Origin of the sequence: Microbacterium sp. UCD-TDU (assembly GCF_000340625.1) — a bacterium.
Taxonomy (GTDB): Bacteria; Actinomycetota; Actinomycetes; order Actinomycetales; family Microbacteriaceae; genus Microbacterium; species Microbacterium maritypicum.
On record NZ_KB454446.1, the window covers coordinates 581,712 to 806,746 of the forward strand.

Annotated in this window: 235 protein-coding genes and 1 tRNA gene (1 of these 236 only partly in view); 99 read left to right on the forward strand and 137 right to left on the reverse strand. The window is 68.0% G+C overall.

The features are described from left to right. The 4 genes in view from D514_RS25655 to D514_RS25670 are tightly spaced (at most 47 nt apart) and all read right to left on the reverse strand, a layout consistent with a single transcriptional unit that may run on beyond the window. A protein-coding gene (locus D514_RS25655) for a sulfite exporter TauE/SafE family protein (protein WP_017829181.1) crosses the window boundary here: on the reverse strand, nt 1–744 show its 5' portion. 54 nt of this gene lie to the left of the window's left edge; the window shows 744 of its 798 coding nt (coding positions 1–744); its start codon is at nt 742–744; its stop codon lies beyond the left edge, outside the window. Between the two features lie 47 nt (nt 745–791). After that, a complete protein-coding gene (locus tag D514_RS25660; protein ID WP_017829182.1) occupies nt 792–2,339 on the reverse strand; it encodes a tripartite tricarboxylate transporter permease in 1,548 nt (515 codons plus the stop codon). Continuing rightward, nucleotides 2,339–2,908 carry a tripartite tricarboxylate transporter TctB family protein gene (locus D514_RS25665; RefSeq protein ID WP_236610916.1) on the reverse strand — a complete coding sequence of 190 codons (570 nt, stop codon included), beginning with the start codon at nt 2,906–2,908 and terminating at the stop codon, nt 2,339–2,341. Before D514_RS25665 ends, D514_RS25660 begins: the two co-directional genes overlap by 1 nt. 1 nt (nt 2,909) lies before the next feature. Then, complete coding sequence (locus D514_RS25670) at nt 2,910–3,947, reverse strand: tripartite tricarboxylate transporter substrate binding protein (RefSeq protein WP_017829184.1); 1,038 nt, start codon at nt 3,945–3,947, stop codon at nt 2,910–2,912. Between the two features lie 162 nt (nt 3,948–4,109). Between D514_RS25670 and D514_RS25675 the strand changes: the two genes are divergently transcribed. Beyond that, nucleotides 4,110–5,330, forward strand: a complete 1,221-nt coding sequence (locus D514_RS25675) for a PAS domain-containing protein (protein ID WP_017829185.1) — start codon at nt 4,110–4,112, stop codon at nt 5,328–5,330. A 92-nt stretch (nt 5,331–5,422) separates the two neighbouring features. Further along, nucleotides 5,423–6,997: an AMP-binding protein gene (locus tag D514_RS25680; RefSeq protein ID WP_017829186.1), complete on the forward strand. Its 1,575-nt coding sequence runs from the start codon at nt 5,423–5,425 to the stop codon at nt 6,995–6,997. Nucleotides 6,998–7,068: 71 nt separating this feature from the next. Here the strand turns inward: D514_RS25680 and rplQ are convergent, their stop codons facing one another. The 44 genes from rplQ to D514_RS25895 form a co-directional block, all read right to left on the reverse strand. Next, nucleotides 7,069–7,629: a 50S ribosomal protein L17 gene (gene rplQ / locus D514_RS25685; RefSeq protein ID WP_031205627.1), complete on the reverse strand. Its 561-nt coding sequence runs from the start codon at nt 7,627–7,629 to the stop codon at nt 7,069–7,071. 33 nt (nt 7,630–7,662) lie between these two features. Continuing rightward, the gene (locus D514_RS25690; RefSeq protein ID WP_017829188.1) at nt 7,663–8,652 is read right to left on the reverse strand and encodes a DNA-directed RNA polymerase subunit alpha; all 990 of its coding nucleotides are present in this window, start codon (nt 8,650–8,652) and stop codon (nt 7,663–7,665) included. Between the two features lie 134 nt (nt 8,653–8,786). Beyond that, nucleotides 8,787–9,185 carry a 30S ribosomal protein S11 gene (gene rpsK / locus D514_RS25695; RefSeq protein WP_017829189.1) on the reverse strand — a complete coding sequence of 133 codons (399 nt, stop codon included), beginning with the start codon at nt 9,183–9,185 and terminating at the stop codon, nt 8,787–8,789. Nucleotides 9,186–9,216: 31 nt separating this feature from the next. Continuing rightward, a complete protein-coding gene (gene rpsM / locus D514_RS25700; RefSeq protein ID WP_017829190.1) occupies nt 9,217–9,591 on the reverse strand; it encodes a 30S ribosomal protein S13 in 375 nt (124 codons plus the stop codon). Between the two features lie 179 nt (nt 9,592–9,770). Further along, nucleotides 9,771–9,887 carry a 50S ribosomal protein L36 gene (rpmJ, locus tag D514_RS25705; RefSeq protein ID WP_005050492.1) on the reverse strand — a complete coding sequence of 39 codons (117 nt, stop codon included), beginning with the start codon at nt 9,885–9,887 and terminating at the stop codon, nt 9,771–9,773. A 64-nt stretch (nt 9,888–9,951) separates the two neighbouring features. Then, a complete protein-coding gene (gene infA, locus D514_RS25710) occupies nt 9,952–10,173 on the reverse strand; it encodes a translation initiation factor IF-1 (protein ID WP_017201569.1) in 222 nt (73 codons plus the stop codon). Nucleotides 10,174–10,337: 164 nt separating this feature from the next. Continuing rightward, complete coding sequence (locus D514_RS25715) at nt 10,338–11,006, reverse strand: thioredoxin domain-containing protein (RefSeq protein ID WP_017829191.1); 669 nt, start codon at nt 11,004–11,006, stop codon at nt 10,338–10,340. Continuing rightward, nucleotides 11,006–11,857: a type I methionyl aminopeptidase gene (gene map, locus D514_RS25720; RefSeq protein WP_017829192.1), complete on the reverse strand. Its 852-nt coding sequence runs from the start codon at nt 11,855–11,857 to the stop codon at nt 11,006–11,008. Before map ends, D514_RS25715 begins: the two co-directional genes overlap by 1 nt. Before the next feature lies 1 nt (nt 11,858). Then, entirely contained in the window at nt 11,859–12,464 is a 606-nt protein-coding gene (locus tag D514_RS25725; protein ID WP_017829193.1) for an adenylate kinase, read from the reverse strand. Continuing rightward, nucleotides 12,461–13,783 carry a preprotein translocase subunit SecY gene (gene secY, locus D514_RS25730; RefSeq protein ID WP_017829194.1) on the reverse strand — a complete coding sequence of 441 codons (1,323 nt, stop codon included), beginning with the start codon at nt 13,781–13,783 and terminating at the stop codon, nt 12,461–12,463. Before secY ends, D514_RS25725 begins: the two co-directional genes overlap by 4 nt. 183 nt (nt 13,784–13,966) lie before the next feature. Beyond that, entirely contained in the window at nt 13,967–14,602 is a 636-nt protein-coding gene (gene rplO, locus D514_RS25735; protein WP_017829195.1) for a 50S ribosomal protein L15, read from the reverse strand. Beyond that, nucleotides 14,602–14,787 carry a 50S ribosomal protein L30 gene (gene rpmD / locus D514_RS25740; protein ID WP_017201575.1) on the reverse strand — a complete coding sequence of 62 codons (186 nt, stop codon included), beginning with the start codon at nt 14,785–14,787 and terminating at the stop codon, nt 14,602–14,604. The genes rplO and rpmD overlap by 1 nt, the downstream gene beginning before the upstream one ends. Then, nucleotides 14,787–15,464: a 30S ribosomal protein S5 gene (gene rpsE / locus D514_RS25745; RefSeq protein WP_017829196.1), complete on the reverse strand. Its 678-nt coding sequence runs from the start codon at nt 15,462–15,464 to the stop codon at nt 14,787–14,789. Before rpsE ends, rpmD begins: the two co-directional genes overlap by 1 nt. Nucleotides 15,465–15,484: 20 nt before the next feature. Beyond that, on the reverse strand, nt 15,485–15,844 hold the full coding sequence (rplR, locus tag D514_RS25750) for a 50S ribosomal protein L18 (protein WP_017201578.1): 360 nt from the start codon (nt 15,842–15,844) through the stop codon (nt 15,485–15,487). A gap of 2 nt (nt 15,845–15,846) precedes the next feature. Further along, nucleotides 15,847–16,383: a 50S ribosomal protein L6 gene (rplF, locus tag D514_RS25755; protein WP_017829197.1), complete on the reverse strand. Its 537-nt coding sequence runs from the start codon at nt 16,381–16,383 to the stop codon at nt 15,847–15,849. Between the two features lie 6 nt (nt 16,384–16,389). Next, entirely contained in the window at nt 16,390–16,788 is a 399-nt protein-coding gene (gene rpsH / locus D514_RS25760; protein ID WP_017829198.1) for a 30S ribosomal protein S8, read from the reverse strand. 132 nt (nt 16,789–16,920) lie between these two features. Continuing rightward, complete coding sequence (gene rplE, locus D514_RS25765) at nt 16,921–17,511, reverse strand: 50S ribosomal protein L5 (protein WP_017829199.1); 591 nt, start codon at nt 17,509–17,511, stop codon at nt 16,921–16,923. Continuing rightward, entirely contained in the window at nt 17,511–17,870 is a 360-nt protein-coding gene (rplX, locus tag D514_RS25770) for a 50S ribosomal protein L24 (protein ID WP_017829200.1), read from the reverse strand. Before rplX ends, rplE begins: the two co-directional genes overlap by 1 nt. Nucleotides 17,871–17,872: 2 nt before the next feature. Then, nucleotides 17,873–18,241 carry a 50S ribosomal protein L14 gene (gene rplN, locus D514_RS25775; protein WP_017201583.1) on the reverse strand — a complete coding sequence of 123 codons (369 nt, stop codon included), beginning with the start codon at nt 18,239–18,241 and terminating at the stop codon, nt 17,873–17,875. Further along, nucleotides 18,238–18,570, reverse strand: coding sequence for a 30S ribosomal protein S17 (gene rpsQ / locus D514_RS39380; protein ID WP_017829201.1), 333 nt, complete (start codon nt 18,568–18,570; stop codon nt 18,238–18,240). The genes rplN and rpsQ overlap by 4 nt, the downstream gene beginning before the upstream one ends. Beyond that, nucleotides 18,570–18,887: a 50S ribosomal protein L29 gene (gene rpmC / locus D514_RS39180; RefSeq protein WP_017829202.1), complete on the reverse strand. Its 318-nt coding sequence runs from the start codon at nt 18,885–18,887 to the stop codon at nt 18,570–18,572. The genes rpsQ and rpmC overlap by 1 nt, the downstream gene beginning before the upstream one ends. Then, entirely contained in the window at nt 18,887–19,306 is a 420-nt protein-coding gene (rplP, locus tag D514_RS25790) for a 50S ribosomal protein L16 (protein WP_017829203.1), read from the reverse strand. Before rplP ends, rpmC begins: the two co-directional genes overlap by 1 nt. Continuing rightward, the gene (rpsC, locus tag D514_RS25795; RefSeq protein WP_017201587.1) at nt 19,306–20,061 is read right to left on the reverse strand and encodes a 30S ribosomal protein S3; all 756 of its coding nucleotides are present in this window, start codon (nt 20,059–20,061) and stop codon (nt 19,306–19,308) included. Before rpsC ends, rplP begins: the two co-directional genes overlap by 1 nt. Continuing rightward, on the reverse strand, nt 20,061–20,459 hold the full coding sequence (gene rplV, locus D514_RS25800; RefSeq protein ID WP_017829204.1) for a 50S ribosomal protein L22: 399 nt from the start codon (nt 20,457–20,459) through the stop codon (nt 20,061–20,063). Before rplV ends, rpsC begins: the two co-directional genes overlap by 1 nt. Further along, a complete protein-coding gene (gene rpsS, locus D514_RS25805; RefSeq protein WP_017829205.1) occupies nt 20,459–20,740 on the reverse strand; it encodes a 30S ribosomal protein S19 in 282 nt (93 codons plus the stop codon). The genes rplV and rpsS overlap by 1 nt, the downstream gene beginning before the upstream one ends. A gap of 12 nt (nt 20,741–20,752) precedes the next feature. Further along, the gene (gene rplB, locus D514_RS25810; RefSeq protein ID WP_017201590.1) at nt 20,753–21,592 is read right to left on the reverse strand and encodes a 50S ribosomal protein L2; all 840 of its coding nucleotides are present in this window, start codon (nt 21,590–21,592) and stop codon (nt 20,753–20,755) included. Nucleotides 21,593–21,612: 20 nt separating this feature from the next. Next, on the reverse strand, nt 21,613–21,936 hold the full coding sequence (gene rplW / locus D514_RS25815) for a 50S ribosomal protein L23 (RefSeq protein WP_017829206.1): 324 nt from the start codon (nt 21,934–21,936) through the stop codon (nt 21,613–21,615). Further along, nucleotides 21,933–22,595, reverse strand: coding sequence for a 50S ribosomal protein L4 (rplD, locus tag D514_RS25820; RefSeq protein ID WP_017829207.1), 663 nt, complete (start codon nt 22,593–22,595; stop codon nt 21,933–21,935). Before rplD ends, rplW begins: the two co-directional genes overlap by 4 nt. Nucleotides 22,596–22,597: 2 nt before the next feature. Further along, nucleotides 22,598–23,257, reverse strand: coding sequence for a 50S ribosomal protein L3 (rplC, locus tag D514_RS25825; protein ID WP_017829208.1), 660 nt, complete (start codon nt 23,255–23,257; stop codon nt 22,598–22,600). 8 nt (nt 23,258–23,265) lie between these two features. Continuing rightward, nucleotides 23,266–23,574 carry a 30S ribosomal protein S10 gene (rpsJ, locus tag D514_RS25830; RefSeq protein WP_017201594.1) on the reverse strand — a complete coding sequence of 103 codons (309 nt, stop codon included), beginning with the start codon at nt 23,572–23,574 and terminating at the stop codon, nt 23,266–23,268. 845 nt (nt 23,575–24,419) lie between these two features. After that, nucleotides 24,420–24,632 (reverse strand): hypothetical protein, encoded by a 213-nt coding sequence (locus D514_RS25835; RefSeq protein WP_017829209.1) that lies wholly within the window; start codon nt 24,630–24,632, stop codon nt 24,420–24,422. A 152-nt stretch (nt 24,633–24,784) separates the two neighbouring features. Beyond that, nucleotides 24,785–25,975: an elongation factor Tu gene (gene tuf / locus D514_RS25840; RefSeq protein ID WP_017829210.1), complete on the reverse strand. Its 1,191-nt coding sequence runs from the start codon at nt 25,973–25,975 to the stop codon at nt 24,785–24,787. Between the two features lie 169 nt (nt 25,976–26,144). Continuing rightward, nucleotides 26,145–28,259 carry an elongation factor G gene (fusA, locus tag D514_RS25845; RefSeq protein WP_017829211.1) on the reverse strand — a complete coding sequence of 705 codons (2,115 nt, stop codon included), beginning with the start codon at nt 28,257–28,259 and terminating at the stop codon, nt 26,145–26,147. Nucleotides 28,260–28,346: 87 nt separating this feature from the next. Next, nucleotides 28,347–28,817 (reverse strand): 30S ribosomal protein S7, encoded by a 471-nt coding sequence (gene rpsG / locus D514_RS25850; RefSeq protein WP_017201608.1) that lies wholly within the window; start codon nt 28,815–28,817, stop codon nt 28,347–28,349. A gap of 5 nt (nt 28,818–28,822) precedes the next feature. Beyond that, entirely contained in the window at nt 28,823–29,191 is a 369-nt protein-coding gene (rpsL, locus tag D514_RS25855; RefSeq protein ID WP_017201609.1) for a 30S ribosomal protein S12, read from the reverse strand. Between the two features lie 232 nt (nt 29,192–29,423). Then, nucleotides 29,424–30,071 carry a hypothetical protein gene (locus tag D514_RS25860; protein WP_031205638.1) on the reverse strand — a complete coding sequence of 216 codons (648 nt, stop codon included), beginning with the start codon at nt 30,069–30,071 and terminating at the stop codon, nt 29,424–29,426. An 82-nt stretch (nt 30,072–30,153) separates the two neighbouring features. Next, a complete protein-coding gene (locus D514_RS25865) occupies nt 30,154–30,585 on the reverse strand; it encodes a hypothetical protein (RefSeq protein ID WP_017829213.1) in 432 nt (143 codons plus the stop codon). Between the two features lie 68 nt (nt 30,586–30,653). Next, the gene (locus tag D514_RS25870; protein WP_017829214.1) at nt 30,654–31,673 is read right to left on the reverse strand and encodes a hypothetical protein; all 1,020 of its coding nucleotides are present in this window, start codon (nt 31,671–31,673) and stop codon (nt 30,654–30,656) included. Nucleotides 31,674–31,790: 117 nt separating this feature from the next. After that, nucleotides 31,791–31,943 carry a hypothetical protein gene (locus D514_RS38910; RefSeq protein ID WP_017829215.1) on the reverse strand — a complete coding sequence of 51 codons (153 nt, stop codon included), beginning with the start codon at nt 31,941–31,943 and terminating at the stop codon, nt 31,791–31,793. Between the two features lie 71 nt (nt 31,944–32,014). Then, nucleotides 32,015–32,677 carry a hypothetical protein gene (locus D514_RS25875; RefSeq protein ID WP_017829216.1) on the reverse strand — a complete coding sequence of 221 codons (663 nt, stop codon included), beginning with the start codon at nt 32,675–32,677 and terminating at the stop codon, nt 32,015–32,017. Next, complete coding sequence (locus tag D514_RS25880; protein ID WP_031205640.1) at nt 32,674–33,006, reverse strand: PadR family transcriptional regulator; 333 nt, start codon at nt 33,004–33,006, stop codon at nt 32,674–32,676. Before D514_RS25880 ends, D514_RS25875 begins: the two co-directional genes overlap by 4 nt. Nucleotides 33,007–33,096: 90 nt before the next feature. After that, on the reverse strand, nt 33,097–34,035 hold the full coding sequence (locus D514_RS25885; RefSeq protein WP_017829218.1) for a sugar ABC transporter permease: 939 nt from the start codon (nt 34,033–34,035) through the stop codon (nt 33,097–33,099). Nucleotide 34,036: 1 nt separating this feature from the next. Next, on the reverse strand, nt 34,037–35,641 hold the full coding sequence (locus D514_RS25890) for an ABC transporter permease subunit (protein WP_017829219.1): 1,605 nt from the start codon (nt 35,639–35,641) through the stop codon (nt 34,037–34,039). A gap of 67 nt (nt 35,642–35,708) precedes the next feature. Then, nucleotides 35,709–36,917 carry an extracellular solute-binding protein gene (locus tag D514_RS25895; protein ID WP_017829220.1) on the reverse strand — a complete coding sequence of 403 codons (1,209 nt, stop codon included), beginning with the start codon at nt 36,915–36,917 and terminating at the stop codon, nt 35,709–35,711. 184 nt (nt 36,918–37,101) lie between these two features. Here D514_RS25895 and D514_RS25900 point away from each other — a divergent pair, with 184 nt between their 5' ends. From D514_RS25900 to D514_RS25910, 3 genes are all read left to right on the forward strand, one after another. Then, entirely contained in the window at nt 37,102–37,533 is a 432-nt protein-coding gene (locus D514_RS25900) for a hypothetical protein (RefSeq protein WP_017829221.1), read from the forward strand. 13 nt (nt 37,534–37,546) lie between these two features. Continuing rightward, nucleotides 37,547–38,035, forward strand: a complete 489-nt coding sequence (locus tag D514_RS25905; RefSeq protein ID WP_017829222.1) for a YajQ family cyclic di-GMP-binding protein — start codon at nt 37,547–37,549, stop codon at nt 38,033–38,035. 456 nt (nt 38,036–38,491) lie between these two features. Next, nucleotides 38,492–39,124 carry a GntR family transcriptional regulator gene (locus tag D514_RS25910; RefSeq protein ID WP_017829223.1) on the forward strand — a complete coding sequence of 211 codons (633 nt, stop codon included), beginning with the start codon at nt 38,492–38,494 and terminating at the stop codon, nt 39,122–39,124. A 4-nt stretch (nt 39,125–39,128) separates the two neighbouring features. Here D514_RS25910 and D514_RS25915 read toward each other — a convergent pair whose 3' ends face one another. From D514_RS25915 to D514_RS25935, 5 genes are all read right to left on the reverse strand, one after another. Next, nucleotides 39,129–40,136, reverse strand: coding sequence for an alpha/beta hydrolase (locus D514_RS25915; protein ID WP_017829224.1), 1,008 nt, complete (start codon nt 40,134–40,136; stop codon nt 39,129–39,131). 71 nt (nt 40,137–40,207) lie between these two features. Next, nucleotides 40,208–41,581, reverse strand: coding sequence for an FAD-dependent oxidoreductase (locus D514_RS25920; RefSeq protein WP_017829225.1), 1,374 nt, complete (start codon nt 41,579–41,581; stop codon nt 40,208–40,210). A gap of 64 nt (nt 41,582–41,645) precedes the next feature. Then, the gene (locus D514_RS25925; RefSeq protein ID WP_017829226.1) at nt 41,646–42,707 is read right to left on the reverse strand and encodes a polyprenyl synthetase family protein; all 1,062 of its coding nucleotides are present in this window, start codon (nt 42,705–42,707) and stop codon (nt 41,646–41,648) included. A gap of 46 nt (nt 42,708–42,753) precedes the next feature. Next, the gene (locus D514_RS25930; protein ID WP_017829227.1) at nt 42,754–43,473 is read right to left on the reverse strand and encodes a class I SAM-dependent methyltransferase; all 720 of its coding nucleotides are present in this window, start codon (nt 43,471–43,473) and stop codon (nt 42,754–42,756) included. Further along, nucleotides 43,470–44,033: a hypothetical protein gene (locus tag D514_RS25935; protein ID WP_017829228.1), complete on the reverse strand. Its 564-nt coding sequence runs from the start codon at nt 44,031–44,033 to the stop codon at nt 43,470–43,472. The genes D514_RS25930 and D514_RS25935 overlap by 4 nt, the downstream gene beginning before the upstream one ends. 56 nt (nt 44,034–44,089) lie before the next feature. On the opposite strand from D514_RS25935, the gene D514_RS25940 reads away from it, so the two are divergent. Further along, nucleotides 44,090–45,343 carry an isochorismate synthase MenF gene (locus D514_RS25940; protein ID WP_017829229.1) on the forward strand — a complete coding sequence of 418 codons (1,254 nt, stop codon included), beginning with the start codon at nt 44,090–44,092 and terminating at the stop codon, nt 45,341–45,343. 16 nt (nt 45,344–45,359) lie between these two features. On the opposite strand, the gene D514_RS25945 is transcribed toward D514_RS25940, so the two are convergent. The 3 genes from D514_RS25945 to D514_RS25955 are packed head-to-tail and all read right to left on the reverse strand — an operon-like array spanning nt 45,360 to nt 48,233. Next, on the reverse strand, nt 45,360–46,202 hold the full coding sequence (locus tag D514_RS25945) for a PPK2 family polyphosphate kinase (RefSeq protein ID WP_017829230.1): 843 nt from the start codon (nt 46,200–46,202) through the stop codon (nt 45,360–45,362). 16 nt (nt 46,203–46,218) lie between these two features. Next, nucleotides 46,219–47,868 carry a 2-succinyl-5-enolpyruvyl-6-hydroxy-3-cyclohexene-1-carboxylic-acid synthase gene (menD, locus tag D514_RS25950; RefSeq protein ID WP_051056580.1) on the reverse strand — a complete coding sequence of 550 codons (1,650 nt, stop codon included), beginning with the start codon at nt 47,866–47,868 and terminating at the stop codon, nt 46,219–46,221. A gap of 14 nt (nt 47,869–47,882) precedes the next feature. After that, on the reverse strand, nt 47,883–48,233 hold the full coding sequence (locus D514_RS25955; protein ID WP_017829232.1) for a PLD nuclease N-terminal domain-containing protein: 351 nt from the start codon (nt 48,231–48,233) through the stop codon (nt 47,883–47,885). A gap of 75 nt (nt 48,234–48,308) precedes the next feature. Between D514_RS25955 and D514_RS25960 the strand changes: the two genes are divergently transcribed. From D514_RS25960 to D514_RS25985, 6 genes are all read left to right on the forward strand, one after another. Beyond that, nucleotides 48,309–48,737, forward strand: coding sequence for a hypothetical protein (locus tag D514_RS25960; protein WP_236610917.1), 429 nt, complete (start codon nt 48,309–48,311; stop codon nt 48,735–48,737). Between the two features lie 72 nt (nt 48,738–48,809). Then, nucleotides 48,810–49,463: a thioredoxin domain-containing protein gene (locus D514_RS25965; RefSeq protein WP_017829234.1), complete on the forward strand. Its 654-nt coding sequence runs from the start codon at nt 48,810–48,812 to the stop codon at nt 49,461–49,463. A 90-nt stretch (nt 49,464–49,553) separates the two neighbouring features. Further along, nucleotides 49,554–50,366 carry a tyrosine-protein phosphatase gene (locus tag D514_RS25970; protein ID WP_017829235.1) on the forward strand — a complete coding sequence of 271 codons (813 nt, stop codon included), beginning with the start codon at nt 49,554–49,556 and terminating at the stop codon, nt 50,364–50,366. Nucleotides 50,367–50,411: 45 nt separating this feature from the next. Further along, nucleotides 50,412–52,487 (forward strand): bifunctional lysylphosphatidylglycerol flippase/synthetase MprF, encoded by a 2,076-nt coding sequence (locus D514_RS25975; RefSeq protein WP_017829236.1) that lies wholly within the window; start codon nt 50,412–50,414, stop codon nt 52,485–52,487. 59 nt (nt 52,488–52,546) lie between these two features. Next, nucleotides 52,547–52,798: a hypothetical protein gene (locus D514_RS25980; protein WP_017829237.1), complete on the forward strand. Its 252-nt coding sequence runs from the start codon at nt 52,547–52,549 to the stop codon at nt 52,796–52,798. Continuing rightward, nucleotides 52,795–53,343, forward strand: coding sequence for a hypothetical protein (locus tag D514_RS25985; protein WP_017829238.1), 549 nt, complete (start codon nt 52,795–52,797; stop codon nt 53,341–53,343). The genes D514_RS25980 and D514_RS25985 overlap by 4 nt, the downstream gene beginning before the upstream one ends. A gap of 92 nt (nt 53,344–53,435) precedes the next feature. On the opposite strand, the gene tet(42) is transcribed toward D514_RS25985, so the two are convergent. Then, complete coding sequence (gene tet(42), locus D514_RS25990; protein WP_236610918.1) at nt 53,436–54,722, reverse strand: tetracycline efflux MFS transporter Tet(42); 1,287 nt, start codon at nt 54,720–54,722, stop codon at nt 53,436–53,438. 67 nt (nt 54,723–54,789) lie between these two features. Between tet(42) and D514_RS25995 the strand changes: the two genes are divergently transcribed. Beyond that, entirely contained in the window at nt 54,790–55,395 is a 606-nt protein-coding gene (locus D514_RS25995; RefSeq protein WP_017829240.1) for a TetR/AcrR family transcriptional regulator, read from the forward strand. A 15-nt stretch (nt 55,396–55,410) separates the two neighbouring features. On the opposite strand, the gene arfB is transcribed toward D514_RS25995, so the two are convergent. Beyond that, on the reverse strand, nt 55,411–55,851 hold the full coding sequence (arfB, locus tag D514_RS26000; RefSeq protein ID WP_017829241.1) for an alternative ribosome rescue aminoacyl-tRNA hydrolase ArfB: 441 nt from the start codon (nt 55,849–55,851) through the stop codon (nt 55,411–55,413). Nucleotides 55,852–55,961: 110 nt separating this feature from the next. Between arfB and D514_RS26005 the strand changes: the two genes are divergently transcribed. The 9 genes from D514_RS26005 to D514_RS26045 all read left to right on the forward strand — a co-directional run bounded on the left by D514_RS26005 (nt 55,962) and on the right by D514_RS26045 (nt 66,186). Beyond that, on the forward strand, nt 55,962–56,804 hold the full coding sequence (locus D514_RS26005; RefSeq protein ID WP_017829242.1) for an AraC family transcriptional regulator: 843 nt from the start codon (nt 55,962–55,964) through the stop codon (nt 56,802–56,804). A gap of 194 nt (nt 56,805–56,998) precedes the next feature. Next, on the forward strand, nt 56,999–58,060 hold the full coding sequence (locus D514_RS26010) for an iron-siderophore ABC transporter substrate-binding protein (RefSeq protein WP_017829243.1): 1,062 nt from the start codon (nt 56,999–57,001) through the stop codon (nt 58,058–58,060). After that, on the forward strand, nt 58,057–59,142 hold the full coding sequence (locus D514_RS26015) for an iron ABC transporter permease (RefSeq protein WP_017829244.1): 1,086 nt from the start codon (nt 58,057–58,059) through the stop codon (nt 59,140–59,142). The genes D514_RS26010 and D514_RS26015 overlap by 4 nt, the downstream gene beginning before the upstream one ends. Then, complete coding sequence (locus D514_RS26020) at nt 59,139–60,242, forward strand: iron chelate uptake ABC transporter family permease subunit (protein WP_017829245.1); 1,104 nt, start codon at nt 59,139–59,141, stop codon at nt 60,240–60,242. The genes D514_RS26015 and D514_RS26020 overlap by 4 nt, the downstream gene beginning before the upstream one ends. Before the next feature lie 11 nt (nt 60,243–60,253). Beyond that, the gene (locus D514_RS26025) at nt 60,254–61,042 is read left to right on the forward strand and encodes an ABC transporter ATP-binding protein (RefSeq protein WP_017829246.1); all 789 of its coding nucleotides are present in this window, start codon (nt 60,254–60,256) and stop codon (nt 61,040–61,042) included. Further along, nucleotides 61,039–62,676 carry an ABC transporter ATP-binding protein gene (locus tag D514_RS26030; protein ID WP_017829247.1) on the forward strand — a complete coding sequence of 546 codons (1,638 nt, stop codon included), beginning with the start codon at nt 61,039–61,041 and terminating at the stop codon, nt 62,674–62,676. The genes D514_RS26025 and D514_RS26030 overlap by 4 nt, the downstream gene beginning before the upstream one ends. Next, entirely contained in the window at nt 62,660–64,462 is a 1,803-nt protein-coding gene (locus D514_RS26035) for an ABC transporter ATP-binding protein (protein ID WP_017829248.1), read from the forward strand. The genes D514_RS26030 and D514_RS26035 overlap by 17 nt, the downstream gene beginning before the upstream one ends. Next, the gene (locus tag D514_RS26040) at nt 64,459–65,349 is read left to right on the forward strand and encodes a siderophore-interacting protein (RefSeq protein WP_017829249.1); all 891 of its coding nucleotides are present in this window, start codon (nt 64,459–64,461) and stop codon (nt 65,347–65,349) included. The genes D514_RS26035 and D514_RS26040 overlap by 4 nt, the downstream gene beginning before the upstream one ends. Before the next feature lie 96 nt (nt 65,350–65,445). Beyond that, complete coding sequence (locus tag D514_RS26045; RefSeq protein WP_017829250.1) at nt 65,446–66,186, forward strand: DUF3800 domain-containing protein; 741 nt, start codon at nt 65,446–65,448, stop codon at nt 66,184–66,186. A 317-nt stretch (nt 66,187–66,503) separates the two neighbouring features. Here the strand turns inward: D514_RS26045 and D514_RS38915 are convergent. The 6 genes from D514_RS38915 to D514_RS26065 form a co-directional block, all read right to left on the reverse strand. Beyond that, a tRNA-Met gene (locus tag D514_RS38915) sits at nt 66,504–66,579 on the reverse strand. Between the two features lie 148 nt (nt 66,580–66,727). Further along, on the reverse strand, nt 66,728–68,116 hold the full coding sequence (locus D514_RS0119215) for a DUF6716 putative glycosyltransferase (RefSeq protein ID WP_051056555.1): 1,389 nt from the start codon (nt 68,114–68,116) through the stop codon (nt 66,728–66,730). Further along, entirely contained in the window at nt 68,113–68,985 is an 873-nt protein-coding gene (locus D514_RS26050; RefSeq protein WP_017829251.1) for an N-acetylneuraminate synthase family protein, read from the reverse strand. The genes D514_RS0119215 and D514_RS26050 overlap by 4 nt, the downstream gene beginning before the upstream one ends. 93 nt (nt 68,986–69,078) lie before the next feature. After that, nucleotides 69,079–70,239 (reverse strand): acylneuraminate cytidylyltransferase, encoded by a 1,161-nt coding sequence (locus D514_RS26055; protein WP_031205649.1) that lies wholly within the window; start codon nt 70,237–70,239, stop codon nt 69,079–69,081. Nucleotides 70,240–70,271: 32 nt separating this feature from the next. Then, nucleotides 70,272–71,630 carry a polysialyltransferase family glycosyltransferase gene (locus D514_RS26060; protein ID WP_017829253.1) on the reverse strand — a complete coding sequence of 453 codons (1,359 nt, stop codon included), beginning with the start codon at nt 71,628–71,630 and terminating at the stop codon, nt 70,272–70,274. Then, nucleotides 71,627–72,607, reverse strand: a complete 981-nt coding sequence (locus tag D514_RS26065) for a glycosyltransferase family 2 protein (protein WP_017829254.1) — start codon at nt 72,605–72,607, stop codon at nt 71,627–71,629. Before D514_RS26065 ends, D514_RS26060 begins: the two co-directional genes overlap by 4 nt. A 374-nt stretch (nt 72,608–72,981) precedes the next feature. Here D514_RS26065 and D514_RS26070 point away from each other — a divergent pair, with 374 nt between their 5' ends. Together D514_RS26070 and D514_RS26075 are read left to right on the forward strand one after the other, a co-directional pair. After that, nucleotides 72,982–73,911: a hypothetical protein gene (locus tag D514_RS26070; RefSeq protein WP_031205650.1), complete on the forward strand. Its 930-nt coding sequence runs from the start codon at nt 72,982–72,984 to the stop codon at nt 73,909–73,911. A 9-nt stretch (nt 73,912–73,920) separates the two neighbouring features. Continuing rightward, nucleotides 73,921–74,223 carry a DUF4229 domain-containing protein gene (locus tag D514_RS26075; RefSeq protein WP_017829255.1) on the forward strand — a complete coding sequence of 101 codons (303 nt, stop codon included), beginning with the start codon at nt 73,921–73,923 and terminating at the stop codon, nt 74,221–74,223. 7 nt (nt 74,224–74,230) lie between these two features. Here D514_RS26075 and D514_RS26080 read toward each other — a convergent pair whose 3' ends face one another. From D514_RS26080 to D514_RS26090, 3 genes are read right to left on the reverse strand one after another with little or no spacing between them, the layout of a single operon-like run. After that, the gene (locus D514_RS26080) at nt 74,231–75,205 is read right to left on the reverse strand and encodes a 1,4-dihydroxy-2-naphthoate polyprenyltransferase (RefSeq protein ID WP_017829256.1); all 975 of its coding nucleotides are present in this window, start codon (nt 75,203–75,205) and stop codon (nt 74,231–74,233) included. 51 nt (nt 75,206–75,256) lie between these two features. After that, a complete protein-coding gene (locus tag D514_RS26085; protein WP_017829257.1) occupies nt 75,257–75,547 on the reverse strand; it encodes a DUF4287 domain-containing protein in 291 nt (96 codons plus the stop codon). Between the two features lie 15 nt (nt 75,548–75,562). Next, on the reverse strand, nt 75,563–75,925 hold the full coding sequence (locus D514_RS26090) for a cupin domain-containing protein (protein WP_017829258.1): 363 nt from the start codon (nt 75,923–75,925) through the stop codon (nt 75,563–75,565). Between the two features lie 45 nt (nt 75,926–75,970). Between D514_RS26090 and D514_RS26095 the strand changes: the two genes are divergently transcribed. Then, nucleotides 75,971–76,996, forward strand: coding sequence for a DUF5937 family protein (locus tag D514_RS26095; protein ID WP_017829259.1), 1,026 nt, complete (start codon nt 75,971–75,973; stop codon nt 76,994–76,996). Nucleotides 76,997–77,006: 10 nt separating this feature from the next. Here D514_RS26095 and D514_RS26100 read toward each other — a convergent pair whose 3' ends face one another. Then, nucleotides 77,007–77,465 carry an Lrp/AsnC family transcriptional regulator gene (locus D514_RS26100; protein ID WP_017829260.1) on the reverse strand — a complete coding sequence of 153 codons (459 nt, stop codon included), beginning with the start codon at nt 77,463–77,465 and terminating at the stop codon, nt 77,007–77,009. Nucleotides 77,466–77,537: 72 nt separating this feature from the next. Between D514_RS26100 and D514_RS26105 the strand changes: the two genes are divergently transcribed. Then, on the forward strand, nt 77,538–78,977 hold the full coding sequence (locus D514_RS26105) for a DUF6421 family protein (RefSeq protein WP_017829261.1): 1,440 nt from the start codon (nt 77,538–77,540) through the stop codon (nt 78,975–78,977). A 131-nt stretch (nt 78,978–79,108) separates the two neighbouring features. Continuing rightward, nucleotides 79,109–79,768, forward strand: coding sequence for an SDR family oxidoreductase (locus D514_RS26110; protein WP_017829262.1), 660 nt, complete (start codon nt 79,109–79,111; stop codon nt 79,766–79,768). A 37-nt stretch (nt 79,769–79,805) separates the two neighbouring features. Here the strand turns inward: D514_RS26110 and D514_RS26115 are convergent, their stop codons facing one another. Continuing rightward, a complete protein-coding gene (locus tag D514_RS26115) occupies nt 79,806–81,254 on the reverse strand; it encodes an MFS transporter (RefSeq protein ID WP_017829263.1) in 1,449 nt (482 codons plus the stop codon). 102 nt (nt 81,255–81,356) lie between these two features. Here D514_RS26115 and D514_RS26120 point away from each other — a divergent pair, with 102 nt between their 5' ends. Further along, nucleotides 81,357–82,424, forward strand: coding sequence for a low specificity L-threonine aldolase (locus tag D514_RS26120; RefSeq protein ID WP_017829264.1), 1,068 nt, complete (start codon nt 81,357–81,359; stop codon nt 82,422–82,424). Nucleotides 82,425–82,437: 13 nt separating this feature from the next. Here the strand turns inward: D514_RS26120 and D514_RS26125 are convergent, their stop codons facing one another. From D514_RS26125 to D514_RS26155, 7 genes are all read right to left on the reverse strand, one after another. After that, the gene (locus D514_RS26125) at nt 82,438–83,160 is read right to left on the reverse strand and encodes a FadR/GntR family transcriptional regulator (RefSeq protein ID WP_017829265.1); all 723 of its coding nucleotides are present in this window, start codon (nt 83,158–83,160) and stop codon (nt 82,438–82,440) included. Nucleotides 83,161–83,174: 14 nt separating this feature from the next. Continuing rightward, entirely contained in the window at nt 83,175–84,617 is a 1,443-nt protein-coding gene (locus D514_RS26130) for an aldehyde dehydrogenase (protein WP_017829266.1), read from the reverse strand. Between the two features lies 1 nt (nt 84,618). Then, nucleotides 84,619–86,004 carry a glutamine synthetase family protein gene (locus tag D514_RS26135; protein ID WP_017829267.1) on the reverse strand — a complete coding sequence of 462 codons (1,386 nt, stop codon included), beginning with the start codon at nt 86,002–86,004 and terminating at the stop codon, nt 84,619–84,621. Beyond that, a complete protein-coding gene (locus tag D514_RS26140; protein WP_017829268.1) occupies nt 85,989–86,753 on the reverse strand; it encodes an SDR family NAD(P)-dependent oxidoreductase in 765 nt (254 codons plus the stop codon). The genes D514_RS26135 and D514_RS26140 overlap by 16 nt, the downstream gene beginning before the upstream one ends. A 23-nt stretch (nt 86,754–86,776) precedes the next feature. After that, complete coding sequence (locus tag D514_RS26145; RefSeq protein ID WP_017829269.1) at nt 86,777–87,550, reverse strand: gamma-glutamyl-gamma-aminobutyrate hydrolase family protein; 774 nt, start codon at nt 87,548–87,550, stop codon at nt 86,777–86,779. A gap of 29 nt (nt 87,551–87,579) precedes the next feature. Further along, entirely contained in the window at nt 87,580–89,064 is a 1,485-nt protein-coding gene (locus D514_RS26150; RefSeq protein WP_017829270.1) for an APC family permease, read from the reverse strand. A gap of 178 nt (nt 89,065–89,242) precedes the next feature. Continuing rightward, complete coding sequence (locus D514_RS26155) at nt 89,243–89,848, reverse strand: NUDIX hydrolase family protein (protein ID WP_017829271.1); 606 nt, start codon at nt 89,846–89,848, stop codon at nt 89,243–89,245. A 72-nt stretch (nt 89,849–89,920) separates the two neighbouring features. Here D514_RS26155 and D514_RS26160 point away from each other — a divergent pair, with 72 nt between their 5' ends. The 6 genes from D514_RS26160 (at nt 89,921) to D514_RS26185 (ending at nt 99,327) form a co-directional block, all read left to right on the forward strand. Further along, nucleotides 89,921–90,577 (forward strand): alpha/beta hydrolase, encoded by a 657-nt coding sequence (locus D514_RS26160; RefSeq protein ID WP_031205654.1) that lies wholly within the window; start codon nt 89,921–89,923, stop codon nt 90,575–90,577. Between the two features lie 267 nt (nt 90,578–90,844). Next, nucleotides 90,845–92,536 carry an ABC-F family ATP-binding cassette domain-containing protein gene (locus tag D514_RS26165; RefSeq protein ID WP_017829273.1) on the forward strand — a complete coding sequence of 564 codons (1,692 nt, stop codon included), beginning with the start codon at nt 90,845–90,847 and terminating at the stop codon, nt 92,534–92,536. A 104-nt stretch (nt 92,537–92,640) separates the two neighbouring features. Then, a complete protein-coding gene (locus D514_RS26170) occupies nt 92,641–97,221 on the forward strand; it encodes an ATP-dependent helicase (protein WP_017829274.1) in 4,581 nt (1,526 codons plus the stop codon). Between the two features lie 23 nt (nt 97,222–97,244). After that, complete coding sequence (locus tag D514_RS26175) at nt 97,245–98,066, forward strand: EI24 domain-containing protein (RefSeq protein ID WP_017829275.1); 822 nt, start codon at nt 97,245–97,247, stop codon at nt 98,064–98,066. Continuing rightward, entirely contained in the window at nt 98,066–98,839 is a 774-nt protein-coding gene (locus tag D514_RS26180; RefSeq protein ID WP_017829276.1) for a DNA-formamidopyrimidine glycosylase family protein, read from the forward strand. Before D514_RS26175 ends, D514_RS26180 begins: the two co-directional genes overlap by 1 nt. Nucleotides 98,840–98,919: 80 nt before the next feature. Beyond that, nucleotides 98,920–99,327, forward strand: coding sequence for a DapH/DapD/GlmU-related protein (locus tag D514_RS26185; protein WP_017829277.1), 408 nt, complete (start codon nt 98,920–98,922; stop codon nt 99,325–99,327). A gap of 22 nt (nt 99,328–99,349) precedes the next feature. Here the strand turns inward: D514_RS26185 and D514_RS26190 are convergent, their stop codons facing one another. Together D514_RS26190 and D514_RS26195 are read right to left on the reverse strand one after the other, a co-directional pair. Further along, nucleotides 99,350–100,009, reverse strand: coding sequence for a response regulator transcription factor (locus D514_RS26190; protein ID WP_017829278.1), 660 nt, complete (start codon nt 100,007–100,009; stop codon nt 99,350–99,352). Then, nucleotides 100,002–101,249 (reverse strand): ATP-binding protein, encoded by a 1,248-nt coding sequence (locus D514_RS26195; protein ID WP_081603858.1) that lies wholly within the window; start codon nt 101,247–101,249, stop codon nt 100,002–100,004. Before D514_RS26195 ends, D514_RS26190 begins: the two co-directional genes overlap by 8 nt. Before the next feature lie 114 nt (nt 101,250–101,363). On the opposite strand from D514_RS26195, the gene D514_RS26200 reads away from it, so the two are divergent. The 4 genes from D514_RS26200 to D514_RS26215 are packed head-to-tail and all read left to right on the forward strand — an operon-like array spanning nt 101,364 to nt 104,757. Continuing rightward, entirely contained in the window at nt 101,364–102,938 is a 1,575-nt protein-coding gene (locus tag D514_RS26200; RefSeq protein ID WP_031205663.1) for a PspC domain-containing protein, read from the forward strand. Then, nucleotides 102,938–103,249: a hypothetical protein gene (locus D514_RS26205; protein ID WP_017829280.1), complete on the forward strand. Its 312-nt coding sequence runs from the start codon at nt 102,938–102,940 to the stop codon at nt 103,247–103,249. Before D514_RS26200 ends, D514_RS26205 begins: the two co-directional genes overlap by 1 nt. Nucleotides 103,250–103,259: 10 nt before the next feature. Then, nucleotides 103,260–104,000: a substrate-binding domain-containing protein gene (locus tag D514_RS26210; RefSeq protein WP_236610919.1), complete on the forward strand. Its 741-nt coding sequence runs from the start codon at nt 103,260–103,262 to the stop codon at nt 103,998–104,000. 40 nt (nt 104,001–104,040) lie between these two features. Next, nucleotides 104,041–104,757 (forward strand): hypothetical protein, encoded by a 717-nt coding sequence (locus D514_RS26215; protein ID WP_017829282.1) that lies wholly within the window; start codon nt 104,041–104,043, stop codon nt 104,755–104,757. A 15-nt stretch (nt 104,758–104,772) separates the two neighbouring features. Here the strand turns inward: D514_RS26215 and D514_RS26220 are convergent, their stop codons facing one another. Together D514_RS26220 and D514_RS26225 are read right to left on the reverse strand one after the other, a co-directional pair. Continuing rightward, entirely contained in the window at nt 104,773–105,243 is a 471-nt protein-coding gene (locus D514_RS26220) for a hypothetical protein (RefSeq protein WP_017829283.1), read from the reverse strand. Continuing rightward, nucleotides 105,240–106,454 carry a cation:proton antiporter gene (locus D514_RS26225; RefSeq protein ID WP_036323107.1) on the reverse strand — a complete coding sequence of 405 codons (1,215 nt, stop codon included), beginning with the start codon at nt 106,452–106,454 and terminating at the stop codon, nt 105,240–105,242. The genes D514_RS26220 and D514_RS26225 overlap by 4 nt, the downstream gene beginning before the upstream one ends. Nucleotides 106,455–106,571: 117 nt before the next feature. On the opposite strand from D514_RS26225, the gene purU reads away from it, so the two are divergent. Further along, entirely contained in the window at nt 106,572–107,423 is an 852-nt protein-coding gene (purU, locus tag D514_RS26230; RefSeq protein ID WP_017829285.1) for a formyltetrahydrofolate deformylase, read from the forward strand. 51 nt (nt 107,424–107,474) lie between these two features. On the opposite strand, the gene D514_RS26235 is transcribed toward purU, so the two are convergent. The 3 genes from D514_RS26235 to D514_RS26245 form a co-directional block, all read right to left on the reverse strand. After that, complete coding sequence (locus tag D514_RS26235) at nt 107,475–107,870, reverse strand: type II toxin-antitoxin system VapC family toxin (protein ID WP_017829286.1); 396 nt, start codon at nt 107,868–107,870, stop codon at nt 107,475–107,477. Next, a complete protein-coding gene (locus tag D514_RS26240) occupies nt 107,867–108,124 on the reverse strand; it encodes a type II toxin-antitoxin system Phd/YefM family antitoxin (RefSeq protein ID WP_017829287.1) in 258 nt (85 codons plus the stop codon). Before D514_RS26240 ends, D514_RS26235 begins: the two co-directional genes overlap by 4 nt. Nucleotides 108,125–108,215: 91 nt before the next feature. After that, nucleotides 108,216–109,262, reverse strand: coding sequence for a nitronate monooxygenase family protein (locus D514_RS26245; RefSeq protein WP_017829288.1), 1,047 nt, complete (start codon nt 109,260–109,262; stop codon nt 108,216–108,218). Nucleotides 109,263–109,361: 99 nt separating this feature from the next. On the opposite strand from D514_RS26245, the gene D514_RS26250 reads away from it, so the two are divergent. Further along, entirely contained in the window at nt 109,362–109,634 is a 273-nt protein-coding gene (locus D514_RS26250; protein ID WP_017829289.1) for a DUF6412 domain-containing protein, read from the forward strand. A 66-nt stretch (nt 109,635–109,700) separates the two neighbouring features. Beyond that, nucleotides 109,701–110,480, forward strand: a complete 780-nt coding sequence (locus tag D514_RS26255) for a membrane protein insertase YidC (protein ID WP_017829290.1) — start codon at nt 109,701–109,703, stop codon at nt 110,478–110,480. Here the strand turns inward: D514_RS26255 and D514_RS26260 are convergent. The 3 genes from D514_RS26260 to D514_RS26270 form a co-directional block, all read right to left on the reverse strand. Next, entirely contained in the window at nt 110,452–111,369 is a 918-nt protein-coding gene (locus D514_RS26260) for a DMT family transporter (RefSeq protein ID WP_017829291.1), read from the reverse strand. The genes D514_RS26255 and D514_RS26260 overlap by 29 nt on opposite strands. A 50-nt stretch (nt 111,370–111,419) precedes the next feature. Further along, the gene (locus D514_RS26265) at nt 111,420–112,304 is read right to left on the reverse strand and encodes an SDR family oxidoreductase (RefSeq protein WP_017829292.1); all 885 of its coding nucleotides are present in this window, start codon (nt 112,302–112,304) and stop codon (nt 111,420–111,422) included. Nucleotides 112,305–112,470: 166 nt separating this feature from the next. Continuing rightward, complete coding sequence (locus D514_RS26270; protein ID WP_017829293.1) at nt 112,471–112,818, reverse strand: hypothetical protein; 348 nt, start codon at nt 112,816–112,818, stop codon at nt 112,471–112,473. A 187-nt stretch (nt 112,819–113,005) separates the two neighbouring features. Between D514_RS26270 and D514_RS26275 the strand changes: the two genes are divergently transcribed. The 3 genes from D514_RS26275 to D514_RS26285 are packed head-to-tail and all read left to right on the forward strand — an operon-like array spanning nt 113,006 to nt 114,461. Next, nucleotides 113,006–113,485, forward strand: a complete 480-nt coding sequence (locus D514_RS26275) for a hypothetical protein (protein WP_017829294.1) — start codon at nt 113,006–113,008, stop codon at nt 113,483–113,485. Then, a complete protein-coding gene (locus D514_RS26280; RefSeq protein WP_017829295.1) occupies nt 113,482–113,895 on the forward strand; it encodes a CBS domain-containing protein in 414 nt (137 codons plus the stop codon). The genes D514_RS26275 and D514_RS26280 overlap by 4 nt, the downstream gene beginning before the upstream one ends. Beyond that, a complete protein-coding gene (locus D514_RS26285; protein ID WP_017829296.1) occupies nt 113,892–114,461 on the forward strand; it encodes a CinA family protein in 570 nt (189 codons plus the stop codon). The genes D514_RS26280 and D514_RS26285 overlap by 4 nt, the downstream gene beginning before the upstream one ends. A 19-nt stretch (nt 114,462–114,480) precedes the next feature. Here D514_RS26285 and D514_RS26290 read toward each other — a convergent pair whose 3' ends face one another. The 6 genes from D514_RS26290 to D514_RS26315 all read right to left on the reverse strand — a co-directional run bounded on the left by D514_RS26290 (nt 114,481) and on the right by D514_RS26315 (nt 121,045). Beyond that, the gene (locus D514_RS26290) at nt 114,481–115,569 is read right to left on the reverse strand and encodes an alcohol dehydrogenase catalytic domain-containing protein (protein WP_017829297.1); all 1,089 of its coding nucleotides are present in this window, start codon (nt 115,567–115,569) and stop codon (nt 114,481–114,483) included. Between the two features lie 11 nt (nt 115,570–115,580). Then, nucleotides 115,581–116,288, reverse strand: coding sequence for a phosphonatase-like hydrolase (locus D514_RS26295; protein ID WP_017829298.1), 708 nt, complete (start codon nt 116,286–116,288; stop codon nt 115,581–115,583). Further along, a complete protein-coding gene (locus D514_RS26300) occupies nt 116,285–117,424 on the reverse strand; it encodes a TIGR03364 family FAD-dependent oxidoreductase (protein WP_017829299.1) in 1,140 nt (379 codons plus the stop codon). The genes D514_RS26295 and D514_RS26300 overlap by 4 nt, the downstream gene beginning before the upstream one ends. Further along, entirely contained in the window at nt 117,421–119,178 is a 1,758-nt protein-coding gene (gene phnE / locus D514_RS26305) for a phosphonate ABC transporter, permease protein PhnE (RefSeq protein ID WP_017829300.1), read from the reverse strand. Before phnE ends, D514_RS26300 begins: the two co-directional genes overlap by 4 nt. Next, the gene (gene phnC / locus D514_RS26310; protein ID WP_017829301.1) at nt 119,175–120,005 is read right to left on the reverse strand and encodes a phosphonate ABC transporter ATP-binding protein; all 831 of its coding nucleotides are present in this window, start codon (nt 120,003–120,005) and stop codon (nt 119,175–119,177) included. The genes phnE and phnC overlap by 4 nt, the downstream gene beginning before the upstream one ends. Nucleotides 120,006–120,115: 110 nt before the next feature. Beyond that, on the reverse strand, nt 120,116–121,045 hold the full coding sequence (locus D514_RS26315) for a phosphate/phosphite/phosphonate ABC transporter substrate-binding protein (protein WP_017829302.1): 930 nt from the start codon (nt 121,043–121,045) through the stop codon (nt 120,116–120,118). A gap of 169 nt (nt 121,046–121,214) precedes the next feature. Here D514_RS26315 and D514_RS26320 point away from each other — a divergent pair, with 169 nt between their 5' ends. Then, on the forward strand, nt 121,215–121,958 hold the full coding sequence (locus D514_RS26320) for a GntR family transcriptional regulator (RefSeq protein WP_031205666.1): 744 nt from the start codon (nt 121,215–121,217) through the stop codon (nt 121,956–121,958). A 254-nt stretch (nt 121,959–122,212) separates the two neighbouring features. Here the strand turns inward: D514_RS26320 and D514_RS26325 are convergent, their stop codons facing one another. Beyond that, nucleotides 122,213–123,355, reverse strand: a complete 1,143-nt coding sequence (locus D514_RS26325; protein ID WP_017829304.1) for a sensor histidine kinase — start codon at nt 123,353–123,355, stop codon at nt 122,213–122,215. A gap of 227 nt (nt 123,356–123,582) precedes the next feature. On the opposite strand from D514_RS26325, the gene D514_RS26330 reads away from it, so the two are divergent. Further along, on the forward strand, nt 123,583–124,239 hold the full coding sequence (locus D514_RS26330) for a response regulator transcription factor (protein ID WP_031205669.1): 657 nt from the start codon (nt 123,583–123,585) through the stop codon (nt 124,237–124,239). On the opposite strand, the gene D514_RS26335 is transcribed toward D514_RS26330, so the two are convergent. Next, the gene (locus D514_RS26335; protein ID WP_017829306.1) at nt 124,240–125,103 is read right to left on the reverse strand and encodes an EamA family transporter; all 864 of its coding nucleotides are present in this window, start codon (nt 125,101–125,103) and stop codon (nt 124,240–124,242) included. 238 nt (nt 125,104–125,341) lie between these two features. Beyond that, nucleotides 125,342–130,879 carry a DUF11 domain-containing protein gene (locus D514_RS26340; protein ID WP_017829307.1) on the reverse strand — a complete coding sequence of 1,846 codons (5,538 nt, stop codon included), beginning with the start codon at nt 130,877–130,879 and terminating at the stop codon, nt 125,342–125,344. Nucleotides 130,880–131,029: 150 nt separating this feature from the next. Between D514_RS26340 and D514_RS26345 the strand changes: the two genes are divergently transcribed. From D514_RS26345 to D514_RS26355, 3 genes are all read left to right on the forward strand, one after another. After that, on the forward strand, nt 131,030–132,313 hold the full coding sequence (locus D514_RS26345; protein WP_017829308.1) for a M18 family aminopeptidase: 1,284 nt from the start codon (nt 131,030–131,032) through the stop codon (nt 132,311–132,313). A 69-nt stretch (nt 132,314–132,382) separates the two neighbouring features. Beyond that, a complete protein-coding gene (locus D514_RS26350; protein ID WP_017829309.1) occupies nt 132,383–133,825 on the forward strand; it encodes a cytosine permease in 1,443 nt (480 codons plus the stop codon). After that, on the forward strand, nt 133,822–134,385 hold the full coding sequence (locus D514_RS26355) for a cysteine hydrolase family protein (protein WP_017829310.1): 564 nt from the start codon (nt 133,822–133,824) through the stop codon (nt 134,383–134,385). Before D514_RS26350 ends, D514_RS26355 begins: the two co-directional genes overlap by 4 nt. A gap of 9 nt (nt 134,386–134,394) precedes the next feature. On the opposite strand, the gene D514_RS26360 is transcribed toward D514_RS26355, so the two are convergent. Beyond that, a complete protein-coding gene (locus tag D514_RS26360) occupies nt 134,395–135,105 on the reverse strand; it encodes an MBL fold metallo-hydrolase (RefSeq protein WP_017829311.1) in 711 nt (236 codons plus the stop codon). 81 nt (nt 135,106–135,186) lie between these two features. Between D514_RS26360 and D514_RS26365 the strand changes: the two genes are divergently transcribed. Then, nucleotides 135,187–135,711 carry a TetR/AcrR family transcriptional regulator gene (locus tag D514_RS26365; protein WP_017829312.1) on the forward strand — a complete coding sequence of 175 codons (525 nt, stop codon included), beginning with the start codon at nt 135,187–135,189 and terminating at the stop codon, nt 135,709–135,711. A 54-nt stretch (nt 135,712–135,765) separates the two neighbouring features. On the opposite strand, the gene D514_RS26370 is transcribed toward D514_RS26365, so the two are convergent. Together D514_RS26370 and D514_RS26375 are read right to left on the reverse strand one after the other, a co-directional pair. After that, nucleotides 135,766–137,139, reverse strand: coding sequence for a pyridoxal-dependent decarboxylase (locus tag D514_RS26370; protein WP_017829313.1), 1,374 nt, complete (start codon nt 137,137–137,139; stop codon nt 135,766–135,768). Nucleotides 137,140–137,149: 10 nt separating this feature from the next. Then, entirely contained in the window at nt 137,150–137,836 is a 687-nt protein-coding gene (locus D514_RS26375) for a TetR/AcrR family transcriptional regulator (RefSeq protein WP_081603859.1), read from the reverse strand. 68 nt (nt 137,837–137,904) lie between these two features. On the opposite strand from D514_RS26375, the gene D514_RS26380 reads away from it, so the two are divergent. The 6 genes from D514_RS26380 (at nt 137,905) to D514_RS26405 (ending at nt 144,666) form a co-directional block, all read left to right on the forward strand. Further along, entirely contained in the window at nt 137,905–138,945 is a 1,041-nt protein-coding gene (locus D514_RS26380) for an agmatine/peptidylarginine deiminase (protein ID WP_017829315.1), read from the forward strand. Continuing rightward, on the forward strand, nt 138,945–140,660 hold the full coding sequence (locus D514_RS26385) for an amidase (RefSeq protein ID WP_017829316.1): 1,716 nt from the start codon (nt 138,945–138,947) through the stop codon (nt 140,658–140,660). The genes D514_RS26380 and D514_RS26385 overlap by 1 nt, the downstream gene beginning before the upstream one ends. Nucleotides 140,661–140,723: 63 nt before the next feature. Then, nucleotides 140,724–141,575, forward strand: coding sequence for a tryptophan 2,3-dioxygenase (locus D514_RS26390; protein ID WP_017829317.1), 852 nt, complete (start codon nt 140,724–140,726; stop codon nt 141,573–141,575). After that, nucleotides 141,575–142,615 (forward strand): hypothetical protein, encoded by a 1,041-nt coding sequence (locus D514_RS26395; protein WP_017829318.1) that lies wholly within the window; start codon nt 141,575–141,577, stop codon nt 142,613–142,615. Before D514_RS26390 ends, D514_RS26395 begins: the two co-directional genes overlap by 1 nt. Before the next feature lies 1 nt (nt 142,616). Beyond that, a complete protein-coding gene (locus D514_RS26400; protein ID WP_017829319.1) occupies nt 142,617–143,855 on the forward strand; it encodes a kynureninase in 1,239 nt (412 codons plus the stop codon). Continuing rightward, on the forward strand, nt 143,845–144,666 hold the full coding sequence (locus D514_RS26405) for a PaaX family transcriptional regulator C-terminal domain-containing protein (RefSeq protein ID WP_017829320.1): 822 nt from the start codon (nt 143,845–143,847) through the stop codon (nt 144,664–144,666). Before D514_RS26400 ends, D514_RS26405 begins: the two co-directional genes overlap by 11 nt. On the opposite strand, the gene D514_RS26410 is transcribed toward D514_RS26405, so the two are convergent. After that, nucleotides 144,663–145,157: an FBP domain-containing protein gene (locus D514_RS26410; protein ID WP_017829321.1), complete on the reverse strand. Its 495-nt coding sequence runs from the start codon at nt 145,155–145,157 to the stop codon at nt 144,663–144,665. The two genes, D514_RS26405 and D514_RS26410, sit on opposite strands and share 4 nt — an antisense overlap. 297 nt (nt 145,158–145,454) lie before the next feature. Between D514_RS26410 and D514_RS26415 the strand changes: the two genes are divergently transcribed. Then, complete coding sequence (locus D514_RS26415; RefSeq protein WP_017829322.1) at nt 145,455–145,802, forward strand: hypothetical protein; 348 nt, start codon at nt 145,455–145,457, stop codon at nt 145,800–145,802. A gap of 26 nt (nt 145,803–145,828) precedes the next feature. Here the strand turns inward: D514_RS26415 and D514_RS26420 are convergent, their stop codons facing one another. Then, nucleotides 145,829–146,206: a hypothetical protein gene (locus tag D514_RS26420; RefSeq protein ID WP_236610920.1), complete on the reverse strand. Its 378-nt coding sequence runs from the start codon at nt 146,204–146,206 to the stop codon at nt 145,829–145,831. A gap of 215 nt (nt 146,207–146,421) precedes the next feature. On the opposite strand from D514_RS26420, the gene D514_RS26425 reads away from it, so the two are divergent. Further along, complete coding sequence (locus D514_RS26425; RefSeq protein WP_017829324.1) at nt 146,422–146,628, forward strand: CsbD family protein; 207 nt, start codon at nt 146,422–146,424, stop codon at nt 146,626–146,628. A 75-nt stretch (nt 146,629–146,703) separates the two neighbouring features. On the opposite strand, the gene D514_RS38920 is transcribed toward D514_RS26425, so the two are convergent. Further along, nucleotides 146,704–146,868: a hypothetical protein gene (locus D514_RS38920; RefSeq protein WP_017829325.1), complete on the reverse strand. Its 165-nt coding sequence runs from the start codon at nt 146,866–146,868 to the stop codon at nt 146,704–146,706. A 123-nt stretch (nt 146,869–146,991) separates the two neighbouring features. Here D514_RS38920 and D514_RS26430 point away from each other — a divergent pair, with 123 nt between their 5' ends. Genes D514_RS26430 through D514_RS26445 form a run of 4 tightly spaced genes read left to right on the forward strand, consistent with a single transcriptional unit; the run spans nt 146,992 to nt 150,667 of the window. After that, nucleotides 146,992–147,258, forward strand: coding sequence for a Rho termination factor N-terminal domain-containing protein (locus tag D514_RS26430; RefSeq protein WP_017829326.1), 267 nt, complete (start codon nt 146,992–146,994; stop codon nt 147,256–147,258). Nucleotides 147,259–147,266: 8 nt separating this feature from the next. Further along, complete coding sequence (locus tag D514_RS26435) at nt 147,267–148,385, forward strand: YbdK family carboxylate-amine ligase (RefSeq protein ID WP_017829327.1); 1,119 nt, start codon at nt 147,267–147,269, stop codon at nt 148,383–148,385. Nucleotides 148,386–148,436: 51 nt separating this feature from the next. Further along, complete coding sequence (locus D514_RS26440) at nt 148,437–149,834, forward strand: MFS transporter (RefSeq protein ID WP_017829328.1); 1,398 nt, start codon at nt 148,437–148,439, stop codon at nt 149,832–149,834. A 2-nt stretch (nt 149,835–149,836) separates the two neighbouring features. Further along, complete coding sequence (locus tag D514_RS26445) at nt 149,837–150,667, forward strand: endo alpha-1,4 polygalactosaminidase (RefSeq protein WP_017829329.1); 831 nt, start codon at nt 149,837–149,839, stop codon at nt 150,665–150,667. Between the two features lie 12 nt (nt 150,668–150,679). On the opposite strand, the gene D514_RS26450 is transcribed toward D514_RS26445, so the two are convergent. Continuing rightward, entirely contained in the window at nt 150,680–151,531 is an 852-nt protein-coding gene (locus D514_RS26450) for a phytanoyl-CoA dioxygenase family protein (RefSeq protein ID WP_017829330.1), read from the reverse strand. Between the two features lie 47 nt (nt 151,532–151,578). After that, a complete protein-coding gene (locus tag D514_RS26455) occupies nt 151,579–152,472 on the reverse strand; it encodes an AraC family transcriptional regulator (protein ID WP_186004820.1) in 894 nt (297 codons plus the stop codon). 154 nt (nt 152,473–152,626) lie between these two features. Between D514_RS26455 and D514_RS26460 the strand changes: the two genes are divergently transcribed. After that, nucleotides 152,627–153,670, forward strand: coding sequence for an iron-containing redox enzyme family protein (locus tag D514_RS26460; protein ID WP_017829332.1), 1,044 nt, complete (start codon nt 152,627–152,629; stop codon nt 153,668–153,670). Next, nucleotides 153,667–153,873, forward strand: a complete 207-nt coding sequence (locus D514_RS26465; RefSeq protein WP_017829333.1) for a CDGSH iron-sulfur domain-containing protein — start codon at nt 153,667–153,669, stop codon at nt 153,871–153,873. The genes D514_RS26460 and D514_RS26465 overlap by 4 nt, the downstream gene beginning before the upstream one ends. Nucleotides 153,874–153,887: 14 nt before the next feature. On the opposite strand, the gene D514_RS26470 is transcribed toward D514_RS26465, so the two are convergent. The 4 genes from D514_RS26470 to D514_RS26485 form a co-directional block, all read right to left on the reverse strand. After that, nucleotides 153,888–154,700 carry an ABC transporter permease gene (locus D514_RS26470; protein WP_017829334.1) on the reverse strand — a complete coding sequence of 271 codons (813 nt, stop codon included), beginning with the start codon at nt 154,698–154,700 and terminating at the stop codon, nt 153,888–153,890. Nucleotides 154,701–154,707: 7 nt separating this feature from the next. Continuing rightward, a complete protein-coding gene (locus tag D514_RS26475; RefSeq protein WP_017829335.1) occupies nt 154,708–155,535 on the reverse strand; it encodes an ABC transporter permease in 828 nt (275 codons plus the stop codon). Nucleotides 155,536–155,612: 77 nt separating this feature from the next. Further along, nucleotides 155,613–156,797, reverse strand: a complete 1,185-nt coding sequence (locus tag D514_RS26480) for an extracellular solute-binding protein (RefSeq protein ID WP_017829336.1) — start codon at nt 156,795–156,797, stop codon at nt 155,613–155,615. 48 nt (nt 156,798–156,845) lie between these two features. Then, the gene (locus D514_RS26485; protein WP_017829337.1) at nt 156,846–157,913 is read right to left on the reverse strand and encodes an ABC transporter ATP-binding protein; all 1,068 of its coding nucleotides are present in this window, start codon (nt 157,911–157,913) and stop codon (nt 156,846–156,848) included. 117 nt (nt 157,914–158,030) lie between these two features. On the opposite strand from D514_RS26485, the gene D514_RS26490 reads away from it, so the two are divergent. The 4 genes from D514_RS26490 to D514_RS26505 are packed head-to-tail and all read left to right on the forward strand — an operon-like array spanning nt 158,031 to nt 161,130. Next, entirely contained in the window at nt 158,031–158,834 is an 804-nt protein-coding gene (locus D514_RS26490; protein ID WP_017829338.1) for a FadR/GntR family transcriptional regulator, read from the forward strand. 37 nt (nt 158,835–158,871) lie between these two features. Then, complete coding sequence (locus tag D514_RS26495) at nt 158,872–159,579, forward strand: cache domain-containing protein (RefSeq protein ID WP_017829339.1); 708 nt, start codon at nt 158,872–158,874, stop codon at nt 159,577–159,579. A 38-nt stretch (nt 159,580–159,617) separates the two neighbouring features. After that, nucleotides 159,618–160,403, forward strand: a complete 786-nt coding sequence (locus tag D514_RS26500; RefSeq protein ID WP_017829340.1) for a DNA/RNA non-specific endonuclease — start codon at nt 159,618–159,620, stop codon at nt 160,401–160,403. A gap of 43 nt (nt 160,404–160,446) precedes the next feature. Then, nucleotides 160,447–161,130: a helix-turn-helix domain-containing protein gene (locus D514_RS26505; protein ID WP_017829341.1), complete on the forward strand. Its 684-nt coding sequence runs from the start codon at nt 160,447–160,449 to the stop codon at nt 161,128–161,130. Here D514_RS26505 and D514_RS26510 read toward each other — a convergent pair. From D514_RS26510 to D514_RS26530, 5 genes are all read right to left on the reverse strand, one after another. After that, nucleotides 161,106–161,504: a VOC family protein gene (locus D514_RS26510; protein ID WP_017829342.1), complete on the reverse strand. Its 399-nt coding sequence runs from the start codon at nt 161,502–161,504 to the stop codon at nt 161,106–161,108. The two genes, D514_RS26505 and D514_RS26510, sit on opposite strands and share 25 nt — an antisense overlap. Nucleotides 161,505–161,571: 67 nt before the next feature. Then, nucleotides 161,572–162,660 carry an alkene reductase gene (locus tag D514_RS26515; protein WP_017829343.1) on the reverse strand — a complete coding sequence of 363 codons (1,089 nt, stop codon included), beginning with the start codon at nt 162,658–162,660 and terminating at the stop codon, nt 161,572–161,574. A 65-nt stretch (nt 162,661–162,725) separates the two neighbouring features. Continuing rightward, a complete protein-coding gene (locus D514_RS26520; protein WP_017829344.1) occupies nt 162,726–163,220 on the reverse strand; it encodes a MarR family winged helix-turn-helix transcriptional regulator in 495 nt (164 codons plus the stop codon). A 54-nt stretch (nt 163,221–163,274) separates the two neighbouring features. Continuing rightward, entirely contained in the window at nt 163,275–163,763 is a 489-nt protein-coding gene (locus tag D514_RS26525; RefSeq protein WP_017829345.1) for a MarR family winged helix-turn-helix transcriptional regulator, read from the reverse strand. Further along, on the reverse strand, nt 163,732–165,459 hold the full coding sequence (locus D514_RS26530) for a DHA2 family efflux MFS transporter permease subunit (RefSeq protein ID WP_017829346.1): 1,728 nt from the start codon (nt 165,457–165,459) through the stop codon (nt 163,732–163,734). The genes D514_RS26525 and D514_RS26530 overlap by 32 nt, the downstream gene beginning before the upstream one ends. Nucleotides 165,460–165,586: 127 nt before the next feature. Here D514_RS26530 and D514_RS26535 point away from each other — a divergent pair, with 127 nt between their 5' ends. Next, the gene (locus tag D514_RS26535) at nt 165,587–166,477 is read left to right on the forward strand and encodes an alpha/beta fold hydrolase (protein WP_144052962.1); all 891 of its coding nucleotides are present in this window, start codon (nt 165,587–165,589) and stop codon (nt 166,475–166,477) included. Between the two features lie 13 nt (nt 166,478–166,490). Here D514_RS26535 and D514_RS26540 read toward each other — a convergent pair whose 3' ends face one another. From D514_RS26540 to D514_RS26570, 7 genes are all read right to left on the reverse strand, one after another. Beyond that, nucleotides 166,491–167,210 carry a glycosyltransferase family 2 protein gene (locus tag D514_RS26540; RefSeq protein WP_017829348.1) on the reverse strand — a complete coding sequence of 240 codons (720 nt, stop codon included), beginning with the start codon at nt 167,208–167,210 and terminating at the stop codon, nt 166,491–166,493. Nucleotides 167,211–167,335: 125 nt separating this feature from the next. Continuing rightward, nucleotides 167,336–168,376 (reverse strand): tryptophan--tRNA ligase, encoded by a 1,041-nt coding sequence (gene trpS / locus D514_RS26545; RefSeq protein ID WP_017829349.1) that lies wholly within the window; start codon nt 168,374–168,376, stop codon nt 167,336–167,338. A 161-nt stretch (nt 168,377–168,537) separates the two neighbouring features. After that, a complete protein-coding gene (gene aspS / locus D514_RS26550; protein WP_017829350.1) occupies nt 168,538–169,839 on the reverse strand; it encodes an aspartate--tRNA(Asn) ligase in 1,302 nt (433 codons plus the stop codon). Nucleotides 169,840–170,053: 214 nt separating this feature from the next. After that, nucleotides 170,054–170,911: a hypothetical protein gene (locus D514_RS26555; protein ID WP_017829351.1), complete on the reverse strand. Its 858-nt coding sequence runs from the start codon at nt 170,909–170,911 to the stop codon at nt 170,054–170,056. 28 nt (nt 170,912–170,939) lie between these two features. Next, a complete protein-coding gene (locus D514_RS26560) occupies nt 170,940–171,320 on the reverse strand; it encodes a hypothetical protein (RefSeq protein ID WP_017829352.1) in 381 nt (126 codons plus the stop codon). Nucleotides 171,321–171,437: 117 nt separating this feature from the next. Next, nucleotides 171,438–172,937, reverse strand: a complete 1,500-nt coding sequence (locus tag D514_RS26565; protein WP_017829353.1) for an arylsulfatase — start codon at nt 172,935–172,937, stop codon at nt 171,438–171,440. An 86-nt stretch (nt 172,938–173,023) separates the two neighbouring features. Continuing rightward, complete coding sequence (locus tag D514_RS26570) at nt 173,024–173,917, reverse strand: formylglycine-generating enzyme family protein (protein WP_017829354.1); 894 nt, start codon at nt 173,915–173,917, stop codon at nt 173,024–173,026. Nucleotides 173,918–173,995: 78 nt separating this feature from the next. Between D514_RS26570 and D514_RS26575 the strand changes: the two genes are divergently transcribed. The 4 genes from D514_RS26575 (at nt 173,996) to D514_RS26590 (ending at nt 176,808) form a co-directional block, all read left to right on the forward strand. Then, nucleotides 173,996–174,307 (forward strand): NIPSNAP family protein, encoded by a 312-nt coding sequence (locus tag D514_RS26575; protein WP_017829355.1) that lies wholly within the window; start codon nt 173,996–173,998, stop codon nt 174,305–174,307. A 134-nt stretch (nt 174,308–174,441) separates the two neighbouring features. After that, complete coding sequence (locus tag D514_RS26580) at nt 174,442–175,371, forward strand: FAD-binding oxidoreductase (protein WP_017829356.1); 930 nt, start codon at nt 174,442–174,444, stop codon at nt 175,369–175,371. 292 nt (nt 175,372–175,663) lie between these two features. After that, entirely contained in the window at nt 175,664–175,930 is a 267-nt protein-coding gene (locus D514_RS26585; RefSeq protein WP_017829358.1) for a hypothetical protein, read from the forward strand. A gap of 14 nt (nt 175,931–175,944) precedes the next feature. Further along, nucleotides 175,945–176,808 carry an FHA domain-containing protein gene (locus tag D514_RS26590; RefSeq protein WP_017829359.1) on the forward strand — a complete coding sequence of 288 codons (864 nt, stop codon included), beginning with the start codon at nt 175,945–175,947 and terminating at the stop codon, nt 176,806–176,808. Nucleotides 176,809–176,880: 72 nt separating this feature from the next. Here the strand turns inward: D514_RS26590 and D514_RS26595 are convergent, their stop codons facing one another. Then, a complete protein-coding gene (locus D514_RS26595) occupies nt 176,881–177,708 on the reverse strand; it encodes an SDR family NAD(P)-dependent oxidoreductase (protein WP_017829360.1) in 828 nt (275 codons plus the stop codon). An 87-nt stretch (nt 177,709–177,795) separates the two neighbouring features. On the opposite strand from D514_RS26595, the gene D514_RS26600 reads away from it, so the two are divergent. From D514_RS26600 to D514_RS26615, 4 genes are all read left to right on the forward strand, one after another. Next, complete coding sequence (locus D514_RS26600) at nt 177,796–178,350, forward strand: hypothetical protein (RefSeq protein ID WP_144052963.1); 555 nt, start codon at nt 177,796–177,798, stop codon at nt 178,348–178,350. Nucleotides 178,351–178,418: 68 nt separating this feature from the next. Then, the gene (locus D514_RS26605) at nt 178,419–181,316 is read left to right on the forward strand and encodes a YhgE/Pip domain-containing protein (RefSeq protein ID WP_017829362.1); all 2,898 of its coding nucleotides are present in this window, start codon (nt 178,419–178,421) and stop codon (nt 181,314–181,316) included. Continuing rightward, the gene (locus D514_RS26610; protein ID WP_017829363.1) at nt 181,313–183,493 is read left to right on the forward strand and encodes a YhgE/Pip domain-containing protein; all 2,181 of its coding nucleotides are present in this window, start codon (nt 181,313–181,315) and stop codon (nt 183,491–183,493) included. Before D514_RS26605 ends, D514_RS26610 begins: the two co-directional genes overlap by 4 nt. A 28-nt stretch (nt 183,494–183,521) precedes the next feature. Beyond that, a complete protein-coding gene (locus D514_RS26615; protein WP_017829364.1) occupies nt 183,522–184,139 on the forward strand; it encodes a TetR/AcrR family transcriptional regulator in 618 nt (205 codons plus the stop codon). Here D514_RS26615 and D514_RS0119235 read toward each other — a convergent pair. Continuing rightward, complete coding sequence (locus D514_RS0119235; protein ID WP_017829365.1) at nt 184,105–184,686, reverse strand: BLUF domain-containing protein; 582 nt, start codon at nt 184,684–184,686, stop codon at nt 184,105–184,107. The two genes, D514_RS26615 and D514_RS0119235, sit on opposite strands and share 35 nt — an antisense overlap. Then, the gene (locus tag D514_RS26620; RefSeq protein WP_017829366.1) at nt 184,683–184,937 is read right to left on the reverse strand and encodes a hypothetical protein; all 255 of its coding nucleotides are present in this window, start codon (nt 184,935–184,937) and stop codon (nt 184,683–184,685) included. The genes D514_RS0119235 and D514_RS26620 overlap by 4 nt, the downstream gene beginning before the upstream one ends. Nucleotides 184,938–185,330: 393 nt before the next feature. Here D514_RS26620 and D514_RS26625 point away from each other — a divergent pair, with 393 nt between their 5' ends. From D514_RS26625 to D514_RS38925, 4 genes are all read left to right on the forward strand, one after another. Continuing rightward, nucleotides 185,331–186,731 carry a threonine/serine exporter ThrE family protein gene (locus tag D514_RS26625; RefSeq protein ID WP_017829367.1) on the forward strand — a complete coding sequence of 467 codons (1,401 nt, stop codon included), beginning with the start codon at nt 185,331–185,333 and terminating at the stop codon, nt 186,729–186,731. 58 nt (nt 186,732–186,789) lie between these two features. Further along, nucleotides 186,790–187,860, forward strand: coding sequence for a hypothetical protein (locus D514_RS26630; RefSeq protein ID WP_144052964.1), 1,071 nt, complete (start codon nt 186,790–186,792; stop codon nt 187,858–187,860). Nucleotides 187,861–188,050: 190 nt separating this feature from the next. Then, nucleotides 188,051–188,326, forward strand: a complete 276-nt coding sequence (locus D514_RS26635) for a hypothetical protein (RefSeq protein ID WP_236610921.1) — start codon at nt 188,051–188,053, stop codon at nt 188,324–188,326. Between the two features lie 120 nt (nt 188,327–188,446). Next, on the forward strand, nt 188,447–188,587 hold the full coding sequence (locus D514_RS38925; RefSeq protein ID WP_017829370.1) for a hypothetical protein: 141 nt from the start codon (nt 188,447–188,449) through the stop codon (nt 188,585–188,587). A 31-nt stretch (nt 188,588–188,618) separates the two neighbouring features. On the opposite strand, the gene D514_RS26640 is transcribed toward D514_RS38925, so the two are convergent. The 5 genes from D514_RS26640 to D514_RS26660 all read right to left on the reverse strand — a co-directional run bounded on the left by D514_RS26640 (nt 188,619) and on the right by D514_RS26660 (nt 193,371). Further along, the gene (locus tag D514_RS26640) at nt 188,619–189,191 is read right to left on the reverse strand and encodes a hypothetical protein (RefSeq protein WP_017829371.1); all 573 of its coding nucleotides are present in this window, start codon (nt 189,189–189,191) and stop codon (nt 188,619–188,621) included. A gap of 35 nt (nt 189,192–189,226) precedes the next feature. Continuing rightward, a complete protein-coding gene (locus D514_RS26645; RefSeq protein ID WP_020380573.1) occupies nt 189,227–190,900 on the reverse strand; it encodes a hypothetical protein in 1,674 nt (557 codons plus the stop codon). Nucleotides 190,901–190,914: 14 nt separating this feature from the next. Further along, a complete protein-coding gene (locus tag D514_RS26650) occupies nt 190,915–191,211 on the reverse strand; it encodes a hypothetical protein (protein WP_017829372.1) in 297 nt (98 codons plus the stop codon). Nucleotides 191,212–191,308: 97 nt separating this feature from the next. Further along, nucleotides 191,309–192,346, reverse strand: coding sequence for a methionine synthase (locus D514_RS26655; RefSeq protein ID WP_017829373.1), 1,038 nt, complete (start codon nt 192,344–192,346; stop codon nt 191,309–191,311). Between the two features lie 20 nt (nt 192,347–192,366). Beyond that, nucleotides 192,367–193,371 carry a DUF1852 domain-containing protein gene (locus D514_RS26660; protein ID WP_017829374.1) on the reverse strand — a complete coding sequence of 335 codons (1,005 nt, stop codon included), beginning with the start codon at nt 193,369–193,371 and terminating at the stop codon, nt 192,367–192,369. A 122-nt stretch (nt 193,372–193,493) separates the two neighbouring features. Between D514_RS26660 and D514_RS26665 the strand changes: the two genes are divergently transcribed. Further along, nucleotides 193,494–194,435: a LysR family transcriptional regulator gene (locus D514_RS26665; protein WP_017829375.1), complete on the forward strand. Its 942-nt coding sequence runs from the start codon at nt 193,494–193,496 to the stop codon at nt 194,433–194,435. Here D514_RS26665 and D514_RS26670 read toward each other — a convergent pair. Next, nucleotides 194,378–194,902: a BLUF domain-containing protein gene (locus tag D514_RS26670; protein WP_017829376.1), complete on the reverse strand. Its 525-nt coding sequence runs from the start codon at nt 194,900–194,902 to the stop codon at nt 194,378–194,380. The genes D514_RS26665 and D514_RS26670 overlap by 58 nt on opposite strands. 461 nt (nt 194,903–195,363) lie before the next feature. Between D514_RS26670 and D514_RS26675 the strand changes: the two genes are divergently transcribed. Together D514_RS26675 and D514_RS26680 are read left to right on the forward strand one after the other, a co-directional pair. Beyond that, the gene (locus tag D514_RS26675) at nt 195,364–195,801 is read left to right on the forward strand and encodes a hypothetical protein (protein WP_017829377.1); all 438 of its coding nucleotides are present in this window, start codon (nt 195,364–195,366) and stop codon (nt 195,799–195,801) included. Beyond that, complete coding sequence (locus D514_RS26680) at nt 195,798–196,097, forward strand: SHOCT domain-containing protein (protein WP_017829378.1); 300 nt, start codon at nt 195,798–195,800, stop codon at nt 196,095–196,097. Before D514_RS26675 ends, D514_RS26680 begins: the two co-directional genes overlap by 4 nt. A 70-nt stretch (nt 196,098–196,167) precedes the next feature. Here the strand turns inward: D514_RS26680 and D514_RS0119245 are convergent, their stop codons facing one another. Further along, on the reverse strand, nt 196,168–196,866 hold the full coding sequence (locus tag D514_RS0119245; RefSeq protein ID WP_017829379.1) for a response regulator transcription factor: 699 nt from the start codon (nt 196,864–196,866) through the stop codon (nt 196,168–196,170). Between the two features lie 143 nt (nt 196,867–197,009). On the opposite strand from D514_RS0119245, the gene D514_RS38045 reads away from it, so the two are divergent. Continuing rightward, entirely contained in the window at nt 197,010–198,308 is a 1,299-nt protein-coding gene (locus D514_RS38045; RefSeq protein ID WP_017829380.1) for a sensor histidine kinase, read from the forward strand. Continuing rightward, on the forward strand, nt 198,305–199,405 hold the full coding sequence (locus tag D514_RS26690; protein WP_017829381.1) for a hypothetical protein: 1,101 nt from the start codon (nt 198,305–198,307) through the stop codon (nt 199,403–199,405). Before D514_RS38045 ends, D514_RS26690 begins: the two co-directional genes overlap by 4 nt. Before the next feature lie 618 nt (nt 199,406–200,023). On the opposite strand, the gene D514_RS26700 is transcribed toward D514_RS26690, so the two are convergent. Then, nucleotides 200,024–200,455 carry an SHOCT domain-containing protein gene (locus D514_RS26700; protein WP_017829383.1) on the reverse strand — a complete coding sequence of 144 codons (432 nt, stop codon included), beginning with the start codon at nt 200,453–200,455 and terminating at the stop codon, nt 200,024–200,026. 133 nt (nt 200,456–200,588) lie between these two features. Beyond that, nucleotides 200,589–201,980, reverse strand: coding sequence for a hypothetical protein (locus D514_RS26705; protein WP_017829384.1), 1,392 nt, complete (start codon nt 201,978–201,980; stop codon nt 200,589–200,591). A gap of 713 nt (nt 201,981–202,693) precedes the next feature. Here D514_RS26705 and D514_RS26710 point away from each other — a divergent pair. The 4 genes from D514_RS26710 (at nt 202,694) to D514_RS26725 (ending at nt 209,679) form a co-directional block, all read left to right on the forward strand. After that, the gene (locus D514_RS26710; protein ID WP_017829385.1) at nt 202,694–205,402 is read left to right on the forward strand and encodes a SpaA isopeptide-forming pilin-related protein; all 2,709 of its coding nucleotides are present in this window, start codon (nt 202,694–202,696) and stop codon (nt 205,400–205,402) included. Between the two features lie 41 nt (nt 205,403–205,443). Further along, nucleotides 205,444–207,006 (forward strand): SpaH/EbpB family LPXTG-anchored major pilin, encoded by a 1,563-nt coding sequence (locus tag D514_RS26715; RefSeq protein ID WP_017829386.1) that lies wholly within the window; start codon nt 205,444–205,446, stop codon nt 207,004–207,006. Nucleotides 207,007–207,145: 139 nt separating this feature from the next. Then, nucleotides 207,146–208,060, forward strand: coding sequence for a class C sortase (locus tag D514_RS26720; RefSeq protein ID WP_017829387.1), 915 nt, complete (start codon nt 207,146–207,148; stop codon nt 208,058–208,060). A gap of 1,079 nt (nt 208,061–209,139) precedes the next feature. Further along, entirely contained in the window at nt 209,140–209,679 is a 540-nt protein-coding gene (locus tag D514_RS26725; protein ID WP_144052966.1) for a hypothetical protein, read from the forward strand. A gap of 136 nt (nt 209,680–209,815) precedes the next feature. On the opposite strand, the gene D514_RS26730 is transcribed toward D514_RS26725, so the two are convergent. Together D514_RS26730 and D514_RS26735 are read right to left on the reverse strand one after the other, a co-directional pair. Beyond that, nucleotides 209,816–210,052: a hypothetical protein gene (locus D514_RS26730; RefSeq protein WP_017829389.1), complete on the reverse strand. Its 237-nt coding sequence runs from the start codon at nt 210,050–210,052 to the stop codon at nt 209,816–209,818. 363 nt (nt 210,053–210,415) lie between these two features. Beyond that, on the reverse strand, nt 210,416–211,624 hold the full coding sequence (locus D514_RS26735) for a hypothetical protein (RefSeq protein WP_144052967.1): 1,209 nt from the start codon (nt 211,622–211,624) through the stop codon (nt 210,416–210,418). A gap of 1,166 nt (nt 211,625–212,790) precedes the next feature. Here D514_RS26735 and D514_RS38930 point away from each other — a divergent pair. From D514_RS38930 to D514_RS38695, 5 genes are all read left to right on the forward strand, one after another. Further along, entirely contained in the window at nt 212,791–212,961 is a 171-nt protein-coding gene (locus D514_RS38930; RefSeq protein WP_017829392.1) for a hypothetical protein, read from the forward strand. Continuing rightward, on the forward strand, nt 212,961–213,989 hold the full coding sequence (locus D514_RS26740) for a hypothetical protein (RefSeq protein ID WP_144052968.1): 1,029 nt from the start codon (nt 212,961–212,963) through the stop codon (nt 213,987–213,989). The genes D514_RS38930 and D514_RS26740 overlap by 1 nt, the downstream gene beginning before the upstream one ends. A gap of 235 nt (nt 213,990–214,224) precedes the next feature. Continuing rightward, entirely contained in the window at nt 214,225–214,860 is a 636-nt protein-coding gene (locus D514_RS26745; protein WP_144052969.1) for a hypothetical protein, read from the forward strand. 285 nt (nt 214,861–215,145) lie between these two features. After that, the gene (locus D514_RS38690) at nt 215,146–215,424 is read left to right on the forward strand and encodes a hypothetical protein (RefSeq protein ID WP_144052970.1); all 279 of its coding nucleotides are present in this window, start codon (nt 215,146–215,148) and stop codon (nt 215,422–215,424) included. 89 nt (nt 215,425–215,513) lie between these two features. Then, complete coding sequence (locus D514_RS38695) at nt 215,514–215,819, forward strand: hypothetical protein (RefSeq protein WP_144052971.1); 306 nt, start codon at nt 215,514–215,516, stop codon at nt 215,817–215,819. A gap of 1,497 nt (nt 215,820–217,316) precedes the next feature. Here the strand turns inward: D514_RS38695 and D514_RS26750 are convergent. The 4 genes from D514_RS26750 to D514_RS26760 all read right to left on the reverse strand — a co-directional run bounded on the left by D514_RS26750 (nt 217,317) and on the right by D514_RS26760 (nt 221,348). Then, complete coding sequence (locus tag D514_RS26750; RefSeq protein WP_236610922.1) at nt 217,317–218,591, reverse strand: hypothetical protein; 1,275 nt, start codon at nt 218,589–218,591, stop codon at nt 217,317–217,319. A 3-nt stretch (nt 218,592–218,594) separates the two neighbouring features. Continuing rightward, nucleotides 218,595–219,461, reverse strand: a complete 867-nt coding sequence (locus D514_RS38050) for a hypothetical protein (RefSeq protein WP_144052972.1) — start codon at nt 219,459–219,461, stop codon at nt 218,595–218,597. A gap of 133 nt (nt 219,462–219,594) precedes the next feature. Continuing rightward, on the reverse strand, nt 219,595–220,455 hold the full coding sequence (locus D514_RS26755) for an AbiJ-NTD4 domain-containing protein (RefSeq protein WP_017829400.1): 861 nt from the start codon (nt 220,453–220,455) through the stop codon (nt 219,595–219,597). A gap of 77 nt (nt 220,456–220,532) precedes the next feature. After that, complete coding sequence (locus D514_RS26760; RefSeq protein ID WP_017829401.1) at nt 220,533–221,348, reverse strand: hypothetical protein; 816 nt, start codon at nt 221,346–221,348, stop codon at nt 220,533–220,535. A gap of 168 nt (nt 221,349–221,516) precedes the next feature. On the opposite strand from D514_RS26760, the gene D514_RS26765 reads away from it, so the two are divergent. The 4 genes from D514_RS26765 to D514_RS26780 all read left to right on the forward strand — a co-directional run bounded on the left by D514_RS26765 (nt 221,517) and on the right by D514_RS26780 (nt 224,980). Next, nucleotides 221,517–222,161 (forward strand): helix-turn-helix domain-containing protein, encoded by a 645-nt coding sequence (locus tag D514_RS26765; protein ID WP_017829402.1) that lies wholly within the window; start codon nt 221,517–221,519, stop codon nt 222,159–222,161. A gap of 2 nt (nt 222,162–222,163) precedes the next feature. Then, nucleotides 222,164–223,081 carry a recombinase family protein gene (locus tag D514_RS38055; RefSeq protein ID WP_017829403.1) on the forward strand — a complete coding sequence of 306 codons (918 nt, stop codon included), beginning with the start codon at nt 222,164–222,166 and terminating at the stop codon, nt 223,079–223,081. A gap of 226 nt (nt 223,082–223,307) precedes the next feature. Then, the gene (locus D514_RS26775) at nt 223,308–224,453 is read left to right on the forward strand and encodes a DUF262 domain-containing protein (RefSeq protein WP_017829405.1); all 1,146 of its coding nucleotides are present in this window, start codon (nt 223,308–223,310) and stop codon (nt 224,451–224,453) included. Further along, nucleotides 224,450–224,980 (forward strand): HEPN domain-containing protein, encoded by a 531-nt coding sequence (locus D514_RS26780; RefSeq protein WP_017829406.1) that lies wholly within the window; start codon nt 224,450–224,452, stop codon nt 224,978–224,980. The genes D514_RS26775 and D514_RS26780 overlap by 4 nt, the downstream gene beginning before the upstream one ends. Nucleotides 224,981–225,035 lie beyond the last annotated feature (55 nt).

The following is a 225,035-nucleotide window of genomic DNA, read 5'->3' on the forward strand; positions in this document are numbered from 1 at the left end:
GACAAGATATGCCGCGAACAGCATGTTGCCCAGCGTGGGGTCGACGATCGTGGCCAACCATGCTCCGAGCGCCGTCGTCGTGCAGGCCGAGACGCCGATGAGCAGCGCCGCGAGCAGATCGACGTTGCGGTTGCGGAGGTTGCCCACGGTGCCCGAGATCGCGGTCGGGATCATCATGAGCAGCGACGTGCCCTTGGCGACCAGGTCGCTCGTGCCGAAGGCCAGCATCAGCACGGGCACGACGATCACGCCACCGCCGACGCCGATCAGCCCCGCGAGGATGCCGGTGCCGATGCCCACGCCGACGAGGGCGATACCGGTCAGCCAGGAGAGTTCGAACGCGGCATCACGCGAGGGGATGACCAGGAAGAGGCTGACGATCACGACCAGCAGGAAGCCGACGAAGCCCCAACGCAGGGCGGTCTGCGAGATGCGCGGCAGCAGCCGCGTGCCGATCTGCGCGCCCACCACGGCGCCGGCGGCGAGGATGATCGCGGGGATCCAGGCGACAGACCCGGTCGTGGCGTAGGAGATGACGCCGACGCTCGCCGTCGGCACGATCGCCGCGAGGGATGTCCCGGCCGCGAGGCGCTGATCGAAGTGCAGCAGGAGCACCAGCAGCGGAACGATGACCGTGCCACCGCCCACGCCGAAGAGTCCGGAGAGGAGGCCGGCGAGAAGGCCGATGCCGATGAACGCCGCGTAGGCGCGAGGCCCTCGTGCGGGGGCCTGTACGTCACTCACCGGATCAGCCTACTCGCGGCCGCCTCCCCTCTCGAACCGCGTGCCGGTCAGACCTCGGAGTCCGCCGTGATCGGCACCGCGATCGACGCGGTCAGCGCCTGCTCGTACCGACGCTGGCGACGCCGCAGCCACAGTCCGCCGACGATCAGCAGGGCGAGCACGCCGTAGGCGATCGCGGCAAACGGCTGCGTGACGAGCGTGCTCAGATCCCCCTGGCTCAGCTGCAGCGCCTTGCGCAGCTGCTCCTCGGCCATCGGTCCCAGGATCATGCCGACCACGAGCGGCGCGACCGGATACCCGTACCGGCGCATGAAGTATCCGAGGATGCCGACGATCAGCAGAATCACGATGTCCGTCGGCGAGCTGTGCAGCGCATACGCCCCGAACACCGCGAACAGCAGGATGCCCGCGTACAGGTACGGCCGCGGGATCTGCAGCAGCTTCACCCACATCCCCACGAGCGGCAGGTTGAGCACGATCAGGATCACGTTGCCGATGTAGAGGCTCGCGATGAGCGCCCACACCAGGTTCGACTGGCTCTCGAACAGCAGCGGCCCCGGCTGGATGCCGTACGACTGGAACGCCGTGAGGATGATCGCCGCGGTCGCCGTCGTCGGCAGGCCGAGCGTGAGCAGAGGCACCAGCACGCCGGCGGCGGCGGCGTTGTTGGCCGACTCCGGACCGGCGACCCCTTCGATCGCGCCACGTCCGAACTCGTCGCGGTGCTTCGACAGCTTGCGCTCGGTCGCATAGGACAGGAATGTGGCCACGTCGGCGCCGCCCGCCGGGATCGTGCCGATCGGGAAGCCGATCGCCGTGCCCCGCAGCCAGGGCTTCCATGACCTCCGCCAATCGGCCTTGGTCATCCAGGAGCGCCACCCGCGTGTCACAGGGATCACGTCGACGCCGCCGTGCCGCAACCGGGCGGCGATGTAGAACGTCTCCCCCACCGCGAACAGCCCGACGGCCACCAGGACGATGTCGACGCCGTCGGACAACGCGGGAAGCCCCAGCGTGTAGCGCTGCTGCCCGGAGAGCCAGTCGGTGCCGACGAGACCGAAGAACAACCCGACGCCGAGCGAGAGCATCCCGCGCGAGATCGAGCTGCCGATCAGCGCGCCAACCGTGATGAACGCGATCACGATGAGGGCGACGTAGTCCGCCGGTCCCAGGTTCACCGCGAACTGCGCGAGCAGCGGAGCCAGCAGCGTCAGCCCCAACGTCGCCAGGGTGCCGGCGATGAAGGACCCGATGGCCGCGGTGGCGAGCGCGGCGGCACCGCGCCCCATCCTGGCCATCTTGTTGCCCTCGATCGCCGTGACTATCGAGGCCGACTCTCCCGGTGTGTTCAGGAGGATGCTCGTCGTCGAGCCGCCGTACATGCCCCCGTAGTAGATGCCCGCGAAGGTGATCAGCGCGGCGGCGGGATCGAGCGTGTAAGTGAGGGGCAGCAGCAGCGCCACCGTCATGGCGGGGCCGATGCCCGGGAGCACTCCCACCGCGGTGCCGACGAAGACGCCGAGGAAGGCGAACGCGAGGTACTGCGGCTGCAGCGCGGTCGCGAAGCCCTCCAGGAGCAGGGTCCAACTGTCCATCAGAACATCCTTCCGAGCCAGCCGAGAGCGGGCCCCCAGGGCAGCGACAGGCCGAGCAGACCGCCGAAGACGACCTGGATCACGAGCGCGACCGCGATCCCGATGAGCAAGGCCATCCACCAGCGCTTGGCGGCAAGCGACCACGCGACCCCGCCGAACAGCAGGGCGGCCGCGGGCGCCCACCCCAGCGGCTCGATCAGGAGCAGGTGGGCGACGACGAGACCCGCCAGCTTGGCGAGGGTGACCCAGTCGGTCGGCAGGCTCTCATCGATGTCCTCCGCCTCCTCCGCACCGCCGCGTTCGCCGCGCAGCACCCCGATCAGGACCGCGACAGCGGAGGCGAGCAGGATGACGGAGACGAAGATCGGGAAGACCGTCGGGCCGGCCTTCATGCCGACGGGGACGTGGATCAGGAAGATGCCGCCGACGGCGAAGACGCCGAGCGCGACCATGATTCCGGCGAACACGAGTTCGCCGAAGGGGACGGAGGAAGTGCGGCGTGCGGGTCGACCGCCGTGGTCGACCCGCATGCCCTGCTCCCCGGTCCCCGATGATGCGGGGACCGTCATGTCACTGCACCAGGCCGATGTTCTTCAGCGTCGCGGTGACCTCTTCGATGTTCCCGGTGAGGAACTCGTCGAAGTCCGCACCGACCAGGAACGCGTCGGTCCATCCCTTGGTCTCCAGCTGCTCGGTCCATGCCTCCGACTCGTGGAGCTCGGTGATCACACGGACCAGCTCGTCCTTCTCTCCGTCCGAGATCCCACCGGGGGCGATCACCCCGCGCCAGTTCGTCAGGACGACGTCGTAGCCTTCCTCCGTGATGGTCGGGACGTCGGGGAGCTGCGACACCGGCTCCTCGCTCGACACCGCCAGTGCCTTCAGCGCGCCGCTCTCGATGTGCTGGGCGAACTCGCCCACACCCGAGATGCCCGCGGAGACCTTCCCACCGATGAGCAGCGGAACCGCCTCACCGCCGCCGGAGTTCGGGGTGTAGTTCAGTTTCTCGGCGATCTCCGCACCGTCGAGCCCCGCCTCTTCGAGCATGAGCCCGGCGAGGATGTGGTCGGCGCCTCCCGCGGACCCGCCCGTGACGGTGACCGACTGACCGTTGTCGACGATGTCCTCCACGAGGTCTTCGAGGGTGTCGTACTTCGAGTCCGCCGGTACGACGACGACGAGCGGCTCGTCCGTCAGGCGGGCGATCGGGGTGGTGTCCTCGATCCGCACCGCCGAGGCGTTGGTCTCGACCGCTCCGACCATGACCAGACCCATCACCATGAGGGTGTTCGGGTCCTTCTCGTTGGCGAGCTGAGCGAGGCCGACCGTGCCACCGGCGCCACCCACGTTGGTCACCGGGGCGGAGGCGACGAGGTCGTCCTGGGTGAGCACCTGCGACAACGCTCGTCCGGTCTGGTCCCATCCCCCGCCGGGGTCGGCCGGGACGACGATCGAGACGTCGGTGATCGTGGCCGCTTCGGATTCCCCTCCACCGTCGTCGGTCGCGGCGCTGCCGCCGGCGCACGAGGTGAGGGCGAGGGCGGCGACCGCGGCCATTGCGGCCCACGTTCCGATGCGGGCGGGGGGTGCGATGCGTGCGTTCTTCATGTGCGCTCCTCCTTGAGCGTTGTGATGCTGTCGCTCCACCCTGGGGCGTGCGACACCCGCGGTGCGGCTTCGGAAACCATTGGTCGGAGTTTCGGAACTATTGGTCTCGAGCAGCGCTCTCCCCCGCTCGCACCGCGCGCGGCGAGGGGCGACAATGAGCAGGTGGCCTCGAAGATGACGCTCCGCGTGCAGCTGCTCGTGCTGCAGGCGCTGATCGTGTTCCTGGTGACCCTTGCGACCGGCATCGTGGCCGGCGCCTTCCAGGAGCACGCCCTCCGTGAGGCCTACAAGGACCGGATGCAGGCCGTGGCCCAGTCGATCGCAGCGCTTCCCACCGTGCATGCGGCCTTCGACGACGCCGAGCCCTCCGTCGCGATCCAGCCCATCGCCGAGGTCATCCGCGAGGCGTCCGACCTCGCCTATGTGGTCGTGGCCAACGACGACGGCATCCGCTACTCGCACCCGAATCCGGCGCGCATCGGCGAGAAGGTCTCCACCGACCCGTCGATCCCGCTCTCGGGCGAGGTCTACGTCGGCACGCAGACCGGCACACTCGGCACCTCCTGGCGGGTCAAGGTGCCCATCCGCGACGACGAGGGTGCCGTGATCGGCACCGCATCCGTCGGCATCCTGGAGTCCGAGCTCAACGAGGAGTTCTCGGCGAACCTGGTGTGGCTGATCTCGGCGATGCTGGCCGCGGCCGTGCTCGGGGTGTTCGGATCCGCGTGGGTGACCTCGATCATCCGACGGCGCATCTACCGACTCGAGCCGCATCAGATCGCCGCCCTCGTGAAGAACCAGGAGACCACGCTGCACGGCCTCAGCGAAGGCGTGATCACGGTGGACGACACCGGACGGATCACGCTCGTGAACGATGCCGCCGCCCGCTTCCTGGACAGGGACGCCGCCGACCTCGACGGCGAGCTCGCCGCCGAAGCACTGGGCACGGAGCTTTCGACCGTGCTGCGGGAGGGCGAGTCCGCCGGTCGACCGGTGATCGTGGGATCGCACGTACTCGTGGCCCGCAGCACCGGGAGCGAGGCCGACCGCGGAGGAATCGGGGCCACACTCCTGCTGCGCGATCACACCGAGCTGCATGATGTGGTGCGACGAGTCGAGGCCGCTGACGCGATCATCGCCTTCCGGCAGCGCCTCGGACTCCCCAAGGGCCTCAGCGCCGAGACGCTCGACCGCGTCTCTGCGGCGCTCGTCGCACGCCCCGACGCCTCAGCCACCGAGATCGGTGAGGACCTGGACATCTCCCGGGTCAGTGCCAGGCGCTACCTCGAGCACCTCGCCGCATCGGGAAGGGCGACGCGCGCGCTCGACTACGCGACCAAGGGTCGCCCGAGCACCCGATACCGCGCCAGCGACGCCGTCTGACCTGCACACAGCCCTGGGACGCAGTGCCATTCTGTGCGACACTGGATCGCATTCGACATCGACGTCAGCCTGCCCGGATCGAAGGAGATCGCATGGTTCGCAGTACCTATCCCGATGTGGAGATCCCCGAGGTCTCCATCCACGACTTCCTGTTCGGCGACCTCTCCGACGCCGAGCTCGACACCGTAGCCCTCGTCGACGGGATGAGCGGGGCGACCACCACCTACCGGCAGCTCGTCGGGCAGATCGATCTGTTCGCCGGTGCCCTCGCGGCGCGCGGTGTCGGAGTGGGCACCACGGTCGGTGTGCTCTGCCCGAACGTCCCCGCGTTCGCCACCGTGTTCCACGGCATCCTTCGCGCGGGTGCCACGGCCACCACCATCAACTCGCTCTACACCGCAGACGAGATCGCGAACCAGCTCACCGATGCGGGCGCGACCTGGCTCGTGACCGTGTCGCCCTTGCTTCCCGGTGCGCAGGCCGCCGCCGAGAGGCTCGGATTCGACGCCGACCACGTCATCGTGCTCGACGGCGCCGAAGGCCACCCCTCCCTCCCGGCGCTTCTCGGAGAGGGGCGCCAGGCACCGGACGTGTCGTTCGACCCGTCGACGCATCTGGCCGTCCTCCCCTATTCCTCGGGAACGACCGGGCGCCCCAAGGGCGTGATGCTCACCCACCGGAACCTGGTCGCCAACGTGTCCCAGTGCCAGCCGGTGCTCGGCGTCGATGCGAGCGACCGCGTGCTGGCCGTGCTGCCCTTCTTCCACATCTACGGCATGACGGTGCTGCTGAACTTCGCGCTGCGTCAGCGGGCCGGGCTCGTGACGATGCCGAGGTTCGACCTCCCCGAGTTCCTGCGCATCATCGCCGAGCACCGCACGAGCTGGGTCTTCGTCGCTCCTCCCATCGCCGTCGCCCTCGCGAAGCACCCGATCGTCGACCAGTACGACCTCTCGGCGGTGAAGGTCATCTTCTCCGGTGCGGCCCCTCTCGACGGCACGCTGGCATCTGCCGTCGCGAACCGCCTGGGCTGCATCGTCACCCAGGGCTACGGCATGACCGAGACCAGCCCCGCCGTGAACCTGATCTCCGAGGCGCGTACCGAGATCGACCGCTCGAGCATCGGCCCGCTCGTACCGAACACCGAGGCGCGGCTCGTCGACCCCGACTCGGGTGAGGACGTGGCGGTGCCGGCAGAGGGTGCGAGTGAGCCCGGTGAGTTGTGGGTGCGAGGACCGCAGGTGATGGTCGGCTACCTCAACCGCCCGGACGCCACGTCCGAGATGCTCGACGCCGACGGCTGGCTGCACACCGGCGATGTCGCCACGGTCACCCACGACGGCATCTACCGGATCGTCGACCGGCTCAAGGAACTCATCAAGTACAAGGGCTATCAGGTCGCGCCGGCCGTGCTGGAGGCGGTGCTGCTCGAGCACCCCGCCATCGCGGACGCCGCGGTGATCGGCGCCTTCGATGACGACGGGCAGGAGGTGCCCAAGGCCTTCGTCGTGCGTCAGCCGGATGCCGACCTCGACGCCGACGCGGTCATGGCCCACGTCGCCTCGCACGTCGCGCCGCACGAGAAGGTGCGGCAGGTGGAGTTCATCGATGTGATCCCGAAGTCGAGCTCGGGGAAGATTCTGCGCAAAGATCTTCGCGCTCGCTGAGAACACCGCCGGGTACACGAAGAAGCCCGCCATCCCTTGCGGGGTGGCGGGCTTCATCGTGAGTGAAGTGCTTACTCGGACTTCTTCTCGACAGCGTCCTCGGCGGCAGCCTCGGCTGCTTCGCCCTCAGCCTGCGACTCGGCGCCGGCGTCGACGGTCTCCTCGGCGGGAGCCTCCTCGACCGGAGCCTCCTCGACGACCTCAGCCGGCTTCTCAGCCTTCTCGGCCTTGGGAGCGGCAGCAGCCTTCTTGGTCGACTTCGCCTTCGGGGTGACGGGCTCGAGAACGAGCTCGATCACGGCCATCGGAGCGTTGTCGCCCTTGCGGTTGCCGACCTTCGTGATGCGGGTGTAGCCACCCTCACGGTCAGCGACGAGCGGCGCGATCTCGGAGAACAGGACGTGCACGACTTCCTTGTCACCGATGACCGACAGCACGCGACGACGCGCGTGCAGGTCGCCACGCTTGGCGAAGGTGATCAGACGCTCGGCGAGCGGGCGAAGGCGCTTGGCCTTGGTCTCGGTCGTCTTGATCGACTTGTGGGTGTAGAGCGCCGCCGCGAGGTTGGCAAGCATCAGGCGCTCGTGTGCGGGGCCGCCTCCGAGGCGGGGACCCTTAGTGGGCTTGGGCATAATCGTCTAGCTCCTGGTCAGAAAGGTCGGGTATCAGAAGGACTCGTCTTCGCTGCCGCCGTAGAAGTGGGCGCCGTCGAAACCGGGCACCGAATCCTTGAGCGACAGACCGAGCGAGATGAGCTTGTCGCGCACCTCGTCGACCGACTTCTGGCCGAAATTGCGGATGTTCATGAGCTGCGTCTCCGACAGGGCGACGAGCTCAGAAACGGTGTTGATGCCCTCACGCTTCAGGCAGTTGTACGAGCGGACCGACAGGTCGAGGTCCTCGATCGGCATCGACAGCTCGCTGGAGTTCACTGCCTCCACCGGCGCCGGGCCGATCTCGATGCCCTCGGCCTCGACGTTCAGCTCGCGGGCGAGGCCGAACAGCTCGGTGAGCGTCTTGGCAGCCGAAGCGACGGCGTCGCGGGGGCTGATCGCCGACTTGGTCTCGACGTCGAGGACGAGCTTGTCGAAGTCGGTGCGCTCCCCGGCACGGGTCGCGTCGACGCGGTAGCTGACCTTGAGGACCGGCGAGTAGATCGAGTCGATCGGAATCTGACCGGCCTCGGCGTACTCGTTGCGGTTCTGCGTTGCCGAGACGTAGCCACGGCCACGCTCGATCGTGAGCTCGAGCTCGAACTTCGCGGTCTCGTTGAGGGTCGCGATGACGAGCTCGGGGTTCTGGATCTCGACACCGGCCGGAGCCGAGATGTCAGCGGCGGTGACTTCGCCCGAACCGGTCTTGCGCAGGTACGCGGTGATGGGCTCATCGCGCTCCGACGAGACGACGAGCTGCTTGATGTTGAGGATGATCTCGGTGACATCCTCCTTCACGCCGGGGATGGTGCTGAACTCGTGCAGCACGCCGTCGATGCGAACGCTGGTGACAGCAGCACCGGGGATCGACGACAGCAGGCTGCGGCGCAGCGCGTTGCCGATCGTGTAACCGAAGCCGGGCTCCAGAGGCTCGATGATGAACCGGCTACGGTTCTCGACGATCTTTTCCTCGGTCAGTGTGGGACGCTGTGCAATAAGCACTCTGTGTTCCTTTCGATCACATGCCCGCTATATGACATGTGGTGGGGTGAGGTCTTGAGTTGTGGAAGTCGATGCCCGCACGCGGGCGTCGAGCCGCTCGGACCACGAAGGGACCGAGCGGCTCGACACGCGAATCAGACGCGGCGACGCTTCGGCGGACGGCAGCCGTTGTGCGCCTGCGGGGTGACGTCCTGGATCGAACCCACCTCGAGGCCGGCGGCCTGCAGCGAGCGGATCGCGGTCTCGCGGCCGGAGCCCGGACCCTTCACGAGGACGTCGACCTTCTTGACGCCGTGCTCCGCAGCCTGGCGGGCTGCCGACTCGGCAGCCATGCCGGCGGCGTACGGGGTCGACTTGCGGGAGCCCTTGAAGCCCACGCCACCCGACGATGCCCAGGCGATGACGGCGCCGGACGGGTCGGTGATCGAGACGATGGTGTTGTTGAACGTCGACTTGATGTGGGCCTGGCCCAGCGCGATGTTCTTCTTTTCCTTGCGGCGCGGCTTGCGCGCGGCGGCCTTGGGTGCAGCCATGAAAGTGTTCTCCTAGTCCCTGAGGCCGCGCTTAGCGGGCCTTCTTCTTGCCTGCGACGGTGCGCTTCGGGCCCTTGCGGGTACGGGCGTTGGTCTTGGTGCGCTGACCACGGACCGGGAGACCACGACGGTGGCGGATGCCCTCGTAGGAGCCGATCTCGACCTTGCGGCGGATGTCTGCTGCAACCTCGCGGCGCAGGTCACCCTCCACCTTGTAGTTGCCTTCGATGTGGTCGCGGAGGGCGATCAGCTGGTCGTCGCTGAGGTCCTTCACGCGGATGCTCTCGTCGATCTCCGTCGCCTTGAGGATCTCGACCGAGCGGGTACGGCCGACGCCGTAGATGTAGGTAAGGGCGATCACCACGCGCTTGTCGCGCGGGATGTCAACGCCGGCAAGACGTGCCATGCGGTTCTCCTGGGTGTTGTGGAGGTATGGAACAGGATCGGTGCCCGGGCCTCCGCCCGAGGTGTCCCCCGCTTGCGCGGGTTCTGATCCTGCCGTTGTGTGTTTTCAGTTGTGAGATGTGCGTGAGCGATGCCGCGCAGCTCGGGCCCGTCGAACGGATCGGCGGGCCCGCCGGGGACTCAGCCCTGGCGCTGCTTGTGACGCGGGTTGCTCTTGCAGATCACCATGACGCGGCCGTGACGGCGGATCACCTTGCAGTGATCGCAGATGGGCTTGACGCTGGGGTTGACCTTCATGATGTTTCCTGTTCGCTGTCTTCGTACCGCCCCGGACAGGGGCAGGCCGTTACTTCTCGACCGATCAGCGGTAGCGGTAGACGATACGGCCGCGGGTCAGGTCGTAGGGGCTGAGCTCCACGACCACACGGTCCTCGGGGATGATACGGATGTAGTTCTGCCGCATCTTGCCGGAGATCGTTGCAAGGACCTTGTGCCCGTTGCTGAGCTCAACGCGGAACATCGCGTTGGGCAGAGCCTCGGAGATCACGCCCTCGATCTCGATGACACCGTCTTTCTTAGCCATAGCCTCGCTGACGCTTCTGCAGATCGGTCGATCTGCGGTGGGTGGTTGGTTTGTGGTGCTGCACCGCCGGACACGCCGAATCAAGGCACAAAGCACCAAAGATCTATGTTAGACGCTCCGGAGCCATCCGGCAACTTGACCGCCACGGGCGGGAAGCCGCCGGCTCAGCTGATCAGGTCGGTGAACTTCTTCAGGTCGGCCTGGTCCTGCAGGTTGAGGCGCGTGCCGTTGATGTCCACCGTCGGCGTACCGGCGATCTCGTGGGACTTCGCCTGCGCGGCACCGAACTTGCGGTACGTCTCGTCGGTGATGCAGGAGACCGCGTCATCCGCTCCGACCTGGGTCGCGAAGCCGGCGAGCTGGTCGTTCGTCAGACCGGAGGAGTTCTCCGCGGGCTGGTTCTCGAACAGCGTCTTGGCGAAGTCGAGGTACAGCTCGGGGTTCGACTCGGCCACGCAGAACGCGGCACCGGCCGAGCGCGAGGAGAACTCCGTTCCCTGCGAGAAGCGGTCGAGGATCGCGATCGGGTGGTACTCGAGGGTGATGCGACCATCGGCGGCCGCTGCCTCCAGCTGGGGGCCGAACTGGTCCTCGAAGGTCTTGCACACGGGGCACTGGAAGTCGACGAACACGGCGATGGTGTCTTCCCCGTCGCCGAACGAGATCGCGCCGGTCTCCGGGTCGAAGGTGTCGTTCGCGGTGGGCGCCACGCCGGGCGACGTGGCCTGGTTGTTGAGGAACACCACGAGTCCACCGATCGCCACCAGCACCACGACGACGGCGATCGAGACGCCGATCGCGAACCAGTTGGTGTTGCTCTTCGCCGCTGCCATTACTTTCCGATCTCTCGAGGCTCGACCCCGAACGGGGCGAGTCCGGCTCTTCCACCATCGGGCGCAGTCAGCACCCAGATACCCCCATCATGCAGGGCGACGCTATGTTCCCAATGGGAGCCGTCCGTGCCGTCCACCGTCGTGACGGTCCAGTCGTCCTCTTCGATGAAGGTCGCATCCCCGCCGGCGGTGACCATCGGCTCGATGGCGAGCACGAGTCCGGGCTTCACCTCTTCGCCGCGGTCGGGTGTGCGGTAGTTGAAGACGCTGGGAGCCTCGTGCATCTTGCGACCGATGCCGTGGCCGACGTACTCGCGCAGGATGCCGTAGGGCTCGCCGGAGACCGCAGACGGTCCCTGTGCCTCGATGTAGTCCTGGATGGCCGCACCGATCTCGTCGATCGACGATACCGACGCCATAGCCGCGATTCCCGCCCACAGGGAGCCTTCGGTGACGCGGGAGAGCTCTTCACGGCGTGCGACCAGCTCGGGCCGCTCCGGGTCGGGCACGACCACGGTGATCGCGCTGTCGCCGTTCCAGCCGCGGAACTGCGCACCGCAGTCGACCGAGACGATGTCTCCCGCCTGCAGCACCCGCTCCCCCGGGATGCCGTGGACGACCTGCTCGTTCACCGAGATGCAGGTGGTGTGGCGATAGCCGCGCACCAGCTGGAAGTTCGACTCCGCGCCACGGGCGAGGATCGTACGGTTCGCCACCGTGTCGAGCTCGAGCGTGGTGACGCCGGCCTTGATCAGCGGGCGGACGGCATCCAGTGCCGCCGCCGTGATGAGCCCGGGCTCGACCATGGCTCGCAGCTGAGCCGGGGTCTTGTAGATCGACCGGCGGAACATCTCAGGAGGCGGAGGCCGCGAGACGCAGGCCGCGCGCCGTCAGCGCCTCGCCGATGCGCTCGGTGATCTCGTCGAGCGAACCCACACCGTCGATGCGGTCGACGATGCCCTTGGCGCCGTAGACCTCGAGGATCGGGGCGGTCTCGCGCTCGTAGATGTCGAGACGGTGGCCGATGGCCTCCGGAGTGTCATCGGAGCGGCCCTGCTGTGTCGCACGGAGAGTCAGACGCTGCAGGCTCTCCTCACGCGGCACGTCGAGGAGGATGACGGCGTCGAGCGCCTGCCCCCGCTCGGCGAGGAACGACTCGAGGTGGGCGACCTGCGCGGTGTTGCGCGGGTAGCCGTCGAGCAGGAACCCGTGAGCGGCGTCGTCCTGCGACAGGCGGTCGCGCACGATCTCGCTGGTCAGCTCATCCGGGACGAGGTCACCCTTGTCGAGGATCGCCGTGACCTGCTGGCCGAGGGGCGTCCCCTCCTTGATGTTCGCGCGGAAGATGTCGCCGGTCGAGACGACCGGGATGCCGTAGGACTCGGCGATGCGCACGCCCTGCGTGCCCTTGCCGGAGCCCTGCGGGCCGACGATGAGAAGACGTGCGGATGCTGTCATCGGAGGAGCCCTTCGTAGTGTCGCTGCTGCAGCTGCGCGTCGATCTGCTTGACCGTCTCGAGACCCACACCGACGATGATGAGGATCGACGCACCACCGAACGGGAAGTTCTGGTTGGCGCCGACGGTGGCCAGAGCGATGAGCGGGATGAGCGCGATCAGACCGAGGTACAGGGAGCCCGGAAGCGTGATGCGGGTGAGCACGTAGTCGAGGTACTCGGCCGTCGGGCGGCCCGCACGGATGCCGGGGATGAACCCGCCGTACTTCTTCATGTTGTCCGCGACCTCGACCGGGTTGAACGTGATCGCCACGTAGAAGTACGTGAACCCGATGATCAGCAGGAAGTACGCGGCCATGTAGACCGGGCTGTTGCCCGTGGTGAAGTTCGTCGTGATCCAGGTCACCCAGGCAGCCGGGGTCGATCCGTCCTGCGGGGTGTTGAACTGCGCGATGAGTGCCGGGATGTACAGCAGCGAGGAGGCGAAGATCACGGGGATCACACCCGCCATGTTCACCTTGATCGGGATGTAGGTGTTCGTGCCGCCGTAGGTGCGTCGACCGACCATGCGCTTGGCGTACTGCACCGGGATGCGGCGCTGGGACTGCTCGACGAAAACGACGAGCCCCATCACGATGATTCCGACCAGCAGAACGAGCAGGAAGACCTCGAAGCCCTTGCTCTCCCAGATCGTCCACATCGCGCCGGGGAACGTCGCGGCGATCGAGGTGAAGATGAGCAGCGACATGCCGTTGCCGATGCCGCGCTCGGTGACGAGCTCGGCGAACCACATGATCAGACCCGTACCGGCCGTCATCGCCATGATGATGAGCAGCTGCGCCCACCACACGTCGTTCGTCAGGAGCTGCTGGCAGGCCGCGAGATCGGTCGTGCCGAAGAGCTGACCGCTGCGCGCGACCGTGACGAGAGTCGTCGACTGGAGCAGCGCGAGGGCGATGGTGAGGTAACGCGTGTACTGGGTCAGACGGGCCTGGCCGGCCTGTCCTTCCTTGTGCAGCGCCTCGAAGTGCGGGATGACCACGCGCAGGAGCTGCGTGATGATCGTCGCGGTGATGTACGGCATGACGCCGAGCGCGAAGATCGACAGCTGCAGCAGCGCGCCGCCGGAGAAGAGATTGACCAGTCCGAGCAGGCCATCGGTGCCCGCGTTGGCGGCGAGACACTCTTCGACGTTCGGGAAGTTCACGAACGGCGCCGGCACGTTGGAACCGAGCCGGTAGATCGCAACGATGGCGAGAGTGAAACCGATCTTCCGACGCAGGTCGGGGGTGCGGAAGATCCGCGCGATGGCGCTAAACAAGGACGTTCCTCCTGAAAAGGTTGCCGATTCCCGAAGGACGGCTGAAAGACCAGGGTAACGCAAACCGGGCTTCCCGGAATTCGCCACCGATACCAGGCCCGCCGGATGCGGCCCCAGAGCGAGGTCTCGGAGTGTGAAACCACAAGAGGGGCCGGAGATTCTCCGGCCCCTCTTGCTGTGCGGTTACTTGACGGATCCGCCAGCCGCGACGATCTTCTGCTCGGCAGAACCCGAGACCTTGTCGACCGAAACGGTGAGCTTCACGGCGATGTCGCCGTTTCCGAGAACCTTGACCTTCTCGTTCTTGCGAACGGCACCCTTGGCGACCAGGTCGCCGATGGTGACATCGCCACCCTTCGGGTACAGCTCCGCGAGCTTCTCCAGGTTCACGACCTGGTACTCCACGCGGAACGGGTTCTTGAACCCGCGCAGCTTCGGGGTGCGCATGTGCAGAGGCATCTGCCCACCCTCGAAGCCGACCCGAACGGTGTTGCGCGCCTTGGTGCCCTTGGTTCCACGACCAGCGGTCTTACCCTTGGAACCCTCACCACGGCCGACGCGAGTCTTGGCGGTGTTGGATCCGGGGACGGGACGCAGGTGGTGCACCTTCAGCACGCCGGGCCGGGATGCCGGAGCATCCTTCGCAGGCGTCGCCTTCTTGGCAGCCGGCTTCTTGGCAGCGCCATCAGCCTTGGCAGCAGCGGCAGCGGTCTTGGCCGGAGCCTTCTTCGCAGCCGGCTTCTTCTCGGCGGCAGCCTTGGGAGCTGCAGCCTTCTTCGTGGCCTTCTCAGCCTCGACGGCCTCGTTCTTCTCAGCCATTAGTCGATCTCCTCAACCTTGACGAGGTGTGCGACGGTCTTGACGTAACCGCGCGTCTGCGCGTCGTCGGGGCGAACGGTGGTGTCACCGATCCGCTTCAGACCGAGGCTGCGCAGCGTGTCACGCTGGTTCTGCTTCTCGCTCACCTTGGACTTGATCTGCGTGACCTTCAGTCGCGCGGCCATCAGGCACCTACCTTCTGTGCGGCGATGGCTTCGGCCTCGGCGCGCACGAGACGCGCAGGGGCGACCTGGTCGAACTCGAGGCCACGACGTGCGGCGACCGCACGAGGCTCCTCGAGCTGCTTCAGGGCGGTGACCGTCGCGTGCACGATGTTGATCGTGTTCGACGAGCCGAGCGACTTCGACAGCACGTCGTGGATTCCGGCGCACTCGAGCACGGCGCGGACCGGACCACCGGCGATAACACCGGTACCGGCAGCGGCCGGACGGAGCAGGACCACACCAGCGGCGGCCTCACCCTGCACGGGGTGCGGGATGGTGCTGCCGACGCGCGGTACGCGGAAGAAGTTGCGCTTGGCCTCTTCGACACCCTTCGAGATCGCCAGAGGGACCTCGCGGGCCTTGCCGTAACCGACACCGACCAGACCGTTGCCGTCACCGACGACCACGAGGGCGGTGAAGCTGAAGCGACGACCACCCTTCACGACCTTCGAGACGCGGTTGATGGTGACGACGCGCTCCAGGAACTGGTTGTCGCCACGGTCACGCGAGTTGCGGTCACGACCGCCACCCTGGTTGCGGTCACGACCGCCGCGGCGGCCATCACGCGAATCGCGAGCCGGCTCAGCCTGCGTGGTGCCGGCAGCCGTCTCGGAAGTGGCAGCAGCCGCTTCGGTCACTTCGTTCTCCTTGTTGTCACTCACAGTGCCAGACCCCCCTCGCGGGCGCCGTCGGCGATGGCGGCGACACGACCGGCGTAGCGGTTGCCGCCACGGTCGAACACTGCCTCGGAAACGCCGGCAGCCTTCGCACGCTCGGCGAGGAGCTCGCCGACCTTGCGGGCCTTGGCGGTCTTGTCACCCTCGAGCGAACGCAGGTCGGTCTCGAGCGTCGATGCCGACGCCACGGTGTGACCCTTGCTGTCGTCGACCAGCTGCACGAAGACGTGGCGGGCCGAGCGGTTGACGACGAGACGCGGACGCGCCTCGGTGCCGACGACCTTCTTGCGAAGGCGGGCGTGACGACGCGCGCGGGCGTCAGACTTTGACTTGAGAGCCATGGTTACTTACCACTCTTTCCGGCCTTGCGACGCACGTTCTCGCCGGCGTAGCGCACACCCTTGCCCTTGTACGGCTCGGGCTTGCGGATCTTGCGGATGTTCGCAGCTGCCTCACCGACAGCCTGCTTGTCGATCCCGCTGACGGTGAGCTTGGTGGTGCCCTCGACCGTGAGCGTGATGCCGGCGGGCGGGTCGATCAGGACCGGGTGCGAGAAGCCGAGAGCGAACTCGACCGAGCTGCCCTTCTGCTGCACGCGGTAACCGGTGCCGACGACCTCGAGACCCTTGGTGTAGCCCTGGGTCACGCCGATGATGTTGTTGTTGATGAGCGTGCGGGTCAGGCCGTGAAGCGACCGCGACTCGCGCTCGTCGTCGGGACGGGAGACCAGAACCTGGTTCTCCTCGACCGCGACCTCGATGGGGCTGGCCACCGTGAGGGTGAGTTCACCCTTGGGGCCCTTCACCGCGACCTCACGGCCGTCGACCGAAACGGTCACGCCCGCAGGAACGTCGATGGGAAGTCGTCCGATACGCGACATTTCGAATTACCACACGTAGGCGAGAACTTCTCCGCCCACGCCCTTCTGCTCAGCCTGACGGTCGGTGAGAAGACCGGAGGAAGTGGACAGGATCGCCACGCCAAGGCCGCCGAGGACCGTGGGAAGCTCGGTGGACTTCGCGTAGACGCGGAGGCCGGGCTTCGAGACGCGCTTGATCCCAGCGATCGAGCGCTCGCGGTTCGGGCCGTACTTCAGCGTCAGCGTGAGGTTCTTCCCGACGCGAGCGTCAGAGGTCTCCCAACCGGCGATGTAGCCCTCCTGCTGGAGGATCTGAGCGATGTGCGTCTTGAGCTTGCTCGACGGCAGGGTCACAGAATCGTGGTGCGCCGAGTTCGCGTTGCGCAGACGGGTCAGCAGATCTGCGACCGGGTCTGTCATTGTCATTGTTGATTTCCTTTGTTCATGAGGTTCCGGCTGCCGTTACACGACAGACGGCCTGCGATGACACGCAATTTTCAATTGTACGTGCACATCGACGGGCTCAGTGACACGAGACCACTGAGCCCGTCAAGGTTGTTACGCCTGTGCGTCTTCCGAGCGGAACGGGAAGCCGAGGTGGCGGAGCAGTGCCCGACCCTCGTCATCCGTCTTCGCGGTGGTGACGACGGTGATGTCGAAACCGCGAACCCGGTCGATCTTGTCCTGATCGATCTCGTGGAACACGCTCTGCTCCTGGAGACCGAAGGTGTAGTTGCCGTTGCCGTCGAACTGCTTGGCCGAGAGACCGCGGAAGTCGCGGATACGGGGCAGTGCGAGCGAGACGAGGCGATCCACGAACTCCCACGCGCGGTCACCACGGAGGGTGACGTGCGCGCCGATGGCCTGACCCTCACGCAGCTTGAACTGCGCGATGGACTTGCGAGCCTTCGTGACGATCGGCTTCTGGCCGGTGATCTTGGTGAGATCCTCGACCGCGCCATCGATCACCTTGCTGTCGCGAGCTGCCTCGCCGACACCGGTGTTCACGACGACCTTGACCAGTCCGGGGATCTGCATGACGTTCGCGTAACCGAACTCTTCCTGCATCGCCTTCTTGATCTCGGCGTTGTACTTCGCCTTCAGGCGGGGCTGGATCTTGCCAGCCACCGCGGCGTCGGTGCTTGCCATCAGAGGTCCTTACCGCTCTTCTTCGCGTAGCGCACGCGGACGGTGCGCTTCACGCCGTCCTTCGTCTGCTCCTCGACCCGGTGGCCGACCTTGGTCGGCTTCTTGGTCGAGGGGTCGACGAGTGCGACGTTCGAGATGTGGATGGAGGCTTCGACGGTCTCGATGCCTCCGGTCTTGGTGCCACGCTGCGTCTGTCCGACGCGGGTGTGCTTGGTGACGTAGTTCACGCCTTCGACGATGACGCGGTTCTTCTCGGCAAGGACGTCGAGGACCTTGCCCTGCTTGCCGCGGTCGCCGCCACGCTCCTGCGTGGCACCGGTGATGACCTGAACCAGGTCACCCTTCTTGATCTTCGCCATGATTAGATGACCTCCGGCGCCAGCGAGACGATCTTCATGAACTTCTTGTCACGAAGCTCACGACCGACCGGCCCGAAGATACGGGTGCCGCGGGGCTCCCCGTCGTTCTTCAGGATCACTGCGGCGTTCTCGTCGAACTTGATGTAGGAGCCGTCCGGACGACGGACCTCCTTCTTGGTGCGGACGATGACCGCCTTGACGACGTCGCCCTTCTTCACGTTGCCACCGGGGATCGCGTCCTTGACGGTCGCGACGATGGTGTCGCCGAGGCCCGCGTAACGACGCTTCGAGCCACCGAGAACGCGGATGGTGAGCAGCTCCTTGGCGCCGGTGTTGTCGGCGACCTTGAGTCGGGATTCCTGCTGAATCACTTGGCCTTCTCCAGAATCTCCACCAGGCGCCAGCGCTTCGTGGCGCTCAGCGGGCGGGTCTCGTTGATCAGGACCAGGTCGCCGATGCCGGCGGAGTTCGCCTCATCGTGCGCCTTGACCTTCGAGGTGCGGCGGATGACCTTGCCGTAAAGCGGGTGCTTCACGCGGTCCTCGACCTCGACCACGATGGTCTTGTCCATCTTGTCGCTGACGACGTAGCCGCGACGTGCCTTGCGGTAACCGCGGGCAGCGGCGTCGCGGACGTCGTGCTCGGACGACTCGTGTCCTGCGGCCTGCGTCTCCACAGTCGCTTCCTTCTTGGTGGCCATCACTCAGCCTCTTCCTTCACGGCGTCGTCGGCGGAGTCCGCCTTCTTCGCCTTCGACTTGGTCGCCTTCTTGGCCGGAGCCTCGACCGGAGCAGGCGTCGCACGGATGCCCAGCTCGCGTTCGCGGATCACGGTGTAGAGGCGCGCGATGTCGCGCTTGACGGCGCGGATGCGGCCGTGGCTCTCCAGCTGGCCGGTGGCCGACTGGAAACGGAGGTTGAACAGCTCCTCCTTGGCCTTGCGCAGCTCCTCAACGAGGCGCTGGTCTTCGAATGTATCGAGCTCTGCCGGGGCGAGCTCCTTGGTGCCGATCGCCATTACGCGTCGCCCTCCTCGCGCTTGATGATGCGTGCCTTGAGCGGCAGCTTGTGAATTGCACGGGTCAGAGCTTCGCGTGCGAGCTCCTCGTCGACACCCGCGACCTCGAAGAGGACACGGCCCGGCTTGACGTTGGCGACCCACCACTCGGGGGAACCCTTACCGGAACCCATGCGGGTTTCGGCAGGCTTCTTCGTGAGCGGACGGTCGGGGTAGATGTTGATCCACACCTTTCCACCACGCTTGATGTGACGGGTCATCGCGATACGAGCGGACTCGATCTGACGGTTCGTCACGTAAGCGGGCGTGAGGGCCTGGATACCGTACTCGCCGAAGGAGACCTTCGTGCCGCCGGTGGCCTGACCCGAGCGACCCGGGTGGTGCTGCTTGCGGAACTTGACCTTACGGGGGATGAGCATTATGCCGACGCTCCTTCTGCGACAGGTGCCTCGTTGCGCGGGGCACGGCGGCGGTCGCCACCACGGTCGTCACGACGAGCCTTGGGTGCGTTGGCCTGCTCGCGAGCGAGCTCCTTCGCGGTCAGGTCGCCCTTGTAGATCCAGACCTTCACGCCGATGCGGCCGAAGGTGGTCTTCGCCTCGTAGAAGCCGTAGTCGATGTTCGCACGAAGCGTGTGCAGCGGCACACGACCTTCGCGGTAGAACTCCGAACGGCTCATCTCGGCGCCGCCGAGACGGCCGGAGACCTGGATGCGGATGCCCTTGGCGCCAGCGCGCTGAGCGCCCTGGAGACCCTTGCGCATCGCACGACGGAACGCCACACGAGCAGAGAGCTGCTCGGCGATGCCCTGTGCGACCAGCTGAGCGTCGGCCTCGGGGTTCTTGACCTCGAGGATGTTCAGCTGGATCTGCTTGCCCGAGAGCTTCTCGAGGTCGCCGCGAATGCGCTCGGCCTCGGCTCCACGACGACCGATCACGATGCCCGGACGGGCGGTGTGGATGTCGACGCGTACGCGGTCACGGGTGCGCTCGATCTCGATGTTCGAGACACCGGCGCGGTCGAGCTGCGTCTTGAGCAGGTTACGGATCTTGATGTCTTCGGCGACGTAGTCGGCGTAGCGCTGACCCGGCTTCGTCGAGTCAGAGAACCAACGCGAGACGTGGTCCGTCGTGATGCCGAGACGGAAGCCGTACGGGTTTACCTTCTGTCCCATTACTTGCTCGCCTTCTTGTTGCTGTCGCCCGCGGCGGCCGGAGCTGCCTCAGGCGTCGAGAGCACGACCGTGATGTGGCTCGTGCGCTTCTTGATCTGGAAAGCGCGACCCTGTGCACGGGGCTGGAAACGCTTGAGCGTGGTGCCCTCGTCGACGTACGCGTTGGCCACGTACAGGTCCTTCTCGTCGAGGAACTCGCCGTCGCGATCCGCCTTCACCTGCGCGTTGGCCATAGCCGACGCGACAAGCTTGTAGATCGGCTCGCTGGCGCTCTGCTGCGCGAACTTCAGGATCGCGAGAGCTTCCTGTGCCTGCTTGCCCTTGATGAGCGCGACGACACGACGAGCCTTCTGAGGGGTCACGCGGATGTGTCGCACGCGTGCGATCGATTCGACCATTAGCGGCGCCGCCCCTTCTTGTCGTCCTTCTCGTGGCCGCGGAAGGTGCGGGTGGGCGCGAACTCGCCCAGCTTGTGACCGACCATGGTCTCGGACACGAACACAGGGATGTGCTTGCGTCCGTCGTGGACCGCGATCGTGTGACCCAGCATGGCCGGGATGATCATGGACCGACGGGACCAGGTCTTGATGACGTTCTTGGTGCCGGCTTCGTTCTGCACGACCACCTTGCGAAGCAGGTGATCGTCGACGAAGGGGCCCTTCTTAAGACTGCGAGGCATCTTCTCTTACTCCTACTTACGCTTCTTGCCGGCGTTACGACGACGCACGATGTACTTGTCGCTTTCCTTGTTGGCGTGACGGGTACGACCCTCAGCCTGGCCCCACGGGGAGACGGGGTGACGACCACCGGAGGTCTTACCCTCACCACCACCGTGCGGGTGGTCGACCGGGTTCATCGCGACACCACGCACGGTCGGGCGGACGCCCTTCCAGCGCATGCGGCCGGCCTTACCCCAGTTGATGTTCGACTGCTCGGCGTTGCCGACCTCGCCGATGGTCGCGCGGCAGCGCGCATCGACGTTGCGGATCTCGCCCGAGGGCAGACGCAGCTGGGCGTAGGGGCCGTCCTTGGCGACGAGACGGACGGATGCACCGGCCGAACGTGCCATCTTCGCGCCGCCGCCGGGGCGGAGCTCGATCGCGTGGATGACCGTACCCGTGGGGATGTTCTTCAGCGGGAGGTTGTTGCCCGGCTTGATGTCAGCCCCGGCACCCGACTCGACGATGTCGCCCTGCTTCAGCTTCGCCGGAGCGAGGATGTAGCGCTTCTCACCGTCGAAGTAGTGCAGCAGCGCGATGCGCGCGGTGCGGTTGGGGTCGTACTCGATGTGAGCGACCTTGGCGTTGACGCCGTCCTTGTCGTTACGACGGAAGTCGATGACGCGGTACTGGCGCTTGTGGCCACCACCGATGTGACGGGTCGTGATGCGGCCCTGGTTGTTGCGACCACCGGTCTTCGAGAGCGGGCGCAGCAGCGACTTCTCCGGCGTCGATCGAGTGATCTCGGCGAAGTCAGCCACCGACGAGCCGCGACGGCCCGGGGTCGTGGGCTTGTACTTGCGAATAGCCATTATTGTCCTTATCCCCCGGATCAGCCGATTGCCGTGAAGATGTCGATGGTGCCCGACTTCAGGGTCACGATGGCGCGCTTGGTGTCCTTGCGCTTGCCGGTGCCGAAGCGGGTGCGGCGAGCCTTGCCGACGCGGTTGAGGGTGTTGACCCCTGCGACCTTGACGCCGAAGATCTTCTCGATGGCGAGCTTGATCTCGGTCTTCGAAGCGCGCGGGTCGACGAGGAAGGTGTACTTACCCTCATCGATGAGCCCGTAGCTCTTCTCGGACACGACCGGCTTCAGGATGATGTCGCGCGGGTCCTTGTTCAGGGCCGTCTGGAGAACAGATGCCTGCTCGCTCATGCGGAGACCTCCTGGTTGGCGCCGGACTTGGAGGCGATGAAGCCCTCGAGCGCGGCCTGGGTGAAGACGATGTCGTCGGAGACGAGCACGTCGTATGCGTTGAGCTGGTCGAACGTCAGCACGTGCAGGTTCGACAGGTTGCGGATGCTCTTCAGCGTCACGTCGTCGCCCCGCTCGATCACGACGAGCACGTTCTTCGACGAGACGACGTTGGTGAGGAAGTTCACCGCAGTCTTGGTCGAAGGCGTGCCGTCGATCCCGAAGGACTCGATGGCGTGGATGCGGTCACCGCGGAAGCGGTCGCTGAGCGCGCCCAGCAGGGCAGCAGCGATCATCTTCTTGGGGGTGCGCTGCGAGTAGTCGCGCGGCTTGGGGCCGTGCACGATGCCACCACCGGTCATGTGCGGCGCGCGGATGGAACCCTGACGGGCGTTACCCGTGCCCTTCTGCTTGAAGGGCTTGCGGCCGGCACCGGAGACCTCGCCACGACGCTTGGTCGAGTGCGTGCCCTGGCGAGCCGCCGCGAGCTGCGCGACGACGACCTGGTGGATGAGCGGGATGTTCGTCTTGGCGTCGAACAGCGCGGCGGGAAGCTCGATCGAGCCTGCCTTCTTGCCGTCTGCCTTGAGGACGTCGAGCGCGAGAGTGGAGTCAGCCATGATCAGGCACCCTTCACTGCGTTGCGGACATAGACGATGCGGCCACGAGCACCGGGGACGGCGCCCTTGACGAGCATGAGTCCCTTCTCGATGTCGATGGCGTGCACCGTGAGGTTGAGGACGGTCACGCGCTCGCCACCCATACGGCCGGCCATGCGCATGCCCTTGAAGACGCGGCTCGGGGTCGACGATGCGCCGATGGAACCGGGCTTGCGGTGGTTGCGGTGCGAACCGTGCGAAGCCGAGACGCCCTTGAAGTTGTGACGCTTCATGACACCGGCGAAGCCCTTGCCCTTGCTCGTGCCGACGACGTCGACGAGCTGGCCTGCTTCGAAGGTGCCGTCGACCGTGAGCTCCTGGCCCAGGGTGTAGTCGCCGGCGTCCGCGGTGCGGATCTCGGTGATGTGACGACGCGGCGTGACGCCAGCTGCCTCGAAGTGGGCGGTGAGCGGCTTGTTCACCTTGCGGGGGTCGATCTGGCCGTACGCGATCTGCACGGCGTTGTAGCCGTCCTTCTCGGGGGTGCGGACCTGGGTGACCACGTTGGGTGCCAGCTCGATGACGGTGACGGGAACGAGCTTGCCGCTCTCGTTCCACACCTGGGTCATACCGAGCTTCGTGCCCAGCATGCCCTTGGAAACCTTGGAGTTGATGTCAGCCATGTCGAACCTCAGAGCTTGATCTCGATGTTGACATCGGCAGGCAGGTCGAGGCGCATCAGCGAGTCGACAGCCTTGGGCGTCGGGTCGACGATGTCGATCAGACGCTTGTGGGTGCGCATCTCGAAGTGCTCGCGGCTGTCCTTGTACTTGTGCGGCGACCGGATGACGCACACGACGTTCTTCTCGGTCGGAAGGGGCACGGGTCCGACGACGGTCGCGCCCGCACGGGTCACGGTGTCGACGATCTTGCGTGCGGACGTGTCGATGACCTCGTGGTCATACGACTTCAGGCGAATGCGGATCTTCTGTCCCGCCATTGTCTGCTCTCTCTCTTTAGGCGTCTTACCGTCCGGGACCGGGTGGCCCTGGGGCATTGGACGCACGTCGGCGCTGTTCGCGCCTCGGCACGAGAACGGCTCTCACGAGTCGATCTGCTGCACCACTGTTCTTCTGTCAGCCGGACGCTGCGAAGCGACCGGATGCCGACCTTCCGCCGCGCACGGCAGAACCCTTCATGAAGAGGGGTGTCGGGGTGTGTTCTGCTACCCGCGGCCTAGAACCCTGCACCATCCCGGAAGAGGCGCCGTCTATGCACTGCCCTGGCAGTGATCCATCGCACGCACAGCGGCGACGGAATATCGAACCTGTCTATTCTGCCACGGCTGATTTCACTTCTGCAAACCCGGGCGTGTCGCGCCCTCTCGGCCGACCTCGGAACGGGTCGGGAACCGCGTCAGTTCGCCGGGGAGAGCGGGGCGAGGCATCCCCATGCCTCGCCCCGCTTGGGGAGGGCGTTCAGTGCGAGGGGGCACACCGAACGCGAGTAGTCCGGCGTGAAGGGACGCCGAACTCCTCGACCGAGGGCGCGGCGGAAGACCCGCCGCGCAGGCAGGGAGACGCTCAGGCGCAATGGTTGCGCGCGTCGCACGATGATCCCCAAGATCGCTTATCCCCAGTTTGTACGCGGAAGACCGCGTGCTTCGGGAAACCGAACCCCTTCGGCTTCCCCGACCGCAAGATCCCCAGGCGGTCGAGTCGATCCTACTGGATGCAACCGTGAATACGCCACATCCGACGGCATGCCGAGCCTGGCGCCCGGTGCGCGCGCACGCAAGAGCGGCGATCCACCGGTGGTGGATCGCCGCTCAGGAGACGCGGGGTTCTACTCGTTGCCGATGGCCTTGTCGGCGCCGTCGCGGATCTCGTCGATCTTGTCGGCCGCGCCGGGAGCGATCTTCTTCGCGAAGTCTGCGACGCCGTCGAGCACCTTGTCGCTGATGTCCTCGGCCTGCTCGCTCTTCACGGCCTCGGCGATCTTGTCCTTGTTCTGCTCGTACAGGTCCTTGCCCTTGTTCACGGCGTCTTCGATACCCATGTGATTCCCCTTCGGAAGGTGTGCCGCCGACCGATCGGGCCGACCACACTCATTGTGCATGTCCGCAATCGTAAACGGAACCCTCGAGACGCCGTGTTAACGACAGAGGGGCCGGACCCGAAGGTCCGACCCCTCTGCGAGGAAGCAGATGCTTACTTGATGATCTTCGTGACCGTACCGGCGCCGACGGTGCGTCCACCCTCACGGATGGCGAAGCCGAGGCCCTCCTCCATGGCGATCGGCTGGATCAGCTCGACCGTCATGTCGGTGGTGTCGCCGGGCATGACCATCTCGGTGCCCTCGGGCAGCGAGATGACGCCGGTGACGTCGGTGGTGCGGAAGTAGAACTGCGGGCGGTAGTTCGTGTAGAACGGGTTGTGACGGCCACCCTCGTCCTTGGACAGGATGTACGCGGTGCCCTCGAAGTCGGTGTGCGGCGTGACCGAACCCGGCTTGACGATGACCTGGCCGCGCTCGACGTCCTCACGCTTGGTGCCGCGGAGCAGCAGACCACAGTTCTCGCCGGCCCAGGCCTCGTCGAGCTGCTTGTGGAACATCTCGATACCCGTGACCGTGGTCTTGACGGTCGGACGGAGTCCGACGATCTCGACCTCGGAGTTGATGGCCAGCGTGCCACGCTCGGCGCGACCCGTGACGACGGTTCCACGACCGGTGATCGTGAAGACGTCCTCGACGGGCATCAGGAACGGCTTGTCACGGTCACGCTCCGGGTCCGGAACGCTGTCGTCGACAGCCTGCATCAGGTCCAGGATCGCCTGGGTCCACTTCTCGTCGCCCTCGAGGGCCTTGAGAGCGGAGACGCGGACGACAGGAGCGTCCTCGTCGAAGCCCTGGCCGGCGAGCAGCTCGCGGACCTCGAGCTCGACGAGCTCCAGGATCTCCTCGTCGTCGACCATGTCGGACTTGTTCAGCGCGACCAGCAGGTACGGCACGCCGACCTGCTTGGCGAGCAGCACGTGCTCGCGCGTCTGAGCCATCGGGCCGTCGGTGGCGGCGACCACGAGGATCGCGCCGTCCATCTGAGCCGCACCGGTGATCATGTTCTTGACGTAGTCGGCGTGGCCGGGAGCGTCAACGTGCGCGTAGTGGCGCTTCGGGGTCTCGTACTCGATGTGCGAGATGTTGATGGTGATACCACGCTGGCGCTCTTCCGGCGCCGAGTCGATGGAAGCGAAGTCGCGCTGCACGTTGGTGTCGGACGGGTACTTGTCAGCAAGCACCTTCGAGATCGCTGCGGAGAGCGTGGTCTTGCCGTGGTCGACGTGACCGATCGTTCCGATGTTGACGTGCGGCTTGGTCCGCTCGAACTTGGCCTTAGCCACTGGGTCCTCCTCAGGACGTCGTTGTAGAGGTGACCGGGCACTGGTTTGCGACCGGTTCTCTACGGGTTAGGTTCTCAGTTTAGTAGAGAGGGAATGTGAAGTTGTAGGTGACCTGGGAACCCCGCGGCGCTTCGCGGTGCTCGGCGCCGCGGGGAACCCAGAAGGGTGATTACTCGCCCTTGGTCTTCTGGACGATCTCGTCGGCCACAGCGCGGGGAACCTCAGCGTAGCTGTGGAACTCCATGGAGTAGACGGCACGACCCGAGGTCTTCGAGCGCAGGTCACCGATGTAGCCGAACATCTCGGACAGCGGAACCTGTGCACGGACGACCTTGACGCCTGCGGCGTCCTCCATCGACTGGATCTGGCCACGACGCGAGTTCAGGTCACCGATGACGTCGCCCATGTACTCCTCAGGAGTACGGACCTCGACGGCCATCAGCGGCTCGAGCAGCACGGGGTTGGCACGGCGCGCGGCCTCCTTGAAGCCCATGGAGCCCGCGATCTTGAACGCCATCTCCGAGGAGTCGACGTCGTGAGCCGCACCATCGACGATGGTCGCCTTGACGCCGACCATCGGGTAGCCCGCGAGCACACCGACGTTCATCGCGTCCTGGAAACCGGCATCGATCGAACCGATGTACTCACGAGGGATGCGACCACCGGTGACGGCGTTCACGAACTCGTAGGTCTTCTCGGAGTCGAGGTCGAGCGGCTCGATGGTGAACTGGATCTTTGCGAACTGTCCAGAACCACCGGTCTGCTTCTTGTGCGTGTAGTCGTGCTTCTCGACGGTCTTGCGGATCGTCTCGCGGTACGCCACCTGCGGCTTGCCGACGTTGGCCTCGACGTTGAACTCGCGCTTCATGCGGTCCACGAGGATGTCGAGGTGCAGCTCGCCCATGCCCTTGATGGTCGTCTGACCGGTCTCGGGGTTCAGCTCCGTGCGGAAGGTCGGGTCCTCTTCAGCGAGCTTCTGGATGGCGACACCCAGCTTCTCCTGGTCGGCCTTGGTCTTCGGCTCGATCGCGACCTCGATGACGGGCTCGGGGAACGTCATCGACTCGAGGACGACCGGAGCTGCCGGGTCGGTCAGGGTGTCACCGGTGGTGGTGTCCTTCAGACCGATGACCGCGTAGATGTTTCCCGCGGTGACCGAGGGGACCGGGATCTCCTTGTTGGCGTGCATCTGGAAGATCTTCCCGATGCGCTCCTTCTTGTTCTTGGTCGAGTTGACGACCGCAGAACCGGACTCCAGGTGACCCGAGTAGACGCGCACGTAGGTGAGGCGACCGAAGAACGGGTGCACGGCGACCTTGAACGCGAGGGCGGCGAACGGGTCATTGGCGTCGGGGTGACGCTCGATGATCGTGTCGTAGTCCTTCGGGTCGTGCGCCTCGATCGAGCCCACGTCGAGCGGGTTCGGGAGGTAGTCGACGACCGCGTCGAGCATCGGCTGGACGCCGCGGTTCTTGAACGCGGAACCGCAGAGCACCGGGTAGATCTCGCTCGCGACTGTCAGCTTGCGGATCGCACCCTTGATCTCGGCGACCGTGAGCTCCTCGCCACCGAAGAACTTCTCGAGCAGCGCGTCATCGGTCTCGGCGACGGTCTCGAGGAGCTGCTGACGGTACTCCGCAGCCTTCTCCTTGAGGTCTTCCGGGATCTCCTGGATCTCGTAGGAGGCACCCATGGTGACGTCACCCTTGGAGTCTCCGGCCCAGACCAGTGCGCGCATCTCGACCAGGTCGACGACGCCGATGAAGTCGCTCTCCGCGCCGATCGGCAGCTGGATCACGAGGGGCTTGGCGCCCAGGCGGTTGATGATCGTGTCGACGGTGAAGTAGAAGTCGGCGCCGAGCTTGTCCATCTTGTTGACGAAGCAGATGCGCGGGACGTTGTACTTGTCGGCCTGACGCCAGACGGTCTCGGACTGGGGCTCGACGCCCTCCTTGCCGTCGAACACCGCGACAGCACCATCGAGGACGCGGAGCGAGCGCTCCACCTCGACCGTGAAGTCCACGTGGCCGGGGGTGTCGATGATGTTGATCTGGTTCTTGTTCCAGTAGCAGGTCACGGCGGCAGACGTGATCGTGATGCCGCGCTCCTTCTCCTGCTCCATCCAGTCGGTGGTCGAGGCGCCATCGTGCGTCTCGCCGAGCTTGTGGTTGACGCCCGTGTAGAACAGGATGCGCTCGGTCGTCGTGGTCTTGCCGGCATCGATGTGCGCCATGATGCCGATGTTGCGGACCTTGCTCAGGTCCGTGAGCACGTCTTGTGCCACAGGAGTGTCCTTATCTTTTGGAGCAGTCGTACTGCGAAGAGGGGGTGCCCGCCCCTCGGCGAGTGGCCGAGGGGCGGGCGAAGCTGTTTACCAGCGGTAGTGAGCGAACGCGCGGTTCGACTCGGCCATCTTGTGTGTGTCCTCGCGGCGCTTGACCGCGGCGCCCAGGCCGTTGGAGGCGTCGAGGATCTCGTTCTGCAGACGCTCGGTCATCGTCTTCTCACGACGGCCCTTCGCGTAGCTCACGAGCCAGCGCAGAGCGAGCGTGTTGGCGCGGTGAGGCTTGACCTCGACCGGCACCTGGTAGGTCGAGCCACCGACGCGGCGGCTGCGGACCTCGAGCGTCGGGCGCACGTTGTCGAGCGCCTTCTTCAGCGTGGCGACGGCGTCCTGACCGTTCTTCGCCTCGACGCCGCGGAGGGCGCCGTAGACGATCGACTCGGCCAGCGACTTCTTGCCGTCGACGAGGATCTTGTTCACCAGCGAGGTGACGATCGGTGCGCCGTATACCGGGTCGTTGACGACGGGGCGCTTCGGGGCCGGTCCCTTACGAGGCATCTAACTCAACCCTTCTTCGCGCCGTAGCGGGAACGAGCCTGCTTACGGTTCTTGACTGCCTGGGTGTCCAGGGCGCCACGGACGATCTTGTAACGCACACCGGGGAGGTCCTTGACACGACCGCCACGCACGAGCACGAGCGAGTGCTCCTGCAGGTTGTGACCCTCACCGGGGATGTACGCGGTGACCTCGGTGCCGTTGCGGAGCTTCACACGAGCGACCTTGCGCATCGCCGAGTTCGGCTTCTTCGGGGTGGTGGTGTAGACGCGGGTGCAGACCCCGGCCTGCTGCGGGTTCGACTTGAGCGCCGGCGCCTTGGTCTTGGTGACCTTGGGCGAGCGACCCTTGCGAACCAACTGCTGAATGGTTGGCACGTTCTCTCCTCATAGTGCTGCACGGTGACAGCGTGATGGGTTTCACATCATGACCCACCGGCGCGTCGGAACCGACGAGCTTTTGGTGTGATGGGTATGCCGTGGGGGCGGACCGGCAGGTGCCGGCGCCCAGCGCACACGCAGAGGCGTGCACACACCTGATCAAGTGTAATGCCGCGTAACCTGACGGTCAAATGAGCGCCCCTCCGACCGTGTGCGTCAACCGCACCCGTCAGGGCAGGTCGGGGTCGAACGGCGAGTCCAGCGACTCGGTGAGCTCGGCCAGCAGTGCCTCGATCTGCGGTTCCACGTGCTGCGAGATCGCGGCCTGGATCGAGATGCGGTGCCGCAGCAGGATGCCGCAGATCTCGCGTCCGACCATGTTGGCGTACTCGTCGGCGAGGGCGACTTCCTGCCGGAGGGCGATCTTGGCTTCCTCCGTCAGCGGAGGAAGAGCGGGCAGCTCGGCGGCGGAGTCGTCGGCGAGCCCGGCGATGGTGAACAGGAACGGAGCCCCTGGCACGGGGTCGGGGTCGAGGGGCAGACCGTCGAACTCGGGATCGAGATCCTCCGCCGGACGGTAGCTGCGAGCGCGGTTGCGCGCGGCCTGCTGATCGAGCTCGCGCTGCAGCATCGGCAGATTCCGTGCGGTGTACTCCGCAACGGCGTGATCGACGATGGTCTTGATCCGCGTGGACAACCCGTGCTGCACACCGTGCGGCACGTTCGCCCCGATTCCGGCTGCCGAGAGGATGGGCGATCCGAGGCATCGGCGACACGGCGCGACGCGACCACGGTGGGTGGCCGGCTCCCAGCGCGGCACCCAGCGCAACCATGCCTCGACGGCCTGGTCCACCTGCGTCTCCAACGAACGCTCCACCCCACCAGCGTACGGCGCGTCGCCCGTCGCCGTCGCGATTTCCCACTCCCGGCGGGGCGGGAGGGGAACGATCACTCGTAGGTCACTCGTCGTCGTCGCGCTCCCACGGCCACCGCGGATGCTCGGCACGGGTGCGACGCAACGCGATCCCGCCCCACGCGGCGATCAGCGCCGCCAGCACGAGCACCGCACTCGCTCCCCCGCGCACGAGATGGCCGGCGACCGCGGTTGCGAGCACGAAGCTCCCTGCGGCGATGAGCACACCGGACCATACGGCCGCCAGATGGACGAGGCCTGCGACCAGGGCGATCGCGATGGTCGCGACATACGACGGCTGTGGTCGGCGCAGCGTCGACCACAGCATGAGCGCGAACGAGACAACGGCCGCGAGCATCCCGATCACCCCAGGCGTCTGCCCGAGGTCCGGTACCGCGATGATGTCCGTGTCGGTGGCGATGCTCAGCGCTCCGAGCCCGAAGACTGCCAGCGCGAAGAAGCTGACGGTGGCGAGCACGACCGCCAGTACGGCCGAAACCCCCGCGGACTCGGGTCCGCGGGGGTTCGGCGTGGTGGAGTTCGTGATTACCTCGACAGTGTCGGGCCGGCTTCGAGGGTGCGCTCGTACTCGCGCTGCGCCTCGGCGTTCAGCTCGGTCTTGCGGGCACCGCTTCGGGCGACCCAGGCTCCGAACCAGATGGTCAGCTCACGAGCGAACACGAAGGCCGCGATCGCGAGCGGGGCGAGCAGCTGCTCTCCGACGAGGTCGAGCCCCTGACTCGCGCTGAGCTTCCAGAACGGTGCCTCGAACAGCTGGCCGAGGAGGTGTCCTCCATAGGCGATGACGCCGACGATGATCCCGAAGACGACCCAGAGCCCCCAGCGACCGCGATTGATGATCGCACCGAGCAGCCAGAAGCCGAGGAAGAAGACCACGACGGGTGTCCAGAATCCCCAGGTCGTCAACGGAGCGATCGCGGTCTGCCCGATGTTCTCCCCCGTCACCTCACCGGAGATCGCACCGAGCCCCAGCGCCGCACCGAGGTACAGCACCGCGAAGACGAGCGTCGCGAGGAGTCCGATGGCTCCCGCGGTGCCACGGTTTCCGCGGTCGCGGGGCGGCTCGGGAGCCTGCACGAAGATGGGCTGCGGCTGCGCCGCGGCTGCCGCGACCAGCGGTTCGGACGGCACGACGCGCGTGTCGGCCTCGTCGCCGTACTGGGCGTAGGCGGCGCCCGCCATGCCCGACTGCTCATGACCGAACGCGACGGGCTCGCCGACGATCGGTTCAGGGTAGAAGGAGGAGGACTCGGCGTCGGCGCGCGTCCTGACCTCGTCGGCGTAGTCGTTCGTCGCGACGGACGCAGCGGGGGTCACTGCCGGGGGCGGCGACGCGAAAGTCCCGGGGTGATCGCGCTCGGCCTCTTCGAACGCAGCGAGGTCGGGATCGACCGGCGCAGCGGCGGGCTTCTCCTCCACGCCGTCGTTCGAACCGGGAACGTCTGCACCTGCGGCAGCGGCGGCATCCAGACCCGCGTTCGCACTGCCGACGACGTCGTCAACGTCAGCCGGCTTCTCGGGCTGGGGAACGTTGGGGTCACTCATGGGGTGCGCCTCTCATCGGATACGTGCATTGTGAGGGTACCTCCGTGCGAACGGCCGCTCGCGGAGGCGTGCCGACGTGTCGTCATACGCGAGGACACCGCACCGTCTCTTGGGTTTTCAGGGGAGCGCGTTGCGCAGAGCATCACCGGCGAACTGCGCGAGCACGGGAACCATCGGCAGCGACAGCCACACCAGGGCTCCGATGATGGCGACGCACACGATGCCGGCGAACCAGCTCATCCCGAGGTTGCGACCACCCACGCGTGCCATACCTCCACGCTACGACCGAACGGTTCGAGAGCCCGGGCGCAACGCCGACAGCGGCGCTTGCTCCGCGGCGGTCAGCGCGCGGCCCGACCGCGCAGGCGCCAGAGCAGCCAGAGACCCGAGAGCGGGATGAGGAGGATGCCGATTCCCGTGAGACCGCCCCAGATCATGTCGTACCACGCAGGAAGCAACGGATTGTCGGCGGGCGGCGGGGTTCCCGTTCCCGAGGAGCTGCCGCTCGACTCCCACGCGGAGATGGTGACCATCGTCGAGACGACGAGGATCGACAGACCGCCTGCGACGAACGGCACGACGATCGCCACGACCTTCTCCCCCGTCTTCCAGAGCGCGCTCAGACTCACGAGCACGGCACCGACGAACCACCCGACGATCGGCACGACGATGCCGCCGAAGCTCAGCGTCAGGGCCGCGGCGATGGCGAACCCGCGCGTGGACGTCGGCGCAGGGCCCGGCGCCGAGGGCGAGGGCGCGGGCGCGGGCGTCGGCACCGCGAGCGGCGAAACCGCCGGCAGCTCGGCCTGCGCTTCGCGGACGATCGCGTCGGGATCGCCGAGCTGAGCGATGCGCACGGCCGTGGCTTCGGCATCGAGTCCCTGGAGCTCTTCGACGATGCCCCCGCGGATGTCCGTCGCGATCCCGTGCGGCAATCCGCGCATCGCCTCATCGAGTCGCGTGAGGAAGTCTTCTCGCAGGGCGACAGCGGTGGTTTCGGTCATGGTCGTCCCTCTCCGACGATGCCCGTGACGACACGGGCGAACGGTGCCCACTGAGCGCGGAATCGCTCGAGCTGATCGACGCCGACCTCGGTGAGCCGGTAGTACCTGCGCACCGGGCCCGACTCGGACGGCTGATCGAACGTGCTGACCCAGCCGTTGTCACGCAACCGCCCCAGCAGCGGATAGAGCGTGCCGATGCTGGCGATCAGGCCGGCGCCGGTGAGAGCGTCAGCCAGCTGCCATCCGTACATCGGCTCCCGCGCGAGCAGGCCGAGTACGCAGTACTCGACCACTCCTTTGCGCATCTGGGCGCCGACATCAGCTGTCATGCATGACAAGGTAGCATGCGAGACAAGAGAGCGGGAGGCGCCCGTCCGCGCGACTGCGGGCGTCGCCGAGGCGACACCCGCAGGAAGCGCTCAGCCCTTGGTCGCTCCGGCGGTCAGTCCACCGACGATGTACTTCTGCAGGAAGAGGAAGAGGATCATCACCGGGATCGCCGCCATCACCGCGCCGGCCGAGAAGGCCGACCAGTCCGCGTAGCGCGGGTTCGCCACGAGCTTGGTGAGTCCGACGACGAGGGTCTGCTGATCCACGTCGACGAGCATGACGCTCGCGATCACGTACTCGTTGACCGTGCCGATGAACGACAGGAGCCCGACCACCGCGAGGATCGGAGCGACCAGACGCAGGATGATCGTGAAGAAGATGCGCGCGTGGCCGGCGCCGTCGATGCGCGCCGCCTCGTCGATCTCCTTCGGGATCGTGTTGAAGAAGCCGTACATCAGGTAGGTGTTCACCCCGAGCGCTCCTCCGAGGTACACCAGGATCAGACCGGTGTGGGTGTTCAGACCGATCGCGGGGAACCAGTCCCCCAGGGTCGACATGAGCAGGAAGATCGCGACGACGGCGAGCAGCTGCGGGAACATCTGCACGACCACGATCGTCACGAGCCCCACACGGCGCCCGGCGAACCGCATGCGCGAGAAGGCATATGCCGCGCAGGCGCCGATGAAGACGGTGACCGCTCCGGTGACCACTGCGATCAGCAGCGTGTTGAGGAACCACGTGCCGTAGGGGTTCTGCGGGTCGCTCAGGATGCGCACGTAGCTGTCGATCCCGATCGCGGAGAACAGCTGGTTCGATCCCGTCAGCGTCCCCTTCGGGTTCAGCGAGGCGGAGATCACATACAGCAGGGGGAACAGGGCGAACGCACTCACGACGATCGCCACGAGGTGGCGCCATCCGGTATCGGCGAACCAGGCGCCGAAGCTGCGACGGCGGGGGGCGAGGCTCTGCACGCCGTCGGTGGAGCGAGTGGCAGCGGATCGCTCGGTGGTGGGGCTGGTGGTGCTCATGTCAGTTCAGCTCCTCGAGGGCCTTGGTCTTGCGGAAGCTGATGATCGAGATCGTGGCGACCACGATGAAGATCAGGATCGTGAAGGCAGAGGCCAGACCGTAGTCACGCGTCTGCCCCGTGAAGGCCACCTTGTAGACCATCGAGATGAGGATGTCGGTGTGCCCGACGGGGATGGACACGTCGCTGAAGCGCGGGCCACCCTTGGTGAGCATGTAGATCAGGTTGAAGTTGTTGAAGTTGAACGCGAAGGACGAGATCAACAGCGGGGCGACGGTGACCAGCAGCAGCGGCAGCTTGATCCGGCGGAAGACCTGCCACGGGTTCGCGCCGTCCATCACCGCGGCTTCGTTCACATCCTCGGGGATGCCCTGCAGGGCGCCCATGCAGACGAGGAACATGTACGGGAAGCCGAGCCACAGGTTCACCAGCAGCACCGACACCTTCGCGAGTGCGGGGTCGGTGAGCCACGGGATCTCGGCACCGCCGAAGATCACCTGGTTGATGAAGCCGAAGCTCTCGTTCATCATTCCGGCCCAGACGAGCGCTGACAGGAACGCGGGGAACGCGTACGGGAGGATCAGGATGATCCGGTAGCCGTTGCGGAACCGCATGCGGGTGTTGTTGAACACCAGGGCCAGGAGAAGTCCGAGGAAGAACGTCGTCGCGACCGAGATCAGAGCGAACGCGAACGTCCAGAGCGTGACCGAGATGAGCGGTCCGCGGATGGAGGAGTCTGTGACGGCGCGGATGAAGTTGTCGAAGCCCACGGTCGTCTGCCAACCGGGGAGCAGCTGCTCGCCGCCCTCGGCAGTGAAGGCCCCATCACCCGTATCGGAGTAGACGGTCCCCGTCGTGGTGTCGGTGATGGTGTCTGCGGCCTCGTCGTACTCCAGGGTCGAGACGTACAGGTAGCCCTTCTGCCCGTCCGGGGCGCGCAGGCTGCCGTCGTTCGGGTCGTCGCTGAACGGCACCGACAGCTTCTCCAGCTCTTCGGAGAGCGTGAAGACGGTCGCGAGCGGGAGTGTGGTCCACCCGTCGACGGCGACGGCCGTGCCGTCTTCGAACCGGGCGTCGACCTCTTCCAGCGGCTGTTGCGCTGTACCGAGGAGCGCGTCGCCGGATTCCGGGTCCGTCACGAGCAGACCGTAGGTGCCGAACTGCTCGACGACCGTCACGGGGTAGGTCGGCGAGTCCTCGACCCGCTCCTGCGCCGAGGCGAGGAGGGAGGAGATCGCCTGGTCCTTGGTGCCGTTGTGGCCGGTGCCGTAGTTCGTGAACCCGATGTACCCGGTGTAGAGCAGTGTGAACACCTGGAAGATGACCAGGAAGATGATGCCGGGGGTGAGGTACTTCGCCGCGATGCGCTTGCGGGAGAAGTAGATGTAGTTGACGAGGACGGCGACCGCCACGACGATGCAGAGGATCAACCATTCCCGCTGAGCGAAGAGCACGAAAGCGGCGTAGAGCGCGATCGCGTCGACGACGGCCAGCAGGAGGATCTTCAGCAGCATCCAGCCGATCGGTCCGGATGCGGCCTCCGCGATCTTCGCGGCCTGGCGCTGACGTCTGGTCGGAGGAGCTGTGCGCTCGTCGGTGTCTGTCATGTCATCCTCGTCATGATCCTGCCGGGGCGGGCGAAGGCCCACCCCGGCAGAGTCCGTGTTCTGGCTGTTACTTGATCGCGGCGGTCACGTCGTCGACGAGCTTCTGCCACGTCGCCGCCGGGTCTTCGCCGTTGATGATCGCGGCCTCGGCCACGCCCCAGAACTCCCAGACCGCACCCATGGCCGGGATCGCGGGCATCGGGACGGCGTCGGCGCCGACGGCCTGGAAGCCGGCGATGATCGGGTCGGCCGCTGCGGTGTCGGCGGCTGCGGTCAGGGCGGGGAGGATGTTGCCGGCCTTGAACAGGTCGAGCTGCACATCCTCGGTGCCGATGTAGTTGACGAGGAAGTCGTTCGCGGCGACCTTGTTCTTCGACTCCGAGCTCACGAAGAAGCCCTTCACGCCGGCGAACGGCGAAGCGGTCTCACCGGTCGGGCTCGGGATCGGGTCGATCGCGACGTTGATGCCCGCATCGGTTGCCGCGCCCACGTTCCACGGACCGGTGAGCCAGAAGGCCGCGGTGCCGTCGAGGAACTGCTGCTTGGCGATCTCGCCATCGATGTCGGTGTTCAGAACGCCCGCAGCGCCCTGTGCGCCCAGCCAGTCGGCGAACGCGAAGCCGCCCTCGCCGCCGAGCTGGAGGTCGGTGGAGTCGTAGCTGCCGGTGTCGTCGGTGCCGAACACCGGGGCGCCGAACGCCGTCTGGAACGGGTAGAGGTGGTACGGGTTGCCCTCGGTGCCCTGCTCGACGACGAAGGTGCCCTTCGAGAGCATGTCGTCGAAGCTGGTCGCGGCGGCCGGAACCAGGTCGGCGTTGCGCAGCACCGCGATGTTCTCGACGGCGTACGGAAGCATGTAGACGGTGCCGTCGTACGTGGCGGCCTGCAGCGCGACCGGGAGGTAGTCCTCGGAGCTGTCGCCGAGCTCGATGGGTGCGACGACGCCGTTCGTGGAGAGCTCACCCAGCCAGTCGTGCGCGCCCATGACGATGTCGGGGCCCTTGCCGGTCGGAACCTGCTGGATGAAGTCGTCCTTCATGTCGTCGACCGACTTGCCCGTGAGCTCGACCTTGACGCCGGTCTTCTCCTGGTAGGCGTCTGCAGCGCCCTGCAGTGCGTCGACGCGCTCGGCGTCGACCCACACGACCAGCTTCCCGCTGTCGTCGGAGCCGGAGGTGTCGTCGCTGCTGGTCCCCGTGGAGCAGCCGGCAAGCGTCAGAGTCGAAACGATGGCGATCGCGCCCGCGGCGACGATGCCCCTCTTGTTCACCTTCATTGGTGTGTGCCTCTCTCAGTGCTGATCACCTGCAAGGACTGCAAGCGCTTACAGTATGCATCGAAATCAGCGGCGTTTGCAATGAGAGAAGGCGTTGATATCAACCCGTGATAGTGAACAGAGCGCTGCTGAGATGTGAAAACGCTTCCATGACGCGAGGAAACGAGACCCGTAGACTTCCGGAATGACTCACGGTTCGCACCGCATCGCCCGGATGACGACAGCTCTCGTGCTGGCGCTGTCGGCGGCCGCGCTGAGCGGGTGCACCGCGTTCACCACGGGCTACGCGGTGCTGGAGCGCGATGTCGAACCCGCGGACGCGTTGCCGGACGCGTTCATCGAGCAGGACTCCGGCGACGTCGCCGAGCTCTCGTCTGCGCGGTTCGTCGGCGAGCATTCCGGCAGCTCGCTGTGGGTGCTGCGCGGGGTCGACCAGGGAACGATCTGCGTGCTCGCCTATCGGGACGAGACCGCCGGAGTCATGGCGTGTGGCGGCGAACGCGGCCCTGTGGAGATGAGCGGCCCCGCCGGTCACTTCATGCTCGTCCCCGACGACTACCCCACGCCGGACGGAGCCACCCGGATCTCCGACAACGTGTACGCCCTGAGCCCCTGAGTAGGATGAATCCATGGCTGACAGCTCATTTGACATCGTCTCGAAGGTCGACCACCAGGAGGCGGAGAACGCCCTGAACCAGGCCCGCAAGGAGATCGAGCAGCGCTACGACTTCAAGGGCACGGGTGCGTCGATCGCCTGGAGCGGCGAGAGCATCCTGATCATCGCGAACACCGAGGAGCGTGCCAAGGCCGTGCTCGACGTGTTCCAGTCCAAGCTCATCAAGCGCGGCATCTCGCTGAAGAGCCTCGAGTCGGGCGACCCGTTCGCCAGCGGCAAGGAGTTCCGCATCGTCTCGACGCTCAAGGACGGCATCTCCTCGGAGAACGCGAAGAAGATCAACAAGATCATCCGCGACGAGGGCCCCAAGGGCGTTAAGAGCCAGATCCAGGGCGACGAGCTGCGCGTGCAGTCCAAGAGCCGCGACGACCTGCAGTCGGTCATCGCGCTGCTCAAGGGCGCCGACCTCGACCTGGACCTGCAGTTCATCAACTACCGGTAACCCACCGGGACACATCGAAAGAGGGGGTCGAGTGCCGCGCACTCGGCCCCCTCTCTCGTCATTGTTGGATTGCATACTGATATATGGGTTTAGGTACCCAAGACTGGAAGCGGTCGACTCGATGCGACCGATGACGCGAACGCCGCGTGACGCACTGCCGTCGTAGGGCTACGCGATTTCGGGATTGCGAGCTTGCCCTCGTGGGGACGAGGCCGCGGCAGTTCCATGCGCTCGCGTCTTCGGTGGCCGGCGGATGCCCAGCATCCGCCGGCCACGGAACCCACGAGTACGAAGAACACGGGCACGACGAGCCCACCTGAGCCACGATGCGCGCCCCCACGCGGACTGCCGACTCAGGTGGGGGATATTGGCATCCGACGCGACTTCATGATGTAGTTGCCCTCCCGGGCGAATCATGGGGCGCTCGGGATCAGAAGGGCAACTGGGGGCGGATCCATGGGGAATATCGGATCGACGAACGTCGGCGAGAGCAAGCAGCTCTTGGCCGAGGAGGTCTTCCACCACATCGGCAGGCAGATCATCGACGGCACGCTGGCCGCGGGTGAGCGCATCCGCGATGTCGATGTCGCGGAAGAACTGCACGTGTCACGGACACCGGTGCGCGAGGCGCTCCAGCGGTTGGAACGGCTGGGAATGGTCACGATGTACCCGAGCCGGTACACGGAGGTCACGGCGGTGACGCCGGAGACCATCGCCCAATCGCTCGTGTTCGCCGGCTACCAGGCGGGAATCGCCGCGCGACTGGCGGTGCCGCAGATCACAGCCGCGCAGCGCGAGCATGTGCTCGCACTGGTCAACGCCATGCGCGCAGCTCTGGAAGACGGTGCCGGCACCTCGAACGCCCGATGGGCGGTATTCTCCTACCTCGGCGAGCACAGCGGCAATGCGCAGCATCGCACGCTGATCGACGACGCGAGCATGGTCCTGTTCCGCAACCTCCGCGACTGGGTGGTCCCGCCCTCCGATCGCGCGCGGATGGCGCAGATCTACGTCGACTTCGGCGACGCCGTGCGCAGCGGCGACGGCGACGGCGCCGAGCGCCTCGTCAGGGAGATGTACTACCTGTGAGAGCTCACTGCGCTGCGCGCCACCCGGTCACCCATCGGTCCAACCGCCGGTAGGCGTCTTCGCGCGCCTCGTGCCGGGAGAGGAAGACGTCGTGCAACGCGCCGTCGATGCGCTCCACGGTGACGCTGGGTCCGAGCCGGAGCGCTGCGCGGGCGATGTCGTCGACCACCAGCACCGAGTCGGCCGACGTGAGCTCGTCCGACCACCGGGTCGGCGGCACGAATCGTGCTGACAGCAGCACGCACACGGGCGCCGTGATCGACAGCCCCGACGCCACCGCCTTGTGGCCGGAGAGGATGGCGTGCAGCCAGCCCGCGTACACCGCCATGGTCTGTGCGGGCCGCCACAGCGGGTTCACATCCATCGGATCGTCCGGGTCGGCGACCTCCTGCTGCGCGCGGGTGTAGAAGCCGAGGTCGACCTGCGGCGCGGCCTCCATCGGTCGCAGCCTCGCCTGCAACTCGACCATCGGCGCGATCGCCGCGCGGGCCGGCGCGAACTGAAACTCCAGCCACGGGCTGTTCAGGATCACCGCGTCGGCGGAGCCCGGATGGCGGGAGGCCCACAGGCTCAGCGTCAGACCCCCGGTGGAGTGCCCGAGCAGGAGGAGTCGACGGGCGGACTCGGCGCCCCCCTCCCCGCGGCCCATCGCCTCCAGCGCAGCTCCGATGTCCTCGTCATAGGTGGCGAGGTCGGCGACGTAGCCGGGAGTCTGTCCGTCGCGCAAGCTGCGACCGTACTTGCGCAGGTCGAGCGCGAAGAAGCGGGCGCCACGCGAAGTCCAGAACCGCGCCAGCCGCTTCTGGAAGAAGTAGTCGGACCACCCGTGCACGTAGAGCACATCGACCCCGTCGAGAAGCGGTCGGCGGCCGCTCGCCCGCGCCCACAGACTCGGCCTCCTCGGCAACGCGCGCACGAGGGTCGCAACGACAGGCCCCTGGTCATCCGTGCCGAGATCGAGCGTCAGCTGCTCGAACTCGTCACCGAGAACATCCGGGATCCACTCGGTCATGCGTTCCTCCCCCGTCGTCGCCAGGCTAGCCGAGCGCGCGACCGGGTGCGGGAGGCCCGACCGTGACGGCTCTACTCGCCGCGTGAGACCCGGACCATCTCGTCACGCGGGACGACCTTGACCCTGGCGCGCTCCGCCGGAGCACCGAGGGCGATCTCGTGCTCGTCGAGCCGGTGCCACCCGTCCAGGTCGGTCCAGCGCACGCCGCGCGCCTGCAGGAGCTCGACGATGGACTCCTCCGAGGGGTCCTCCGGGTGCCACCACGCGCTCTGGTCGTTGATGATGTGCCGCACGGTCTCCATCGCGTCGGACTTGGTGTGCCCGATCAGCCCCACGGGGCCGCGCTTGATCCATCCGGTCGCGTAGATGCCGGGCACGCGTTCGTTCGAGTCCTTGGCGAGCACCTGACCCTCACGGTTCGGGATGACGCCGTGCTTCTTGTCGAACGGAACCCCGGGAAGGGGCGAGCCGAAGTAGCCGATGGCGCGGTACAGCGCCTGGAGGGGCACCTCGCGCAGCTCTCCGGTGCCGACCGCGCCACCCTGGCCGTCGGGCCGGGTGCGCTCGTACACGAGAGCCGCGACGCGACCGTCGTCGTCCTTGCGGACCTCGACCGGCTTCGCCCAGAAGTGCAGGTGCAGGCGTCGCGACGCCGTGCCTCCGGCGTTGTTGACCGAATCGCGCTTGCGCCAGGACTGCAGGATGCGGTCGATGACCATCACCTGCTTGTTGCTGGCGACGGCGTCCTTCGCGGCGTCGTCGTAGTCGAAGTCCTCGTCGTAGACGACCATGTCGACATCGCGCAGTTCGCCGAGCTCGCGCAGCTCGAGCGGCGTGAACTTCACCTGCGCCGGTCCGCGACGCCCGAAGACGTGCACGTCGGTGACCTGGCTGGCTTTGAGGCCCTCGTAGACGTTGGCCGGCACCTCGGTGACGAGCAGGTCCTCCGCGTGCTTGGCCAGCATGCGGGCGACATCGAGGGCCACGTTGCCGTTGCCGAGCACGCCGACCGAGGCGGCATCCAGCGGCCATTCACGCGGAACATCGGGGTGGCCGTCGAACCAGCTGACGTAGTCGGCAGCGCCGTACGAGGCGACCGCGTCGATGCCGGGGATGTCCAGCGAGGTGTCGCGGATCGCCCCGGTCGCGAAGATCACCGCGTTGTAGTGCTTCTTGAGGTCGTCGAGAGTGATGTCCTCGCCGAAGCGGACGTTGCCGAACAGGCGGATGTCACCACGGTCGAGCACGTCGCGGAGGGCGTTGACGATGCCCTTGATGCGCGGGTGGTCGGGCGCGACGCCGTAGCGCACCAGCCCGTAGGGTGCGGGGAGCTGCTCGAAGAGGTCGATCGAGACGTCGAATTTGCGCTCCGCCTTCAGCAGGATGTCCGCCGCATAGATGCCGGCGGGGCCCGCACCGACGATGGCCAGTCTGAGCTTGGTCATGGGAGGTCCTTTCGTATGCCGTCGCAGAGCCGGCGCGCAACCCTGACGGGCCGCCCGCACAGAGTCAGCTGGAGCGTTCGGCGAGGGTCTCAGCGAATCGGGTCAGCGCCTCGCGCACAGTGCCACGAGGGAGCAGCTGGAGAGCGTCGACGGCATCCCGGGTCCACGCGTGCGCGAGCTCGAGGGTCTTCTGCGTCACCGGGTGGTCGCGCAGGGCGTCCAGCGGCCCGTCGAGGATGGCGGGGTCGGCTCCGTCGGCGATGAGGGCCACACCCTCATCGATGCGGGCTGCGAGGTCGATGGCGTCCGCGTCTCCCTCGGCCTTGAGCAGCAGGTAGGGCATGGTCGGAACGCCCGCACGCAGGTCGGTCCCCGGCACCTTGCCCGTCTCCTCCGGCTTCGCCGAGAGGTCGATCACGTCGTCGAGAAGCTGGAACGCGACGCCGATCTTCTCGCCGTACACGCGTACCGGCTCTTCGTACTCCGAGGGGGCGTTGGAGAAGATCACGCCGCCCTGCGTGGCCGCGGCGATCAGGGAACCCGTCTTGTCGGCGAGCACCTGGATGTAGAACTCGATGGGGTCGTCGCCCTCTTGCGGGCCCAGGGTCTCGTGCATCTGACCGAGCACGAGTCGCTCGAACGTGTCGGCCTGGAGCCGGATGGCGCGTTCGCCCAGCCGGGACATCAGCTGGCTGGCGCGGGAGAACAGGATGTCGCCCGTGAGGATCGCGATGTTGTTGCCCCACACGGCGTGGGCGGCGGGTACTCCGCGGCGGCGGTCTGCTCCGTCCATGACGTCGTCGTGGTACAGCGAGCCGAGGTGCGTGATCTCGAGCGCCTTGGCCACGTCGATGACCTCGGGGGTGTTGCCGTCGCCGAGCTGCGCGGCGAGGAGCGTGAGCACCGGACGGATGCGCTTGCCGCCGGCCTCGTACAGGTAGCGGCTGGCGGCGTCGGCCAGCGGATCGGCGACGCGGACGTCGTCTGCCAGTCCGGTCTCGACGAGCTCCAGCCCGTCTTCGATGGCGCGCGCGACACGTCGGGCGGCAGGACCGATGAAGACGCGATCGCTGAAGCCGAGACGGCTCGCCAGTCGCGAACCCGGGGCGATGGGGCTCGAAGTCACGTTCCCAGCCTACCTTCGTCGGATGTCACGGTTTCGCCCGGAAGGTTCACTCCGGCTTGCGCGCTCTGTGCAGGGCGACGATGCCGAAGGTGAGGTTGCGATAGGCGACCTCGGCCCAGCCCGCCTCGCGGATCCAGGCGGAGAGTCGCTTCTGGTCAGGCCATTGAATGATCGACTCGTTCAGATAGTCGTAGGCGTCGCCGTTGGTGCCGGCGACGCGAGCCACCCGCGGCAGCACCTGGGCGTTGTAGAAGCGGTACGCCCCGCGGAAGAGCTTGCCCGGCGGGGTCGAGAACTCGTTGATGACGAGCCTGCCCCCCGGCTTGGTCACGCGGTACAGCTCGCGCAGAGCCTTCTTCGGGTCGTTGACGTTGCGCAGCGCGTACGACATGGTGACCGCGTCGAACGTCGCGTCGGGGAAAGGCAGATCGGTGGCATCGGCCTGCACGAACGACAGGTTGCGCATCGCGCCGTGTCGACGCTCGCCCTCCGCGAGCATGCCCGGGGAGAAGTCGGCCGCGACCACCTCGGCGCCGCTGCGTGCGAGGGAGGCCGACGATGACGCCGTGCCCGCGCCGAGGTCGAGGATCCGCTCCCCCGGCTTCGGGGCGACCGCTCGGGTGGTCGCCGCGCGCCACAGGACGTCATTGCCGAACGTCATCGCCGTGTTGGTGCGGTCGTACCCTGCGGCGACCTGGTCGAACATGCCGCTGACGCGGGCGGGGTCCTTGCCGAGATCGGCGCGGTTCTTCTCGTTCGAGGTCACGAGTTCAGTCTAGGCGCGAGGCCCAGGGCTTCGAGGCGGTCGAGCCAGGGATCGGCGGTGGCGTCGTCGAACGGAGCGATCTGCGCGCGCACCCGCTCCTCGAGGTCGAGCGCGAGGCCCTCGAGGTGCGCCATGACGTCAGCCGGGTAGCCGTAGCGCGCGCTGTGCTCTGCCCACTCGTCGCGGTCGTCGACCCAGGTCCCTCGTGCCCCCTCGACGCGCACGACATCGAGGTCCATGTCGATCCCGGTCGCCAGCAGCGGATCATCGGACCAATGGATGTCCCACCCCAGGTCGATGTAGATGCGCATCCCCCGGCGATGGCGGCGGTTGACGGTCAGCGCGTGGTCACCGCTCGGGGGAACCAGGGTGACGTTCGGACCCCCGGCGTGGAACTCGGCGCCGGGGCGCACGCTGTGCCATCCGACGGGCTGCCCTATCCAGTCGCCCCACTCGTCGGCGCCGAGGTAGACGCACTCGTGCCGCCAGTGCGGTGATCCGTCCCACTTGCGCCATTGGAAGACCATCTCCGTGCCGGGTGCGGGGCGTGCATCGCTCATCCGCTCACCCTACGACCACGAGAATCCACGCTCCCTGAGCGGCATAGGCTGGACGCGTGCACACCACCCACCTGGTCGTGGAGACCACAGAGATCGAGCCGGTCGAAGACCTCCTGGCCTATGCGGACCCTTCCCGCCCGCTCGCGTGGCTGCGCCGCGGAGACGGGATCGTCGCCGTCGGCGAGACCCTGGCAGAACTGCGGCCTCCCGCGGGCGGCGATCAGTCGCGCACCGAGAAGCTCGCGACCCTGTGGCGGGAGATGGCAGCGCACGCCGAGATCTCCGACCCGGTGGAACTCCCCGGCACCGGGCTCGTGGCCTTCGGCGCCTTCACGTTCGACGAGGACTCGGCAGCGGACAGCGTGCTCATGCTGCCGACGCAGGTTCTGGGACGACACGGGGACCGGTTCTGGCGCACGACGATCCGCATCTCCGATGCCCCGGATGACGCTGATGAACTCGCGACGCAGCCCTACGGCCCGCACTGGGCCGGCACCGTCGGCCCCGGAGCGCAGAGCCCGCAGGGCTACCAGGACTCGGTGCGCCGCGCCCTGGCCCGCATCGCCGACGGAGAGCTCAGCAAGGTCGTGCTCGCGCGCGACCTGACCGGCAGCATCCCGGCGGGGTCCGACCTGCGCCGACTGGTGCGTGCCCTCTCCAGCGGCTACCCCGATACCTGGGCGTTCGCGGTGGACGGACTGATCGGCGCGAGCCCGGAGACCCTCGTCACCGTGCACGAGGGAACCGTGACCGCTCGGGTGCTGGCCGGCACGATCGGCCGCGGCGCCGACGCAGATGCCGACACCGCGGCATCCGCACACCTCGCCTCCAGCACCAAAGACCTCGACGAGCATCAGTACGCCGTGCAGAGCGTACTCGCCTCGCTGCGGGCCCACACGCGGGCGCTGGCCGCGAGCGAACAGCCCTTCCTGTTGAAGCTGCCGAACCTGTTCCACCTGGCGACCGACGTCGAGGGCGAACTGGGCGACGGCGAGTCGGCGCTCGACCTGGTGCGGGTGCTCCATCCCACCGCCGCCGTCGCCGGCACACCGACCCCCTCGGCCATCGCCGCGATCCGCGAGCTGGAGCCGTTCGACCGGGGGCGCTACGCGGGCCCTGTGGGCTGGGTGGATGCCGCGGGCAACGGCGAGTGGGCGATCGCCCTGCGCTGCGCCCAGTTCACCGTGCGCCAGGACGAGATCGGGGTCACGGCCTACGCGGGCGCCGGGATCGTCGCCGGATCCGATCCGGAGAGCGAACTGCTCGAGACGCGCGTGAAGTTCCGCCCCCTGGTCGACGCCCTGGCCTGACCACAGAGGCCGAGGCTCAGCTGGCGGCCAAGCGTTTCTTCTCGGACTCGACGTCGAAGTCGGCGCGCGGCCACTGCGGGTCGATGTCCTCCAGCGCCGCGAGCAGCAGCTCCTGCACGGCCAGTCGCGCGTACCACTTGGCGTTCGCCGGGATCACGTGCCACGGAGCCGCCGCGGTCGAGGTGCGATCGAACACGGTCTGGTAGGCCTGCATGTACTGCGGCCACACCAACCGCTCGTCCACATCGCCCGGGTTGTACTTCCAGTGCTTGTCCGGACGGTCGAGGCGTTCCATCAGCCGCGTCTTCTGCTCTTCGGGCGAGATGTGCAGCATGACCTTGACGATGCGTGTACCGGATGCCGCGACGCGGGCCTCGAACTCGTTGATCGCGTCGTAGCGGCGCTCGATCTCCGCGGGCGGGGCGAGCTCGCGAACCCGTCCGATCAGCACGTCCTCGTAGTGGGAGCGGTCGAAGACGCCGATGAAACCGGGATCGGGCAGACGCTTCTCGATGCGCCAGAGGAAGTCGTGCTCGCGCTCCTCGGCCGTCGGCGCCTTGAACGCGGCGAGCGCGACCCCCTGCGGGTCGACACCCCCGACAACGTGCCGCACGATCCCGCCCTTGCCGGCGGAGTCCATGGCCTGAAGCACCAGGAGCACGGCATCCTTGGCCACTCCGGCACGGCTCTCGGCGAACAGCCGCTCCTGCAGCACGTTCAGGTCTGCCAGGCGGGCGGCGAGGTCGGCGACCCCGCGAGCCTTGCCGTGGTCGTATCCGGGCTTGGCGTCCGGGTCGAGATCGGCGAGGCGAAATCCCTCGTCGACTCGCAGCGTCTGCGTCCAGGTGTGCGCGTCCATACGCACATCCTGCCAGTCAACGCTCCAGCGGCACCTCGATGATCTGACGTCCGCCGCGGGGCGAGGTCAACGCCTGATCGAGTGCGGTGCGGGTGGTGACCCGCTGATACTCCCAGCCGTAGGCGAGGGCGAGGTGCTCGAAGCGGACGGTGTGCGGCGTGTAGAAGGCGCGGTCGAGGTCGCCGGGGCGTGCGGAGGACGCCACCTCGAGGGAGTCGAAGATCGTCCCCCCGCCGTCGTTGCCGACGATGACCTGCAGTCGGGGCTCCGTCTCGTCGGGCGGCAGCAGCAGGGCGCCGACGTCGTGGAGGAACGCGAGATCGCCCAGCAGCACCCGGGTGACTCCGGGCGCACCGGCGGCCTGGCTGGCGATGGCGATGCCGGTCGCGGTGGCGATCGTGCCGTCGATGCCGGCGAGGCCGCGGTTGGCGTGGACCGGGACCTTCTTGCCTCCCAGCACCTGATCGGCGACCCGGACGAGCCGGGAGGAGCCGAACACCAGACGGTCGTGCGGCCAGGTGGCGCGCCACACCGCGTCGGCGAGCAGCTCGCGGTCGAGCGGACGGCGGACCGCGTCGAGCTCGGCCTTCACCGCCTCCCTGCGTGCCGCGAAGTCGGTGGAGGCCAGCGCCTCGGGATCGGGGGCGTGCTCGCTCAGATCGACGACCTCCGCAGCGGACGCCCGCATCCACTCGCCGAGCCAGGCGCGGTCGACAGTGCCGGGGGCGACGATGACGGCGTCGACCCCACGCGTGCGGTGGTTGAGATTCAGCTCCTCGCCGCCGCGGTGCACGGCCACGACATCCACATCGCGACGGGAGAGGAGCGACGCGACCTCGCGGCTGAGCGTCGGGTGCCCGAGCACGACGACCCGTTCGATGCGTCCGCCGAGATCCTCCCGGGCCAGCAGGCGACGGTAGCCGTGCACGACCTGCCGCCCGAACCGCGCACCGCTCACGATCTCGGCGATCAGAGGCCAGCCCCCGGAGTGCGCGAGCTCTTCGGCATCGGGACCGGCGTCGGCACCCGCGATCACGACGGTGCGCGGCCCGCGGTCGAGCACGAAGGGTTCGTCGCGCAGCGCCTCGGGCGCCTCGCCCCTGAGGACGACGATGGCGGGCAGATCGCCCGAGAGGGGTTCTCTGGACGGAAGATTCAGATGCACGGGTCCGGCGATGCCGCGAAGGCCGCTGTCGACCTCGCGAGCGCCCATCGCGGCGGCCACGGCCTGTTCGGCGAGCCCGGTCCACGCGCCGTCACCCGGCACCGGAGCATCGAGCTCATCGCGCACCCAGGGGTGGAACAGACCGTTCTGGATCGTCGCCTGGTTGGCGCCGACCCCGCGCAGCTCGGGCGGACGGTCGGCGGTGAGCAGCAGCATCGGCACCCCGGAGTGGAACGCCTCCATCACCGCGGGAAGGAGGTTGGCGACGGCCGTCCCCGAGGTGCACACCACTGCGGCCGGCACGCGGGTCTCGCGAGCGATGCCGAGCGCGGTGAAACCGGCGACACGCTCATCGATGCGCACGTGCACGCGCACGTGTCCGTCGTCGGCGGCGCGCACCGCGGCGAGCGCGAGGGCCTGCGAACGCGAGCCCGGAGACACCACGATGTCGCGCACACCCTGGGCGACGAGGTCGGCGATCAGGGACGCCGCAGCATCCATCGCCGGCGACGAGGTCACGGGCGCTGGTCCGTGGCGGGAGGCTCGTCGGTCTCCTCGTCCAGACGGGCGAGCTCCTCTTCGAGACGGCGGATGCGCGCATCCTGCTCGGTCTTGCTGATGCTGCGGAGGAACGCGGGGTCGTCATCCGGTGCGATCACCGGACGGACACCAGGATCGTTCGCGCGACGGCGGCCGATCACGAACCAGAGGATGCCGCCGATCACGGGGAGGATCACCACGATCGCGAGCCAGACGGGCTTGGACACACCACGGTGCCGCGTCGCCGGCTGCACTGCGCAGTCGACGATGCTGAACACCCAGAACACGGCGGCGAGGAAGCCGCCGACGATCAGTAGTCTCGCCACCCTTCCAGTGTAGGCGTGTCGAGAGTGCCCCGGCCCCGGAGACGGCAGAGGCTCCGTTGCTAGACTGCGCGGGAAATGCTGCCCCCATCGCCGGATCTGATGCCGCGAGCGCGGGCCGAGCGGATGCTGGTCGCCCGGGTGATCATCGCCGTCGGCCTCGCGCTCCTGCTCGTCGTGGGCGCGTGGTCGACCTCCCGTGGCTCGGCGGATGTGCACGCGACGCTGTGCCTCGCCCCCGGCGTCTCGGAATCGACGGGGGTCGCACCCGTCGCAGACGGCCAGGAGGCGACGACGACGATCGATGTGCTCTCGTCGAGTGTGGGGATCTGCGTGCTCGCCGTCCTCGGCGGGGTCGCGCTGGTCCTGGCGTTCCGGCAGCTCATCGCCCGCAGAACCCGACCGCTCGGCACCCGGGACCTCGGCAGGTCGTCGCCCCGCCGCGCCGGTCCGATCGTCATCGTCCCGGCTCTCACCCTCACTCAGCTGTCGATCTCCCGCACCTGACACACCGACGCGCGCATCGAGCCGCCCGCGGCGGCATCCTTCCCTCGTCGTACCCCTGTGTCTGGAGACCCCATGAAGAACTCTGTCAAGGCGACCCTGATCGCCATCGCCGTCGCCGTCGTCCTGCTGATCGCCGGTGTCGTGTTCGCGATCAGCCAGCAACAACCCACCGCACCGGCGGAAGGCGGGGAGCCGAAGCCGACCGTCCGCACCGATTCCCATGTGCTCGACGACGGGGGCGAGGGCGCCGTCACGGTCGTCGAGTTCCTCGACTTCGAGTGCGAGGCATGCGCGGCGTTCTACCCCGTCGTCGAAGATCTCCGAGAGAAGTACGACGGCGAGATCACCTACGTCGTGCGCTACTTCCCGCTGCCCGGTCACATCAACTCCACGCAGGCCGCCCTGGCCGCGGAGGCCGCCGGTCAGCAGGATCGCTTCGAGGACATGTACCACCGCCTGTTCGAGACCCAGGCGCAGTGGGGCGAGCAGTCCGAGGAGACGCCCGAGGTGTTCCGCGGGTTCGCCGAGGAGCTCGGCCTCGACATGGCCGCGTACGACGCGGCGATCGCGGATGCGGCCACGGCGGAGCGCGTGCAGTCCGACAAGGCCGATGGTGAGAAGCTCGGGGTGAACAGCACGCCGAGCTTCTTCGTTGGTGGCGTAAAGGTCGAGCTGCAGGAGTGGGACGACCTCGAGGAGGCCATCGAGAAGGCTGTGAACGGCTGACCCGGCGGACGGGATCGCGCCGCTTCCGTGTCGGAGCCGCGCGGTCCCCTCTCACCGATATTCTGGCCGCATACCCAGGAGAGGGCCAGAATGACCATCGACATCTCGACCGCTTTGCAGACGACCCACAACGCTCGTGAACTCGCCGGGTTCCCGACCTCCGGGGGCGGTGCGCTCGCATCGGGCCTCCTCTTCCGCTCGGATGCCCTCGCCTCGCTCACCGACGAGGGTCTGCAGGCGCTCGCCGACCTCCGTATCGGCACCGTGATCGATCTGCGCACCGATGGCGAACGCGCCCGTGCCGCAGATCGTCTGCCGGATGACGGCAGCGTGACGCTGCTGGCTCTGCCCATGCAGGGCGGCGCGATGGACGAGATGGTCAAGAAGCTGCTCCCCGCGGCCGGCAGCGCCGGACTCTCGGTGACCCAGGTCGCCGAGGTGCTGAAGCAGGTGCCCACCCTGGAGGAGCTGTACATCTCGATACTGGAGGCGAGCGCTGCGCAGTTCGCGACCATCGCGCGCACGGTGCTGGAGTCGTCCCGCACCACTCGGCCGGGCGTGCTGTTCCACTGCACCGCAGGCAAGGACCGCACCGGTCTCGCCGCCGCCATCCTGCTGCTCGTGGCCGAGGTGCCTCGAGAGGCCATCGTGGCGGATTACACGCTGACCGAGAAGAACCTCGCGCGCGGGTTCGCCGAAGCGCTCACGGGGCTGATCACCTCGCTCGGGGTTCCGCTCACCCCGGCGCTGACGACCCTGGCGACCAAGTCTCCGGCGTCGGCCATCGAGGCGGCGATGGACTGGATCATCGCGAACCACGGCGATGTCGCAGGGTATCTGCGAAGCGGCGGGATGACCGATGAGGAGATCGGCGATCTCCGGCGGGTTCTCCGCGGCGAGTAGGAGCGGCCTCCGCGGAGACGGATCCTCCCTCGCTACGCTGAGCGCATGACTGAGGAGCACTCCCCCTCTCCGCGTCCGTGGATCGCCGTCGTCCGGCGGATCCCGGCGACCCTCACGATGGTGCTGCTCATCCTCGTGGTGGGGATCATCTGGGGTGGACTCTGGTCGCCCTTCGAAGACACGGCGCTGTTCAAGACCGTCGCCTACGGACTGCCGAACCTCGTCGACGGCAAGTGGTGGACGCCCGTCACCGGCACGTTCTTCGTGAATCAGCCCTGGGTGTACGTGTTCACGATCGCCGGCTTCTGGGGAATGGCCTACCTGGAGTACCGTCGCGGATCGCGCGTGGCGGTGGCCTACTACGCGATCGGTCAGCTGTTCGCGATCTTCGCCACGGCACTGCTGCTGTACCTGCTCTCGCAGTTCCCCTGGGCCTGGGCGACCGAGCAGGCGCAGGCGCTCGACGTGGGGGCGTCCGGGGGCACCATGGCGTGCATCGCCGCGGCGGTCGGCCTCTTCCGCCCGCCGTGGAGGGTACGCGGCTGGCTCATCCTGCTCGGCTTCGTGTTCATCGCGATGCTCTTCTGGGGCAAGGTCGCCGACCTCGAGCACCTGCTCGCCGTGCTGCTGATCCTCGTGGTGGACCGCACGCTGCGGGTGCGGCACACCACCGTGCGCGAGCAGCGGCTGATCGCGGTCGTGGCGATGCTGGTGCTCGGCGCGGTCGAGATCATCACGACGCTCCTGCCGACGGACGGCCCGTTCGGCCCGACGGAACCCGTCTCCGGCGGATTCATCAGCCTCGCGATCGACCTGGTCGTGATCCTCGTGCTCGTCAACGGCCTGCGCCGGGGACGACGCTTCGCGTGGGTGCTCGCGCTCCTGCTCGGGATCTTCAACGTCATGATCGCCGCCCTCGTGCTCACCTTGATCACCGTCTTCAGTCAGGCTCAGCTCGACGTGCGCTGGGATGGAGAGACCGAGCTCGAGCTGGCCAACGGCTTCCTCTGGCTGATCATGCTCGTGTACCTGGTCTGGGTGCGCCGTGCCTTCCGGGCCAAGCGCCGTGCGAAGCTCGGCATCCAGCCCGCGCCTACCGTGGACGACGTGAAGCACGAGCTGCGTACGCACGGCGGGGGAACGCTCTCGTGGATGACGACGTGGGACGGCAACAGCTACGCCAGGGTGAACGGTGGAATCGTGGCCTATCAGCGCCGCAACGGTGTGGCACTGGCATTGGCGGATCCGATCGGCCCCTCGGAGGCGCGCGCCGAGGCCGTCACGGACTTCATCCACGCGGCCGAGCTGGCCGGTCTCGTCCCCTGCTTCTTCAGCGCGGACGAAGCCACCCGCGCCGCTGTGCCCCCGAGCTGGCGGAGCATCGTCGTGGCCGACGACACGATCGTCGACCTGCCGGGACTGGAATTCACGGGCAAGCGCTGGAACTCGGTGCGCACATCGCTGAACAAGGCAGGCCGGGAGGACATGACCTTCCGGATGACGCACCTCAAGGCGGAGCCCTGGGGTGTGCAGCAGCAGCTGCGTGCGATCTCGGAGGCCTGGGTCGGCGACAAGGATCTGCCGGAGATGCGCTTCACCCTTGGCACGCTCGACGAGGCCGAGGACCCGGAGGTGCGGCTCGCCCTGGCCCTCGCGCCCAACGGCGACGTCGACGGGTTCCTCTCCTGGCTGCCCGTGTACGGCGACGAGGGTGCCGTGCGCGGCTGGACCCTCGACCTCATGCGTCGCAGGGAGGGCGGTTTCGGACCGGTGATGGAGTACCTGATCGGATCGTCGGCACGGCAGTTCGCCGACGAGGGTGCGCAGATCATGTCGCTCTCAGGAGCCCCCCTCGCCCACGACTATCCGCCGGACGCCGGGATGATCGCCGCCCTGAGCGACCGGTTGGCCGATGCCCTGGAACCGGTGTACGGCTTCGGGTCGCTGCATCGGTTCAAGCAGAAGTTCCACCCCCGGTACGAGACCATGTACCTCCTCTTCCGCGACGAGAGCGACCTCACGCGCATCGGTGGAGCCCTTACGCGGGCGTTCCTGCCGGATGCGACGCTGCGCCAGTTCGCGGGTGCCGGGCTCGAACTCGTGCGAGGCGGGAAGGACTGAGCGACGCCCCTTGTCAACAGGTGGTTGACAAGCACCGGTGTCAACAATAGATTGACACCATGACGACGACACCTCAGCCCGCCTCGCGATCGGAACGAATCGCCTCCGCGATCGGCATCGCACTCCTCGCCACGGGAGCGGCGACGCTTCTGCTGTCCATCGGCTTCGACCTCCGCGGGTTCGGCGGAGGGTTCGTGCAGGGCGCCGGCATCGGCGCGATGCTCGTCGGGACCTACCTCTGGGGGTTCGGGAACGGCATCCGTCGCGCCCGACGCCGGCAGTGGCTCCCGAGCCGCGGAACCGTGGAGTGAGCGCGCTCAGCGACGCGATCGGTCACGCTGTCCTCGCCGCAGCCGGGGTGGCCGACAAGACGTCCCTCACGACGGAGGACCACATCGCTTTGATCGCGGCGAGCGCCCGAACCGAAGACGAGGTGCGCGTCATTCTGCGGCGCGCCGTGCTCTCCGCACGAGCCGCAGGGGCGAGCTGGGCGACGATCGGCGCCGAGCTCGGCATGTCCCGCCAAGCGGCGCAGCAGCGATTCGGCCACCTCGCCGAGGCGCAGGACGACGACGAGAACGAGCGCTGGCTCGGTCCGGTGAGCGTCTTCGACGAGATGGGTGAGCTGGAACTCGCCGGGCGCGAAGGCTGGCACACCGTCGGAGCAGGAGCATCCGCACACCGTATGGTCCGCAGCGACACCCGGTGGGAGCATCGTCGAAGCGTCTGGCGCCCTCTTCGAGCGGCGGAGCGCGCGGAGGGGTGGGAGCTCGGATGCTCGGCGTTCCCCTGGGTGTACTTCGTGCGCGACACCGGCATCCCGGTCTCCGAGACCCCGGGGCCCACAGCGGACTGATCCCCCACGGACAGGGACCCCTGCTCGACGGCAGCGCCTCGTCCCCGCACGCCGGAGGGGGCCGCTGCTTCCTGCGGCCCCCGTTCCGATCCTCAGACGACGGTCTCGGCGACCTCGGTCGAAATGCCATGCACGACAGGGCCCTCCGGGCGCTTCGCAGAGTTCGCGATGTGCGCACGACTGACCACGATCACGGCCACGATCATGAGCGCGACCCCGAGCCAGTACGGGGCGGCATGGCTGACCAGCGCATAGAGCGCGCCGGCGATGAGCGGGGCGGCCGTACCCATCGCCGCGTTCAGCGACTGGGTCGCGCCTCCGAGCCAACCCTGCTCGTCATCGCCGACGGCGTTCGACATCGCACCGTCCATCGCGGCCTGCGACGCGCCCTGGCCGGCAGCCAGCATGAGAGCGCCGACGATGAAGACCCACGGCTGGGCGAAGATCGAGGCGACGATGGCGAGGGCCGCGAGTCCGAACATCTGCGCCACGATGCCGCTCACGATCACACCTCGCTCGCCGATGCGCAGAAGCAGGATGCCCAGCAGCACGCCCTGTATGAGGATGTCCACGACGCCCACGGCCGCGGTCAGGAGTCCGATCTGCGTCGGCCCCCACTGGATCGAGTCGAGCGCCAGGACGCTGAAGTTGTTCACGAAGAACCCGAACGGCAGGGCGATCAGACCGAAGCCGATCATCAGTCCGCGCAGCTCCTTGCGGCCGAACGCCTCCTTGAAGACGGCGAAGGGCTGCACGTCGCGCAGCTTGATCGTGGCGATGCGGTTCCCTGGCTTCAGGCTCTCCGGGAGCAGGAAGATGCTGAGGATCGCGATCGTGAGGGCGACGGCGGCAGTGAGGAAGACCGGGAGCTGGATGCTCACGGCGGCGAGCAGTCCGCCGATGGCCGGCCCGATCATCGTGCCGATGCCGGAGAGCGCACCGAGGAGGCCGAAGCGCTTCGCGCGCTGCTCCGGCGGGGTGATGTCGGCCAGGTAGGCGAAGAGGGCAGGGAGATCGCCCGCAGTCAGGCCCTGGATGACACGGGCGAGGACGAGGACCCAGATCGCGCCGCCGAACCCGAACAGCGCCATCGAGAATGCGGCGCCGAACGCGGCGACGATGATGACCGGTCGCCGCCCGAAGCGGTCGGACAGCCTGCCGAGGAAGGGAGCGGCCAGGAAGGCGCAGAGTCCGTTGACCGCTTCGAGCACACCCACCCAGATGGCGAGGTCGCTCTCGTGCGAGACGTATTGCAGGACGACGAAAGGGAGAACGGGGAGGACGACCGTCATGCCGATGACGGTCAGCATCGTGAGCACGATGAGCATGATCCACGCGCGGTTCTGGTCCCGCCGCGTAAGGGAGATAGGTGAAGTCATACCGAAAGTGTATCGATACCACTTTTGGTGTCAAGCCAGTTTCGGAGTCGATCGGTAGGCTGGCTCCATGACGAACCCAGAGCCCCTCGGACGTCGCGAGCGCAAGAAGGCCGCGACCCGCAAGGCGATCTCCGACGTCGCGACGATGATGTTCCTCGAGCGCGGCTTCGACAACGTCAGCATCCGCGAGGTCGCCGATGCCGCCGATGTCTCCCCCACGACGGTGTTCGCGCATTTCCCGCAGAAGGAGGCCCTCGTCTTCGACGAGGATGACGAGCAGCGCGACCGTCTGGTCTCGGCCGTGCGCGACCGGCCCGACGGACGCACGATCAACCGCGCGATCCACGACTTCTTCGCCGCCGAGATCAGGGCGAACGTCGACGAGCACGGCGATGACGTCACCCGTGTCTTCATGCGCTTCCTCAACGAGACACCTGCCCTGCGCGACTACGCCGCGAAGATGTGGCTGCGACACGAGGATGCCCTGGCCGCCGCCATCGCCGAAGAGCTGGGCCTCACGGAGCCCATCGCCGAGATCCGCGTCTACGCCCGTTTCGTGTTGCAGATGCAGCTGCTCATCAACGACAGCACGGACCCGCTCGAAACCGTGGACGCGGGGTTCCGAGTTCTCGAGAGCGGTTGGGCCCCCGTCGAGGAACGCCTCGCCGGGTGATTCGCCGGCGCCGGGTCAGTCGTCGCGAGGGCGTCGTCGCAGACTCTTGACATCGGTGCGTCGCTGCTTGGCCTTCAGTCGACGCTCCTTCGACCCCCGACTCGGCTTCGTCGGCCGTCGCGGTGGTGCCGGCGGGCGCAGCGCTTCAGCGACGAGGGTGACGAGCCGCTCCCGCGCCGCATCCCTGTTGCGCAGCTGCGCGCGGTGCTCGGATGCGGCGATCGTCAGCACTCCATCGACCAGGCGACCGCTCAGTCGGTCGAGCAGCCTCTCGCGCTGATGCGGCGAGAGCACCGCGGAGTTCGCCGCATCCCAGACGAGTTCCGCGCGGGAATCCGCGGTGTTCACGCCCTGCCCTCCGGGCCCGGAAGACCGCGAGAAGCGCCACGACAGCTCGGCCTCGGGGATCGTGAGACCCGACGAGACCCGCAGACCGGGGCGATGAGCGGAAGGCATGTGTCCATCATCGGCCCTCGCGGAGCAGTCTCGCCTCACCCGGTTAGCATGGCGGGGGCGGCAGAACCGATCTTCCCGAGTGGTCGGGGCGGCCGCGACGCGGAGCACGAATGAACTCATACCGGCAGGACGACTGGGCGGCGAGCCCGTCGTATCCGTCGACCGTGAACGAGCCGTACCTGATGGGCACCGGCGTGGTCACCGCCGACGACACCGGCCCCCGTCCGCTCTCTCCGCCGCACAGCCATGCCGATCCGATGCTGGCCTGGTGCTATCGCGGCACGGTGTGGGTGCACCTGCAGGACGCACGGTGGCGCCTCGCTCCCGGTCAGGGTGTGTGGATCCCCGCGCACACCCCCCACACGGCCCATCACGAACCCGACTCCACCGGCTGCTACACCTACATTCCCGACTCCTCGCTGATCGCCCCGATCGACGACATCACGCGGGTGCTGGTACCGCGCGCCGTGCAGGAGATGCTCCTGCATCTCGGCATCAACGACATGCCCACCGACCTGCGTGTGCGCATCCAGGCGGTGCTCATCGAGATGCTGCAGCAGCCGCTGCCGGAGGCTGCGAGCGAGTGGGGCGAGGTGCCGATACCGGCGGATGAGCGGGTCGTCCCGTTGGTGCAGGCCGTGCTCGCCGACCCCGGTGATCCCCGCAGCGCGATCGAGCTGTTCCTCGCCCACGGCCTCCACGAGCGCACAGTGCTGCGCATCTTCCAGCACGACGTGGGCATGAGCTTCGGGAGATGGCGCACCGGTGTGCGCATGACCCTCGGCGCGCGACTGATCGTGGACGGCACCCCGATCGGTGCGGCCGCGCACCGCTGCGGGTACGCCACGACGAGCGCCTTCTCCGCGGCGTTCAAGGAGCGCTTCGGCCTCACTCCCCGGCAGCACGTGGCGCGCGTGCAGGCCGACGCGGCGCACCAGCTGTACTGGCGATGACCCCGCGGCGGCCCTGATCGCGACCGCGCATGGGCGACTGCGAGCCCTCTTTGTCGGTTCCGCGACATAAGTCGTCGCTCCCGCGACACTGGGCGTCGCATACGCGTCCTAGCATCGATGTGTTAGGGCATGCTTACCTAACTTCTCGCCGCGTCGACGCGGCAACACCCCTCCCCCCTTCCCGAAGGAGAACCATGTCGCACGCTTCTGCGCGCCCGAAGATCCGCCGAGGCTCGGCCCTCGTCGCTGCGGCCGTCGCCGCCGCCCTCACCCTCGCCGGATGCTCGTCCACCCCGGAGGATTCCCGCACCGACTCCACGGCAACGGACGGCGTCGTCATCGAGCACGGCCACGGGAAGACTGTGATCCCCGAGAAGCCGCAGCGCATCGTCACCCTCGGATGGATGTCGGCGGACATCGTCGCCGCACTCGGCACCAACCCCGTCGGCATGGAAGAGGTCTGGGGCGCGGGCGAGAGCGGCTACCAGCCCTGGTTCGAGGACTATGTCACCGAGGAGTACGGCGAGACGCCCGAGATCATCCCCTACCTCGAAGACGGCCCCAACTACGAGGCGATCAAGGAGCTCAAGCCCGACCTGATCCTGAGCCTCTACTCGGGAGTCTCCGACATCGAGTACGAGCGCCTCACCGAGATCGCCCCGACCGTCCCCTACATCGAAGGCCCCTGGAACCCGGGCACGTGGGAGGACATGACCCGCACGGTGGGCACGGCGCTGTCGGAGGAGGACAAGGCCGACGAGCTGATCGCCGAGACCGAGGAGCAGATCACCACCCTCGCCGCCGCGCACCCCGAGTTCGAGGACAAGACGTTCGTGTGGGGTCTGACCCTGAACGAGGGCGGCACCGACCTGGGTGTCTACCTCAAGTACGACCCGCGCGTGCGCATCACCGAAGCACTCGGCTTCACCTCGACCTCGGCGATGGACAGCTTCCTCAAGACCGCCGAGGGCGACAACTGGTACACCGGCGTGAGCCTCGAGAACCTCTACGACGTGGAGGCCGACCTGTTCGCCGCCTGGGGCGGCAGCGCCGACGAAGGAACCTACACGGTCGAGAACAAGGTGATGTCGCGCTGGAACCCGATCGCCAACGGCTCCTACGTGATCTACGGCGACGCCGCCGAGGCCTCGGCCATCAGCGCGCCCACCGTACTCTCGCTGAAGTACATCCTGCCGAAGTACGTCGACGACCTCGCCGCCGCGCTGCAGGGCGAACCGACCATCACCGGCAAGTGACCCCCGAGATGTCCCTGGCGACGCACGACGGCACGGACGTCTCGAACACAGGTGCGGGGAGTCGCACGGACGACTCCCCGCACCGCAACGGGACGCTCGTGACGGGACTGGTCATCTCCGTGGCGGTGCTGGTCATCGCCGCCATCGCCTCGCTCGCGGTCGGCAGCCGTGCGATCGACCCTGCCACCGTGCTGCAGTCCCTCTTCTCGTACGACGACGAGAACCCGCTTCACCTGATGATCATGGAGCTGCGCGTGCCCCGCACCCTGCTCGGCATCGTCGTGGGTGCTGCTCTCGCCGTGTGCGGTGGCCTGATCCAGGCGTTCACGCGCAACCCGCTGGCCGACCCCGGCATCCTCGGGGTCAACGCCGGTGCATCGTTCGCCGTCACGTTCGCGGTAGGCGTGCTCGGGTTCACCACCCCCGGCGCCTACGTGCCCTTCGCCCTCGGCGGAGCCTTCGTCCTCACCATGCTCGTCTACATCCTCGGCTCGTTCGGAGCCTCGGGCGCGACCCCCATGAAGCTCACCCTCGCCGGCGTCGCCCTCGGCGCGGCCTTCACCGGATTCACCACCGCGATCGTGCTCCGCGACCACAGCACCCTGCAGGTCATGCGCTTCTGGGGTGTCGGCTCGATCGGCGGACGCACCCTCGACCAGCTCACCTGGGCCGTGCCCCTGATCGTCGCTGGCCTGCTGATCGGACTGCTGTGCGCGCGCTCCCTGAATGCCCTGGCCCTCGGCGACGATCTGGCGCAGGCCCTCGGCGCCCGTGTGCGGGTGACCCGCATCCTCGTCATCATCGCCGTCACCCTGCTCGCCGGAACCAGCGTCGCCGCCGCCGGCCCCATCGCCTTCGTCGGGCTCATGATCCCGCACATCGTGCGCTGGTTCACCGGTCCCGATCAGCGCTGGGTGCTCGCCTACTCCATGATCATCGGCCCCGCCTTCCTGCTGTTCGCCGACATCCTCGGGCGCATCGTGCTCCCCAACGGCGAGATGCGCGTCGGCATCGTCACCGCCCTTCTCGGAGCCCCGATCCTGATCGTGCTCGTGCGCCGCAAGCGGGTGAGCGGGCTGTGAGCATCGACCAGAAGCCGGTCACCGCGCCGAGCTCGCCGGCCCCGGCAGCCGCGTTCCCTCCCGTGGATCACGGGCGACGTCTGTTCCGGATCGAGACCTCGCGCATCGCCACACTCATCCCCGTGCGCGCGGTCGTCGTCAGCGTCGTGCTCGTCGTCGTGATCATCGGCGCAGGTCTCGCCTCCATGACCCTCGGCGCCTACGAGGTCGACTTCGCTGCCGTCATCCGGGCGATCGTCGACCCGGCATCCGATCCCGACATCCGCCAGGTGGTGTTCGAGTGGCGCCTGCCGCGTGTGCTGTTCGCCGTGCTGTGCGGGGCGGCCCTCGCCCTCGCCGGCGGGATCTTCCAATCGCTCACACGCAACCCGCTCGGCTCCCCCGACATCATCGGCTTCGGCATCGGCGCGCAGTTCGGCGTGACGCTCGTGATGATCGTCTTCGAGCTGAACACCTACATGTTCAAGGCGGCGGGTGCGCTGATCGGCGGCCTGTTCACCGCGCTGCTGGTCTACGTGCTCGCCAACAAGAACACGATGTCGTCGTTCCGGCTCATCATCGTCGGCATCGGCGTCTCGGCCGGACTCGGATCGCTCACCTCGTGGATCCTGATCTCGGTCAGCGTCGAGAAGGCGATGATGGCGGCGACCTGGGGTGCGGGTTCGATCGCCTCGCTCGGATTCGATCAGCTCATCCCGGCGGCGATCGTGTTCGCGATCGTGACCCTGCTCTCCCTCCCCCTCGCCCGCACTCTTCCCGTGCTGGAGATGGGCGACGACGCGGCCACGGCCCTCGGTATCAGTCCCGGTCGCACCCGCCTCGCGGCGATGGTGTTCGGGGTGGCCCTGGTGGCGCTCGTGACCGCCGCGGCCGGCCCCATCTCGTTCATCGCCCTCGCGGCCCCGCAGATCTCGCAGCGCCTCACCCGCTCGAACACCCCGATGGGCACGGTGCCGGTGATGCTGACCGGCGCCGCTCTCGTGGTGGTGTCGGATGCGGTCGCCCAGCTCGTCGCCGTGCCCGTGGGCGTGGTGACGGTCTCGGTGGGCGGCCTCTACCTCGCCTGGCTGCTCGCTGCCCAGTACGCGCGCCGCACCTGAAAGGAACACCCATGACCGCTTCGCTGCTGGCCCGCGACATCACGCTGGGCTACGGGGAGACCCCGATCATCTCGGGCCTCACGCTCGAGGTGCCCGACAATTCGTTCACGATCATCATCGGACCGAACGCGTGCGGCAAGTCGACCCTGCTGCGCGGATTCGCCCGACTGCTGCGCCCGACCACCGGTGCGGTGCTGCTCGACGGCGACGAGCTGCGCGCGCTCAAGCCGAAGGAGGCCGCCCGCAAGCTGGGGCTGCTCCCCCAGTCGTCGATCGCCCCCGACGGCATCACGGTCGCCGACCTCGTCGGTCGCGGACGCTTCCCGCACCAGAGCGCCCTGCGCACGTGGAGCAGCACCGACGAGCGCGCCGTCTCCGAGGCCATGGCCGCGACCGGGGTCACCGACCTGTCGCGGCGACTGGTCGACGAACTCTCGGGCGGGCAACGGCAGCGCGTATGGGTGGCGATGGCCCTGGCGCAGCAGACCAAGCACCTGCTGCTCGACGAGCCGACGACCTTCCTCGACATCGCGCACCAGATCGACCTGATGGAGCTGTTCGCCGACCTGCACCGCGACGGCACGACACTCGTCGCCGTGCTGCACGACCTGAACCACGCCGCCCGCTATGCCACACACCTGGTGGCGATGCGCGATGGAGCCATCGTGGCGCAGGGCGACCCGCGCGAGATCATCACCGCCGAACTCGTGGAGGCCGTGTACGACCTGCCCTGCAGGGTGATCACCGACCCCGTCTCGGGAACCCCACTGGTGCTGCCGCTCGGACGGCGGACGCCGTGACGCCCACCCCGCGAAGGCTGTTCGGGATCGCACTGAAGTCCGAGGGACGCGGGATCGCGCTCGCCGGGGCCACCGCTCTGCTCATCGTGCATGCACTGGCCGAGGCGACGATCCCCGTCATCATCGGCACAACGATCGACCGCGCCGTGCTCCCCGCCGACCCCGCCGCGCTCGCGCTCTGGCTCGGCGTGCTGGTGGCCACGTTCCTCGTGCTGACCGCGAGCTACCAGTCGGCTTCCCGCCTCATGGTCTTGATCTACGGCTACGGCGAGCAGGCGCTGCGACACCTCACCCTCTCCCGCATGCTGCGCCCCCGCCTCTCCCGCCGCACGTTGACCCCCGGAGAGGCGCTCACCTTCGTCACCTCCGACACCTACCGCGTCGCCGGTGTCGCCTGGTCGGTGGCGCAGCAGTGCTCCACGATCGCCGCGATCATCGGGGCCGGACTCGCGATGCTGGTGATCTCACCCGTCGCCACCATCGTCGTGTTCGGCTCGACCGTCGCGATGATGTTCGCGATGCAGGTCGTCTCACGTCCCCTCGAACGCCGAGGGTTCGCCGAGCAGCAGGCGGCGACGGAGGCCGGGGCGGTCGCCGCCGACTTCATGAGCGGATTCCGGGTGCTCGTGGGCATCGGCGCCCGCGAAGAGGCTGTGCGCAGGTACGTCGCAGCCAGTGATGCCTCTCGTCGGGCGGCCACGGCGGCCGGTCGTTCACTCGCCTCGTATGAAGCCGTCAGCGGCACGCTGGCTGCGGTCGCCACCACAGCGCTCGCGGGGATGTCGGCGTGGTTCGCCGCTGAGGGGCGCATCAGCATCGGCGAGCTGGTCACGGTGCTCGGGCTCGCACAGTTCATCAGCGGCTACCTGGCGTACGCCGGCTCGTTCCCCTCGAACTGGATCCACAAGCTCGCCTCCGCCAAGAGGCTCGCCGAGGTGATCGACGCCGAAGACCTGCTCGACCCGCCTGCCGCCTCTTCGACTCCGGCGGATCCGGCCGGCGATGTCGTGCTGACCTTCCGCGCGGGCTCCACCGCGGATCCGGTCGAGGTGCGGGGACGGGAGCTGCTCGGCATCCGCCCCGCCGACAGCGACTCGGCACGTTCCCTCTCGCGTCTGCTGGGCCTGCGCACCCGGGTCGATCGCGGGCGCGTCGCGCTCGCGGTCGAGGGAGAGCTCCGCGATCTGACCGACCTCGACCCGGTGGAGTACCGGCGCCGGGTCATCGCCCCTCCCCACGCACAGACGATCGTGAGTGGGTCCCTGCGCGAGGCGGTGCGCGGTCACGGCGTGGAAGAGCCCGCGCACCCGCCCTTCATCGAGATGGCGGCACTGCACGACACCGTGGTGCAGGTCGGCGGGTGGGAATCACAGGTCGGTGAAGCCGGACGCCGCCTCTCGGGCGGGCAGCGGCAGCGCATCGGCATCGCCCGCGCCCTGCATGCGGCTGCCGATGTGCTGGTGCTCGACGAGCCGACCTCGGCCGTCGATGCCATCACCGAGGCGCACATCGCCCGCGCCCTCGCGGAGCACACCGAGACGGTGGTCGTGATCACCACCTCGCCGGTGCTCCTCGCCGCCTGCGATCGGGTCATCGATCTCCCCTCCGAACGATCGGATGCGCACCATGCATGAGTCGAACCCGACCACGGCCCTGCTGCCGATCGCCTCCAGCGCGCGGGTGCGCGACGTCGTCGGCGCACTGCTGCGGCAGCATCCCGGTCGCACGGCGGCTGTCGCCGCGCTCTTCCTCGCCGCATCCGCCCTGGGCATCGTGATGCCGACGTGCCTGGGACGCATCGTCGATGCCGTCTCCTCCGATGCCGGTTTCGCGATCATCGCCGCCTGGGTCGCCGGTGCGGGCCTCGGCGCGATCGGCGCCGCCGTGGTGATGCTGTGGGCGGTGCGGGTGCTGACCGGGCTCGTACAGGACATGCTCGCGACGCTCCGCGAAGACGTGTTCGCCTCCGCGATGCGGCTGCCGGTGAGCGAGGTCGACGACGGCGAGAGCGCCGACCTGCTCTCCCGGGTCACCGGCGATGTCGATGCGGTGGCCGAAGCCGGCGGGAACGTCGCCCCCACCCTGCTCTCGGCGGCGTTCGCGATCGGGGTCTCGGTGGTCGCGCTGACCGCCCTCGACCCGTGGCTCGCGCTCGCAGGGCTCGTCTCCGCTCCGTTCTACGTGCTCGGCACCCGGGCGTTCCTGCGCAGGTCGCGCGTGGTGTTCCGTGAGGTGCGGGTGCGCGAGGCCGCGCGCAGCCAGGCCGTGCTCGACGCGGTCGAGGGCATCGAGACGCTCACCGCCTTCAACGAGCAGGAGCACGCGCTCGAGCGCGTGCGGGAGAGGGCAGAGGCGTCGATCCGGATGCAGATCGAGGGCGTACGGGTGACGAACCGGCTGTTCCGCTGGATCAACGGCGGCGAGCTCGTGGGCCTGGCCGCGATCCTCGGCACCGGCTTCCTCCTGCAGTCCGCAGGAGCGATCACGGTGGGCGCTGTCACCACGGCGGCCCTGCTGTTCCACCGACTGTTCGGACCGGTCGGGCAGCTGATCTTCGGGCTCGACGACATCCAGCGGGCAGCCATTGGGCTCGCGCGACTCGTCGGGGTCATCGACCTCGCGCCCCCGGCTGTGACGTCGCATCGGGAAGCGGATACCGCGCCACAGTCCTGTGCGGGCATCGAGGTGCGCGGCGTCACGTTCCACTACCCGACCACCGGCCGCGGCATCAGCGACGTGAGCCTGCGGGTCGATCCGGGCACCACGGCGGCACTCGTCGGCACCTCGGGGTCGGGCAAGAGCACGCTCGCTCGCGTGATCGCCGGACATCACCCGCCCAGCTCGGGCAGCGTGCACCTCGCATCCGACAAGGAGGCGCCCTACTACCTGTCGCAGGAGCTGCACCATTTCCGGGGCACGATCGCCGACAACCTGCGGCTCGTCGCTCCCGAGGCGGACGACGACGACCTGGTCGCGGCGCTGCGGGCGGTCGGCGCACAGTGGGCGATCGAGGCGCTGACGTCCGAGAACGAGGGCGCGGCGTCGGAGGCCGTCGTGCCGTTGGACGAAGGACGCATCCAGCAGCTCGCGGTCGCCCGGGCCTTCCTCGCCGACCCGGATGTGGTGATCCTCGACGAGGCCACCGCCGATGTCGGACTCCACCAGCGGGAGGCCGTGGAAGACGCGATCGCCGCGCTGCGCGAAGGACGCACGGCGCTGCTCATCGCGCATCGGCTGCAACAGGCCGTCTCCGCCGAGCAGATCATCGTGTTCGCCGACGGTCGGACGACGCAGCGCGGCACGCACGAGGAGCTGCTCGCCGCCGACGGGCTGTACCGAGACTCCTGGCTCGCCCAGACCCGCACCACTTGCCCCGCCCCCACGGGCCAGAACCCCGACCCAGAGACGGAGACACCGTGAGCATCCACCGCGGCATCGTCAGCAGCACGACCCCCCTCACCCCGACCCTCGTCCGGGTCACGCTCGGCGGCGAGGGGGTCGCCGACTTCCTCAGCACGGGCATCGGCGACGAGTACGTGCGGGTGTTCTTCCCGCACGGCGACGACCCGGAGGACGTGTCGCTGCCCGTGCCGGCGGGGGATTGGTGGGAGACGCCGGAGGGGGCCCCCGAGGCGCCGATGCGCACCTACACGATCAGCGGTGTGCGCCCGGATGCCGGCGAGCTCGACATCGACTTCGTGATCCATGAGGCAGGTGTCGCGGGTCCTTGGGCCGCGCGTGCAGAACCGGGACACGTGCTCGGGCTGAACTCCCCGACCGGCCTGTATTCACCGCCGGAGGGCATCACGTGGCAGGTGCTCGTCGCCGATCTGACCGGGCTTCCGGCCGTGGCGCGCATCATCGCCGAGGCTCCGGAGGGTGTGCGCACCCGGGTCGTGCTCGAGGTGCCGAGCGAGGCGGATCGTGTCGCCCTCAGTACGGGCCCGGATGTCGAGGTCACCTGGGTGGTCGGCGGCAACGGCCATGGCCCCAGCGCGCTCGGTCCGCTCGTGCGCGGCATCGTCGACGACCGCCTCCCGCTCGACGAGGGTTATGTGTGGGTGGCCGGTGAGACCGTGGCACTGCGCGACGTGCGCAAGTACCTGCGCAAGGAACTCGGTCTGCCCGCGACGCGCTTCAAGGTCGTCGGCTACTGGACGCCGGTCGCCGCCTGGGACGAGAAGTTCGCTGCGCTCCCCGACTCCGTGCAGAAGGAGCTGGACGCGATCTGGGCCGATGCCGACGGCGACGAGCCCGAAGACGTGCAGGTGCGCTTCGAGGAGCGGCTGGACCAGTTGGGGCTGTGAACCGGCGTCCGCCAGCGGAGGATGCCAGCGTTATATACCGCTGACGCTGTGGGCGTGTCCGCGCCTCCACCTGCGAGGCAAAAATACGGTGATCCCATGCCTGCGTTCAGCGACTATGTGATCTACGTCGACGAGAGCGGTGACCACAGCCTGACGAACATCAATCCGCAGTTCCCGCTGTTCGTCCTGTCGTTCTGCATCTTCCCCGTAGACGACTACATCTCGACGGTGGTTCCGCAGGTTCAGGCGATGAAGTTCGAGTTCTTCGGGCACGACATGGTGATCCTCCATGAACGCGAGATTCGCAAGTCGACGCCATCGTTCGACGTCCTCTTGAACGAAGGCGTCCGCGAACGATTCATGGAGCGGATGAACGACATCATCTCAGCGTCTCGATTCGGAATCGTGGCATGCGTCATCGACAAGGAGCAGTTCCGCACGCGACGAGGGAACGAGGTGAATCCGTACCACGTCGCACTCGAGTTCGGTCTCGAACGGATCTTTCTCCAGCTTCAGCAGCGCGGACAAGCACGACGAACTGCTCGAGTCGTGTTCGAGAGTCGTGGCGCGAAAGAGGATCAGGAGCTGGAGCTCGAGTTCCGGAGGATCATGGACACGACCCGGATGCGTGGCATGCCCGAGACGCTGGCCTTCCACTGTGCTCCGAAGAGCGCCAACAGTTCCGGTCTGCAGATCGCGGACATGACGGCGCGGCCGATCGGGCTTCACGTGATGCGCCCCGAGCAACCGAATCGCGCATGGGATCTGATCAGCACCAAGCTGGTCCGCTCCAGCAAGGGGCATATAGAGGGATACGGGCTCAAGGTGTACCCGTAAAAAGCGAAAGGCCCCCGAGATTCCCGGAGGCCGAACGCCGATCGAGCATTCCCGATCCATTTGTTCCAACCCTATTCGACTCTCGGCTGTTCCGCCAGGTTGGCCCCACTGCCATCAGAGGATCGCCTGTCCCTCTAGTTCGTCTGTTCCCTCGATTCCGGTCCGGCTTCACGCACGGTCAGCTCCGTCCCCTGGCGCACGTCGACGATGACTCATGTAGGCACCTTGCAGGCCGCCAATCTGTTGTCACCGGAGGGCGCCGTAGCGACGAGGAAGCCCAGCAACCCTTGACTTCTCAGGGCCCGACACTGTCGAAGTGGACGCGACGGCGGGAGTCGAACCCGCAACGCCTTCAGGTATGAGCTGAGGCCCGGGACCGCCCGGATCGCCGCGATGGGATCGACGTTACCCGGCCGTGATCTTTCCCGCCAGGATCATTGCCTGGGATAACACCATGAGTCCGTGGATGACGGACACCGGACATCCGCGGAGCGCAGGATGCGCGCACCTCGGAGGCTGAGCCCGCCGTCGCCCCGAAGGTTCAGCGCCGGAGGGAGTCGTCGAACGGGTTCGGCTCGAGCGTGTAGTCGGTCGAGGAGTCGGCCCAGGTGCCGCCGCCCGACGACGGCCTGCGCCGACGCAGCGCGGTGAGTGCCCTGGTCGCCGGAGAGCCCACGGCGAGCGCCAGAGCCCCCTTCACCGTGCGGTCTTCCGCACCGAGCACACTCGCCCGATGCCAGGCCTCGTGCAGTGAGCCGCCGCGGGCCGCAGGCACACGACGGGCCGGGAGAGCCCCGGAGCGCCGCAGCGCCACGAGCCGTTCGACCCGCTCCCACCACGTCGACTCGCCCTCGGGGTGGAAGTAGTTGTCTCGAAGCCAGTCGGGATGCGGATGCCGGAAGCGCCCGGCCACGACCTCGCTGCGGCCGCCGAGCAGCCCACTGCCCACGAACACCGTGTTCAGCAGGCTCTTGCTCACGCCGAAGGAGTCGAGCGCGATCACGGGCACGCCGAGCGCCGTGGCCTCGATCGCGGCCGTGGAACTCACCGTGACCAGACCCGCCGCCGTCTCCAGCGCGGTGCTCATCGAGTCGTAGGAGTAGACGAGGTTCTTCGGAACACGCGACGGCAGCAGCCCGGCGTACGGCTCACGTTCCCGGTGCGTCTCCGACTCCCCCGGCCGCGACCGCAGCTTCACCACCACACGGCGTCCTGGCTCCGCTTCGGCGGCCCGCACGAGCATGGCCGCGATCTCGGCGCGCTCCTGCCTCGCGACGGGTACGAGCGCCTGCGCGGCGAAGACGATATCGGTCGCCGGCGGCTTGACCGGAGCGGTCTGCGGAGGGCGTTCGGCGACCGCCACACCACCGCGCCGCGCGGCCGCCGCGTCGATCCTCATGCGTTCGGGCCGCAGCATCCGCTCCCTCCGCCGGGCGAACGGGAGGGTTGCGAGCGCCACCGGCGTCTGCACACCGATCCTGCGGCCGAGGTCCTCGAAGGCCCGCACCTCCCGGTGGGAGTGCACCACCAGCAGGTCGGTGTGGCGGCGATAGTCGAGTGCCCCGCGCTGAGCGGGGATCGCCATCCCGGGCAGCCCGGAGACCGTGACCGGCCGATGCTCCAATGTGTCGATCACGCGGCCCATCAGCCGCACGAACGGACCGCGCCCCGCGAGCAGCACCACGTCAGGGCGCTGCGCGGCCAGCCAGGTCGCTGTCTCCGCGAACCCGATGCGGGTGACGTCCCGCGGCCCGAGCGTCGTCCCCGCGAGCGCAGTGCGCTGCTGCTCGACGCTGGCCGTGAGCGGGGTGCGCACGAGCAGCAGGTGCGGACGCAGCCCCGGCACGGAGCCGAGCAGGGCGGCGGCCCACTTCACGAAGGAGTCGGCGTCCGCGATCGCGACGACACGGATGCCGGTGGCACCGCTCATACCGAGATGCGGCGCAGCTTCGCCATCGGCGCGCGCTCGCTGTCGAACACGCGCTTGACCCCGTCTCCGGTCGCACGCTCGATCACGCGGATGTCACGCACGAGGTGCTCGAGGCCGGTCGGCTCGAGCGAGGCCGCGTGATCGGAGCCCCACATGGTGCGATCGAGCGTGATGTGGCGTTCGACCGCGACGGCGCCGATGGCCACGGCGGCGAGGGAGATCTGGAGTCCGCGCTCGTGCCCCGAGTAGCCGACGGGCACACCCGGGTATCGGTCGCGCAGCGTGGCGATCACCCGCAGGTTCGCCTCCTCCGGCTCCAGCGGGTAGGTCGAGGTGGCGTGCATGAGGACCACGCGATCGGTGCCGAGGGTGTCCAGCGCCCGGTCGATCTGCTCGATGGTCGACATGCCCGTGGAGAGGATGACGGGTTTGCCCGTCTCGCGCAGAGCGACCAGCAGCTCGGTGTCGGTGAGGCTGGCCGAGGCGACCTTGTGCGCCACGACGCCCAGGTCTTCGAGGAAGGCGACGCTGGGCACGTCCCACGGCGAGGCGAACCAGTCCAGGCCGAGCATCGTGGCGTGGTCGCCGATCTCGACGTACTCGTCGCGGCCGAACTCGACGCGGCGGCGGTAGTCGAGGTAGCTCATCACGCCCCACGGCGTCTCGCGAGGGACATCGCGCATGTGCTCAGGAGTGGAGATCTCCGGCGTGCGCTTCTGAAACTTCACGGCGTCGGCACCCGCGCGAGCCGCCACGTCGATGAGCTTCTTGGCGATGTCCACGTCACCGTTGTGGTTCAGGCCGATCTCCGCGATGACGTAGGCAGGACGCCCGCCGCCGATCACTCGTGAGCCGATGCTGACAGTCATGATTCCTCCGGTGTTCGAGCGTTGGTGCAACCCCTCCCTCCTGAGTACGGGCCGAGGATGAACACCGGGCGACCACCGGGTTACCGGGATCGGTCAGCTCGACAACACCCGTTCGATCAGCTCCCGCACGGCGCCTTCCCCACCCCGACGGCTCAGCACGACACGGGCCTCCTCGAGCACCAGCGGATGCGCGTTCGCGACCGCGACCGGCCATCCCACGATCCGCATCGCCGGCAGGTCGTTGACGTCGTTGCCGAGGTAGGCGATGTCGGCGAGTGGCATCTCGTTGTCCCGCGCCCAGTTGCGCAGCGCCTTCTCCTTGTCGTCGATGCCGTGCAGCACCGGCACCCGGAGCTTGTCGGCACGGGCGCGGACCACCGGGTTGACCTCGGTCGACAGGATGAGGAGGGGCACACCCGCTCGACGGAGCAGCGCCACCCCCATGCCGTCTTCACGGCTCACCCGCACCCGCTCACCACCGTCGGCGTCGATGATCGCGGTGTCGTCGGTGTGCACGCCGTCGAAGTCGGTCACGACGGCGCGGACCGGGATGGGGCCGGGAACCTCATGCAGCGACGCGAGTGCACGGGCGACGCGGAGCTGATCCGCATCATCGATCTCGATCGCTGTCCATTCCGGCACCGCCGCGATGCGGGTCCTGCCGAAGAAGCGATGCCTGCTCTCGCGGAAGCCCGCGGCACGGAACACGTAGAACGCGCCGGTCTCGAGGTGGTGCGGCTCGCGGTCCTGTCGGCGCGGCCGGTGCGCGGCCTCGTGATTGATCGCCACCGCGTCACCGCGGTCATCCTCCCGCCACAGGAATCCGTACGTCTCGTGGGCCGCGAACACGCTGTCGGCCCGGTCTGCACGGACCTCCTCCACCGCCGCGGCGAGCGCGTCGCTCGGGATGAACGGTGATGTCGCCTGCAGGAACGCCACGATCCCGACGCTCTCTCCGCGTGCCTCGAGCTCGTCCAGCGCGTGCAGGATCGCGCTCTCCGAGGTCGCGGTGTCTCCGGAGAGCTCGGCAGGGCGGCGGATGACACGGGCGCCCGCAGCCGTCGCCACCGCTGCGATTTCGTCATCGTCGGTGGAGACCACGACCAGGTCGATGCCGGATGCTGCGGCCGCGGCGCGAACCGCACGCTCGACCAGCGGCACCCCGCCGACGCGCTGCAGGTTCTTGCGTGGCACCTGCTTCGACCCTCCGCGCGCCGGGATGATCGCCACCGTGCGGGGCTTGTGCTCGTCCATCGTCCACATCCTCGTCATCGTCATCGTCGTCGTCATCGTCCGCGTATCGCCCGCCAGGCGCGCCCTGCGCGTCGCCGCGCGCCGAGGGCGTGGAGCCGCCACTCCTCGATCCTGCCCACTCCCCCGGCGGGACGCAGTGCACGACGCACGGCGTTCTCGATCGGCGCGCCGGGCAGTCGCAACTCGGCGAGCCGTCGGGGCGTGAAGTACCGATCGCGCTCATCCGGGTCGAGTCCGCGCAGCAGTTCCTCGGCGCGACCGTGCAGATGCCCGGCGATCTCCGGCTGCATGGCGTAGCCGACGGCGTCGATCAGCAGTTGCAGCCGCGCGGGATCGGCATACGGAGAGCCCTCGCGCGTGAGGGCGTCGACCAGGGTCGCGGGAATCCGGTTGCTGTTCTCGAACGGCGTCAGTGCGGCGAGGACGGTGTCGTTTCCCGCCGAGCCGATCGCCCGTCCGAAGAGGGTCTGCACGGTCGGCAGCGCCGTGGAGAACCCCGCGACGACGGCCACCGCGTCCAGCCGCTCGGCGAGCAGTTCGGCGGCGAGAGGCCCCCTGTACTCGACGAAGTCGATCCCGTGCGCGGCCGCGCGCCCTCTGACGGCTGCGGTCACCAGGGGCGGCGCGGCCGGATGCGGCTTGAACACGATGCGCTGCGGTGCCCACTGCGCGGCACGGTCGATCAGGCGCTTTTGCAGATCGATCTCCTCGGCCGCCGTCATCAGCCCGAGGGCCGACAGATACTGGCCGAGCACGAGCACCGTGGAGGCACCGTCGTCGACGGGATCGCCCGCGGTGGCATCCGTCTCCCGCAGCGCCGCGGCGAACGACGCCGGAGGCACCGGCACGACCTCTGCACGGGGCGCCCCGACGAGGGGTCGCACTCCCGGCACGACGTCGGCGTGCACGACCCGCTTGATGCGCGCGGCGACGGGGTACGGCAACCGCACGCGCATCGGCGAGTAGGTCATGAGGCCGTCGCCGACGATCGTGATCCGCGCGTGGGGGAACAGCGCCATCAGGGTGCGGGCCGGCGCCACCTGAGGACTCTGCACGAACAGCTCGAGGTCACGGGGGTCGATGTTCCAGGCGCGCGCGAACAGCCGCTCCAGCAGGGGGAGGTCGGCATCGACCGGTTCCCAGGAGCTCGGATGCAGCGGACCGAGCAGGTCCGCCAGTGGCTCGATGCGGTCGAAGCGCGCCCGCAGCGAGCGCAACCCCGGGTCCTCCGCGATCCCGACGACGGTCTCGGGCACACGGGAGGAGGTGAAGGGAACCAGGAGGCGCTCGCCCGCGGACACGGAGGACGGGGCATCGAGGAGTCCGGAATCGATCGCGGCGGCGGCGGTCGCGAGGCCGTAGCCGCTGTGCAGGGCGAAGATCTGCGTCATGCCGCCCTGCCCGTCTGCCGGAGGATGCGCGCGAGCACGCGGCGGCGCGGCCCGTCGAAGCGTCCCAGCACCTCGGTCACCTCGTCAGCGGGCAGTCGACCGAGCATGTCGCGGATCGCGGCCCGCATCTCTCTGCGCAGGGGCGGGCTCATCCGGCGGGCCCGCACGAGATGGTGGGAGCTGAGGGCGAGCGCCGACCAGACGACCTTCGGCAGGAAGCGCTCGGCCTGGGCATCCTGCTCGACCACCGAGATGACCTCGTTCATCGCCCTGGCGAAGTCGAGCTGCCGGCGGTCACGCACCTGTGTGAGCGATGTGGCGACACCACGGCGGTAGAGGAGGGCCGGCGCATCGACCACGGCGAACGATGCGGCCTTCAGGTGCAGTCGCCAGATCCAGGGCCGGTCCTCCGCCGTGAACAGGCCCTCGGGGAATGCCGCCAACCCGCTGTCGATGACCCTGCGGTGGAAGAGCCCGGCCCAGGCGTAGGGATAGTCGACCATGGTCGACTCGTTCTCGGGCAGGATCGCGTCACGCGGCGAGGTCACCCGGTCGCGCCACGGGTGCGGTGCGCGGATGAGCGCCCGCTCGCCTCCGGTGACCGTGACGTGATCGGTGCGCACGAAGTCGCACTCGAGCTCGCGCAGCCTCGCCACCAGCACCTCGAGCCGTCGCGGCTGCATCCAGTCGTCGCCGTCGAGGAAGCAGAAGGCATCGCCCTCGACGTGCACGAGCCCCTGGTTGCGGGCCGTCGCCAGCCCGCGTGCCGTCGGATTCCGCAGCACGGTGGCGTGCGGGAACCGCTGCGCGTACTGCTGCATGAGAGCACCCGTGTCGTCGCGGGACCCGTCGTCGATCGCGACGAGCTTGACGGCTGCGGCATCGTCGAACTGCCGGGTGAGCGTCTCGAGCGTCGTCCCGATGTACTCCCCGGCGTCTTTCGCGGGCAGGATGACGGTGACGAGGGGTGTGCGCACAGGACTCCCGGAGACGGACGGTGTCCGGGAATGGTGCCAGGCGGTCGTTGCCGGATGGGGACGCGCAGGTGAACGACGAGTGTCCGCGAGACATGCGCGGGGCCGGCACTGCGGTGTGGTCCCGTACCCGAACGGGACCACACCTTCCAGTGCATCGCACTGCCGAACGTGACACGTTCGGGATACGGGATCGCGCAGATGCGATCCCGCCTGTCACGCGGCCGCCTGACCCCCATCAGGCGACCCCGAGACCGTTGTGGTCGCCGCGTCGACTCCGAGAAGACGAACGCGGCGCCACGGTAAAATAATACCCGCTGGAATGATGTGGACGGTTCGGTTCGCACGCGCTCGCCGCATCGGCGACGATGGGGAGCATGCTCTGGCCCTTCGGATCGACCTGGCGCCCCGTGCGTCAGCGGCGTCGCGACACCGTCGATCTGCGATGGCTCAGCGCGAGGACCTGGACCAGACGCTGGTACCCGCAGGGGATCGACGTCGGCGAATGGCGCGGGCGGCGCACTCTGGCCGTCAGCTGGTTCCGACAGGAGCTCTCGGGGGAGCATCTCGCCTCCCGTGTGACCCTCATCGACCTGGCGCGCTCCCGTCATCTCGACATCCTGCTCGCGGTCATCGACGACGATGGCGAACTCCAGCCGGCGCGGATCCACGCCGGCGGGCTCGCCTGGTTCGGGGACCGGCTGTTCGCGGCGGCGACCGGCCGCGGCATCTGGGAGTTCGACCTCTCCGACATCCGCGAAGTGCAGGGCGCACGGGCCCACCGGCTCGCCGGGGCCCGTCGTCGCGGCGGTCGCGGCACCGCGCTCATCGCGGTGCGCACCCGGGTGCATCCGATCCCGCTGCGCTGCTCGTACATCGGCCGCGTGTTCGACGACCGCGGCACCCCCCTCCCCCGCGTGCTCATCGGCGAGCACCGCACGGATGAGAGCGGACGGATCGGTGAGTTCTCGATCGCCGAGCACGTCGACGACGGATTCACCGAGGTGAACCGCTTCACCCCCGGCATCAAACGGATGCAGGGCGCGGTCCGCCGGGGGGACCACCACTTCGTCTCGCAGTCCGACCGCCTGCACCCCGGCACGCTGTGGAGCGGTCGGCGCGACGCGCTGACTCCGGATCCCGTCCGGCTCCCGGTGGGATGCGAGGACCTGGCCCTCGACCTCGAGGCCGGGCTGTTGTGGTCGCTCGGAGAGCACCCGTGGCGGCGCGTGGTGCGCGGCATCCCGCTCAGCCGTCTCGGCATCGCCTCCGGCACCGGCGACGGAGCCCCTTCGCGGCGAACGTAGACTGGAGGGGTGAAGAAGCCCGCGCCTTTCCTCGTCTACACCGTGCTGCGGCTGCTGGCGTTTCTCGTCCCGCTCGCCATCCTCTGGATCTTCCCGATCTTCCGAGAGTTCTGGTGGCTGGCCGCGATCTTCGCCGCACTGATCGGCATGAGCATCTCGATGCTGTTCCTGCGCACGCCGCTGACGGATGCCTCCGCCCGGCTGCAGGAGCGCCGCGAGAGCCGTTCCTCCGGCGGCCAGGCCGACGCGGACGCCGAGGACGAGGCGATCGAAGGCGCGACCGACCCCGTCGACGGCGACGCCAAGGGCTGAGGCCGGCTCAGCCCACGAACGCCCAGAACAGAGCGCCCGCGTACAGCAGCGACGTCAGAGACGTCAGTGCGAGTGCGGTGACCAGCTCCTTCGGCTGACGGTAGGACCAGACGATCGCGATCGCCGGGAGCCCCGCCAGCAGAGCCAGCAGTGAGATCCACGCGATCGGGAACAGCAGGGCCAGGAAAGCCGCGATGCCGAACGGCGCGAGCACGAAGAGCGTGAACAGCACCTGGGTCGCCCTGCGCCCGATCAGCACCGTCAGGGTGCGCTTGCCGACCTCGCGGTCCTGGTCGATGTCGCGCAGGTTGTTCGCGAGCAGCACCGCACAGGCGAACAGCCCCGCGGCGATCGCACCGAGCCAGGCCTGCTGCGGCAGGGAGAAGATCTGCACCCAGGTCGTGCCGAGCGTGGCGACGAGCCCGAAGAAGACGAAAACGAAGACCTCGCCGAGTCCGGCGTAGCCGTAGGGGCGCTTGCCGCCGGTGTAGAACCATGCGGCGACGATGCAGGCCGCGCCCACCGCGAGCATCCACCACTGACCGGTGCGCACCACGATCGCCAGACCCACGAGGCCGGCAAGCGCGAAGAACACCAGTCCGATGATCAGGACCGTGCGAGGCTTCACCCGCCCGGAGGCGGTGAGACGCGCGGGACCGACCCGGTGGGCGTCGGTGCCGCGGACGCCGTCGCTGTAGTCGTTCGTGAAGTTCACGCCGATCTGCAGCAGCACCGCGACGGCGAGGCAGGCGAGCGCGATGACCCAGTGGAACTCGGGTCCGGTGCTGCGCGCGGCTCCCGTGCCGATCACGACCGGTGCGATCGCGAGAGGGAGGGTGCGCAGACGAGCCGCCCCGATCCAGTCGGCAGCCGTCACCGGGCCTGCTTCGACGGCCGGACGCCTCGCCGGGTTGCCGCTCGTGCGGACCGGCGTGCGCTTCGCGGTCGGGGTTTTCTTCTTGCGCTGGGAGGATGCTGCCACGCAGGGAATCCTACTGGCCGGGCCCATGCCCGACCTCAGCGGGACGACGGATCAGGCGTTCGGGTTGCTGTCCTTGCCGTCGAGCCACAGGGTGTCGGAGGCATCGCCATGAGCGCCACCCTTGCCCACGTGCTTGTCGCTGATCTGCGGCCCCTTGGTGATCACGTGCACGAGTGCCATCGCGTGCCCCTGACCCAGCTGGTAGTCCTCCTTCAGCCAGGCGACGATCGGTGTCGCCTTGGTCGTCTGGTCGAACCCCTTCTCGGTGGCGAGTTCGATGAACTGCCGCGGGGTGAGACCGGTCTTGGTCTCGATGTTGTCGAGGTATGCCTGGAAGGACATGCGTGCTCCTGATGGTCAGTCCTCGTCGAGGAACGTCTGGATGATGGTGGCGGAGGCGTGGACGCCGATGATCGTGAGAACCCCGTCCCCCACGTTGGTGAAGCGGTGCGGGATGAAAGCGGGGCCGGTGGCGGTGTCTCCCGCTCCGGCCACGAAAGTCTCCTCGCCCACTGTGATGGAGGCAACACCCTCGATCACGACCCAGGTCTCAGGATAGGGATGCCAGTGCAGCCCCGGCCCCTCCCCCGGCTGGTTCTCGACGAAGAAGTACGACACCTCGGCACCGTGCTCGGCCCCGACGAACCTGCGGCTGCGCCCCGAGCCGATGCGGATGTCACTCCCGGCGACGATCCCCGAATGAGGTGATGTGCTGTTCATGATTCCAGTCTCGACAGCCTCGCGAGCAGCCCCTACAGTTTCGATGTGGATCGAAACTCCGGCCCGATCGAGGGCGTCGAGCACCCTGACCATCGCGTCGAGTTCCATCTGAGCCCGGGCGACGTCGAGGCGGTGCGGTTCGGCATCTCGCCCGGGCACGAGCTGGCCCACGCCGTTCGGGTGTTGCGGCGCCCCGCCGCGCATCCGCTGCAGTGGGGCTGGCTGCGAGCCGTGCGCGACCGCCTGCCCCGCGAGGACTTCGCGCTGCTCACGACCGTGATCGGCGACGACGGCTATCTGCCCGACTTTCTGACGACCGCACCCCGTTGGGACCTGACGCCCGAGATAGAGCTCGACGAGCTGCGAACCGCCCCTCTCGACCCCATGCGCGTCGATTTCCGGAAGATGGTGGTGCGATCGAGCGGAACCAGGCAACAGGCTCTGCGCGAGATGCAGGATCACCCCGAGCGGGCTCGCGGGATGATCGCCGATGCCTGGGCCGCCGTGTGGGAAGCGGTGCTCTCTCCGGTGTGGCCGCAGCTCGAACGACTGTTGCGTGCTGACATCGCCGTCCGCACGCGCACGATCGCGAGCACGGGCATCGCGGGCATGGCCGGTGATCTGCACCGACAGGTGACCTGGGGGTCGGGTGCGGTCCGCGTCTCGCTGCGACGCCACAGCGAACAGGTCGACTGCCGGGGAGGTGGCCTGGTGCTCGTCCCCTCGGTCATGTCGGCGTGGGGCTGCATGGTGCTCACCGAGCCACCAGCGCAGCCCACCCTGTTCTATCCGGCCCGTGGCGTCACCGCCGGCTGGGCCCGCGACGCCGCCGACATCACCGCCGCTCTCAGCGCCCTGCTGGGTCCGGCACGAGCGGGCATGCTGCTGCGCGCCGGCACCGCCCGCACGACGTCGCAGGTCGCCCGTGATGCCGGCCTCGCGATATCGACCGCCTCGCATCACCTGGCCGTGCTGCGCGGTGCAGGACTGATCACCAGCGAACGCGACGGCACCAGGATGCTCCATCTGCGCACCCCGCTGGGTGAGGCGATGGTGGGCGCGGTGCTCTGACTCCCGGCGCCTACTCGGTCGAGCCCACCGGGATGATCGGTCGGTGCTCGTAATAGGTCTGCAGCACCACGGTCGTGCGGGTGCTGACATTCGCCGCGAGTCTCACATCGCGCACCAGCTCTTCGAGCGCACGAGGGGACGGCACCCGCACGAACAGCATGTAGCTGGCGTCGCCGGCGATGGAGTGGCAGGCCTCGATCGCGTCGAGGTGCTCGAGCAGCTCGGGGGCGTTGTCCGGCTGGGCGGGGTCGAGCGGCGTGATCTCGATGAACGCCGAGAGCGGGGTGCCCACCTGCTCGGGGTCGAGGATCGCCTGATATCCGGAGATGACCCCCCTCGTCTCCAGTCGGCGCAGGCGCGACTGCACCGCAGAGACCGACAGGCCGACGGCGTCGGAGAGCTGGGAGAGCGTGGCGCGGCCGTCGCGGGAGATGGCGGTCAGGATCGCGCGGTCGACAGAGTCATCCATAGCTGTAAGATTATCGTCAGGATTCCGTTTGCACAGGAATCTTTCCGTCAAAAACTCCGATCGGAGGTCCCGATGTCCCTTCTTTCCGCCAACAGTTCCGCTGTCCAGGCCATCGTCGGCGAACCCGAGGTCGTCGAGGACGCATCGATCGCCGAGCAGTCCGCCGCCTGGGCGCAGCTCAAGGACGCCGCGATCGCGATCCGCGAGATGCAGATCAAGGACGGCTCGATCCCGGACGCCGCGCACCACGCCGCGGCCCGCGAGCTCGTCGGTGCGCTCACCGCCGCGATCCGCGCTCTGGCCCCCGCCTTCCCGCACGACGCCGAGTACCTCGCCGCTTCCGTGGTCGACTTCGACCGTTGGGCCGCCTCGGACTTCGGGGTGCCCGACTTCCTCGACTCGCTGATGGCTTTCCAGCCGCAGCAGCACCGTGTCGACGGCATCCGCCACCTCGTGGTCTTCCCGATGTACACGCAGAACGGATCGAGCGATCGCCTGGTCGAGGCGCTGATCGTCGAGACGATCTGGCCGAAGTTCATCGCGGCGCTCGAGGCCGGCGACTACGGCAACAAGCTGTTCGTCTCGCTGCGCCTGGTCGATTTCACGCCCGGCTACGACACGAACTCGGCGGTGCTGTTCCCCGAGACCGTCGCGATGCGCGAGGTCCCGACCTTCACGTGGGGCGCGATCTTCCAGGACCGCGAGGCCGCCCGGTACCGCCGCGTCACCCGCGCCGCTGCCGAGATCACCAACCTCGACCTGCCGGAGCGCGCAGCCGCGATGCTCGACGACCAGCAGGTGGCCGAGAAGACCTTCGTGATGTGGGACATCATCCACGACCGCACCCACATGCGCGGCGACCTGCCGTTCGACCCGTTCATGATCAAGCAGCGGATGCCCTTCTTCCTGTACTCACTGGAGGAGATGCGCTGCGACATGACGGCGTTCCGGGAATCGGTGAAGATCGAGCGTGCTCTCGCCGCCCGCATCGCCGCCGGTGAAGAGCTCACCGAGACCGAGCAGGAGATGCACGACTACGCGCACCTCGTGCAGTACGCAGTGATCTTCGACCGGATCTTCCGCTTCTCGATCACGGGCACCCGCACGCGCAACTACGACGCGGTCGGCGGACAGCTGCTGTTCGCGTGGCTGCACCAGCGCGGTGTGCTGCACTGGACCGACACCGCACTCGCGTTCGACTGGGACAACGTGCCCGACGCCGTGGTGGCACTGGGCGATGCGATCGACGATCTGTACTGGCACTCGATCGACCGTCCCAAGGTCGCGCACTGGCTCGCCGCGTACGAGCTCGTCCGGGGTACGCTCACCCCGCACCCCGCATCGCAGTGGGCCCGCGGCCTGTCGGACGAGATCCTGGCCGGCGCACCGAAGGGCTACACGGATGCCGTGATGGACGACGAGTTCCCGCTGTCGATGTTCTTCGAGACCCTCGACAAGAAGATGAAGCCGATCATCGAGTCGACCGTGGGCATCCGCGGCACCGACGACTGACGATCACGCGCGCACCGCGCGCGTTCCGAGTGTGGCGCTGGGGCGCACCGCACTGCGGCCGGAACCTGTCCTGCGGATACCTCCGCGGGTTCCGGCCGCAGAAGCCCCTCCGACCCGGAAGAGTGGAAGACATGGCTGAACACACCGACTCGACGGCTTCCACGCGCACCCTGGTCCTCGCCGGAGCCACCAGCGCGGCCGGTCTCGCCACCGCGCGCGCGCTGATCGCTGCGAACGCCCGCGTCATCGCCACCGGTCGCTCGGTCGAGCGCCTGCAGGAGCTCGCCGACGCCGGAGCTCAGATCGAGATCGCGGATGCGACCTCCGTCGAGGACATGACCGCCCTGGCTTCCCGGATCGGGCCCGTGGACGCGGTGGTGCCGCTGGTCGGAGGCTGGCGCGGAGGCGGGGGCCTGGCCGGGCAATCCGATGAGGACTTCGCCGCCCTGCTGCCGGCCCTGCACGCCGTTCGCGCCACGAGCCGGGCTTTCGACGATGCGCTGCGCGCCTCCGATGCCGGACGCTTCGCTATCGTGTCGTCGACGTCTGTCGCACGTCCCCTGGCCGGTGGGGCGAACTATGCCGCCGTCAAGGCCGCGAGTGAGGCGTGGACCAGAGCCGTCGCTCAGGGCTATGCCAAGGCCGCACGCGAGTCCGGAGAACGGCTGCGCGCAGCAGCCGTCGTGTTCCGGGCGAAGGCACTCGATCCCGAGGCCCTGGCCGCACGGATCGTCGCACTGTGGGCCGAGGACGCCGCCGAGCTCAACGACCGGGTGTTCGATCTGGGCTGAGCCGTCGGTGTGATCCCGGCCTCGTGCGCCTGCTCCGTCATCGGGTTTCGGGCGGCATCCCCGGGACGACGGGCGGAGCATCGGCGTGCCTGGCCACGGCATGGCCCTTCTCGCGGTCGAGCGCGACCGTGGTCTCGCCCGCGCTCTCGTTCCCTGACTCCTCGATCACCTGCTCCGGAGCCTCGGCATAGAGTTCGGTGAGCCTGCGGTACGACCGGGTGAAGAACGCCAGCGTGGCGGCGACGACCATGATCAGCCCGGCGAACAGGCAGATGAGGGCGATGCCCCGAGCCTCGCCCTCACCGAGCAGCCACCCCCACTGCTGCTGCCCCTCGGCGGTGTTCATGTAGGGAATGATCAGGAACTCGGCGATCGGGGCGATCATGAACGCCGTGATCGGCGCGGCAGCGGCCTCCATCGCGGCAGCCACACCGAAGACGCGGCCCTGCCGCTCGAAGGGCACGACCTTCTGGATCACAGTCTGCTCGGCGGCCTCGACGGGCGGCACCAGAGCCATGTAGACCCACATGCCGACCACGTACAGCGGCCACCACTCCCGCAGCATGAACACCGACCCGAGCAGCCCCATCGCGATGACCACGAGCAGCATCGTACGCATGGGCCTGGGGCCCAGACCGAACTTGGCGACCAGCCCGCCGCCGACCAGGAACCCCGTCGAGGCGAACGCCAACGCGAAGCCCCACGTCTGCGCGTCGAAGAGCGTCAGTCCGTAGGGATCCATCAACGCCATGTAGACGCCGCCGATGAGGTTGTTGAACGTGGAGAAGATGATCAGCGCGAAGAGCCCGGGAGCCAGACGGATGGCGCGCACGCTTCCGCGGAAGTCGAGTGCGCTGGAGGCATTCGGGTCGGGTTCGGGAGTTCCCTCGGGGATGCGCACGAACAGCAGATGCACGAACGTGATCGCCATGGCCGCGATGGCGATCGCGAGCGTCCACCCCATGCCGAGGAAGCCGATCGAGAGCCCCGAGAAGACGCTCGTCACCAGGAAGGCGATGCCCTGCACCGTGCCGACCAGGCCGTTGGCGTTGGCGCGCTTGTCTTCGGGAATGAGCAGCGTGACCGTCGTCGACAGCGCGATGTTGCGCAGCTGCTCGATCACACCGCCGAACAGGATGACACCCGAGAACAGCCAGAACCAGGGCCCTCCCAGGTCGAGGAGAGCGGCCTCGGGCTGCCACAGGTAGAGCACTCCGGCCACGAGGAACGCGCCGGCGGAGATCACGCTCGAGATCACCATGACGGTGTGCTTGCGGTTGCGGTCGACGATCGTGCCGAACGCCATCGCGAAGAACGCGACGAAGAGCATGTAGGCGCCGCCGATGATGCCCGTGGCCAGCACCGACCGCGTCTCGATGTAGACCCAGAACGTGAGCGCGAACCACAGGAAGCTCGTCGTCACGTTCGCGATGAGCGTGTTGACGAGGACGTTGGCGAAAGCCCTCTTCGCTGAGGTGCGCTCCATGGTTTCGAGGGTAGAACCGCCCACCGACATTCGGAAGTCCCCACCGAGTCGGAGGCGCGGTCACCGGTCCGCGGACAGCCCCCGGACAATTAGGCTGGGGAGGTGAGCATCCAGCATGACCCCGCGATCCGGGGCTTCGCCAGTGACAACTACTCCGGCATCCACCCCGAGGTCCTCGCGGCGATCGCCGCGGCGAACGGCGGCCACCAGAGCGCCTACGGCGAGGACGCGTACACCGCGCGCCTGCAGGAGGTGTTCCAGGAGCACTTCGGTGACGGCGTGGAGGCGTTCCCGGTGTTCAACGGCACCGGCGCCAACGTGACCGGCCTGCAGTCGATGCTGCCGCGCTGGGGCGCGGTGATCGCCGCCTCCACTGCTCACATCAACGTCGACGAGGCTGCGGCCCCCGAGAAGATCGGCGGCTTCAAGCTGCTCACGGTCCCCACCGACGACGGCAAGCTCACCCCGGAGCTGATCGACCTCGAGGCGTGGGGCTGGGGTGACGAGCACCGCGCACAGCCGCTGGTCGTCTCGATCACCCAGACCACGGAGCTCGGCACGCTGTACACGGCGGAGGAGATCCGCACGATCGCCGACCACGTGCACGAGCGCGGCATGAAGCTGCACCTCGACGGCGCCCGTCTCTCGAACGCCGCCGCCGCCCTCGATCTGCCGCTGCGGGCATTCACCCGCGACGCCGGCGTCGACGTGCTCACCTTCGGCGGAACCAAGAACGGCGCCATGCTCGGCGAGGCGATCGTCGTGCTGAACCCCGAAGCCGCCGACGGGCTCACCTACTCGCGCAAGTTCAACATGCAGCTCTCCTCGAAGATGCGGTTCGTCTCCGCCCAGCTGATCGCGCTGCTGGAGGGCGACCTCTGGCTGCGCAACGCCCGGCACGCCAATGCCATGGCGGCGCGCCTGCGCTCGGAGATCGAGGCCGGGATCGCCGACGGATCCATCCGCGGTGTGGAATTCACCCAGCCGACCCAGTCCAACGGCGTGTTCGCCACGCTCCCCGACGGCGTCGCCGACCGGCTCCGCGACTCGTTCCGCTTCTACGACTGGGACGCGGCGCGCAAGGAAGTGCGCTGGATGTGCGGCTTCGACACCGAGGAAGCCGACGTCGACGCGTTCGTCGCCGAGCTCGCCCGCCTCACCACGGCCTGAGCTTCCGGGGAAGTCACGACTCGACGACGCGGGTGAACTCTTCGCGCGTGGTGCGCAGGTGCGCACGCATCGCGGCGTCTGCGGCGTCGGCATCTCCGCGGCGCACCGCCTCGAGGATCTGCTCATGCGCGTGCCAGCTCGACTCCTTCACGAAGTCGAAACTCATCAGGTCGACCGGCTCGAACATGCGCACTCTGGCCTCCTCCACCGCATCGCGGATGAAGGAGTTGCCCGAGGCTTCGGCGAGCGCGATGTGGAAGTCGGTATCCGCGATCCGCGATTCGGCCTTGGTGACGGCGGCGGCGAGGTCCTGCTGCGCCTGGCTCATGGCCTCCAGGTCAGCATCGCTGCGCCGGACCGCGGCCAGAGCGGCCCCACCCGATTCGACGATCGAGCGGAACTCGGTGAGCTCGCCGATCTCCGCCGAGCGCGTGCGCACTTCCTCCCTGATGAGTCGCGGATCGAGTGCGGAGTCCTGCACGAACGCCCCACCGGAGGCGCCACGGGAGATCACGATCTGGCCGCTGCCCTCCAGGATGCGCAGCGCCTGGCGCAGCGTCTCACGCGACACCCCCAGCTGCTCGGCGAGCCGGCGCTCCGGGGGAAGCCGATCGCCGGGGCGGATGCGGCCGAGCGCCATCTCCCGCCGGAGGAACCCGGCGACGGCCTGGTAGCCCGAGACCGGTTGCAGCGCGGCACGGGAGAAGTCGTGCGGCGCGTCGTCACGCTCGCTCATCCGTGCTCCTCCGGTCAGAGGGGAAGACCAGGGCGGTCGGTTCCCACGATCTGCTTCCCCACGAAGAAGTCAAGCACATCGTCGTCACCGTGCCCGCCCAGACCGCTCGCGCCGAAGAAGCTCTGCGCGGAATCCGGCGACATGTCCAGCACGCTCGTCCCGTTGACCTTGACCTCGCCCGCGACGAGACGGGTGCCGACCGCGGCCGCGGCCTCCTCGTCAGCGCCGAACACATAGCCGGCGAGTCCGACCTGGCCGGTGTTGGCGAGCCTCACGGCCTCGTCCTCGTCGTCATACCCGCCCACGAGGATCATGGGACCGAACACCTCCTCCGCGAGACCGGGGCCGTCGAGCACCGCGACCGTGGGCTCGAAGAACCACCCGTGTGCGGGAACCCGCGAGACACGCAGCACCTCGGCGCCGGCCCGGGCCAGCCGATCCCGCTGCGCGGAGAGCTCGTCTCGACGCGCAGCGAAGGCGACGGGTCCCACCTCGGTCGCCTGGTCGAGACTGGATCCGATCGTCCGGCGTTCGAACTCCGCGCTCAGCATCCTGGCGAACTCATCCCGGCGGGCCCTGTCGATGAGCACACGGCGAGGCGCCTCGCACCACTGTCCCGACAGTTTGAGCACACCGTCGGCGACGGCGCGCGCGGTCGACTCCAGGTCGGCGTCCGCCCGCACGATGGCGGCGTTGTTCGAACCCAGCTCCAACTGCAGCCGGGCGAAGCGCGAGGAGGCCGTGGCGGCGATCGCGCGGCCGGTCGGCGTCGAACCGGTCATCGAGATCGCGCGGACACGGTCGTCGGCCACGAGGGCGCGCCCGATCCCGCCGCTGCCCTGCACGAGCCCCACCACCCCGTCGGGGATACCGGCCGCGCGCACCCCCTCGAGCAGGAGCTGAGCGCTCCAGGGGGAGAACGACGAGGGCTTGAGGATCACGGTCGCGCCCGCGGCGAGCGCGAACGCCGTCTTCTTCACCGCCATCGCCGAGGGCGCATTCCACGGCAGGATCAGCGCGGTCGGGCCCCACGGCACGCGATGCAGGCGCACACCGCCCTGCTCCGCGGGAAGATCACGCACGTCACCGACGGCGGCAGCTCGACGCCCCGCGTCGCGCAGAGTGGCACCGTTCGCACCCGCGAAGAGCTGCGTGACCGCGATCGGCACACCGCTGTTGAGCGCGTCGAGACGGGCGATGTCCTCGACACGCTCGTCGAGCCAATCGGCGAGCACACCGAGCCTCTCGGCTCGACTCTCGGGTGAGAGGCCGCGCCACCGCCGGTCATCGTGTGCCTCCTGCGCCGCGGCCACAGCCCGACCGACTTGGGAGAGCGAACTCGACGCGGAAGGCACCAGGGCCTCCCCCGTGTTCGGGTCGTGCAGCCAGGTGCCGTCGCTGTCGGGGCTCTCCTCGGCGATACCGCCGATCCACGTGCGCAGGGCGGGATAGGTCATGTCAGATCCGATCGAAGTAGCGGTGCAGGTCCCAGTCGGTCACGCGGGCCATGAAGGTCGCCCACTCGTGATCGAGCAGAATCTGCTGGTGCGAGATGGAGTCGGCGGCGAGCATCCGCCGCACGAGGGCGCTCTCGCCGAAGAGGACGCTCGCCTGTCGAGGATCGGCCGGCATCGCACCGTCCCCGGGGAGGTCGTAGGCGCTTCCCGTCACGGGCTCCCCGAGCGCGGACTGCTTCTCCATGCCGTCGCGCGCGGAGGCGAGCACCCCGGTCAGGGTGAAGTACGGGTTGGTGTCGGCGCCGGGCAGCCGGAACTCGAACCGGAGTGCCTTCGGCGAATGCCCGACCACGCGCACCGTGGTGGTGCGGTTGTCGAAGCCCCACGTGCGTCCGCTCCCCGCCACATCCGACGAATTGCTGCGACGGTAGGAGTTGACGGTCGGCGCGTACCAGGCCATCAGCGCGGGAGCATGCTCCAGTGCCCCCGCGATCGCCGACCGCATCCGCGCACTCAGGTGGTCGGATGTCGACTCGTCCCAGAACACGGCTGCGCCCTGCTCGTCGACGAACGACACGTGCACGTGGCACGACGACCCCGGCTGGTCGTTGAGCGGCCTCGCCATGAACGTCGCCGACATGCCGGCCCGAGCGGCCGTGTCGCGCACCGCCAGCTTGTAGAGCGCGTGCCGGTCGGCCATCTCCAGCGGATCACCGTACTCGAACGTCATCTCCCACTGTCCGAGTCCCCACTCGCTCTGCGCGGCCTCGACGAGGATGCCGCTGGCGCGCAGGTCCGAGCGCAGCTTCTGGAAGAACGGCTCGTAGAGGTTCCCCTCGTGGATCATGAAGTCCGACGGGGTGAGGGTGGTCGGATCGAGATCGCGGAAACCCGAGCGGCGCAACTCTCTCGGGTTGTTGCGGAACAGGTAGAACTCCAGCTCGGTGCCGGCGAGCGGGGTCAGGCCCTGCTCGCGGATGCGCGCGAGCTCCTGCTTGAGGAGCACCCGCGGCGAGAGCGGCATCGGCTCGTGAGTGAGCACGTCGACCGGGTCGGCGAGACAGATCGCCACGCCCTCGAGCCAGGCCGCCGGGCGCAGGGTCGCCAGATCCGGGATCAGGGTCACATCCGGCACACCGTTGTGCATGCCGCACAGTGCGAATCTGTTGGCGTCGATCAGCTCGAGCCCCTGATCGATATCCCACGCCCACGCGCAGGTGCAGATGTCGACACCGTTCTCGACGACGCGGCCGAAGCCCTCGACCGGGATGCGCCGGCCCACGAGCCGGCCCTGCATGTCGGGAGTCGCCACGATCACGGTGCGGATGCCGGCGGCCACGAGCTCCTCGGGAGCAAGGCGCACGTCGTCGATCATCGCGTCAGCCACCCTCCATCGACGGGGAGCTGGATGCCGTCGATCCACGACGCCTCATCGCTGAGCAGCCAGGAGACCGCGGAGGCGATGTCTGCCGGTGCGCCCACCCGAGGAACGAGCAGTCGCTGCTTCATGAACTCCAGCGCCTCGGGACTCGTCACGCTCTCGTAGTCGAAGAAGTCCGTCGCGATGGGACCGGGGGCCACGCAGTTGACCCGGATGTTCTTCGCCGCGAGCTCGACCGCGAGGGCCTTGGTGAGCATCGGCACTCCCCCCTTGCTGGCGTTGTAGTGCGGTTGAGCGGTGCCGGTGCTCGTCACGACCACGAGGGCTTCGACCGTCGACAGGTTCACGATCGCCCCGCCGCCGGACTCGGCGATCAGCGGTGCCACCTCCCGCGCGACGAGGAACTGCCCCTTGAGGTTGATGTCGAAGACGAAGTCCCATGCCTCCTCGGTGAGGGTCTCGAAGGAGTGCTCCGTCACGACCCCGGCGTTGTTGACGAGCAGGTGCAGCGCGCCCCATGCTTCGCGGGCCGTGTCGACGGCGGCACGGATCTGATCCCGCGAGCGCACGTCGACCACCGCGGCCCGCGCGATGCCGCCGGCCGCTTCGATGAGGCGGACGGTCTCGGCCGCACCGGCTGCGGAGACGTCGGTCACCAGCACCCGTGCTCCTTCGCGGGCGAGCCGGAGTGCCGTCTCGCGGCCGATCCCGGATCCTGCCCCCGTGATGAAGGCGTTCTTGTCTGCGTGTCGCATTTCTTCTCCTTGTTCGGTGACGCCTAGGCGACGTTCTGCGTTGCGGGTACGGCGTCGAGCGTCGCGCGGACGGCGGCCTGCTCGACCAGCCAGTCGAAGACGGGATCGGCGTCGAAGGTCTCGGGATGCCACTGCACCCCGACCACGGGGAGACCGTCGATCTCGATTGCCTCGACCACACCGTCCGGCGCCCATCCGGTGACGATGACTCCCTCTCCCGGCGCATCGACGGCCTGGTGATGGAACGAGTTGACGCGGGTGGTCTCGCCGTAGAGCGCGTGAGTCACACTCCCGGGGGCGAAGCGCACCTCGTGCACGCGATGAGCACGAGGGTAGGCGTACGAGCCGTGGGACTCGCCTTCGCCGTGCGCGAGGTGCCCGTGCAGCGTGCCACCGCGGACGACGTTGAGCAGTTGCGCACCGCGGCACACGCCCAGAAGCGGCACACCGTCCTCGATCGCGGCTTCGATGAGCCCGGCCTCGAAATCATCCCGCTGCGGATCGATCAGGGCCGTGAACGGTCCGGGCGCCTGCCCGTAACGACGCGGGTCGACGTCGTCTCCGCCCACGATCACGACACCGTCCAGTCGCGCGACGAGTTGCCAGGGGTCGGCGTCCATCGGCAGATGCACCGGCAGACCGCCGGCACGGAGCACCGACGTCGAGTACTCGCTGAGGTAGGCCTCGAGCGGAGCATCGGCGAAACCATGGGGTGCACCGATCGCGGCGCCGCGCAGGCGTCGCCCGGAGATGCCGATCAGGGGCCGGGGCAGGGAGGGTGTGCTGATGATGTCCATCCTTCTGTGCGGTGGGCGAATGCCGGGGTTCAGGCGTTCTCGTCGAAGCGGCGCACGATCTGGGCGTAGGCCTCCGGGGCCTTGGCGCGCATCACCGCCGCCTGCACGAGGCCGATCACGGGAGCGATGACGACCACGGAGACCAGGACGATGCTGACCGGCCCCCAGGCGGGGTTCCCCTCGGCGTCGACGTCGCTCACGAGCAGCGGGAAGTTCGCCGCGATGAGGACGGCGGAGACGGCCAGCCCGACGAAGCCGAGCGTCGGGGCGATGACCGTGTGCCACGGGCTTCGCAGCACGCGTGTCCGCGCGAAGTACACCACGACGGAGAGGCAGGTGACCGCCATCAGGATCACGATCGCGAGCGTGCCGATGCCGGCGAACCACGAGAAGATGTTCTCCGGTGTGAAGCCGATGAGCATGAGCACGATGATCGCGATCGCTGAGGTCGTCACCTGCACGATCGAGGCGACGTGCGGCGACCCGTGGTGCGTATGCACGGCGCCCACGCGGTGCGGCAGCACCCGCGCGTTGGCCATCGCGTGGTGGTAGCGCGTCAGAACGTTGTGAAGCGACAGCACCGCGGCGAACATGCTCCCGAGGAACAGCACGGCGACGGCGATCGAGCCGATCGGACCGAGGTACTGCTCGGTGACGCGGGTGATCAGCGTGGTCGGATCAGCGGCCGCGGCGTCGATGACGTTCCCCTCACCGACGCCGACCACGACGGCCCACGCGGCGAAGGCGTAGAAGACGCCGATGACGATCGCAGAGGCGTAGGTGGCGCGCGGGATCGTGCGCTCGGGCATGCGCACCTCGTCGCGGTACACGACGGTCGACTCGAAGCCGATGAAGCTCGCGATCGCGAACATGAGGCCGAGAGCCGGCGCGCCGGAGAGCACGTTCTGCAGCAGGAAGGAGCCGAAGGTCACCCCGTCGGCACCCCCGGTGGCGAGGATCACGACCCCCAGCAGCACGACGATGCCGATCTCGGCGAGCAGCACGACGACGAGCACCCGCGAGCTGAGCTCGATCCGCCGGTATCCCAGCGCCCCGACGAGCGCGACGGAGGCCAGGGTGAGCAGCCACCACGGGATCTCGGGCCCACCGAGCAGGACGATGCTGGAGCTGATCGTGGCCCCCAGGTACGAGAACACCGCGATCTGCACCGTGGTGTAGCAGACGAGGGCGAGGTAGGCGGTGGCGAGGCCAGGTGTACGGCCGAGTCCGTGGGTGGCGAACACGAAGAAGGAGCCGGCCTTGGGCAGATAACGGCTCATCGCGGTGAGTCCCACCGAGAAGAGCAGCAGGATCACGGTCGCCACCAGGAACATGACCGGGAATCCGATGCCGTTGCCGACCAGATACCCGATCGGCACGAGGCCGCCGACCACGGTGAGCGGGGCTGCGGCCGCGATCACCATGAAGGTGACGGAGACCGCACCGAGGTTCCCGCGGAGATTGCGCTCCTGGGATGTTGCCGTGTTGCGCGACGTCGTTGTCGAAGCATCCATGTCGAAGCATCCTTTTGCCGATTGGACTAATGGTCTAATGTTTAGCCCATTGGTCGGATCGACGCAAGAGTCCACCTCGGATCCACGGTCGTCGAAGGTCCCCGACCGGTCGTCGCGGGGAACGAGGCTCGCCAAGGAGCGCGACGCTGCGCTGGTGGTGCGTGTCCTTCGCTCGGCGTCAGCGCAGGAGGCCGAGGCTCGCGAGAGCCTGGCGGATGAGCGTGCCGCGACCGTTCTCCATCTCGGCGGCGACCGCATCGGATGCGGCGGCCTCCGGCGAGAACCAGGTGACCTCCAGGGCATCCTGGCGCGGCTCGCACGTACCGGTCACCGGCACGACGAAGGCCAGGGACACGGCGTGCTGCCGGTCGTCATGGAAGGCGCTCACGCCGGGCATCGGGAAGTACTCCGCGACGGTGAAGGGCAGCGGCTGCGGCGGCATCAACGGGAAGGCCATCGGACCGAGGTCGTTCTCGACATGCCGGAACAGGGCGTCGCGCACCGTCTCCCCGAAGCGGACGCGCCCCGACACGATCGTGCGCGTCATCTCCCCCATCGGCGTGGAGCGCAGGAGGATGCCGATCTCGGTCACCTGGCCGGAGCCGTCGGTGCGCACCGGAATCGCCTCGACGTAGAGCATCGGCAGACGGCGTCGCGCCTCTGCGAGCTCGAATTCGCTCAGCCAACCGGGGTTCGCATCCGGGGAGGGCGGGTTCGACTCCCGGAAAGCGCCGAGACCTTCGTCGTCGGGCTCCGGCTCGGGATCAGGTGTGCGGACCGCCATGTGTCCTTTCTACCAGCCGCCTTCCCGAACCGACACCGTGTGCACGTCGGTCGCCCCTGGCAGGATGACGATGTGAGCGAGAACCTGACGATCGACGACACTGCGACCAGATGGTCATCCCCCGACCGCGGCGGGATGCCGCTGCTGGTCCTGCTCCACGGGTACGGTGCCGACGAGCACGACCTGTTCGGACTCGTCGCCTACCTCCCCGAGGGCATCGCCGTCGCATCCGTCGCTGCGCCCCTCGCACCCCCGTGGCCGATGCCAGGGCGCTCGTGGTATCCGATCGAGGGACTCGACGGGCGCAGCTCCGCGGACGTCACCCTCGCGGCGGAATCCTTCCTGCGCTGGCTCGACACGGCGGCGACCGAGGCCCCCTCGATCGCGCTGCTCGGCTTCTCGCAGGGCGCGGCGGTGTCGCTGCAGGCCCTGCGGCTGGCACCCGAGCGGTTCGGCGCGGTGGTGGCGCTGAGCGGCTATGCGTCCCCAGGAGAGCTTCCGAACGACGAGGCCCTGGCAGAGCTGCGCCCGCACGTGTTCTGGGGCCGAGGAACGCACGACGACGTCATCCCACCCGCGCTGATCGACCACACCGCGCAGTGGCTGCCCACGCACTCAGAGCTGTCGGGCCGGGTGTACACCGGACTCACCCACAGCATCTCCGAGGAGGAGCTCACCGACGTGCACCGGTTCCTCACGAAGTGGCTCGACGGGATCGCCGCGAGCTAGCCCCATCGTCGTCGTCGACGACCGAGCCACGAACCGACACGCCCGGGGTTGCGGGAATGCGACACGCCCGGGTATCGTCGGGGAGTCCTGTCCGCCGTGTCTGGAAGTCCTTTGATCTGATCCGTCGCCTCCGCGCTGTTCTTCCCGCGCGCTGACCCGACGATCGCCGACTCCACGGCAGACCCTCCCCTTCGCATCCTGTGACGCGTGTCACGACCCGGTAGGGGCTCGGTGTCAGTGCACCCTCGCACTCGACAGGAGACATTCATGTCAACCCCCACCGCTCTTCACCCGTCGGTCGTGCTCGACCGGCTCACTTTCACCTGGCCCGACGGCTCGATCGCGCTCCACGGCGTCTCGGGCGCATTCGGCTCGGGACGCACCGGCCTCGTGGGTCGCAACGGCGCGGGCAAGTCCACGCTGCTGCGGCTGATGGCAGGCGAGCTCGAAGCCACGTCGGGCGTCATCACGGCGTCCGGCGAGGTCGCGTATCTTCCGCAGCAGTTGACCCTCGATGTCGACCGCCGCGTCGCCGAGCTCCTCGGCGTGTCCGCGGCACTCGACGCCGTGCGGGCGATCAGCGCGGGCGACGTCGACCCCGCCCACTTCGATGCGGTCGGCGACGACTGGGACATCGAGGCGCGCGCCGAGGCGTCGCTGGCGGAGGCCGGGCTCGCTCCGGAGTTCCTCGACCGCAGGGTCGGCGAGCTGTCCGGCGGCGAGGCGGTACTCGTCGCGATCGCCGGCATCCGCCTGCGCCGTGCACCGATCACGCTCCTCGACGAGCCGACCAACAACCTCGACCGCGACGCCAGGACCACGCTCGCGGCGATGGTGCAGGCCTGGAAGGGCACGCTCATCGTCGTCAGTCACGATCTGTCGTTGCTCGAGCTGATGGATGACACCGCCGAGCTGTACGCCCAGACGCTGAGCGTGTTCGGTGGCCCCTATTCGCAGTGGCGCGCCTGGCTGGACGCCGAGCAGGATGCTGCGAGACAGGCCGAGGTCACCGCCGCCCAGGCGTTCCGCAAGAAGAAGCGCCAGCGGATCGAGGCCGAGGTGAAGCTCGCCCACCGCACCCGCACAGCGAAGAAGGCGGAGATCGAGAAGCGCGTCCCGAAGATCGTCGCGCACGGTCGCAAGATGGCCGCCGAGGTCTCAGCGGGCAAGCTCCGCACCGAGGTCGGGGCGAAGGAGGATGCCGCGCGATCGGTGCTCGACGAGGCCGGGCGACGTGTGCGCTCGGACGCCTCGATGAAGATCGAGCTGCCCGACCCGCACGTATCGCGCAGCCGCCGTATCGCGACGATCGGCGATCACGAACGGGCCTGGGTGATCCAGGGGCCGGAGCGTGTCGCATTGATCGGCCGGAACGGTGCCGGCAAGACCACGCTGCTGGAGCGGTTGGTCGCCGCCGGTGTTCACGACTCAGGAGAAACGACCCCCGTCAGGCCGCAGGAGCGGGAAGGAAGCGGATCCGAGGCGGAAGTCCTGAGTTCCGTACGGCCAGCCCTGCACGCCGAAGCCCACACCGATCTGATCGGCTACCTGCCGCAACGGGTGGACGGCCTCGACGAGCGGCGGTCGGTGTTCGAGAACATCACCGACGCGGCGCCGCACGTGCCGGAGAAGGAGCTGCGCAACCGGCTCGCCCGGTTCCTCATCCGCGGGGCCACCGCGGAGCGTCCGGTCGCCGCCCTCTCCGGCGGCGAGCGCTTCCGCGTCGCGCTGGCGAAGCTGCTGCTCGCCGAGCCCGCACCGCACCTCGTGGTGCTCGACGAGCCGACCAACAACCTCGACCTCGACACGGTCGACCAGCTCGTCGAGGCCCTCCGCGCGTACCGGGGCGCGGTGCTCATCGTGAGTCATGACGATGCGTTCCTGCGGCGGCTGGACCTCGACCTGACACTCGAGATCGATGCCGAGGGCGCTCTTCAGGAGGTCTCACTGGAAGCCTGATACGCGGGAGATCGGAGAGGCGGGTGTCGGGGAGAGGGCTTTCCCCCACCCGCCTTCGCCGGGCCCACGGCCCCGATGTCCCCGGCCTGCACGAAGATGGAGGGATGAGCGACGTGCTCGACCGCTTCACCCCCGCGACGCAGGACTGGTTCCGGGGTGCCTTTCCCGCGCCCACTCCCGCTCAGGCGGGCGCGTGGGACGCGATCTCCGCAGGCAAGCACGCCCTCGTGGTGGCCCCGACCGGCTCGGGCAAGACGCTCTCGGCCTTCCTGTGGGCGATCGACAGCGTGTTCCGCGAGCGCATGGCGGAGACCTCCGCGCCCGCGAAGGGCGAGCCGCGCACGCGCATCCTCTACATCTCCCCGCTGAAGGCGCTCGGCGTCGACGTCGAACGCAACCTCCGCTCCCCGCTCATCGGCATCGGGCAGTCGGCGAGACGACTCGGAGTGCCCTCGCCTGCGGTGACGGTCGGCGTGCGATCGGGCGACACGACCTCGAGCGACCGGCGCAAGCTCGTGTCAGATCCGCCCGACATCCTCATCACGACCCCCGAGTCGCTCTACCTCATGCTCACGAGCCGGGCGGGCGAGACCCTGCGCGGGGTGCACACCGTGATCATCGACGAGGTGCACGCCGTCGCCGCCACCAAGCGTGGCGCACACCTCGCCGTGAGTCTCGAGCGTCTCGACGCCCTGCGCCGCGCGAACGGCATCGAGAAGCCGGCGCAGCGCATCGGGCTTTCGGCCACCGTGCGTCCGATCGACGAGGTCGCGCGGTTCCTCGGCGGCTCGGCTCCGGTCGAGATCGTCGCACCTCCCGCATCCAAGACCTTCGAGCTCGGCGTGGTCGTGCCGATGGACGACATGACCAACCCGCCGCCCCCTCCCGGTGTGCCGGGGGATGCGGCCGATGCCGAATACTCCGAGGTCACCGGATCCGTCTGGCCGCATGTCGAGGAGGCGATCGTCGACCGCATCCTGCAGAACAACTCGACGATCGTGTTCGCCAACTCCCGCCGGCTCGCCGAGCGCCTGACGGGCCGACTGAACGAGATCTACTCCGAGCGCATCGGCATCGAGCTGCCGGAGGCGACCGTGCCCGCCGCCATGATGGCGCAGGCCGGAGCCACCGCCGGCGCCGACCCCGTGCTCGCGAAGGCGCACCACGGGTCGGTCTCGAAGGAGCAGAGGGCTCAGGTCGAAGAGGAGCTGAAGTCGGGGGTGCTGCGCTGCGTCGTGGCGACGAGCAGTCTCGAACTCGGCATCGACATGGGTGCGGTCGACCTCGTGATCCAGGTCGAGGCGCCCCCGTCCGCGGCCTCGGGCCTGCAGCGCGTCGGCCGCGCCGGGCACCAGGTGGGCGAGATCAGTCGCGCCGCGCTCTTCCCGAAGCATCGCGGCGACGTGCTGCACACCGCGATCGTGACCGAGCGGATGCTGGCCGGCAAGATCGAGGCCATCCAGGTGCCGCGCAACCCGCTCGACATCCTGGCCCAGCAGACGGTCGCGGCGAGCGCACTCGGGGCCATCGGCGTGGAGGAGTGGTTCGAGACGGTCCGCCGGTCGGCGCCCTTCCAGGCCCTCCCGCGTTCGGCCTACGAGGCGACTCTCGACCTGCTCGCCGGCCGCTTTCCCTCCGACGAGTTCGCGGAGCTGCGGCCGCGACTGGTGTGGGATCGCGACGCCGGCACCTTGACCGGACGCCCCGGTGCGCAGCGCATCGCGGTGACCAGTGGCGGCACGATCCCCGACCGCGGCCTGTTCGGGGTCTTCGTCGCCGGCGAGACGACCGGAGCACGCGTGGGCGAGCTCGACGAGGAGATGGTCTACGAGTCTCGGGTGGGAGATGTGTTCACGCTCGGCACGACGAGCTGGCGGATCGCCGAGATCACCCACGACCGCGTCAACGTGATCCCCGCCTACGGCCAGCCGGGCAAGGTGCCGTTCTGGCACGGCGACGGCATCGGCCGGCCGTTCGAGCTCGGCGAGGCGCTGGGCGCGTTCTCCCGCGAGGTGTCGGCGGCCACACCCGAGAAGGCGGCGCAGCGACTCATCGATGCCGGGCTCGACGAGCAGGCGCGGGCGAACCTCATGGCCCATCTGACCGAGCAGCGCGAGGCGACGGGCACGCTCCCCACCGACCGCACCCTGACGGTCGAGCGCGGACGCGACGAGGTCGGCGACTGGCGCGTCATCCTGCTTTCTCCGTACGGGATGAAGGTGCATGCCCCCTGGGCGCTGGCGATCAACGCCCGGGTGCGCGAGCGTCTCGGCGTCGAGGGGTCGGCGGTCGCGAGCGACGACGGCATCATCGTGCGCATCCCCGACGCCGAGGCCGAGCCGCCCGGCGCCGAGCTGTTCGTGTTCGACCCCGACGAGCTGGAACACCTGGTCACCGAGGAGGTGGGCGGTTCCGCCCTGTTCGCCTCCCGGTTCCGCGAGTGCGCGGCACGCGCGCTGCTCATGCCGCGTATGAACCCGAACAAGCGCACGCCGCTGTGGCAGCAGCGGCAGCGGTCGGCGCAACTGCTCGAGGTGGCCAGACGTCATCCGACGTTCCCGGTGATCCTCGAGACGCTGCGCGAGGTGCTGCAGGACGTCTACGACCTCCCCTCGCTGCGCACACTCGCGACGTCGATCGCGGATCGCCGCATCCGCCTGGTCGAGACCGAGCCCGGGCAGCCGTCGCCCTATGCCCGCGACCTGCTGTTCGGCTACGTGGGCGCGTTCATGTATGAGGGCGACTCCCCTCTCGCCGAGCGCCGAGCGGCCGCGCTCTCGGTCGACCCCGCGCTGCTGGGCGAGCTGCTGGGCACGGTCGAGCTGCGCGAACTGCTCGACCCCGATGTGATCGCCCAGTTCGAGCGCGAGGCCCAGCGCCTCGACCCCGATCGCCGGGCACGCGGGCTCGAGGGCGTCGCCGACCTGCTGCGGATGCTCGGGCCGCTCGACGCCGACGAAGTGACCGCGCGCCTCGACCCCGAGTCGATCGCCGACACCTCGGCCGGAGCGCTGCTCGACGAGCTGATCACCGCGCGCCGGGCGATCCCCGTCACGATCGCCGGCACGAGCCGCGTCGCCGCGATCGAGGATGCGGGGCGTCTGCGCGATGCGCTGGGAGCGGCGCTGCCCACCGGCATCCCGGTGGCGTTCCTCGAACCCGTCGCCGATCCCCTCGGCGACCTCGTCGCCCGCCATGCCCGCACGCACGGCCCGTTCACCACGGATGCCGTCGCCACGCGGTTCGGACTCGGCGCCGCCGTCGCGCGGCACACGCTGCAACGCCTCGAGACCGCAGGCCGGATCACGAGCGGGTACTTCCTGCCCGAGGCAGCCGGCAGCGCAGACGCCATCGAATGGTGCGACACCGAGGTGCTGCGCCGCCTCCGGATGCGCTCGCTCGCCGCGATCCGCGGATCGGTCGAGCCCGTCTCCCCCGAGGCGTATGCCCGATTCCTGCCGGACTGGCAGCACATCGGACGACCGCTCGAAGGCGTCGACGGCGTGCTCACCGTGATCGAGCAGTTCGCGGGCGTGCCGATCCCCGCGAGCGCGTGGGAGTCGCTCGTGCTCCCCTCCCGGGTGCGCGACTACTCGCCCGCGATGCTCGACGAGCTGACGGCCGCCGGAGAGGTCATCTGGTCAGGCCACGGAACCCTGCCGGGGCGCGACGGCTGGGTGTCGCTGCATCCGGCAGATCTCGCCCCCTTCACCCTGCCGGAGCGCGACGCCGAGATCGCGTCCGATTCCCTGGAGTCGCGCATCCTCATCGCCCTCGACGTGGGCGGTGCCTACTTCGCCGGGCAGCTGAAGGAGATGGCGGCGGCGGAGAACGAGCAGTCCGTGCTCGAGGCGCTGTGGTCGCTGACGTGGTCGGGCCACGTCACCAACGACACGTTCGCCCCGATCCGCTCCCTTCTCGCGGGCGGCTCGCAGGCGCACAAGGTCAAACGCCGCGCTCCCCGTGCCCGCACCTACCGTGGCGTGTCCTTCACGGGTGCCGCCGCTCCCCGGCCGCCCTCGATCGGCGGGCGCTGGTCGCTGCTGCCTGCACTCGAGACCGATCCCGCCCGCCGGGCGACCGTCACCGCCGGGCTCCTGCTCGACCGCTACGGCGTCGTCACCCGCGGCGCCGTGCAGGCCGAGGGTGTTCCCGGTGGCTTCGCCCAGGCCTACCGGGTGCTCGCCGGTTTCGAAGAAGCCGGCCACTGCCGCCGCGGCTACGTGATCGAGAAGCTGGGAGCCGCGCAGTTCGCCGCCTCCGGAACGGTCGATCGTCTGCGCACCTACGCCGGCCTCGCCGATCCGCCTCCCCGCAAGGCCGTGACCCTCGCGGCGACCGATCCCGCGAACCCGTACGGTGCCGCGCTCGGCTGGCCCAAGCTCGACGGGGTGTCGCACCGCCCGGGGCGCAAGGCGGGCGCTCTGGTCGTGCTCGTCGACGGCACCCTCGTGCTCTCCCTCGAACGCGGCGGCCGCACGGTGCTGTCGTTCAGCGACGATCCCGAGGTGCTGCGCGCCGCAGCAGCCGACCTCGCGACCACCGCGCGCAGTCGCCGCCTCGACACCCTGACCGTCGAGAAGGTCAACGGCGAGGGCGTCTACGGCACCGGACTCGCCCTCGCCCTGCAGGAGGCCGGCTTCGTGGCGACTCCGCGCGGGTACACGCTCCGCAAGGCCGTCTGAGCGATGCACCTACGCTGGAAGCCATGATCCGAGAGTTCGCGACCGGTATCCGCACCCTGCTGCGCGGGTTCGGGCTGTGGCGCACCAGGCCCGGTCTCATGATGCTCGGGCTGATCCCCGCGATCATCGCCGTGGTCGTGCTCGCAGCCGCCCTCATCCCGCTGGTGCTCAGCATGCCGTCGCTGTCTGCCTGGCTGACCCCGTTCGCCGAGGGATGGTTCGAGCCGTGGAAGGGTCTGCTGCGCGCCGCCGTGGGCCTCGTGGTCGTGGCGGCCGCACTCGCGCTCGCCAGCGTCGTCTTCAGCGCCCTGACCCTGACCATCGGCGATCCCTTCTACCAGCGCATCTGGCACGCGGTCGAGGTCGACCTGGGCGAGGCGCCTCCGGCGGACGGCGGCAGCTTCTGGACCACGCTCGGCGAGGGGCTCCGGCTGATCCTGCTCGGCATCCTGATCGCGGTCCTCGTGCTCCTGATCGGCCTCATCCCGGCTGTCGGCGGGTTCCTCGGCGCCGTCTCCGGTGTGGTGCTCACCGGTCGGCTCCTCGTCCGCGAGCTCACGGGGCGCGCCTTCGGCGCGCGCGAGCTCAGCGCGGCCGATCGCGCCGCCCTGTTCTCGGGAAGCCGCGCGCGGGTTCTCGGTTTCGGCGTCGCGACCCAGCTCTGCTTCCTGATCCCCGGCGGCGCGGTCGCGATCATGCCCGCCGCCGTCGCCGGCAGCACCATGCTCGCGCGGGACATGCTCGCCCGCACGAGCGCCACCGCACCGAGCCTGCCGACAACTCCGTCACCACCCGCAGCACCGCAGGCACCGCACCCGCCCCGCGCGCCCCTCGGAGCGCCCTGATGCCCGAGGGCGATACCGTCTTCCGCACCGCACGGCGCCTCGACGAGGCCCTGGCGGGGGCGGAGGTCACCCGCTTCGACCTCCGGGTCCCCCGATTCGCGACCCTCGATCTGACCGGGCAGCCGGTGCACGGTGCACTCGCGCGCGGCAAGCACCTGCTGCTGCGCGTAGGCGAGAGCACACTGCATTCGCATCTGCGCATGGACGGCGCATGGTTCGTGTACCGACCCGGCGAGAAGTGGCGTCACCCGGCCTTCAAGGTGCGGGCGATCGTCGGCACGGCGCACCGCGAAGCCGTCGGCGTGGACATCGCCGAGATCGAGGTCGTCCCCACCCGAGACGAAGACCAGCTCGTCGGTCATCTCGGTCCGGATCCCCTCGCCGCCGACTGGGATGCGGCAGAGGCGATCCGGCGCCTCGGGGCCGACACCCGCAGCATCCATGTGGCCCTGCTCGATCAGCGCAACGTCGCGGGATTCGGAAACGAGTACGCCGCAGAACTCCTGTTCCTGCGGGGAATCCTGCCGACGACGCCGACGCCGGAGGTCGATGTCGCCGCCCTCGTCGACCTTGGCGTGCGCACGATCCGCGCCAACCGCGACCGCGCCGACCGCACGTTCACCGGCGTCAATCGCGGCGGCCAGACCACCTGGGTGTACGGCCGCGCCGGACGCCCGTGCCGACGCTGCGGCACCCTCATCAGACGCGGTGAGCAGGGCGCAGATCCGACCCGAGAGCGCATCACCTTCTGGTGCCCGTCCTGTCAACGCTGACAACATCCATCCGCGGGAATGAATCCGACCGCGTCGTGGTTGTTGGTATATCCGGAGAACTCCGGAGCACGGGAGGAATCGTGGGCAAGAACTACGTCGACATCGAGAACGACCAGGGCGCGACGCTGCGGTACCGCAAGCACGCGAACGGCCGGGGTCTCGTCGCGCATGGCGCGAAGGTGCACCCGAAGGCGCATATCGAGGCGGGTGCCTATATCGAACCGGGAGCGCGCGTCGGCGCCGGCGCGACGATCGCGCGCGGTGCCTGGATCGACGAGGACGCAGTGATCGGCGAGGGCGCGTTCGTGGACGCGCATGCGCACGTCGGCCACGGCGCGGCGATCGGCGATCACGCCTACGTGGGCGTGCGCACCGACATCGGCGCCGGGGCGCGCATCGTGCGCGGCGCGAGGATCGGCGACGACGAGACGGTCGCCGCCGGACTCACCATCGCGACGGATCAGAAGGGTCTGTGGCTCGCCGCCTGAGGCAGCCGAGCGCAGAGCCGGGTCAGAGAAGGCGCCGCTCCGAGGCCCAGGCCGTGAGTTCGTGACGCGACGACAGCTGCAGCTTCCGCAGCACCGATGACACGTGCGTCTCGACGGTCTTGATCGAGATGAACAGCTCGGATGCGACCTCTTTGTACGCGTAGCCGCGGGCGATGAGGCGCATGACCTCCTGCTCGCGCGCCGAGAGCCGGTCGAGTTCATCGGTCGCCGTCGCGGTCTCGCCGGCCACCGCACCGAACGCGTCCAGCACGAAGCCGGCGAGCCGCGGAGAGAACACCGCATCCCCGTCGGCCACTGCGCGCACCCCGCTGCTGACCTCCACACCCGACGACCCCTTGGTGATGTAGCCCCTGGCACCGGCGCGGATCACGCGCACGACATCGGCCGCCGCGTCCGACACGCTCAGCGCGAGGAACCGGGCGGCGGTGGGAGACGAGCCGCGGATCACGGCCTCACCTCCGGCCGCATCGTCTCCGCCGCCCCCTGGCAGGTGCACGTCGAGGAGTACGACATCGGGCTGCGTCTCGCCGATCACCGCGATCGCGGACGGCACGTCGGCGGCCTCTCCGACCACGTCGACGCTCGCGTCGAGGTCGGCGCGCAGCCCGGAGCGGAAGATCGAGTGGTCGTCGACGATCACGACCCGGATGCTGTCAGCCATGGTTCTCCTCCCGGGAGGCGGTCTGGCGCGGCGCCGGTCGATCCTGGAGCGCGCTCGTGGTGATGCGAAGGCGCACCTCGGTGCCGTTCCCATCGCTGCGGACCTCTCCGGTGCCGCCCGCACGGCGCATCCGGCCGATGATCGACTCCCGCACTCCCAGGCGATCGCTGGGCACGTCGTCGAGTCGGAATCCCGCCCCCCGATCGCGGATGAACACGTCCACCCCCGAGGCGCTTCCCTCGATGTACACGGAGATCTCCCCACCTGCGTGCCGGGCCGCGTTCAGGATCGCCTCCCGCGCCGCCGCGGCGAGCTCCCCGCTCGCCCGCTCGGTCGACAGCCCGGCCGAGACGACGTCGATGCGCACGGGGTAGTCGAGTTCGAGCGCCCCCGCATAGTCGCGCAGATCGGTCGGAAGATCACTGTCGGCGGGGGCATCGCCGTCGTACAACCAGGCACGCAGCTCGCGCTCCTGCGCCCTGGCGAGCCGTGCGGCTTCGCTGGAGGCTCCCGCCCTGTTCTGGATCAGCGCCAGTGTCTGCAGCACCGAGTCGTGCAGGTGGGCGGCCATCTGACTGCGCTGCTCCTCCCGGATGCGGCGCACCCGCTCACCCGACAGCTCCCGCCACCGCGGGATCAGCGTCGACGACACCACGGCGGCGAGCCCGACCAGCGGGAGGAGCACCAGCACCACACCCGAGCGCGCCACCGGCCAGGACAGCAGAACCGTGACCAGCAGGGCGAGCAGCAGGATCGCGAGGATCCGGATGCTCAGGGTGTGCCGGGGCCCGCGCGCGGTGTCGGTGCGATCTATGAGCGTGGCCCAGAGACCGGCACCCGTCGCGAAGGCCACGGTGCCACCGACGACGACGGCCGCGGTGCCGGGCGGGATCGATCCGCTCAACCAGTCGCTGCCTCCGCGCCAGACGAGGACGACGAGCATCCCGACCGCGGCAGGGGCGAGCAGCAGCCAGGCCACCGGCATCCGTCTGGTCGGCGCGCTCTCGCCCTCCGCCCAGGGCGTGAACATCCAGCACCATGCATAGAGGAGGATGCCGGCGCCGCCGCACAGCGTGAGGGCGATGAACAGCGCCCGCACCAACGACACCCGCACACCGAGATGGCGGGCGAGCCCCGTGCTGACGCCGGCCACCAGGCACTCACGATCCCGGGCCAGGGCTGGGCGCGGTGGAGCGGCCACGCGCGGAGGTCGCGCAGGAGCGTGCGCCGAAGAGGACATGGGGCAATCCAATCACCCGCGCACCCGCTCGGGGTGCTCCCCTGCCCAGAATCAGGGGCCGCTCAGGGGTTCCCCCCATGGCAGGCATCCCCCTGCGGCCGCCAGGATCGAAGCATGACGATTCCGACTGCGCCCCCGCCCCCTGCCGACCCCGCCGCTCCGGCCGGTGGCGCTCGGGGCACCGATATCCCGCGCGGCGCCGATCGCTTCCTACTCTGGGTCGCCGGTCTCGGCGTCGCCCGCTCCGAGGGCTGGCTGGGCGGGGTCGCCGCTGGCATCGCCGCGCGCCTGCGCATCGACCCGCTGATCGTGCGGGGGGTGCTCGTGGTCGCCGCGCTGTTCGGACTCCCGGTGATCTTCCTCTACGCCGCCGCCTGGGCGCTGCTGCCCGACGTCGACGGACGGGTGCACGTGCGCGACCTGCTGCGCCGCGACTACCAGCCCGTGCAGTGGGGCATCCTGGCGATGGCCGTCATCGGCCTGTTCCCCACGGCTCCACTCGCGGGCCGCCTGTTCGGACTCGGATACGACGGCTGGTCGGCTCTCTCCCTCATCAGCTGGATCCTCGGGCTCGTGCTCGTCGCCGTCCTGCTCTTCCTGATCGTGCGTGCTGCCAGCCGCACCCCGGGTGCTTCCGCGCCGGATCTGCCGATGGCTTCCGCAGATCAGGCGGCCCCGGCCGCATCCGCCCCCCTCGCCGGTTCGGGTACCGCCGAGGGGGCGGATGCCACTCTCCCGACCGAGGCAGCCGCCGCGGCCGACACCGTGACGGAGCCTGCGGCCGCGGATGCCTCGCTCGCCCTCACCCCGCCCGCCCCGCCGGTTCCGCTGCCGCCCGGTTCTCAGGACCCTGCGGCCCTCGAGGCCTGGCGCGCTCAGCACGCCGCCTGGAAGGAGCAGGACCAGGCATGGCGGCGCCAGCAGCAGGATGTCGAACGGGCTGCCCGTGACCAGCTGCGCCGCGAGCGCCAGGCCGAGGCCGCGGTGTTCGCCGCAGAGGCAGCCGAGCGCCGCCGCATCCGCCGGGCATCGAACCCGCGGGCGGGCTTCGCTTTCGCCGCGACCATGATCGGTCTCGCCATCATCACGGGTGCCGCCGTCGGTCTCGTCACCGGCGGTGAGGCCCTCGGCGGAGCGCTGGGACTTCTCGCCGCCGCGCTCATCCTCGCGCTCGGCATGATCGTCGCCGGAGCGTTCCGTCGCCGCAGCGGCTTCCTGGCTTTCGTCACCGTGATCACCCTGGTGGGCGGGCTGGTGGCCGGCGCATTCTCGACCCTTCAGGGCTTCACGCTCGGCTGGGCGTCGATCTCCAACAACCGGGCGGAGCACATCCGTCAGCCGTTCGGAGACCTCTATCTCTCGCTGAACCAGCATGACGGCGCGCCCCGGCCGATCGTGATCGAGAAGGGTTCCGGCACCACCGAGATCTACGTCGATGCGGGAGTAGAGCTCGAGCTTCGCGCGACGCTCGACACCGGGACGGCGCACTGGACGCGGGTGGAGGGCGAGACCGCGACCATCATCGACAGCGGTATCTGGTCCTTCGAGGACCGCGGCGGCGAGTCCGTCATCGTCCAGGACGTCTCTTCGGACCGTGTCGCTGCGACCACCATCCAGCCCGTCACCATCGATCAGACCAGTGGTGTCATCAACGTCACCATCTACGAGCCCGTGAAGGAAGACCAGTGATGAGCACGCCCACGATCATCGAACCGACCACCCCGCCCCGCACCCGCTGGGCGGCCATCATCTGGGGTCTTCTGTTCGCCTCCGTCGCAGCGAGCGCCCTCTGGATGCTCGCCGACGCCGATCGGCGCGAGACCCTTACAGACGGGCTGCTGGCCCTGACCCCGACCACCGCCAACATGATCCTCGTGTTGACGATCGGTGTGCTGCTGCTCGTCGGCGGAGCCGTCGGGCTGATCCGCCGCGCCCAGCGCACGCTCGCTGCCACGGCACCGGCGCCGCTGCACGAGGTGCCGGAACCGCTCGCCGAGTAACCTTGACCCCATGGCGAATCAGGGAAGACGGCCCGCGAAGGGCGCAAGCAGGGGCACGCCTGTGCGCCGGAACAAGGCCGCCCCCGCCGAGCGGTTCCCCCCACAGAAGCCGAAGAAGCCGACGGCCAAGGTCGTCTTCGACGCTCCTCAGCCGGAGCCCGAGGCACCGCGCACCTTCCGTCTGGGCGCGGTGCCGGGGGCGACACCCGGCAAGTGGATCGATGCGTGGAAGCAGCGGATGCCACGAGTGCCGCTCGAACTCGTGCCCATCGAGGCCGCCACGCAGCGTAGCGCCCTCGACGACGTCGACGCGGCGCTGGTGCGTCTGCCTCTCACGGACGAGTCGCTGCACATCATCCCGCTGTACGACGAGCTCCCCGTCGTCGTCGCGGCAGCAGACTCGCACCTGATGGCGGCCGAGGAGCTCACGGCGGCAGACCTCGAGGGCGAAGTTCTGATCGGGCTGACCGACGACGTGCTCGGCGCGCTCGATCTCCCCGGGACCCTCCCGGCGAACTTCGCCGCACTGGCGACCGGCGAAGCGGTCGCGACGGCGGCATCCGGAGTCGGCATCGTGGTCGTCCCGATGTCCCTCGCACGCCTTCACCACCGCAAGGATGCCGATCACCGCATCCTCACGGACGGACCGACCTCGACGGTCGCCCTGGTCTGGCCGCGCGAGCGCACCACGCCCGACGTCGAGACCTTCGTCGGCATCGTCCGCGGTCGCACGACCAACTCCTCGCGGTGACCGCGTCGGCCCGGCCTCGCGCGATCGTTAGAATCTCCTGATGGCCTCGCTTCTCTACGTCTGCGTGCGGCCCGAGATCGGGGCGGCGGATGCCGAGCATGCCTCTTTCCGCCGGGCCCTCGGTGTCGACGTGGTCGATCGGCTCGATCTGCTGCAGACGCCGCTGCACATCGAGCGTCTGCGGGGGTACCGCGGAATCGTGGTCGGGGGCTCGCCGTTCAACGTCTCCGACACGGTGAAGACCGCGGAGCAGCTGCGGGTCGAAGCCGACCTCCGCACGCTGGCGGACGCGGCGATGGCGGCCGAGGTCGCGGTGTTCTTCACCTGCTTCAGCATCGGCGTGGTGACCCGCATGCTCGGGGGCGAGGTCGTGACCGACACCCCGGAACCCGCGAGCGCCACCGTGATCGACACGACCGCAGCCGGTGCGGCCGACCCCGTGTTCGGGCCCAGCGGCTCGGCTCTCACGGTCTTCACCGCGCACAAGGAGAGCGCGGCGAGCACCCCTCCCGGCGCCGTGCTGCTGGCGACGAACGAGGCCTGTCCGGTGCAGGCCTACCGCGTGGGCACGCACCTGTACGCGGCGCAGTTCCACCCCGAGCCCACTCCGCGCGACTTCGCCGACCGCATGACGTTCTACCGCACCACGGGCTACTTCGACCCGGACGAGTTCGACGCGGTGCAGCAGCAGGTGCTCGCGGCATCGGTGACCGAGGGCGCAGCGCTCCTGCGCCGCTTCGCCGAGACCTTCGCCTGAGTCGGGGAACCCGCGTCAGCTCGCGGCCGCGTCCCGCAGCAGCGCCACACGCTCGCGCAGATATGCCTCCAGTGGCATGAAACCGCCCGCGGTGCTCCAGCGCACGGACGGCACCCCGTCGATCAGGGCGAGCGGCCCGGAGGAGCCTCCGGCATCCACCCCGTCGACGTCGATGACGCTCCACCCCACGTGCACGACCTCACCCTCGCCGAAGCCACCGCGCAGTGCCTCGGCTCGGCGCTCGGCACGCTCCCTGGCCGACTCCGCGGTGTAGCCGCGACGCCCGGGGTCGGCCGCGCGCAGCACCTCCGCCGTCGCCAGCGCGTGCGTCTGTGTCAGCAGCAGCACGCCCAGGTGCCAGGCGTCACCGACCCGCACGATGCGACGCCCGCGCCAGCGGGAATCGCGCTGCTCGCCGAGTCCCTCCTTCGGGGCGTCCTGCAGATCCTTCACGGCCTGGGTCAAGAGTGCGGATGCGGTGGTCACAGTTCTCCCTGCGTGGACTCGGCGGCCCGCTCCGGACCGACGACCTCCGCGCGGTCGCCGCGGAGAGTCATGCCGATGAGCGGATACAGCAGCACCGACAGCATGCCGGCGCCGACGAGGGCCGCGGCCGTGCCGGTGTCGATCATGTCCTGGTCGACACCGATCGCCGTCACGGCGACGATGATCGGCAGACCGGTCGCGGCGAGGAGCCCGAGGGCCGCGCGATCGCGAGCACTCGCTCCGTGCGGGGCCGACAGCTGCGCCGCCGATCCGCGGATCACGAGCAGGGCGATCAGGAAGATCGGCACCAGAGCCAGCGCCGACGGCGATGTGAGCAGCGCCTGCAGGTCGAACGTGACACCCGTGTAGAGGAAGAAGATCGGCACGAGGAATCCGAAGGCGATCGCCTCGATCTTGCTCTCGACCTCTTCCGCATCCTTCTTCGGCGCGCGCGCCATGATGATGCGCCAGATCGCGCCGGCCACGAACGCTCCCAGCAGCATGTCGAGGTCGAGCATGACGCTGAGTCCCACGAGGGCGGCGATGAGGAGGATTACGAAGCGCACGCCGAACTGATCGGAGGTGTGCAGGGTGGCGCGGACGATGCGGTGCAGCCGTCCGTGAGACACGCGCGTGGCCAACAGCACGGCGAGGCCTGCGAGCACGACGAAGGTCAGGAGCACCGCGGTGGCGATCGGAGTGGTCCGCGTGCTCAGGAAGATCGAGATCGCGATGAGCGGCAGGAACTCGCCGACCGCACCGATCGCGCTGATCGCACGGCCGAAGGGCGAGTCGAGCTCTCGGGCGTCGCGCAGGATCGGCATCAGCGTTCCCAGCGCCGTCGAGCTGAGGGCGATCCCGATCACCACCATCCCCTCACCCGGCGCGAAGAAGAAACCCAGGCCAATGCCCAGCAGCACGCTGAGCAGCCACCCGAGCGATGCCCGGGCGAGCGGCTTGCCCGCGACCTTCGTGAAGTCGATCTCGGTGCCCGCGACGAAGAACAGCAGCGCCAGCCCGAAGTCGCTGAGCTTCTCCAGCAGCGGTCCCGTCTCGACCCAGCCGAGAACCGCGGGACCGATGAGGATGCCGAGCACGAGCTCGAACACCACGATCGGCACCCGCACCACCGGCCGCACGCCTCGAGCGAGCAGGGGTGCGGCGACCGCCAGCAGGGGCACCAGCACCAGGCCGAGGTCGCTCGCTTCCATGCTCTCAGGGTAGGTGAGGCGGCCGTCGCGCGGGTGCAGGGCATCGCGCGGTGCTCTCGCGATTCGCCCGCTCGGCGCATCCACGGCAGAATCGATGCACACCCTCGAGGAGTCCCCATGTCTCAGCCCGATACCGCCCGCCTGCTCATCGCCTGCGACGATCAGCCCGGCATCGTCGCCGCCGTCGCCGGCGTGCTCGCTCAGCACGGGGCGAACATCATCTCCCTCGACCAGCACTCGACGGATTCCGAGGGCGGACGCTTCTTCCAGCGCACCGTCATCCACCTCGACGGGCTCTCGGCCGCGCGCCCCGCGCTCGAAGCCGACATCGCCGGCGTCGCCGAGCGCTTCGGCATGGAGTGGTCGCTGCACGACGTGGCCCGGCGCAAGCGCGTCGCGATCTTCGTCTCGAAGTACGACCACTGCCTGATGGAGCTGCTGTGGCGCACTCAGCGCGGGCAGCTCGACATCGACATCACGATGGTCGTCTCCAATCACCCCGACCTGGCCGAGGCCGTCCGGTCGTTCGGCGTGCCGTTCGTGCACATCCCCTCCGGCGACAAGGCCGCCATGGAGGAGCGCCAGCTGGAGCTGCTGCGCGGCAACGTCGATCTCGTCGTGCTCGCGCGCTACATGCAGATCCTCACCGACGACTTCATCACCCGGCTCGAGGCCCCGGTGATCAACATCCACCACTCGTTCCTGCCCGCGTTCATCGGTGCGAACCCGTATGCGCGGGCCAAGGATCGCGGCGTCAAGCTGATCGGTGCGACCGCGCACTACGCGACGGCCGACCTCGACGAGGGGCCGATCATCGAGCAGGACGTCACGCGCGTGACCCACTCCGAATCGGCCGCCGAGCTGCAGAGCCGCGGCGCCGACGTCGAGCGTCTGGTGCTCGCGCGCGCCGTGCAGTGGCATGCCGAGGATCGCGTGATCGTGCACGGCAAGTCCACGGTCATCCTCTAGAGGAGCGAGCGTCCCGCCTCGCGAACACAGAGAATCCTCAGCGGGGCCGCGTCAGGATCGGGCACCGATCACGTCGACCGCGAGCCCGTGGGAAGCAGCTGAAAGGCGTCTGTCGTTCGTCCACAGTTCGGTGCAGCCCGCGATCTGAGCCGCGGCGAGGTGCACGGCATCTGGCGTCTTCAGTCCGAAATCCGCCCGGAGCTCCGCGGAACGGATGAAGACCGCCGCGTCCAGCGTCACTTCTTCGAGGTGTTCGAACATCGCGAGGTAGCGGTCGCGCAGCTCGGGATTGCGCCCCCGCAGCGGGCCGACCACGCACTCCTGAAGCGCCAGAGGACTCGAGGCCACCGCGACGTCCACCTCTCGGAGAGCGTTTCGGACGGCCATACCCCGAGGCCCGTCGTCTTCGATGGCGTAGATCAGGATGCAGGAATCGAGGTAGATCATTCCCAGGCGTCTCTGCTTTCCGCGATCTGCGCGTCGAGCTCGGCAGCCGAACGGGCCAGCCGCCCGGGCAACGGGTCGCGCTCGAGCCACTCGACGAGGAGCCGCCCGCTGCGGACGAGATCGACCGGCCCGATCGGAACGAGCTTCGCTACCGGCTTCCCCCGCTTGGTGATGACGACGTCTTCGCCCGCCTGAGAGTCCGCGATCAGCCTCGAGAGACTGTTGCGCGCGTCGAGAACATTGTGACTGCTCATATGGCCATGTTAGCCAGAAACCTGGCTATGTCGACACTCGACGATGCTTCGCCACGGGCAGGCTCTTCCCGGTCTCTTTCGCCGATGAGCGTCAGAGAGCGGCCGGAACCCCCGCGACCAGCTCGGCGAACACGTCCGCGGCGGTCTCGTGGCGCACGAGCGGCGCGCCCTGCCCCATCCACAGCGACTGCAGCGCGCCCAGGTTCTGCTCCCCCGCGGCAGCCCGGAAGCGACCGGTGAGCCAGTTCTGCATCGGGAACGGCGCGATCGTACCGCTGGCCTCGATGGCGCGAACGACGCGGTTGCGCGCGCCACGGGCCAGACGCCCGCTCATCGCCCGCGTGAGCACGGTCTCGTCGGCAGCGGTCGAGCGGATCGCGTCGCGGTGCGCCTGGTTGGCCGCCGACTCCGAGGCGGAGAGGAAGGCCGTCCCGACCTGCACACCCGCGGCCCCGAGAGCGAACGCCGCGGCCACACCGCGTCGGTCGGCGATGCCTCCGGCCGCGATCACGGGCACGTCCACCGCATCGACGACCTGCGGGATCAGGGCGAAGGTCCCGACGAGCGACTCCTCGGCAGGGCGCAGGAACGACACCCGATGCCCGCCGGCCTCCGCGCCGGTCGCGACCACGGCATCCACTCCCGCTGCGGCGAGCGCGACCGCCTCGGCCACAGTGGTCGCCGTGCCGACGGTTCGGATGCCGCGCTGGTGCGCCTCCCCGATCACATCGGCGGACGGCACCCCGAACACCACACTCAGCACCGCGGGCTCGATCTCCCAGATCGCGTCGAGCTGCTCCTCCAGGGCGGGGGTGTAGCGCTCCGGCCTGCTCGGCACGTCGAGACCCACGGCCTCGTAGAAGGGCTGCAGGGCTTGGGCGAACACCGTGTGCTGCGGGTTCGGTTCGACCTCGTCGCCCGTGGGAAGCCAGATGTTCACCGCGAACGGCCGATCGGTCGCCGCACGCAGCTCGGCCCCGGTCGTGCGGATGCGGTCGCCGTCGTAGCCGTACAGGCCGAACGAGCCCAGTCCCCCGGCGTTGCTCACCGCCGCGGTGAGCGCGGTCGAGGAGAGCCCGCCGAACGGGCCGAGGATGATCGGATGCTCGATCCCGAGCAGGGCGCGAAGGTCACTCATGCCTTCGACGTTACGCCCGTGCCGCACCCCCGGGGTCGGCTGTGACGGGTCCGACCCGCAGACCCCGGTGGTACCCTCGCTGCAGGAGGGAGAGCGCACATGAGCGAGTGGTTCGGGCAGATGCTGAGCTTCGTCGCGACCGCGCTCGGACTCGTCTCGATGCCCGATGCGGCAGCTCTCGGCCTGGCGATCGCGGTGCTCGCGGTCACGGCCCTCACGCTCGCGATCGTGCTGAGCGTGCGCCCCGAAGCCACCGCAGACGCCCCGCATCCGCTGCGGGCGATCGACGTCGGCACCCTCCTCACGCAGAGCGATCCTGATGCCGCAGGCCACCCACGGCCTCGGGCGCCGGGAGTCGCGAGCGCCGCGTAGTCCATTCACACGACGGGACCACGCGGCCTTCGCCGACCCTTCCCGACGCCACGAACGGACCTTTGCATGGACATCTTCGCCTTTCCCCCTCTCGCCGCCCTCCTCGACGCCGCCTACGGCGCCCTGACCGGGCTCTCCGACCTGCTCACCCCCCTCGCCGGAGCCTCGGCCGCCGCCCTCGCCGTCGCGGTCGTCACCCTGCTGGTGCGGGCGCTGCTCATCCCCGTCGGCATCTCCCAGGCCAAGGCCGAGCAGACCAGGGCGCGTCTCGCGCCGAAGCTGCGCGAGCTCCAGCGCCGCCACAAGAAGAACCCCGAACGTCTGCAGAAGGAGACGATGGCGCTGTACCGCGCCGAGAACACCTCGCCGTTCGCGGGGATGCTCCCGGTGCTGGCGCAGGCCCCCGTCGTCGGCATCCTGTACACGCTGTTCCTGCGCCCGGAGATCGCGGGCCACGCCAACGAGCTGCTCGCGCACGACCTGTTCGGTGCACCTCTGGGCACGAGCCTGATCGCGGCGCTCTTCGGCGGCACGGCGACGGCGGCCACGTTCCTCGTCTTCGGGGTGCTCCTGGCGGTGATGATCGCAGCGGCGGAGGTCACCCGCCGCGTGTTCCGCCCGACACCGGTCGACGCCGGCGACTCGCCGCTGAACTCCCCCACCATGCTGCGCGTCGTCTCGGCGATGCACTACGTGACCGCGATCTTCGCCCTGTTCGTGCCGCTCGCCGCCGCGCTGTACCTCACCGTCACGGTGGTCTGGACGCTCGTACAGCGCATCATCCTGCGTCGGCGGTTCCCGCTGCCGACTCCGGCGGTCAGTCGGGCAGCGGTATCGGCGCGGTGAAGGGACCGGAGGGACCTCCGTCGCGGCGGTCCCTCCGCACACCGAGCGTGGTCCCCACGCTCGCGGCGATCACGAGGGCGATGGCCAGCAGCCGCAGCGGGGTCGCATCCTGCCCGAGGATGAGCCATCCGGCGAGGGTGGCGAAGGCGGGCTCGAGGCTCAGCAGCACGCCGAACACGCGTTGGGGCAGACGGCGCAGCGCCGCGAGCTCGAAGCTGTAGGGGATCACCGACGACAGCACCGCGGTGATCGCCGCGAGCAGCAGGAGCTGCGGATCCATCGCCACCGTCGATGCGGCCGGGATGCCGACCGGGATGAGCAGCACCGCGGCGACCACGAGCCCCATGGCCAGGCCGCTGCTGCCGGGGATGAGCGCGCCGACACGGGCGCTCATCCGGATATACATGGCCCAGAAGCCGGCGGCGATGAGGATGAACACCACCCCGAGCGGGTCGAGCGGTTCGGCGCCGATCAGGCCGTCGATGCCCAGCACGACCATGCCGAGCAGGGCCACGCCGACCCAGGTGAAGTCGGCGAGCTTCCGGGTGAGCACGGCGGCGAGCACCAGTGGTCCGAGGAACTCGATCGCGACGGCCGGCCCCAGGGGGATGCGATCGATCGCGGCGTAGAAGAAGCCGTTCATCGCGGCGAGGGAGACGCCGAAGAGCACGGCGGCCAGCCACTGCTGACGGGTCCACTTCCGCGGCCTCGGCCGCACGATGGCCACCAGCAGGAGCGCGGCGATCGCGACGCGCAGCGAGGTCACACCCCAGGGCCCCAGAACCGGGAACAGCTGAGCGGCGACCGCGGCCCCGAAGGGAAGAGAGAGGCAGGAGCCGATGACGAGCGCGACCCCCACGAGGGGGCTGGACGCGGCGGGCTTCTGCACCAGACAAGCTTAGGCGGCGGCCCCTCTCCGGGCCGCCGCCTCGGCGCGGATCAGAGGGACTTGCCGCCCGTGACCGCGATGACCGATCCCGAGGTGTACGACGATTCCGCCGACGCCAGGTACACGTAGGTGCCGGCGAGCTCCGCGGGCTGGCCTGCGCGCCCCAGCGGGGTGTCGGCGCCGAAGGTCGCCAGTCGTTCGGCATCCCATCCGGTCGCCGGGATCAGCGGCGTCCAGATGGGGCCGGGTGCGACGGCGTTGACGCGGATGCCCCTCGGGCCCGCCTCTTCCGCGAGGGCCTTCACGAACGCCACCTGCGCGGCCTTCGTCATGGCGTAGTCGATGAGTCCCGGCGAAGGGTTGTAGGCCTGGACGGATGCCGTCACGATGATGCTCGCCCCCGGCGGGAGGTCGGGATAGGCCGCCCGTGCCGAGAACAGCATGCCGGCCAGGTTCGTGTCGAACACCCGGCGCATCCGCTCCGTCTCCAGGGTCTCGAAGCCGTCGATGTCGTGCTGGTAGCCGGCGTTCAGCACGAGCACGTCCAGTCCGCCGAGTTCGCGCCGCGTCCGGGTGACGATGTCGGTCGCGAACGTCTCGTCGCGCAGGTCACCCGCGAAGCCCACTCCTGCGCGCCCCGTCTCGCGCACCAGGGCGAGCGTGTCCTCCGCGTCGTCCTGCTCTTCGGGCATGTGTGCGATCGCGACGTCGGCGCCCTCCCGGGCGAAGGCGATCGCGACGGCTCGTCCGATGCCCGAGTCTCCGCCGGTGATGAGGGCGCGGCGTCCCTCCAGACGACCGTGGCCGACATAGGTGCGTTCGCCGTGGTCCGGTTCCGGGCGGGTCTGTTCTGTCAGGCCCGGCTGATCCTGGTGCTGTGCGGGAAATCCCTCTTCGCGGTGCGCGTGGCGGGGGTCGGTGGTGTCGTCGGTCATGGGTCCCACCCTCTCCGATCATCCCGTCCTCCGTCAGGGGGTTGACAGGTCGAGACCGTCGGCAGGTAGGGACCGACACCCACGCTCGACGACGAAACCCACCGGTGGACGCGCGTCCACGAGTGGGTCTCGACGATGCAGGTGGGTCTCGAGGCGAGCCCGAAGATCAGAGAGGAGGAGTGACCGGGACCTCACCGGCACCGGGCTCCTCGCCAGCCTCGGCGGGCTCGGGAACGAGGTAGAGACCGCTGGGCGCGTTCGCGGTGAACGCGAGCGCCTCGATCCAGGCCCGGTTGATGGAGGGCTGACGGCTGCCGAAGTACTTGAACACGAGGGAGCTGCCGGGCTGGATCCACACGGTGGTGCGCCCGCCGCCCACGCTCGCGTCTTCGCGCCAGCTGAAGGGGAAGGGCTCCCCGCGCCGCAGCTTCGCGGTGATCACGAGTTGCAGGTGGGTGAGGGCGCGGTCCTCGATCTCGGTCTTCACGCCGCCTTCGTAGACGAACTTTCCCATTGGTGGTGCTCCTTGGTCGTTGCCTGGCCGGGACGACGGCTTCGTTCCATTCTCGCGCACTCCGCCGCCGGATGCCTCCTGTCCCCGCGGTCGCGCCCGATGCCCACTCCACGCCCCGAAGTCAACCCCCTCGGCGAGACGTCGCCCGGAGCCTAGCCTCAGGACACTCGACTCGAAGGGCAGTGCCATGACCGACCGACACATCGACGACCGTCCCGACGAGGGCTACACGCCCACGACCACGCACGCCGCCTGGGGCGCGGGCAACCCCCGACTGCGCATCACCAGGGACGATGAGCGCACCGAGTTCGCGCTGAGCGACGACGTGGTGCGGATCGGCTCCGCCGAGGACAACGAACTGCGCCTGGCCGACACCGATCCCGTGCATGCCACGATCACACACGACGACCGCGACGAGTACGTGCTGACGCTGCACGGCGAGGGCGAGACGAACGCGAGCCTGGGCGTGGACGCGACCCACGCCGACGAGAACTCGGAGACGCTGCGCACCGGAGCGCACTTCACGGCGGGTCCGTGGACCCTGGTCTTCGCACGCGAGGAGTTCGCCGATCACGGACGGCCGTACGGAGGCCGTGCAGGTGGGGAGTACTCCGACCAGCCGTTGCAGCCGCCTCGTCCGGACTACGACGAGGGCGAAGAGCGATGACCACCGCGCGCGACCTCATGACTCCGAGGCCGCGCTGCATCGGGGTGAACGATTCCCTGCGCATCGCCGCCTCGGTCATGGCGGATCTGGACGTCGGAGCCCTGCCGATCTGCGGCGAGGACGGCAAGCTGAAGGGCATGCTCACCGACCGCGACATCGTGGTGGGTGCGATCGCCCTGGGCATGGACCCGGAGACCACCCCGGCGTCAGCGCTCGCGAAGGGCAAGCCGGTCACGGTGGATGCGGACGACGACATCCGCGTGGCCCTCGACCGGATGCAGGAGAACCAGGTGCGACGGCTGCCCGTGATGACCGACCGTCGTCTGGTCGGCATCGTGAATCAGGCCGACGTCGCACGCTCGCTGTCCGCATCGACGACCGGCGAGACCGTGGAGAGCATCTCGCGGTGACCCTGCCCGACGACACCCACGATGCTGCGCGGGCGCCCGGCGCCGAGGCGATGAGCGGCCCCGATACGCGCGGCCACATCGCGCGGTTGAGCGAACTCGCCGCCGCGCGGGGGCTGCGCATCGCCGTGGCGGAGTCGCTCACCTCGGGCATGCTCGCGCACACGATCGGCGCTGGCGACGGCGCCTCCGAGTGGTTCGCCGGCGGCATCGTCGCCTACATGACCGCCGTGAAGGAGCGCGTTCTCGGGCTGACGCCCGGAACGGATCCGTGCTCGGCGGCGTGCGCCGAGCAGCTCGCCGTGGGGGCCCGTCGCCTGTTCGACACCGACCTCACCGTGTCGACCACGGGTGTCGGCGGCCCCGACGCGCAGGGCGGTCATCCCGCAGGGACCGTCTTCCTGGGCTGGGCCACAGCCGAGGACCAGGGTCACCGCCGTCTCGCCCTGGTCGGCGACCCCGACGAGACCCTGACCGCGACCGTCGATGCGGCCGTCCGCCTGCTCGCCTTCCACGCCGAAGGGCTGCGCCCGCTCGGCCCCCGACGAGGGCAGGACGACGGCGTCTAGGGCCTGTGTTCCGGGCGCTTCACTGCCCCGGAACGAGTCCGATCCGAAGAGGAGCCCCCGGGGAGGCCGCCTCCACGAGCGCCGCGTCGATCTCGAAGAGTCCGCGCACCGCGCCGACCGCGTCCGCGAACGGGTACGCCCGCCCTCGTCCGGCGAGGAAGGCCACGGCTTCGGCGAGTTCAGCCCCCGTGTAGTTGTGGATGCCGGCGACGGTGACCAGGCGCCGCACGATGCTCTCGGCGTCGAACGGCACCGGATCGGCCGGGAACACACTGCCGACGAGCACGACGGTTCCCCCGACCGCGACGCCCGAGAGAGCCTCTCCCACCGCGTGCCCTGAGGCTTCGATCACGACGTCGGGCTCGCCGTCGAGGCCGGTCGCACCGAAGCGTGCGGCGAGGGCACGTCGCTCGGGGTTGGGATCGAGCACCTCCACGGTCGCACCCTGCTCGGCGGCGATGGCCGCGGCGGAGAGTCCGACCAGTCCCGCGCCGTGGATCCGCACACGTGCTCCGTCGAGATCGCAGTCCTTCGCGGCCCTGGCCACCGCAGCCCAGGCGGTCGCCGTGGCGCATGACGCGGGCGCGAGCACGGAGGCGGGGAGCGCCTCGGGAACCCGCACGATGGCCGTCCCCTCTCGCACCTGCACGTGACTCGCGAAGGCTCCGGTGAGGTCGCCGTGCGCCCCGACCCTGTCGTGCCCGTACTTCCCCAGGTCGCGGCACTTCTGCGGCATCCCCTGCAGGCACCGGTCGCAGCTCGCGCACGACACCGTCACCGACCAGACCACCCGGTCGCCGATGCGCAGCGGAGTGCCGTCGACCGTATGCGCCCCGCCGTCACCGGTCGCGATGACCCGTCCGACGCTCTCGTGTCCGAGCACCAGAGGCGTCGGGGCCGAGCGGCGCCCCTGCACGGTGTGCACATCCGAGCCGCAGATCGTCGACATCTCCACGGCCACGAGCACGTCGCCGTCGCCGAGCGCGACGCCCGGTACGGCGATCGTCTCGTGCGGATGGCCGTCGCCGACCCACACCATCGCGGTCGCGGCAGGGCGCAGCGCGACGTCCCGGCGATGGCCGGGAGGACGGATCAGCAGCGTTCCCATGTCGAGTCCTCTCAGGAGGTCGCGACGAGCGGGAGCAGGTCGCGCTGGGCGAGCACACCGCGCAACGCGGTGACATCGCTCAGCACGGCATCCGCCCCCGCGGCGCTCAGAGCCGGGCGCTCGTGCGCGCCGGTCAGCACACCCGCGACGAAGCCGGCGCCGGCCCGACGTCCCGACTCGACGTCGCTGACGGTGTCGCCGGCGACCGCGACCGCGTGCACCGACGAGGTCTGCGTGCGCAGGAGCGCCGTCAGCACGAGGTCGGGTGCGGGACGCCCGCGTCCGGCATCGATCGGCGACAGGGCGATGTCGATCAGCTCGCGCCAGCCGAGGCCGTCGAGCAGGGCATCGCGGGTCACCGGAGCGAAGCCCGTGGTGAGCACGACCTTCAGCCCGGAGTCCTTCAGCCCCTGGATCGCGTCGGCGGCGCCGGGGATCTCGGAGACGCCCTGCTCGGACACGATCTCGGCATAGGCGCCCTCGAAAGCGGCCGTCGCCCGTGCTGCCGCCTCGGCATCGCCGCCGGAGAGGTGCGTGAAGACGTCGATCTTCGACTGCCCCATGGTCACGCGCACGTAGTCCAGAGCCTCGTCCCACGGCATCCGGTCCGCGACGCCGGTGCGCTCGGCGGCACGCTGGAACGCCTGCTCGACGACGCCGTCGTCGAGCACTGTGGTTCCCGCCATGTCGAGGACGACGAGTTCGAGAGGAGTGGTCATGATGTTCCTTCCATTGCTGCCGCCCACCCGAAGGCGGCGGCGAGGTTCTCTTCGGCAAGTCCCAGGCCCGTGGTCATCCCGATGCCGGTGGTCGCGGCGAGCACCAGCACGCCGTCGTCGCCACGATCGATCAGGAACTCCTGCGGCCCCTTCGCGTACACGCCCTGCCAGCGCTCGATCACGCGCGGCGCCGGAGCGTCGAACAGCGCTTCGGCCTCCGCGAGGAAGGCGGTGAACGCGGCCTCGGGCTGGAACGGCGCCGGGGCTGTGGCGGTGGAGTGCGAGTCGCCGATGATGAGCGTCCCGTCGGGAAGCTGCGTGTACATCTGGTTGAGGTCGATCGCGGCGAGGTCGGGGCGCTCGGCGTGCAGGCGCTCGCGCAGGGCGCCGGCTTCCGGCCCGTCGGCGAAGCGGCCGTACCGGACGAGGGACCAGCCGGTGAGCAGGGGAGCTGCGAGCGGATGCCGGAACGACACGGCAGCCCGCATCATGTCGAGGGCGCAGCGCACGACCCCGTGCCGCTCCGCGACGTCGGGGAGCAGCTGATCGATGTCGTGGTTCACGGCGACGACGACGCTGCCGCAGGTGATCGGACCGCGCGTCGTCTCCACGTGCCCCTCCCCTACTGCGGTCACCGCGGTGCGGAACCGGAAGTCGACGCCGAGTCCCGCCAGGTGGCGCACGATCGCGTCGGCGGCCGTGCGGGGGTCGGTCTGCAGATCGCTCTCGATGTGCGCTCCACCGACGAGGCCCTCAGCGCGCAGCGGAGCGAGGCGCCGCAGCTCGTCCGCCTCCAGCAGTCGGATCCCGCCCTCGCGGGATGCGGCGTCGAGCACGGCGAGCTCGTCATCGTGCCGGGCGGCGACCAGCGTGCCCGACTCGCACAGCCAGAAGCCCGCGTCCCGGGAGAGACGCAGCCACAGCTCGCGGGAGACGTCGGCGTAGTGCCGCGCCTGCCCGCCCTGCGCGCCGATGCAGAGGTGTCCGAAGTTGCGGATCGTCGCCCCGACGGGGGCATCGGTGCGATCGACGACGATCACGCGCTGGCCGCGCCGGACCGCCGCGTATGCCGCTCCGAGCCCGACGATGCCGGAGCCGACGACGACCACATCCGCCGTGTCGAGAGGGCGGTTCATCGGAACACCTTCCGCATCCACATCGCGAGTCCTTCGACCACGAGCACGGTGGCGAGGATCATCAGCACGATCGCCGTCACGGTCTCGTAGCGGGAGCCCTGGCTGGCGTTGAGGAGGTAGTAGCCGACCCCGCCGCCGCCGACGATGCCGAGGATCGTCGCCGCGCGGATGTTCGTGTCGAGCATGTAGAAGCTGTGACCGATGAGCGCCTGCATCCCCTGCGGCACGGTGGCCGAGGTGTAGGTCTGCAGACGTGTCGCCCCCACCGCGCGCAGCGCCCGCTCCGGTCCGCGATCGACCTCTTCGAACGAGTCGGCGATGAGCTTGCCCAGCAGTCCGATACCGCCGATCGCGAGGGCGATGACACCCGCCTGGGCCCCGAGACCGGTGATGACCACGAGCACGATCGCGAGGATCAGCTCCGGGATGCCACGGATGCCGACGAGCAGGAGTCGCGCCGTCCCTCGGGCGCCAGAGCTCGGGGCGACGTTGCGTGCCGCGAGCGAGCCGAGCAGGAGCGAGGGGAGCAGGGTGAGCACGGTGGCGGCGAGAGCGATCGCGACGGTCTCCCGCATCGCCTGGAACATGGCGCTGGCGTCGTAGTTGCCGAACGACGGGGGCCAGAACTTCCCCGCGACCTCGGGCAGCTTGGCCCAGAAGGTGATGAGGTCCATCCAGTTGATCTGGCTGACGACCACGCTGCCGATCACCACGAGCACGGCGACGACACCGGCGATGGTGTGGCGCACGCGCTGTGCGGTCCAGGGCCGGCGCACCGCCGTCTGCGGGCTCGCGGCCCAGGCGGGGCGGCCGACGGCTGCGGACGCGGACCGGCTGCCGAGGCGCGGATGCAGGATCCTGTCGATCCACGACCGGGTGTGCGCCTGCTCCCCGAGCATCGCCCCGCGGACCATGCTGGAGACGATCTCCATCGCGACGCACAGGATGAAGATCACCAGGGCGATGCCGAGGCCCTTGCCGTAGTTCAGCGACTTGAACGCGTACGACATCTCGAGGCCGAGCCCGGCGACGCCGACGTAGCCGAGCACGACACTGCCGCGCAGGTTGATGTCGTTGCGGTGCAGCACGGTGGCCACCCAGCTGGGCAGCACCTGCGGCAGGATGCCGGAGGTGAACTCCTGCATCTTCGAACCGCCGGCGGCGCGGATCGCGAGGCGCGGTCCTTCGTCGATCTGCTCGATCGCGTCGGCGAACATCTTCGAGATCATGCCGATCGAGTGGATGCCGATGGCCAGGATGCCGGGGAGGGTGCCGAGGGAGAACATCAGCACGAACGCCATCGCGAGGACCACGTCGGGCAGTGCCCGTGTGAGCACGCCGATGAACCTCGCGGCGGCTCGCCATCCGTTGCCCGGGGTCGTGTTGGAGGCGGCGAGGTAGGCGACCGGCACCGACAGCACGGCCGCGAGCAGGGTGCCGACGAGCACGAGACCCACTGTGAGCGCGATCAGCCAGGCGAGGTCGCCGGGAGCGGGGAAGCTGAGTCCGCCGACGCGGGCCATGAAGTTCTCGGCGTTGCCCCAGCTCTGCACCATCGCCGGGATCGAGATGTCGACGTCGCGGACGGCGAGGATTCCGAGCACCACGAGGGCTGTGAGCGTGAGGGAGGCGGCGATCCGCTCGGGCGAGATCGGGCGCCGGGGGGCGCGTTCGGCGACCGTCGGTCCGCCCCCCTGGTGGGACGATCCGCCACCGCGGGTCGCGGAGTCGGTCGACGCGTCGAGCGCCGTCATGATGCGGCCACCTGCGCCGCCGCCTCGACCAGCTCCTCCTGCACGGCGCGGATCTCGGCCGTCGTGGTGGCCACGCGACCGTAGATCTCCATGACCTCGGCCTTGGTGAGGTCTCCGGTCGGGGTGTCCAGCACCACTTCACCGTGTCGGAGACCCACGATGCGGTCAGCCCACGAGATGGCGAGGTCGACCTGATGCAGGCTGCACACCACGGTGAGCCCCTCATCGGCGGCGATCTCGCGGATCAGGGCCATGACCTGCTCGCTCGACTCGGGGTCGAGCGAGGCGACCGGCTCGTCGGCGAGCAGGATCGCGGGCTTCTGCATGAGAGCGCGGGCGATGGCCACGCGTTGCTGCTGCCCGCCCGAGAGGGTGTCGCTGCGCTGGTAGGCGCGGTCGAGCAGACCGACGCGGTCGAGGTGCTCCAGTGCGGTGAGCTTCGCTGCTCGCGAGTAGCCCCAGAGGCCGAGGCGCGGCCCGCGCACACCCGACAGCGAACCGGTGAGCACGTTCTCGAGCACGGTCAGGGAGGGCACGAGCTCGAACTGCTGGAAGATGAAGCCCACGCGGCTGCGGAGGTCGCGCAGCGCCCGCCCCTTCAGCGTCGGTACCTGGGAGCCCAGCACCTCCACCGAGCCGGAGGTGGGGATCTCCAGGCCGTCGAGGTGGCGCAGCAGGGTCGACTTCCCCGAGCCGGAGAGGCCGAGGAGCACGACGATCTCGCCGCGGGACACCTCCAGAGAGGCCCCCTTGAGTGCAGTGGTCGTCCCGAAGGTCTTCGTCACGCCGTCGAGGCGGATGAGGGCGTCGGATGCCGAGGCGGTCATGTCGTAGCTCCTGTGGTGTGGTGAGTCGTGCGATGGTGCCCTCCGTCTCGCCCGCACGAGAGGCGGACGAGACGGAGGGCGCCGGGTATGGCGAAGGGGTCGGGCCGGGCTCAGCCCTGGCACTGCTCCGCTTCGGTCTCCTTGCAGATGTCGCGGATCAGGTCGTAGTACGCGTCGTCGACCGGCTTCGTGGCGTAGAAGACGCTGCGGAAGGCTTCGGTGTCGGCGCCGTCGATCCCGGCGGCGATGATGTCGTCGATCGTGATCTCGGAGAGACCGTCGATGAGCTTCTTCGAGACCTCGTCGGGGAGCGTGGACGAGTAGACCAGCGGCGCACCGGGGACCATCGTCTCGTCGATGACCTTCACCTTGTCCGACTTCTCGACCTCGGAGTCCTCGGCGAAGCCCGCCTCGCACTCGACGCCCTCGCCGACCTTGGTGACGCTGACATCGTGCTTGCCGGCGAAGACCGGGGTGATGTCGGTCTTGGGGTCGATGCCGGCCTTGAGCAGGTTGTACGACGGGAACAGGTAGCCCGAGGTCGAGGACGGGTCGACGAAGCAGACCTTCTTGCCCTTGAAGTCCTCGATGCTCGCGATGTCGCTGCCCGCGGGCACGATCGCCTGCGAGTAGTAACCGGGCTCCTGGCCCTCTTCGGTCACGATCGAGGAGATGGGGGTGAGCTTGGCGCCGTTGTTGGTGGCGGTCACGTAGGTGAAGCCGGAGAACGACGCGACGTCGACCTTGCCGGCGACGGCAGCCTCGATCAGGGCGGCGTAGTCGGTGGACTCGTGGTACTCGACCGTCTTGCCGGTGATCTCGGCGATGTAGTCCATGAGCGGCTGGTAGTTCGTCTCGGTGTCGACCGAGTCGGGCACGACGCCGAAGACGAGCGTGTTCTCATCGACGGCGAATCCGCTGGCGGAGGACGACTCGTCGGCGCCGGGAGTGCCGGCGGCATCTGCCGAGCCGGAGCACGCGGCGAGGCCGAGGGCGAGGAGCGCGACGCCGGCGAGGGCGGGGAGAGCGCGAAGCTTCATGAGGACCTTTCAGGGTGTGAGGGGTGATCCACGGAAGACTCTCTCAGGTGCCGAGGCGAGATATGTACCTAACTCGGAAGAGTTCAGAGCTCGTTTACCGAGCATTCTTCTGGATGAACACTCCCGGAACGCGGTCGCGCGGCTCGAGCTGACGAAGTAATGTACCTATGTGGCTGAAGCTGTGTACACCCAGATCGCCGATGACCTTCGCGCGCAGATCGCTGCGGGTGCACTGCGTCCCGGCGACGACGTCCCGACCGAGGCCGACCTCGCCGAGAGGTGGCATACCTCGCGCGGTCCGATCCGCAACGCCCTGGCCGCGCTGCGCGGCGAAGGCCTGATCGAGACGAGCCGCGGCAGACCCGCTCGCGTCGTCGCCCGCAAGGCCAACCAGGCCGTCGACGTGTCGGTGCCGTTCACGCGCTGGGCGCGCGAGCTGGGCGTCACCCCCGGTGCCCAGACGCAGGAGTTGAGCCTTCGCCGTGCCGGCGAGCTGGGGGCGGCGCTGGGCGTCGACGCGAGCGACACGATCGTCAGCGTGGTGCGGCTGCGCCTGCTCGACGGCAGGCCCACCATGCTGGAGCGCCTCAACTACACGGAGGTCGCCGGACGTCGACTGTTCGAGGTGAACCTCGACGAGGTCTCCATCACGGAGTACCTGTCATCGGTCGGGCATCCGATCGTCACGCTGCAGCACGTGATCGATGCTGTGGCCGCCGACGATCAGGATGCCGCACTGCTGCGGGTGCCCCGGGGCACGCCCATCCTGCGACTCACCCGCACATCGCGCGACGCGGAGGGACGGATCTTCGAGGCTTCGGAGGATCGATACCTCAGCGAGGTGGTGCGGTTCACGGTCGCCGCCTCGGGGATCTCCACGGACGGCCACTACATGCGAGCGGTGGGCGGCTAGCCGGGCGTCAGGAACCCCGTGGCAGGAGGCCGGATAATCGGCCGTTAACGCAGAAGGCGATCGCGAGCGCGCAAAGTGTTTCAGAAGCCAGAAAGACCGCGCCCGCGATCGCAGCGCTGGGGACGCTTTATCTGGGGAGCTTTCAGATTACGGCTGATCGCAACGCGTTCCACAGGGTCGAACGTCGAGACTTCTCTAGACTTTCGTCTAGGTTCTCGCGGATCGCGGAAAGGGTGCTCACACACTCTAGAGCATCAGACGACGGGAAGTCGGGCCGACACGACCCAGAATCCGTCGACTTCGCCCGCGCTGAACTCGCCGCTCGCTCCCATCACCCGCTCCGCCATCCGGCCGAGGCCGGTGCGACTGGAGGAGAGCTCGCGGCGTGGGGTCGTCGGGAGGGGGCTGCGCAACGTGAGGTGCGCGACCTCGTCGTCCACGGCGAGGTCGATCTGCACCTCGCCGGGGCCTGCGTATTTGAGGATGTTGGTGGCCGACTCGCGCACGATGCGCGCGAGGACGATCTCGACCGCACGCGGGATGCGCTCGTCGCGAGGGTCTCCCTCGCGGGCCACGGAGTGACCGGCCGATTCGAACTCGCCCTGTGCCTCGTCGATCGCTGCCGCGAGGTCGCCGGTCTGCACACTGGAGGACTGCGGACCGTCGTCCGCGAGTTCGATCACGAAGCGGAGATCTGTCATCGCCTTGCGCGCGGCGACGCGGATCGCTTCTTGCGAGTCGTTGCTGGTCTCGGGGTCTTCGAGCATCTGCACGTGCAGCGCCACCACCGTGAGGTGGTGCGCGATGCTGTCGTGCAGCTCACCGGCGATCCATCGCCGCTCGGCGAGTACGGCCTGACGTTCTTGCTCGGCTCTCTCCTCGAGCTCGCGCTCGAGACGACTCCCCCGGGCGAAGGCGAGCCGAAGGGCGAACCCGACAGCTCCTGCCACGGTGGCGAAGATGAGGAAGAGACCGACGTTCACATCGGTATCAGCGTCGCCGTTGGCGACGACTGCTGCAGCGATGAGGAACGCACCGGTGTACGACAGGATCAGGGACGTCCACCCCAGCCTCATGACCAGCCCGCCCGCAACAGCGGCGGCGGTCAGTACCTGGGACTCGGTTCCCACGAGAAATGATGTCGCGAACACGACGCCGAGGGCGCATGTCGCGATGAGTGGATTCCAGAGGTAGAGAGCGAACGCTGCTGTGCATGCGACGCTCACCAACAATGCGACCGGGTTCACACCCGGTGTGGTGAAGAAGCCTATGAGGTCCGTGGCGACGGTGATGGTGAGGATGACCAGGACGATGATCCGCTCGATCGCACTGAGCTTCTCACCGCGACCCAACCGGAACGAATCCGCAGATCGTCGGGTCGACTGGTCGAAGGCCATGGTTCACTATCTCCTATTCGCCAGGTACGCTAGCGGACGAGACCAAAAAACTTGCCAACCTGCTGCCAGAAAGTCATTACGTTCACCTCCATTATGTAGTCGTTTGTCGATGTCTGTATTCATCTTCTCGGCGATCTGCGCGGCGCACATCTGTCTCACGTCCAGAGGTTTTTGGCCAAAGGTCTACATGATGTCGTCCGGGCGCTCGCGCCGTTAGGCTTCCCCCTATGCAGGAAATCCGTGTCGTGATCGTCGACGATGATCCACTGGTCCGTTCGGCGTTGTCGCACTTCGTGTCGCGCGACCCGGAGATCACCGTGGTCGCACAGGCGGAAGACGGCGTGGAGGCGATCGCCACCGTCGAACGCGAGCAGCCCGACGTGGTGATGATGGACGTGCAGATGCCCGAGATGGACGGCATCGAGGCCACCGGCGTGATCGCCGAACGCTGGCCTCACGTTCGTGTGCTCGCCGTCACGACCCTCGACGGCAGCGACACGGTGCTTCCGATGCTGAGCGCCGGCGCCTCCGGCTACCTGCTCAAGGACTCCAGCGCCGACGACATCGTCACCGGCGTCCGCGAGGTGCACAGCGGCGCCAGCTCGCTCTCCCCCCGCATCGCCTCGATGCTCATCAAGCACGTGCGCGACTCGACCCCCGTGGCAGCGGATGCCGCCGCGCTCGAGCCGCTCACCGAGCGCGAGGTCGAGGTGCTGCACTGCCTGGCACAGGGCATGTCGAACGCCGAGATCGCCAAGGCGCTCATCGTCTCCGAGGGCACGGTGAAAGCCCACCTCGGACGCATGATGTCCAAGTGGCACCTGCGCGACCGCGTGCAGATCCTCGTGACCGCCGCGCACGCCGGTCTCGTCAGCTTCCGCTGATCACCACGCGAGCAGCACGATCCCGGCGACCACCACGAGCGACGCCGCGATCCGCCACGCCGGGCGCGACTCCCGCAGCACGAACACCCCGAACAGGCTCACCAGCACGACGCTGACCTCGCGCAGCGGGGCCACCAGCGCGACCGGGGCGATCTGGATCGCCGTCAGCACCAGGATGTACGACAGCGGCGACAGGATGCCGAAGGCGAGGATGCGGCGCCACTGCGTGCGCCCGAGCGCGCGGACCGCACTCCAGCGCCTGCGCACCGCGATCGAGTAGAACGGGATCTGCAGCAGCGTGGTGCCGACCATGAAGGCGACCGGCGAGAGGTTCCAGGTGCGCACGGCGTGCGCATCCCAGATCGTGTAGACCGCGATCGCGACGCCGGTGAGCAGACCGAACACGATGCCGGGGTCGAGTCGGCGTGCGCCCGCCCCTCTCCCCCTGTCGACGAGGCCGATGGCGACGACGCCCACGATCACGGCGGCGACACCCACGAGCGCGATCGCCGAGGGACGCTCGCCGAGCAGCAGCACCGCCACGATCACCGAGAGGAACGGACCCGTGCCGCGGGCTGTCGCGTACACGGTGGAGAGGTTGCCCTCGCGGTAGCCGCGCTGCAGCACCGCCATGTACCCGACATGCAGCACCGATGAGACGACGACCCCGAGGGCGAAGGACCACAGATCGTCGGCGCCGAGACCGCCGGTGAACGGCACGGCGCCGACCCAGACGACCGTGCTGGCGACCGCACCCCACCACAGGAACGGAGCACCGGCCCTGCTGATGCCATGGGCGATGATGTTCCACGCCGCGTGGGCGATGGCCGCACCGAACACCAGGACGAATGCGAGTGAGGACATGACGAGACCCTTCCGTCCGGCGCACGGCGCGACGAACAGGGTCCTCCGGGCTTTTGTCCTGTCAGATGACGGCTCTCCTGCGGAGGAGTGCCGTGGCGCCGCTCGGACCAGACGGGTGCGAACCCCGGAACCCTAGGCGCTATCGGGACGACCCTACCGCGCCAGGATGAACGCCGGGGAAACGACGAAGCGCCCCGCTCGATCATCGGGCGGGGCGCTTCGTGCGGATGTTGCGGGATCAGACCTCGATCTCGCGACGGCGCACACGGGCGATCAGCAGCACCAGGGCTCCGACCGCCAGCAGTGCGAGCGCCCACCCGATCCCGGTGATCACGCCACCCGTGGCCGCCAGCCCGTTCAGGTCGACCGTGACGGTCGCGGCTGCCGTGACCGTCACCGTCCCACCGATGCCGCTCGCTGTGGCGACATTCACGACCGTGCTCGCCGCGACGTCGGCCGTGGTGAGGCGGTAGGTGACCGGGCCGCAGTCCGCGGTCGCACCGGGCGCGAGATCCGGGATCACGCAATCGAGGGCGCCGCCCAGCTTCGGATCATCGATCTTCACGTCGGTCAGGGTCACCGCTCCCGTGTTGGTCACGGTGAACCGGAACGCGATCGTGTCCCCCGCGTTCATCTTCCCGTTGCGATCGACGTCGACGTAGTCGCCGCCGGTCTTGGTCAGGGCGATGGCCGGCTGCGCCACCAGCGGCGTCACCACGGTGTCGGTGGCCACGGGCGGGATCTCCGAGGTGCCGGTGCCCGTCGCGGTCGCCGTGTTCTCGATCTCCCCGGCATCGATCTCCGCCTGCGTGAGCACCGCGGGCGATCCAGCCGAGCAGACGGTCGATTCCCCCGGGGCGATCTCGGTCGCATCGCAGGTGATGACCCCGGCGAGGCGCGGGTCGCTGACGGAAATGCCCGTGAGGGTCGTGGTTCCCGTGTTCGTCACGGTGAACGTGTAGGCGATCGTGTCACCGGCATCCGTGCGTCCGTTGCCGTTGGCGTCGACCACGGCAGCGGCAGACTTCAGCAGGGAGATGTCGTCGGTGCCGACGACAGGGACGTCGACCTCATCCTCGTCCTCGGCGCTGCCGTTGCGCGACTGCCCCACGACGGTGGCCACGTTGTGCACGGTCCCGTCGTCGACGTTCTGCTGCGTGAGCGTGTAGTCGACCGGTCCGCAGGTGACCTCGTCGCCCGGGTTCAACGCGAGGCCGTCGAGCGCGGCGCAATCGACCGCACCGCCCAGGAGCGCATCGTCGAGCACGATGTCACGGAGCACCGTGGTGCCCGCGTTGCGGATCCCGAACGTGTAGCCGACCGTGTCTCCGGCGCCCACCCTGCCGTCGGCTCCGAGCACGATCGCTCCGGCCGTCTTGGTGAGCTCGATGGCGCTCGTGCCCGTGATCACGACATCCGCCGAGGCGTCATCGGCGACAGATCCGAGCGGGCTCGTCCCCGTCGTCGTCGCCGTGTTGCGCACGATCTCGGCCTCCACGTCGGCCTGCGTCAGCGTATACGTGAGCGGACCGCAGTCGGCCGCTGCGCCCACGGCGAGGGTGCCGACCGTGCACAGCGTGCCGGCACCCAGCAACGGGTCGGAGATCACCACGTCGCTGAGCGTCGTGGTGCCGCGGTTACGCACCGAGAAGGTGTAGTCGACGGTGTCACCCGCGCCGATGAAACCGTCGCCGTTGACGTCGAGCACGCGCCCGACGTTCTTGAGCAGCTCGATCGTGGCCGTGCCGGTGATGTCGACGTCGGCCTGCGCGGTGTCGGTCACCGTGCCGATCGGGGCGTTCGCGGTGACGGAGGCCTCGTTGTGCACCTGGCCGCCGTCGACGTCCTCCTGGGTGAGCGTGTAGGTGATCGGCGTGCACGACACCGACTGCCCCGGTGCGAGTGCGACTGCGCTCAGCTCGGGGCACGTGACGGTTCCGCCGAGCATCGCGTCGGTGATCACGGCATCGCGCAGCGTCGTGGTTCCGTTGTTCGTCACGGTGAACGTGTAGTCCACGGTGTCACCGGCGCCGACGGCCGTGTCGCCGTCCACATCGACCACGGTCGAGGGGACCTTGGCGAGGCTGATGCTGTTGGTCGCCGCGATGGTGACGTTCGCCTCGGCATCGTCGGTCGCGGGCCCCTGGGCGGACTCCGCGGTCACCGACGCGGTGTTGCGCACCGTTCCGGCGTCCGCGTCCGCCTGCGTGAGCGTGTACGACACCGGCGCACACGTGACCGAGCCGCCGGGCAGCAGCGGAGCGGAGAATGCCGCACAGGTCACAGCGCCGCCGAGGAGCGGATCGGTGATGGCCGCGCTGGTGAGCGTGACATCACCGGTGTTGCGGATCGTGAAGGTGTAGGCGACCGTGTCGCCGGCACCGATGCGCGCATCCCCGTTGGTGTCGGTCGGGATGCCCGCGCTCTTGACGAGCTCGACCTGCGGCGCACCCGAGACGGGGACCGTCACGGTCGAGGTGTTGTCGCTCGGGTCGGGATCGGGCGTGCTCGAGGTGACCGTCGCGGTGTTCGACAGCGTCGTGCCCGAGGTCGACGGGTCGACCGTACCGGTCACGGTCACCGTGAAGGTGGCATCGACGGCGAGCGTCGGCTGCGTGCACTGGAGCTGTGATCCTGTGACGGTGCACCCGGCGGTGGCGGTCGATGGGTTCAGCAGTTCGACGGGGAGCGCATCCGACACGACGACGGCGGAGGCGACGCTCGGTCCGTTGTTGGTCACGGCGATCGTGTAGGTCACGGCGCCGTTGAGCGGAGCAGGGTTCGCCGAGATCGTCTTCACGATCGCGAGGTCGGCGGACGGCGTGACGGTCACCGTCGCCGTGCCGGTGTTGTTCGACGTGTCGGGATCCGGCGTCTGCGAGGACGCGACGGCCGTGTTGACCAGCTGCCCCTCCACGTGGACGGTCGCGGTCACGGTGATCGACGCCGATTCTCCGGGAAGCAGCGTCCCCACCGTCCAGCGCGCATCCTCCATCGACCAGGTGCCGATCGACGGCGTGGCTCCAGTGAGCATGAAGCCCGCGGGCATGAGCTCGTTCAGCACGACGCCGGAGGCGGCTGACGGGCCCTCGTTCGTCACGGTCACCTCGAACGTGGCCGTTCCGCCGAGCGGGACAGACGGGGTCGAGGTCGTCTTGACGACGCGCACGTCGGCGTTCGGCGCGAGCGTGACGTCGACGGTCGAGGTGTTGTCGCCGGTGTTCGGGTCGGGGGTCGCCGATGTGGTCGTCGCCGTGTTCGAGACGACCCCGGTGGCCGTCGTGCTCCAGGTGCCGGTGACCTGGACGACCACCGAGCCACCAGGGGCGATGTCGCCGAGTTCGCACCCGACGGTTCCGCCGACGATCGAGCACCCGGAGCCGTTGACGGCGGCATCCAGGAAACCGGCCGGCAGGGTATCGGTGAGCGAAGCGCCACGGGCGACGGATGGACCGCCGTTCGCGACCGTGAGCGTGTAGGTGAAGGCACTGCCGGGCTCGCCGGTCGCCGGAGCCGTCTTGACGATGCTCAGGTCGGCGCTCTGGACGACCTCGACGTCGACGGAGCTGGCGTTGTTCGTGGTGTCCCGGTCATCGGCGGGGGCTGCCACCGCCGCGGTGTTCGTCACGGTGCCGATGGGAGCGTCCGCGGCGACGACGGCGTGCACGACGACGTTCGACGGCCCTCCGACGAGGAACGAGGCCCAGTTGCACGTGATCGAGCTCGCGGTGGACGTGCACGTCGCGCCCGGAGGAGCATCCACTCCGGTCACGGAGAAGCCGTCCGGCATGGTGTCGGCGAGCACGACGTTGACGGCGTCCGAGGAACCGAGGTTGCGCACCGCGAGGGTGAAGTCGATCGCGTCGCCCGCCGAGACCTGGGCCGCGGAGGCCGTCTTGACGACGGACATGTCGGCGATGATCTCGGGCTCGAAGCTGGTCGACGACACGTTGTTCGCGGGGTTCGTGTCGGTCGTGCTCGTCGTCACCGTCGCCGTGTTCTGGAGGACGGCTGTGGCACCGGCGGCGACCTGCACCACCACGGTGGTCTCGACAGAGGCCCCGGGCGCGAGCGTTCCGATCTGACATGTGAGGACCGAGGCGTCCACCGTGCATGCTCCCTGTTCGGAAGTGGCGCCGATGAAGGTCGACTCGGGGTCGAGGGGGTCGGAGATCACGACGTTGCGCGCCTCGGACGGCCCGGCGTTGGACACGGACAGGGTGTAGGTCACGTTCTGACCGGCGACCGGGTTCGACGGGGAGAACGTCTTGATGATCGATACGTCGGTCGCCGTCGTCAGCGTGCCGATGACGCTCGCGGTGTTGTTGCCGAGGTCCGGGTCGGTGCGGGTGCCGGAGACGGTGGCCGTGTTCGACAGCGAGGCTCCGGGATCGCTCGACGGCGAGAGCGTGCCCGTCACCTGGATCTGCACGCTCTGACCGACTGCCATGTCGGGGACGGCGCAGCTGACCGCCGCCGCGACCGTGCAGGTCGCGCCGGGAGAGGTGGCGGAGACGTTCGTGACGCCGGCGGGGATCGGGTCTGTCACGGTCACCCCGGTCGCCGTCTGCGGCCCGTTGTTCGTCGCACCGATCGAGAACGTGACCGGCTGTCCGGCGACGAGCGGATCGGTGTCGAGCGACTTGGTGATGGCGAGATCCGCCGCCGCACCCACAGGCGTCTGGGTCTCCGGGCTGACAGAGGTGCGGTCCTGGCCCACGACGTCGTCGCGGAAGGCGACCCGCGCCTCGTTGACGATGGTGCTCGCCGCGGCCGAGAGGTTGACCTTGGCGTCGAAGGTGTAGCTGGTGCTCGCGCCCACGCCGATGGATCCACCGGCGGTGGCGGTGCCGCCGGTGCCGAGACGCACCTGCACCGTGCGATTGCCCGAGGTGTACGAGCCCCGGTCGTCGCCGGTGGCATCGGTGAGTGTGCCGGTGCCCGCACCGCTGATGATCTTGAGGGAGCCGGGCACGAAGTCGATCCCGGCGGCGAGCACGTCGGACGACACCGACTGCAGGGCGGGGTTGCCGCCGCCGTTGTTCGTCGTGACGGTGTAGCGCAGCGTGTCTCCCACCTCCGCGGTGGTGCCCCCGCGCGTGAGGTTGGTCACCGACTTGGTCGTGATCAGGCACGGCCCGGTTCCGAAGGTGATGTCGTCGAGGAAGTTGCCGACGGAGGCGACGCCCCCCGCCGAGCTGACCGCCTGGAAGCCGAAGCGCGTCACGGTCTGCCCTGCGGGCACGGTGTAGGTGCCGCTGTGGGAGCCCCAGGCCGTGTTCCCGTCGGAGAGGTTGGGGCCGTTCTGCACGAGAGTGCCGGTGGGCGAGCCGATCACGACGCGCATCACATCGGTCCCGCTGCGGCCTCGGTGCTTCAGCGACCAGGAGAGCGTCTGCCCCGGGGTCGTCGCGACATCCTGAAAGAGCCGGCTCGGAGAGTTGGCGTTGAGCTCGGCGAACTGCCGACCCGCGGCGGCGGTGACGCCGTTGAAGCCGCTGCTCCAGAGCTCGATCTGGTTCAGGCTGTCGGTGGTCGACCACCCGGGAACCAGTGGGGCCGACGTCAGCGATACCGACGCGTTCGGCAGCACCGGTGCCTCGAAACCGCCGTTGACCAGCGCCACCGTTCCCTGACAGCTCGTCGGGTCCTGCGCGGCCGAGGCCGGTGTCGGTGCGACCGCTTCGGTCACGACCGTGAGGCCTGCCGCCAGCAGCAGTGCCGATGTGGCCCCCGCGACGGCGCGACGGATGGACAGACGTGTGTTCGCACGCATGTGAAAGCTTCTCCCCGGATACCGGAGACCCCGAACCGGCGTCTCCCCCAGTGGAAGGCTAACCCGGGCGGGCGCGAAAACGATAGCGCCGTTGCCGAACGGAGACCGCGACTACGCTCGAAGGACCGCGCTCTTCAGGAAGGTCACGACATGCCCGTCACCCCCGCAGCCCTCGCCCACGCCGAGGATCTCGCCGACTTCGTCGCCGCGTCGCCCTCGAGCTACCACGCGGCGGAGGAGGTCGCTCGACGGCTGGCAGCTGCAGGGTTCACGCGGCTGCGCGAAGAGGATGCCTGGCCGACGCCGGCCGGTGGTCGGTACGTGGTCGTGCGCGACGGTGCGGCGATCGCCTGGGTCGTGCCAGCGGATGCCGTGGCGACCACACCCGTGCAGATCTTCGGTGCGCACACCGACTCCCCCGGCTTCAAGCTCAAGCCCCAGCCGACCACCGGTTCGCGCGGCTGGCTGCAGGCCGCCGTCGAGGTGTACGGCGGCCCGCTGCTGAACTCGTGGCTCGACCGCGAGTTGCGCCTCGCCGGGCGACTGGCTCTGGCGGACGGCCGTGTCGTGCTGGCGGACACCGGTCCGCTGCTGCGACTGCCGCAGCTGGCGATCCACCTCGACCGCGGCGTGAACAACGGCCTGGCCCTCGACAAGCAGACCGAGACGCAGCCGGTGTGGGGACTGGGAGAGGCGACGGACGCCGACATCCTCGCCGAACTCGCCGCGTCTGCGGACCTCTCCGCGTCCGAGATCCGTGGCTACGACGTGGTCGTCGCAGACTCCGCACGCGGAGCGGTCTTCGGCAAGGACAGCGCGTTCTTCGCCTCGGGCCGCCTCGACGATCTCGCCTCGGTGCACGCCGGTGTGGTCGCCCTCGAGGCGCAGGAACCGGCAGCCGGAGCGCCGATCGCCGTACTCGCCGCCTTCGACCACGAGGAGCTCGGCTCGGAATCGCGCTCGGGCGCCGCGGGCCCCTTCCTCGAAGACGTGCTCGAGCGCCTGTACGCGGGACTCGGCGCCGACGGATCCGCACGGCGTCAGGCCTATGCCTCGTCGTGGTGCCTGTCGAGCGACGTCGGCCACTCGGTGCACCCCAACTACGCCGCCAAGCATGATCCCGTGGTGCAGCCGGTGCTCGGCTCCGGCCCGATCCTCAAGATCAATGCCAACCAGCGCTACGCGACGGATGCGATCGGCACGGCGTCGTGGCGGACCTGGTGCGAGCGCGCCGGCGTCGCGACGCAGGAGTTCGTGTCGAACAACAGCGTGCCGTGCGGCTCGACGATCGGCCCGATCACGGCGACCCGCCTCGGCATCCGCACGGTCGATGTGGGCATCCCGATCCTGTCGATGCACTCCGCACGAGAGCTCGCCGGGGTCAGCGACCTTCACGATCTGGCCCGCACGGCGCAGTCGTTCTTCGCCGGCTGACCCCGGCGGCGGAACCACCCCCCTCACGAAAGCCACCCGGCCGCCCCCCGGCAGTGCCAGGATGTGAGGATGACCGACATCAAGCCGGCCCTCATCGAGCGTGCGGGCATCGAGATCATCCCCGAGTCCGAGCGCACCGCGAAGCCTCGCGACCTCTTCTGGCCGTGGTTCGCCGCGAACGTGTCGGTGTTCGGCATGTCGTACGGGTCGTTCGTGCTCGGCTTCGGCATCTCGTTCTGGCAGGCCACCATCGTCTCGGTCATCGGCATCGTGGTGTCGTTCCTGCTCTGCGGGCTCATCGCCATCGCCGGCAAGCGCGGCTCGGCGCCCACCATGGTGCTCTCGCGCGCGGCCTTCGGCGTGCAGGGCCAGAAGGTGCCGGGCATCGTCTCGTGGCTGACCTCGATCGGGTGGGAGACGTTCCTCGCGATCCTGGCCGTGCTCGCCACCGCGACCGTGATCACGCAGCTCGGAGGCGACGGCGACAGCGTGTGGCTCAAGATCGTCGCGACGGCGATCGTCGCCGCACTGATCGTCACGGCATCCGTGCTCGGCTATCACACGATCATGAAGCTGCAGTCGGTGCTCACCTGGATCACCGGCGTCGTGACCGTGCTCTACATCATCCTCGCCGCACCGGCGATCGACATCGCCGCGGTGCTGGCCCGACCCGACGGCGGCATCGGCCAGGTGATCGGGGCGCTCGTGATGGTGATGACCGGATTCGGCCTCGGCTGGATCAACATCGCCGCCGACTGGTCGCGCTACCAGAAGCGCACGGCATCCGACGGAGCGATCGTCGCCTGGAACACGATCGGCGGATCGGTGGCACCCGTGATCCTCGTGGTGTTCGGTCTGCTGCTGGGCGGATCCGACGAAGATCTCATGAACGCGATCGCTGTGGATCCGATCGGCGCGCTCGCCTCCATCCTGCCGACGTGGGTGCTCGTGCCCTTCCTGCTCACCGCCGTGCTCGCGCTCGTCTCGGGCGCAGTGCTGGGCATCTACTCCTCCGGGTTGACGCTGCTCAGCCTCGGCATCCGCATCCCCCGCCCGTCGGCCGCGGCGATCGACGGCGTGATCCTCACGATCGGCACCGTCTTCGTGGTGTTCTTCGCCACCGATTTCCTCGGTCCGTTCCAGAGCTTCCTGATCACGCTCGGTGTGCCGCTCGCCTCGTGGGCCGGCATTCTGATCGCCGACATCCTGCGCCGGAAGAAGGACTACGACGACGAGGCCCTGTTCGATCAGAACGGTCGCTACGGCGCGTGGGACTGGACCTCGATCGGCACCCTGGTCGTGACGAGCGTGATCGGCTGGGGCCTGGTGCTCAACGGCTTCGCCGAGGACGCGCCGTGGAACAACTGGCAGGGCTACCTGTTGTTCCTGGTCGGCGGCGCGGACGGCGACTGGGCGTACGCGAACCTCGGGGTGTTCTTCGCGCTGGTGCTGTCGTTCCTCGTGACCTACTTCGCCAGGGCCGCGAAGATCCGGCGCCAGGAGGCGGTGTGAGCGCTCCGGCGACCGGGGACACCTGGCTCGTGGTGATCGATCCGCAGGCGATCTTCGCCGCGCCGGATTCCGCGTGGGGGTCGCCGTTCTTCGGCGAGGCGATGCCGCGCATCCGTGCCCTCGCGGACGCGTTCGGCGACCGTGTGCTCGTCACCCGCTGGATGCCGACGGCCGATCGGTCCACCTCGTGGGGCGACTACTTCGCGGCATGGCCGTTCGCCGACCAGCCGCCGAGCGACCCGCTGTTCGCCCTGGTGCCCGAAGCCGCCGGCCTCTCCCCGCATCCGAGCATCGACCTGCCGACGTTCGGCAAGTGGGGCCCTGAGCTCGAGACGGTCGTCGGACGCGGAGGGCGCCTCGTGCTCGCCGGGGTCTCGACCGACTGCTGCGTGATCTCGACGGCACTGGCCGCCGCCGACGCCGGCGCTCACGTCACGATCGCGGCCGATGCCTGCGCCGGGTCGACCGCCGAGAACCATGCGGCCGCCCTGCAGGTGATGGGGCTGTATCCCCCGCAGATCATCGTCAGTGACACCGCGACCGTCCTCGGCACCCCCTGACCGCGAGCGTCAGGCCGATGCCCGCACCGCGGCGGCGATGTCGGCCGGAGAGCCGTGCCAGGGCGCCCCGTGGCCGGGAAGCACCCACGATGCCGAGACTCCCGCCAGCGTGTCGAGGGAGGCGAGCGCCCGCTCCGGCTCGTCGGTGAACGGCGCGGGCTGAGCCCCGGTCCGGCCCGTCAGCACGTGCCGGGTGGTCAGCGCATCGCCGACGAACACCGCGTCGACGACCGGCACGTGCACCGCGATGCTCCCCGGCGAGTGGCCGGGAAGCCCGATGACGACCGGAGCGCCGGGCAGATCGAGCACGTCGCCGTCGGCGACTTCCGTGACGACGGACACGTGCGGTGTGCGCAGGGCGTTCTTGCGCAGGCCGTAGGCGAAGAAACCGAGCGTGGGCCCGATCTTCGCCGGTCCCATCGCGGTCTTGGGCTTCTCTCCGGTGCGGACTCGATGCGCGTCGGCCGTGTGGATGTACACGGGCACCCCCGCCTCGGTGCGCAGCCGCTCGGCGAAGCCGATGTGATCGCCGTCGCCGTGGGTCAGGACGAGGCCGCGGATGTCGGACAGCGGACGACCGATCAGTTCGAGCTCGCGCTGGAGGTCGCGCCAATGCCCCGGAAGGCCCGCATCGATCAGGGTGATCCCCTCCGGCAGGTCGATGAGGTACGAGGCGACGATGTCGTTGCCCAGGCGGTGCAGGCGGGGTGCGAGCTTCATGACGGATCCTCTCGGGATGATTGCGATGGCTACGTTACGTAGCTATGATGGCTATTGTCAATAGCCATCGAGGAGGATCCGATGCCGACACCCGAACGCACGTCCACGGAGGAGATCGTCGCGGCGGGGCGGGAGATCCTCGAGATCGCCGGTCCCTCAGGCCTCACGATGCAGGCGGTCGCGGATCGGGTGGGCGTCCGCGCCCCCTCGCTCTACAAGCGGGTGCGGGATCGGGACGCCCTGCACGCCGCCGTCGCCACCGCGTCGATCGACGCTCTCACCGCGCGGCTCGAAGCTGCGGGCGACGACATCGGTGCGCTCGCGCACGCCTATCGCGGCTTCGCGCAGGAGCACCCCGAGGGCTTCCGCCTCATGTTCACGATCGCCGCTCCACACGATGCCCTCGAGCGCTCGGCCGCTCCGCTGATCCGCGCAGCATCCGCCCTGGTCGGCGAAGAGGACGCGCTGGACGCTGCCCGCCTGTTCACCGCCTGGGCGACCGGGTTCCTGCAGATGGAGCTGTCCGGAGCGTTCCGCCTCGGTGGCGACGTCGACCGCGCCTTCGAATACGGCCTGCGTCGACTCACCGCCGGGATGGCCGGCTGAACCGCAACAGGCGCGACCATGGCCCCACCGGCGCGCGCACCGGCGGCGGCGAGGTCACTTCATCGTGTCGAGGATGCCGACGAGGTCTTCGAACGTGGTGAGCGGGTTCAGGATCGCGAATCGCGTGTTCGGGCGCCCGGCGTGCGAGCTCGGCACCACGAACGCGCGCTGCGAATCGAGCAGCGCCGCCGACCACCGGTCGTAGTCAGCGCGCTCCCACCCTTCCCGCTCGAACACGACGATCGACAACTGCGGATCGCGCACGAGTCGCAGCTCGGGGCGACGGGCGATCTCGTCGGCGATGCGCCGGGTCAGCGCGAGTCCCGCACTCACGGCATCACGGTAGGCGGTGACGCCGTACGTCGCGACCGAGAACCACATCGGCAGGCCTCGCGGGCGGCGCGTGAGCTGGATCGAGTAGTCCGAGGGGCTGAACTCGTCGACCTCGGTCAGGATGTCGAGGTACTCGGCGTGCTGCGTGTGCGCCCGTCGTCCGCTGTCGGGATCGCGGTAGATCAGCGCGCAGCAGTCGAACGGCGCGAAGAGCCACTTGTGCGGATCGACGATGACCGAGTCGGCGCGGTCGACACCCTCGAAGATGTGTCGCGCCTCCGGTGCCAGCATGGCGGTGAGGCCGTAGGCGCCGTCGATGTGCAGCCAGAAGTCGAACTCGTCCTTGAGGGCCGCGATTGCCTTGATGTCGTCGACGATGCCGAAGTTGGTCGACCCGCCGGTGGCGACCACCGCGCAGATCTCGTCGCCGTGCTCGACGAGGGCCTCGCGCACGCCATCGGCGCGGAGCACGCCGTCGTCGCCGGCCGGGACCAGCAGCACGTCGACGTCCATGATCTTCGCGGCCGACTTGTTGGAGGAGTGCGCCTCGACGCTGCACACGATCTTCCACCGGGTGGGCAGCTCTTTGCCTTCGGCGATCAGCCGGGCCTTCGCGGCCTCGCGTGCCGCGACCAGCGCCGACAGGTTCCCGATCGTGCCGCCCTGCACGAACACCCCGCCCGCGGTCTCTGGCAGCCCGAACTCGCTCGCCAGCCACGACAGCACCTCGTTCTCGGCGTGCACGGCTCCCGCACCCTCGAGCCAACTTCCGCCGTACAGCCCCGACGCGGAAACGACCAGGTCGAAGGCGATCGCGGCCATGGTCGGCGCTGTCGGGATGAACGACAGGTACAGCGGGTGGCTCGTGGTCAGGCAGGCCGGTGCGAGGACGTGCTCGAACACGCTGAGGGCTCGCGCGGCGCCGAGTCCCGCGTCGGTGATCGTGGGCCCGACCAGACGGTTCAGCTCCGCCTCGGACTGGGGCTTGTCCAGCGGCACGTCGGAGGCGAGCATGCGGCGGCGCGAATAGTCGAGCACGGCGTCGACGATCGCGGTCGATTCGGGCGAGGCCGCGTGCATGCGCACAGCATCCATGGGCGTTCCTTTACTTGTCATCGGATCGGGAGTCCGTGGGGCGGGGGTCAGTGGGTCGGGAGGCGATGGCGGGCGAGCCGGCAGCCTCGGGCGTCGCGCTGTCGAGCACCGCGGTGAGCGCCCGTCTGGCGAGGTCGGCACGGTCGCGGGGCGCCCACTTCACCAGGGAGTGCGCGTTCATGCCGTCGACCATCGCGAGCAGCAACCAGGCTGCGGTGTCGGCACGGCCGGCGGCGATGGCTCCGGCCGCAGCGGCACGGGCGAAGATCTGCTCGAGCGCACTCTGCCACCCGTCCATCTCCTGCCGCACGCGCGCGGCGAGCGCGTCGTTTCGGGCTCCGAGTGCCCAGGCCTGCACCCAGATGAGGGTGACGTCGTCGCGGTCGGCGTCGAGGAGCGTCTCGATGAGTCGCAGCAGGCCGTCGCGCAGGTCATCGGTGTCCTCGAACGCGGCGATCACCTCTTCGCGCTCGGCCGCCACGATCAGCCCGAAGACGTCGGCGACGAAGGTGTCCATGCCCGGCCGGTAGTGCGCCACGAGCGCCGGGGTGACTCCGACGCGAGACGCGACCGCACGGACGGTGAGGCTCTCCAGTCCGCTCTCGCGGGCAAGGCCGATCGCACCGTCGAGGATCGACTGATCGCGCTCCTCCGGCGACATCCGCCGAGTGGACGCACCTGTTGACGTGGTCTTCATCAGGGGTTACCGTAACACCTGTTGATCGCATGTTCAATAGACGAACCGGCAGCAGCGAGGAGATCACGATGAGCTGGCGCATGCCCACCGAGACCGCACGTCACGAGCGCACCTGGATGGCGTTCCCCGCGGAGGGCGAGACCCTCGGTGACACCGACGCCGCCCGCGAGGAGGGCTACGCCACCTGGACCGCCGTCGCCCACGCCGTCGCCGAGTTCGAGCCCGTGACGATGCTGGTCGACCCGAGCGAGGTCGCCAGGGCCCGGCGCATGCTCAGCAGCAGCATCGAGATCGAGATCGCGCCCGTGGATGAGTTCTGGATGCGCGATTCGGGGCCGACCTTCGTGGTCGACGACGAGCGTCCCGGCGTGCTCGGCGCGGTCGACTGGATCTTCAACGGCTGGGGCGCTCCGGAATGGGCCGAGTGGCGCAAGGCCGCACAGCACGCACGCATCGTGGCGGACGCCGTCGGCGCCGAGCTCGTGAGCTCCACGCTCGTGAACGAGGGCGGCGGCATCCACGTCGACGGCGAGGGCACCGTGCTCCTCACCGAGACCGTGCAGCTCGACCCCCGGCGCAACCCCTACGCCGACAAGCAGCGGATCGAGGCCGAGATGGCCCGCACGATCGGCGCGACCACGGCGATCTGGCTCCCCCGCGGGCTCACTCGCGACTACGACGACTTCGGCACCAACGGCCACGTCGACATCGTCGCCACCATCGTCTCGCCGGGGCGACTGCTGCTGCACGATCAGCAGAACCCCGACCACCCCGACCACGCCGTCACTCGCGAGCTGCGCAGCCTGCTCGCGGAGCAGACGGACGCCGCCGGCCGCCGCTTCGAGGTGATCGGGCTGCCCGCTCCCTCGACGCTCTCGGACGACGAGGGCCCTGTCGACTGGAGCTACGTCAACCACCTCGTGACGAATGACGGCGTGGTGGCCTGCGGCTTCGGCGACGAGAAGGCCGATGCCGCAGCACGCGAGATCCTCTCCGATGCCTACCCCGGACGCCGGGTCGTCACGGTCGATGCGCGCCCACTGTTCGACCGCGGCGGCGGCATCCACTGCATCACCCAGCAGCAGCCCGCCCTCGACGGACGCCGCTGATGTTCGACGTCGTCGAGGCGTCCATCGCCGACCTGCGGCGCGCCCTCGATGCCGCAGAGACGACCGCCGTCGAGCTGGTCGACGCCTACCTCGCGCGCATCTCCGCCTTCGACGCCCCCGACTCCGAGACCGCCCTGAACGCGGTCGTCGTCGCCAATCCCGACGCGCGTAGTGAGGCCGCGGCTTCCGACGCGCGTCGCGCCCGCGGGGAGACGCTCGGGCCGCTCGACGGCATCCCGTACACCGCGAAGGACAGCTACCTCGTGCGCGGCCTCACCGCCGCCGCGGGGAGTCCGGCTTTCGCAGGTCTCGTGGCCCAGCGCGATGCCTTCACGATCGAGCGGCTGCGCGCGGGCGGCGCCATCTGCCTCGGGCTGACGAACATGCCCCCGATGGCGAACGGCGGCATGCAGCGCGGCCTCTACGGTCGCGCCGAGAGCCCGTACAACGCGGACTTCCTCACAGCACCCTTCGCCTCCGGCTCGTCGAACGGCTCCGGCACGGCGACGGCGGCGAGCTTCGCCGCCTTCGGCCTCGGCGAGGAGACCTGGTCGAGCGGCCGTGGCCCGGCGACCAACAACGCGCTGTGCGCCTACACCCCCTCGCGCGGGGTGATCTCGACCCGCGGCAACTGGCCGCTCGTGCCGACCATGGACGTCGTTGTGCCGCACACCCGCTCGATGGCCGACCTGCTCGAGGTGCTCGAGGTCATCGTCGCCGACGACGCCGAGATCCGTGGCGACTTCTGGCGCGCGCAGCAGTGGGTGGCACTGCCTGCGGCATCGACGGTGCGACCGGAATCGTATCCGGCACTCGCGACAGGCGGCCCCCTCGCGCTCGTCGGCGCGCGTATCGGGATCCCCCGGATGTACATCAATGCGGACCCGGATGCCGGCACGGCCGAGAACCCGGGCATCGGCGGGCCCACCGGCCGGCGCATCGAGACGCGGGCCAGCATCATCGAGCGCTGGGAGGCCGCCCGCCGCGACCTCACCGCTGCCGGAGCGACCGTGATCGAGGTCGATTTCCCCGTCGTGTCGAACTACGAGGGCGACCGTCCGGGGGCGCACACCATCGCGACCCGCGGCCTGGTGTCGCCGGAGTACCTGCACCGCGAGATCGTCGATCTCTCGGCGTGGGCGTGGGAGGACTTCCTGCAGGCGAACGCCGACCCCGCTCTACACTCGCTCGTCGACGTCGACGGCGCCACGATCTTCCCCCACCCCCAGGGCGCACTCCCCGACCGCTACACGGGCTTCGACGACGACATCGCCGAGTATCCGGACTGGGTGCGCCGCCACCCCGATGCCTCCTTCACGGACATGCCCGAACTCGAAGACGGCCTGCGCGGCCTGGAGGAGACCCGTCGTCGTGACCTGGAGGTGTGGATGGATGTGCTGCGGCTGGATGCCGTGGTCTTCCCGGCGGTCGCGGATGTGGGGCCGGCCGATATGGACGTGAACCCCGAATCCGCCGACCGCGGCTGGCGCAACGGCGTCTGGATCGCGAACGGCAACCTCGCCGTGCGCCACCTCGGCATCCCGACGGTCACCGTCCCTATGGGGGTGATGAGCGACATCGGTATGCCGATCGGCCTCACCTTCGCGGGGCGGGCGCACGATGACACGCGACTGCTGCGCCTCGCGGCGGCGTTCGAAGCGACAGGCGGCCGTGGCACGCGTCGCACGCCGCCCCCGCGCACCCCCGCGCTCTGAGAGACCTCGATGCGGAACATATCACTCCTGTGACGCTCGCCACGAAAGTGATATATTCGGCGCATGCACACCGAGAACGAACGCGCCCTGGAATCCGGCATCGTCACCGACCTCTCCGGCCGGATGACGTACGGCTCCTACCTGGCGCTGGACCAGCTGCTCACCGCGCAGCATCCGGTGAGCGAACCGCAGCACCACGACGAGATGCTGTTCATCATCCAGCACCAGACCACCGAGCTGTGGCTCAAGCAACTGCTGCATGAGCTGTCCTCGGCGCGTGAGCTGCTCGCCCGCGACGACCTCCGCGAGGCGCTGAAGCGCATCGCCAGGGTCAAGCGCATCCAAGACGTGATGACCCAGCAGTGGTCCGTGCTCGCGACCCTCACCCCCACCGAGTACGCGCAGTTCCGCGGGGCGCTGGGCAACTCTTCGGGCTTCCAGTCGGTGCAGTACCGCGCGGTGGAGTTCGCCCTCGGCAACAAGAACGAGAAGATGCTGAGCGTCTTCGCCGACCACCCCGCCAACCTCGCTCTGCTCACCGCCGAGTGGGAGAAGCCGACGCTCTACGACGAGTTCCTGCGCTTCGCCGCCCGCCGCGGACTGCCGATCCCGAGCTCGATCCTCCAGCGCGATGTGCGCGTGCCCTACCGGGAGACCCCGGAGCTGGTGCCCGCGATCCGCGAGATCTACCAGGATCCGAGCCGGTACTGGGATCTGTACGAGGCGTGCGAAGACCTGGTCGACCTCGAGGACAACTTCCAGTTCTGGCGCTTCCGACACCTCAAGACCGTCGCGCGCACGATCGGCATGAAGGTCGGCACCGGCGGCTCCAGCGGCGTCGGCTTCCTGCAGCGCGCGCTGGATCTGACCTTCTTCCCCGAGCTCTACACCGTGCGCACCGAGATCGGCAGCTGATGCACGCCGCGACGTTCTTCGACGGAGTCGAATGGCGCGAGGGCGCCGTCGAGCTCGTCGATGGGCACCTGCGGCTGCGCGATGCGGTGTCCGCCCCGGGAGCTCCCCGGCTCGATGGGGTGATCGTGGGCGGATTCACCGACCACCACGTGCACCTCCAGCTGGTGGATCACAGTCTGTTGGCGGGCTCCCGTCTCGGCCGCGTGGTCGACCTGGGCGGAAACCCCGAAGTGCTGCGCCGGCTCGCCGTGCACAACTCAGGAGGAACGCCCTCCGACCGGTCCGCCACGGGCGACTCCGGCCCGGCCGGCGCTCATGCTCCTGAGATACGAACGCGGCAGGCGGTAGAGATCGACTTCGCCGGCGCTTTCCTGACCGCTCCGGGAGGTTATCCCTCCGACCGTGACTGGGCGCCGCACGGTTCGGTGCGTGAGGTCGCCGACGTGGATGCCGCCGTCGAAGCCGTGGCGGAGATGGCGGATGCCGGCGCCTCCTGCATCAAGGTCACCAGCAACAGCACCGCAGGGCCTGTCTTCACCGACGCCCTCTTCGGCCGGATCGTCGGACTCGCCGCCGACCGCGGCCTCCTCGTCGTCGCGCACGCCGAGGGTGCAGGCGAAGCGCAGCGCGTCGTCCTTCTCGGCGCGGCGCGTCTCGCCCATGCCCCGTTCACGGAGCGCCTCGACGACGACGAGATCGCGCGCCAGGCGGCTGACGCCTCCTGGATCTCGACCCTGGCGATCCACGACGACCCCGAGCGTGCGATCGCGATCGACAACGTGCGCCGCTTCCGCACCGCAGGCGGCAGCGTGCTCTACGGGACCGACCTGGGCAACGGACCGATGCCGGTCGACCTGAACCCGCACGAGGTCGCCGCTCTCCGCGAGGCAGGACTCGACGATGCCGCCCTGCTGCAGGCTCTCGCCCCCGTGGACCCGCGCGAACCCCACTCCGCTCTCCTCCTCATCCCGGGCGGAACCCCGTCGAGCGCCGATCCGCTCGACGCCCGCCCCCTCACCCCCGCAGACCTGAAGGTGTGACATGACCATGACGCCCGACTCCTCGCTCCTCGACCTCGCCCGCGCTCTCGATGCGGCCGACCCGCTGCGCGCCCACCTCGATGCGTTCGCCGAGGCTCCCGGCGTCACCGCGTACCTCGACGGCAACTCGCTCGGGCGTCCCCTGCGCGATGTCCCCGAGAAGATCGCCGCCTTCGTGCGGGACGACTGGGGAACGCGGCTGATCCGCTCGTGGGACGAGCAGTGGATGGCGCTGCCGATGGAGCTGGGCGACCGCATCGGACGGGTCGCTCTCGGCGCCGCCCCCGGCCAGACCGTCGTGGCCGATTCGACCAGCGTGCTGATCTACAAGCTCATGCGCGCCGCCGCGTCGGCCGACCCGGACCGCACCGAACTCGTGATCGAGGCGGGCAACTTCCCCACCGACCGGTTCCTCGCCGAGGGCGTGGCCGCCGAGACGGGGATGACGCTGCGGTGGATCGAACCCGACCCGGTGCACGGGGTGACCGTCGCCGATGTCGAGGCCGTCGTCTCCGCACGCACCGCCCTGGTGTCGCTGAGCCATGTCGACTATCGCTCGGGAGCCCTGGCCGACATGCCGGGTATCACCGCGAAGGTGCGCGAGGCCGGCGCCTTGATGATGTGGGACCTGTGCCACTCGGCCGGCGTCGTGCCGATGCAGCTCGACGAGTGGGGTGTCGACATGGCTGTCGGCTGCACCTACAAGTACTTGAACGGCGGGCCGGGCTCCCCCGCCTTCGCCTACCTCCGACACGGACTGCAGGGTGTGCTGCGCCAGCCGATCCAGGGCTGGTGGAGCGCGGCCGACATCTTCGCGATGGGGCCGGAGTACGTACCGTCCGGCGACATCCGCCAGCTGCTCAGCGGCACGCCCCCGGTGACGTCGATGCTCGCGATGCAGGGGATGCTCGACCTCATCGAGCACTCGACGATCGAGGGCGTGCGGGTCAAGTCGCAGTCGTTGACCGATCTCGCCGTGCGTGCCTACGACGAGGTGCTCGCCCCTCTCGGTGTGCGACTGCTCAGCCCCCGCGGTGCCGAGCTGCGAGGCGGCCACGTGACGATCGGGCATCCGGACTTCCGCGACGTCACACGTCGCCTGTGGGCGGACGGCATCATCCCGGACTTCCGATTCCCCGACGGCATCCGCCTCGGACTCTCTCCGCTGAGCACCTCGCACGTCGAGACCATCACCGGTGTGCTCGCGGTGCGCGACGCCTTGGAGTCCGGTGACTTCTGACCGTGCCGCCGCGCCCGTCCTCGACGACATCGATGCGCGCCCCGGCAGCACCGCATCATTGCTGCGGACGTTCATCGGCGTCTTCCTGCGCCCGCTCGGCGGATGGATCTCCGCCGCCGACCTGGTCGCCCTCGCCGGCGACCTCGGCATCGAACCGGCCCCGGCGCGCACCGGTGTCGCTCGCCTCAAGCAGAAGGGCCTGCTGCTCGCCGCCCGCGAGAAGCAGATCGGCTACCGGCTGAACCCGGCAGCGATCCCGATGCTCGAACGCGGCGATCGGCGCATCTTCGAGATGCGCGAGATGACGGATGCCGACACGTGGTGCCTGGTCTCGTTCTCGATCCCCGAGAGCGCCAGGAGCGTGCGCCATCAGCTGCGTCGACGACTGCAGTGGATCGGTGCGGGAGTCGTGTCGCCCGCCCTGTGGATCTGCCCGGGCCACCTTCAGGACGAGGTGGTGCAGATCCTCGACGAACTCGATGCGCGCCCCTGGGCGACGCTGTTCCCGGCATCCGCCCCCGTTCCCGCCGGCAGCCTCGTCGACGCTGCGGCGCAGTGGTGGGATCTGGATGCGCTGCGCGACGAGCACCTCGCCTTCCAGGCGTCGCTCGCAGACCTGCCAGCGGCGCCGTTCGCCGCATACGTGCAGCTGATCGACCGCTGGCGGGTGCTGCCGTACACCGACCCGGGGCTTCCCCCCTCGATGCTGCCGACCGATTGGCCCGGTCGTGACAGCTTCGACGAGTTCGCCCGCCGGTCGGCGGCGCTGACAGCACCCGCCTGGGCGCACGTGCGCGCCCGGATCGTCTAGCCCGCCTGCCCCGCGACCTCGGCGAGGAAGCCCGCCACGTGCTCCTGCAGTCGCAGGATGCGCAGGTCGCGCGCGAACTCGCGGTCGAAGCCCTGGTAGGCCAGCGGCGGCAGGACCCGCACGTTGTGGTTGCAGCCGAACTCGGCACAGGTGAGCACACCCACGCTGTCGCCCTTGCGCCCGGCCGGTCCGGCCTTGTGCGCCACGTACAACTGCACGTCGTTGCGGAGCGTCACGTCTTCGCACCACGAGCACTGCGCTCTGGCGATCACGCGCTGCTCGGCGCGCTGCAGGAAGACACCGACCGGGGCGTCATCGATCCAGGTGACGACGTAGGCCCGGCGGGGCATCTTCGGGTCGGCCCACCCGAGGAAGTCGAGCCGATCGAAGTCGATCTCGGCGAATCCGGGCGGAAGGGTCAGGTCGGAGACCTCTTTGCGGGAGGCGTTGAGGAAGGAGGCGCGGATGCCGCGCTCGTCGATGGGACGCATGGGAGTGGTGCTTTCGGAGTGGTCGCCGCGAAGGCGGGTCGATGAGAGGAAGGATCCCGGACACGGAGGCCGGGTACGTCGCGACACCGGGGACGGGGGTTCCGCCTCCGGTGGGTCCTCAGCCTCTGCCTGCGGCGCGGGAAGCGCCTGCAGCTCCGCTCTGCGCCCCGAGGGCGCTCATCGACGACAGCACCCGGCGAGCCTACACCCGTTTGTTTCCGTCCGTGTCGGCCCGCCTGGGCGCAGCGCGAAGGGCGTCTTAGTCTTTCCGGAACGTCCGACCAGAAGGAGACCACCGTGTCCACGCCGCTGAACCGCCTTTCGCCCCTCCCGGTGCGTGAGCGTGCGGCGTGCATGTGCAGCCACGGCGGCCGGTGCTCCTCCTTCGCCCCCGGCCATGCTCTGCACCTCATCCAGGCACGCATCGCCTCGGCGACGCCCGCCGGGTGGATCGACGCCCTCGTCGAGTCCGCCGACGCCACCTCCGGAGACCTCGTGGTGCGCACGCTCGAGGGTGAAGCGCATGCGCTGTGGAACGGCGCCGGTGCCGCCCTCGAGGCCGCCCCCGGCACCCCCGTCGCGCTGCACGCGCGCTACGGAGTGCTCGCCGTCGGCGGCACGCAGTTCAACGTCGCCGCCGTCTGATCGTTCTTCCTGAGCCCGCCTGCGGTTCAGGCGCTCGCCATCAGCATGTCCTTCATGGCCGAGCAGGCGTCCATGCAGGCCTGGCATGCCTGAGCGCACATCCGACACACGTCGCTCTCGTCGGCATGCCGCGCACACGCGTCCATGCACGTCTTGCACATCGCGATGCAGGCGTTGAGCATCGCCATCATCGACGCCGGGGTCATCCCCTGCATCCGCATCATCGACCGCATCATGGTGCCTGCCATGTCGGCACAGTTCATGCAGGCGGGAGAGCAGTCCATCATCTGCGTCGAGCACACCGTGCAGGCCTGTTCGCACGCGGCGCACCCATCCATGCACGCCTGCATGATGGACATGTCCATCATCTGCATGTCGGGCATCGACTCCATGCTCTTCGACATGGCACCCATCATCATCGAGTCCATCGCACACCGCTTCCTTGGTCGAGGTCCGCGGGCAGGACCACCCGCCTGGCGCCAGGCTAGTCCTTCGCGGGGCACGAGTCGATGGTCGCCGACCAGTGTCATGGTGCGGGCGGATTGTCAATCCCGTGGCCGCTTCTCCGAAGGAGTGAGAGTGTCGGAGGCAATCGATCCGCCTACGAGAGGAGCCGCACATGAGTGCCGCAGACGACATCAAGAACGCCGCCGAGAAGGCCGCCGGAAAGGTCAAGGAAGGCGTCGGAAAGCTCACCGACAACGAGAAGCTCGAAGCCGAGGGCAAGGCGGATCAGGTCAAGGCCTCCGCCAAGCAGGCCGGCGAGAACGTGAAGGACGCCGCGGGCAAGGCCGGCGACAGCGTCCGGGACGCGTTCGAGAAGTAAGACGCCCCACACACCGAAGAGGTGAGGTCCGCCGAAGGGCGGGCCTCACCTCGATGGGTCAGACGTGTGGTGTCGTCAGACCTTGCGGCTGCCGCTGATCGCTCGGATCAACCAGGCGATCACGGCGATCGCGAGGAGGACGAGCCCGACCCACAGGAGGAACTGGAGCGACTGCACCAGTCCTCCGGTGATCGCAAGAATCACTGCGATGACGATGACGATGATCAGGAGGATGTTCATCGGTCTTTCCCTTCTTTCGGCAGGCGCGAACGCCCGACTGTGGTGCCCCCACGCTAGCCGCGGTGGGAGTTCTGTCCGAGGGGGTTGACTTCCGCCCTCCGAGTGCGCGAAGGAGATGGGAACATGCCAGGAAGACGCGACAACGCGCTGAAGGATCCGGAGCTGTACGAAGAGCTCAGGAAAGACGGGGCCTCCAAGGAGAAGGCCGCGCGCATCTCGAATGCCGCGGCGAAGGAAGGGCGCAGTGCTGTGGGACGTCGCGGCGGCGAGCACGGCGACTACGAGGACTGGACCGTTCCCCAGCTGCGTGCGCGCGCGAAGGAGCTGGGGCTGACCGGCTACAGCGGCAAGCGGAAGTCCGAGTTGATCTCCGCGCTCAGGAATCACTGAGGCCGCCGATGTCGCGCTTCGGCATCGAGGAGGAGTTCCTCTTCCTCGATGAGCATTCGCTGGTGCCCGTGGCCCTCGCCTCCGGCACCCGCGAGCGCATCACGCGCCTGCGAACGGGCGGAGAGGTCACCACGGAGTATCTGACCTCGCAGATCGAGTGCCTGACCGAGCCGGTCGCGACCGCGGTGGATGCCGAGGCGCAGCTGATGCACCTGCGCGGGCTCATCGGCCGGCATGCCCGGGAGCAGCACGCGATCGCCGCCGGTAGCGGCACGCCGTTCGCGACGACCCGCTCCTCCACTGTGTCGCCCTCGCCCCACTACGACGAGGTGGCCGAGCAGCTCGGACACCTCACACGCGATCACGAGGTCAACGGGCTGCACGTGCACGTCGAGGTCGCCGACGACGAGGGCAGGGTCCGCGCGCTCGATCGCGTGCGCGGCTGGCTCCCCGTGCTGCTGGCACTCACCGGCAACAGCCCCTTCGTGAACGGACGGGATTCCGCCTTCGCCAGCTGGCGCAGCATCCTGATCCGTCGCCTGCCCTCGTCTTGGGCGCCGCCGCGGTTCCGCGACTACGACGAGTACCGGGCAGGTGTGCAGCGCCTCGTCGACGTCGGAGCCCTCGCCGATGCGGCATCGCTGTCATGGTCGGCACGGATCTCGGAGCGCTACCCCACCGTCGAGGTGAGGGTCTTCGATGCGCAGCTGACGGCCGAGGACGCGGTGTTCGCCGCGCTCCTCTCCCGAGCGATCGTGCTCACCGACGATCAGCCCCTCGCCGACATCGGAGTGGACGGCATCGACGCCTCGCTGTGGACGGCGGCCCGCAGAGGCATGGGTGCGCGCCTGATCGATCCGACGACGGGCGAGATCGAGGATGCCTGGACCGTGGCCGACCGGATGCGGGCGTCGATCGCCCCCGCCCTCCGGGAACTCGGTGATGAGGATCGGGTGCGGGAGGGCTTCGAGCGCCTGCGCACGCTCGGCACCGGCGCCGACCGGCAACGCCGCGTCGTCCACGATGGTGGAGCGCCCGCACTCGCCGAGCTCCTGCGCGCGGGGACACCGGCCCCGTTCCCCGCCTCCACGCCGGCAGCTCCGCGCGTGCCCGCGCCGAAGCCCTGATCAACCTGGCCAAACCGCCCCGACGTCGGCTGCCGGGGGTAGTGTCGGCCTGTGGCATCCTTCGCCCCGCTCCAGCGGCTCGTCATCTCCATCGCGGTGCTCGCGTCATTCGTGACCTTCCTCGACGGCACGGTCGTGAACGTCGCGCTGCCCGCGATCAGTCGTGAGCTCGGCGGCGGCATCACCACCCAGCAGTGGGTCGTCGACGCGTATCTCATCACTCTGAGCGCTCTGATCCTGCTCGCCGGTTCGGTGTCGGACGCCTACGGCCGTGTGCTCGTGATGCGGATCGGACTGATCGCCTTCGGCGGCGCCTCCATCGCGGTCGCCGCAGCGTTCGATCCGCTCACACTGATCATCGCCCGCGCCGCCCAGGGAGCCGCGGGGGCGCTGCTGGTGCCGAGCTCGCTCGCCCTGATCACGGCCACCATGCGCGCCGACGTGCAGTCGCGGGCCATCGGAGTCTGGACCGCCTTCACCACCGGTGCGCAGCTGGTCGGTCCGCTGCTGGGCGGTCTCTTCGTCGACTACCTCTCCTGGCGCTTCGTGTTCCTCATCAACGTCATCCCGATCGGGATCACGCTCCTGCTGCTCTCCCGCCTGCGCCTGCCCGAGCACCCCCGCGGCATCACCGTCGACTGGTGGAGCGGGGCGCTGTGCGCGATCGGTCTCGGCGCCGTGGTCTTCGCGCTCATCGAGCAGCCGAACCTGGGATGGCAGTCGCCCGCGATCTGGATCCCCGCGGTGGCCGGCGCCGCCCTGTTCGCGGGGTTCCTGTGGCGCCAGCAGCGCTCGGCGTCGCCCCTCATGCCCCTGTGGCTGTTCCGCGTGCGCGACTTCGGCTGGGGCAACCTCGCCACGTTCTTCGTGTACGCCGCGCTGTCGCTCAACGGCTTCGTGGTCGGCGTCTACCTGCAGCAGGGCGCGGGGCTCAGCGCGACCGCCGCGGGCCTGGCGAGCCTTCCCATGACGGTCCTGATGATCCTCGTCAGCTCGCGCGCAGGTCAGTGGGCTGGCCGATGGGGACCGCGTGTCTTCATGACGGTCGGGCCGCTGCTCATGGCCGTCGGCGCCCTGATGCTGCTTCTCGTCTCCACCGACTTCGACTACTGGTGGCAGGTGCTGCCGGCCATGATCGTGATGGGTCTCGGACTCTCCCTCACCGTCGCCCCGCTGACGGCCGCGATCCTGGGGGCGATCGACGAGAACCACTCGGGCATCGCCTCGGCCGTGAACAACGCCGTCTCCCGCGTCGCCGGTCTGCTCGTCGTGGCCATGCTGTCGACCATCGTCGGCGGCACGCTCGACCTCGACGGCTTCCACAACGCCGCGTGGTTCACAGCGATGCTGCTCGTGATCGGCGGCGTGGTGTCGTGGGTCGGCATCCGTCGCAATCCGGCCGCGCCGGCACCGGTCGACGCGGCGGCGACCGGTCCCACCCCGCATTGACCATGTCGAATCGAAGACTCGCTCGTGGGGGGCGCGCGGTCCTGACCGGCGTCGGGGCGCTCCTCCTCACGGCGTGCTCCGCAGCATCGACGGCCCTTCCATCGTCGGCCATCGTCCTCCCGTCCTCGGGCGCCGTGCCCGACTACCAGCTCGGTGGCGCCTACGACCCTTCGCCCGAGGTCGGCATCGTGGGGCGCGACCGGGGCGCGGAACCCGCACCCGGCGTGTACTCGATCTGCTACGTCAACGGCTTCCAGACGCAGCCCGGTGAACTCGATGCCTGGCCCCGTGAGCTGCTGCTGCAGCGCGACGGCGAGGTCATCTTCGATCCGGACTGGCCCGACGAGGCACTCATCGACACCTCGAGCGCGGCACACCGGGAGAAGATCGCCGACACGGTGATCCCCTGGATCGAGGGCTGCGCGGATGCCGGCTTCGACGCGGTCGAGTTCGACAATCTCGACTCGTACTCGCGGTCGGGTGGATCCCTCTCGCTCGAGGACAACCTGGCCCTCGCCGCCCTGCTCGTCGACGCCGCGCACGCCGTGGGGCTCGCCGCCGGACAGAAGAACGCCGCCGAGGATGCGGCGCTGCTCCATGAGCGGGCCGGTTTCGACTTCGCGGTCGCCGAGGAGTGCGCGGCCTATGAAGAGTGCAGCGCCTACACCGCTGTCTACGCCGACCATGTGATCGACATCGAGTACGCCGACGAGCTCCCGCGCCCCTTCGCCGAGATGTGCGCCGACGACAGCTCTCCGGATTCCATGGTGCTCCGCGACCGCGACCTCGTCACTCCCGAGGACGACGCCTACGCGTTCGAGACCTGCGACTGAGCGGCACTCCCCTCACAGACCGTCGTCCTCGTGCCAGTGCTCCTGCCAGCGCCAGTCGATCGGCTCGGATGCCCGCTGATAGCGGATGTCGGTGGAGAGGCGGATGCGCCCCTGCGGATCGACGTTGTCGGTGCTGGCATGCACGATGTAGGAGGAGTGCACCATGACGTCGCCCGCGCGATAGTTCGCCATCAGCCAGCGGGCGTCGCGCGCGTCGGCGAGCGCGGGGAGGTCGGCCGTGATCGACGCGGCCGGGCGCCTGTCGCCGCGCGCGCGTTCTTCGGCGAGCGCCCAGTGATGACTGCCTTCGAGGTAGGTGAGACCGCCCTGCTCGGCGGGGCAGTCTCCCAGGGGGATCCACATCGACAGCACGCGCTCGCTGCCCTCGCGCAGATAGACGAGGTCGTAGTGGGCCTGCGTGGCCGTGCCGATCCCCGACTCGCCGGGACGGATGTGGCGGATGATCTTGCGCCGGTGCAGATGCACGTCGTCGCCGAGGAACCACTCGAACCATCCGCGGATGTCGGGGTGTGCGGTCAGCGCCGCGTACCGCTCACCGGGAACGATGTCCTCGAACAGGACCGCGCGGATCTTCGCCCTGTCGATCGCTCCCTGCGCTCCGACGCCGACGGCAGGATCGGAGCCCGGCTCCACGATCCCGGTGTCCGCCATCGCGGTGAAGTAGTGCTCGCGGAACGCGGTGACGAGCTGCGGATCGAGCTGCTGCGGCAGGAACAGGTAGCCGTCCCTGCGCAGCCGGCTCCACAGCGCCTCCTTGTCCGTGCGGATGGCGTCCGGCACGGGCTCGATCCACCCGAGCCGAGACGGCGAGTCGTCGAGCGTGTATCCGTTGGAGGTGAACATGATTCCAGGATCGGGGACACCTGGACTTCCGTCCATGGACTTTCTCGTCAGATCATTGGATTTTCCGGGACGCTCGCGGCACGACTTGGATGATTCTCGTCGATCTGCCCTCGGGATTGCTGTCGCCGGAACGCCGAGGGCGCAGCTCCTGTACGACGGTGGAAGATGCGGGAGAAGTAGGCAGCGTCGTCATAGCCGACCTGCGCGGCGATCTGACCGACGTCGAGAGCCGTCTCCGCCAGGAGCGACTGCGCCTGCGCGATACGCACCTCGATGACGAAGTCGTTCACGGTGAGCCCTGTCGCGGCCCGCACGAGCACTCCCAGCTCGCGGGCGGAGAGCCCGACCGCGGCTGCGCGCGCGGCGACCGAGAGGGGGCGGGTGGCGTCGCGGCTGACGAGGTCGATCACGCTCGCGCCGCCCGTCGTCCCCTCCACCGGATCGGCGGCATCGAGGATGGCGAGCAGAAGCCGCTGGGTCGCGACGGAGGCGGCGATCTCCGCTCGCGGGCCCATCGCACCCACGGCCTCTCGCAGCTGATCGAAGATCTCGTCCGCGTCGTCCACCGGACGCGCGAGCGCCTGCACCGGGCGATGGTGTCCGCCCAGTCCGCTCGCCTCGAACGCCGCGAACGACTCGCCCTCGAACAGCACCCAATGCTCGGACCATCCCCGGGCGTCGGAGCCGTACCCGTGGAGCGTTCCGGGGGTCAGCCAGATCACCGCCGGCCCCAGGACCGGCACCTTCCGGCCGTGCGGTTCGTACTCCTCGTATTCCCCGTGCCCCTCGGAGATGTAGACCAGGCCGCGGGTCGGAAGCGACCGTCGACGAAACGGCGGCTGCGGACCCGACTGCTCCCCCGCACCGTGGCACGAGATCAGCAGTCGCCGCATCGCATGTCGCGGCGCGGCGTAGTGGGACCAGGAGGACGGCTGCGTCATCGACATCAGCCTATCTCCGCGCCCGCCGCCGACTCCGACGCCGAGACGGGCACCCGCGCGCATGCCCCGCGCGGGGCGGCCCGTCAAGTCCCTGGCCGGATCTGCTCCTGGCCCGCAGGATACGGATGTGCGCATCGATTGGGAACCCCGACACATGACCTCATCCGCCCCGGCACCCACCCCGCCTCTCGCGTTCTCCGGCAGAGGGGCGCTGAGCCGCGCCGTGATCGCGCACCTCACCGGTTCCGGCGAGGGATCCGGCCACGCGGCACTCGCCGAGGAGGCCGTCACGGCGAGCGCCGACATCGCCCGCGACGACGACATCCAGCTGGCGCTGTTCGTGCTGTACGCCTCCGCGTACGGGTCGCTCCCCCAGCTCGACCCTGATCTGGAATGGGACCCCGCGCTCCTCGCGACCCGACGTGTTCTGGAGACGGCCTTCGAGCGCGACCTTCGCGCGAGCGTCCCGGTGCCCGACCTGCCGGAGCCGACCGTGGATGCCGTCGGTCGCGCGCTCTTCGCGCTCGCCGAGGCCGACACCGGGCCGAGTCTGTCGCGGTACTTCGTGAAGAAGGCCAACGAGGCGCAGGCGCAGGAGATGCTCATCCAGCGCTCGGCGTACACGCTGCGCGAAGCGGACCCGCACTCCTGGGCGATTCCGCGACTCGAAGGTCGCGCCAAGGCCGCGCTCGTCGAGATCCAGTCCGACGAATACGGCGGTGGCCGTCCGCACCGCGTGCACGCCGCGCTCTTCGCGCGCGCCATGCGGGGGGCAGGCCTGGATGACACCTACGGTGCGTATGTCGACGACCTGCCCGCCGTGACTCTCGCCTCCCTCAACATGATGTCGATGTTCGGCCTCAACCGCCGCCTGGTGGGTTCGATCGTCGGCCACCTCGCCGCCTATGAGATGACCTCGTCGATCCCGTGCCGTCTGTATGCCGACGGCCTGCGTCGTCTGGGCTTCGGCTCCGACGTCTCGGACTACTTCGACGAGCATGTCGAGGCCGACGCGGTGCACGAGCAGATCGCCGCGCGAGACCTCGCCGGCAGCCTCGCCGAGGATCACCCCGAGCTGCTGCCCGACATCATGTTCGGTGCCGCCGCGTGCCTGACCGTCGACGGATGGGGAGGCGCGCACATCCTGGACGCCTGGTCCACAGGCACCTCCTCGCTTCGCACGCGGATGCCGTCATGAGCGCCGGCCACGACCGCCCGACGATCACGCCATACCCCGACGGCCCGTTGCTCGTCCGCGGTGAGGTGGAGCTGCAGACGACCGAGGGCGAGCCGATCGCACCCCACCGCCGCACAGTGGCCCTGTGCCGCTGCGGACTCTCCGCCCTCAAGCCGTTCTGCGACGGCACCCACAAGGCGACAGGTTTCCGCACCGACGACTGAGAGGTGTCCCGGCGTCAGTCGCGCTCGTCGACCTCCTTCCCCAGCCGTTGCGAGATCCACACCGGGAGGAAGGAGGCGACGATGACGACCGTCGCGACGACGTTGACCACGTTCGCCTCGTTGGGCCTGGCCATCTGGTTCATGATCCACAGAGGCAGGGTGTCGACGCCCGGCGGCGCGGTGAAGATCGTGACGTAGACCTCGTCGAAGCTGAGCGCGAAGGCGAGGATGGCCCCGGCGATCAGCGCGCTGCGGAACTGCGGGAGCGTGACGAGCCGGAACGTCTGCCACGGACTCGCGCCGAGGTCCTGCGAGGCCTCCTCGATGCTCGGGTTCATCCGCCGAAGCCGCGCGAGCACGTTGTTGAAGACCATGACGATGCAGAAGGTGCCGTGCGCGATGATCATGCCGTAGAAGCCGACCTGGATGCCGATCGGCTCCAGCAGCTGGTTGTAGGTGTTGTTCAGGGCGACGCCGGTGACGATGCCGGGGAGAGCGATCGGCAGCACCACCAGGAGGTTCACGGCACGTTGCCCGAAGAACGAGTACCGCTGCAGCGCGAACGCCACGAGGGTGCCGAGGATGACGGCGATCACGGTCGCCCCGGATGCGACGAGGACCGAGTTCAGGAGTGCGGCGCGCACAGGCTCGCTGGTGAACGCCTTGCCCCACCATTCGAGGGAGAACCCACTCACCGGCCAGCTGACGATACGCGCGGAGTTGAAGGAGTTGAGCACGACCAGCGCGAGCGGGATGTACATGAACGCGAGGACGATCGCGACGACGACCCCGAGGACGATCTTGGAGGTGCGGGACAGTCTCAGCATGCGCGACTCACATCCTTTCCAGTGCGCCGGTGCGCTGCACGCTCACCAGGTAGATGACGACGAACGCGATGGGGACCAGCGAGTACGCGGCCGCCAGCGGGGGGTTCAGGTTGATGTTCGATGCGATCACGCTGCCGATCATCTGGGTGTCTCCGCCGACGAACCGGGCCACCAGATAGTCGCCGAGGCTCAGGGAGAACGTGAAGACGGAGCCGGCGATGAGGGCCGGCTTGATGATCGGCAGCACCACCGATGCGATCGTCCGCCACGACCCGGCGCCGAGGTCGGCGGAGGCGTCGAAGAGGTTCGGCGGCACCTGGCGGATCGCGGTGTACACCGGCACGGCCATGTACGGCAGCCACAGATAGGTCAGGGTGAGCACGACGGTGAGCACACTGAAACCCGGTCCGGAGAGACCGAACGGTGCCAGCAGCCAGTTCGCGAACCCCTGCTCGGTGAACGTGATCCGCATCGCGAGGACCTTCACCAGGTACCCGGCCCACAGCGGCAGGGTGATCGACACGGCCAACAGCGCCCGCAGCCAGGGCGATGCGACCTTGGCCATGAAGATGCCGAGGGGCACCGAGATGAGGATGGCGAGCACCGTCACGGCGAGGGCGATGCCCAGCGTGCGCATCGACGTCGACAGATAGGCGGGGTTGACGAAGAGCTGCTCGAAGTTGCGCAGCGTGAACCCCGGCTTCACCTTGGAGGTGAAGGGGTCGGTGATCCAGAAGGCGGTCACGAGGAGCATGACCAGCGAGAAGATGTAGATCCCGATGAGCCAGGTCATCGGAAGGGCCAAGAGCCCGGCGATCCGGAGGCGGCGCTTCATGTCGATCCCGTTCGTGGTTGCGGAAGATGCGGGAGGGTGAGGGGGCGGGTCGGCAGGACCCACCCCCTCGATGCGGCTCAGCCCTTGACCGAGAGCCAGGCGTCCGTCCACTGCTGGAAGTTGGTGCAGGTGACGTCGGTGCGGCCGTCGATGCACTGCTCGATCGGCGTCGTCCAGAACCAGACCTTCTTGAAGTACTCCTCATCCGTGGCGTTGAAGTAGTCGCAGTGCGCCTTGGCCTCCTCGCTGGTGTCGCAGAACGCGGCGTTGGCCGGAGCCATGCCGAAGTTCATCGCGATCGCGCCGTTCACCTCCGGCGAGGACGAGTAGTCCATCCACGCGTACGCGCAGTTCGGGCTCTTCGACTCGGCGGCCAGCATCCAGGCGTCCGACCAGCCGGTAGAGCCCTCCTCGGGCAGCACGCTCTTGAACCTGTCGTCCTCCGTGAGCTTGCGCAGCACCTCCCACGAAGTGCCGAGCACCGTGGTGCCGCCCGCGAACGACGTGATCTGTGCGGCGGGGTCGGACCAGTACTCCGACACGATCTCGTTCTGCTGCTTGAGCAGCTCGACGGCGGCCTTCAGCTGCTTCTCATCGAGTGCGTACGGGTTCGTGATGCCGAGGTCTGGCTCGTGCGCCATCAGGTACACCGCGGCGTCGGCGATGTAGATCGGGGCGTCGTAGGCGATGACCTTGCCCGCGTAAGGGCTGTCCTTCTCCCATGCGACATCCCAACTGGTGGGCTCCTCGGTGACGACGTCGCTGTCGTACTGCAGGATGTTCGCGCCGCGGCCGATCGGGATGCCGTACGACTTGCCGTTGATCGTGTCGTAGATCTGGCCCTTCATGCCCTCGACGATGTCGTCGCCGAAGTTCGGGATGAGGTCGAGGTTGAGCGGCTGCACGTCGCCGCCCGCGATCAGGCGCAGGCTCGCGTCACCCGAGGCGGAGACCAGGTCGTAGTCGCCGGTGCGCATGAGCTGCACCATCTCATCGCTGGTTCCGGCGACGCGGCGATTCACCACGCATCCGGTCTCGGCGGCGAACGCGTCGCTCCACGCCGGCTCGACGAATCCGCTCCAGGCGACGATGTTCACCTCGCCCTCGTAGTCGCCGAGTTCCTCCTGCATGGCGATGTCGGGAACATCGATCTGGAGTTCGCCGGAGCCCTCGGATGCGGTCTCGCCTCCGGTGGCGCAACCGGAGAGGGCGAGGACGGCGACGGCCGCCATCGCGGTGGTGGCCAGGATCTTCTTACGCATGGATCGCTCCTTTGTGATCAGTGCTGGGGGTGGGGATGTTGCGGTTTTTCAGGGAAGCCGTGCCGCGTGGCCGGGAGACCAGGCGGCACGGACGTGGTGTCCTCGAGCGAGATCGTCATCGGCACCGTGTCGGGTGTTGGGTCGTTCGGCGATCAGGTCGATCCCGACATCGGTCGCGACCAGGTAACGGGTGGCCGGGCCGGTGTAGACGATCTCGCTGATCGTCCCGTCGAGAGCGACCTCGCCCGCAGCGAGCGCGCCCTCTCGATCGATCAGCCGCATCCGCTCCGGACGCACGCTCATGGTTCGGCGGTCGCCGGTGAGGCGCTCGGCGAGGTCTCCGCCGATGAGGTTCGAGAGCCCGAGGAAGCGCGCGACGAACTCGGTCTGTGGGCGCTCGTAGACGTCGCGCGCGGTGCCGATCTGCTCGATCCGGCCGCCGTTGAACACCGCGACCCGGTCGCTCAGTGTGAGCGCCTCCTCCTGGTCGTGGGTGACGAAGACGAAGGTGATGCCGACCTCGCGCTGGATCTGCTTGAGCTCGATCTGCATCTGCTCGCGGAGCTGCTTGTCGAGCGCACCGAGCGGCTCGTCGAGCAGCAGCACCTGCGGCCGCAGGATGAGCGCGCGGGCCAGGGCGATGCGTTGACGCTGGCCGCCGGAGAGCTGGTGCGGCAGGCGATCGGCCACGTGATCGAGTCGCACCTGCTCCAGCGAGGTCTGCACCCGGGCGGCGCGGGCAGCTTTCCCCTCACCGCGGACGCGGAGACCGTAGCCGACGTTGTCGGCGATGGTCAGGTGCGGGAAGAGCGCGTAGTCCTGGAACACCGTGTTCACCGGACGTGCGTGCGGCGGCGTCCGTGTCACGTCCACGCCGGAGAGGCGGATGCTGCCACCGGTGACGTCTTCGAAACCGGCGATCATGCGCAGCACCGTCGTCTTGCCCGAGCCCGAAGGCCCGAGCATCGACAGGAACTCCCCCGAGGCGACCTCGAGGTCGAGGTCGCGGACGGCGGTGAACTCGCCGAAGGATTTCGTGACGCCGCTCAGAGTCACCGTCCCGTCCGGGCGGGTGGCCTCGGGGGCTGCGGGTGCTGCGGGGGCCGTGGCGATCATCTCGCGCTCCTCGGATCGTCGTCGAACGGGGAAGATTCACCAAAACATATAAACCCAGAGGTAATATGTCAACAGCAACTTCTTGGGTATCGTGATCGCGGAAGGGAGAATCGCAGGATGGCATCGAGCTCGACGACGCACCCGACGCACGCTTCCGCTGAGCGCTCCCCGGAACTCGAGCACGAACCCGAGCACGAGCAGCCGCACCGCCTTCAGGGCGCGCTGTTCCAGCCCATCGGCGACGAGGGGCGGGCGGAGCTCGTCGAGCGTCGACTCGTCGACGCCATCACCCGCGGACACCTCCGCGCGGGCGAGCGCCTCCCGTCGGAAGCCGATCTCAGCAAGAGTCTCGGCGTCGCTCCCGTGACCGTGCGCGAAGCGCTCCTGGCCCTCCGCGGACGCGGCCTGGTCGTCACCCGCCGCGGGCGCAACGGGGGCAGCTTCGTCGCGGCGCACGCCGATCCCCTCACCTTCGCCAGAGAGGCCGTGCGCCGCACATCGCGCCTGGCCCTGCGCGACCTCGGCGCCCACTACGCCGCCATCACCGGAGCCTGCGTGCGACTCGCGGCGCGACGCGCCGACCCCAGCGAGACGCAGCGGGTGCGTCGCCGGCTGGAGCGGATCGAGGAGCTCGACCCGGAAGCACAGCGCCGTCTGCTCGACGACGTGCAGATCGAGATCGTCGCGCTGAGCCAGTCGGCGCGCCTCACCCGCGAGCAGATGAAGCTGCAGGCAGAGCTCTCGCCCTTCCTGCGTCTCGTCGCGCACGAGACAGAGAACCTTCGGCGCCAGGGAGCCCACCTGGCCGCCGTCATCGACGCCGTGGAGGCCGGGGATCCCGACGCCGCCGGGGCGAGGACCGAGCTCATGGCCGCCGAGACCATCGACGCGCTGATCCGGCTCCAGGCAACGACCGGGTAGATCAGAGGACCAGCATCGACGTGCACAGGAGGACGCGATGAACACAGCAACCGACACCGCCATCCAGGCAGCAGCCGCGATCGTGGAGGACTACTTCACGGCGCCCGTGCGCACCCTGCTCGACTGGGTGGACCCGTTCGCCGCCGAAGTCTTCGACGCCAGGGGAGCAGGGCCGCTCACGCGCTCGAGGATCGACGCGCTCGTGGAACCGCATGCGTTGAGGACACTCGACCTCCCCGGCGTCCCGGTCTACGGCGCGGGCTTCATCGCCGCGATCGACCTCCTCTCCGATGCCCACAGCCATCTCGCGTGGTGGCAGGGTGAGGACCGCCGGCAGCTCGTGCTCGCCTCGCAGTCGCTGAACAAGGAGAACATCGACTACAGCGCCCTGGAGTGGTTCCGCGTGCCGATGGCCACCGGCGAACCGCACGTCGCCGGCCCCTACGTCGACTACCTCTGCAGCGACGAGTACACGATCACGATCGCGGTCCCCGCCGAGGTCGACGGCCGTCGCATCGGCGTCGCCGGCCTCGACCTGCTCGTATCGTCCGTCGAACAGGATCTGACGCACCGCTTCGCCGCCCTGGGGTGCGAGGTCACCCTGACCAACGGCGTCGGCCGCGTCGTGGTCTCGACCGATCCCCGCTGGGCGACCGGCGACTCGGTCCGCGGCAGCGGACTCGCCGACCTGCCGCGCGTGGCGTGCGCGGGCGTGGCCCTCGACGTCATCGTCGATCCGCGCTGACAGGTGCAGACGTCGGAGGCACCGTGCACGATCGGATCATGACCGCCGGCTACGACGTGGACTTCCTCGGCACGCGGCTCCCCCTCCCTCGCCCCGCCCAGACCGTGCGCACACTCCCGTATCCCCGGTTCACGGTGCTGCTCGACCCCGAGCGTCGGCTCGCCGCGGTGACGGCCGTGAACATCGACGGCGCCACGCTGCGCGACCTGCCGCGCACCGGCGACTGGCGACTCGACGAGCGCCTTCCACTCGATGAGCAGGCGGGGCCCGAGGTGTACGCCCGCAACGACCTCGATCGCGGGCACCTCGTGCGTCGACGCGACCCGGGGTGGGGAGCGGTCGCGACCGCGCGGGCGGCGAGCGAGGCGACGTTCTTCTATCCCAACGCCGCACCGCAGGCCGCCGGCTTCAACCAGTCGAAGCAGCTCTGGCTCGGCCTCGAAGACCACGTGCTCGCCTACGCCGAGACCACCGAGCAGCGCGTGTCGGTGTTCACCGCCCCGGTCCTCGCCGAGAACGACCCGAGCTACCGCGGCATCCGCGTGCCGCTCCGGTTCTGGAAGATCGCGGCCTGGCACGGCCGCGACGACCTTGCCGCAGCCGGCTTCGTGCTCGATCAGTCCGCCCTGGTCGACACACGGGAGGGGACGCTCGACGTCGCGCCGCTCGGCGGCTTCCGCACGTTCCAGGCGCCGATCGCCGACATCGCGGCGCTGACCGGCATTGACCTCGCCGAGATGATCGCGGCCGACGTGCTCGTGCGGCCGGGCGCCCGCGAGACCGCATGGCGGGCCCTCGACTCGGCGGGCGACATCGTGCTCTGATGCGGTACCCCACGCCTGAGACCACGCCTGAGACAATGACGTGATGTACTCCGAGACGCACCTGCCCCACGGAGCGGCACTGTGGCGCTCCCGTGGCAGCGCGGGTGGGGCTCCGATCCCCGCAGACGGCTGCGTCGACCTGATACTGCGTGACGGTCGGGTCTCGGTGGCCGGTCCCTCCACGCGGTGGATCACGGCGGGTGGCGATGGGGCTGGCGACTCGTTCGGGTTCCGGTTGCCCCCTGGGCGCGCCGGCCACCTGCTCGGCCTCGACCTCGGGGAGATCACCGACCAGCTCGTCCCGCTCGAAGACCTCACCTCCCGCGGGCGCGCCGAGCACCTGCGTGCGGCGATGGCGCCGTTCGCCGACGGCGCGCACTCCACGGGCGCACTGTCCTCACTCGCGGTGCAGGCCTCGGAATCGAGCCGCTGGTCCGCCGCCGTGCACCGCTCGGCAGCCGCTGCCGAGCCGGCCGCCCGCGCTGCCGCGGGATACGGGACCTCGGAGCGCTCCTTCCGGAGGCGGATGCTCTCGACCTTCGGCTACGGATACGCCACGCTCGTGCGCCTCGAGCGCTCCCGCCGCGCCCAGGCGCTGCTGCGACGAGGAGCACCCCTCGTCGCAGCAGCCGCCGAGGCGGGTTTCGCCGACCAGCCGCATCTCTCGCGCGAGTTCCGACGGCTGGTCGGCGTCAGCCCCGGTCAGTTCGCGGCGAGCTCCGCATAGAGGTCGACCGAGTTCCCGTCGGGATCGAGAAGCGTCGCGTAGCGCTGCCCCCAGTGCGCGTCCCAGGGCTCGACGTGCGCCGTGTATCCGGCGCTCACGAGAGCGGCGAACGCGGCATCGACCTCCGCCGCCGACCCCTTGTCGAAGGCGAGGGCGATGCGATGCCCACCGGTCGCCGGTACGAATCCGGGGTCGAAACCTCGGATCGTCTCGATCGTGTCCCAGGCGAGTGTCACGCCGTCATCGAGTTTCGCGTCGACGTGCGCAGCGTCGTCCTGGCCCTGCGCGATATCGACGCCCAGGGCGCGGTAGAAGGCGAGGGAGGCCGCCATGTCGTGGGTCACGATGCCGATGAAGCCGAGTTTCAGTGTCATGCCCCCACGCTACGACCAGCTCACGGACGCGGTCGTGAACAGAACGGCCACACTGTCCGGCGCGACCTCAGACGCCGGCGCGCACCGACTCCAGCGACGGGTAGTCGCTGTATCCCTCCGCCGTCCGGCCGTAGAACAGCTCGGGCCGCGGCTCGTTGAGCTCCGCCCCCTGGATCCAGCGCTCGACCAGGTCGGGGTTGGCGATCACGGGTCGGCCGACGGCGACGGCGTCCGCCCATCCGTCGGCGACGAGCGCCTCGGCCTCATCCTTGGTGGTCTCGGTCGCGAAACCGGTGTTGACGATCACAGGCGCGCCCCCTGTGCGGCGGATGTGCTGCACGAGCTCACCGGCAGGGTGCGCGTTGAGCACGTCGATGAAGGCGAGACCGAGCGGCGCGAGCCCTTCGGCGACGGCGGTGTAGGTGGCGAGAACATCCGCGTCGTCCTCCTCCAGCACGCCCTGGATGTTGTGCTGCGGCGAGAGACGGATGCCGGTGCGGTCGGCGCCGACAGCCGCGGCGACGGCCGCGGTGACCTCGATCGCGAAGCGGGCGCGGTTCTCAGGCGATCCGCCGTAGCGGTCGTCACGGATGTTCGACACCGGAGACAGGAACTCGTGCACGAGATAGCCGTTCGCACCGTGCACCTCGACGCCGTCGAATCCGGCCGCGACCGCGTTGCGCGCCGCCTGGGCGAACTGCTCGATCACCTCGGGGATCTCGTCGAGGGTGAGCGCGTGTGCGACGGGGAGGTCTGCCTTGCCCTCGGGCGTACGCGTCTGTCCGGGCGCGGCGAGCGCGCTGGGTGCGACGACCCGTGGCTCCCCCGAGATCGCGGGGTGACCCACACGGCCGCCGTGCATGAGCTGCATGACGATCGTTCCGCCCGCATCGTGGACCGCCGCGGTGATCGGCTTCCACCCCTCGATCTGCGCGGGTGTCACGATGCCCGGCTGTCCGGGATACGACTTGCCCTCGACCGCCGGCCACGTGCCCTCGGAGATGATGAGCCCCTGCCCGGCGCGCTGGCGGTAGTACTCCGCCATGGTGGCGGTCGGAACACCGTCGTCGTCGGCACGGGTGCGGGTGAGGGGCGCCATCACGACGCGGTTGGACAGCTGCAGGGCGCCGAAGACGGCCGGTTCGTAGAGACTCACAGAGGGACGTAAGGCGCGAACGGTGCGCCGTATTCCCGCTGCTGCTTCCGCCCGGTCGGTTCCCGTCAGCCGCCGAGGCCGGCGAGCAGGTCGGCGAAGTGGTCGAGGTCGGCGGCGGTCCAGTTTCGCAGCCTCTCACCGATGCGACCCTCATAGCGCGAGCGGGCGAGAGCCACCCGCTCCTGGGCGAGTTCTGTGGCCACGAGCACGCGGGCCCTGCGGTCCTCGGGGTCGGGCACGCTCTCGACGAGTCCCAGCTGCTCGAGCTGTCGCACCTGGCGGCTCACCGCCGACTTGTCGGTCTGCAGCCGTTCGATGATCGCGCCGGCGGAGGTCGCTTTGCCCGTCGCGATGGAGGTCAGCACCTGGTAGCCGAGCGGCTGAAGGTCGGGATGCACGGTGGCCGCGGCTTCCCGCCAGCCGATGCGGATCCGCGCGAAGAGCCGTCCGAGTTCCTGCTCCACTCTGGTGACGGCCTGATCGAGGTCGTCGTCTCCCAGGCGGCCCGGCGCTGACGCGGATGCGGGGGTCTCGGAAGGGGCGTCGGAGGAGGCGCTCATGATCGCCAGTGTACGGCGAAGCCCCGCTGTCGATCGGGACAGCGGGGCTTCGGGTCAGACCTCGGCGAGCAGCCGGAAGGCTTTGGAGGCCGCCCTGATCTCCTCGGGCGTCAGCTCGTCGATCACGGCCTGAAGACGGGAGCCGTAGTCGCGGCGCACCTCGGCGAGCGCGCTGCAGGCCGAGGCCGTCGCGCTCAGCACCCGCAGCCGCCCGTCGCGCTCATCGGCGCGGGACTCGAGAAGCCCCAGGTCCTCGAGCATCCGCACCTGACGACTGATCACCGACTTGTCCATCTCGAACCGCTCGGCGAGCTCGTGCGCGTTCGCGGTGCCCGCCCGATCGATGAACGTGAGCAGCTTGTAGCCGCCCACCTGAAGCTCCGGATGGACCCGGGCCGCGGATTCCCTCCACAGCGACCGGGTCCTCGCGAAGATGAGGTTCAGGTGCGCCTGGAGGTCGCCGAGAGCGCTGTCGACATCCGACGGCGCGACCGCTGCCGAGGCCATGACCTCAGCGCTCCCCGTCCCGGTCTTCGCGTTCACGGTCTTCGCGCTCGAGAACGCGGACCGAACCGGTCGTGGGCCCACTGCTCGCGCCCTGGATCCGGATGGACCCGGTGGAGAGCGAGGCTCCGACCTCGGCCTCGGAGACCTCGATCACCGATTCCTCAGCCTGCTCGAGCATCTGCTCGGCGGCGTTCTTCGTCGACAGCGGCTTGTTCTTGATGAACGCGATCGCGATGATGGCGATCACGGCGAGCGGAATCGCGATGATGAAGGAGTCGGCGATGCCGTGACCGTAGGCACTCTCGACGATCGCGCGGATCGTATCGGGCAGCTGACCGACCTTCGGGACGTCGCCGGAGGCGAGGTGCTCGAGCGCGTCGATCTCGGCCGGTGTGGAGGGCACGAAGCCGTCGAGGGCGTCGGTGATGTAGTTCGCGACGCTGGTCGACAGCAGCGAACCCATCACGGTGACGCCGATGGTGCCGGCGATCGTGCGGAAGAAGTTGACGTTCGACGAGGCGGCACCCAGCTGCTGCGGCGCGGTGTCGTTCTGCACGATGAGCGTGAGGTTCTGCATGACCATGCCGAGGCCGGCGCCGAGCACGAACATGTACACGGCAACGAGCGGGAACGGGGTGTCGTAGCGCAGGGTTGCCATCAGGCTGACGCCGATCGTCGTGAGGATCGAGCCCGTGACCATCCAGCCCTTCCACTTGCCGAAGCGACTCACGAGCTGGCCGATGATGATCGACGCCCCCATCTGGCCGATGATCATCGGGATGGTCATGAGGCCCGACTCGGTGGGCGTGGCGCCACGGGCGAGCTGGAAGTACTGCGCGAGGAACACCGACGTGGCGAACATCGAGACGCCGATGGCGATCGAGGCGATGACCGACAGGGTGAAGGTGCGGCCCGTGAAAAGCGACATCGGGACGATCGGTTCCTTGACGAAGAACTCGACCGTGATGAACGCGGCGATCGCGACGCCGGCGGTGACCACGAGCATGATGCTCGTCGAGGAGTCCCAGTCGAACTGGTTGCCGCCCATGGAGACCCAGATGAGCAGGGTCGAGACGCCGACGGCGAGGAGCACGATGCCGAAGTAGTCGATCGAGACCTTGGTGTCGCGCTGGGGCTTGGGCAGGTGCAGCGTGAACTGCAGCAGCACGAGGGCGAGGATCGCGAAGGGCACACCGACGAAGAAGTTGGAGCGCCAGCCCCACACGTCGGTGAGGAGTCCGCCGAGCAGAGGGCCGCCGATGGTGCCCAGGGCCATGATGCCGCCGACGACGCCCATGTACTTGCCGCGCTCACGCGGGGAGATGATGAGGGCCACGGCGATCATGACGAGCGACATCAGGCCGCCGACGCCGATGCCCTGGACGACGCGCACAGCGATGAGCATGTTCGTGTCCGTCGAGAAGCCGGCGATCACGGTGCCGACCGTGAAGAGGATGAGGGAGACCTGGACCAGGACCTTGCGGTCGACCAGGTCGGCGAGCTTGCCCCAGATCGGGGTGGAGACGGCGGTGGCCAGAAGGCTCGCGGTGATGACCCAGGTGTACTGGGACTGCGTGCCGCCGAGGTCGGCGATGATGACCGGCATCGAGGTCGACACGACCGTGCCCGAGAGCACGGCGACGAACATGCCGACGACGAGACCGGAGATCGCGGTGAAGACCTCGCGGGCCGAACGGGTCGTCTCAGGGGGTGCGGATGGGGTGTCTGTCACGGGTTGGCGCTCCTGCGTAGAAAGTTGATCGAGGTCAACCATACGCCTTTAGTTGCCAAAGTGCAACTAAAGGCGAGACGCTCCCGATGTACTTCTGCGCGAGGGAGCCGAGGGGTAGCTTGTGAGCGTGTCGACAGATTCGAGGAGCGAGCGGGCATCCCGCACCCCGGCGTCCCTCGACGCGGCCATCGGCGACATCGACTGGACGACACCTCCCCCCGGGTCGGTGCGGTCGCGGTTCTCCGCCCCGAGCGGTGAGCTGTCCGTGATCTCTATCGGCGACCAGGGACATCCGCGGGTGGTGCTGGTGCCGGGGGCGACGGGGTCCAAGGAGGACTTCGCTCTGATCCTGCCGCTGCTGGCGGAGGCCGGCTACTTCGTGCAGTCGTTCGACCTCGCCGGGCAGTACGAGTCGCACGCCGCCGGTGCGAACTCCGCCTACACCTACGAGCTGTTCATCGGCGACCTGATCGCGTTCCTCGAAGCGGGCGCACCCGCACACCTGCTGGGGTACTCGTTCGCCGGCACGGTCGCTCAGCTGGTCGCCGTCCGCCGCCGGGACCTCGTGCTCTCCCTCGCGCTGCTCACCACTCCCCCGGGGTCCGGCAACGTGTTCGCGAGCATGAAATGGTTGGGTCCCCTCGCCCCGATCGCGAGCGCCCGCCGCGGAGCCGGCCTCATGATCTGGGGGATCGTGACGAACAAGAACCGGGTCCCACCCCGACGGCTCGAGTTCGTGCGCTCACGGTTCGCGCTCACGAGCAGGCGCAGCGTCGACGAGATCGTCGGCCTCATGATGATCGCGCCCGATGTGCGCAGCCGCGTGCGGGAGCTGCCCGTGCCCAAGCTCGTCGTCGCCGGGTCGCATGATCTGTGGCCCCTCGCCGCCCACGAGCGGTACGCCCGCGACATCGACGCCGAGTTCCGCTCGTATGCGACCGGCCACAGCCCGAGCGAGACCACCCCGCATCAGCTCGCCGCCGACCTGCTCGATCTCTACGCGCGGGCTCGCGACTGAGCCACCGACGGCGTCACCGGCCGACCGAGGAGCGCTCGGCCTCGCGGCGAGCCTGGCGCCGCCGGTGCAGCGGCTCTTCCGACAGGTGCAGCCGCACGGTGGGCACCACATAGCTCAACCGCCGTCGGAGCGACGCCCAGTCCTGGAACGGCCGCGCCGAGACCTCGACCACGAGGCCCCGATCGCGCAGCACCGTCATCCCCGGCCGCACGTGGAACGACAGGTCGAAGTCGTCGTGGATGTTCTGCTCCTCGCGGTGCACCTCCCCGCTCAGCATCCGCCAGACGGAGGCCCGCATCGCCATGTTCGATCCGTAGAGGGGCGCATGCCCGAGAAGCGGACCCATCGCGGCGTACATGCCGCCGATGTAGAGGTGCGCCCCCATCCAGTGCACCAGGGGCGTCGCACCGTAGAAGCGCGGCTCCCCCGTGACGAAGTCGACGTCGTCACGGGTGCGGAACGTCCGTTCGAGCCGCGCGATGATGTCACCGGTCGCCGCGTCGTAGCCCGCGGCCGATGCGCGAGGAATCCCCCGGATCGGCTCGCTCACGACCCGTGCGCCGAACCGCTCGGCGACGGCGGCCGTGTCATCGCTGCTGCCGTTGTCGACGATCACGATCTCGTCGGCGATCGGGGTCTGCCGGGCGAGGGCGCTCAGACACACCTCCAGCAGGCGGGCATCGTCGCGCACCGGGATGACGACGGAGACGGAACGCGGGAACACGGTCGTCATCGCTCTCCTCCCCTGCACGGCTCGGCACTCAGACACAGTCTCCCCCGTGGACGACCTCGCCGGGCGATTGAGCGAGGATGGTCGCCGATGTCGAGCGCGCCGGCGACCGCCGGCGCGCAGGCCGCCTAGTACACGGTCCCCATCGCCTGGCGCACCTCGTAGAGCGTTGCGTCTGCGATCACACGGGCATGCTCGTTGCCTCGACGAAGCACGCTGCGCACGATCTCGCCGTCTGCGGCGAAGCCTCGACGCCGCTCTCGCAGGGGCGCCAGGAAGTCGTTCACAGCCGTCGCAGTGATCTTCTTCAGTTCGCCGCTGCCGCCGTCACCGATGTCGTCCGCCAGCTCCTCCGGCGCGACGTCGAGGCACAGGGCGGCCGTCGACAGCAGCGCCGAGACGCCCGGCCGATGCTCCGGATCGAACGTGATCCGCCGATCCTGATCCGTTCGGGCACGGCGGATCGCGGCGACGGTCTCGTCCGCCGTCATCGACAGGGCGATCGCGTTGCCGTAGCTCTTCGACATCTTCCGACCGTCCAGCCCTGGCACCTCCGGCGCCGCGGTGATCAGGGCATCGGGAACCGGGAAGATCGGGCCGTAGCGCTCGTTGAACCGTCGGGCGATCACCCGCGTCATCTCCACGTGCGGCAGATTGTCCTTTCCCACCGGCACCAGGTTGCCCTTGCAGAACAGGATGTCGGCGGCCTGATGCACCGGATAGGTCAGCAGCAACCCGCTCAGCGCACGCCCCGAGGCCTCGAGCTCCGACTTGACCGTGGGGTTGCGGTGCAGCTCGGCCTCGGTGACGAGACTGAGGAACGGCAGCAGCAACTGGTTCAGCGCAGGGACCGCCGAGTGCGTGAAGACCGTCGTCCGCGCCGGGTCGATCCCAGCTGCGAGGTAGTCGAGAACGGCCCCGTGCACGTTGTCGCGCACGTGCGCCGTCGTATCCCGGTCGGTGATGACCTGGTAGTCGGCGAGCACGAGGAACGTCTCGACCCCCGCCTCCTGCAGCCGCACCCGCTCCCGGATGGTCCCGAAATAGTGCCCGAGGTGAAGCGCCCCCGTGGGGCGCTCGCCCGTGAGCACGCGGAACCTCTCGGGGTGCCGGGCCACAGCGTCGGCGACCTCCGTCGATCGCTGCGCGGTCGCGGTGAACGAATCCATCTGTCTCTCCCTGAATCGGGAGCCGCACGGAGTTCTCTGGTGCTGTCACGAACTGCCGTGCAGCCCGTGAACATGCTTCAACCGGCTGCTATCGCAGCCACCACCACGCGGAGCGGTTGAAGTTCATGCCACAGATGCTATCGCGCACCGCGACCGCGGGCTCACGGGGTGAGCCGGTGCAGGTCGCGCGGGAAGAGCGTCACCTCCCGGATGTTCGACGCCTCGATGAGTCGCGACACCCAGCGCTCCAGACCGATCGCGAACCCTCCGTGCGGCGGCATGCCGTGCGCGAAGGCCGAGAGGTAGGAGGCGTACGCGGCGGGCGACTCGCCCCGCGCTTCGATGGCGGCGACGTAGTCGGAGTACCGATGCCGTCGCTGCCCACCGGTCACGAGCTCGAGGCCCCGGAAGATCAGGTCGAAGCTGTTGCTCCACCGCGGGTCGTCCGGCTGCGGGTGCGTGTAGAAGGGCCGCTTGCGCATCGGGTACCCCTCGACCGCGATCACGTCACTGCCGTACCGCTGCCGGGCCCACTCGCCGAGAGCGCGTTCGTGCGCCGGTGCCAGGTCGGGCTCGTCATCCGGGGCGCCGACCCGCCGCAGCGCGTCCTGGAAGTGGATCACCGGGATCTCGTCGGGGATCGCGGGAAGCGCGAGGCCGAGGCGCGCGACCGCGTCCCCGCTCTCGGTGCGGATGCTCTCGATCATGCCGAGCAGCACTCGGTGCAGCAGCGCGAGCACATCGCGGTGGTCGCGGATGAACCCGAGCTCGGCGTCGAGGGAGACGTACTCGGCGAGGTGCCGCACCGTGTCGTGTGGTTCCGCGCGGAACACGGGGCCCGTCTCATAGACGCGCTCGAAGACGCCGACGAGCTGCTGCTTGAAGAACTGCGGACTCTGCGCGAGGTAGGCGGTCGTGCCGAAGTAGTCGACCGGGAACACGTTCGCTCCCGACTCCGTCACGGAGTCGACGAGCTTCGGCGTCTGGATCTCGGTGAATCCCTCGGCGTCGAGCGTGCGACGGAATCCGCGCAGGCTCGCCGCAGCCAGCTCCCACTTCGCACGCTGAGCGGGATGCCGCCAGGTCACCGCCGCATGATCGAGCACCGTGGGAAGCGCGGCGTCGAGGGTGGGCCGCCACAGCTCGACCACCGGGGTGCGCGCGGGCTCCGAGAGCAGGGTGATCTCGGGTGCTGTCACCTCGATGCCACCGGGGGCGTGCGCGTTCGCGGTCGCGGTGCCGTCGATGCGCACGACCGTCTCCTCACCGGGCAGACCGACGGTCGGGAGCTGCTCGGGGCGGAACACGATCTGCGCGAGTCCTGTGCGGTCGCGCAGGATCAGGAACGAGACGGTGGCGAGTTCCCTGCGCCGGTGCACGTGTCCCATGAGGGTGATCCGTGCGCCAGGGGGCGTGTCGGGAAGCTGAGTGGCGAGAGTGCGAGCGGGGTCGGTCGACGACATGATTCCTCCAGGTGGCGAAAGCCCTGGAGGTGCGGGCGGGGGCTAGATCGCGGTGCCACCACACCTTCGCCGATCGCTCATCGGCCTCTCGTCGATACGCCGGACGCGCGAGCCGCCACCTGCCCCGGAGGGCCGGGGGTCGTCACTCCCCCGCAGCTGCTGCGGCCATCGTAACATCGCGCTGGACCGCTCCCGCGGCGGGCGTTTCGCTCGCCTACTCGCTGTCGAGGAAGACCCCGACCCGTTCGCCGTCGTACACGAACTGCAGTGCGGTCGCCGACGGGAAGCGCTCGCTCAGCTCCTTGGGGACATTGCTGTCGAAAGGCACCTCGACGGTCGCGGGGAACGTGCCGACGGCGCACCCGGTGTACGTGGGGCCGTCGTAGCTCCATCCCGAGGAGGAGTCGAAGTCCTCCTTGTCGGGCACCTGATCCCAGCGGGCGACGGTGAGGCAGTCCTCTCCGACGGAACCGTTGAAGTACCCGCCGGCGCTCTCCACGAGAACCAGCCCGTAGAAGTCGAACACGGCGGAGCTCGGGCCCACCCCCATCCACCCGGCCGGGGTCTCCCTGGTCGATGTCGCGTCGAGTGTGGTGATCTGCGGAGCTCCCGAAGACGAGGCGACGGGGGTCACCTTCACGAGTGCGAAGGTCACGGCCGCCGACATCACGGCCGCCGCCACGATCGCGACCACCCACAGGATCCTGGTCGTGCGCACCGTGAACCAGGCCGCCAGCTTCTCGGCCGGCTCCTGCTTCGGTACGAGCGGATCCGTCCCATCGACGGCGGCATCGGCGAACACGTCGAGTTCGTCCTTCTCCGGTTCCTGCGCGCCTCGCTCCGGCCGCGCATCCCTTCGAAGGGGCTCGGGTGGTCGAATCGGCTCGGGCTGCCGCACGGGCTCGATCTCCGACGCGGAGGCGTCGGCATCACCGGCGGATGCCCTCGGCTTCGTCATCGCCTCCAGCTGCTGGAGGCGACGCAGGGCGGCAGGATCGCTCTCGATGTCCGCCGTCGGACCATAGGCGCGGGCCCGGAGGGCGCGAAGCTCTTCATCAGCCGCAGTGCTCATCTCCGGCATCGTCTCACAGGCCGCCGGGTCAGCCGCAGAAGGCCGAGGCCGAGTCCTTGAGCTGCTCGATCGCCTCGACCGTCTCCGGGGCCTGCAGGTCTGTCATGCCGCCGATCTGGGTGGCGCCGGAGCGGATGAGGTCGCCCAGTTGTCCGTCGACGTTCGCCGCGAGCCCCTCGAGCGATGCGACGAGCTCGTCGCGCGCCGCGTCGGCCTGCTCGGCCGAGATCTCGCCCTGGTCGAGCAGCGCCTGGTACTGCCCGTAGGCGTCGTCGATCGTCGTGCATGTCGCCCGGACGTCGACCCCGATCGCGTCGCCCGCCATCTGCGTGACCTGCGAGCATCCGGAGAGGAGTCCGGCGGTGAGTCCGGCGGCGAGGACGAGAGGAAGGACCACGATTCGGCGCATGGCCTGAGGGTAGCGGCTCCACCTGACGGCCTCCTGCGGCCGATGTCGCCGTGGATCAACGGGGTGCCGGAACGCGCGGCCTCGGGCGGGAACGTGACGATCGACGCGGCCCGTGGGTCAGGAGCTGCCGGCCGTCGCATCCAGCTTCGCCATCACCTGGTTGATCGTGAACGACGCCGACTCCTGCCGCGCGGGGAACTCGACGAGACTCTGCAGCATCCTCGCGACATACGCCTGCGCCGGCACGAACAGGAAGATGTGGTCGAGCACCCAGTCCCAGTATGTGTTCGACGTGATGTCGGCGCGCTCGTAGGGGTCTGTGCGGAGGTTGAACAGCTTCGGGAAGCGCAGCTCGATGTAGGGCTCCTGCCACACGAGCAGGGTGCCGGCGGCGCGCTGCTCGAGGAACACGACCTTCCAGTTCTCGAACCGCAGCGCCGTGAGGTCGCCGTCGTCCGACACGTAGAAGAAATGGCGACGGGGGCTGTGCTCGACGGCACCCGTGATGTAGTCCAGCTGGTTGTTCCCGTCGAGGTGCACTCTGAAATCCGTGCCGTGCAGCTCGGTGCCGTCCTTCAGACGTTCGGCGATGTCCGTGTCTCCGGCTGCGGCCAGCAGTGTGATGAACCAGTCGTTGTGGCTGACGATCCCGTTGAGCGTCGTCCCCGCCGGAATGCGCCCCGGCCAGCGGACCATCGCGGGCACGCGGTACGCGCCCTCCCAGTTGGAGTTCTTCTCGTTGCGGAACGGCGTCATCCCGGCGTCCGGCCAGCTGTTCATGTGCGGGCCGTTGTCGGTGGAGTACATGACGATCGTGTTCTCGGCCAGCCCGAGCTCGTCGATCAGATCGAGCAGGCTTCCCACGATGTCATCGTGGTCGAGCATCGTGTCGTGGTAATCCGACTGCCAGCGTCCGGCGCGCCCCTTGCTCTCTTCCTTCGTGTGGGTGCGGAAGTGCATGTGCGTCGAGTTGAACCAGACGAAGAAGGGGGTGTCTTCCTGCGCCTGGGTGCGGATGAAGCCCGCGGCCGCATCGCGGAACTCCTCGTCGACCGTCTCCATCCGCTTCTTCGTCAACGGCCCGGTGTCTTCGATGCGCTGGGTGCCGTCGGCGTTCGCCCAGGAGTGGAGCACGCCGCGGGGACGGAACTTCTCACTGAAGCCGGGGAACTCCTCATCGGTCGGGTAGTCGGGGTGCTCGGGCTCCTCCTCGGCGTTGAGGTGATAGAGGTTGCCGAAGAACTCGTCGAAGCCATGAGCGGTCGGCAGGTGCTCGTCGCGGTCGCCGAGGTGGTTCTTGCCGAACTGTCCGGTGGCGTAGCCGTGGTGCTTGAGGGCGTCGGCGATCGTGGGGTCCTCCGGCTGAAGACCCAGTCTCGCGCCGGGCATCCCCACCTTCGTGAGTCCGGTGCGATACGGGTTCTGCCCGGTGATGAAGGCCGCGCGTCCCGCGGTGCAGCTCTGCTCGCCGTAGTAGTCGGTGAACTTCACGCCCTCGTCGGCGATCCGATCGATGTTCGGCGTGCGGTAGCCCATCAGGCCGTCGGAGTACGTGCTCAGGTTACTGATGCCGATGTCATCGCCCCAGATGATGAGGATGTTGGGCTTGTCCGCCATGACGACTCCTTGCTCGACCCGCGAAACGGGGGCGATCGCCCTCCGTCGAAGCCAAGCACTCCCTCACGGGTGCGCCCAGAGGCGCCTCACTCGGAACGGGTGAGGCGGAATCCGATGTGCGACATGCCGGTGTCCTCGGCCTGCGGCGAGCGCGCGGCCGGACGGAAGCGCAGGCAGTAGTCGGGCGAGCAGAGGTGCGATCCGCCCTTGAGCACCCGACGAGGGATGTCGGGAAACCCCTCCTGCGCGCTCGCGGCGGCGAGCAGGTTCGTGCGCTTGCCCGGGTCTACCGGGGCGTCGGAGAGGCGGAGGTGCCGCGGCGTGTAGAAGTCGGTCGTCCACTCCCAGACGTTCGCGATCATGTCGTAGAGGCCATAGCCGTTCGGAGGGTACGAGCCGACCGGGGCGGTGCCGCCCACACCCTGGTTGTCGTAGGGGAAGCGTCCGAGCCAGGAGTTCGCCTGGGCGACGCCGCCCGGGTACGCCTCGTCACCCCAGGCGAAGGGGGCACCGTCCACTCCCCCGCGCGCCGCGTACTCGTGCTCGGCCTCGGTCGGCAGCCGCATGCCCACCCAGTCGGCGTACGCGACCGCATCCTCGAACGCGATGTGCACGACCGGATGCTGCAGCAGATCGTCGATCGAGGAGTCGGGTCCGAACGGCCGGCGCCAGAACGCCCCCGGCTGCCAGCGCCACCAGTTGCGCCATTCGCGCAGATCCGTCGGGCCGGACGTCGGCGTGAACACCATCGCACCGGGCACCAGATCCGCGGGGTCAGCACCGGGGAAGGCCGCGGAATCGAGCTCGCGCTCGGCGACCGTCACGTATCCGGTCGCCTCGACGAATTCGGCGTACTGTGCGTTCGTCACCTCATAGCGATCGATGAAGAACGGGGCGACCTCGCGCTGATGGGCCGGTCGCTCGTCCGGGTAGAAGTCATCGGAACCCATCAGAAACGTGCCGCCCGGGATGTGAACCATGTCGCGCGAGTTCGTCACGTGCCCAGCGTAGTGTCGGTGTTTCCCCGGCACCCTGGCCGATCTGGAAGGATCATCCGCATGATCACCGTTCATCTGCGCTACGAGATCGATCCGGACAAGCTCGACGACTTCACCGCGTACGGCCGCACGTGGATCCGCCTCGTGGAGAAGCATGGCGGCACCCACCACGGCTACTTCCTGCCGAGCGAAGGCGACAGCGATGAGGCCTTCGCGCTGTTCACCTTTCCCTCCCTGGCGGAGTACGAGGTCTATCGGACCGCGTCGAAGACCGACCCGGAGTGCGTCGAGGCATTCGACTTCGCGCGCAGCACCGGGTGCATCCGCCGCTACGAGCGCCGGTTCCTCAGCCCGGTCTTCGACGGGGCATAGGTACGAGAAGGCGGGGTTCCGGCACGAGGGCCGCCAACGGGACACGATGTTCTGGGACGGCGAATGGGTCGACTCCATCCTCATGGCGGTGCTGAGCACGGACGAGCGTCCCCTCGCTCCTTAAGCTGGAGGCGATGCCTGACCTTCGAGCACCCGAGAACGACCCCATCGTCGTGGTCGGCGCCGGTGTGATCGGCGCTTCCATCGCTCACCATCTGGTTCGCGCCGGACGCGAGGTGGTCGTGATCGACAGCGCAACTCCGGGCACGGGAGTGACAGCCGCGTCATTCGCCTGGGTCGGCATCGCCAAGAGCCCCGCCGACGCGTATGCGGGTTCGCTCCGCGGACGTGCGCGGCCGGAGTTCGATCGCGTCCTCACCGAGATCACCGCGCCCATCGGGCTTCGTCCGTTCGGTGCTCTCACGTGGGAGGAGTCCGAGGAGCGGACGCGCTCCTTCGTCTCCGACCACCAGGCTGCAGGGCACCGGATGGAGCTGATCACGGCGCACGAGGCGCGGATGCGGGAGCCGAGCCTGCGCGACGTGCCAGACGTGGTGGCATATGCGCCCGACGATGCCGGGGTCGATCCGGTCGCCTTCACGCGCGCCCTGCTGCAGAGCGCACAAGAGCACGGGGCGGCGGTGCACACCGGCACGACCGCCCTGCGGATCGTTCACGATGACGGCCGCGTTCGAGGGGTTTCGACCGATCGGGGTGTGCTCGCCGCGACAAGCGTCGTCCTCGCGGCCGGCACCGCGTCGACCGGCCTCGCCGCGTCGGTCGGAGTCGACATCGACGTCGCGGGGTCTCCCTGTTGCCTGCTGCGCTTCTCCACACCCCGTCCACTCGTGCGGGGCATCCTCTCGACCCCGGAGTTCGAGGTCCGCCAGCTGGACGACGCCACGCTCCTCGCCGCGGAAGACGTTCCCGCAGGCTTCTCCGGCGACCCGAGAGAGCTCGCCGTGGCCACTCGAGCCGCGATCCGCCGCTCCTTCGTCGATGCCGACGACGTCCGCCTCGAACACGCCGTGATCGCCGACCGTCCGATGCCGGCGAACGGGTAGCCCCTCGTGGGCCCGGTGCCGACCATGCCCGGCCTCCACCTGGCGATCGCTCACCCCGGTGTGATCCTGGCCGCCGAGATCGGACGCCAGGTCGCCGCAGCCCACACCACGCCCTGAGTTCTCCTCCGCACGCGATCAGGCGCGGAGATGTCTACACGGGGCGGTGGCGACGTCGTGGATCACCACGAGCATTGCTGGAAAGCCCGGGGGGACGGGTGTGACTGCATTGTAATTCCCGCTTCTCGGGCGGATAATCTCATCAACAGGGCATGGCGTCAGCGAAGGAGCTCCCATGAGTGACCAATCAGAAGGCTCGGGGCTGTTCTCTTCAGCCTCCGGTCCCAGCGGTGCGTCGATCACCGACTGGACGGATCTCGGACGGGAAATGTGGTCCTACCTCACCGGTCGTGGGGCAGCCGTCAACTACACGTTCGAGGACATGACGGTGGAAGTGCCCAGAGATATCGGACCTGACGCCCCACGGGCGACCTGGAAGTTCAACGGCACTCTGCGGGTCACCACCAGCGACAGCGCCTCGGGCGAACCTCGGTCCGACTGAGAAGACCGACGCCGATGATCCGTCTCGACATCGACCTGCAGGTGGAGCAAGCCGCCGCGAACGGCGGCCCTCCGACGAGGTTCGAGGTGCACGCAGCGGGCCAAGAGATCGTCATCACCTTCGAGTCCTCATCCGGCTTCGGAGGGATGGGACGCCACGAACTCACTCAGCTCGGTCCACTCGCTGACGGGCTCGCCCGACGAGGTATCCGCGTGCGTGTGGAGGGTCCGAAGGGGACTCTGGTTCAGTTCGGCGACGTGAAGTCCGGTCCGGTCGGTCGGGCGATCTCGGGCTCCACGCACATCCGGCTCGGGCATCTCACCACGTTGCTGTCCGAGGCGAAGCAGCGGGAACGCGGTGATGGCTTCCAGCTCCCCCTGCCCCCACCCACACTGTTCCCGCTCGTGCCCACCCTGAACCGGCGAGTGCCGCGGCGAGTGACCACGACCCACTATCTCCCGGGTTCAGGGAGGCCGCGATTGATCTTCGCCGTCGGCGACGGCGACTGGGACCGCAGCAGACCACGAGAGTTCGATCTGCTTCCCGAGCGGACGACGATCGGCTCCGACGCCAGTGCCGACCTCCGCCTCGAAGGCTTGAAGGCCATCCACGCCGAGGTGCGCCGCAACGAGGATGACGAGTACGTCCTCTACTCGTATGGCGCGACCGGTGGGGGCCGGCCGAACCTGCCGCACAGTTCCGACGACGCGAGGATCCTGCGCACAGGGTCACGGATCGAGATCGGATCATGGCGTCTGGCTTACTACCGTGAGGAGTTCGCCGACCACGGACGCCCGTTCGGCGGGCGGCAGGGCGGCGAGTACGAGTTCCAGAAGCAGCAACCTGTGCGCCCCTACGGTTCGGGGGAGCTCGGCTGACGCCGCGCCGACGTCGACAGGCCCGCCGCTCGGGGCCACGCCTGTGGAGTCCGGCTTCTCCGTCGATGCCGATCAGCCGGCGGCGATCCAGGATCGCGTGAAGCCGAGCACCCCGCTGCCGTCGGTGTCCGCGAGGGAGACCCCGACGAACCTGGTGGCGCCCTCGGAGCTCTGCCAGCGGAACCGGTACTCGTCGGACAGGACCGCGTCTGCGATCGCCGCCCCTGCGGATTCCGCGGACTGCGCATTCGCGAACGCGCCAGCGGTGCGGGAGATGTAGGCGTCCAGGAGCGAGCTGTAAGGGCCACCGTTCTCCGGCCGGATGGCGTTGTCGACGAAGGCGCTGGCGACCGCGGCGGGCTCCATCACACTGACCCCGACGCCGAATCGTTCCGCGACCACCGCCAGCGACTGCATGAAACCCTCCACCGCGAACTTCGCTCCGCAGTAGGCGTCGGCGAACGGCTGGCCGACGGCTCCGCCGACACTCGTCACCGTGAGGATGCGCCCGCTGCCGCGCTCGCGCATGCCGGGCAGCACGAGTTTGGTGAGGTTGACCGGCGCCAGGTAGTTGATGTCGAGTTGCGCCTGGACCTCGTCCATCGTCAACTGCTCGGCCGTCGCCACGCTCCCTTGCCCGGCGTTGTTCACGAGCACGTGGATGCCCCCGAGCTCTGCCTCGATCTGCGCCACCAGCCGTGCCGCGGCGGCGTGATCCACCACGTCGAGAGCGCGCACATCGACCTCGACACCCGCCTCTCCGGCCGCGGCCCGCAAGGCGCCTGCCTTCGCCGTGTCGCGCATGGTCGCGACCACGTGCAGTCCCCGTCGCGCCAGCTCGACGGCGGTGTGGAGTCCCATTCCCGATGACGTTCCGGTGATCAGTGCGATGTCGTTCATGAGGTGACTCTACGACCAGCCGCCCGGAAGCGGCGGGGGGCTCCGGGCTAGGATCCCAGAATGTCGGCGACGATCATGGAGGCACCGATGCCCAGCACCCCACGTCTGCACGCAAGCGCGCTCCTGCTCGCAGGAGTGCTGGCCTGCGCCGGTTGCTCCGCGGCGATGCCCAGCCCGCCGGCGACTGTCGGCGATGGCTTCCCCGGCACCTGCCTGCCGTCCGAACTCTCCTGGCCCTCCGACTTCCTGGAGTCCCTGCCCGGAGAATCGGAGGCGATCGGCGGCACCATCGTGGGCCTTCGCCTCGAGTGGGTCGACTCCGACTTCGTGTGGCGGCTGCGCAGCGCCGACACCCGGGTCGACATGTTCGGAGAACGGGTCGACGATCCGGCCTTCGGCAGGGAGTCGCTGGTCGACGTCCGCACGCTGGAAGTCATCACGACGGGCGAGACCGAGCTCACCGAGGCGGAGCAGCAGATGAACGGCAGCAGTGCCTACAGCGCGGCCCAGCTCTCGGGCGAGGAATACCCGAGTCCGCTCATCGTCGAGATGGCACGGGTCATGGAAGACGGCTCGCCCGCGTGGCGGCTGACCCTGTGCGACACCGCCACGAACGAGATGACCGTCACGACTCTGGGCTGACCCGTGTCTGCGCACATCCCCTCAGCTAACTTGCACGTTCGTGTGCACGTAACGTGTAAACTCGTCCCGTGAAACAGAGCTGGCGGATCTACAAGCGCGACGTCAAGAGACTCTCCCGCGTACCCAAAGCCTGGATCATCATCATCGGGGTGCTCATCACCCCGGCCCTGTACGCGTGGTTCAACATCAACGCGTTCTGGGACCCCTACGCCAACACCGCGAACATCCGCGTGGCAGTGGTCGATCTCGACGAGGGCGCCACCTCCGACCTCACCGGACACATCGACATCGGCGAGCAGGTGACCGAGCAGCTCCAGGACAACGACCAGCTCGGTTGGCAGTTCATGGGCGAAGACGAGGCCCAGGAGGCGGTGAGAAAGGGCGACGTCTACGCCGCCATCGTCATTCCCGCACAGTTCAGTGAAGATCTGCTCAGCATCACCAGCGGCGACTTCACCCAGCCGGCACTGCAGTACTACGTCAACGAGAAGGCCGGGGCGATCGCGCCGAAGATCACCGACGTCGGCGCCTCCGAGCTCGACAAACAGGTCACCACCGCCTTCAAGGAGCAGGTGGCGCTCGCCGCGACGAACGCCCTCAAAGACGTCGGCGACTCCACGGAGCTGCGGCTGCTGAACGCCAGGGACAACACCCTCAACGCCTTCGACCAGGCAACCCAGACCCTCTCGTCAGCGCGCGAGAACCTCGCAGAGACGCAGGAGGGGCTCACATCCTCCCGCGGCACCCTCTCGTCAGCGCGGGGCACGCTCGGCGACGTCGACAAGACGCTCGGCGACGTGCAGAAGTCGCTCGCCCAGACGCAGTCGATCATCGCCGAGACGCAGAAGGAGGTGATCGCCTTCACCGACAGCGCCACCACGGCGTTCCTGAAGGGCACCACCCTCCTCGCCGACGCCTCCTCGAAGGCGAACGTCTCGATCACCCGTCTCACCCAGAGCCTCGAACAGGCGGGCGTGCGCATCGACGCCGGGATCGACGACGTCTCGAACGTGTTGAAGGCGAACGAGGCGGCGGCCGCCCGGCTGCAGACGCTTCTCGACAACACCGACCTCAGCGATGACACGAAGCAGCGCCTGACCGAGGTCATCGCCTCGCTCCAACAGCGCAATGCCACCGACCAGCAGCTGCTCGCGGATCTGAAGACCCTGAAGGCCGGCGCCTCCGACACCGTGGCTTCCATTCAGGCGACGGCCGACGCCGTGGACCGGGCGATGCAGGACACCCGGGATGCCTCTGCGGCGATGCGCGACATCCTCACCCGCACCGTACCCTCGCTCAACAGCGCCATGTCGCAGCTGTCGGCGAGCGTCGGCTCGTTCTCGGCGGCGCTGGATGCGCAGAAGGGCGTGCTCGCACAGGCCGATCAGCTGCTCGCCGGTCTGGACTCGCAGCTCGTGGCCACGTCATCGGCGCTGCAGAGCTTCGACAACGACCTCGCGGGCATCGAGCAGGGACTGCAGACGTCGCGCACCGACGTCGTCGCTCTCAGCGCCGCATCCGAGTGGGGCCTGCTGGGCACCCTGACCGATCTGGAGCCCGAGCAGATCGCCCAGTTCATCTCCTCGCCCGTCGAGGTCGACGAGCACCTGGTGTTCCCCGTCGACACCTACGGGTCGGCGATGGCCGCGCTCTTCACGAACCTGTCGCTGTGGATCGGCGCCTTCGTGCTCATGGTGATCTTCCGCGTCGAGGTCGACACCGAGGGCGTCGAAGACGTCACCGTGCGCCAGGCCTACTTCGGCCGCTTCTTCCTCTTCGCCACGCTCGCCATCGGCCAGGCGCTGATCGTGTGCATCGGCAACCTCATCATCGGTGTGCAGACCGTCAGCGCCGCGGCCTTCGTCGGCACCGGGGTGCTCATCGCCCTCGCCTACGTGAGCATCATCTACGCGCTCTGCGTGGCATTCGGCCACGTCGGCCGCGGCCTGTGCATCCTGCTGGTGATCATGCAGATCCCGGGCGCATCCGGCCTGTACCCGATCGAGCTGATGCCCGGATTCTTCCGTGCGATCTACCCGCTCCTGCCGTTCTCCTACGGTATCGACGCGATGCGGGAGACGATCGGGGGCTTCTACGGCGCCCACTACTGGCGCTTCCTCGGCGCTCTCGCCGTGTTCGTCGCTCTCGCGTTCCTCGTCGGGCTCATCCTGCGGCGCCGTCTCGCCAACTTCACCCTGCTCTTCAACCGCCAGGTGCTCTCGACCGATCTGCTGATCGGCGAGAAGGTGCAGGTCGTCGGCAGCGGGTACCGGCTCACCGACGTGATCAGGGCGCTGTCGAACCGCGCCGAGTACCGCGACGACCTCGCTCGACGGGCAGAGCCGTTCACCCGCCGCTACCCGACGCTGCTGAAGGCGACGGTGCTCACGGGAACCGCGGGCCTCGTCGTGCTCGGTATCCTCACCTGGGCGCTTCCCGGCTCGAAGGCACTGCTGCTGGGACTGTGGACCCTCTGGATCCTGCTGGTCATCGGATTCCTCGTGACCATCGAGTACATCAAGCACAGTTTCGAGAACGGCGAGGAGGTCGCCGCTCTCGACGAGGCGGAACTGCGTCAGCTCGCCCTCGCGGGCCCCGCCGGCCATGCGGCGGTCCTGCCCGTCACGACAGCCGCACCGCTGCCCTCGACCCCCTCCGCCCCGATCGCCGTCACCGAGGCCGAGGCCCCGGTGACGGATGCGACGACCGAGCGGGACGAACCGGCCGCCGGTGTCGAGGCCGACGCCCTGCTCACGGAGTGGTTCGGTTCCGAACCACAGCCCGACGCCGCCCCGGAACCGGACCCCGGCGCCGAACCGGATGCCGAGCCCGTGCTGCCCGAGACGACCGCGGCGGTGGACGCCCCGGAGGACGAGGGACCGACACGATCGGCAGAACCGGAACCGGAGCCGGAAGAGGACGAACGGGCCGAGCACCAGCGAGCAGAAGGAGAGGACCGCGCGTGAAGGACATCCTGCACCTGACACTGCGCGACGTTCGTCACGCCACCCAGAACGTGATGGCATGCATCGTCCTGTTCGGTCTCGTCGTGATCCCCTCCCTGTTCACCTGGTTCAACGTGATCGCCAGCTGGGATCCGTTCGCGAATACGAAGGACCTGAAGATCGCGGTCGCGAGCACCGATGCCGGTTACGAGAGCGACCTCGTCCCGATCCGCGTGAACGTCGGGGAGCAGGTTCTCTCTCAGCTCCGCGGGAACGACCAGCTCGACTGGGTCATCACCGATGAGCACGACGCGATCGATGGGACGAAGTCGGGCGAGTACTACGCCGCGATCGTGCTGCCCGAGACCTTCAGCGCGGACATGCTGACCTTCTACGCCGATGGGGGCGACCGCACGCACATCGCGCTCTACACGAACGAGAAGAAGAACGCGCTGGCGCCGAAGATCACCGGACAGGGCGCGGAAGGGGTGTCGTCCGAGATCAGCGACACATTCGCCCAGACGCTCGGCGACGTCGCACTCGGCCTCGTCGCGTCGTTGTCGGACTACCTCACGGATGAGGACACGCAGGCGGCGCTCACCCGGGTCGAAGCGCGCCTGGGGAGTGTGGGTGATCAGCTGCGCTCCGGTGCGCACACGGCCGACACCTTCACCGCTCTGCTCGAGGGGAGCCGGCCCCTGCTCGACAGCGCCTCGGCCCTGGTCGACACGGCCGGTGACGCCTTCACGGACACCAAGGGCGCGCTCGGCAGCGGGGTGGACGCGGCGAACACGCTGAAGTCCACTCTGCAGACGGCGGCACAGTCGCTCGCCGACGCCCTCGCGGCGACCTCGAACAGCTACGACGCCGTAGGACAGCGCATCGATGAGCTGTACGCCGCGGGCGACACTCTCAGCGGCGCCCAGGTGCAGGCGATCACCACACTCGCCGAGCGTGTGCAGCAGCAAGCCGATCAGTACGCGGCGCTCAAGAACACGCTGGAGACCGAGGTCGGACCGAACCTGCCGGAATCCGCGCAATCCGACTTCGACGCCCTGATCAGCCGACTCGACGAGGCGATCGCGCGGCAGCAGGCCCTGCAGGATCGCCTCCAGACAGCGGCGACCGACATCGCCGCCGGCAATGACGCGGCGCAGAGCTCCCAACAGGAGATCTCCGCCGCCATCGCCGAGGCCAAGAAGGCGCTCGCCGATGCACGGAGCACCTACGACAACGGCCTGAAGGCGCAGCTGAGTTCGCTGTCGACGACTCTCTCCCAGATCGGGTCCGATGTCTCGGCGATCCGCTCCGATCTGTCCGGCATCACCTCGGGCCTGTCCGGTGCCTCCGACTCCGTGCTGTCCACGCTGTCGCGCGCTCAGGAGGCCACGACGCAGCTGTCGGCATCGCTGAACACGATGGCCGACAGATTCGACACCGTCCAGCAGTCGATCGCGAAGGCCGCCGACACCGGCGACCTCAGCGAACTGACCGGCGCCGACCCCGGTGTGCTCGCCACGTCTCTCGCCGAGCCGGTGCGCCTGGACCGCACCGCGGTCTTCCCCGTGGCGGGATTCGGTGCGGCCATGGCGCCGCTGTACATGATCCTCGCGCTCTGGGTGGGCGCGCTTCTGATGACCGTGACGATCCGCGTGGACGTGAACGCCGAGACGCTCCCCGACCGCGCTGAACTCACGCCGACGCAGAAGTACCTCGGCCGCTACGGCATCTTCGGGCTGGTCGGTCTCGCACAGAGCACGCTGCTGACCCTCGGGCTGATCCTCTTCGTCCAGGTCGAACCCGCGCATTCGCTTCTGCTGATCCTGGCAGGCTGGGCGATCTCGACCGTGTTCACGCTCATCGTGTACACCGCGGTGGTCGCTTTCGGCAATGCGGGCAAGGCGCTCTCGGTGCTGCTCCTGGTGATCCAGATCTCGGGCTCGGGCGGCGCGTACCCGCTGCAGCTGCTGCCGGACTGGTTCCAGAGCATCAGTCCGTTCCTTCCCGCGACCTACGCGGTGAACATGGTGAGGTCGGCGATCGCCGGCGTCTATCAGGCCGACTTCTGGTGGGCGCTGGGTGCTCTCGCGCTGTTCATCATCCCGGCACTGCTCCTCGGGCTCGTGCTGCGACGCCCCCTGATGACGTACAACCGCAAGCTGGTCGAAGCCCTCGCGTCGACCAAGCTGATGTCCTGATCCCCGCGACTCCGCGAAAGGACCCGAAGTGACCGCACCGAATCCGCCGCGTCGACGCGACGCCCTGGCGAACCGCGAGGCCCTGCTGCGCGCGGCGCAGTCGGTGCTCGCGAGCAACCCCACAGCGTCGCTCGACGCGATCGCCCAGGCCGCAGGCCTCACTCGCCGAGCCGTCTACGGCCACTTCGCCGACCGTGACAGCCTGCTGCGGGAGGTGATCGCCGTGGGCGCTCAGCGCTTCAACGCGATCGCCGAGGCCACCGATGAGTCCGACCCCCGGGTGACCCTGGCACGGATGGCGACGCGTCTGTGGCGGGAGGCTTCCGCTGTGCGCGCCTCGGCCAACATCGCCCTCGACGACGCGCATCTGACCGACACCGTGCTCGCCCTCGCGCCGCTGCGTCACCGCATCCGCGATCTGACCCGGGCCGGTGTCGACTCCGGGGCGTTCCGCGGCGATATGCCCGCCGAGCTGCTCGCCTTCCTCATCGAGGAGACGGCCCGAGCCACGCTGCGCGAGCTGCGGCTCACCACGGCCGACGCCGACTCGACCGTCGTGCGCGTCGTGCTCAGCATCGTGGGGCTCTCGTGGAGGGAGCAGGCCGAGCTCATCAGCGCGCACCCCGAGATCTTCGCCCAGGACTGAGCCAGCGGGCGAGCGACCCGTCGGCGGCACCCGCTCGAAGGCGGGTCAGACGCTCACGTCGTCGCGGCGCACGACCCCCGTCGCACCCCGTGGAAGCTCTGCCCGGATCCCGCGCGCGCACGCGGAACCAGAGCGTGAGCTCGGTCAACGCCCTGACGGTGGTGTCGATGTCCGATCCGGCATCCAGGTCGGCGAAGGAGTCGCGATACCCGGGCGGACGGCTCTCTCCGTGGTTGAGAACCCGGTACCCCATGGTCCAATCCGCGAACCGGCGCTCGGCGATCGGCTCTTCCAGGAGCACGCGCAGGTCGTGATGGCGGGAGTCGCTCCGGATGATGTCGACGAGCTCGGCAACCGTGTCCGGATGCCCCTCCAGCACCTGGATGAAGCGTCCGTCTCGATGAAGGAGCAGTCCGGTGATCCCCTGCCCGTCATTGCGTCGTCGGCAGACAGCCAGGAGATGCTCGAGCGCGGTCTCCCGAAACGGCTGAGAAGCAGTGCTGGTGTAGACGAGAGAGATCAGGTCGGTCGCCACTGTGGTGCTCACAGCGCCACCCCCTGCTCGCTCCCGTCGACCTGCAGCGACGCCGGGTTCGAAAGCTGCTCTACGGCGGTCGTCGCCGCCTGCAGCGTCGCGAAATCTCCGACGGGCGAAGACCGGGCGTCGAACGCGCGATATCCGCCATCGCCCTGCCTGTCGACGTATCCCAGAAAGTCGCCACGCCGGCTTCCGACGTGGAAGCCTACTTCGACGCATGCCCAGAGGACATCGTTATCAGGTCGGACATCGTGCGGCACCTCAGCAGGATATGCGTGCGGTGTGCGCAGCGCCCTCCCCTTTACATCCGCCGTACCTGTGCGCTAAGCGCGAGCGCCATGATCGATGTCGATGTCGCTAGTCCGCCCGCGTCCGCTCGATAGCAGCGTCGCCGCCCGTGCGTCAAGGGACGGCGGACGATAGGGGCGCTCGCCTCGTGCGTGCGTATCGTGGAGGACACGAAGAGTCGCTTGAGCGCTCTGAGTCGGTCGAACCGGCGCGCATTCGGATTCTCTCTCGGGTCTGGGATGCGGCTCGGGGGTCGGTGCGCATGCGCAGCTTCTCACTCGATTTCGCCGGTCCTCCGCGTTCGGGTCGCGGAGGACCGGACAGTCTTCCCCCCGATCGACGGCACGGACGGGAGAATGGACGATATGTCCGCGAGATCCCGCCGGCCGCTGCTCTCCTCCGTGCGCCGCCTGCTGCACACCGATCCCTCGGCGGTCGCACACACCGAGGCCATGCCGGTCATCGACGAACGCACGGTTCCCCGGGTGCTCGATCTGGCCACGCGCATCGGAGAATCGATGTTCGCGGTCGGAGCCTCGGCGCACGAGGTCACGCTCGCCATCACCCGGGTGTGCGACGCCTACGGGATGCGGGGCGTGCAGGTCGACGTCACGTACAACTCGATCACCGTGTCGTTCCATCTGAGCGGCGAGGTCTGGCCCGAGACGCTCGTGCGCGTCGTGCGCGTCACCGCCCCCGACCACGCGAAGCTGCAGCGCGTGCAGGCCCTGGTCGCCGACATCGACGGTGGACTCGACCTCGAATCCGCACGCACGACGTTCCGTGCCATCCGACGGGTGCCGTTCCGCTACCAGCAGCCCGTCGTCATCGTCGCCAGAGCCCTCCTCGCCGTGGGCGTGAGCATCATGCTGGGCGCCTCGCCGATCATCGTCGGCCTCACCTTCGTCGCCGCCCTGTGCGCCGCACTCACGCAGGCCGGTCTCGCCCGACTGCGCGTGCCCCTGTTCTTCAGCCAGATCGCCGGAGGCTTCGTGACGACCGTCGTGGCCGTCGTGGTCTCCGCCCTCGGCACCGCGGGGATAGAGCCGTTCGTCGGCATCCGCCCTTCGATCATCGTCGCCTCCGGGATCGTGCTGATGCTCGCCGGCCTCACCGTGGTCGGTGCGGCACAGGATGCGATCGACGGCTTCGCGTTGACCGCGGGCGGACGCATCCTCGATCTGACCATGCAGACCCTCGGCGTCGTGATCGGCATCCTCGTCGGCCTGGAGCTCGGCGGCGTCCTGGGGTTCACCATGGGCCTGCCCGACGATCCTGCGCCGTTCGGCCCGCTCGTGAACCAGTTCGCAGGGGCGATCATCATCGCCGTGGCCGTGGCCGTGTTCAACGGCGCCGGCCTCCGGATCATCCTGGTCAGCGCGCTGCTCAGCGCGGTCACTCTCGCGGGCTACTCCGCCTCGGTCGCGCTGAACCTGCATCCGGCTGCGGCGAGCGCGGTCGGCGCCCTGCTCGCGAGCTTCCTCGGGATGCTGATCGCCCGCAACCTCCACGTGCCCTCGGTCGCGGTGACCACCGCGGCGATCGTGCCCCTCGTTCCCGGTGTCGCCGTGTTCCAGGGACTGCTCGAGATGGTCCACGCCGCCGGCACCTCCACCGGCATGCTGCTCGCCGGCGGGTCGCTCATCGATGCCGCGGTCATCGGCATCGGCCTGGCATCCGGCGCGTCACTCGGCCTGTACCTGGGCACCCCGGTGCGCGCCACTCTCGCGAGCGTCGCGAAGACCCGCGCCCGCGTGCGCCGCTGACCCGAGAGTCGGCTGGGGATCCCGGTGCTCGACGCCCGTTGCCGAATAGGCTTCACCCGTGACTCCGGCTCCGCGTTCGCCTCGACGGACCATCGTGTGGATCGCCGGCGGTGTCTTCGCGTGCGCGACAGCCGTCGTCTTCTGGGTCGTGTCGGTGTCTTCTGCCTCCTCGGGGGCGTCATCCGTCCTGATCGGACCGCTCGACGAGCTCAGTCTTCTCACCCTGTCCGTGTTCCTCGCGTTCTGCTCCCTCTGCGTCGGCCTGTGGAGCATCGAGGCGCCGCGGAGGATGCTGCCGCTGAAGGTCATCGGCGTCGTCCTGGCCACGTGCGCCGGCGCCCTCGCTGCCCTCGCTGTGGTCTTCACCGTCGACGCGAACGTGACGCCCGTGCTGCACAGAGGCTGCGACACCGGGTACGTGGTCGTCGAGCGCTCGTTCCTCATGGGATCGAGCGGCACGGTGTACCGGCAGGACGGGGCGTTCATCGTCACTCAGGTCGGGAGGTCATCCGGTGACAACGGGCACCAGCCGTTCTCGATGGGCGGCTATGCCGTGACCGAAGAGCGGGGGGTGCTGACCGTCTCCTACGCCGTCAACCGCCCTGTCGCGAGCACGGGGGTCACGGCCGGTTCCGGCACGTCGCTCTCACTCCCGGTTCTCGACGACCGCACGCCGCAGTGCGGGCTGCACATAGCGAGGAGCGCCGATCAGGCTCCGTACCCCCCGATCCCCTCCCCCGAACCGGAGAAGTTGACGGCGGAGACGGTCGACGGGGCGATGAGAGAGATGATCGGCGCGTCGTTCGCAGCCGCTGCGGGAGCGGTCGTCGATGCCTCGGGTACGCCACTGGACGCCTCCTCGCTGCCGTTGTCGTCGACACCCTGCACGGAAGGCCCCGGCACGCAGCGCGAAGTGCAGATCGCGTTCCGCACCGACGACAACAGCCGATCTCTGGAACGGATTCTGGCGGTGTGGGATCAGGCTGGCTATGCGAAGGACCGGGCGATGCAGGAGGACATCCGCTACAGCGAGAGCCGTCCGGTGGCACGCGTGGGCATCAAGGACACCACGAGCCTCGACGGGCTGATCCACCTGACGTCGACCTCGGTCTGCATCCCTCCCGCATAGCGTTCCCGATCGCTGTGCGACCGCGGGACGAGTTGAGCAATATATCGGCTCCGGCGTACAATTCTGCTGAATTCTGGCGGGCTGAAGAGCGCCCGTTGACCGCGCGGGTGCCGGACCGGCACCGCCCGGGGGTGGTGCGCTCCTCGGCAGCCGATACCGGCCAACCGATTGGAGTGTTGAGATGTTCACGATGCCCGATCCCCGATTCGAGCTGAGGAAGATCACCGATACCGAGTGGCTGATCCTCGATCACCGCTATGCCCAGGATGACTCACGGCGCACGGTCGCCTGCGTCTATCAGGTCGATGCCGTCGAGGTCGAGGTCGTCTGGTTGCGCGACCTCCCGCTCGCGAGCTCCTACATGTCCGCAGCCGATGTGCTGGAAGACGTGCAGCGCTTCCACACGCCGCGCCGCGCGGGTCGTCCGATCCCGATCCCGCACCTGCCACCCCTCGCCACCACCTGACGGAGGCTCACGCGCAGACGGAATTCTCCGGGTGGACGCGCCCGCCTGTCAACGGGCAGGTGGGCGCGTCTTGCAGAGACGAGACTGATCGATCACCACATCCATCGATCGGAGAATCTGATGTCAGACCCGCAGAACCACGACGGCGACACCCCCGAGGTCGAGGCCGAGGGGATCGATCCCGACATGCCCTCGACCGATGACTCCGACGACGATGAGAAAGACGACGACGAAGGTCTCGACGTCGCCGATCTGCCGTAGCCGTCCCGCGGACGGGAGACGCAGTGGCGGGTCAGCCCTGTCCGGGCTTTCCCCACATCTCCCCGGGGGCGAGGGACGGACATGTCGCGGACGCGCTGAGGGCGGCGACCTCTGCGCGGATCGCGACGCCCGACACCGCCTTCGAGACGGTGTAGACGATGCCCTGCTGCGACTCATCGGCCGGGATGTAGCCCACGAGCACGCCGTCGAGGTTCGGGTCCTCCTCCCACGGTGAGCCCCCCGCCGTGCTGACGAGGTCTGCCGTGGGGTTCTCCCGCAGCCAGTTGGCGGCACCCGCCACCGTGGAGTCGGCGAGGGTCCAGTAGCCCTCGAGCTCGGCGACCGGCCGGCACGGCCACCCCTGATTCGAGTGGAACGAGGCGGGGCTGTCCGCCACGCGCACGGCTCCCGGTGGCACCACGGCCGCGTCCAACCACGCCTGCGCCTGCTGCTCCGCGGCGGCATCGACTCCTGAGGTCTCGACACTCGGAGATGCGGTGGGTTCGCTGGTCGGGGCTGCGGCATCGTCACCGGCGTCGGTGGCGCACCCCGTCAGGACGAGGAGGGCGGACAGGCTGAGGATCAGAGCGGAGCGCCGGCGCATGCCCCCACTATAGGGAGCGCGATCCCCCGCCGATCTCAGGCGAGCGGATGGCGCGCACGCCTCCGGACGAGGAGCATCGCACCGGCGAACGCGAGCGCGCTTCCGAGCCCGATGAGCCCGGGGCCGTCCCCGCCGGAGCGGGCGAGCTCTGCGGGAAGCGTCTGGTTGCCCTGCCCGACAGTCGGAGGCGCGAGAGCGACGACCTCGCGCGTGAGCGTCTGACGCTCCACCGGCACGGCGCCACCTCGAGCATCAGGGCTCGCGGCCTCCACGTCGACCACGATCGCCCCTCCGCCCGTGATCACCAGGGCGGAAAACGACACGGTCACGCTGTCTCCGGGCGCGATCGCTCCCGTCCAGCGCAGCACGTCGCCTTCGACAACGGCGACGCCCGTGGTCGCGCTGATCGGACGATCGATGCGGGCCGCCCGCAGCAGTGATGACAGATCGGCGGTCAGGATCGCCTCCGTCAGCGGTACATTCCCGCTGTTCGTGAGAGTGAAGTCGTAACCGACCCGGTCGCCCGGGCGCAGCGACGTGCCCTCGTCCGGCGATGCCGTCGTGTCGAGGTCGAGTCGCGGCCACGCCGCCTCGGCGACGCCGATGCCTGCGCTTGGCCCCGTGTACATCAGCAGGGTCGACGTCTGGGTCGATCCGGAAGGATCGTGGAGTGCATCCGAGACGCTGCCGATGGTGTTGAACAGCCCCACGAACCGACCGGCCTCCGGCACCGAGGGGTTGTCGGCGGGGAGGTAGGTGACGGCACCCGTGACCTCGCGCGGGGACGAGAGCAGATAGAAGGCACCATCGATCGGGCTCGGGATCGTGGCGCTCACGACCGGGACACCGTCGAGCGAATCGTCGCAGTCGAGGGTGTAGTCGGAGCCGGCGACGAGAACGCTGCCGCCACTGACGGGGATGTTCACGGGCCCGGGGTCTGCGGCGAACTCGCGCAGCTGGACGGCGTCGCAGTCCGGTACCGATCCGCTGAACGGAGCGCTCGGGTCGGCACCCGCGGCCACCCACTGCCCGCCGCGTGCGGCGAGCGCCGAATCACCTTCCGCCTTCGTCTGCACCACGAACCTCCCGGCCGAGGAAGGCGTCGCACCGTGGACCCAGTGCCCGCCGACGTGCTGGAACAGATCGATGGACACCCCGTAGGCGACGTCGACGGTGTGACGCGCACCGTCAGCGGCGAACTCGGCGTGGTAGATCCCTCCCCCGGCGGCGAGGATCCCGCTGCCGACGACCTGGAGGAAGAACGTGAACGTGCCGCTCACCTTCCTGCTGTTCGCGGCGAGCTCGGTGAATGTGCCGGTCATCGTGTCGCCGTCGGCGCCGTGGGCGGTCACGACGACGTCGACGAGGGCCGCTCCCGACGCATCCACGATCGATGCGTCTTCGCTCAAGACGACCCTGGTGCCGGCAGGCGCACGCACCTCGAAGGTGTCGCCGGCGTTCGGGAGTTCCCGCTCGACGGTCACGGTGACGGCGAGAAAGGGCAGGGCAGCCGAGGGGACCAGAGGATTCGACGCCTCGTACGGAGCCGCCGAGATTTCCGTGACCGTGGGGGCGGGTTCCGCCGCGAGCGCGGGGGCGTCGGCGAAGCCGGCGATGCTCGCGGCGCCGACGACGAGACCGACGACGAGCGCGAGCGCGGATCGACGGAGGGAACGACGGATCCCCGCCGCGCGGAAGACCCCTGACACCTCGCTGATGTCGCCTATCCGAGCTGGTCGAGGACGAGTTCTCCGCGGGCGTTGAGGTTCTCCATCATGCGCTCGATCCGCTTCGTGTCGATCTCCGGCATCCTCGAGCCGTCGAACGCGAGGATCAGGGGGATCGCCGGATGCATCCAGATGGTCAGTCGGCCGGCGGGGTTCTTCTCCTCGGGCAGCCAGGTCATCATGAAGCTCTCGTGACGGCGGAGCTTCGTGCCGATCACGATCTTCAGGTGCGCCAACGTCGCATCGTCGACCTCGATCGGAGGACGAGAGCTGTTGTACTCGAGAGTTCCCATGGTCTGAGAATACGCGCTCCTGCCTGCCGCATCTCGTGTCGGCGCCGGGGTCTCGATCGGGACCCTGCGTGCACTCGTCGAGATCCGCCGCAGGAGATCAGACCTCGACGCCGGTGAGTTCCTCGCGAAGCAGAGCAGTGCCCGCGCTGAGCGCTCGCAGCTTGCCGCGCGCGAGGTCACGAGACAACGGCGCCAAGCCGCAGTTCGTGCTCGGGATGAGCTTGTCCGCGTCGACGAAGCGCAGCGCGTTCCTGAGGGTGTCGGCGACCTCCTCCGGGGTCTCGATCGTGGGGCTTGCCACATCGATGGCTCCGAGCATGACCTTCTTGCCCCGGATGAGCTCGATCAGCTCCAGCGGGACGTGCGAGTGGTGGCTCTCCAGCGAGACGATGTCGATGCTGGACTGCTGCAGCAGAGGGAACGACTTCTCGTACTGCCGCCATTCCGACCCGAGAGTCGCCTTCCAGTCCGTGTTCGCCTTGATCCCGTAGCCGTAGCAGATGTGCACCACGGTCTGCGCGCGCAATCCCTCGGCCGCCCTCTCGAGCACTGCCACGCCCCAGTCCTGCACGTCGTCGAAGAAGACGTTGAACGCCGGCTCGTCGAACTGGATGATGTCCACCCCGGCCGCCTCGAGCTCCTTCGCCTCCTGATTGAGGATCGTCGCGAACTCCCAGGCCAGCTTCTCGCGGCTCTTGTAGTGCCGATCGTAGAGGGTGTCGATCATCGTCATCGGGCCGGGCAGTGCCCACTTGATGGGCTGATCGGTCTGCTGGCGGAGGAACTTCGCGTCTTCGACGAACACGGGCTTCTCTCGGCTCACGGCGCCCACGACCGTCGGCACGCTGGCGTCGTACCGGTCGCGGATCCGCACGGTCTCCCGCTGGTCGAAGTCGACACCGGAGAGATGCTCGATGAACGTCGTGACGAAGTGCTGGCGCGTCTGCTCCCCATCGCTGATGATGTCGATGCCGGCCTGGCGCTGATCCTGAACGGCGATGCGGAGCGCATCCTGCGTGCCCTCGACCAGGGCGTCGCCCTGCAGTTTCCACGGAGACCAGAGCGTTTCCGGCTCGGCCAGCCAGGACGGCTTCGGAAGGCTGCCGACGATCGAGATGGGAAGGAGTGTGTGCATGATCGGTGATTCTCCGTTGGTCATCCGACGGGGACCAGGCACGCGTCGGAGTAGCCGGCGGCCCACTGCTCGAGCAGCGCACCGTGCGGCTTCATGAGGTGCTCGTCCGCGTATTTGCCCTGCTCGGTCGCGAGCCGACTGCGCTCGTCGCGGTCGTAGGCGATCTTGGTCACCGAGTAATCCTGCTGCTCCAGCGTCGGCCGGTAGATGCTCGCGGCTTCCGAGTTCGCGTTGTAGATCTCGGGCCGGTAGATCTTCTGGAACGTCTCCATCGTGCTGATCGTGCCGATGAGCTGGAGGTTCGTGTAGTCGCCGAGCAGATCGCCGCGGAAGTAGAACGCCAACGGCGCGACGCTGCCGCGCGGCATGAAGTACCGGACGGAGAGGCCCATCTTGCCGAAGTACTCGTCGGTCAGCGAGGGGTCCTTCTGCTCGTACTCGACACCGAGGATCGGGTGGTGGTTCTCGGTGCGACGGTAGGTCTTGCTCGTCGAGACGCTGATGCAGATCACGGGCGACACGGTGAAGCGCTCCTGATAGGCCTCCGAGTCGAGGAAGTGCTGGAACAGCTTGCCGTGCAGCTCGCCGAAGTCGGCGGGAACGCTGAACCCTCCTGCGGCCTCGCTGGCCGCCGGCAGTCGCACGCTGAAGTCGAAGTCGCGGATGTAGGACGAGAAGTTGTTCCCCACGATGCCGTGGATGCGCGACCCGGTGAGACGGTCGAGGACGTGGATGTCCAGGACCTCGAGCAGCGGGAACTCCTGGTCCTCACCCTCCGCGGCGAATTGCACCGCCACCGAGACGATCTCGAGTTCGACGGTGTAGCGGTCCCGGTCCGGGTTGTCCCAGTGCGCCAGATCGTTGAATCGGCGGTCGATCATCGTCAGGGCGTTGCGGAGATTCTGCTGACGATGCTCCCCCCGCGCCAGGTTGGCGAAGTTCGTGGTGATCCGGGAGTTGTCGGACGGCGAGTAGTCCTCGTCGAATCGGGTGGTCGTGATGCGGAAGGTGAATTCGGATGCCATGAGGGCCAATCGGGGGGTGATCGGCCGGGCTCGGCCTCACGAAACGGGATCCCTCCATCGTGCTGCCGGAGAGCCCCCATCGGGTAATGCGTCGCGACTATGCCGTGACATAGTCTGGGGCTATGGCCAAGCGCTCGAGCGGCATCACCCTGCAGCACCTCACGTACTACATCGAGGTCGCTGCGGAGGGCTCGATCAGCGCCGCCGCCGACCTGCTCTACGTCGCCCAGCCCACCATGTCCGCCGCGATGAAGGACCTCGAGAGCAGAGTGGGGCGCACGCTCCTGCTCCGCTCCGCCCGCGGCGTGACGCTCACCACCGACGGCGTGGAGTTCCTCGGGTATGCCAGGCAGGTCGTCGAGCAGGTGGCACTCCTCGAACAGCGCTACCTCGGCCGACCGCCGTCGCGACGACTGCTCGGAGTGTCGACCCAGCACTACTCGTTCGCGGTCGACGCGCTGGTGCGGATGGTGAAGGCGACCTCGGCGGCGGAGTACGAGTTCTCGCTGCGGGAGACGCGCACGTGGGACATCATCGAAGACGTCCGGACCCTCCGCAGCGAGCTGGGGATCCTCTACCGGAACGACTTCAACCGCAACGTCATCGACAAGTTGCTCCGCGACTCCGGTCTCGCGTTCCATCCGCTCTTCGTCGCGGAACCGCACATCTTCATCTCCCGCAAGAACCCCCTCGCCGCTCGAGAGCGCGTGACACTCGCCGATCTCGCCGACGTACCCAGGCTCACCTTCGACCAGGGCGCCAACAACTCCTTCTACTTCGCCGAGGAGATCCTCTCCACCCTGTCGAGCCCACGGGACATCCGCGTCTCCGACCGCGCCACCATCTTCAACCTGATGATCGGGCTCGACGGATACACCATCTCGACAGGCATCATCAGCGATGACCTCGATCCCGAGATCGTCGCCATCCCCCTCGACATCGACGAACGCATCGAGATCGGCTGGATCGGCCACTCGGCGATCCCCCTCACCGAGCAGGCGCAGCGCTACCTCGCCGAACTGCGCACCGTCGTCTCCGGCTTCGGGGTGGAACTGCTCGGCTGAGGCCGCACACCCACAGCTTCCGCTATCGCTGCCCCGGATTCTCGGACACGGAACCACATCGTCAGCTCCATGAGAGCACGACCGATCATGTCGCGCTCACCCATGCGGAGATCGTCGAACGAGTCCCTGAACCCCTCACTCCTCGCGGCGATCGGCGCCTCGAGTTTCTGGTAGCCCATCGTCCACTGCTCGAATCGCCGTTCGTGAAGGGGCTCCTCGAGCAGGATCCGCACGTCGGTGTGCCGCTGGTCGGCGGTGATCGATGCCATGACGGCCTCGACGTCATAGCGGTCGCCTTCGAGGATCTGGACGAACTCTCCGTCACGGTACAGCAGCAGACCGGTCACGTCACGCGCATCGTTGTTCGACCGGCTCACCGCCAGCAGATCCGCGAGCTCCCTCTCGTCGAACGGATGCGTCGCGGAACTGCAATAGACGAGTGAGATCAGCGGGTGCTCTTCGGTCATCGTCTCTCCCTATCTGCGGCATCGGTGACGGAGTTCATCGCCACCTGGCTGTCCCACGCTGGCCCACAGAGGGGCGGAGGGCGAGGAGAAGGACTCGGACATGACCCCCAGCGTACGGACTCGCAGGTCGACGAAGAAGACGCTCGACACACGACAGTATCGGTGATATCGGCCCTGGCCCATCGAACGGGCCGGTCGCCCAGTCGGCGTCTCGCCGGACTGTCGGGGCGGGCAGCATGCGGAGGATTCCGCGGCGGCCCGCCCCGGGTCGGTGATGAGGGAATCACCGATGGGGCTGGGGGACCCGAAAACCAGCATGTGATGCCTCCGGCCCCTCGAGCAAGCAGGTGCAGCCCCAACCCCCACTAACGGGGGTCTGGGGTGAACGTCGATGCCTCCGGCGTCCGGTCTTCCTACGATGAGGCTGTCAGCCCGCACACCACAAGGAGAGAAGCCCCGCTGTGACCGCACCCGTCTTCGCAGGCCCCGTCGACTACGCCGTCTTCACTTTTCCCCTCGGCGCCTCCCTGCACTCCGGCCTGCTCGCGGTGCGAGAACGCGTCTCGGCGGGCATGATCGATGTGCTCGACATCGACGCCGTGCGACGGGGCGACGATGACCGCGGAGAGCGGATGCCGCTTCCCGAAGTGCTGGACGTCGACCACCCCGACATCCAGCAGCTGGTCGCCGCGCAGTCCTTCCTCCTCGACGACGAAGACCTCACCGACATCGCGACCGAACTCGGAGCCAGTCGGTACGCCCTCGTCATCGTCTACGAAGACCGCTCCCTCGCTCCTGCCGCCGAAGCCTTCGCCCTCGCCGGCGGCCTCGAACTGTTCAGCGGTGCCATGGACATCGCCGATCTCCAAACCGTCGTCGAGAAGGAGGACATCTCATGAGTCTGCTGCGAACAGCCGCCCGCGCCAGCGTCGCGACCCGGGTCATCGGAAACACCCACCGCCGTCAGCAACAGCGATGGGCCGCCCAGGACGCGGCGACCCCCGCCCCGGCACGAGTGCCGACGGCGTCCCCCGCCGTCATCGCAGAGGCGCCGGCCGCTCCCACACCGTCACCTTCCGCACCGACATCGGAAGTGATCGCGCAGCTGACCCAGCTCGCTCAGCTGCGCGACAACGGAGTTCTGACGGAAGAAGAATTCCTCGTGCAGAAGCAGCGCGTCCTGCTCGGCAGCTGATGCGCGGGCGCGGCCTCTGCGGGGTTCGTAGCCTCTGATGGGCCCGAACCTCCTGCCCTCGCTTCTCCGGCTAGACCAGTCCGTCCTCGGCGGCGCGCATGTGCAGATCGATCTTGGTCGGGGCCTGCCGCCCGACGGCGGCGTAGCGTCCACGGATGCGCCGCAGGTGGTCGAGAACCGTGTCTCGGGACACGAACAGCGCCTTCGCGACCTGCTCCGCGGTCTGCCCCGAGGCGTACCGGGCCAGCACCTCGGTCTCGCGGCGAGTGAGATGCGCATCGACGAACCCGGAATCCTCCAGCAGGGCCGTGGCCCAATCGGGTGTCGCGATCGTCTCGTCCCGCATCGTGGCCTCGATCGCCCGCATGATTCGCTCCGGCGACTCGGACTTGCGGATCATGCCGGCCACTCCGGCATACGCAGCCTCACGCACGAGCTTCGCATTCTCACCGCTGGTGAAAGCGAGCACACGAGTCCGACCCGTCGGCCCCACGGCGGCTGTGAGGCGTTCGACGTTCGTCCGGGGAGTGCTGCCGTCGGCGAGCTGCAGGTCGAGGAGTACCACGTCGAGCTTCCCGTTCCCCGCCAGCAGCGTCTCCACCGTGCTGGCCGCCCCGCTCACCCGCATCCCCGGAAAGGTGTTGATCACGGCAGACATGCCGAGAATCATGGCCGGGTGATCGTCGACGATGCCGACGGCGACGTCCTTGCGACGCTCGCCGTCACGAAGATCTCCGCCGTAGCGCGCTCGGCTGCTCTGCCGTGTCATCCCACTCCTCCAGAATGCGGACCCCCACCGGAATATTACCAATCGGTCCGCATGTCCGATCACCGCCGATCTCCCCTATCCGCACGCACGCGCCTGCACCGATACTGGTCACATCGGCGCGCTTCGCGAGGAGGTCACAGGGCATGTCAGCAACAGCGGCGGCCTCCGCAGGTGACTCGGCCGAGATGAAGTTGCGCGATCTGGATCGGGTGCTGAGCCGGCTCCTCGCCACAGGCGGTCTCATGATCCTGCTGATGTGGCTCGTCATCGACGTGGTCGTGGACGATTCGGAATACGCGGGCTGGTGGGTGAGCGGACACGGCGCGCTCGCGGCATCGTTTCTGGTGATGGCGATCGCGCCCCCTCGACTGTTGACCGTGCGAGTACTCGACCACGCCTGGGTTCTCATCCCGGTACTGGGCATCTTCTTGCAACTGACGGCCTTCATCGCGGAGTCCCGCCCTCGCGCGAGTGGCCTCCCTGCCGACTACCAGATCTGGCAGGTCACGTGGATGCTCACCGCCGTCTACCTGTGTTTCCTCGCACTGAGAATCGCCCAATCCCGCGCGGCCTCCAGATCGATACAGCTGATCCGGGTCGCGCTCCTCGGTGGTGCGTTCGCGCTCGCTCCGGCGCTCGGGTTCTGGTGGGAGTATCGCGAGCTTCCGCTCGCACTGGCTTCCCACACCATCGTGCAGTTCACGAACTCGGTGTTCCCGGTTCTCCTCCTTCTGTTCCGGACCAGAGTGATCTCGTACTTCGCCGTGCAGGAACGGTGGCGGGCGCGAGCGGAGGCGGCGTCCGCTGCCAAGGCGCGTCTGGTCGAGGAAAGAGAGCTGGCGCGGCTCGCGCACGACACGGTGCTCGGCACTCTCAACAGCGCCGCCCTGTGGTTCCGCGGTGACACCGTCACGTTGCCCGCTCCCGTCGTCGAAATGGCCCGGGAGGCACTGCACGCTCTCGACGCCCGCGCGGATGACGAGTCGACGGCGCAACCGCTCAGCACCGTCGCGCAGACCATCGTGAGCACAGCGGCGCAGCTCGGTGTCGAAGACGTGGTCGTGGACTGCGATAACAGATCGACGACGGTCCCGGGGCCCGCCGCCTCCGCTGTCGGCGACGCCGTCAGCGAGGCCGTCCGCAACAGTCTGCGCCATGCCCCCGGAGCCGCCCCACGCATCGTCGCCTCCCTCTCCCCTGACCGCATAGAGGTCACCGTCGAGGATGACGGGCCGGGTTTCGACCTCGCCGCGGTCCCCCTCGACAGGATGGGCGTTCGCGAGTCGATCGTTCGACGCATGATCGACGTGCCGGGAGGAGATGCGCTGATCGAGTCCGCCCCCGATCGATTCACGCGTGTGCACCTCATCTGGCAGCATCCCATCGACGTCGCAGACGAACACACGCGCACGTCCTCTCGACACGCAGCGGGCGCATCATGACCACGTCCGCGCTCGTCAGCCGCAGCGCCCGGCTGCCCCTGGTCTGGATCAGCCTCGTCGTGACCTCTGCCCCCATCGTCAGCGCGCTGGCGAAGGGCAGTTTCCGTGAGCCGCAGAACTGGCCGCTCCTCGTCTCTGTCGTCGGCGCCACGATCGGCGTGCTCGGTCTCGTGATTCCCTGGGATCTGCGCAGGGGTCGCCCGCGCCTGCGAGAACTGCTGATACTCACCGGGGCTGTGCTCGTCTCATCGATCATCCTCCTGATCGATACCGCCGCCTATGAGCCGTCGATGTTCACGGTCGCGATCGCCCTGTGCTGCATGGTGATCTTCTTCGGTCACCCGGCCCTCGGGTCGACTGTGGGCTTCGCCCTGATCGCGGCACGCGCGGTGGCCGTGATCGTCGTGGTCCCTTCTCCCGGGCTGACATACATCATCGATCTGTATCCGATCGCACTGCTGTCGATCTCACTCATCTGGCTCCGCTACGCACGGCGCCTGACCCTGAGAGAGCGCGGCTTCCGCGCACGTGCCAGCCTCGCTCTGCAAGCGCTGCAGCAGCGTGAACGTGCCGTCGCCGAGATGCGCATGCGGAACTCCATCGCCTCTTCCGGTGCGTACAGCGCCCTCGAGCGCATCGTGCGCACCGGAGTGGTCACCGAAACGCTCCATACCGAGATCCGCAGTGCCGAAGCCGCGCTGCGCGACCACATCCGCTGTCCAGCCCTGGAGCATCCGCAACTGACGGCGACCATCGCGACCGCCCGCCGAGCCGGCGTGAACGTCCTTCTACTGAACGCGAGCACCGATGTGGGCGAACCCGATCGTGTGATCGGAGACGACCTCGCCGAGGCGATCTCCGACCTCGTCCGGCAGGCGCGCTCCGGTCAGGACGTCACGATCCGCCTGCTCGCCCGGCGGGACGACGAACCGATCGCGGTCTCGATAGTGCGCAATCAGAGCGGAGGCGAGGGCGGCGACACGGAGGGCGCCCCCTCATCGTCCGGGCTCGGGGAGCCCATCGTGCTCGACGCCGGCGGACGCCGCCGTGATCTGGTCGTCGCACCACCCGTCTCGCCGCCGACGCCGGAGGTGTGAACCCCGGAGCCACCGAGCTCCGCCGCAGAGACGTCCAGGAACGCCGCGCAGCAGAGTGTGCGCGCTCGTACCGTGGAAGACGGGGAGGTCCACACTGATGGACGAGATGTTGGTGCGTGCCATGAGGCCGTCATCGGCGGCGACGAGCATGGGTTCGTATTCCAGTGTGACGCCATTGGCGTTCGCCGACCCGACCGACACATCACCACCGGCTTCGAGACAGGCCCCCGCGATCAGCGCCGCGTTGCAGGCGTGGGCATGCTCACGTTGACGTGCTGGTGCGGGGTCGACATCGGCGATCGACGCTGCCGCGTTCGTGATGACGAACGACTGGCGGCGCAGCGGAGCGGAGGCATGCCGCATGATGCGGCATTCGTGATCGGGTATGCGCTATAGCTCAGAGCATCCCGACGGCGATCTCCAGCACACGAGACCGAAATCCCCACCTCTGAGGGCTTCTCCCCCTGCCGCCGCGTCCTGGCTCTTCGCACCGGTCAAGGCGGGATTCCGGCGGTCGTCGCCGCCGAGGCGCCCAGAAAGCGACTGCCCCGCCCTGTGAGGGGCGGGGCAGTCGCTGACAGAGCCGTCGGGCACGAGCCGAGCGAGGAGCGTGCGTCGTCAGGAAAGGGCTTTGGCCTTCAGCGTGTCGAACTCGGACGCCGTGATCGTGCCCGCGTCGAGCAGCGACTTCGCCTTCGCGATCTGGTCGGCGGGCGTGCTCGGCTCGATCAGTGATCGAACGTATTCCGACTGCGATTCGCGCAGTCGCTCGCCCTGCTCTCGACTGCGCTCTCCCATGCCACGCCCCCGCGCGATGAGGTAGACGAGCCCGGTGAGGATCGGGAGGAACAGCAGAAAGACGATCCAGACAGCCTTCCACCCTCCTTTCAGCGAGGTGTCACGGAACAGGTCGCCGATGATGGCGAACAGGACGAAGAGGTAGGTGATGAAGAGGAAGACGGTGAGGAACCACCAGATCAAGTCGCCGAACGAGCCCCAGAAGCCCTGGTAGGGGTAGGAGATGGGAGTCGCGGTCTCGAGAAGTCGCATGACGGTCTTTCGGGTTGAGGAGTGAAGGATCGCTTATCATCCTGTCAACAGCCCCGCGCCGCCGCCGACCCGAGGGGAAAAGAAGTGCCAGATACCCCTACTTGTAGTGGCTGAACTTCGCCGGCTCGCGCCGTCAGCGCACCTCCGGAGCATGGCGTCGAGGCGTCGAAATCGCCTTCGCACGGCGCAGCCCGAGGAGCACAGCACCGAGGAGAACGGCTGCCCCTCCGCCGACGACCCAGCCCCATTCGACGGAGCCACCGGTCGCCGCGAGCGCCCCTGCAGGTGCGGCACCGCGCGCGGCCCGCGTCTCTGACGTCGATCCCGAGCCTGACGACTCGGCCGGACTCGTCGGGGCCGGGGCCGGCATCGTGGGCGGAACCGGCGCCGGCGCCACGCTCACTATGACCTCGAGCGCCGCGGACACCGCAGCCGAACGGGTCGAGCTGAACGAAGAGAACACCTGACAGGGCACGCCGTCGACGCTCGCGGGAGACTGCACCCAGTGGAGCTGGTCGACAGCCGGGCGCACGCCCTCGGCGGCGGCGGTGACGACCTGCGGTCCCGCCTCAGGCCAGGTGACGCACAGATCGATGGATGCCGGCCCGCCGTCGGCCACGGTCACCTGCAACTCACCGTCGCGGTAGACCGCCTGCCCTACCGAAGACTCGCAGACCGTGACCGTCGCACCGGGTGCGGAGAGCTGGATCGGCACGGTGGCGATGTTGGTGAGCATCGTCACGCGGGTCTCCTGCCCCGTGAGCACCGGAGTCCCGGTGCCGGACAGTTCGAGCACAGCGTCATCCACCGGGTCCGGGGGCAGGGTGTCGAGGATGCTCTGCTGCTGCGCGAGCGTCAGGTTCTCGGCGCAGAAGGTCTCCAGGAATGGCGGCTTGTTCTCCGGTTCGGAAATGCACCACACGGCACGTTGGCGAACGTTGCGCTGCGGCTGTGTGGCGTTCCCCGTCGTGATGGCCACTCCATCACGCACCATCGGCAGCTCCGTGGTCAGGATGTAGTGGATGAGCCGCTCCTGATCGGCCGTCAGCCGCGGGTTGGTGTCGAGGTCTTCCAGCGGCGGCAGGATGTCGCCATCCTGTGTGAGGTTGCCGTTCTCGTCGGTGACATTGCAGTACAGCGAGTGGAAGTCAGTGCAGTACGCCCACTCGGAAACCGGCCCGAGGCCCTCGACGTAGCGCACGCCGCAGACCGGGGTATCGACGGTGTTCTCACCGTGCGAGTTATAGAGGAACACCATGCGACCGGCGTTGTAGTCGACCAGTCGCTGACCGAAGACCATCGTGAGGTCAGCCACCGTGCCCTCCGCCTGAGACGGGTCGCTGACGGTCGTCCCCTCGCACAGCGGAGCGGCGAACGGGTCCGTCGCCGGTGTCGACGGCACATCCGCACGAGCGGGCGACGCGAGAGCCGCCAACGCGGCGATCACGAGCAGGAGTCCGGTCAGCACGGAGAAGAGAGTGCGCGATGATCGTCCACGTGCGACGACGATCGGGAAGACATGCATGGAAACCTCCTTGGCACGCTGCCGGCCCCAGAGCACGGCGCGCCTGAATGACGGGAACTCTCTATGAGACGGTCATCGGCCCCGAACGACCACACCGCGGGAGACACAACCCTCACTTCTGGGGGTCGTGATCACGACGCTGGGCCCGACTCGCAGGCCCGCCGGTCCCGGTTCACCTGACGGGGCACGGGGTGCGATCTCGGTTCTTTGCCCGGACCCTGCGCTCGTCACCGATCCCCGAGGTCCACCGCACCCTCCTCCCGTCCGGGAGGAGAGCCCATGAACGCCGTTCCCGCAGATTGCCGCCACGCTGCTCGCCGCAGCTTCTCGTTTGTCACGGTCGCCACCGTTAGTCTCGCCGCTCACGCGGCGCTCGTGCCCCCGCCCGATCAATTTCCCGTCGCCAGCGGCACCGACGTGCAGCTGGGGATCCTCGCCGATGTCACCGCAGTGACGGCATCTTCCGATGGGACGGGGCATATGGGGCTTCCCCGAGCGGGAGTGGCAGCAGCCCCCACTTCTGGGGATTCAGGCCCCTGCGGCTGGCGCTCACGCCCCGCGCGCGGATTCGATGTCGCTGACGAGCGTCGTCCCGAGATCTCGTCACCAGCGCGACCGCCGTCAACGCGAAGGGACTCTTCGATGCCTAACCCCCCACACCCGGCGCGGACGCGCTGCCGTCCCCGGCTCATCTCTGGCCCCGGAGGAGAAGAATGACCGACTCATCCACCCACATCGCGCCGGAAGGAGCTCGCCTTCGAGTGCGCGTACCTCGGCGAGGCCGTTTCGCTGCCGTCGCGGTGGCGCTTCTTCTCGCCATCGGTCTCGGTGCGGCGGGCGCTGTGACGACGGCGGCCCCGGCCAGCGCGGAGACCAACCCCACTGGCACGACCATCCGGGAACCGCAGAAGTTCTACGCGTACACGACCCAGGGGCAGAACCTCGATGTGACCTTCACTCGGACCACGAGCTCTACGATCCCGACACTGCTGCGGATCACCTCCCCCGCAGGCGTCACGACCTTCTGCAGTATCGGAACCGCATCGGGGAGCAGCTGCAGCCGACTCAACCTGACCTCGCCGACGGCAGGGGTCTGGGAGGTCTACTTCTACGCGAACGACGACTCCGTGAGCCTCGGCTTCCACACGTGGAACATCCAGGTCCAGCAGGGGATGAACAACCTGAGCGGCCGGGTGTGGAGCTACCGGTACTTGATGTACAACTCCAACCCCGCGACCTTCGACCTGTGGTACCTGTCGCCACTCGGCTACAAGTACAAGGCGACGCACACAGACTTCTTCGGCGTCGACAGCGTCTTCGAGGCGAACCAGTTCGGGAACGTCTACACCGACACGTGCACGTCGGCCTACCGGAGCATCGAGATCGCCAAGGGCGGCCCGTACTACGACCCTGCGTTCACCAACAAGTCGCAGGATTGCGGAACGCCTTACGCGATCTTCTTCCAGGCACCAGGCGCTGGGCTGCCAGTCTCCGCGGTCGATGCGTTCGGCACCACCCACGTGCTCAATCTCCCGCCGGTCGCCCCGTCAGTGGCTGGTCTGGCCTTCACCCCGGATGCACCGACCACTCGCAGCGGGCAGTTCACGTTCACCGCGACGGCGGCTCTGGGAACGTCCACGCTGCTGATCGACGCCGACGGCGACGGGCAGTACGGCGGGCCTCTTGACCGGACGATCCCCGTCGGTATCGCGAGCGATGGCACTCAGTCCTACGCCTTCGACGGACTCGACGGAGCCGGCAATCCCCTCCCAGTCTCAGTCGAGATGAGTGCCTACCTGACCGTGAACAAAGCCGGTGAGATCCACGTCCTGAGCGTGGATGTGGAATCTCGTCAAGGCATCAGCATGACGGCGCTGAACGGACCGAACAACGGGACGTCCACGTTCTACTGGAACGACTCGTTCCTGCAGTCCGAGCAGCGGTTGCCGTGCCGTCCGGGGCTGTTGGACGCAACCGCGGGCGTGGACACCAGCGGGGGCCCTCGCCACACCTGGAATTGTTTCGGACAGCCGGGCCTCAACCCGAATGACGGAATCGGCGGAGCCTGGGGAGACGCACGGTCGATCGACGACTGGATGTTCCACACGGTCGATGTGCGGACCAACACCGTCATCGTGCCGGCGATGTCTACCTACACGGTGGAAAAGACCTCCGACCCTGCGTCGGGAGACACCGTCTCCCCCGGTGACGAGGTCACCTACACGGTCACGGTGACGCAGAGCGGTCCCGACGCCGTCGACGCCAGCCTGAGCGATGAGCTGTCGAACGTCCTCGACGATGCTGCGCTGGTCGGAACCGTCACATCGAGCATCGGCACGGCGACGCTGAACGGCGCCTCACTCGAGTGGTCCGGCACCGTGCCGGCGGGTCAGGTCGCGACGATCACCTACACGGTGAAGGTCAAGGATCGCGGTGGCCTGGCCGAGGATGGAGACTACATCCTCGGGAACGTCGTCACCAGCGACGGATGCGTCACGGCTGCCGATTGCGAGACCACGCACCCGGTCGGCAGCTACACCGTCGCGAAGAGCGTCGATCCCGCGTCAGGGGCTGACGTCCAGGCAGGCGACACAGTCACCTACACCGTCACCGTCACCCAGGTCGGCGCCGGCGCAGTGACCGGAGCATCACTGGAGGACGACCTCAGCGACGTGCTCGACGACGCCACCTGGAACGACGACCTGAGCGCCTCCTCCAGCACTGCGTCCTTCGACGCGACCCCGGAGACGCTCGCATGGTCGGGCGATCTGACCGTGGGTCAGCAGGTCACGATCACCTACTCGGTGACGGTGACGTCGCTGGGCACCGAGGCGGACACGCTGGCGAACGTCGTGACGAGCGACGGCTGTGACACAGGTGCCTGCGAGACCGAGAACCCCGTGATACCGAAGATCGTCACGATCCAGGTTCTCAAGATCGGCGAAGACTCCACCGGTGAGATCGTTCCGATGGATGGCTCCCAGTGGGCGATCTACTCGGGCGCGACAGGCGGCACGGCAGTGATCGCTTCCCTGTCCGGCGCGGGTTCGACGGGTCTGTTCGAGGCCACGACGCTCACGGCCGGAAACACCTACTGGCTCGAGGAGACCAAGGCGCTGCCCGGGTTCCAGCTGCTCGCCCAGCGCGTGCAGTTCACCGCGGACGTCGACGGTCAGGTTCAGCTCGCACAGGGAACGTCGTCGAACGTGACAGTCACCCACGCCGACGGCGTCTCCACGATCCGCGTGCAGGACGTTCCGCAGTTCGCGCTGCCGACCACCGGCGGCACGGGCACGACCTGGATCTACCTCACCGGCGGCGGGATCGTTCTCGCCGCACTACTGGTCCTCGCTGCTGTCCACGTGTCCAAGCGTCGCCCCGTCGCCCAGATGCAGACGGCATCCCACCCCGAGGCTGACTAGGCCAGCCATCCATTGCACGACCCCTCACCAAGGAGAAACAGATGAACAACCCGTTCACCCGGCGCGGTCTGCGCGTCGGAATCGCCGCCGTCGCAGCAGCGACAGTGGCCACCCTCGGCCTCGCGCTGCCCGCGTCGGCTGCGCCGCTGATCGACCCCGATCAGGTCGGCTCGATCACTGTCCACAAATTCGAGACACCGGAACCGCTTGGTGGCAACAACGGCGGCAACAACGGCAACAACGGCAACGGCAACAACGGCGGCGGCGGCAACAACGGCAACGCTTTGTCTGGCACTGGCCAGCCCGGTGACGGCGCCCTCACCGACACCACTGGCCTCACCCCGCTCCCGGGTGTGACGTTCCAGGTGCAGCAGGTCAACACCATCGACCTGTCGACGAACGCCGGCTGGGCTGAGGCATCCGAGCTTTCGGGCGTGTTCGACGCAGCCGACGCCGAGAACTCGATCACCGGCGCCGGATACACGCTCGGTGCCGGATCGTCGCAGGTGACCAACGCGGCGGGCGAGGCTGCGTTCACGGGGCTTCCCGTCGGCCTGTACCTCGTACAGGAGACCGGCTACCCCGCCGGTGTGACTCCGGCAGCGCCCTTCCTGATCACGGTGCCGCTGACCGATCCGAACAACCAGAACGCCTGGCTGTACGACGTGCACGTCTACCCGAAGAACGCTGTGACTGCCGCCGAGAAGACGGTGACCGACAGCGCGTCGATCCAGCTCGGCGACATCGTCACCTGGACGATCACCGCTGACATCCCCAACGTCGCTACGATCGACGGTTTCAAGATCGTCGACCCCCTCGACGCCAAGCTCGACCTCATGAGCACCACGGTTGTGCTCTCCGGCGGCCGGGTTCTCCTCCCCGCTGACTACACGGTCACGTTTGACGAGGCGACCAACACGGTCACCGTCGAGTTCACCGCGGCAGGTCTCCTGAAGCTCGCTGCGAACAGCGACGTCTCGGTCGTCGTGACTCTCGACACCGCGGTCAACACCATCGGGGAGATCTCCAACCAGGCGCTCATCTACCCGAACGCGGCGTCGTTCGACATCGCTCCGGGCCAGCCCGGGGGCCCGGTCGTGACGAACTCCCCGGAGACCAAGTGGGGCGCGTTCACCATCAAGAAGACCGACGGCACCAACACCCTCCAAGGAGCGCAGTTCCAGGTCTTCACCTCGGCCGCCGACGCCGCCGCGCAGACCAACCCGGTCGAGCTCGGTGGGCAGACCACCTTCGATGTCGACGCTGAGGGTGGGCTGACTCTCTACGGCCTGCGCTACAGCGACTTCGCGAACAACCAGACGGTCGCGGCGGGCGAGGCCGGCTTCATCCAATACTTCCTGGTTGAGACCAAGGCGCCCGACGGTTTCGAACTGCTCGCCGAGCCGATCGAGTTCGCCGTCACCGCCGCCACCACCGCGGCCGGTGTGGACCTCGAGGTCGTGAACGTGCCGAGCAACGCCGGCTTCATCCTGCCGATCACCGGTGGCACCGGCACGGGCCTGCTCTACCTGGTCGGCTTCGCGCTGATCACCGGCGGTGCGATCTTCATGATCGTCACCCGCCGTCGCAAGCAGGAGGCCTGACCCGCACCATGGCGCCGGCATCCTCACGCCGGCGCCATGCGCGGTGATCGCTGCCCAGCCTAGCGATCACCATCTCCCGAGGAGGGGGCGGCTCTTCCCCCAGAAGTCGCTCCCTCACTCTCATCTCCAAGGAATTCCGATGACCGCTCTCGAAGACGCGCCTCTCACGCGCCGCGCCGCGCGAGAGCGCACCCGCCGCAGCTTCTCGCTCACTTCCGCCGGTGTGGCTGCCATGCTCCTGGTAGGAGTCGGCACCGTCACCTACCCCACCGCCGCGAACTGGTTCAGCGACCGCGCCCACGCCACCGAGGTATCCGGGTACATCCAGGACGTGCAGGACCTCGGCGAATCCGCTCTCCAGAAGATCCTGGAAGCCGCCGAACAGTACAACGAAGACCTGCAGTCCGGTCCGCTTCGTGACCCGTTCGTCCTCGACGAGGATGGCCGCGTGAAAGACATCGAAGACGGCTGGGCGGACTATGTCTCCCAGCTGGACTTCGGCACCGAGGCCCCCATGGCTCGCATCCGCATCCCCGAGATCGATGTAGATCTGCCGATCTATCACGGCACCGAAGACGCCGTCCTGGACAAGGGCGTCGGGCACCTCTACGGGACCTCCCTCCCTGTCGGCGGCATCGGCACTCACACTGTGCTTTCCGGACATTCCGGCCTTCCCGGAAGCGAGCTGTTCACGAGGGTGAACCTGCTCCAGACCGACGATCTCCTCTACATCGACGTTGCCGGCACGACTCTCACCTACAAGGTCGACCGGATCCTCACCGTCGCCCCCGACGACGCCTCCCATCTCCGCCAACTCGAGGGAGACGACTACGTGACCCTCCTCACCTGCACCCCGATCGGCGTGAACTCACACCGACTGCTGGTGCGCGCAGAACGCGTCCCGGACATGGCGTCTTCGAGTGAGGTCGGTCAGGTCACCCCCAATGCGACCGACCCCGGCTACCCATGGTGGGCGCTCTGGTCGGGAGCGACACTCCTCGGCTGCATCGCACTCGCGTGGCCCCGCAGGCAGAGAACAGATTCCTATCGGTGACGCCGACACCCGGGATGCTCACCCGCGGCCACGACGGGTCAGAGCCTGAAGGCGTCACGCGGCGAATCAGCGCCGCCTGTGCGTCATCACCCCGGTGCAGCGCTGTGTCGTATCGGAACGAGGAGTCTTCCACTCGCCCCACATCAGCGCAGGAGCGAGAGTCTGATTCTGAACCGCCTCGGAGCCGTTCCGCGAAGAGGATCCGGGTGCCGGGGCCGGCGCTGGGGAGGCTGCGTAACCCCGGCTAGGCGCTGCCCCCCGGATGCGCCATTCCCGGATGTGACATCAGATTGCCACCGCAATAGCGATTCATATCGCGTTACCGCTCACTCCGGACAGAACAAGACAAAGGCCCCGCTTCCCAGTGTTTCCAAGGGGATTCGGGGCCTTCGTGGTGGCGGTGACGGTGGGATTTAATCCAATCCTTCCGCTCGGTTGACTTTTCGCGCTTCTTACTTGGTGTGCGCGCAAAGTGTCAACTCATTGCATCAACTCGAAGCAGTCGACGCCAGCAGCCACTGGAACCGTTAGCCAGCACGCTGAACACATGAGATCGGGGCGATGATGCCCTGCTTCGTCGGAGCTGCCCGCTCCTGCGCCCATCGGGCGGAAATCGATTGATGACACAGACCGTCCCGGCTCGGCCCTGAGATTGCACCCCTGACCCGAGTGCGACACGCCCGGGATGCGTCTGGGAGATGAGCGACTTTTTTAAAGTTTTTGCAGATCGGGGAACTCACCCGCATGATTCCAGGTCAAAACAGGGCACTTTCCCCCAGTGCGTTAGGGGTCGGGAGCGGGCAGCTTGTGGGGCTATTTTCAGGCTCATATGGTTGTAACACAAGCCGCCCCGGGGAGGAAACGAAGAACCGGGAAAGAGCTTCTGATCAGTGAAAAGTTCATAGTATTACCGCTCCGAGCTAGTCATCATTTGACTCTCTAGAGCACGCAATAGCTAGCGAGTATTCGTACTCGTTACCCACATACCTCGGCGGAGCGCGCGATCCGACCGACCCAAAGAAATGGGCTCAGAAGAGCCACCAATCAACCCCGCCCGAATGGGCAGAAAGTAGTCCACTATGGAAAATCTCATCAAGCGAGAAGCATCCTACGAAGTCTTCGACGCACTCCCCCCTGGCGTAGACGCTCACCGGCGAGACCGCCGGTGGGCCAGGTACCTGACACGCGACGCGATCGAGGTCGCTCGCCTAAATCCAGGCAAGGTTGTGAAACTCAGCAACCGACTCGTGGTTGAGGGGACCATCACCCGGATTCGCCGACAGGCGGCCGCCATCGACTCTCAGATTTCTCTTCACTTCGTTGCCGTCGAAAGGCGGGATTACGGGTACTTCGGCCACCTGTACCTCAGCTACGGCGCCGCGGTCCGTGCGGTTGCGGCGCCGTCGGTCTCCGACAGTCATCAGTCGGTCGACAAGAACGACTCGCGTCTCGGCCGCGCTGGTCGAAGGCCTAAGAAGATCCTGTCCGCGACTGAAGCGTCCCAGGCGAGGGCTCGGCTGGATGCCGGCGAGGCGATTTGGCGGATTGCTCGGGATCTGGGAGCTACTCCGTACATGGTGAATCGCGGAATCAAAGACGGGCATCTATCGGCCGCGTGAGACGCGTGCAGATGGCATCACGCAAGAAAGGCTCCCGGCGATTGAGCCGGGGGCCTTTCATGCGTTGGTGGGAGGGGTCCTTCTCGTCGCCTGACTAAGGAGGATGGGCCCCGGGTCCGCGGGACCCGTAGGACACTCAACCCTTCTTGAGAGAGTCGATCCGATCAGCCAGCTCGCCGATGACCTTCAGAGCGGCATCACGCTTCGCCGCGGCTTCCTCCTTGCTTTTCGCGTAGAAGGGGCGGTTGCGATTGGCGTCGTCGACGAGGCCACCGACCTCATGGCGGAGGCGAGCGAAGAGACGAGTCAGGTCCTTCCGGTCGAACTCGGAAGCCTTGACGGAGGGGGCCTGGGGAGCGGATGCGTTTGCCATGGTGATTGCCTTTCAAGCGGTTATGGTGCGGTTGGTTGGGTCAATCATGAATGGAAACTAGTAGGAGTCAACTCCTCCTGAAAAATCGTTCCGACCTGCTGTTTCCTATATCCTCGGGTCGGCCGAACCCGCCGACCGGCAGGATGCAGAAAGGCTGTTCTGAGCGGGCCCGCTACCGCCCCGTTGGGATCGATCGTGGAGGCTGTGCTCCAGCCTTAGACGGGCAACCACGGGCTGAGGATGGCCATCCTGGATGACGATTCGAGGGTCTTCGATTCCTGAAGGAACATGGCGTACTCAGGCAGACAGAACAACGGCGGCGAGGATCTAGCACCCTCGCCGCCGCTGGTGTGCGCGCACCTGTCAGAAGCGCCAAGCTTCTCCGCTGTACCTCTTGCCATCAGCATCCTTGAGCGTCATCGTGGCGAAGAACCGCTCCGCCCCCATCCTCTTCGCTGCCGCTTTCACGGCGTCGAAGATGCCCTGCTTGTGTCCCGTATAGATGTACTGCGCGAAGACGGGGAGTGCTCCGCGCTCACGCTGTCGAGCCATGGTGTTCATCGCCTTTTTCAGATCCTCAGGACTCTTCAGAGTTAGCTCGACCTCGACCGCGAGGGAAACGGGTCGCTTGAGATCGGTTCGGAAAGCCTCAAGGTCAATCGCGAGGTCCACTGGGTGGTTCTGATTGCCATAGGTTCGGCTTGCGTAATCAGTCGTAAGCGTCCAGTGTCCGGGGTTTTCCGCGAGCGCTTCAGATACATTTAGCCGACCCGCCTCGACCTCTTGGGCGATGCGCTCCTGGTCTCTCCAAGCCTTATCGGGATCGATAGCAGCCTTATTCTCGATGTTGTCGTAGCTGGTGGCCATGGTGCCGTAGGTGATGTTCATGTACTGCTCCGGGATCAAAAGCGGTAACAGCTCCAGACCTTTTGGGATGGGAGTCTTGCTTCTCTTCTGAATGTCAGAGACTCCACCGACTAGCTGAGCCGCGACCTGAGTCACTGCGAGGCGGTGTTCGAGATTGAAGAGACGGATGCTTCCGAGCTTGTAGAGCCGGGACACTCGCTCATCTCTCACACCGTGAAAATGGAGCAGATCGTAACCTCTCTTGGTCAGGAACCAGAGCTGAGTCATGCCGATGATCTTCTCGGAGCTGACCAGTCCAAGCTCTTTCAGTGCCAGCGCTCGCTTGTGAGCACTCGCCTTCTTGATGCCCCAAACGATGCCGAGCTGCTTCGAAGTCGCGAGCGGAAACTTCCAGAGGAACCACAGGCCGAGCCGATCCTTGTCAGTGAAGAAGGTTCTTCCGTACTTCGGAGCATTGGGATTTCGGCGCGTCTCTGAGCGGAAAGTGTCTGGGATGAGGTCGACTTCACTAGGGCTATCTGCGCCGATGGCGTCATCTTCGGCAACCACCTCGAACCCATCCGCGATCGTAGTTGAGGGCGGGAGCACCCCTGCCATCACTTCTGGCTCGTTATCCTCGGGCTGATCGTAGTCTTCGTCTTCGAGGAAGTTCATCACCGAATCTGCCGTTTCTTCGTTCTCCTGCGTTACTACATCTGTACTCATTTCCTGCTCTCCCTGGTGAGATCGTCGCTTAGAACAGCCCTCCTGGCTGTAGGAGGCGCTTGTCCTGACCGTTTCGCGCTTTGGAGCGCGGGTCTGAGTCCTATATCGAAACAGCGGGAAATGTGGGCGCGAAACAACTTTCGCCCGCTCCTGCATGGCTCCTGATCTTCAACTCTCTTGAGATCTCGCCTTAGGATCGCGCTCCTAGAATCGCCTCGCAGAACAGCAAGAGGCGGCCTTGCCGCCAGAGGGGGGAAAAGCAGATGCCGAGCTTCGCTCGTCATCAGGCCCTGCCGTGGGCAGTGCCCTGGGAGCGATGCTCCCAGCCGAATGCCTTGAGGCATCTTCGGTATCCCGCCAGCGCTGCGCGGGCCTAGGAGCTACGCTCCCAGCCGAAGTGCGTAAGCACTCTTCGGTATCCCGCTGGAAGGTGTAAGCACCCTTCCAACCTGCTCTCAGGGCGTAAGCACTCCGAGACCCCGCTGAAGACTGCGCCAGCAGACTTCACTCACTGACTACCTGCGAACCCGCGCAGTTAGCCACTCGCCGGATGCACTGCGCATCGGTGTCGCACCACTGCTAACCCTTCTCCCTGGACGAGAACCAACTGCCAGCAGTCGGATGCTGAAAGCCTGCCATCAAGGACTGGCAGCTTTACCCAACAGCCCTACTCGACTCCAGACGATGAGCCGACTAACAAGAATCTGAGCTTCAGCAAGGAGCGGAAGCGGGAGCAGCAGCGGGCATAGTTCCTCAGTCATTTTTCTTTTGGCCAGCGTTCGAGGCTTAGGTTGCGTCTCCTGCTTGATCGTAAGCGCAAGTCAACAGCAGTTGATGGGAGCAGTCAGCTCGGGGCTAGGAGGATGACGCTCACCGATGTCTATCTGCGCCGATGGTGGCATGCCGTCGGCTGATAGTCCTCGCTGGGGTGATTGCGTATGGAAGAACAGCAGCTCATGGGCGAGAAGGTCGGCTTTCATGTTGACCCCTGGTGGGACAGACCAGATCCCTGCTGGGGACGGTGCTCCTATTGCGGGGACGGCGCGTATCGCTACGAGGATGAAGAGGTAGCGGAGAAGGCTCTCGCCCTGGTGAAGAAGTGGTCGTCTATCTGCGCCGATACTTGCAACTCCGATATGTCCTCCTGACTCAACCAGGAGGAGATCATGAAGTTCCATCATCTCGATGAAGACACCGGCACGATTACTGTCTGCCGCAGCCCACGCACCTGCCAGAGGGAATGGCACTACCTGACTGTTGCTGATGCTCAGGCAGCCTACGAAGAGGGCATGCGCGATTCGCTCGTGCCCACGCCACTTACGAAGGAGGCAAGGTGATGAGCACTGCAACAAGAACTGACTTCCACTGGAGTCCGCTCCTCCAGCGCTACAACCGATGCCAGGCAAAGCTGCGCTGCCCTTATGGTGGCGCGCACACCTCTCTGGCTGGGATCGCCCAGGCTGGAGGAGCTGTGGTGTCAACCCACGGCCATAAGGAAGAGCTGATCGTCAGCCCAGTGGTTGCGGGAGCATTCTCGGTTGGCAATGAGAAGCGCAGGCAGACATTCCGTGAGGACGGAACCAAGCTCGACCATCACGAGGCGGCGCGCTGGCGGATCGAAATCGCCAAGCGCTCTGAGGACGAGCCTGTGCAGACTCGGCTGGAGCCTACGCTCTTGCCCGCGCTCGGCTGGGGCACCGCTCCCGTTCAGGCCAGGCCAACTACTCCTCGTCAGACTCACCCCAAGGAGTTCGAGCTGGCTGAGAAGAGCACTGATCCCGGCGTGCTGGCAATGCTCGCAAGCTCTGCCGATCCCGCTGTGCGGCTCGTGGTCGCTCGAAACCCCGCGGCGACAACGGACACCCTCGAGGGATTGGCTCTGAGCGAAGACAATGGCTGGAAGGTCTACCGGCTGGCTGCACTCGAAGAGCTGGGATTCCGGTATCAGGACGAGCGGGACGCGGCAGAGCTTGAAGCCTGCTCGCGGATGGAGCGGGATGGGGTGCTACCGAAGCTCGCCACCAGTGCTCCCGCAGCCGCAGTGGTCGCCACGATCCCGCAGCGCGCATGGCACCGCAAGCCGCAGCGTGCTCGCCGTAGCCTGATCAGCCGAGCCGTCGATCAGCTCGCCCGGATGATGGGCAAGTCTCTCAAGCTCGCGGGCTGGACTCGAAACCGGGTGCTGAAGAGCATCATCGGTAAGAACGGCATGAGACTGATTTACCTACCGAGCAGCATCGCCAAGGATCTGCACATACGAGAAGTCACCGGCTGGATGCTGGACTTCTTTGGCAGCCTGGAGGGCGATGCCAAGGCCCAAGCACGAGTGCGCCGGAAGCTTGCGCGTTCGTTCGGTTTAGCCTGACCGCTGTTCCGATATAGAGGCAAGGAGGGACGCTAGCGACCCTCCTGCATGAGAAACCTCCTTGCGGTGATTTCCGTTGATAAGTGGCAGATGATCTCCTCCAAGATCAGATGGGCCGCAACCCACCTTCCCGGGTTGCGGCCCTTCTTCTTGCTCTCGGTGCTCGTCTATCTGCGCTTGTACTTGCACTTTGATATGGGGCTGTGATCGTAGACACCTTGGAGGTTAGATCATCATGGAAACCAACTTCTGGACCCAAACCCTCGCAACCATCCGAAAGAACCTCGCAGCAATCCTTATTGCCTCGGCAGCAGTGGTCGCAGTCCAGCTCTCGTGGATCGCTGGCCCGCTCGCTACCCCCGGCTCTGCCTCGGTGACTGAATCCGGCTTCTGCGTGAAGGCCGTCGGCTACGAGGGAGAGTTCGAAGGTGACCGCGCCTTCAACTGCGACGGCAAGCCAAGCGCGCCGGTGCTTTCACTCGCCGCTCCCCTTGCGGGTTCCACTCCCGCCTGCGTGCTCCGGCCCGGAGCGCTCGGCATGGACCCCAAGATCACGATGAACTGGGCCGTTCCGGCTGAGATGAAGGGATACACCGTCAAGGAGACCGAAGTCGGCATCATGCGGGAGGGCGTCATCCAGCCGATCAACCGTGATCTGCTCGGAGCGGTCAGCACCGCTGGCGATCCAAGCAAGTACGGAACAACCTTCACTGCCAAGCAGCTCTCTGGTGGCCTCGCTGGACAGGCCTGGACATTCGGAATCCGTTTCGTTGACCCCAAGAGCGGCAAGGCATCGGCATGGCTCACTGGAACCGCCGCAATGGGCAACGCGGGCACCAACCCTACTTGCTCGGTAGGAGTGGTCAAGTAATCACAACGCTCGAAAGCCCCCGGACACCCCAGCGTCCGGGGGCTTTCTTGTGCCATCTGGGCATGCTGAAATCGCAGTCTCAGCGCGCAGCCTGGAGCATCGATCCCCTCGATGCTGTGGCCTGCCCCTCAGCCCGTAGCCTGCGAACTCGGGCTGAAACCGTCCGGCGCGGATGACGATACATGGATCCTGCTTCCTTGGCGATGGTTGACCCTCCTCGCGCGCGGGTGTGCGACACAACAGCCGGCGCCTGTTGTTAGAACAACCTTCGACCAAGGAGGAACCATGAACAGACTTGAGCAGAACCAGGCTGCAGCTCGCCGTTCATCCGAGATCGCGGCAGCGCGCAGAGCCAGGATCCCCGGCTGGACGGAGCCGACTGAACACATGACTGAGCGGCGACGGCTGATGAATCGCGAGTTCATGAAGGCTCTGGGAGGCGCGGACGCCTTCTATGCGCTGAAGGCCGAGCGCCTGGTGGGACAGGCAGGAACATCTGTTGACTCGCCCGAGACTGCGATCTCAGACACCATCATCGACCCTGCGCACATGCTGACCGCCTGACGATGATCGACGCTGAGACGGGCAGGTAGTGATGCCCCTCGATATGAGCGATGTCCCCACCGGGACATGACTCATCTGGAGGAATCATCATGTATCTACCTACGCCCGCTCTCGGCGAACTCGTGAACTCTGCCATTAGCGATTGGATCGGCCCGGTTCTGGTCGGCATCATCGCTGTAGTGGCGATCGTCCTACTCTGGAAGCGCCAGTTTGCTGGCTTCCTGACCTTCGCAGCGATGGCCGTGCTCGCGGCTCTCTTCGTCTTCTTCGGCGGCGACCTCTTCGGCAAGAACGGCAACATCTCGAAGGCCGGTAAGGATGTGGCCAAGAAGATCAATGCTGTCGACCTGACGACGACAACCTACGGCCCCGATTTGCTCGACTTCGATCAGTGAGCCTGAGGCCCACGAGTCGTCGATCTAAGCTCGCCGTCTCGCTCACTCCATGGCATCGAGCCTCGAGACAAGAACAAGGCGTTGGGGAGCGGGACTAAAACAAGGCTTTGACGGACGGGAGTGACCCCGGCAATGAACGCAGGAAAGACACGCCCGAGAAACTGCCGCACCGCCCAGCGACCGCCGCCGCTTTGATATTGCACTACGAATCGCTCGGCCCGGTGATCTGAATCTCGGGCCTGGAGACTCAGATCGCCGGGCCTCGATTTGCTTGCCGCCCAGGATCTCCAAATAAACAAGGTCCCAGTAGGTGGGTTGCTGGGTGTCGAGATCCGGAGAAAAGCGTGCGGGGGTTCACCAGCCCCAAGAGGAAAACCAACTGGAAGCGCGAGAGGCCGGGCAGCAAGTCTTCTGCCCCAGCTCAGATGGTCCTCAGCTATATGTACCCCACCGCTGAAAAAGAGTGGGGCACTCACGAGGTAGAAACGACTGTGAGTGGGAACCGGTCGCAGATACGCTTCCAATCCAGACGCCGAAATAGCGCCCCTGCTGGGCAGGCTAGACAGCTGGATGACTGAGTTCCTGATGCGGACGGAGAGCAGATCTCCGGCTTTTTCCCGGAGCTGGAGCATTGAGGAAGAACTGGGAGAAGACTCGCTGCCAACAGCCGCTGCTCAACAGATGACTACAGGATCGCCAGACTGACGGAAACAACCCCCGCGCTGAGGCGATCATCCGCCGACTGCTCCCCCGCCTCTCCGAGGGCTCTCCGAGGGCTCTCGCAGCGAGGCTGCCAACGCGAGTGCGTTGGATCACCTTGAGCTCTGGCGAGAACGCCATCGGGCAGAAACGCTCGCTGCCGCTCACGCAGATCTGCCTCCGGCTCGCCGCCTGCTGCTCGGGCGCACACTCGCCAGACTCAAGCCTCGGCCCCCAGGCCTCGGCACCCTCACGGGTTTTGGGATTGGATCTCTGTTGGAAGAAGCGCCTCCCGCTCCTCTCCCGAAGCAGCTGGCGCTGACTTACCTCTATCCCGCGAGAGGTTCAGCACCGAGGCCGCGGCGGAGCCCGGACCTGTATCTCAACTACCGCGGCTGTCGATGGGCTCTCCTCTGGATTTCGATTGAGGGAGCCCCGGAGGGGCTGCGCCGAAGGCGCTGAGGTATTTCCGTCGGATGGCCCGCAGGGCAGGACTCTCCGCCCCACCTGAGGGCGCTGCTCGCCTTCTGAAGCCGGAGGGCGAAGCCCGGAGCGCTCCAGAAGAGCCGGGGGCTCGGGGGCCGGATTAGGTCCCCGGGAGGCCGCGCGGAGCGGCCCTCGGAGAGTGGCGGAGCTACTTCGTAGGCGTGGTGCCACACAACGGTGCGATCACCCGTCTACCTTTTCCGTACCCAGAGCACAGCGGCAAGAGGTGTGCGCGCACCCACCTAATCAGACTGCAACTCTGAGCAGCGGCGTTCACCGACATTCATGTCAGCGGTTTGGGACCGTTGCTACTCACAGCATGTATGTCTGTAGCTCCTTGTGTTTCTCTTCCCAGTCTGCACACCTGGGATGGGTGGCGAGCCAGTGGCGTGTTGCTCCGAGAGCGGAGTAGATCTCCCTCAATAGCTCGATCTGCTGATGGATGAAGGTCCGATCGGTGAGATTGGCGCGAATCCGGTGCGCAGGCCCCTGGCGGGCGTTCCTGACGAGCGCCATCGGCGACACGATCTTCCTCGCCTTGTCTTCCGCCACACCACCGCTCTGCAAAAAGCGCTCGAATCTCTTGAGCGTCCCCATCCGCTGCCCTCGCTCGTCGACGCTCTCAATGCCGGCGGCCTTGAAGAACTCGGACCGCAGGTTGTCCGAAAGTAGCTTGTCGAGCTGAAGCACGAAGTCGTCCCACTCCCGCTGCGACGGACGAAGGAGCCACCCCATCTCAGCGGGGCGATCAGTAGAGCGGAACATCTCTTCGCCGAAGGCGAGGACTGCCAGCTCGTTGAGGTTTCTCAACTCCATGAAGAGCCGGGTAAACGGCCCGACGCCATCCGGCCAACGGCCCATCTGCCCGTTCCACCACAGTGGATGCGGCTCAAGATTCGCTCCGTCGACTTCGTAGGTTTGCCACCGGCGCTGATGCTCCGGAGTCAGCGTAATGAGGTCGCAGTAGAAGACGGCGACCCGCCGCTCGATGGGAGAATCCGCGTCCTCCGGATCGTAGCGTGTCAGGTCATAGGCGAAGCCGATGTGGTTCAGACCGACATGGTCTCGTTCAAACACATCTTCGTCCTCGAATGCCTCATCACTCAGGCCCATGCTTGCACCCGAGTCACCGAAGCTAAATCGGAATCGGCTGTCGTTGCGGTATTGCTCAAGCACATCGAACTGGAAGTAAGCCAGCTCAAGGGTCCCTTTGCCCCGTGCCATTGCTCGGGCGTAGGGACGGCCGTTGAGCTTGCTGGAGAGCCGGACTCCCTTCATGCCTGCCGCTGTTGGATACAGGCAGACACCGTAGTCGGCCCTCGACAGCTCGTTGATGTCCTGGATTTGCTCCTCTATCGAGCGGCGAGACGGCCACGGACGAATGTGGATGTTCATGTAGTCAGCACCGGTCATCACCTCGATGAGACCAGCCTTCAACAGCTCGATCGCAGGCGCCCGGGCAGGCTCAACAAGTTTGGACCGGATGTGGAGACCGTTGAACTCGCCCGAGGTGAGGTAGCGTTCACGGATGCGCCCCATTAGCTCCGTTGCTTCGGAGCTAAGTTCTGGCCGACGGTTCACCATCATCGGCTAGATTCTGAGATCCCTGGTGATCCAAATCCCGATCTCACGCTTGATCGAGTTCGCGATGTCGAAGCCGTCGAACTCCTTATACAGGCGATGAACCACATCGGATGGCATGTTCGGAAGGCGCTTCTCCTTGAGAAGCAGGGAGCGCTTAGCCCGACCCATGAGGTAGCCGAGCTCCAGCGACACATTGGGATTGAAGTCTCGCTTTTCTATGTCCTCGAAGACGGCGATCCCGTACTGACAGCCAGTCAGATACACCTCAATGTTGGACCAGACCTCTCCCGTGTAGTCGCGGTCGTCAGCACGCACAGCATTCAAGCCGTGCTCGGCGAGACCCGCGACGATAGCCTCGTGGATCTCTCTCATCTGGGGAGAGTCGCTGAAGCGCATCATGATGAAGACATTGCGGCTGGGCTCGGGGTGGTCCTCGAGGAACTTCCTCAGGTAGGGCTCTAGATGACGCACATGCTCGATGTCCCCGAGCTTCGACAGAGAGTGCATGGTCTCGACCTCTTTTGCGTGGACGGCCGCCGCTTCTGCAATCTTGGTAGTTCGATCGGCGTCAGTCGGAAGTGGTAGGGACACCAGGGCGCTGACCGGTAGGCCGAGCTGGTCCTGCGAGAGACGGGCAAGGGCCGCTGGAGCGTGAAGCTCGCCAGGGCGATCCAGCCAAGTCAGTTGGGCCATCCCCGTTGCGGGGCTGCTCGCTGCGATGATCTGGGCGCTATCCCGAAGCGTGGTGAGCGAGAATGGCCTGCCAAACGGGGATGTGTGGAGAGGCATCCCCAAGCTGGCAAGTTGGCGCTTCAGCGCCTCACCGAACTCATCGATGACCGTCTGCACGCTCGTCTTTGTGGCTTCGTCCATGTCACCCCTGACATAGGCCGCGCCTGGCCACTCCAAACCCAATGTCGCTCCTCTCCGCAGTGCCACTATGTCTGACCCTACTGAGCACTACCGACAAACAGTGCGGTGGTCATCGACGCGCCTCCGGCGCCGCTCAGATGAGGCCGGACTTTCTTCCTTCATCGATAAGGTACGAGACGAAAGCCGAGCAACTGACGAGCATGTACTTCGCCATGGTCTGGTCGACGGATGCCGCGTCGATGGCACCGTGCCGAACTCCATCCTCGTCGGAAGTCCAGCCGTAGATCTTCAGCCACCCCTCCTTCAGTGCGGGATGGATGTCGAGACCGGCACTTTGAAGCTTCTTCAGACCAGCGCCAAGCGTGCCTTCCCCGGTGATCTTCTTCGTGATTGCTTCGACCGCCGAAATGGACTCCTTGACAGAGTTGGCGTAGTCGGGGCTCTGCCGATCTGCAAGGAGTTCTACAGCACGCTCCAAACTGTGCCGCGCTCCAGCGATTGAGACCGTATCGGTCAATGCGGCATCCACTGACTCGGCTTCTGCGGTCGAGTCGACGGGAGTGATCTCGTTACCGATGAACCTGAATCCCACGAGGTACTTCTCGAATCGATCGTTCAGTGCGTTCGTGAACGCGCCACTGGAATCCTCTCCCCGCTCTTTGTCCGCCTGCGCCAGAACCTTCGAAGCTCGTTCGAGAACATCAAGCGCGTCGAACCACTCGCCCTCAAGAATCTCTTTCTTGACGAGGGTCCATGTTGCCGCACGACGCGGCTGCTCATCCCGAGGTCGTTTGAAGTGATTCACCCACATGCTCGTCAGCAGCTCGTCGTGGGTCGGGCCACTGTCGTGATACCCACGCAGCTGCTCCTCGAATACTTCCTGAAGGATAACCAGGACATTCCAGAGAGCCGTCCGAGTTTCGTCGTCGAGGCTTTCGCTCTGAACGAGAGTTCGGCTTGCTCGAAGTCCCATGCGCTCTGCAAATGTTGGCATGGTCTGAGGCTAGCGGCCTCCCTCGACAGAACGCGTTGATCGATACTGCCAGTCCGGCAAGAGCAGCGCTGCGCCCTTCACCGTCCAGTCCGTCGCGGCCGACTGCGGTTCTGAAAGGCATCGATGAGAAGGTTGGTCCGGTCGAGAGCGGTCGAGTAGAGCGACGCCACAAAACTCATTCGCGAAGTTCGAGTGACTGATGCTCCGCGCGGCCCCTCCGGGTGTCGCTCCATGATGTTTAGGAGTGAGACCTGATTGGCATGAGTGACCGCGCTACAGATCCGCCAGACCTCAAGGCCACTGAGCACATCCATCCCGTTTGTCCCGCTCGGGTGCATCCTGTCGGTCAGCTCGATCACGGAGGTCGACTGGACTGCATCCTCGAAGGAAGAGTGATCGATTCCCCTGAGACTACGATGATTAGCTTCGGCGGTGCTCGCGAGGGCTTGGTGGTCGCCGGAGTGCCGACCTACTACGGTCTTCCACAGGGTCCGATCAGATTCGATGTTCTGCCGGTAGACGCGGAGGGTTCTGCTCGCTGCGAGATCTTCGCTCTTGGCGTCGAGTATCCAGAGCGCCAGCGATGATGCCTCCATGGCCGACCGGATCAGCGAGTAGAGAGCGAACATCGGCAAACCTCCGCGAAGCACCGCATCAACTTCGCGCAGATTGTCGGCTGCCACCTGAGCGAAGACTCGGACCTGTTGAGAGGTCTCGTAAGGCTTTGTCTTGGCGTCGACTCGGCCAAGCCAGCTGTTCTCAGGTGGAGTCGGCAGTCTGTGGCTCTTCTGCACCACACGGATCAGCGTCGGCTTGCAGGTAGCGATCTGTCGCTGGCCCCACTGCTCGAGTGCTGGCCCCTCGCGGGTGTCGAGCAGCTCCTGGGGTTCCATGCTCCAAAAGTAGCTCAGCGGAGAGCAGCTGATCTTGGCCTGATGGGACCATCGCTCTCACCTGTTCGCAAACGAACGGTTGCGAACAGCTCAGGATCAGCGTGGTTCGAGGCGCTCCGATATGGACATTTCGTCGGTACCAAAGACCCGCACCGCGAAGGAGAAATCATGACCAAGATCGGACTCACGAGGCCGAGTGCCCGAAGGAAGGAACCGACCCCCGACGAGCAAACTCGGCTACTCCTGGAGTACGGCGTAGCCGCTGAGAACATCCATCAATCTGTCGAAGCCGTGCTCACTGAGATGGTGCTTGCCTTGAATGACGAAGCGGCTCTCGGCGGAGAGATTGAGATCGTGGTCAGCTCGCTTTCGAGGCTAGGACCGAAGATCAGGGATCTACTCGAGAAGTTGGACGCAATCAACTTCGGAGAAGCGAAGCTCACCGTGCTCGGCCCTGAGTACCAGTCTCAATCCATCCAGCAATGGCGAATCACGGTGAGGAACATCGCGGACATGTTTTTCGAAGACATCGCTGAAAAGAAGAAGGACGCTGCGGCAGCGGCTCGCGAGCGGAAGGTGCCGATCGGCCCCACGCCGAAGCTTTCAACTCGGGATGTGGAGTGGATCTGGGAGCAGGCGGAATCCAGTGGTTGGGGGCCGAACCGGTTAGCCAAGGAGCTAAGGCGGGAGCGAAACATCTCGGTCAGCTACAAGACGGTATTGCGCGTGCTCGGTCGAGACAAGGGCCGAAAGCCCTATGTGCCGCGAGACAACCACAAGTTCTTGAAGCGCGATGACGAGCGGAGGGGCTGACCATGGCGAAGTCATCTGAGCCAATCGCGCTCGGCTGGGCGCGAGTCTCGACTGACAAGAAGGAAGACCGCAAGGAACAGACGCTCGATCAGCAAATCGATGCGCTCTCCAACTACGGTGTTCCGACCGAGAACATCTACAGCGACAAGATGAGCGGAACCATCAGCCTCAAGAAGAGTGAGCAATGGGCTGCACTCAGCGAGCGGGCGCTCGACCCCAAGCAGAAGATCGAGATCGTGTTCGTGAGCTGGTCTCGACTCAGCAGGGACTTCTACGACTTCCTCGCGGCGGTGAACCAGTACACAACCAACGGCTGTGTCTTCACCGTCATCGGGGAGCCTCGCTACCAGAAGTATGCCCCGAAAGACGCCATGGAGTCATTCCAGCTCGCCATGGAAGCTTTTGGCGCGCAGGACTATCGAGAGCGAATCTCCAAGGCCACGAAGGAGTCGCTTTACTACAAGAAGCATGTGCTCGGGATCAGGCTCGGCAGACCGGAGAAGCTGACGCTGGCGGACTGCGACGAGATCAATCGGCTCGCTCGACTCGACGACTTCAAGAATCCTCGGCTCATCGCTGAGGAGATCACCGCACACCGGCTGGCGGCGATCCCCGAGGGTCTGGATGATCCCGAGCGTGAGAGAGCCGAAAAGCACGCTGCGGTGTCCCGCCCGGTCGTCTACCGCTATCTCACGCTGACCGGCCTTGCCGAGTCTGACTTCATGCTGATCGATGGTCTGAGAGAGCAGCACGGCGACGACTGTGAGGCCATTGCCAAGGATCTCACCGCTGCTCGAATCGCTGCTATCCCGAAGGATATCGCTGACGATGAGGTGGAGTACCCCAAGGCGCTGAAAGCTTCGACAGTGCTGCGTTCCTCCGTCTACCGATACCTGACCAAGGAGGCCGATCGTGCGTAGGCGGGAGAGGGACTATACGAAAGACAGACGCTGGTTTGACTGGTTGATCGACGGACTGTCCTGGCTCCTATTCCTGATCCCGTTCCGCTGATCATCAGGGAAGGCCGGGGATCAGACCTCGATCTCTGGCCTTCCTTGTGCCGCCCCGCCCTTGTTCCGTCTAGCTCGGGACCGCGACACTCCGTATTCTGTGAGGCGCGACACCGTACATCGATAGTCTGGCGGCATGAGCAAGAAGAGTCCCGCTGCCGACCAGATCAAGGATGATCAAGATCTCGCAGTAGCCGAACCTGAGGATCTGACCGACGATGAGCGCGAGGCCGCCATCGAGTCCGAGGGCGAAGCCGAGGCGGTGAGTTACCAGGGCACCGATTTCGACGCCGAGGGCCTGGTGCGGCGTCTGAACCGGCAGGACATTGTGATCCCCAGCTTCGGCCATGGAGACGATGATGTGGAGCTGGCTGCATTCCAGCGCAGCTTCGTGTGGACTCGGCCTCAGATGGATCGCTTCATCGAGTCTCTGCTGCTCGGCTTCCCCGTTCCAGGCATCATGCTCGTTCAGCAGTCGGACAAGCGCTACCTGGTGCTCGACGGACAGCAGCGCCTTCGCACACTCCAGGCCTTCTACAACGGGATTCATCGCAAGCGCGAGTTCGCTCTCGAGAATGTCGCAGAGGAGTTCAAGGGGCTGACATACAAGACTCTCGAACCCGAGCAGAAGCGTGTACTGGACAACAGCTTCATCCAGGCAACGATCGTCAAGACAGACGGCACCGCTGAATCTCGCGAGTCGGTGTACCAGATCTTCGAGCGTCTCAACTCAGGTGGCACGCAGCTGACTCCGCACGAGATTCGCATTGCGCTCTATCCCGGGCCGTTCGTGGACTTCCTCGGAGAGCTGAACGAGATCGAGTCCTGGCGCAACATCTACGGCTCTGTCTCCCCCCGAGTTCGCGACCACGAACTGCTCCTTCGAGTCGTGGCGCTCTATGTCAGCTCCGAGGAGTACTTCCGTCCACTGAAGAGATTCCTCAACACCTTCCTTGGGCGGCATCGCGCCCTCGACAAGCTCTCAGCAGATGACATTCGGCACCACTTCACGAAGGCCATCAACGCTCTCGATGAGGCCGGCGCTCGTGATTACCTCCGCCCTCCCCGTGCTCGGCTGAATGTCGCTACCTTCGATGCGCTGATGGTTGGGGCGATGAAGCGCGTTGCGACCACTGGCGAGATCTATCCGGAGGAAGCGGCGGCTGCGATCGCGAAGCTGCGGGCTGACGCCGATTTCGCCGAGGCTACTTCCGCTCAGACAGACACAGAGGAGAATGTTCGGAATCGTCTCCGGATCGCCACGGCAGCGTTCGCAGAATGACCAAGAGCGTCCGATGGCCTCCGTCGGAGCTAGTCCGCCTGGAGAGATCTCTCGATGAGCTGGCTGAGTCGGTGCGGGAGCAACCGGAGAACCGGTCCGATCAGGAACAGGTTTGGCTCGTCAAGTTCCTCATCGTCAGATCTTGCGGCTACCTGGAACAGGTCATGCACCTCTGCGCTACTGGCCATCTGCGAGAGAAGTCCTATGGAACAGCGAGGTCATACTCGCTGTCTTGGCTCAGCCGAAGCATCAACCCCTCCGCCGAGAACATCTTGAGCACTCTGGGTCGCTTCGACGCTGGCTTCGCGGACGAGTTCAGAGAGATGCTGGAGAAGGACAACGGTTCGCTGGCCAACGATCTAGGCGCTCTGATCACCAAGCGGCATGCAATCGCCCACGGGGAGAACGAAGGGCTTGGAGCACGGCGAGCGCTGGACCTCTATGAGATGGCCAAGCAGGTAGCGGACTGGATGATCCTGAGGCTGCACCCTGACCCGAGCTGGGGCAGTTCGTTTCCGAGGTCATAGTCGAGACCTCGATTCCCCGGCCTTCCTTGTGCCATCAGCGTTCACAGGCTGCGCA

Bases quoted from the DNA above. Each gene is read 5' to 3' on its own strand.
- D514_RS38925 (WP_017829370.1), top strand. From the start codon at position 188,447: ATGTCAGACCCGCAGAACCACGACGGCGACACCCCCGAGGTCGAGGCC.
- rplR (WP_017201578.1), bottom strand. From the start codon at position 15,844: ATGGCTCTCAAGTCAAAGTCTGACGCCCGCGCGCGTCGTCACGCCCGC.
- D514_RS26090 (WP_017829258.1), bottom strand. From the start codon at position 75,925: ATGAACAGCACATCACCTCATTCGGGGATCGTCGCCGGGAGTGACATC.
- D514_RS26250 (WP_017829289.1), top strand. From the start codon at position 109,362: ATGAGCGAGTGGTTCGGGCAGATGCTGAGCTTCGTCGCGACCGCGCTC.
- rpsJ (WP_017201594.1), bottom strand. From the start codon at position 23,574: ATGGCGGGACAGAAGATCCGCATTCGCCTGAAGTCGTATGACCACGAG.
- D514_RS26165 (WP_017829273.1), top strand. From the start codon at position 90,845: ATGTCAACCCCCACCGCTCTTCACCCGTCGGTCGTGCTCGACCGGCTC.
- D514_RS26510 (WP_017829342.1), bottom strand. From the start codon at position 161,504: ATGACACTGAAACTCGGCTTCATCGGCATCGTGACCCACGACATGGCG.
- D514_RS26400 (WP_017829319.1), top strand. From the start codon at position 142,617: ATGACCATGACGCCCGACTCCTCGCTCCTCGACCTCGCCCGCGCTCTC.
- D514_RS25870 (WP_017829214.1), bottom strand. From the start codon at position 31,673: ATGAGTGACCCCAACGTTCCCCAGCCCGAGAAGCCGGCTGACGTTGAC.
- D514_RS26235 (WP_017829286.1), bottom strand. From the start codon at position 107,870: ATGATCTACCTCGATTCCTGCATCCTGATCTACGCCATCGAAGACGAC.
- D514_RS26495 (WP_017829339.1), top strand. From the start codon at position 158,872: ATGAACACAGCAACCGACACCGCCATCCAGGCAGCAGCCGCGATCGTG.
- D514_RS26375 (WP_081603859.1), bottom strand. From the start codon at position 137,836: ATGAAGACCACGTCAACAGGTGCGTCCACTCGGCGGATGTCGCCGGAG.
- D514_RS26190 (WP_017829278.1), bottom strand. From the start codon at position 100,009: ATGGCTGACAGCATCCGGGTCGTGATCGTCGACGACCACTCGATCTTC.
- D514_RS26175 (WP_017829275.1), top strand. From the start codon at position 97,245: ATGATCCGAGAGTTCGCGACCGGTATCCGCACCCTGCTGCGCGGGTTC.
- D514_RS0119245 (WP_017829379.1), bottom strand. From the start codon at position 196,866: ATGACACGGCAGAGCAGCCGAGCGCGCTACGGCGGAGATCTTCGTGAC.
- rplP (WP_017829203.1), bottom strand. From the start codon at position 19,306: ATGCTCATCCCCCGTAAGGTCAAGTTCCGCAAGCAGCACCACCCGGGT.
- D514_RS26650 (WP_017829372.1), bottom strand. From the start codon at position 191,211: ATGGGAACTCTCGAGTACAACAGCTCTCGTCCTCCGATCGAGGTCGAC.
- D514_RS26765 (WP_017829402.1), top strand. From the start codon at position 221,517: ATGACCAAGATCGGACTCACGAGGCCGAGTGCCCGAAGGAAGGAACCG.
- D514_RS26460 (WP_017829332.1), top strand. From the start codon at position 152,627: ATGACCTCATCCGCCCCGGCACCCACCCCGCCTCTCGCGTTCTCCGGC.
- rplW (WP_017829206.1), bottom strand. From the start codon at position 21,936: ATGAGCGAGCAGGCATCTGTTCTCCAGACGGCCCTGAACAAGGACCCG.
- D514_RS26455 (WP_186004820.1), bottom strand. From the start codon at position 152,472: ATGACGCAGCCGTCCTCCTGGTCCCACTACGCCGCGCCGCGACATGCG.
- D514_RS26210 (WP_236610919.1), top strand. From the start codon at position 103,260: ATGGCGAATCAGGGAAGACGGCCCGCGAAGGGCGCAAGCAGGGGCACG.
- D514_RS26595 (WP_017829360.1), bottom strand. From the start codon at position 177,708: ATGAACGACATCGCACTGATCACCGGAACGTCATCGGGAATGGGACTC.
- D514_RS26290 (WP_017829297.1), bottom strand. From the start codon at position 115,569: ATGGGAACGCTGCTGATCCGTCCTCCCGGCCATCGCCGGGACGTCGCG.
- D514_RS38690 (WP_144052970.1), top strand. From the start codon at position 215,146: ATGAACAGACTTGAGCAGAACCAGGCTGCAGCTCGCCGTTCATCCGAG.
- D514_RS26180 (WP_017829276.1), top strand. From the start codon at position 98,066: ATGCCCGAGGGCGATACCGTCTTCCGCACCGCACGGCGCCTCGACGAG.
- D514_RS26215 (WP_017829282.1), top strand. From the start codon at position 104,041: ATGGCCTCGCTTCTCTACGTCTGCGTGCGGCCCGAGATCGGGGCGGCG.
- D514_RS26145 (WP_017829269.1), bottom strand. From the start codon at position 87,550: ATGGACATCATCAGCACACCCTCCCTGCCCCGGCCCCTGATCGGCATC.
- D514_RS26315 (WP_017829302.1), bottom strand. From the start codon at position 121,045: ATGAAGCTTCGCGCTCTCCCCGCCCTCGCCGGCGTCGCGCTCCTCGCC.
- D514_RS25895 (WP_017829220.1), bottom strand. From the start codon at position 36,917: ATGAAGGTGAACAAGAGGGGCATCGTCGCCGCGGGCGCGATCGCCATC.
- D514_RS26385 (WP_017829316.1), top strand. From the start codon at position 138,945: ATGTTCGACGTCGTCGAGGCGTCCATCGCCGACCTGCGGCGCGCCCTC.
- D514_RS26680 (WP_017829378.1), top strand. From the start codon at position 195,798: ATGAGTCTGCTGCGAACAGCCGCCCGCGCCAGCGTCGCGACCCGGGTC.
- rplO (WP_017829195.1), bottom strand. From the start codon at position 14,602: ATGGCTGAGAAGAACGAGGCCGTCGAGGCTGAGAAGGCCACGAAGAAG.
- rplX (WP_017829200.1), bottom strand. From the start codon at position 17,870: ATGGCGAAGATCAAGAAGGGTGACCTGGTTCAGGTCATCACCGGTGCC.
- D514_RS25920 (WP_017829225.1), bottom strand. From the start codon at position 41,581: ATGACCAAGCTCAGACTGGCCATCGTCGGTGCGGGCCCCGCCGGCATC.
- D514_RS38920 (WP_017829325.1), bottom strand. From the start codon at position 146,868: ATGAACATCCTCCTGATCATCGTCATCGTCATCGCAGTGATTCTTGCG.
- D514_RS26625 (WP_017829367.1), top strand. From the start codon at position 185,331: ATGTCCGCGAGATCCCGCCGGCCGCTGCTCTCCTCCGTGCGCCGCCTG.
- D514_RS26730 (WP_017829389.1), bottom strand. From the start codon at position 210,052: ATGGCAAACGCATCCGCTCCCCAGGCCCCCTCCGTCAAGGCTTCCGAG.
- D514_RS26655 (WP_017829373.1), bottom strand. From the start codon at position 192,346: ATGCACACACTCCTTCCCATCTCGATCGTCGGCAGCCTTCCGAAGCCG.
- D514_RS26710 (WP_017829385.1), top strand. From the start codon at position 202,694: ATGACCGACTCATCCACCCACATCGCGCCGGAAGGAGCTCGCCTTCGA.
- D514_RS26640 (WP_017829371.1), bottom strand. From the start codon at position 189,191: ATGCGCCGGCGCTCCGCTCTGATCCTCAGCCTGTCCGCCCTCCTCGTC.
- D514_RS26720 (WP_017829387.1), top strand. From the start codon at position 207,146: ATGACCGCTCTCGAAGACGCGCCTCTCACGCGCCGCGCCGCGCGAGAG.
- D514_RS26700 (WP_017829383.1), bottom strand. From the start codon at position 200,455: ATGCGACTTCTCGAGACCGCGACTCCCATCTCCTACCCCTACCAGGGC.
- D514_RS26580 (WP_017829356.1), top strand. From the start codon at position 174,442: ATGCCTGACCTTCGAGCACCCGAGAACGACCCCATCGTCGTGGTCGGC.
- D514_RS26435 (WP_017829327.1), top strand. From the start codon at position 147,267: ATGTCGCGCTTCGGCATCGAGGAGGAGTTCCTCTTCCTCGATGAGCAT.
- D514_RS25910 (WP_017829223.1), top strand. From the start codon at position 38,492: ATGGGGAATATCGGATCGACGAACGTCGGCGAGAGCAAGCAGCTCTTG.
- phnC (WP_017829301.1), bottom strand. From the start codon at position 120,005: ATGACCGCCTCGGCATCCGACGCCCTCATCCGCCTCGACGGCGTGACG.
- D514_RS26430 (WP_017829326.1), top strand. From the start codon at position 146,992: ATGCCAGGAAGACGCGACAACGCGCTGAAGGATCCGGAGCTGTACGAA.
- D514_RS26170 (WP_017829274.1), top strand. From the start codon at position 92,641: ATGAGCGACGTGCTCGACCGCTTCACCCCCGCGACGCAGGACTGGTTC.
- D514_RS38930 (WP_017829392.1), top strand. From the start codon at position 212,791: ATGAAGTTCCATCATCTCGATGAAGACACCGGCACGATTACTGTCTGC.
- rpmC (WP_017829202.1), bottom strand. From the start codon at position 18,887: ATGGCGATCGGCACCAAGGAGCTCGCCCCGGCAGAGCTCGATACATTC.
- D514_RS25660 (WP_017829182.1), bottom strand. From the start codon at position 2,339: ATGGACAGTTGGACCCTGCTCCTGGAGGGCTTCGCGACCGCGCTGCAG.
- D514_RS26200 (WP_031205663.1), top strand. From the start codon at position 101,364: ATGACGATTCCGACTGCGCCCCCGCCCCCTGCCGACCCCGCCGCTCCG.
- D514_RS26275 (WP_017829294.1), top strand. From the start codon at position 113,006: ATGACCGACCGACACATCGACGACCGTCCCGACGAGGGCTACACGCCC.
- D514_RS26755 (WP_017829400.1), bottom strand. From the start codon at position 220,455: ATGCCAACATTTGCAGAGCGCATGGGACTTCGAGCAAGCCGAACTCTC.
- D514_RS25680 (WP_017829186.1), top strand. From the start codon at position 5,423: ATGGTTCGCAGTACCTATCCCGATGTGGAGATCCCCGAGGTCTCCATC.
- D514_RS26725 (WP_144052966.1), top strand. From the start codon at position 209,140: ATGGAAAATCTCATCAAGCGAGAAGCATCCTACGAAGTCTTCGACGCA.
- D514_RS26360 (WP_017829311.1), bottom strand. From the start codon at position 135,105: ATGAAGCTCGCACCCCGCCTGCACCGCCTGGGCAACGACATCGTCGCC.
- D514_RS26245 (WP_017829288.1), bottom strand. From the start codon at position 109,262: ATGAGTGACCTTCGCGCCCTGCTCGGGATCGAGCATCCGATCATCCTC.
- D514_RS26255 (WP_017829290.1), top strand. From the start codon at position 109,701: ATGGACATCTTCGCCTTTCCCCCTCTCGCCGCCCTCCTCGACGCCGCC.
- D514_RS26575 (WP_017829355.1), top strand. From the start codon at position 173,996: ATGATCACCGTTCATCTGCGCTACGAGATCGATCCGGACAAGCTCGAC.
- D514_RS26425 (WP_017829324.1), top strand. From the start codon at position 146,422: ATGAGTGCCGCAGACGACATCAAGAACGCCGCCGAGAAGGCCGCCGGA.
- D514_RS25980 (WP_017829237.1), top strand. From the start codon at position 52,547: ATGACGACGACACCTCAGCCCGCCTCGCGATCGGAACGAATCGCCTCC.
- D514_RS26660 (WP_017829374.1), bottom strand. From the start codon at position 193,371: ATGGCATCCGAATTCACCTTCCGCATCACGACCACCCGATTCGACGAG.
- D514_RS25715 (WP_017829191.1), bottom strand. From the start codon at position 11,006: ATGGCAGCGGCGAAGAGCAACACCAACTGGTTCGCGATCGGCGTCTCG.
- D514_RS26420 (WP_236610920.1), bottom strand. From the start codon at position 146,206: ATGTCGAAGAGCATGGAGTCGATGCCCGACATGCAGATGATGGACATG.
- arfB (WP_017829241.1), bottom strand. From the start codon at position 55,851: ATGCCTTCCGCTCATCGCCCCGGTCTGCGGGTCTCGTCGGGTCTCACG.
- D514_RS26635 (WP_236610921.1), top strand. From the start codon at position 188,051: ATGCCCGATCCCCGATTCGAGCTGAGGAAGATCACCGATACCGAGTGG.
- D514_RS26085 (WP_017829257.1), bottom strand. From the start codon at position 75,547: ATGTCCTTCCAGGCATACCTCGACAACATCGAGACCAAGACCGGTCTC.
- D514_RS26705 (WP_017829384.1), bottom strand. From the start codon at position 201,980: ATGCATGTCTTCCCGATCGTCGTCGCACGTGGACGATCATCGCGCACT.
- rplB (WP_017201590.1), bottom strand. From the start codon at position 21,592: ATGGCTATTCGCAAGTACAAGCCCACGACCCCGGGCCGTCGCGGCTCG.
- D514_RS25725 (WP_017829193.1), bottom strand. From the start codon at position 12,464: ATGACAGCATCCGCACGTCTTCTCATCGTCGGCCCGCAGGGCTCCGGC.
- D514_RS26060 (WP_017829253.1), bottom strand. From the start codon at position 71,630: ATGACGCAGATCTTCGCCCTGCACAGCGGCTACGGCCTCGCGACCGCC.
- D514_RS26395 (WP_017829318.1), top strand. From the start codon at position 141,575: ATGCACGCCGCGACGTTCTTCGACGGAGTCGAATGGCGCGAGGGCGCC.
- trpS (WP_017829349.1), bottom strand. From the start codon at position 168,376: ATGGATTCGTTCACCGCGACCGCGCAGCGATCGACGGAGGTCGCCGAC.
- D514_RS26345 (WP_017829308.1), top strand. From the start codon at position 131,030: ATGCCCGTCACCCCCGCAGCCCTCGCCCACGCCGAGGATCTCGCCGAC.
- D514_RS26240 (WP_017829287.1), bottom strand. From the start codon at position 108,124: ATGAGCAGTCACAATGTTCTCGACGCGCGCAACAGTCTCTCGAGGCTG.
- menD (WP_051056580.1), bottom strand. From the start codon at position 47,868: ATGGATGCTGCGGCGTCCCTGATCGCCGACCTCGTCGCCCAGGGTGTG.
- D514_RS26480 (WP_017829336.1), bottom strand. From the start codon at position 156,797: ATGCGTAAGAAGATCCTGGCCACCACCGCGATGGCGGCCGTCGCCGTC.
- D514_RS26745 (WP_144052969.1), top strand. From the start codon at position 214,225: ATGGAAACCAACTTCTGGACCCAAACCCTCGCAACCATCCGAAAGAAC.
- D514_RS26110 (WP_017829262.1), top strand. From the start codon at position 79,109: ATGGCTGAACACACCGACTCGACGGCTTCCACGCGCACCCTGGTCCTC.
- D514_RS26195 (WP_081603858.1), bottom strand. From the start codon at position 101,249: ATGTCCTCTTCGGCGCACGCTCCTGCGCGACCTCCGCGCGTGGCCGCT.
- D514_RS26600 (WP_144052963.1), top strand. From the start codon at position 177,796: ATGCCCAGCACCCCACGTCTGCACGCAAGCGCGCTCCTGCTCGCAGGA.
- D514_RS25945 (WP_017829230.1), bottom strand. From the start codon at position 46,202: ATGGACGCGCACACCTGGACGCAGACGCTGCGAGTCGACGAGGGATTT.
- phnE (WP_017829300.1), bottom strand. From the start codon at position 119,178: ATGACGGCGCTCGACGCGTCGACCGACTCCGCGACCCGCGGTGGCGGA.
- D514_RS25670 (WP_017829184.1), bottom strand. From the start codon at position 3,947: ATGAAGAACGCACGCATCGCACCCCCCGCCCGCATCGGAACGTGGGCC.
- D514_RS26775 (WP_017829405.1), top strand. From the start codon at position 223,308: ATGAGCAAGAAGAGTCCCGCTGCCGACCAGATCAAGGATGATCAAGAT.
- purU (WP_017829285.1), top strand. From the start codon at position 106,572: ATGTCTCAGCCCGATACCGCCCGCCTGCTCATCGCCTGCGACGATCAG.
- D514_RS38050 (WP_144052972.1), bottom strand. From the start codon at position 219,461: ATGGACGAAGCCACAAAGACGAGCGTGCAGACGGTCATCGATGAGTTC.
- rplE (WP_017829199.1), bottom strand. From the start codon at position 17,511: ATGGCAAGCACCGACGCCGCGGTGGCTGGCAAGATCCAGCCCCGCCTG.
- D514_RS26750 (WP_236610922.1), bottom strand. From the start codon at position 218,591: ATGATGGTGAACCGTCGGCCAGAACTTAGCTCCGAAGCAACGGAGCTA.
- D514_RS38045 (WP_017829380.1), top strand. From the start codon at position 197,010: ATGTCAGCAACAGCGGCGGCCTCCGCAGGTGACTCGGCCGAGATGAAG.
- D514_RS38055 (WP_017829403.1), top strand. From the start codon at position 222,164: ATGGCGAAGTCATCTGAGCCAATCGCGCTCGGCTGGGCGCGAGTCTCG.
- D514_RS26670 (WP_017829376.1), bottom strand. From the start codon at position 194,902: ATGACCGAAGAGCACCCGCTGATCTCACTCGTCTATTGCAGTTCCGCG.
- D514_RS26780 (WP_017829406.1), top strand. From the start codon at position 224,450: ATGACCAAGAGCGTCCGATGGCCTCCGTCGGAGCTAGTCCGCCTGGAG.
- rpsH (WP_017829198.1), bottom strand. From the start codon at position 16,788: ATGACAATGACAGACCCGGTCGCAGATCTGCTGACCCGTCTGCGCAAC.
- rplF (WP_017829197.1), bottom strand. From the start codon at position 16,383: ATGTCGCGTATCGGACGACTTCCCATCGACGTTCCTGCGGGCGTGACC.
- D514_RS26155 (WP_017829271.1), bottom strand. From the start codon at position 89,848: ATGGCGGTCCGCACACCTGATCCCGAGCCGGAGCCCGACGACGAAGGT.
- D514_RS26565 (WP_017829353.1), bottom strand. From the start codon at position 172,937: ATGGCGGACAAGCCCAACATCCTCATCATCTGGGGCGATGACATCGGC.
- D514_RS26740 (WP_144052968.1), top strand. From the start codon at position 212,961: ATGAGCACTGCAACAAGAACTGACTTCCACTGGAGTCCGCTCCTCCAG.
- rpsQ (WP_017829201.1), bottom strand. From the start codon at position 18,570: ATGGCCACCAAGAAGGAAGCGACTGTGGAGACGCAGGCCGCAGGACAC.
- D514_RS26270 (WP_017829293.1), bottom strand. From the start codon at position 112,818: ATGGGAAAGTTCGTCTACGAAGGCGGCGTGAAGACCGAGATCGAGGAC.
- D514_RS26300 (WP_017829299.1), bottom strand. From the start codon at position 117,424: ATGAACCGCCCTCTCGACACGGCGGATGTGGTCGTCGTCGGCTCCGGC.
- D514_RS26295 (WP_017829298.1), bottom strand. From the start codon at position 116,288: ATGACCACTCCTCTCGAACTCGTCGTCCTCGACATGGCGGGAACCACA.
- rplC (WP_017829208.1), bottom strand. From the start codon at position 23,257: ATGGCTGACATCAACTCCAAGGTTTCCAAGGGCATGCTGGGCACGAAG.
- aspS (WP_017829350.1), bottom strand. From the start codon at position 169,839: ATGTCGTCGACCGACCCCGCTCGCACTCTCGCCACTCAGCTTCCCGAC.
- D514_RS26005 (WP_017829242.1), top strand. From the start codon at position 55,962: ATGAACTCATACCGGCAGGACGACTGGGCGGCGAGCCCGTCGTATCCG.
- D514_RS25965 (WP_017829234.1), top strand. From the start codon at position 48,810: ATGAAGAACTCTGTCAAGGCGACCCTGATCGCCATCGCCGTCGCCGTC.
- D514_RS25890 (WP_017829219.1), bottom strand. From the start codon at position 35,641: ATGACAGACACCGACGAGCGCACAGCTCCTCCGACCAGACGTCAGCGC.
- D514_RS26570 (WP_017829354.1), bottom strand. From the start codon at position 173,917: ATGGTTCACATCCCGGGCGGCACGTTTCTGATGGGTTCCGATGACTTC.
- D514_RS26050 (WP_017829251.1), bottom strand. From the start codon at position 68,985: ATGACTGTCAGCATCGGCTCACGAGTGATCGGCGGCGGGCGTCCTGCC.
- D514_RS26585 (WP_017829358.1), top strand. From the start codon at position 175,664: ATGAGTGACCAATCAGAAGGCTCGGGGCTGTTCTCTTCAGCCTCCGGT.
- D514_RS26325 (WP_017829304.1), bottom strand. From the start codon at position 123,355: ATGGCCTTCGACCAGTCGACCCGACGATCTGCGGATTCGTTCCGGTTG.
- D514_RS25900 (WP_017829221.1), top strand. From the start codon at position 37,102: ATGACTCACGGTTCGCACCGCATCGCCCGGATGACGACAGCTCTCGTG.
- rplQ (WP_031205627.1), bottom strand. From the start codon at position 7,629: ATGCCCAAGCCCACTAAGGGTCCCCGCCTCGGAGGCGGCCCCGCACAC.
- D514_RS26335 (WP_017829306.1), bottom strand. From the start codon at position 125,103: ATGTCCTCACTCGCATTCGTCCTGGTGTTCGGTGCGGCCATCGCCCAC.
- D514_RS26025 (WP_017829246.1), top strand. From the start codon at position 60,254: ATGACCGCTTCGCTGCTGGCCCGCGACATCACGCTGGGCTACGGGGAG.
- D514_RS26340 (WP_017829307.1), bottom strand. From the start codon at position 130,879: ATGCGTGCGAACACACGTCTGTCCATCCGTCGCGCCGTCGCGGGGGCC.
- D514_RS26225 (WP_036323107.1), bottom strand. From the start codon at position 106,454: ATGGAAGCGAGCGACCTCGGCCTGGTGCTGGTGCCCCTGCTGGCGGTC.
- D514_RS26100 (WP_017829260.1), bottom strand. From the start codon at position 77,465: ATGGATGACTCTGTCGACCGCGCGATCCTGACCGCCATCTCCCGCGAC.
- D514_RS26370 (WP_017829313.1), bottom strand. From the start codon at position 137,139: ATGGATGCTGTGCGCATGCACGCGGCCTCGCCCGAATCGACCGCGATC.
- D514_RS38910 (WP_017829215.1), bottom strand. From the start codon at position 31,943: ATGGCACGCGTGGGTGGTCGCAACCTCGGGATGAGCTGGTTCGCCGGC.
- D514_RS25960 (WP_236610917.1), top strand. From the start codon at position 48,309: ATGCTGCCCCCATCGCCGGATCTGATGCCGCGAGCGCGGGCCGAGCGG.
- D514_RS26330 (WP_031205669.1), top strand. From the start codon at position 123,583: ATGCAGGAAATCCGTGTCGTGATCGTCGACGATGATCCACTGGTCCGT.
- D514_RS26475 (WP_017829335.1), bottom strand. From the start codon at position 155,535: ATGAAGCGCCGCCTCCGGATCGCCGGGCTCTTGGCCCTTCCGATGACC.
- rplV (WP_017829204.1), bottom strand. From the start codon at position 20,459: ATGGTCGAATCGATCGCACGCGTGCGACACATCCGCGTGACCCCTCAG.
- D514_RS25905 (WP_017829222.1), top strand. From the start codon at position 37,547: ATGGCTGACAGCTCATTTGACATCGTCTCGAAGGTCGACCACCAGGAG.
- D514_RS26560 (WP_017829352.1), bottom strand. From the start codon at position 171,320: ATGCGCCGAATCGTGGTCCTTCCTCTCGTCCTCGCCGCCGGACTCACC.
- D514_RS26540 (WP_017829348.1), bottom strand. From the start codon at position 167,210: ATGACGACCGTGTTCCCGCGTTCCGTCTCCGTCGTCATCCCGGTGCGC.
- D514_RS26520 (WP_017829344.1), bottom strand. From the start codon at position 163,220: ATGAGCGCCTCCTCCGACGCCCCTTCCGAGACCCCCGCATCCGCGTCA.
- rplD (WP_017829207.1), bottom strand. From the start codon at position 22,595: ATGGCTGACTCCACTCTCGCGCTCGACGTCCTCAAGGCAGACGGCAAG.
- D514_RS0119215 (WP_051056555.1), bottom strand. From the start codon at position 68,116: ATGAGCGGTGCCACCGGCATCCGTGTCGTCGCGATCGCGGACGCCGAC.
- D514_RS26505 (WP_017829341.1), top strand. From the start codon at position 160,447: ATGTACTCCGAGACGCACCTGCCCCACGGAGCGGCACTGTGGCGCTCC.
- rpsC (WP_017201587.1), bottom strand. From the start codon at position 20,061: ATGGGACAGAAGGTAAACCCGTACGGCTTCCGTCTCGGCATCACGACG.
- D514_RS26590 (WP_017829359.1), top strand. From the start codon at position 175,945: ATGATCCGTCTCGACATCGACCTGCAGGTGGAGCAAGCCGCCGCGAAC.
- rpmD (WP_017201575.1), bottom strand. From the start codon at position 14,787: ATGGCCGCGCGACTGAAGGTCACGCAGATCAAGTCCAAGGTGAGCGAG.
- D514_RS26350 (WP_017829309.1), top strand. From the start codon at position 132,383: ATGACCGACATCAAGCCGGCCCTCATCGAGCGTGCGGGCATCGAGATC.
- D514_RS26715 (WP_017829386.1), top strand. From the start codon at position 205,444: ATGAACAACCCGTTCACCCGGCGCGGTCTGCGCGTCGGAATCGCCGCC.
- D514_RS26665 (WP_017829375.1), top strand. From the start codon at position 193,494: ATGGCCAAGCGCTCGAGCGGCATCACCCTGCAGCACCTCACGTACTAC.
- D514_RS26150 (WP_017829270.1), bottom strand. From the start codon at position 89,064: ATGGATGCTTCGACAACGACGTCGCGCAACACGGCAACATCCCAGGAG.
- D514_RS25995 (WP_017829240.1), top strand. From the start codon at position 54,790: ATGACGAACCCAGAGCCCCTCGGACGTCGCGAGCGCAAGAAGGCCGCG.
- rpsK (WP_017829189.1), bottom strand. From the start codon at position 9,185: ATGGCTGCACCCAAGGCCGCCGCGCGCAAGCCGCGCCGCAAGGAAAAG.
- D514_RS25875 (WP_017829216.1), bottom strand. From the start codon at position 32,677: ATGACCGAAACCACCGCTGTCGCCCTGCGAGAAGACTTCCTCACGCGA.
- D514_RS26070 (WP_031205650.1), top strand. From the start codon at position 72,982: ATGCTCTGGCCCTTCGGATCGACCTGGCGCCCCGTGCGTCAGCGGCGT.
- D514_RS26690 (WP_017829381.1), top strand. From the start codon at position 198,305: ATGACCACGTCCGCGCTCGTCAGCCGCAGCGCCCGGCTGCCCCTGGTC.
- D514_RS25975 (WP_017829236.1), top strand. From the start codon at position 50,412: ATGACTGAGGAGCACTCCCCCTCTCCGCGTCCGTGGATCGCCGTCGTC.
- D514_RS25665 (WP_236610916.1), bottom strand. From the start codon at position 2,908: ATGACGGTCCCCGCATCATCGGGGACCGGGGAGCAGGGCATGCGGGTC.
- D514_RS26010 (WP_017829243.1), top strand. From the start codon at position 56,999: ATGTCGCACGCTTCTGCGCGCCCGAAGATCCGCCGAGGCTCGGCCCTC.
- rpmJ (WP_005050492.1), bottom strand. From the start codon at position 9,887: ATGAAGGTCAACCCCAGCGTCAAGCCCATCTGCGATCACTGCAAGGTG.
- D514_RS26035 (WP_017829248.1), top strand. From the start codon at position 62,660: ATGCGCACCATGCATGAGTCGAACCCGACCACGGCCCTGCTGCCGATC.
- D514_RS26760 (WP_017829401.1), bottom strand. From the start codon at position 221,348: ATGGAACCCCAGGAGCTGCTCGACACCCGCGAGGGGCCAGCACTCGAG.
- D514_RS25885 (WP_017829218.1), bottom strand. From the start codon at position 34,035: ATGAGCACCACCAGCCCCACCACCGAGCGATCCGCTGCCACTCGCTCC.
- D514_RS25835 (WP_017829209.1), bottom strand. From the start codon at position 24,632: ATGGGTATCGAAGACGCCGTGAACAAGGGCAAGGACCTGTACGAGCAG.
- D514_RS25880 (WP_031205640.1), bottom strand. From the start codon at position 33,006: ATGACAGCTGATGTCGGCGCCCAGATGCGCAAAGGAGTGGTCGAGTAC.
- D514_RS26105 (WP_017829261.1), top strand. From the start codon at position 77,538: ATGTCCCTTCTTTCCGCCAACAGTTCCGCTGTCCAGGCCATCGTCGGC.
- D514_RS26735 (WP_144052967.1), bottom strand. From the start codon at position 211,624: ATGAGTACAGATGTAGTAACGCAGGAGAACGAAGAAACGGCAGATTCG.
- D514_RS26450 (WP_017829330.1), bottom strand. From the start codon at position 151,531: ATGTTCACCTCCAACGGATACACGCTCGACGACTCGCCGTCTCGGCTC.
- D514_RS38695 (WP_144052971.1), top strand. From the start codon at position 215,514: ATGTATCTACCTACGCCCGCTCTCGGCGAACTCGTGAACTCTGCCATT.
- D514_RS26490 (WP_017829338.1), top strand. From the start codon at position 158,031: ATGGCATCGAGCTCGACGACGCACCCGACGCACGCTTCCGCTGAGCGC.
- infA (WP_017201569.1), bottom strand. From the start codon at position 10,173: ATGGCTAAGAAAGACGGTGTCATCGAGATCGAGGGCGTGATCTCCGAG.
- rpsM (WP_017829190.1), bottom strand. From the start codon at position 9,591: ATGGCACGTCTTGCCGGCGTTGACATCCCGCGCGACAAGCGCGTGGTG.
- D514_RS26470 (WP_017829334.1), bottom strand. From the start codon at position 154,700: ATGCTGAGACTGTCCCGCACCTCCAAGATCGTCCTCGGGGTCGTCGTC.
- D514_RS26130 (WP_017829266.1), bottom strand. From the start codon at position 84,617: ATGACCTATCCCGCCCTGCGCACGTGGATCGGCGGTATCGCCGAGGAG.
- rpsG (WP_017201608.1), bottom strand. From the start codon at position 28,817: ATGCCTCGTAAGGGACCGGCCCCGAAGCGCCCCGTCGTCAACGACCCG.
- D514_RS26380 (WP_017829315.1), top strand. From the start codon at position 137,905: ATGAGCTGGCGCATGCCCACCGAGACCGCACGTCACGAGCGCACCTGG.
- D514_RS26265 (WP_017829292.1), bottom strand. From the start codon at position 112,304: ATGACCGACGACACCACCGACCCCCGCCACGCGCACCGCGAAGAGGGA.
- D514_RS26045 (WP_017829250.1), top strand. From the start codon at position 65,446: ATGCCTGCGTTCAGCGACTATGTGATCTACGTCGACGAGAGCGGTGAC.
- D514_RS26410 (WP_017829321.1), bottom strand. From the start codon at position 145,157: ATGCGTCCCATCGACGAGCGCGGCATCCGCGCCTCCTTCCTCAACGCC.
- D514_RS26365 (WP_017829312.1), top strand. From the start codon at position 135,187: ATGCCGACACCCGAACGCACGTCCACGGAGGAGATCGTCGCGGCGGGG.
- rpsS (WP_017829205.1), bottom strand. From the start codon at position 20,740: ATGCCTCGCAGTCTTAAGAAGGGCCCCTTCGTCGACGATCACCTGCTT.
- D514_RS26115 (WP_017829263.1), bottom strand. From the start codon at position 81,254: ATGGAGCGCACCTCAGCGAAGAGGGCTTTCGCCAACGTCCTCGTCAAC.
- D514_RS26205 (WP_017829280.1), top strand. From the start codon at position 102,938: ATGAGCACGCCCACGATCATCGAACCGACCACCCCGCCCCGCACCCGC.
- D514_RS26555 (WP_017829351.1), bottom strand. From the start codon at position 170,911: ATGAGCACTGCGGCTGATGAAGAGCTTCGCGCCCTCCGGGCCCGCGCC.
- D514_RS26445 (WP_017829329.1), top strand. From the start codon at position 149,837: ATGTCGAATCGAAGACTCGCTCGTGGGGGGCGCGCGGTCCTGACCGGC.
- D514_RS26390 (WP_017829317.1), top strand. From the start codon at position 140,724: ATGCACACCGAGAACGAACGCGCCCTGGAATCCGGCATCGTCACCGAC.
- D514_RS26125 (WP_017829265.1), bottom strand. From the start codon at position 83,160: ATGAGCGAGCGTGACGACGCGCCGCACGACTTCTCCCGTGCCGCGCTG.
- D514_RS25970 (WP_017829235.1), top strand. From the start codon at position 49,554: ATGACCATCGACATCTCGACCGCTTTGCAGACGACCCACAACGCTCGT.
- D514_RS26465 (WP_017829333.1), top strand. From the start codon at position 153,667: ATGAGCGCCGGCCACGACCGCCCGACGATCACGCCATACCCCGACGGC.
- D514_RS26140 (WP_017829268.1), bottom strand. From the start codon at position 86,753: ATGCGACACGCAGACAAGAACGCCTTCATCACGGGGGCAGGATCCGGG.
- D514_RS25915 (WP_017829224.1), bottom strand. From the start codon at position 40,136: ATGACCGAGTGGATCCCGGATGTTCTCGGTGACGAGTTCGAGCAGCTG.
- D514_RS26500 (WP_017829340.1), top strand. From the start codon at position 159,618: ATGACCGCCGGCTACGACGTGGACTTCCTCGGCACGCGGCTCCCCCTC.
- map (WP_017829192.1), bottom strand. From the start codon at position 11,857: ATGTTCCGCCGGTCGATCTACAAGACCCCGGCTCAGCTGCGAGCCATG.
- D514_RS25935 (WP_017829228.1), bottom strand. From the start codon at position 44,033: ATGAGCGATGCACGCCCCGCACCCGGCACGGAGATGGTCTTCCAATGG.
- D514_RS26485 (WP_017829337.1), bottom strand. From the start codon at position 157,913: ATGATCGCCACGGCCCCCGCAGCACCCGCAGCCCCCGAGGCCACCCGC.
- D514_RS26280 (WP_017829295.1), top strand. From the start codon at position 113,482: ATGACCACCGCGCGCGACCTCATGACTCCGAGGCCGCGCTGCATCGGG.
- D514_RS26055 (WP_031205649.1), bottom strand. From the start codon at position 70,239: ATGGACGAGCACAAGCCCCGCACGGTGGCGATCATCCCGGCGCGCGGA.